Origin of the sequence: Buchnera aphidicola str. Bp (Baizongia pistaciae), from assembly GCF_000007725.1 — a bacterium.
GTDB classification, from domain to species: Bacteria; Pseudomonadota; Gammaproteobacteria; order Enterobacterales; family Enterobacteriaceae; genus Buchnera_B; species Buchnera_B aphidicola_H.
Map to the genome: position 1 here is coordinate 230,686 of NC_004545.1, position 230,686 is coordinate 461,371.

Here is a 230,686-nt window from a genome sequence, read left to right on the forward strand (position 1 = left end):
GGATGCATCACTTTCATCAGCTTCGACTATGCAATAAAAAGGGTTTTTTCCTATTTTTATATTACTATTGATTGATTTTAAGTATCCTCCGTTAATAAGAGTCGGACTTAAATTACTATCTTCGAATATGCTAAATATTATTGCAGTTGTAGAAGTTTTTCCATGTGTTCCAGAAATTGCTATATTATATTTGTAGCGAATGATTTCAGCAATCATTTCTGCGCGTGAAATTACAGGAATATTTAGTTTTTTAGCTTTAATTATTTCTGGATTATTACATGAAATAGCACTAGAAATAACTATTACATCAGAACGGTTAATATTTTTTTCGGTGTGTTTAAAAAATATTTTTGCGCCTAATTTAGATAATTGTTGTGTGATATTATTGGAAACTATGTCTGAACCACTAATGTTGTATCCTGATTTTAATAGTATTTCAGCAATACCACCCATACTACATCCTCCAATACCAATAAAATGAATATTTTTAATATCGTTCATTTTAATAATAGATATTGTATTTATATTTTTTTTTTTGTTATTCATCTTAAAATAGTATTTTATTCATTGGTTTAGACAAAAATTAATGAGTTATATTTTCGATTATTTTAGTGATAGTTTTTATAGAATTTAGTTTATAACTAGAACGTAATTTTTTAGCCATAACAATTAATTTTTGTCTGTTTAAATTTTTTAAAAGAGTGATTATAACATTAACATTAAATCTTTCTTGCATAATTATTTTAGCACCTCCAATCATTTTTAATGGGTATGCATTCCAGTATTGGTGTTGATCTTTATGTGGAAAGGGTACGAATATAGCAGGTAATCCAATGTATTGTATTTCACTGACTGTTAATGCTCCTGCGCGGCATATTATTAAATCAGCCCAAAAATATGCTTTAGATATATTTTTAATAAAGGGAGTAATTTTGTATATAGCTAAATTATTGTGTATGTCATATAGTTTATGTATTATATTAATGTTTTTTTTTCCGATTTGATGCCATAGCTTTATTTTATTTTTTAGTACCAAGGCTACTTTAGGAAAACAAAAATTAAATATTTGTGTTCCCTGGCTACCTCCTACAACTAGTATTCTTAGTGGTCCTGATCTATTTTCAAAACGATCCCAAGATTTTTTTAGATTAGTAATAGAAGTTCGAAGTGGATTTCCAACTGTAATTGATTTAGAAGTTAATATGGTATTAGCAAATGCTTGCATATTAATAGTTGTGAATTTAGATAACAATTTATTAGCTAATCCTGCAATTTTATTTTGTTCATGTATAATTAGTGGTTTTTTGTATAGGTAAGAAATTATACCTCCTGGAACGGAAACATATCCTCCCATTCCTAGAATAATATCTGGATTAATATTTTCTATAATTTTTTTTGCTTGGTAACAAGCTATTATTAGTTTGAATGGTATAGCCATTAGTTCAAATAGGTTTTTTCCTCTTACCCCGCTAATATTAATATATTTTATAGTAATACCATATTTTGGAACTATTTTACTTTCTATATTTTTGGAAGTTCCTAACCAAAAAACTTTCCATCCTTTATTTATTAGAGATTTTGCAATTTCTAATCCAGGGAATATATGTCCACATGTACCCCCTGCCATGATAATTATTTTTTTCATATATCTGTCTTATAAAAAGCCTGTATGTTTTTCATGCGTAGTTCGAAATCTATACGTATAAGTATGATAATAGCAATAGAAACAATTATTAAACTTGATCCTCCATAACTAATTAGTGGTAGTGTTAAGCCTTTTGTAGGTAACAACCCAATAGTTGTTCCAACATTAATTAGAGTTTGAAAAATTAGCCATAAACCAATTGAGAAAGCAAAATATCCAGAAAAAAAAATTTTATTTTTTAGTGCAATTTTACCAATTTTAAAAGCTCTAAAAGAAATGAAAAATATCATAAATAATATAGTGCAGGCTCCAATATATCCTAACTCTTCTCCTATTATGGCAAATATAAAATCTGTATGTGCTTCAGGCAAATATTCTAATTTTTGTATTGAATGTCCTAGTCCCATTCCAAATATATTTCCTCGCCCTAATGCCATTAATGATTGAGTAAGTTGATAACCTTTTCCAAAGGGATCATTCCACGGATTCCAAAACGACATAATGCGTTCAAAACGATAAGGTGATTTTATTATTAAAACTGTAGTTGTTACTACAATAATCAGTATTGTTGGAATAAATTTTTGAATTTTAGTACCAGAAATAAACAATAATGATAGAGTTGTTAATAAGATTACTATTGTAGTTCCTAAATCGGGCTCTACTAATAGTAATATCAATGGAAAAGATATTATTATTATAGGTTTTAAAAATCCCCCAAAATTGTTTACTATTTCAGAATTTTTTTGAGATAGATAATTTGATAAGTAGCAGAACATTGCTAATTTGGATAATTCAGATGGTTGCATACTTACATAACTTATTGTTATCCATCTTAAAGAGCCGTGAATTGAGTTTCCGATTATCAAAACTAGTAATAATGTACTTATAGAAATTAATAATATTATTTTGTTATTTTTTTGCCAAAAAGAAATGGGCACATCTAAGAATATTTTAAATATAAAAAATAATATTACTAAATATAAAATTTGTTTTTTAGTAAAAAATAGCATGTCATGATAAATACGGTAAGCAATAGGTATAGATGAAGAAGTAACCATAGTTACACCTATTAGCAATAGGCATAGTGTACACCATAAAAGTTTTTCATCATATAGCTTAATATTAAGTTTAGTTTTCATACTTAAAAGTTAACTCAAATATTTTTAATATTTATGTATAAAATTGTACTGATTTTAGTGTATTAGTTCTTGGATTAATTTTACAAAAGTATTACCTCTTTCTTCAAATCCAGAAAATTGATCTAAGCTACTACAAGCAGGAGATAATAATACTACGTCGCCTGGTTGTACTTGTACTGAGATATGTTGCATAACTTCTTGCAATGTTTCGAAAATTTTAGATTTATGGGGATATAGATTAAATAATTCTTTTTTGTCTTTTCCATAACAATAGATAACTATTGCATTGTTTTTTAATATAGGTTTTAGTAAATTTAAATTTGATGACTTTTTATCTCCTCCCAATATTAGTCTAATTTTTCCTTTGGTATTTATACTTTGTATTGCAGACTTTGTACTTGCGATATTAGTAGATTTAGAATCGTTAATCCACGTAATATTATTGTTTTTATATACTTTTTGACATCGGTGTGGTAACCCTAAAAAATTTTTTAATATACGGACACTTATTTTAAAACTTATTTTTAGTTCATGTACTATAGCTAATGCAGATAGCATATTTATGTAATTATGTCTTCCTGATAGTTTTAATTTTTTAGTATTTATTAGTTTTAGTGATTTATAACACAACCACGTATTAGTATAAGTATGACTAAGATGATAATCACCTGAATGAACACCAAATGAAATGCATTTCGTGAGTTGAGCTTGTCTATTAATTGTAACAGGGTTATCCACGTTAATTATACATATCTTAGAATTTTTGTAAATTTTTTGTTTAGCTTTTTCATATTCTTTTATATCTGAAGAATATCTATTAAGATGATCTGGAGTTATATTTAATATAGTTGCAATGTATGCTTTTAAACTAAATGTTCTTTCTAATTGAAAACTAGATAATTCTAGTATGAAAAAGTGAGCGAATTTGTTAACAATGTTTAATGCTGGTATTCCTATATTTCCTCCTATATAGGTTGTAAACCCTGCTTTTTGTATTATTTCCTTTACTATTTTAGTAACTGAGCTTTTTCCATTTGATCCAGTAATAGCAATTATTGGAACTTTAGTTTCTTGCACAAATAGTTCGATATCTCCAATTATTTCAATATTTTTTTTGGTAGCGAATTTTAAAGCTGGATGTGAAGGTGTTATTCCTGGACTAACAATAATAAGATTTGATTGGAGTATCCATGAGTAATTTACAGATCCAGTATGATAACATATATTTTTAAATTTTATGATTTTTTCTATATGTTTAGGACGTTTATCAGTGTCCATAATTTTAGGGTAAATTCCTTTAGATAAAAAAAAATTTAAACAAGAAATTCCTGTTAATCCCATTCCGAATATAAGAATTTTTTTATGCAAATAATTACGAGTCATTGATGAACCTTTAACATTAGTAGTCCTAGTAACATTAATATAAATGAAATAATCCAAAATCTAATAATTAATCGTGTTTCGGGACAACCATTTAATTCATAATGATGATGAATAGGTGTCATTTTAAAAAGTTTTTTTTTAGTTATTTTATAATATAGTACTTGGATAATTACTGATAAAGTTTCAATTACAAATAACCCGCCTACAATTATTAGTAATATTTCTTGTCTTAAGAGTACTGAAATAATACCGATAGTTCCACCTAAAGATAGAGAACCTACGTCACCCATGAATATTTGTGCTGGGTAAGTATTGAACCATAAAAATCCTAATGAAGATCCTATAATAGCAGCACAAATAATTGTTAGTTCGTTAGAATAAGGTATGTAAATAGTATTAAAATAGTAAGATAAATTTACATTTCCGCTAATAAAAGATATGATTGATAAGTTAGTTGTAACGAAAATAATGGGAACAATAGCTAATCCGTCTAAACCATCTGTTAGATTAACAGCATTGCTTGTACCAATTATTGCAAAGTATGATATTAATATGCATATCATTTTAGTATTAAAAATAATATTTTTTGAAAAAGGAACAATTAGTTTTATTGTAGAGTGATCGTTAATTATGTAATATATTAAAAAAATTATAATACAAGCTAAAATAGATAGAAGGGAAAATTTATGCAAGGACGACAAACCTTTAGAATTTTTATAATATATTTTCATATTGTCATCTATAAATCCTATTATTCCATAACCTATTAATATTGTTAGAGTTAACCAAACATAAGGATTAGATAATTTAGTCCAAATAATAGTTGATATGATAATTGAAAATATTATTAATATACCTCCCATAGTTGGTGTATTTTTTTTATTAAAATGAGATTTGGGTCCGAAATTCCGAATTATTTGTTGTATTTTGTATTTATTTAGCCAATTTATTAAATGTGGCCCGAATATTAACATTAATAACAATGATGTAAAAAAACTAAGTATAAAACGAATAATCATATGTATTACTAATTTTATTTAGAGAGTGATGTTAAATTTCATAAATGTTGATCAATATTATTAAGATCAAGCTTTATGATATTCTTTTATTAATTGTTCTACTATTACGTCTAATTTTTCGCTTCTTGATGCTTTTACTAAAATGGTTATAATCTTTTTATTTAGTAATTTATTTTTTAGATTTTTTAATAATTCGTCTGAATTGTAGAAATGATGTCCTTTTTTGCTGGCGATACTAATTTCTTTACTCAATTTACCAATACTAAAAACTTCATTAATATTAGAGTTATAGATAGTATTTCCTATGATTTTATGATATAAAACATCATTTTTTCCAAGTTCTAACATATCTCCTGCAACAAATAACTTATAACCTGATATGTTTTCTAAAATTTTTATAGCTACTATCATAGATGCGGTGTTTGCATTATACGTATCGTTAATAATAGTTTTATATTTATTTAATCGTATGATTTGTAGTCTGTTTTTAAGTATAGGTAAGCTTGATAAACCAATTTTAATAATTTCTAATGGTATGTTAATAGATATTGCGATAGTTGCTGCAGCTAAAGCATTAGAAATATTGTGATATCCTAAGAGTGGTAGGGTAACATATATTTCTCCATTGGGGGAATGTATTTTAAATTTCGACCCTTGATTACTAGTTGTTATATTGCTAGCAAAAATAGTACTATTTTTTTTTATTGAAAAATTAATAATTTTTTGTGTTAATAAGTTTTTTTTCCATTTAGACCAATAATTACTGTCTTTATTATAAATAGCTATGCCATTTTTTCTTAATCCTAAAAAAATTTCTTGTTTCGCTTGGGCAACCCCGAATAAAGACTTAAATCCTGCTAAGTGTGAATGATATATGTTGTTTATTAACGCAATATTGGGTTTGGTTATTTTAGTTGTATATTCTATGTCTTTTGGATAATTAGCACCTAATTCCAGGATTGCATATTTATGAGACTTATTTAAATTTAATAATGTTAATGGGACTCCAATATTATTATTAAGATTTTGAAATGTAGATATTGTATTTCCACAGTTTTTTAAAATAGATGATGTCATTTCTTTAACAGAAGTTTTTCCTGAAGATCCAGTAATTGCAATTACAGTAGCATTAGTTTGATCTCGTATCCAGGATGCAATTTTTCCTAAAGCTATAGTTGTATTCTGAACTATTATTTGAGGTATTACATTTTTTGGATAACATTGTTTTTCTAGTAATAATGCAGCAGCTCCCTTAGAAATAGCTTCATTAACGAACATATGAGCATCAAAGTTTTTTCCAATTAATGCGATAAATAAGCATTTTGGAGTAATTTTTCGCGTGTCAGTAGTTATCGAGTGTATACTAATAGAGTGTAATGTTGCATAATTAGAGCAATATAAAATTCCGTTGGTAATTGATGTTAATTTTATTAAGTTAATTGAAATCATAGTTTTTTTTATTTAATAATTTTTTTATTATTTTGTGATCAGAAAAATGATAATATTTATTATTTATAATTTGATATTTTTCGTGACCCTTTCCTGCAACTACTATTATATCTTCTTTATCTGCATTATTGACAGCAAATTTTATTGCATGTTCTCTATTTGGAATAATGCGTATTTTATTTTTAAATTTACATCCTGAAAGTATGTTTTTAATAATTTTTAGAGGATGTTCGTTTCTAGGATTGTCATTTGTTAGTATAACTTGATCAGACATTTTTTCAGCAATTGAACCCATATATGGTCGCTTTGTTTTATCTCTATCTCCCCCGCATCCAAAAATGCACCATATTTTTTTTTTATTAAATATTTCTTTTAATGTGCTTAACAAGTTTTTTAATCCATTTGTATTATGTGCATAATCTATAATAACTTTTGGTTTGTTAACAATATGGATATGTTCCATTCTTCCAGATATTGTTTTTATGTATTTGCAAACTTTAACCAAATCGGTTATAGGATAGTTCAATTCTAACAAGGTTGCTAGAGCTAATAAAATATTAATAACGTTAAAATGTCCTATTAACGTGCTATTTAATATTCCATGACCCCAACTAGAATTAAAATGAATATTAGTACAATTTTGTTTTTGTATAATTTTATTTGCATGTATCCATTTTTTTGGCGATATAGAATTAAAGTTTTGGTCTTTGGTGGTAATGGTGATTACATTTTTGTGATTTAGTTTTTTGATCCAAGTTTTTGCTATTAAATCATCTGCATTAATAATTAATGTATTAATGTTATATTTAAAGAAAAATGCTTTTTTTGCATTTATGTAGTTATCCATAGTACGATGATAGTCGAGATGTTCTGGTGTAATATTTGTTAATATTGCTATTTTAAACGGAAGTTGTTCAATTCTGTGTTGGACTATTCCATGAGAAGATATTTCTATAGCGAATGTTTTAATATTTTGTTTTAGCATATGATATAGAAATTGATGTATATTTGCTGATGATTCTGTGGTATTGTCAGTTTTCTTTAAATTGTTATTTATGCCATGTCCTAAAGTTCCCATAATTCCTATTTTAACATTTAATAAATTAGCCCATTGAGACACGATGTGCGTGGTAGTACTTTTTCCATTCGTTCCAGTAATTCCTATCAGTGTAAAATTATTTTCAAAATGGTAATACTTTTTTAATATTTGAGGTAAATTTTTAGATAATTTAAAAAAATAAATTATTGGGACATGGTTTATAATTTTCTTTAATGTTCCGTTTTTAAATTTTTGTTTTGTATCGTAAAGTATTATTTTTGCACCATTTTTTATTGCATGAATCATGTGTTTATTTGTTTCATTAATATTTTTTTTTTTTAATACGCAAAATAAGTACCCAGGTTTAACTAAACGACTGTCTGATTGAATTCCTGAAATTGTATACGAATATGATAATTTTATCCAAGATGATAATAATTGTTGTAAATTATTGTTTTTTATAAGTATTGTCATAAGATTAAATAACTAGTTATAATGTGTTTTTAATGTATTATTATAGATAAGCATCAGGTTTTATGTTTTTTATTTTTAATATTTTTTGCATAATTGTTTTAAATATTGGAGCTGCAATTTCACCTCCATAATATTTGTTCGATTTTGGTTCGTTTATCATTATCATAAGACAGAATGTAGGATTGCTAACAGGTGCAAATCCGACAATGTAGGAAACGTATTTATTATCATATTTCCCTTTTGAATTTATTTTTTTAGCAGTCCCAGTTTTAACTGCTATTCGATATCCCTTTATAGCTGCTTTAAATCCAGCTCCACCAGGTTTAGCGACTTCTTCTAACATATTTATAACAGTTTTAATGATTTTTTTAGAAAAAACTTGTTTGCTAAAAATATCATTTTTTAAATTAGTGTCATTTTTAACTATTATAGATAATGGTTTAGATAGTCCATATCTTCCAATAGTTGTATATATTCTTGCTAATTGTAGCGGGGTTGCCATTAATCCATATCCAAAAGATAACGTAACTTTGTCTAGATCAGACCAATGTTTTTTATTAGTATTTAAAACTCCATTGCGTTCACCAATTAGTCCTAAATTAGTGGATTTCCCAAGTTCAAATTTAGAATAAATATCAATTAATTCAGATATTGGAATAGATAATGCTAATCGTGATACACCTGTATTACTTGATTTCTTTAGAATATCGGAAGCTGTTAATGCGTGATGATATGATACATCATGTATTATGTGTTTGTTTACTACTAATGAAGATGTATTAATTACAGTTTCAGGAGTAATTATCTTTTTTTCAAGTGCTTTCATAATGATCATAGGTTTAACAGTAGATCCTAATTCAAAAATATCAGTAATTGCCTTATTTCTAATTAGCGGATTATTTTTAAATAATTCGCTAGAGTTGTTTGGATCATATGAAGGTGTATTTACCATAGACAAAATTTCTCCTGTTGGGATATTTACTAAGATAGCTACCCCGAATTTTGCTTTATTTGACATGACAGCTTGATTTAGTATATGGTATATAAACTTTTGAAAGCTGCAGTCTATACTTAATATTATGTCGTGTGATTGAATTTTATTCACTAAATTGTGTTGTTCTATAATTCTTCCGTATCTGTCTGTTATAATTTGTTTTTTTCCTGGTTTTCCCATTAACAGTTTATTAAAACTTTTTTCTACTCCTTCAATACCTTCATTATCGATGTTAGTAAATCCGATAAGTTGTGATGTTAGTTTTCCAAATGGATAAAATCGTTTGAAATCATCTAGTATATATATTCCTGGGATATGAAGTTGACTGATGTATTCAGAAATTTCTGGGTTAACCTTGTGAGCTAGATATATAAAATGATTGTTTTTAGAATATTTAATTCGATAAAATATTTCGCTTAGAGGGATAGACAAAACTGTTGATAACATTTTCCATTTTAAATTAGGATATATATGTGTTTGTTTAGAAAATAGTAGTTTTGGATCTATACAAATATTTTTTACGGGTATGTTAATTGCTAATGGATATCCCAATCTATCTGTAATATTTCCACGTTGATTAAATTCAATTTGCGTTCTTAAAGAACGTAAATTGCTTTTATATATTAATTTTTTCGAAACAATAATTTGTAAAAAAGTTATTCGTGATAATACTAGAATAATAGTTATAATAATTAAACTCAGCAATATAGTAATTCTGTTATTAAAAGTTTCATTTTTGATATGAATATTTTTTTTGTTTTGAAAAAAGTATTTCATTTATATAAGACATTCCTTATAAGTTTTGTTTATGATTATTTTAAAATAAGTATTTTATAGGGAATGAAGATCATATTTATATTTAAGTATCTATTTTTTCATGTTTAAACTTCAAACGCGATGTTGATATATATTTTTCTAGATTTAATGGCATCTGTTTTTTTTTAATAATATCTAGTTCTTCTTGTTGGGAAGTTAATAGACGAGTTTTATGTATTATTGTGATTATTAGCAGTGCTGATATAAATATCATAAAAATAAGTATCAGTTGTGTTTTGTAAAATGATATTAAATCGTTAAAAATTATTTTTGATAAATTGTAGTTTTTATTCATTATTATTTTTTTGAGCTACTCTTAGTATAGCGCTATGTGCTCGAGGATTTTTGCGAATTTCTATGGTACTAGGAAAAATTTTAGTTATAATCTTTAACTGCTTATTAGCTAAAGATTTTAACTGTGTTTCTGTTATTGCTAGTCCTGGAGGAACAAAGGGTGGTTTGCTATATTTTATCATAAATTTTTTAACAGTTCGGTCTTCTAGTGAATGAAAACTTAAAATTAATAGTTTTCCACCAGGAATTAATATGTTTAAAACATGTTCTAATGCTTGTTGTAATTCATATATTTCATGGTTGATATATATTCTAATAGCTTGAAACACTCTTCGAGCAGGGTGTTTTCTATATTTTTTAATGGGTATGCTATTGGTAATTATTTTAGACAGTTCTAAAGTCCTGGTAATAGTTTTTTTTTTGTTATAAGCAATAATGTTATACGCAATTTTTTTTGAAAAAGGTTCTTCTCCGTATTTTTTTAATACGTGATATAATGTTGTTAAATTAGTTTTTTTTAACCACATATATGCTGGAATACCTGTATTTGGATTCATTCTCATATCTAAAGGTCCATCTGAAATGAATGAAAATCCCCTATTAGGATTATTGATTTGCATAGATGACATTCCTAAATCTAACAATATTCCATTGACTTTACCTCGTATTTTATTTTTATTAGAATATTTTAATATATTAGAAAATTTTCCATGAATTATATTAAATCGAGTATCGTTCTTTAATTTATTAGCTATTTTTATGGCGTATGGATCTTGATCAATGCTATATAATTTTCCATTTTTTCCTAAATGTTTTAAAATTTCTTTGGAATGACCGCCATATCCGAATGTAGCATCAATATATATTCCATCATTTTTTATATCTAAATTTTGAATTGTTTCGTTTAGTAGTACAGGAGTATGTGAAAAGTTGTTTTTCATGATTAACTTTTGTGTGCTTAATTTGTTATTTTTTATTTTGATTGAATCTATAATCATTAGTTTGATTATTATTAAATAAGATATTAAAATATTCTAATTTTTATAAATGCTTATTATTCCAGAACGAGAAATTTCAATTATATTTGTTAGTTTTTTCATAATTTCTATGTATGTATCTAGATTTTTGTTAGTACCTGACAGTTGTATAATCGAAATATTAGACGTAGCGCTAATAATATATCCTCGAAATGCGTTTGTAATATCTTGTACTTTTCGATATTGATCATATGTATTGTTTATTTTTATCAACATAATTTCTCTTTTAAAATGTTCTTCGTCTTCTATTTCCGTTACCTTTAATACATCAATCAATTTGTGCAGCTGTTTTCCAATTTGTTCGATAACCTTTTTATCTCCAAAAGTTTGTATTGTAATTTTAGAAATTGATAAATCTTCTGTAGGTGCGACTGTTATGCTTTCTATGTTATATCCTCTTTGTGAAAATAGACCTACAACTCGTGATAAAGCTCCAGATTCATTTTCTAATAGAATAGATAAAATACGATGTTTCATAAAGACGTATGCTCCGTTGTTCGTAATATCATTTCATTCATGCCGCCACTTCGAATTTGCATAGGGTAAACATGCTCTTCAGGATCTATAGTAATGTCTACAAAAACTAAATTTCCTTGGTCTAATTTTAATAATGCTAACTTTAGTTTTTTTTCTAAGTCTTCAGGATTATGAATAGAAATCCCTATGTGACCATAAGATTCAGCTAATTTTATAAAATTAGGTAATGATTTCATATATGAATGAGAATGTCTACCCGAATATATAATATCTTGCCATTGTTTAACCATTCCTAGAGAGCGATTGTTTAAGTTAAGTATTAATATTGAAAGTTTATACTGCATTGCTGTAGATAATTCTTGAATATTCATTTGAATGCTTCCGTCACCTGTGATGCAAAGCACAGTTTCTTTTGGTAATGCTAATTTTACTCCTAGAGCTGCTGGTAAGCCATATCCCATAGTCCCTAGTCCTCCTGAATTCACCCATCTCCTTGGCTTATTAAATGAATAGTATAGTGCTGTAAACATTTGATGTTGGCCTACGTCTGATGTTACGAATGCGTTCCCGTTGGTTAATGCGGATATTATTTCAATAACATTTTGAGGTTTTATTTTTTTGCTTTTTCGATCGTATTCTAGGCTATTTTTAGATTTCCAACAATTTATTTGTTTCCACCAATGTTCTAAGTTATAAATATTTTTTTTAGAAAATTGATTTTTTAATAAATTTAATATTTGTTTTAAAACGTTACGAGCGTGTCCTACTATGGGAATATGTGCAGAAATAGTTTTAGATATTGATGTTGGATCAATGTCAATGTGTATGATTGTAGCGTTTGGACAATATTTATCTACATTATTAGTTGTTCTATCATCAAATCTTACTCCGATAGCTAATATTACATCTGCGTTGTGTATAGCCATATTAGCTTCGTAAGTACCATGCATTCCTAACATTTTAAGATTTTGGGGATGGTTCTGAGGTAAAGCTCCTAATGCCATTAGAGAAGTAGTTACTGGAATATTTAGTGTTTCAGCTAAAAGTTTTAGTTCCTTATGACTATTGGAAGTTATTATCCCGCCTCCAATGTAAATTATTGGTTGTTTTGCTTTTATTAAAATATGTAAAGCTTTTTTAATTTGGCCTTGATGACCTTGTAAAACTGGACTATATGATCTAATACTGATTAGTTTTGGCCAAATGTATGGTTTTTTTATTAGTGGGTTAAGAATATCTTTAGGAAGATCAATGACAATAGGGCCAGGGCGTCCACTAGATGCTAACCAGAATGCTTTTTTGAAAATTTTAGGAATATCTTCAGTATTTTTTACTAAAAAACTGTGCTTTACTATTGGTCTAGATATACCGATCATGTCACATTCTTGAAAAGCATCATATCCGATTAGTGATGAGGCTACTTGTCCAGATATTACAACTAGTGGTATAGAATCCATATACGCAGTGGCAATTCCTGTAATAGAATTAGTTGCACCAGGTCCAGAAGTTACTAATACTACTCCTATTTTTCCAGTAGCACGCGCATATCCATCTGCCATATGAGTAGCGCTCTGTTCGTGTCTGACTAAAATATGTTTAATTCCATGCATTTGTTTTAAAGAATCATATATGTCTAAAACTGCTCCTCCTGGATATCCGAATATATATTTAATACCTTGATCAATAAGTGATCTGATTACCATATCAGATCCTGATAACATTTTCATTTTTTCCCCGGGTTAATGATTAAATTTGAAATTTTATTTCATATTTTTGATTAAAAGTTTAAAAAAGAATTTAAAGTTATAACGTATGTAGAAGTTTATATTAATTTTACATTTTTTAAAATATTTCTTACTTAATAAATTATTAAATAATAAAATATTTATATTTAAATATAAATTTGTATATGTATTCTCATTTTTAAATACATTTAAAATGTATGTATAACAATTATTATTTTTTGAACTATATGTAATTTTTAATATTAAAATTATATTAAACGTGATTATGTATTTTATTTAATTAAAAATTTTTTAAATTGTGGAGAAGTCCATGTAAATAGAGTGGATTTATTTTTTTTAATCAAACATACTGCTAATTTCTCTTGAATAGATATTTTTTTTGCTTGGCGAAATCCTAATAGAATTAATCCTGTATCCCATGCGTCTGATTTTAATGCTGATTTTGAAATTACAGTTACTGAAACTAGATCAGTGTTGGCAGGGTTACCTGTGATAGGATTAATTATATGAATAATTTTTTTATGTAGCGTATAATAATTTCTATATGTTCCCGAAGTACTTACAGCATTATTTTTTAAAGATATTAGACAATGGATTTCATTATCTGTTTCTGTTGGTTTTTGAATGGCAATAATTTTATTTTGTGAATTTTTAGGTGATGTATGAGTGACTACTGTACCTCCTATAGAAATATAGTAATCATTTATTCCTTCATCATCAAGTATCCTTTTTAAATTGTCTGCAGCAAATCCTTCTCCTAAAGTTGATAAATTAATTTGTAACTTCGGTATATCTTTTTGTAAATAATATTGCTGTTTATTTATAAGAAGTTTTATGTGATTTAGTCCTGTTAACATTTGAGCTAATTTTATTGTTTTTTTAGAAGGAATACTATGTTTTCGAGATGTAGGTCCAAAACCCCAGATATTTATTAGTGTTCCTGAAGTAATATCTAATAAATTATTTGTTTTCTTTCCAACTAATAAACCTATTGAAATAAGTTTAGCTAAATTTTTATTTATTTTTTGAGGTTTAGTGGTAAAATTTTTATTAAAATTTGAAATATCAGAGTTTTTATTCCATGAAGAGATTTGATTATTGTCATAACATAATTGTTTTTCTATTTTTTTTTTTAAATTATAATATGTTAAATGACGATTATTTATGATTTTAACTTTCCACGTTGTTCCCATTGTATACCCGCATAAAAATACAGTTTCATATTTTTTTTGTACTTTATTAATTTGTATAGATATTATTAAAAAGTATAAAATACATATATTTATTACATATGCCATTAGAGTTGTCCTTTAATGTAGACAAAGATCTTTCGCTATTTTATGCTTCAATTATTTTAATAAATTAAGTTGTATTAAATAAAAAGTACATCTACTTATATAAAAAATAAGGATAAGTAGTTTATTTAATTTTTAAACGTATTTTTTAATGTTATATAAAATTTTTAAAAGAATTAAATTTTTAAAATATTTGTTTTAGATGATTAAATGTACAAATTTTAGTAAAATATTTATTTTAAGACGTTTTTATATTACTTAATTTATGTATTTTTTAAAATATTTAGTTTAATTTAATTAATTAAAATGAATTGTTGGAAATATATTTAATACGTTAAAAAATTAATTTAATTTCTTATTTGAATAGATTGTAGTATTTAAAGTATTTAGTGTTATAAATTAATATAGATGAAGTTTTTATTTTTAGTAAGTATTATGTATTTAGTAATAATTTTGTTGATCATAATTCTTGTTAATATTAATTTCATTTATGAGAACAATACATGAAAAAAATAACCATGATCTTCAATACAGTATTAATATTTCTAGTTTTTTTATTAATTTCTGGTTTTTCTTGGCATAAGTCAGAAATTCCTACTCAAGAAAAGTTTTTTGAATCAAAATCTTTTAGTTTGTCTACAGTTTTGGAAAAAGTAATACCGTCAGTAGTGAGTATTACTGTTGAAGGTAATGTAACACAATCTACTAGAATTCCTCGTCAATTCCAGTCGTCTTTTAATAAAAAAGTTTTAGATTGTTTCGGGATTTCACGATGTATGACTCGTCAGGGAAAATTTCATGCGTTAGGATCAGGAGTGATTTTAGATTCTAAAAATGGATATATAGTAACTAATAGTCATGTTGTAGATCGTGCAAACAAAATTCAAGTTCAGTTAAGTAATGGTTGTAAGCACGAAGCAGTAGTAATTGGAAAAGATGCACGTTTTGACATTGCTATAATTAAATTAAAAAAAGTAAAAAATCTTCATGAAATTAAAATGTCTAATTCAGATATATTAAAAGTGGGTGACTATGTTATTGCTATTGGAAATCCTTATGGTTTAGGAGAAACAGTTACATCAGGCATAATTTCTGCTTTACATCGCAGCGGATTAAATATTGAAAATTATGAAAATTTTATTCAAACTGATGCTGCAATCAATCGAGGAAATTCTGGTGGTGCTTTAGTTAATTTAAAAGGTGAATTAATTGGAATTAATACTGCTATTTTGACTCCTGACGGTGGAAATATTGGCATTGGTTTTGCAATTCCTATCAATATGGTAAATAATTTGACTACGCAAATTCTTGAATATGGACAAGTCAAACAAAATGAACTAGGTATTGTAGGTATGGAATTAAATTCTGATTTAGCTAAAGTATTGAAAATTAATGTTCACAGAGGTGCGTTTATTAGTCAAGTGTTATCCAAGTCTCCTGCTGATGTGTCTGGAATTAAACCTGGTGATGTTATAATATTATTGAATAGAAAACCAATTGCTAGTTTTGCTACTTTACGTGCTGAAATAGCATCATTTCCGATAAAGACAAAAATAGAGTTAGGAATACTAAGAAATAAAAAAGTTAAATTTATTATTGTAGAACTTAAGCAAAAAATTCAAAGCAAAATTGATTCTTCTGTTTTATGTAAATTAATTTCGGGTGCTAGTTTAAGTAATTTTCGTATTCATGGACAGAATAAAGGTATTTGCGTTAATTACGTAAATAATGGAACGCCAGCTTATCGAACAGGACTAAGAAAAAATGATATTATTTTTGAAGTCAATAAATATCAAGTGTCGTCTTTAAGTAATTTTCAAAAAGTGCTTAAAACTAAACCTTTAATATTAGTTTTGCATGTTAAACGTGGGAATGATGTTTTATATCTTGTCACGCATTAAAAATAATAATTTAACTGGTTATATTTTTAACCTACCTAGATAAATGATAAAATATTTTTTTAGGTAGGAATTAATACTAGAAATATATTTTTTATAATATAATCGCATTAAGGTTTAGCTTAAGAGTGTGCTACTCAGTTATTTCTCTTAATAATTTGTTAATACCAGTTTTACTTAGAGTTTGTGCGTTAACTTGTTTAACAATGACAACGCAATAGAGATTGCAGTTATTTTTGCTAGGTAAACTACCTGGTACTACCACTGATCCAGAAGGAACTTTTCCATAAAGTATTTTTTTATTATTTCTATCATATATTTTTGTACTTTGCCCAATAAATACTCCCATAGAAATAACGGAATTAGATTCAATAATAACACCTTCTACGATTTCGGATCTAGCACCGATAAAACAATTATCTTCTATAATTGTAGGATTATTTTGTAATGGTTCTAAAACTCCTCCAATACCTACTCCTCCAGATAAGTGGACGTTTTTTCCTATTTGTGCGCAGGAACCTACTGTTGCCCATGTATCTATCATTGTTCCTTCATCTATATACGCTCCTGTGTTTACATAACATGGCATCAAAATTGTATTTTTTCCAATAAAAGCACCATGTCGAACAGTAGCTGGAGGAACTATTCTTATTTTTTCATTTTTGAATTTTTCTTCAGTGTAATTACAATACTTCAACTTTATTTTATCATAAAAACATGTTTGTTTATTTGAAAACAAAACGTTTTTATTAACTAAAAATGACAATAAAATTGCTTTTTTGAGCCATTGATGCGTAATCCAAAATCCATTTATTTTTTCTGAAACTCTGAGTTTTCCTATGTTTAACATGTGTAAAACTTGATTTATAGCATCTGTAGTTTTTTGATCAACATTGTGTTGATGGATGTTTAGCTTATTATCAAATGTTTTATTAATTATATTTTTTAAAGTATGCATATGTTGATTTAAGTTCCATTTACATTAATTGTAACAAAAATTTTTATTAGTTGGAGTGTTAAACATATTAATTTTGATTAAGTAAGATTTTTTAATATTCGTGAAATTTGTTCTCCTTTTTGTAACGTTAATATTTCGCATCCCTCTTCATTTACTAAAATGGTATGCTCATATTGAGCGGATAAACTTTTATCTTTAGTTTTTACTGTCCATCCGTCGTTTGTACATTGTACTTCGCAGCTTCCAGAATTAATCATAGGTTCTACGGTAAATGTCATACCTGATTGCAATATCGTAGTGTTACTTTTATAGTAGTTGTGATGTAAAATTTGAGGAGGTTCATGAAAACTTCTACCAATCCCATGTCCGCAATATTCTTTTACTATAGAAAAATTTTGTTTTTTTACATAATTTTGTATAACTTTTCCTAATTTTTGCAAATTTATTCCTGGTCTTATTGTATATAATGCTAAATATAAGCTTTTTTTAGCGACATAGCATAATTTTTTTCCTAATTCGGTAGGTTTTCCTACAAAAAACATTTTTGATGCGTCACTATAGTATTTATCCTTTAAAATTGCAACATCAATATTGATGATATCGCCGTTCTTTAATATACTATTTTTATTAGGAATTCCATGGCATACAATATCATTGATAGAAGTACATATAGATTTTGGAAATCCTTGATATCCTAAACATGCAGGTTTTGCATGTTGTTTATATGTTATGTAATTATGACAAATGTTGTTTAATTCTTCTGTTGTAATTCCAGGTACAATATATTCTTTAATCATATCTAAAACGTCAGCAACTAATTTTCCTACTAATCGCATTTTATTAATTTCATTAATGTTTTTTATAAAAATACAAGTCATAATTTTCTCAGATAATGTGTATTAAACACTTTTTTGAATACTAATTTAAAAACAATTTTTCATAAATAATTTAACATAATATATTACTATAATGAATAATTTTTTATATTAGCAAACAGTGTGTAAATAACAATAATCATTTGTTTAATTATTAAATTTATAGTGTTTTTCTTTATTAATTTAAAAATGTTTGGTTTTATAGCATATAAAATGTATGTTAGTATGATTTTATAATTTAATAAATTAAAATATTATTGCTAATACAAAAGTTTTACGTAACAAATGTTTGAATAAATTGTTTAAAAATATTAGCTCGAATTTTTCATTATTTATATTTTGAGGTATTTATATTTATGATGGTATCAATGAGAGATATGTTAAATGCAGGTGTTCATTTTGGTCATCAAACTCGTTATTGGAATCCTAAAATGAAGCCGTTTATTTTTGGATCAAAAAATAAAGTACATATTATTAATTTAGAAAAGACAATGACGATGTTTAATTTTGCGTTGTTCGAATTAAAAAAAATTTCATTGCGAAAAGGTAAGATTTTATTTGTAGGAACTAAACAATCGGCTAGTAAAATAATAAAAGAATCAGCTATTTTATGTAAACAGTTTTATGTTAATCATCGTTGGTTAGGTGGTATGTTAACTAATTGGAAAACTGTTCGTCAATCTATAAAACGTTTAAAGGATTTAGAATCACAATCACAAGATGGAACTTTTAATAAATTAACAAAGAAAGAAGTGTTATTGCGTATGCGCGAATTGTCAAAATTAGAAAATAGTTTAGGTGGAATTAAGGAAATGGGTAGTTTGCCAGATGCATTATTTGTAGTTGATGCTGATCATGAACATATAGCTATTCGTGAAGCTAATAATTTAGGTATTTCTGTATTTTCAATAGTTGATACTAATTCTGATCCTGATGGAGTTGACTTTATTATTCCTGGTAATGATGATGCAATTCGAGCAGTTAATTTATATTTAAATGCTGTTTCTAAAGTTATTAAAAAAAATGTTAAAAATGAAAAATAAAAAATTAATAATTTTTAAAATTCTTTAATTCAAGTATAAAAATTAAAGTATTTAGATATTTAAATAAAAGTATTTTGAGGATAGTGATGACAAATATATCAGCGTTTCTTGTTAAAAAATTAAGAGCTCGAACTGGGGTAGGAATAATGGATTGTAAGCGAGCATTAATGTGTATGAAAGGAGATATAGATAAATCAGTTGATTTTTTGAGAAAAATGGGTCAGATAAAAGCAGAAAAAAAACAATTTTTATTAACGCAAAATGGGTCAATTTTTATTAGTTTTGATCATAATCTCGGTGTAATGTTAGAATTAAGTAGTGAAACTGATTTCGTTTCGAAACATAAAGATTTTTTGTGTTTAGGTGAAAAAATTTTAGATTATGTTTTAACGCATCCGATGGAAAGTATAGAATTTATTAGGAAACATTTCGAAGATTTGAGAACTAGTTTAGTAATGCAGGTCAATGAAAATATTGTGATTCGAAGAATACAAACTTTAAATAAAAAATATATTACAGGTTACTTACATGGGCGACGTATTGGAGTATTAGTACAAACTAGTTCTATTAATAATCATTTAGCGAAAGAAATAGCGATGCATATTGCTGCTAGTAATCCTAAATATTTGCGGTCAGATCTTGTTCCTAAGTCTATTATGGAACGTGAATATGAAATTCAGTTAGAACTAGCAATGCAATCTAAAAAATCTAAACCTATTTTAGAAAAAATAATTAAAGGCAGAATGATAAAATTTGCTAACGAAATTTCTTTATTGGGACAAAATTTTATTTTTGATCCGCATAGAAAAGTTTCTGAAGTTATTTTAAAAAATAATATTGACGTTATTTCGTTTGTTAGATATGAAGTTGGAGAAAAATATATATAAAATTTTTATTGATTTGAGAACCGCCATAAGGGCGGTTGTATTAAATATTTAGTTTTAAATAATTCAATATTCTTGGTTAGATTAGTGTACGTAAATACTTTACATCTAAAATTTTAAAGTTATTCATAAATAATGAGTTATTAAAAATGATATTTTCTAATAATAAAAAATTGAAATTTAAACGTGTTATAATAAAATTAAGTGGTGAAGCATTACAAGGTGTTCATAAATTTGGTATAGACATTATAGAATTAAATCGTATAGCGAAAGAGATAAAAGCAATTTTTGATTTAGGTGTTCAAATAGGAATTGTAATTGGTGGAGGTAATATATTTAGAGGTAAAAAATTAGCAAAATTTGGTATTAATAAAGTAATTTCAGATTATGTTGGTATGTTGTCTACCATTATGAATGGATTATTACTTTGTGATAGTATGGATTTAGTTCATCTTAGTTCATGTTTAATGTCTTCGATTTGTATTGATAAAATCTGTGAACAATATAGTTTTAAAAAAGCTTTATCTTTATTGCGAAGAAATAAAGTTGTAGTTTTTTCTGGAGGACTAGGGAATCCATTTTTCACGACAGATTCGGCAGCATGTTTGCGCGCAATTGAAATGAGAGCTGATATTGTTTTAAAAGGAACTAAAGTAAATGGAGTTTATTCTAGTGATCCAAAAAAATCTTCGAACTCTATATTATATAAAAACATTTCGTATAATGAAGTATTACAAAAAGAACTTAAAGTAATGGATTTAGCTGCATTCGCGTTAGCACGAGATCATAAATTACCTATTTGTATTTTTAATATCAACAAACCTAATGCGTTGTATTATATAGTTACAGGTCAGAAGGAAGGTACTTTAATAAGGTAATAAAATAAAGCACTAACTTTTATTTATGTAAATATGCATTAATAAAATATAATTTTTATAGACGATTTAGTTTTTTAAAGAAATAATTAAAATTTATGTTTACATTTTATGTAAATTTTTAGAAGGTTATATATTTATGGAGCGTATAAAAAATTTTACTAGTTCAAAGATGGATCATTGTGTTCATATGTTTGTAAATCAACTTAATACATTGAGAAGTTCAAGAGCTTCTCCATCTATTTTGGATACAATACTTATTGATTACCTTGGCCAGAAGATTCAATTAAAAAAATTATCAAATATTATTGTAGAAAATGTTAATACATTAAGAATTACTTTGTTTGACCCTAAAATTAAAAATAACGTAGAAAAAGCAATTATAAGTTCTAAATTAGATTTAATACCTATTTTTATTAATAATTATTTTCAAATAAAAATTCCAGTACTGACTGAAGAACGTCGATTACAGTTAATAAAGTTAGCTAAAAAAATGGCAGAAAATAGTCGAATTTGCATTCGAAATATTAGAAGACTTTCTAATGAAAAAATTAAATTATTTTTAAAGGATAAGATTATTAGTAGTGATAAGGAACGTAGATTACAACATGAAGTTCAGGATATTACAAATAGTTATATGGAAAAAATTAATGTAATATTAAGTAAAAAAGAAAAAGATTTGTTAAAATAATTAATTTTATGAAAAAGGTAATTGTGTAAAGAAATTAGCTATTTTAGGTTCTACTGGTTTAATTGGAGTTAGCACTTTATCTATAGTTAGACGTTTTCTAAAATTATTTAAAGTTATTGTATTATCAGCTAAAAAAAATGTTATAAAAATAGTGCAGTAATGTTTTATTTTTAGACCATTATGGGTATCTTTAGAAGGTCAAGATGCAGTTCGGAAATTAAAATTTAAATTAAAAATAAGAAATGTATTAGCTATAAAGTGTTATTTAGTTCCGAAGCTTTTTGTTAGTTGGTTAATTTAGAGAATCAGTAGATTATATTGTATCTGAAATGACAGGTATTCCAAACTTAAATTACAATTTTATCAGTTACTAAATTAGGTAAAATAGCATTATTAGTTAGTAAAGAATCATTGGCGATAGGAGAAAACTCATTGATAAAATCTGTTTATGAAAATAATGCGAAATTATCACCTATAGATAGTGAGTACAATTCCATTTTTAAGAGTTTACTAACAAATCTTTAAAAAAAAAAGTAATTTTATAAAATTGTTGTAAAATGACTAAAAATTAAATCTTTGTTTTAACTGGGTCAGGTGATCTACTTTTAAATTCGTTATTATCTGAATTAAAATATTCCAGTCCTGAGGTAGTTTGTAAACATCCTAATTGAGTTGTGGGTAAAAGATATCTGTAGACTCTTTTACTATTTTGATAAATAAAGGATTTGAATGTATTAAAAAGCTAAGTTATTTTTTAGAAGTATAAGTTTTGAAATTGAAATAGTAATTTATTTTCAATCTATCGTTTATTTTATGATTCGATATTTTGATTCAAGTATTATTGTTAATATATTGTATAGCGATAATGTTAAAATTTCTATTATTTATGCATTAAATTGGCCTAATATAATTACTTCTGATGTTCCTTAATTTAGATCTTTTAGAGATAAAAAATTTGTTTTTTTTTGAATTAGATTTTACAAGATATTCATGTTTAAAATTAGCGATAACTGCATATAATGATGGTTATTCTGCTACAATTATATTAAATGTAGTTAATGATATTTCTGTATCTTATTTTTTAAAATTTAAAATTCAATTTACTGATATTTTTATAATAAATTCTATTTTTTTATCTAATTTGCTCTCATATTTAGAGCTGAAAAGTTTTGAAGATATATTAAAATTAGATAAAATTTAAAGATTAACAACTAAAAAAAATAAATTTTAAATTATATTAAATAGATAATATAGGTTTACATACAATACATGAGTTATTCCAAAAATAATATGTTATTTAAAAATGTATTAAATTTCAAAAAAAATATACCTTCGCATGTAGCTATTATAATGGACGGAAATGGGAAATGGGCACGAAAAAGAGGAAAATCTCGATTTTTTGGACATTTTTCAGGATTTTATGCTGCACGAAGAGCAATATCTTTTGCATTATTTCATAAATTAAAAATTCTTACTCTATACGCTTTTAGTAGTGACAATTGGAATCGTTCTCCACGGGAAATAAAAGTATTAATGGAATTATTTTTTTATGCTTTATCTAATGAAACTAACAATTTAAATAAATATAATATTCGTTTAAAAGTTATTGGAAATAAAGAAAAGTTTAATACCGTATTAAAAAACAAAATTCGTGTTGTAGAAAAAGAAACTTTAAAGAATACCGGTTTATTACTAAACATTGCAGCGAATTATAGCGGTCGTTGGGAAATTCTTGAAGCGATAAAAAAAATTGTTGTAGCTATTAAATGTAAAAATTTATCTTTAAATGCAATTACTGAATCTACGGTTTCTGATTTTCTTTTAATTAATGAAAAGATTCCTGTAGATTTGGTTATTAGAACAGGAGGAGAGTGTCGCTTAAGTAATTTTTTAGTTTGGCAGATATCATATTCAGAATTATATTTTACTAATACACTTTGGCCTGATTTTGATAGAAAAGAGTTTAAAAAAGCTATTGATGAATTTTCTAACAGAGAACGTAGATTTGGTCGTGTATCACATTAAAATGTATTGTATTAAAGTTTTTGTAACATATTTGTTTCTAACAGTTAAATAATTTAACCATGTTATTTTAAAATTTTTTAAATACATAATTTGATTGTAATAAATATTTTTAATTAGGACGTATTTTAAGTGTAATAAGATTACTGAACTGAATATTTTAATTTTAAAAAAAGATGCATGTTTTACAACATTTTAATTTTAAAAATAAAACATTTAAATTATATTTAAGACAATTTTGAATTTTAGAAAATTTTTATATAAAATTTGTATTAAATTAATGTATTTACAATTGTCAGGTAAATAAAAAATTTATAAGTTATATTAAATTAAATATTTATTCGCATGATTTAATTGTTTTAAATATGTTAAAATAATTAATATTATTTTTCATGTTTGAAAAAAAAAATGTATAATTCAAATATTACAGATATTACGACATTATTACCTCATCGATATCCTTTTTTATTAATTGATCGAATTATAGCCTATCAAAAAAATTTTAATATTTTAACAATAAAAAATATTTCTTATAGTGAATTTTGTTTTACTGGACATTTTTATAAAAATCCAGTATTTCCTGGAGTTTTAATTTTAGAAGCAATAGCACAATCAGCTTGTCTATTGGTGTATAAAAGTTTTGGAATGTCATACAAAAATAATTTGTTTTATCTGACTAATATTATTGATGTCAAATTTAAAAAAAAAGTGATTCCGGGTGATCAAATGCTAATTAATGTTTTTGTTGATAAACATCACCATAGATTAATTCGTTTTGTGGGACATGTTTCAGTTAGTAAATATATTGTATGTAAAGCTACAATTTCATGCTTATTAACAAATGACGTAGTTTCACGATAGATGTATTTCGTTAAAAACATGTTTATTAAAGTTTTTAAAATTATAAAAATATGTAAGATAAAGTTTTAAAATTTGCTAAAATATATATTTTGAATTGAAATAGTTTTATATTTATAGATTTTTTTAGGGGTAAATAGCATGATTGTGTCATTTTAATTTAAGGTATAGATAGTTATTCTATTTATAAAACGAAAAGTTTTTAAAAAAATATATTAATTTTTAGTTAGTTAGATGCGTTATATAGGTTTTAAAGATTTATTATATAATTGATTTGATTGGAAAAGTTAAATGTTTAATTTTAAATTTGTTCATTTGAGAGTACATAGTGATTTTTCCATGATAGATGGATTAGTTAAACCCAACATTTTAGCTCAACATGCAAAAAAGTTAAATATGCCTGCAATAGCTATAACTGATAGTAGTAATTTGCATGGAATGATCAAATTTTATCGAGCGACATTCTCTCAGGGTATTAAACCAATTATAGGTGTGGATTTTAAAGTTTTTCCTGACGATAAGTATGTATCTTCCAATATGTTTACAAAAATTACCTTATTAGCTGTTAATAATTCAGGATATCGCAATCTTCTTTTATTATTATCACGTGCATATAAAATTGGATATAATAATAAGGTAGGTGTTTTCATAACAAAAGAATGGTTAGTTGAACACAGAAAGGGAATAATTTTATTATCAGGAGGATGTTACGGAGATATTGGCGTTAATTTATTAAATAATAATAAAAGTTTAGTATTAAATTGCTTATCTTTTTATAATCGATTTTTTGAAAATTTTTATTATTTAGAAATTATGAGGATTGGAAGAAGTAATGAAGAACAATATATTTCTAGAATTAAAGATATTTCTGCTAGAGAAGGTATTCCTGTAGTAGCTACTAATGAAGTATGTTTTTTAAATAAACAAGATTTTGAGGTACATAAAATTCGTGTATTTATTAATTTAGGTTGTACTATAAAAAGTAATTCAGCACATTATAATTATACACCTCAGCAGTTTATGCGTACTAGTAATGAAATGGAAGAATTGTTTTTAGATTTTCCTGATGCAATTTCAAATACTATAGAAATTTCTAAACGTTGCAATGTTATTCTTAAATTTAATAAATATTTTTTACCTAAATTCCAAACAGGTAATATGAATACTACTGATTTTTTAGTTATGAAAGCAAAGAAGGGAATGCAAAAGCGTTTAATACAATTATTTCCTAATAAGCAAGACAGAATTAATAATGTTAATAGGTATTATACTCGTTTATTATCTGAATTGAACGTTATTAATAAAATGGGTTTTCCTGGATATTTTTTAATTGTTATGGAATTTATAAATTGGGCTAAGAAAAATGATATTCCTGTAGGTCCTGGGAGAGGATCTGGTGCAGGTTCATTAGTATCATATGTTTTAAATATTACTGAGTTAGATCCTTTATCTTTTGATCTTTTATTTGAAAGATTTTTAAATCCAGAACGAGTTTTTATGCCAGATTTAGATGTTGATTTTTGTATGGACAAACGAGATAAAGTTATTGAACATGTTTCAAAAATTTATGGAGAAGAGTCAGTATCTCAAATTATTTCTTTTGGAACATTAACAGCAAAATCTGTTATTAGAGATGTTGGGCGTGTTTTTGGTTTTCCGTATGGATTTTTAAATAGATTATCTAAATTAATACCTCTAGATTTAGGTATGACGTTAGAAAAAGCAATTTCTCAAAAAGTAGAATTATTAGAATTATACAAGTTTGACAAAGATGTAAGAGAGTTAATAAATATAGCTAAAAGATTAGAAGGTATAACTCGGAATGTTAGTAAGCACGCTGGGGGGGTAGTTATTTCTCCAAAAAAGATAACTGATTTTGTTCCATTATATTATGATGAAAACGGTAATAATCCAGTTACTCAATTTGATAAGAATGACATTGGATATACAGGATTAGTTAAATTTGATTTTTTAGGTTTAAAAACATTAACTGTTATTCATGGAACGGTAAAGATGATTAATACTAAATTTTCAAACAATCAAAAAAAACTAATTAACATAAATACTATTTCTTTAAAAGATAAAAATTGTTTTAAGTTTTTGCAAACTGCGCAAACTATTGCAGTATTTCAATTAGAATCTAACGGTATGAAAGATTTAATTAGACGATTAAAACCTGATTCATTTGAAGATTTAGTTGCTTTAGTAGCTTTGTTTCGCCCTGGTCCATTGCAATCAGGTATGGTAGATAATTTTATAAATAGAAAACATGGTAAAGAAAAAATTTTGTATCCTAATAAGGAGTGTCAGCATGCTTTGTTAAAGCCTATTTTAAAATCAACGTATGGGATTATTTTATATCAAGAACAAGTTATGAAAATAGTTCAAGTTTTTGCAAATTATACTTTAGGACACGCAGATCTGTTACGTCGAACTATGGAAAAGAAAGATCAAGTAGAAATGAATAAACATAGAGAAATGTTTAAAAATGGAGCTAAAGAGAATAATATTAATACTAAACTGTCAACAAAAATTTTTAATTTATTAGAACAATTTGCTGGATATGCTTTTAATAAATCTCATTCTGTATCTTATGCTTTGGTTTCGTATCAAACTTTATGGTTGAAATTATATTACCCTGAAGAATTTATGGCTTCTGCTATGAATGCAGACATAGATAATATTAAGAAAATTGTTGTTTTAATTAATGAATGCAAAGTAATGAAATTAAAGATTATTCCCCCAAATGTTAATCAAAGTGATTATTATTTTAAAGTAGATGATGATAAAAATATTATTTATGGGTTAGGAGCTATTAAAGGAATTGGGAAAAGTGTAATATTAGATATTGTTAACGCAAGAAAAAATAGAAAACGATTTTCTGAATTGTTTGATTTATGTGTATCTGTTAATTCTAAAAGAATAACTCACAAAGTAATTGAAAAATTAATTATGTCTGGAGGATGTGATTGTTTCGGTTTAAATCGTTCTATTTTAATGCATTCATGCGAGTATATAATAAAGTCAGCTAATCAATATTTAAAATCTATTATTTTAAAAAAAAGAGATTTATTTGGATTATTGTTAGACGATTTTAATGTAATTAAAAAAAAATATTATTCAATTAAAAAATTATATTCTATGAAACAAATATTAGATTGGGAAAAAGATAGTTTAGGTTTATATTTGACAGGTCATCCTGTAGATGAACATGTACATCTTCAGATGAGATATAATAACGTTATTCGTTTAAAAGATTTATTTAATAATAAAATTACAACAGAACAAATTTCTATTTTAGGAATGATTTCATTTTTAAAATTTAAAGTAACAAAAACTAAAAAAAATATGGTGTTTATGATATTAGAAGATAGTTTTGTTCAAATAGAAGTAATAATATTTGACAATATATTAAGAAGATATAGACATCTTTTAGAGAAAGAAGTAATAATTATTGTAACAGGTCGTATTCAAAAATCGATGTTTAGTAAAAAATATATTGTTTTAGCAGAAAAATTAATATAAACAAAATGAATGTTTTTAATTATAATGTTGTACTAAAATGTAGTATATTGAAATTAAATATTCAATTTTAAAAAGATATTTTTAATTTTTTTAAAATATATTTAAAATAATTTTATTTAATTTTAAACAGCATAAAAAATACATTTATTTTAAAGAATTATTCAGAATAATTTTAAAAACATGATTTTTATTAATAATTTTTTTGACATTTTTGTGTCTTTCTCGATATTCAACCATATCATTTTTTAGTAATTTTTCGCTAATAATAATACTATATGGAATTCCTATTAATTCTATTTCTGATAGAGTTATACTTAAATTCTGTTTTCTGTCATCTAGGAGTGCATCAATGTTATTTTTCTTGCAAAAGTTATATATTTTTTCTGATTGTTGTTTGACTAATGTTGATTTGTGAAAGCATACTGGTATAATTGCTATAGTAAATGGTGCAATAGAATCAGGCCAAATTATCCCATTTTTATCATTATTTTGTTCAATAATAGCTGCAATTATTCGTGTAATTCCAATTCCATAACAACCCATAATTAAAGTATCTTTTTTTCCAATTTTATTTTGAATTTTTACGTTCATGATTTTAGAATATTTTTTACCTAATTGGAATATATGGGCTATTTCAATGCTTTTTTGCATTTTTAGTTCTCCTGCTCCATCAGGACTTGGATCACCTTCTAAAACATATCTAATATCATAAGTTTGTGGTATTGATATATCTTTATTCCAATTCATATTGTTAAAATATTTATTTGTAATATTAGATCCAATAGTAAAGTTTTCTAAATTAATTACAGAAAAATCAGCTATTACAGGAAAATCTAGATTAATAGGTCCAATAAAATCTTTAGTTGTTCCTGTTACGTTTAATATTTCTTGTTTAGATGCAAATATTAGTGGATATTCGATTTCGTTTATTTTTGAAAGTTTGTATTCATTAATTGTATGATCTTCTCGAATTAATATGGCTACAAATAAGTGTTTACTAAAGTTTTTTGTTTTAACTAATATCGTTTTTATGGTGTTTGACTTTTTGAAGTTAGGTGTATTTGACAGTTTTTTATATATATCGTTATTATTTCTTAATATTTTAATTTTTTTAAAGTAGTTATTTGTACTATATTTAATATGGTTATTTTGAATAGAAGTAGCTACTTGAATATTAGCTAAATAATTAGATTGTGTGGATAATACAATAACATCTTCTCCAGTATTACTTGGTGCTTGAAATTCATGTGATTTTAGGCCTCCCATAAGTCCGGAATCTGCTTCTACAGCATAAAATTTTAGTTTCATTTTTTTGAATATTTTTATATATGTTTGGTACATCAAATTATAAGTTTTTTCTAGTGATAACATATTTATATGAAATGAATATGCATCTTTCATCATAAATTCTTTTGTTCGTATTATTCCGAATCTTGGTCGAATTTCGTCTCTAAATTTAGTTTGAATTTGGTATAATATTAATGGAAGTTGTTTGTAGGATTGAAGTTCATTTTTAATAAAATATGTAATCATTTCTTCATGTGTAGGCCCTAAAATAAATTTTTTATTTGTTCGATCAGTTACTTGAAATAATTCTTGTCCATACGTTATTACACGTTTACTTAAATCCCATAAATTTTTTTTTTGTAAAAATGGCATAGCTATTTCCATAGCTCCGCATTGTTTCATTTCATTCTTTATAATTCTAATAACTTTTTTTAATATTCTTAAACCTGTAGGTAGCCAAATATATGTTCCTGAGGTATTTTGACGAATAATTCCTGCTCGTAACATTAGAGCATGACTAATACAATCGGAATTATGAGGTGTTTCTTTTAATGTCGAAAATAAATATTTTCTTGCTTGCATTGTTTTTAAAACCTTAATTAAATTATTTTGAAATAAATTCTACGTATAAATTTAATTTTCAATGTTTTATAAAAGTTGAATAAACGTAATATTTATAATATTTTAGTAATTTAAATTATTACGTAGTAATATTTTATTGTGACATTTATATTTACAATGTTATAAATAATATTTTTTTAAATAATATTATTTAATTTATGTATTAATTAATAATATCATAGAATCTATTGGTAATAATAAAATTACCAGATAATAATTATTTAAACAATTTTAATAAAATAATAAATAATGCGTTAGTTTTATTTTTTATTAATAATTTAATTAATAAAATAAGTATATCAGCAACAATATAATTGTGTTTTTGTTAAAATTATATTTTAATTTAAAATTTAAGGCATATTTTTATGAATCATGATGAATCTGAAGAAAAGACTGAAAGTCCGACTAGTTATCGATTAAAAATTTCCAAAGAAACAGGACATAATAGATATTATCGTGAATTGTATTCATTACTTATTTTAACTATTACGTTAATTAACTTTTGGTATAATCAGCGGTTAATTTTGACTTTATTAAAAAGAATTTTTTATTTAAGTTTTACTTTTAATAATTCTATTTTTCAAAATGATTTATTTTTAGATCACAATTTCTTAATGATTTTTCAAGATAATCTTATTTCATTATTAGGAATAATTTTTTTTCCTATGTTAATTTTTATGTTTCCTGCAATGATATTATGTTGTTCTAATTTTAATTTTAAATTTATAAAATTTGATATTAATAAATTAAATCCAATATTAGGATTTAAGAATGTGTTTTCTATTAAGAGTATTGTTGATTTATTTAAAACAGTCTTAAAAATAGTTTTTGTGAGTATTGTAGTATATTTATTTATATCTAAATATTTTTTAAAAGTATGCTTTTCCTCAAATTTTACATTTGATTATATATTAAATTATAGTGTACGCACTATTTTTTTGTGTTTTTTGACTATTTTAATATTTTTTATTCCAATTATTATCATTGATTTATTTTGGGAAAAATATAATTTCTATAGAAGTTTACGTATGACGCGAAAGGAAGTTAGTGATGAATTGAAAAATATGGAAGGAAACCCTCGTATAAAATCTCGTATCCGTCAAATAATGTTTTCAATTTCAAATCGTCGTATGTTATCAAATGTATCAAAATCTGACGTTATCGTTGTAAATCCAATGCATTATGCTATTGCTATTAAATATAATGAAACTAACATGTATGCTCCAAAAATATTAGCAAAGGGCATCGATGAATTAGCGATAAAAATTAAAAAGATAGGTAATAATCATTCTATTCCAACTCTTGTTTCGCATTCCTTAGCTCATGTTTTATATTATCGAACTGAAGTTGGAGAATATATACCAAGTGTATTATATGAAGCTGTTGCTGAAGTATTAGCTTGGGTTTGGAAAATTCGGCATTGGAAAATAAAAGGTGGAGTATTTCCGCGTACTCCTGAAAAATTTTTTATTCCTTCGGAATTGTATGAAAAGAGGATAAAAAAACGTGGCTAACATCTTGTCTATATTTAAAACGTTCGAAATAAAAAGATTAGTTAAATTTCAGACGTTATCAGGTCCGGTATTGATTTTAATAATTTTATCTATGATGGTTTTGCCGCTGGCGCCGTTTATTTTAGATTTGTTTTTTACATTCAATATAGCATTGTCAATAGTAGTATTATTAATGTCTATGTTCACTACTAAAACATTAGAGTTTACTTCTTTTCCTACAATTTTATTGTTTTCTACATTATTAAGGTTGGCATTAAATATTGCATCAACGAGAATAATTCTTCTAAATGGTCATATTGGATCATGTTCAGCTGGAAACGTTATACAGGCGTTTGGTCATTTTTTAGTAGGCGGTAATTTTACTATTGGAATTATAGTGTTTATTATTTTAATAATTATTAATTTTATGGTTATTACTAAGGGAGCAAGTAGAATTGCAGAGGTTGGAGCTAGATTCACGTTAGACGGTATGCCGGGAAAGCAAATGGCTATTGACGCAGATTTAAATGCTGGTTTAATTGGAGAAAAACAAGCTAAAAAGAGACGTATAGAAATTAATCAAGAAGCAGATTTTTATGGTTCTATGGATGGAGCTAGTAAATTTGTTAGAGGAGATGCTATAGCTGGAATTTTAATTATGATTGTTAATATTATTGGAGGTTTAGTTATTGGTATATTGCAACATAATATGACATTTTCACAAGCAGCACAAGTATATACAATTTTAACTATTGGAGATGGATTAGTAGCACAGATTCCAGCTTTAGTAGTTTCAACTGCGTCAGGAGTGATCGTTACTCGAGTGAGTACAGATCAGAATGTTAGTGAACAAATTGTAAGTCAACTTTTTTGTAATCCTCAGGTAATTCTCTTAAGTGGAATAGTTTTAGGAGTTTTAGGATTAGTTCCTGGTATGCCTAACATTATTTTTTTAATATTTACAACATTATTATTTTTTATATCTTGGTTAATATATCGTAATCCTGTAATATTTACGAATTTTGAATCAACTATGAAAAAAATTGATAATACTAATTTTTGTAATATATCTGATGCATCATGGAATGACGTTCAATTAGAAGGTTCTATTAGTATTGAATTGGGTAATTTATTAATTCCAATGATTAAAGTTAATTCCAAAAAAAGTAATTTATTAGATAAAATTCGTAACGTTAGAAAAAAATGTGCTAAAAATATTGGGTTTTTACCACCGTTAGTTCATATTAGGGATAATAATAATTTACCTGGTAACTGTTATTGTATTTTAATCAAAGGAATTGAAATAAGTAAAGGGACGGTGCAATGTGGTAAGTTTTTGGCAATTAATTCAGGTAATGCATCTGGACCATTACCATTACCAGCTGAAGAAACAAGTGATCCGATTTTTAAGTTTAAATCGTTTTGGATTACGAGTGAGCTTATAAATCAAGCTAAACAGAAGGGTTATAATATTGCTGAAGATAGTACTGTTATTTCAACGCATTTAAATCATATTATTTTAACTCATATAAGTTTATTGTTCGGACGTCAAGAAGCTCAACAATTATTAGACTATGTAAGTAAATTTTGTCCGAAATTAATTGAAGATTTGATTCCAAATTCTATTAATTTAACTATTTTTCATCAGGTATTGCAAAATTTATTAATTGAAAATGTTCCGATTCGTGACATGCAAACTATTTTAGAAACCTTAATTACGCATGCACCGAATTATCAAAATGACTCGCAAATTTTAACTAGTTTAGTTCGCATTTCTTTGGGAAAATTAATTATTCAAAATATTTTTCAAAATAATAAAATAGAAGTTATTAAATTTGACTCTAAATTAGAACAGATTTTACTTAAAACTATTGCAAACAAAGATAGTGTTCTTGAACCCGGGTTGTATAACTATATTGTAGTTAAATTACAGCAAGAATATAATAATTGTAAATTAAAAAATATACCATGTGTATTATTAGTACATCATAATTTACGTGTTTTTATAGCAAAAATGTTGTTAAAAAATATCCCGAAAATTTTTGTTTTATCAAATTTAGAATTAGAGGATGTTACAAAAATATATACAACTAATATTATTGGAGATCAAACAAAAACATAAGAAAAAATGTAATTATATATCTAAAAAAGTGTGGTACATATTTATTTTTATGTATCACTCTATAAAAATTAATTTTGTATGTAAAATGCAATAAAATATATTTAGCATGAAATAAAATTTAGGTAAAGTATAATTTTTAATAAATACAAATAAATATTAGTCGTTTAAGATTACATATATTTTATTGTAGAAATTCCAATTATAAATAAACCTTTTTTTAAAGTTCTAGCTGTTAACAGGGACAATAATAGTCGATTTTTACGAATTTTAGTGTTTTTAGATTTATATATGGAACATTTTTCGTAAAATTTCGAAAAAATTTTTGATAGTTCATATAGATATTTGCATATAATATGTGGAGCACTATGTTGCAACGATTCTAATATTATTTCTTCAAATTGAAATAATTTAATAGCTAATTTATTTTCAAGTAATTCTGTCAGTATGATATTTCCGGAAAGTTTTAACATTGATATATTCAATTTTTTAAATATAGATAGTATTCTTATATATGCATATTGCATGTATGGTGCAGTGTTTCCATCAAATGTCAATATTTCGTCCCATTTAAAAATATAGTCTGTTAATCTATTTTTAGATAAGTCAAAATATTTTATTGCACCTATTCCTATTTTTTCAGATAAATATTCTAACTCTTTGTTGGATAAGTTTTTATTTTTATTTTTTGCAATCTTTTTCGCGCGCTTTATTGCTTCATTTATTAGATCAGATAATATTATGTTGTTTCCAGAACGGGTGCTGAATGGACGTTTATTTTTTGAACAAATCATTCCAAATTCATTATGTCTAATAATAATGTTATTAGATATGTATCCAGCTTTTTTAGCTATTTCTAAGATTTGTTTTAAATATTCTTTTTGACGAGAATCAATAAAATATAAAATTTGGTCAGCACGAAGAACTTCGCAACGGTATTTTAAACACGCGAGATCAATAGTAGAATATAAAAATGCACCATCCTGTTTTTGAATTATCACGCCCATTGGTGCCCCGTCTCTATTTTTGAATTTATTTAAAAATACGATGTAAGCACCATTACATTGTTTTGCAATTTTTTTTGTTTTTAAGTCCTGTATAATGTCAGGTAGCATATCATTATAAAAACTTTCTCCGACAATATGTTTATTTGTTAAAGTAACATTTAATTTTTTATAAATTTTTTGATTTTCTGTTATAGTTTTTTTAACAATTTTTTTCCAAATTCTTATGCATTCTTTATCTTTTTTTTGTAATTTTACAACATAATTTCGTGTTTTTTTAGAAAATTCTGAATCTAAATCAAAATTCACTTTTGCTTTTTGGTATAATTCATTTAAATCAAGTTGATTGATTTCATTATAAGATATAAAGTTTTGTTTTAAATAAGCGATAATCATTCCGAAATGTGTACCCCAATCTCCAATGTGGTTAATTCGCATAACGTTATGTCCTAGAAATTCTAATATGCGAGCTGTAGCATCACCTAGAATGGTTGAACGAAGGTGTCCTACATGCATTTTTTTTGCAACATTTGGTGATGAATAATCTATAATAATATTTTTTGGTGTGACTTTTTTTATTCCTAATCTAAATGATTTTATTTTTTTTGTTAATTCTTTTTCTAACCATGTTTTATTAATAAAAATATTTATAAAACCTAATTTTGAAGCTGTAATTTTCTTATACATTTTATATTCATAATAACGCATGTTAGAAATAATATATTTTGAAAGAACATATGGATTTTTATTTAAATTATTAGCTAATTTTATAATTCCATTTACTTGGTAATCCCAAACTTTTTTGTCGGAAGTTCTGACAATTGCAAGGTCTTCATGTGTTATAAAAATTTTTATAATATTTAATACTTTTTTAATGTGTTTTGATATTATAGATTTAATAGTCATGTGATCCTATATAGAAATTTTTATTAACATTATTTATTAATATTTATTGTATATTAAATAATACAAAATATAAATTATTTCAGAAATTTTAAATATTTGTATAAGTAATATTTTTGTAATTAAAATAGCTATTTGTATTTTTCTATTAAAAGATTATTTAAATAAACTAAATTACAAATTTATTAGTTAATTTAATAAATAAATATTTAAAATTGTTGACAAATGTATAAAAAGATGTAAGTATGTAAAGGTATTAAAAACAACGCTCTTTAAAAAAATATCAGAAAATTCATGTGGGCACGCCAAATTAAAGATGAATTAAGTAGCATTTAGCTTTTATTAAAGTATTGTTCTTGTTTTTTTTTGAGAACTTAAAATTGAAGAGTTTGATCATGGCTCAGATTGAACGCTGGCGGCAAGCTTAACACATGCAAGTCGAGCGGCATCGAAGAAAAGTTTACTTTTCTGGCGGCGAGCGGCAAACGGGTGAGTAACATCTGGGGATCTACCTAAAAGAGGGGGACAACCATTGGAAACGATGGCTAATACCGCATAATGTTTTTAAATAAACCAAAGTAGGGGACTAAAATTTTTAGCCTTATGCTTTTAGATGAACCCAGACGAGATTAGCTTGATGGTAAGGTAATGGCTTACCAAGGCGACGATCTCTAGCTGGTCTGAGAGGATAACCAGCCACACTGGAACTGAGATACGGTCCAGACTCCTACGGGAGGCAGCAGTGGGGAATATTGCACAATGGGCTAAAGCCTGATGCAGCTATGCCGCGTGTATGAAGAAGGCCTTAGGGTTGTAAAGTACTTTCAGCGGGGAGGAAAGAATTATGTCTAATATACATATTTTGTGACGTTACCCGAAGAAGAAGCACCGGCTAACTCCGTGCCAGCAGCCGCGGTAATACGGAGGGTGCGAGCGTTAATCAGAATTACTGGGCGTAAAGAGCACGTAGGCGGTTTATTAAGTCAGATGTGAAATCCCTAGGCTTAACTTAGGAACTGCATTTGAAACTAATAGACTAGAGTCTCATAGAGGGAGGTAGAATTCTAGGTGTAGCGGTGAAATGCGTAGATATCTAGAGGAATACCCGTGGCGAAAGCGACCTCCTAAATGAAAACTGACGCTGAGGTGCGAAAGCGTGGGGAGCAAACAGGATTAGATACCCTGGTAGTCCATGCTGTAAACGATGTCGACTTGGAGGTTGTTTCCTAGAGAAGTGGCTTCCGAAGCTAACGCATTAAGTCGACCGCCTGGGGAGTACGGTCGCAAGGCTAAAACTCAAATGAATTGACGGGGGCCCGCACAAGCGGTGGAGCATGTGGTTTAATTCGATGCAACGCGAAGAACCTTACCTGGTCTTGACATCCATAGAATTTTTTAGAGATAAAAGAGTGCCTTAGGGAACTATGAGACAGGTGCTGCATGGCTGTCGTCAGCTCGTGTTGTGAAATGTTGGGTTAAGTCCCGCAACGAGCGCAACCCCTATCCTTTGTTGCCATCAGGTTATGCTGGGAACTCAGAGGAGACTGCCGGTTATAAACCGGAGGAAGGTGGGGATGACGTCAAGTCATCATGGCCCTTACGACCAGGGCTACACACGTGCTACAATGGCATATACAAAGAGATGCAACTCTGCGAAGATAAGCAAACCTCATAAAGTATGTCGTAGTCCGGACTGGAGTCTGCAACTCGACTCCACGAAGTAGGAATCGCTAGTAATCGTGGATCAGAATGCCACGGTGAATACGTTCCCGGGCCTTGTACACACCGCCCGTCACACCATGGGAGTGGGTTGCAAAAGAAGCAGGTAGCTTAACCAGATTATTTTATTGGAGGGCGCTTACCACTTTGTGATTCATGACTGGGGTGAAGTCGTAACAAGGTAACCGTAGGGGAACCTGCGGTTGGATCACCTCCTTAAAAATAAAATAGTAATCTTTGATTTTTAGGTTGTGCCCACATGAATTTTCTGATAAAAGGCTTGTAGCTCAGCTTGGTCAGAGCGCACCCCTGATAAGGGTGAGGTCGGTGGTTCAATTCCACTCAGGCCTATTACAAGTTTCTTCTAAATAAATGATTAACTTTATTAGAAACAATAAGGGGTTATAGCTCAGCTGGGAGAGCGCTTGCTTTGCACGCAAGAGGTCAGCGGTTCGATCCCGCTTAACTCCAAATGTATTATATTTAACTTTTATCTTTTATTTTTCTTAAGTAAATAAAAAAATTTAATGAAAAACTTAAATCATTATGTATTTTAACTTGATGTCTTAAGTTCGTATTATTTAGTTGAAGAAAGGGATTTATTTTTTTTTCAATTTTTAAAGTACTTGGTAGTGTACATTGTGTTTTTGATTTTTTGATGTTATTGTAGTAATTTAGTATGTTTAAGTTTTTTGGAAATATTTTTTTAAAAAATTCTAAATTAGATCTAGTATATTCATGGGAGCAATATATCAATGTATCATTAGGTAATTTAGATATTGTTCTTAAGGAATTATACATTTTTATCATCATTCCATTTTTAACCCTCCCGCACCCCCCTGAAAATATGCTATCGCCACAAAATAAAAATGGAGGACAATAGTATGCAGTATGTCCATTAGTATGTCCTGGAGTAGGTATAATATAAAATTTTGTATTTAATATTTCAATAGTATTTCGATTATCTATTAGGTTTTTCGTTCCGCAAAATTGTGTTTCTAATGGTCCATAAATAGATATTTCTGGATATTTATATAATAAATTTTTAACACCTTGTATATGATCAAGGTGATTGTGTGTTAGCAAAATAATTTTAGGATTCAAATTTAATTTTTTTATCTTTTTAATTACAGAATTAGATTCACCTGGATCAATGATAATACAATCTTTACTTGAATTAAACATTATCCATACATAATTATCAAATAATACCTTAGTAAAAATTATTTTCATATTAATTCATTTATTTCCTCAATATTTTTAAAGTGATATGTAGGTATACAATATTATAAAATGTACCCGAAATCTTTTAAAGTAGGAAATTTTGCTGATTCGCGAGCTAAGTGATCACATTGTTCGTTTTTTTTATTTCCAGAATGACTTTTAATCCATTTCCAAGTCACTTGATGTAAGTTTAAAGATTTTTCTAAGCGTAACCACAAATCAACATTTTTAACATAAGTTTTTCTCGAAGTTTTCCATCCTTTTGTTTTCCAATTCTTAATCCAATATAAAATACCTTTTTGAACATATTGACTATCTGTTGATATTGTAATACAACATGGTTGTTTAAGTGATTCGGTAGCTACAATGATTCCCATTAATTCCATTCGATTATTAGTTGTTAAGTAAAATCCAGAACTAGATATATTTTCATATTCTAAATGTTGTATAATAAAACTATATCCTCCTGGTCCTGGATTTCCTAAACACGATCCATCAGAAAATATTTTAATAGTTTTTAACATAATGTGTTTTCTCTATTTAACTTATATAATTAACTATTTATACAAAAATATGAAAAAATATGATAGAAAAATTGTTTTAGACATTGAAACTACTGGTATGAATCCTGCTGGGTGTTTTTATAAAAATCACAAAATTATTGAAATTGGAGCTGTGGAAATGATAAATAACGTTTTTACTGGTAATAATTTTCACAGTTATATTCAACCCAATAGATTAATTGATAAACAATCTTTTAAAATTCATGGAATAACAGATAACTTTTTATTAGATAAACCAAAATTTCATGAAATTTCAGTAAAGTTTTTAGAATATATTACAAATTCTGATTTAATTATTCATAATGCAAAATTTGACGTAGGTTTTATAAATTATGAGTTAAATATGATCAATAGTGACAAACGAAAAATATCTGATTATTGTAATGTTGTTGATACTTTGCCATTAGCTAGACAATTATTTCCAGGAAAAAAAAATAGCTTAGATGCTTTATGTAATCGATATAAAATAAATGTTAGTCATCGAGATTTCCATAGTGCGTTAATTGATGCAAAATTATTAGCTAAAGTATATACATTTATGACTAGTTTTCAACAGTCAATTTCAATTTTTGATAAAAATAGTAATTTGAATTCTATTCAAAAAAATGCAAAACTAGATTCTAGAGTTCCTTTTCGATCAACATTATTACTAGCAACTAAAGATGAACTTCAACAGCACATGAAATATTTAAAATATGTAAAACAAGAAACAGGAAATTGTGTTTGGCTTGAAGATAAATATAATTAAACTATATTGACACTTCTCACATTAAATTATACAATGAATAAAATCAAATAGATAGTTTAGATTATCTACAGTAGTATATTTTAAAAGGTGCGGTAGTTCAGATGGTTAGAATACTGGCCTGTCACGCCGGGGGTCGCGGGTTCAAGTCCCGTCCGCACCGTATTACGTAGCACATTATATTTAGATTTTAAAACGTTTAACAAAAATTTTAAAACAAAAGTCTTAGTTTTTTGTTTTAAAATTTTAGTTTTTAAAATTGAGTAGTAGATAATAATTAAATGTTCATGAATATTTATTCTTTTTGTGATATAAATTATTTATTTTTAAATGATTTTGAAACGTAGTAACGTGATCATAATAGCATAAATTTTATAGATATTATCTGTTTTTATAAATAGGTATACCATTTTGTAGTTGCAGGACTATTATGAGTAAGAAATATATCGTTACTTGGGATATGCTACAAATTTATGCTAGAGAATTAGCCCAAAAGCTATTACCTGTTAATCAATGGAAAGGAATTATTGCAGTTAGTCGTGGTGGTTTAATTCCGTCTGCGTTGTTAGCAAGAGAATTAAATATTCGATTTGTAGATACTATTTGCGTGTCCAGTTACGATCATAATCGTTTACGTGACTTAAAAATATTAAAGTATGCAGCTGGAAACAGTTCTCAAATTATTATTGTAGATGATTTAGTAGATACAGGTGGAACTGGAAAAATAATTCGAAATTTGTATCCTAAAGCAAAGTTTGTAACTATCTTTGCCAAACCCATGGGTAAATTATTAGTAGACGAATATATTATAGATATACCACAAAAAGTGTGGATTGAGCAACCTTGGGATATGGGAGTTACTTATCAATCTCCTTTGGTAAGAGATTTGTGATTGATCTTTAATTATTAAATCTATTTTAGAGATATTTCAGCTAATAAATTAATAAGTAAATTTTGTAACAATAATTATGATTATGTTAATGTAAAATGAATTATACGGATGGAAATTTTAAATTATGAATATAGATAATGATTTATTAAGTAAAAATAAAGAAGCAAAAGTCGTATCTGAAAATTCTACCGTCGAAATAAATGATGTTACTAATAGTGATAGTAAAAATACTGATAACGATTTTCAAACAGAAGAATTAAATAATTTCGAGAAAATTTTTTTAAATTTAAATTCTGATTTGTTAAATCAACAATTGTTAGTTAAAAATAATCTTAAACTGTACAAAATAAGAGCGGAAAAAGAAATTAATCGTGCTTATAAATTTTCTTTAAAAAGTTTTATTTCTTCGTTGTTTCCTGTTATTGATAGTATGGAATACGCCTTAAATTTATTCAAAAAAGATGATAAAATATTATGTTTAATTTTTAATGAATTAGATAATGTTTCTCAATCTTTAATGAATTTGTTAGTTAAATTCGGAGTTACGTCCATAAAAGATATTAATATTGCTTTTAATCCTGATATACATCAAGCTATAACTACACAAGTATCTAAAGATATTAAAAATAATTATGTTATTTCAATTATGCAAAAAGGTTATCTATTATACGATAGATTATTACGTCCTGCGATGGTTATTGTTTCTAAAAATGATATTTAATTATATACTTTTGTTATTTAAGTTTACGATTTATTTTTTGTTTTCTCAGTTCTCTTGGATTTATTTTTAACGGTCTATAAATTTCAAGTCTATCTTTGTTATTTAAAATATGATTAAGTGATACTAATTCACCATAAATTCCAATTTTATTATTTTTTTTTATATTAATTTGTAATATTTTTAGAGCTTCATGAACTGGAGTGCCTATGTTTAGTTTAATTTTTTTAACATGCTGAATTTTATTTGTAAAATATACAATTGTAATTGTGATCATTAAGTTTAAAGAAATAAAAATTTAAGTTTAACTAAAATTTTCTCATACTACAGAAAATATTCAATTTTGTAAATAAAAATTTTTTAACTTTAAGTAATAAATAATAAAGTGTGATACTAAAATAAGTGTTAATAAAATTGATAATATACTATGAAAAGAAATAGTAATAGAAAACCTAATGAAATTTGTATTAATCGAAAAGCTAAGTACAGTTTTTCTATAAAAGAAACATTTGAAGCTGGAATAGTATTGTTAGGTTGGGAGGTAAAATCAGTACGATGTGGAAAGATTAATATTTCAAATAGTTACATTTCTTTAAAAAATGGTGAAATGTATCTAGTTAATTCTCAATTTGATCCAATTTCTAAATCAAACTTATATATAACGTATGAATGTAATAGAATAAAAAAAATATTGTTACGCAAACGTGAAATTACATATTTATATAGTAAATTATATAAAAGTCACTTAACTATTATTGTGTTGTCTATTTTTTTTAAAAAACAATGGTGTAAAGTTAAGATTGGTATAGCAAAAGGTAAAACAATAAAAGATAAACGTGAACATAAGAAATTAAGTGAGTGGAAAAAAACACAAAATAGATTTGTAAAACGAATTCGTCATTAGGACAATTTATTATTAAGAAGTATTCGTTTAGTATAAGGATTATATATTAATATGAAGTACGTTTTTTATGCATGATAGTGACAAATATTTTATGAAATGCGCTATATTTTTAGCTAAGATTTCTGAAATGATAGGAGAAGTTCCTGTTGGTGCAGTATTAGTTTTTAATAATACTATTATTGGAAAGGGGTTAAATAGTTCTATTTTAAATCATGATCCTACTGCTCATGCTGAAATAAAAGCATTACGTAATGGAGCAAAATTTTTAAAAAATTATCGTTTATTGCATACAACTTTATATGTAACGTTAGAACCATGTATTATGTGTTATGGTGCCATTATTCATAGCAGAATTTCTCGTTTAGTGTTTGGTGCTAAATATAAAAATTTACAAAAATATATTTGTTGCAAAAATCATTTTTTTATAAATAAGAATTTTCGAAAAATATCAATTACACAAGAAGTACTTGAATCTGAATGTTCAAATTTATTAAGTTCTTTTTTTAAACGTAAAAGAAAGATAGCAACGAAATATTTTAATAACAATATTATTTAATCTAATTCATTACAAATATTTATTTAAGATAGATAGTTACGTAAAGAAATATATCTAACTGTTTTTAATCTTCGAATATTACTATTGCACATACATATAATTTTTCGTCGCTTAAACTGACATGTGTGCTTTTTGTGTTCATAGCTTGAAGCATTTTTTTTGCTTGTTTTAAAAATTTTAAATAAGGTTTTCCATTTTTATCATGATGTAATTCAAGATCACTAAATTTTAGTCCATTTCTAATTCCTGTTCCTAATGCTTTTGATGCAGCTTCTTTAACAGAAAATCTATTTGCTAAAAATTTTGTGTAGTTTTGCTTACAATTAGGCAAAATGTTTAATTCATAATTTGATAGTATTTTTTGAGAAAATTTTGTTCCTAATTTGTTTTTTATAATGCGTTTAATTCTTAAAATTGACAATATATCAATTCCTACACCAAGAATACTCATAATGTTTTATTTTTTTTAATAACCTTTAATGATAAGTAAATTGATTTGTTAAAAAATTTTTCTAAAGCTTTTCGTGCTAATGAACCACATAATTTTATTTTTTTTCCTTTACATCCAATAATTATTTTTTTATGTTGGGTGTTGTTTACTGAGATTACAGCTTCTATATAAGACGTTTTTATATTTCTATCAATAATATTTTTGGTAGAAACTTGTATAGAATAGGGTAATTCATCACCTAAATATAATATTAGTTTTTCTCTAATAATTTCTGAAACAATACTTTTAATATCTAAATTAGTTTTTAAATCAAAAGGAAAAGTTGGCTTAGGTACAATTTTCAATTTGTTTTGAATTACTTTTGATAAAATATGAATATTTTCTCCTGTTTTTCCAGATATTGGGATTATTTCTTGAAACATATGTTTTTTGCTTAAAGTTAATATATGTGGTAGTAAATGTTCTTTTGATTTTATTTTATCAATTTTGTTAATAATAGCAAATATTGGTTTTAAATATTTTTTAACTATATTTAGAATATATTCATCTTCATTAGTCCAACTAGTTTTTTCTAATATCAAAAATATAAACTGAATACTATGCATTAATGCCATTGTATTTCTGAAAGTTTTATTTTGATTTTTATAAACGTATTTTTTAGATATTCCAGGTGTATCAATATAAATCAATTGATGTTGTAAACCTATATTCATAATACCAGTAATATTGCTTTGTGTAGTATGTTTCTTTTTAGAGACAATTGATATTTTGCTATTTATTAATTTATTAATAATAGTAGATTTCCCGACATTTGGTTTTCCAATAATAACACTTGTTCCAGAAAAATATTTTTGTTTCACTCTATCCCCAATTTTATTAGTGCATTTTGTGCAGCTTCTTGTTCTGCTTTTCTTCGACTAGAACCAATACCTATTGTTTTTTCATTAATTCCGCTAATTTCGCAATAAATAGTAAACAATTGATTATGTGCTTCTCCATATACTTGTTCTACTAAATATGAAGGCAATGGTAAATGTTTAGACTGCAAATATTCTTGTAATCTCGTTTTTGGGTCTTTTTGGGTATCGCTAGGATTAATTGCTTTCAATCGGTTTTTATACCATTTTAAGATTAATTTTTCTATGGTTTTTAAGTTGCTATCTAAAAAAATACTACCAATAAGTGCTTCTACAGTGTTAGCAAGAATTGATTCTCTTCTAAAACCTCCACTTTTTAACTCTCCTTGTCCTAACTGAAGGTAATCTCCTAAATCAAATTCGTATGCTATTTTAGCTAATGTATGACCTCTAACTAAAGTAGCTCTCATTCTACTCATATCTCCCTCGTTTACATGCGGAAAACAATGGTATAATGCATTAGCAATAACAAAACTTAAAATAGAATCACCTAAAAATTCCAATCTCTCATTATGCTTACTGTTTGCACTTCTATGAGTTAACGCTTGGATCAATAAATCTTTTTTAATAAATGTATATCCTAAAATTTTTTGTAATTTTTGTATTACAGTATGATTCATGTTATTGCCAATTATACTGATATAGTGATTAGTAAATAGTAATTAATTATAATAACGTTATTGTAAGAAATACTTATTTTATAAATTTTATTATTAAAATTTAATAAATATTTCCAATTCTATCAAATTGAATACCTGTAGGCCACTGCCCTTCTTTTTTTATTAAATGCATCCATATAAAAACTACTTTTCCTATTAAGTTTTTTTCTGGTACAAAACCCCAATATCGACTGTCCAAACTGTTGTCTCGATTATCACCTAAAACAAAATATTTATGTTTAGGTACTATCCAAGTTCCCTGTTTTTGACTAAATTGTTTAAAATATAGATCTTTTTGATCAATTAATTTTTTCTTAAAAAATATATTATACGCTATTTTTTCTATTTTTTCTTGGTACATTTCTAATTGTAATAAGTTGTTGTTTGAAGATTCTAACGAATGAACATTGTTTAAAATTATATTATTTAACTTAAAATGTTTAGTAAAATCATTTGGTTTGATATATTTATAGTTTATAGAAATATTTTTTGTATGTTGTTCGTTGATATTATTGGGAGTAATTGTTAAACGTTTAGTTAATATATTGTAATTGATTTTATCTCCAGGTAAACCAACAATTCTTTTAACATAATTGATAGCATTATTATTAGGATGTTTAAAAACAACTATATCACCTCGTTTTGGAGTATTTATGAAAACAATAACATTATTTGAAAATGGGTTTTTAATTCCATAAGAAAATTTTTTTACTAATATAAAATCTCCTGGTAATAATGTAGGCATCATAGATTCAGATGGAATTTGAAAGGGTTCGCAAATAAATGTACGTATTATAAATACTATTATTAAAATGGGAAAAAAAGATGCAAAAGTTTGAACAACTTGTTTACTTTTATAATAAATTTTTGACTTCTTTATATTAAATGGAATTTTAGAATCTAGTAAGTTATGGGATAAAATTTTATTGATAATCCATAAAGTTCCAGTAATTAATGAAGATGCTAGTAAAAAACTTGACAGATAATTAGACATGATGTTCCGTTCTTATTAAGAGTATATCTTTCGTATTAATTGTTATTTAAAATTTTTAAAAATACTTCTTGAGGTATTGTTATATTTCCAATTTGTTTCATCCTTTTTTTTCCTATTTTTTGTTTTTTTAATAATTTTTTTTTGCGAGTAACATCACCTCCATAACATTTAGCTAATACATTTTTTCTTAATTGTTTAATGGTAGTACGAACAATTACTTTGGTACCTATAACAGCTTGTATAATGATATCAAATTGATGTCTTGGAATTAAATTTTTCATTTTTTCAACTACATTTTTAGCTTGATTTAATATCTTTGTTTTATGAACTATTGTAGATAAAGAATCTATTTTTTTATAATTTACTAAAATATCTAAACATTTTACATGAGCAACTTTATACAACTCAAAATTATATTCTAATGAAGCGTATCCGCTAGATACAGATTTTAATTGATCAAAAAAGTTTAATACTACTTCTGACATAGGTATACTATAATCTAACAAAATTTGATTATTGTAATATGATATATCATTTTGTACACCTCGTCTTTGAGAACATAATAACAATGTGTTACCTAAATATTTTATAGGTAATAAAATTAAACATTTTGCAATTGGTTCTCTAATTTCTTTAATTTTTTGTAGTGTTGACAACTTATGTGGAGTATCTAGGTAATAATTAGTATTATCTATCATTATTATTTTATAAATTACTGTAGGTGATGTAGCAATAATTTGAAGATTATATTCTCTTTCTAATCTAGCTTGAACAATTTCCATATGTAAAATTCCTAAAAAACCACATCGAAATCCATGTCCTAGTGCTAGGGAATGTTCAGGTTCATAAAATAAGGAAGCATCATTTAAACTTAATTTTCCTAAAGCATCTCGAAAGAGAGAGAATTGGTTAGATTGAATAGTAAATAAACCTGCATAAATTTTAGGTTTAATTTTTTTAAAACCAGATAGTACTTTTTTTGCGCTGTTAGGATGTTGAGTAATAGTATCTCCAACAGGAGCACCAGTAATATTTCGTATACCGCATATAATCCAACCTACTTCCCCACATTTTAGGATATCTTTAAATATTGGCTTTGGAGTAAAAATTCCTATTTTTTCAATATTGTAAATTTTTTTAGTACTCATAATTTGAATTTTAGTTTTTTTTGTAAGATATCCATTTTTTACTCGTACTAAGGAAACTACTCCTAAATAACAATCGAACCAAGAATCTATAATTAGTGCTTGTAGTGGGTCATTTGGATTTCCTTTTGGGTATGGAATATTATGTGTAATTGTTTCTAGTAAATTAGTAATACCTGTTCCAGTTTTTGCTGAACATAAGATAATATTATTAGTTGACAAACCTATAATATCTTCGATTTCTTTTTTAACACGTTGAGGATCAGCAGTAGGTAAATCGATTTTATTTAAAATAGGTATTACTTTTAAATTCATATCTAATGCGGTATGACAATTAGCTATAGTTTGTGCCTCTACTCCCTGTGTTGCGTCAATTATTAATAATGCTCCTTCACAAGCAGATAAAGATCGAGATACTTCATAAGAAAAATCTACATGTCCTGGTGTATCAATAAAGTTCATTTGAATTATTTTATTACATTTAGATTTATATTCAATGGTAACACTTTGAGATTTAATAGTAATTCCTCTTTCTTTTTCTAAATCCATAGAATCTAATACTTGAGAATGCATTTCTCTTTTTGATAATCCTCCACATATTTGAATTAATCTATCAGAAATAGTAGACTTTCCATGATCAACATGTGCAATAATTGAAAAATTTCTAATTGTTTCCATATATAAACAAGTGACCTCATATAAAAATAAGAAACTGTGTACATTATTTAACACATATATAGAAGCAGTGTTAATAGCAATTTTGTTAGAATAATTTAAAAAAATGTAGAAAAATTTTTTTTAATAAATGTTTTAAACATTGTTATTAATTTTAAACTTTATAATTGAAATTTCAAATGCTATATGTTGTATCGATTTTTAAAATTTTGTTTTAAAAATATTAGATGTTGAAAATAATGTTTTTTAATAATTATTTTATTTTTTATTTAATTAATATTATAATTATGTATAAGCAAGTTAATAATTAAAATGAAATTAAATATAATTATATAGTATAATTATATGTATCAACACATATTCTAATTTTAGAACGTATATTATAATTTTGATTTATATTATTAGTAATAGTTAAAATATGATTTATTTTTATTTAAAGGTTAATATAAATGATATTTAAAACATAATTAATGTAATATTGTTAAATATTAGCTAGTGTAACGAATATATGTACAAATTAAACAAAAAAGTAATTGTAGCTATGTCTGGTGGCGTTGATTCATCAGTAACTGCGTGGATTTTAAAAAAAAAAGGGTATCATGTTGAAGGATTATTCATGAAAAATTGGGAAGAACATAATAGCGATAGTGATATGCATTGTTCTTCTAAAAAAGATTTAAGTGATGCACAGGGTGTATGTAATCAATTAAATATTTTTTTACATAAAGTAAATTTTTCTTTTGAATACTGGGAAAATGTATTTCAAAAATTTTTATTCGAATATAAAATGGGCAGAACACCAAATCCAGATGTATTATGCAATAAAGAAATAAAGTTTAAAATTTTTTTTGAATATTCAATACAAGATTTACAAGCTCATTATATTGCTACTGGACACTATGTACAAAAACGTATATTTAAAAATAAATATTTTTTGTTAAGAGGATTAGATGCTACTAAAGATCAAAGTTATTTTTTGTACACTATAAACCAAAAAGTTTTAAAACAATGTTTATTCCCAATTGGGCATTTAACTAAATGTGAAGTTAGAAAAATTGCTAGAAGAATAAATTTAATTGTTGCTAAAAAAAAAGATTCGACAGGTATTTGTTTTATTAGTCCACAAAATATTAAAAAATTTTTAAATCATTATTTACCTCATAAATCTGGAAATATTATAACTACTTTAGGTCAAAAAATAGGACAACATTATGGGTTGATACATTATACTATAGGTCAACGAAGGGGATTAGGTATTGGGGGTATAAAAGGATTTAATAATATACCGTGGTATGTAGTTAGTAAAGATATTACCAATAATTCTTTAATAGTTTCTCAAGGAATGAATAATTTTTATCTAATGTCTATAGGATTAATAGCTAATGAGTTACATTGGATTAATGATATAAATATCCAAAATTCATTTTTTTGTACAGCAAAAATAAGATATCGTCACATAGACATTCCCTGTAAGATAGTCATGCATAAAAAAAAACAGATTAAAGTACTATTTGAACGCCCAGAATCTTCGGTTGCTCCTGGACAATCTGTTGTATTTTATTTGTCAGATTTATGTCTTGGAGGTGGAATTATAAAAAAAAGATTACCTGTTTTAAAATAATAATTTTACGTTTATCACAATTTTATATTTTTGGAGTACAAAATAGTTGTGGGTAAAAACTTTTATTCAATTATGTTGTCTCTAGCTGGAATATGTCAATCTATTGTTTTAGTAAATCAATTGTCTGAAACAGGAGAATGTCATTCTAAATCATTTGAAATTTGTATTGACAGTATGCTAAATCTTTATCCTACTACTGTATTATCAATATATGGAAATAAAGAGAAAAATTTAAAGTTAGGAATAACAACATTAATGTCTTTACTAAATGTTAATGCTATTTTAAAATGTAAAAATTCTATAAAAATGATACGTTATATTTTTAATTTAATAACTTTAGAAAACAGATTAGAAAATAACATAAAGTATAAAAACATTTTATTTAAGGAATTGTCTATATTAATTCAACAGCATAAAAATAGAGTATATACATATGATTTGTTAGCTGATAGATTAGCACAAATATATTTAGATACAGTGAGCAAATTAGGCTTTCGTATTCAAGTTTCTGGGTCAAAAAAAGTATTACATAATATAGTTATTCAAAATAAAATTAGGTGTATTTTGTTATCTGGAATTCGAGCAACAATGTTATGGAAACAAATTGGAGGACGTCGTTATCAATTTGTTTTTTATAGAAACAGCATTTTTCACTACGCTGATATGATATTAAAAAAAATAAATGATACGAAATATTCGTAAACATATGTTTGGTAATATATTATTATATTTAGAGGTTTTTGATGATTGCATCTCCATTATTTGCCATTTCTCCAATAGATGGGCGCTATAGTAGTAAAGTAATTAAATTGCGTAATATTTTTAGCGAATATGCTTTTTTAAAGTTTAGAGTAACAATTGAATTACTTTGGTTAAAAAAAATATCTTTATTACAGGAATTTAAAATAGTTTATAATAAAGATGTTTTAAATTGTTTAGATAGAATTATTGATAATTTTAGTAAAAAAGATGCGTTAGAAATAAAAATTTTAGAAAAAAAAACTAATCATGACGTTAAATCAATAGAATATTTTTTGCAAAAAAAAATTTTTAAATGTTTAGGCAATCATGATATTTTAGGACTAGTACATTTTGGTTGTACTTCAGAAGATATTAACAATTTGGCTTATGCTCTAATGCTAAAAGTGTCTCGACGAGATATAATTCTACCTTTATGGAATAAAATTATATTTGAAATAAAAAAAATAGCATTATTACATCATAATGTACCTATGTTATCTCGGACTCATGGTCAACCGGCCACTCCTTCAACTATTGGAAAAGAATTAATTAATTTTGCCTATAGATTAGAACGTCAGTTAAAGCAGTTTAAGAATATAGAAATTTTAGGAAAAATAAATGGTTCAACTGGAAATTACAATGCACTTCATTTTTCTCATTCTAGTGTGGATTGGCATAAAATTAGTCAAGAATTTGTGACTTCACTTGGATTGTTTTGGAACCCATATACTACTCAAATAGAACCTCATGATTTTATTTCAGAATTTTTTAGTTGTTTAGCACGAGTTAATACTATTTTAATTAATTTCAATAGAGATATTTGGGGATATATTTCATTACAATATTTTAATCAAACACCCAAATTAGACGAGATTGGATCTTCTGTCATGCCACATAAAATTAATCCAATTGATTTTGAAAACTCTGAAGGTAATTTAGGGTTGTCAAATGCGATAATTAGTCATTTAATAGAAAAATTGCCAATTTCTCGTTGGCAAAGAGACTTAAGTGATTCTACAGTTCTTAGGAATGTTGGTACGGTAATAGCTTACTCTATAATTGCTTATGATTCAATTATTTTAGGATTAAAAAAATTAAAAGTAAACACTTCTAGATTGTTGCAAGACTTAAATCATCATTGGGAAATACTAGCAGAACCTATTCAAACCGTAATGAGAAAATATGGAATTAATGATACTTATAATGAATTAAAAAACATAACTAGAGGAAAACGAGTAACTTCTGATATTATTTTAAAATATGTCAATAGTTTGAAAATTCCTAGGAATGAAAAGGAAAAATTACTTCAATTAACTCCAGAAAACTATTTAGGTTTATCCTCTAAATTAGTTAAAATTTTTAATAATTCTTCAGAACTTAAATAATTATTACAAAGTTTCTAAAAATGACCTTAAACATTATAATTATATTTAAAATATATTTTTAAATAATAATTTAATTAAATCAGTTCTTTATTTATAAAATATATTTAAAATATGAAAAAAGTAATATTATTCACATATGTAATTATTTTTTTAGTATTCCTGTCTGGATATAGTGTTGTAACTAAAAATATAGTCCATAATATTAAAAATAATTACAAAAATAATGTTTGTTCAATGAAAGTTATGCATTTATGGTTTAAAATTATAAATTTATTTTCGAAAAAGTATAATGTTGATAAGAAATTGATTACAGCTATTATTTGCGTAGAGTCTTCTGGAAATACGCATGCAGTTAGTATTTCTAAAGCTATTGGATTAATGCAAATTAAACCTTTTAGTGCAGGCCGTGAAGTATATCGTTTTAGAGGTTTATTAAATCAACCATCTGATGTTGATTTATATGATCCAAAAATTAATATTGATATAGGAACTTCATATATAAATATTTTGCGAAATAAAATTTTATCAGGTATTAAAAACTCAGAAATACTACTTTATGCAACAATTATATCTTATGCTCATGGTGCTAGTAAATTATTAAAGAGTTTTTCTTATAATAAGACATTAGCAATAAAAAAAATTAATAAAATGAAAATAAAGGAATTTTTAGATTATATTCATAATAAATATTCTGAAAAAAAAGCTTGGGATTATCTTAGTAAAGTAATGTACGTATATCATCTGGTATAACTTCTTTCAAAGAATATATTTTGCTACTTATAATACGACAATTTTATTAAGTATGTTTACGTATTTATATATGAATTATTTCATAGGATCTTTTATGGGCTTTTTAGAAGAAAAAAAAATTTTAGTAACAGGGATATCAAACAAATATTCAATTGCTTTTGGAATTGCTAAAGCATTGCATAAACAAAATGCTACGTTAGCATTTTCTTATCATACTGATAGATTAAAGAATAAAGTGTATGAATTAGCTAAAGAGTTAGGAGTTAAAATTGTTATTCCATGTGATGTATCAGATGATAATAGTATTAAAAGATTATTTTTTAATATATCAAAGAAATGGATAACTTTTGATGGATTTATTCATTCAATAGCGTTTGCTCCAAAAAATCAGCTTTCTGGAGATTATGTAAGTAGTATTACTAGGTTAGATTTTTCTAATGTTTTAGATGTTAGTTCCTATAGTTTTGTTGGAATGGCTAAAGCATGTCGATCAATATTAAAAAAAGGATCATCATTATTAACATTGAGTTACATAGGTTCTAAAAAAGTGGTACCAAATTATAATGTCATGGGAATTGCTAAAGCATCATTAGAATCTAATGTGAGATATATGGCTAGTTGCATGGGGTTAAATGGTATTCGTGTAAACGCTATATCTTCTTCACCTATTAAGACATTGTCATCATATCATATTAAAAATTTTAAGAAAATTTTAAATCATACTACTTCTCGTTCGCTAAATAATAATTTAACTACTGTTGAAGATGTAGGAAATACAGCTGCGTTTTTATGTTCTGATTTATCTAAGGGTATTACTGGACAAATAATTTATGTAGATGGGGGTTTTAACATTACTGCTATGAGTAATTCAGAATAATGTTATAGTTAGTAATATTCATTTTTGGTAACGTAAAAAATATTTATCTAGTTTTACAGAATGATTTATATTTTTCGTGTGTTTATTTTAAAATAGGTTTTATAATTATGTTACGGAATCATCCATTGTTATCGAAATTAAAAAGAAAATTAAATTCTAATATACCAAGAGTTGAAGGAATAGTAAAAAGTACAGAGAAAGGATTTGGATTTTTGGAAATAGATTCAAAAACTAGTTATTTTATCCCATTTAAAAATATGAAAAAAGTAATGCATGGTGATAGAATTACTGCATTATTAAAGATAGATAATTCTCGAGAAATAGCAGAACCTGAAAAGTTAATTGAACCATTTTTAACCAGGTTTATTGGAACAATTCAAGTAAACAAATCTATAATATCGATTATACCTGATCATCCATTTTTTAAAGAAAAAATTGTTTGTTCTGTTTCTTGCATATTACCGAAATGTGTAAAAACGGGGGATTGGGCAGTAGCTGTATTAATGCAACATAAATTAATTCAAGGTCATTATAAATTTTTGGCTAAATTAGTAAAATATATTATAAAAAAAGATGATGTTTTAGTTCCTTGGTTAGTAACTTTATCACGTTATCAATTAGAATCTGATTGTTTTAAATTAAATTCTAGTTCAATAATTTTTGATAATTCTTTGAAAAGAGAAGATCTTACACATTTAGATTTTATTACAATAGATAATTCTTCTACTAAGGACATTGATGACGCATTATATGTTGAAAAACAATCTTTAGGAGCTTTTAATTTAATAGTTGCTATTTCTGATCCTACTTCATACATCCCTTTTGGAAGTTCGTTAGATAATTTTGCATTAAAAAGAAGTTTTACTAATTATTTACCCGGATTTACTATTCCTATGTTACCTTCAGAGTTGTCTGAAAATAAATGTTCATTAAAAGTAAATAAATCTCGCCCAGTGATTGCATGTAAAATTAGGATAGATAGCGATGGTTGTATATTACACAATTATAGTTATTTTTTTTTAGCATGGATTAAATCTAAAGCGACATTAGTGTATGAGTGTGTGTCAGATTGGTTAGAACATAAAGGAAAATGGGTTCCAGAATGTAGTAATATTGCAAATCAGTTATTTATGTTAAATAGTATATATAATATAAGACGTAATTGGAGAAAAAATTATGCTGTATTATTTAAAGAACACCCAGAATATAATTTTAAATTATCTAGTAATTTTCAAGTTTTAAATGTTTTTATGGAAATGAGACGAACAGCGCATAAAATTGTGGAAGAAGCTATGATTGCAGCTAATATATGTGCAGCAAAAGTTTTATCAGAAAAGTTAGGATTTGGAATATATAATGTGCATATTGGTTTTGATGCTTCTAATTCTGAAAATGTAGTTAGATTGTTATCTAAATATGGTTTTAATTTTTGTAAAGATGAAATACGAACATTAAAAGGGTTTTGTAAGCTTAGACGTATTTTAAATAAGCATTCGTATAAATATTTAGATAATAGAATTAAAAAATATCAATCGTTTGGAGAACTTCAATTTTTTCCTGGTCCACATTTTGCATTAGGTTTGGATGCTTATGCTACATGGACTTCACCTATTAGAAAATATAGTGATATGGTTAATCATAGACTATTAAAATCTATTATTACACATACTCATGTAATTAAACCAAGTTGTGATATTTTGTTAAAAATAAACGATCGCAGAAAACGCTTAAAAATGGCAGAACGAGATTTAGAAGATTGGTTATATTCAAAATTTTTTTCTTCGATAGAATATACTAAAAATAGTTTTAACGCAGAAATAATTGATGTATTTCGTTCTGGAATCAGAGTGCGATCATTAAAAAACGGTGCAAACATTTTTATTCCATCGTCATTTTTGCATAATATTCGAAATGAATTGTTATGTCATCAAGATCAAGGGATAGTCTATATTAATGATAAAAAAATGTATAGTGTGTCTGATATAATACAAGTAAAATTAATAAATATACGTACACAAACTAGAAACTTGATAGGAAAACCTGTTTAAAAACTATTTAGATTGTATGAACTTGTATTTTTAGAAATTTTTATATTTATAAAACATCAAAATTATGTATTCCTATATAAATTAGAGCATAAAAATTTTTAAAGTATAAACTTCTAATTAATTCCATTACATGTAGTAACTTTTATATGAAAATTTAGTATATATTTTTATACTATATCGTATATATTTATAAGTTAGATTCTAATATTTATGTTATTCTTCTCGTTTTCGTTTTATGTTATTTTTAATCATAATTTTGGAGCGAAATATATATGAATGTTGAAATGTTTGATTTTTCAATTTACATTAGTTTCTTTTTCAGTTTGTTTGCTTTGGTAAATCCCATTGGTATGATTCCTATTTTCACTAGTATGACGAATCATCAATCTATAGTAGAAAGAAATAAAACTAATTTAATAGCTAATTTTTCAGTAGCTATTATTTTATCTATATCATTAATATTTGGTAGTTTTATTTTAAATTTATTCGGAATTTCAATAAATTCTTTTAGAATTTCTGGTGGGATATTAGTAATGATAATTGCAATATCTATGATTAACGGAAATTTTATTAATAATATAAATAATCAAAAAAATGGAAAGTTAGATAAAGATATTGCTAGAAACATTTCTATTGTTCCTTTGGCTATGCCTCTAATAGCAGGTCCGGGAGCTATTAGTTCTACAATCGTATGGAGTACGCACTATTCAAGTGTAGAAAATATTTTTGGATGTATGGTAACTATCATGTTATTTTCATGTTTTTGTTGGACATTATTTAAAGTGTCTCCGATTATAGTTGATATTTTAGGTCGCACTGGAATTAATATTATGACACGAATTATGGGTTTATTATTGATGTCTTTAGGTATAGAATTTATTTTAGCTGGTTTAAAAGCTTCATGTTCTAATTATTTTTAAATATCTTTAATTTAATAATTAGCTATATTATGTGGTTTTTTAATTATACCTTATCAAAAGTAATTTTGTTTGAAATTAAAATATTTATTATTTCGTATTTTTATATTTTCAATTAAATTTACAAATATTAATGAGATAATATTATGTACAAAAAAAATATAAAAATACGTAACTTAGGTTTGCGAAGAATTCAAGATGTATGTTCTTCTATGAACGATTTTACTATAACAAGAAAAATTTCGACACCTGATGAAATATGGTTGGTACAACATTATCCTGTGTTTACTATAGGAGTCAGTGGAACAAAACATGATGTATTAGTCTCTAATAATATACCAATTATATTTAGCAATAGAGGCGGAAAAATAACATATCATGCTCCAGGACAGCTAATTATATATGTACTTATTAATTTATTTCGCAGAAAATTGACAGTTAGAAGATTAATTTTATTAATGCAAAATATTATAATTTCTACTTTAAAATCTTTCTCTATTGATTCATATATATTAAATAATTTTCCTGGCGTTTACGTTAATAATAAAAAAATATGTTCTTTAGGTCTTCGTATACGAAATGGTTGTTCTTTTCATGGTATGGCATTAAATATAAATATGGATTTATTACCCTTTGAATATATTAATCCTTGCGGTAATAGTTTTAAAATGACACAAGTGATTGATATTAAACCAAATTTATGTTTTAAGATAATTAAATTAATGTTAATGCATAAGATTCGAGAAATATTTTCATGAATTTATCTTTAATAAAAAATACTTCATTTAAATTATTAATTTTTAAAACATATGGATCTATAATATATTCTATATATTATAGACTTACAAAAGTATATTTATAATATAACACTCTAGGCGTCTTATAAATTATGCGTACTAAAAATTCAAAAATTATTAATTCTGAACAAGATATATTTCGCAACAAAGTTATTCCAATAAAATTTTTATCTAATTATAATAATGAAATACTAAAAAAACCTCAGTGGATGAAAATTAAATTTCCTGTTAGCACCAATAAAATAAAAAATTTAACTCTAATATTAAGACAGCATAATTTAAATACTGTTTGCGAACAGGCATTATGTCCTAATTTAGCCGAATGTTTTAATCGAGGAACAGCTACATTTATGATTTTAGGTTCTATTTGTACGAGACGTTGTCCATTTTGCGCTGTAAGTCATGGAAAACCATCGTTAGTTAATAAAAACGAACCACAGCAATTAGCACGGGTAATATTTGATATGAAAATTAATTATGTAGTTATTACTTCTGTGGTAAGAGACGATTTGAAAGATCGAGGAGCACAACATTTTTCTAATTGTATACAGGAAATTAGAAATAAAAATAATGTTAAAATTGAAATATTAGTACCAGATTTTAGAGGAATGATGCGTGAATCATGCAAAATTATTAGTATGAATCCACCTAATGTGTTTAATCATAATTTGGAAAATGTCCCAAGGTTATATAAATTAATAAGACCAGGGGCTAGCTATATAAGATCCTTGAAATTATTAGAGTTTTTTAAAAAATTGAATCCAAATGTTCCAACTAAATCTGGTTTAATCTTAGGTTTAGGGGAAACATATAAAGAAATAGTTCATGTTATAAATGATTTATTAGATCATGGTGTAACCATTTTAACCATAGGACAATATCTTCAACCTAGCTCTAAACATTTTCCCGTACAAAAATATATTACTCCTGATGAATTTAAAAAAATTAAAAATTATGCGTTATCCATTGGTTTTAAAAAAGTTTTTTGTGGGCCACTAATACGATCTTCTTATCATGCTGAGAAATATTTTGAATAATTATAATTAAATGTTTTGTGTTTAAAAATATGTAATATTTACTATATTGTAAATATGTATTTTTTTATATGTTATATTTGTGATCTGATTAATTCTAGTGTTTTTAAAGGATTTTGAGAAGATGTGACAATTCTTCCAATTATAATATAGTCGACATTATATTGTTTTGCTAACATTGGAGTTGTAACATTTTTTTGGTCATTAGAAGAACATCCATTTAATCTAATTCCTGGAGTTAATATTTTAAAGTTTTTGACATTAATATGTTTTTTTATATTCGATATTTCTGTTCCAGAGCAAATAATTCCATCTAAATTACATTTATGTGCTATTTTTGCTAAAGACAATATGTATTTTGATAATGATATCTGAATTCCTAACTTAGACATATCAGTTTTATCTAAACTAGTCAAAATAGTTACTCCCATCAGCAACGGTTTATTTTTAAACGGTTTTAGTGCTAATCTAGCTGATTTTAACATTTGTATTCCTCCAGAAATATGAATACTAACCATCCATATATTTAAATTAGCAACTGCTTGTATAGCCCCAAATATTGTATTTGGGATGTCATAAAATTTTAAATCAAGAAATATTTTAAATCCCAATTTTTGTAATATTTTTATAAAACGAACTCCAAATAAAGTAAACATTATATTACCTATTTTTAATGCATAAATAGTAGGATTTAAATTATAAATAAATTTCATAGCTTTATTTTCATCAAAAAAATCTAACGCAATAATGATATTAATATTTTTAAAATTAGATTTTAAGTGCATTTAGAACCTCTAAAAGTGATTTTTTGTCAGTATATTAAAATTGTTTATATAAGAATTTTAAAAATTTTATAAATATCACATATTATATATTAGTATATAATAAACATTAGAAGTAATAAAATTATTTTAATATGTTAAAACTACGCACGTAAAATAATTACATTAATTTTATAAAAATATAAAATTTTTTTTAAATAAAATAATTGTAATATAAACGTTAAAGGTAAAATAATGTTTATGGAGAAAATATGAAACTGACAAAAATTTCTGAAGCGAAATTACCTACTTCTTTTGGTGAATTTTTAATGATTGTTTTTGAAGAAAGTAAAACAGATAAAAATCATATTGCATTGGTATATGGAGATATAAAAGACACAAATAATTCAGTGTTGTCTAGGATTCATTCTGAATGTTTAACAGGTGATGCATTATTTAGTATACGCTGTGATTGTGGTTTTCAATTAAAATCTGCGTTGATGGAAATTGTTAAAGAAGGTAGTGGAATTCTTATATATCATCGCCAAGAAGGACGTAACATTGGTTTATCTAATAAAATACGTGCATACGCATTGCAAGATATCGGATTAGATACTGTTGAAGCGAATCATCATTTAGGTTTTTCTGCTGACGAAAGGGATTTTTCCGTTTGCATAGATATATTTAATACATTGAATATTAAAAAAATAAAATTATTAACTAATAACCCTTCAAAAGTAACAGTTTTAAATAATGCAGGAATTCAAATTACTGAAAGAATATCATTAATTGTAGGTAGAAATGCTAAAAATTCTAAATATTTGAATACAAAAGCTCATAAAATGGGACATTTTTTACCAATTGAATATTAAAAAAATATTGTTTTTTTAAATATTTAGTATATTGTAATAAAGTGATAAAGATATATTCCTAATTTAATGTTTGGTTCTGTACAGCCTCATGTTATTTATTAATTTTATAATAATATGAAAAACGATTTAATGTGTCATTGTTTAGTTGATAACAGTGATTTTTAAGATAGATATGATGCAAAAATATTTAGTAAAACAGAAATAAAAATGTGTATTTAAATTTTATTGTTAACTGTTTTACTAAATAATATATGTAAATTTTTGTTAATTTTTATGTTTTTTAAGTTGTTAAGTGTAATTTATTTAAATATTCTATAAAAACTTAAGAATTTAGTGTAAATAAAAAATTAAAAAAGTTAAAAAATTATTAATTTACATGTATTATAAACTTTTAAATAAAACTCTCATATCCTAATAATTTTAATATATGGGTATTTACAAAGAATGTTATATATTTTGGTAGTAAATGTGTAGTATTCTAAAATTTTTAAAATATCTAAGTAACGAAAGTATTAATAACATTGTTTTGTTAGAATTTTAACATCATTATTATTATTTGTACAATTTACTTAAATTAAAAATATTTTTTGTGATTTCAATTATAATAATGGACTTAAAAAATAAAAAAGTTTTTCTATAATTTTTTTCCAATAAGAACGTATTTTCCATAACTTAGGGTCAAGTAAACTTGAATGAGATATATATTCATTATGTATTATTGCGAGTGATTTCCCAAAATTTTTGTCGTCTATAACTAATGTAATTTCAAAATTTAACCATAAACTTCTCATATCTAAATTTACGGTTCCGATTAAACTAAGTTGTTTATCTACTAAAACACTTTTACTATGCAATAATCCTTTTTTAAATTGGTAAATTTTCACGCCAGATTCTAATAATTCGCTAAAAAAAACTCTACTAGCCCATTTTACTAATAATGAATCATGACTTTTAGGTATGATTAAAATAACTTCTACTCCCCGTTGTGCTGCTGTACATATTGCGCGTAATAGATCATCGCTAGGAACCAGATAAGGTGTAGTCATAGTTAATTTTTGTTGTGCTGAATAAATTGCTGTAAGTAGTGCTTGATGGATCATATCTTCAGTAAATCCAGGTCCTGAAGCAATAACTTGTACTATAGAAGTACATTCTTTAATTGGATACGTAGGAATAATAAGATTATTTTTAACTCTTTTGGGTGAAATTTGTTGTCCAGTTTCTACTTCCCAATCACAAGAATATATTGCTCCCATAGTGGTAGATATGGGCCCTTCTATTCGAGTCATTAAGTCTATCCATTGCCCGATTCCTAAAGATTTTTTAAATAAATATGGATCTACTAAATTCATACTTCCAATATATGTTATATAATTGTCAATAAGTATAAATTTTCTATGTTGTCTAAGATCCATTCTCCTAAAAAAAAAATGCAATAAATTGATCTTGAGTGCTTCCACTATTTGAATACCAGATTGTTGCATCATATCAACCCATTTGCTTCTAAAAAATTCTAAACTTCCTGCAGAATCTAACATAAGTCTACATTTTATTCCTCGTTTTGCTGATTGTATTAAAGCAATAGCTACATTGTCTGCTAATCCTCCAGGTTTCCAAATATAAAAAACTATTTCAATAGTGTTTTTGGCTAAATAGATATCTCGTACCAAATTTTTTATTACATCTTTAGTATTTTTTAATAGTTTTAATTTATTAAACTTTATTCCCGATATGCCTTGTCGATACTTACATAACTTAAATAATGATCTCGCCACTTCACTATTATTGTTTTCAAAAATATAGTTATGTGATTTTAAATTATTAAAATGTTTATTTTTTTTAGACCATACGGATTTTATTAATTTTAGTTTTCGAGTACCTAAATAAGGTTCTTCAAGTAAGAACCAAGTACATATACCAATAAATGGAATAATATAAATTACTAATAACCATGCTGCAGAAGATGAAATTGCTCGACGCTTAGAAAGTATTCGACAAGTAACAATAATAATTATAAACCAATAACTAATAATAATTAACCAAGTTGTTATAGTAAATAGATAATTTATCATTTAATGAAATTCCCATTAATATTGCAAAATTTTTAAACAAAAAATAAGTTTTTCACAATGATATATATTTTAATAAGTATACGTTATGAAAATATATTTTATCTTTGGTATTTTAAAATATATTTTAAAATTATAAAACTTTAACAATTTTTTTATAAATATTATATTTATACAATATTTTATTAATTATTAAAAAAATTCGATATATTTTTTTAAATAATACTGAATGGTAGCAATGTTTTGGGTTGTCCAAATTCATCTACGGCTACATAAACAAATATTGCTTCTGTAGTACAATAAAATTTTCCTAACGGTTCTGATGATACTTTTTTAATCCATACTTCTATTTTTATAGTAATAGATGTGTTTCCTGTTCGAATGCAGTGCGCATAACAGCTAACTACATCACCTACTGATACTGACTTTAAAAATGTCATACCATTCACACTCACTGTCACTACTCGCCCCCTGGCTATTTCTTTAGCTAATATAGCTCCTCCAATATCCATTTGAGACATTATCCAACCCCCGAATATATCTCCGTTTGCGTTTGTATCTGCTGGCATTGCTAAAGTTCTTAATACCATTTTACCCTTTGGTTTTTGATTTTTTATGTTCATAAGATAGTTTTTGCTCTATTTAAAAGATAATATAATTTATAATCACATTATGATTTTATTGTATTATTTTTGATTTTAAAAAATATATATAAAATCCATTAATTATTACAGCTATTAATGTTAAAATAGTTAGCCCAAATATTTTAAATGTAACCCACGTTTGTTCTGAAAAATATAAAATAATATATGTGTTAGAAACAGCACAAATTAAAAAAAATATAGACCAAAACAAACTTAATTTCCGCCAAACGTTTTTAGATAATTGAATTGTATTTTTAAAAATTATATTTAATAAATTATTTTTTATAAATAAATAATTTATTAAAAAAACGATAGAAATTAGAAAATATATTATGGTAACTTTCCATTTTATATAACTGCTATTATGATAAAATAAGGTTAAAAATCCAAATACTATAACAAAAATTAAATTAATTAAATCGTGTTTATTGATTGAATTAAAAAGAATGCTTGTAATTATAAATGTAAATAATGATGCTATCATTAAAGAGAAAGATGCAATAAAAATGTCATAAAATTTATAAAAAATAAAAAATGAAATTGTAGGAATTGAATTTAATAGGAATTTCATAAAATTATATCCATAAAATATATCTAATTTTTTAAAAATTTAGGTAAAATCATATAACAACGAAATAAATAAATTATTAAAATAGATGATATGAAATTAATACATAAGTTTAATATAAAGTATGCTAGAAAGTCAGAAAAAAATTTAAAGTATGAAATTATTAATATTATAAAAATTTTAAAACATAACCAAAAAATTATGGCAGGAACTATTATTTTAAAATTTGATAATGTGATATTTATGCTAGCATAAATAGAATTTAAAATTGTTTTTTCTTCAATAAGAAGTATAATTGGTGATAAAGAAAATAATATTATAGTGGTAAATCCAGGAATAAAATACAATAAAAATCCTAATTGAGTAATTATAGTAGTAGTAAAGATTAATTGTAGTAACTTAAAAAAAGTTTTATAAGGAATGTTGTTAAAAATGGATAAAGTAATATTTTTTTTGTAAGACGTCATTTGAATAAATGTTATTAAATTTCCTAAAAGAAACGTACTTCCTATTAATAGTGAAAATGATTTTGCAATTGACGCATATAATAATAGTTTTTGTTGATCTATAGTTAACGTCCTAACAAAATCTAGTAAAGAATGATACTTTTTTATATCTAATTGATAAAATGCTAGTAAAGATCTTGCGTTAGGAGTAATAATACTATCTATAACTACAGTTATAGTAGAAGATAATAATACAAAAGTAACTATTATAGGCCACTTTGATCTTAAGAAATGAATAGTATCACGGAATAGTGAATTAGCCGTAATATGCATTTTTTCTCCTAGATAAATATAGTAGAAATTAATTTGTTAGTCATATGATTGTGATATCATTTATGTCTTGTAAATGATGTTATTTAATTTTTTTTAATATAGTTAAAATATATTCGAAAAAATATAACATTTATATTTAAATTATTGTTGCTTTCTTAAAACGGTTAGATAATTTTTTTATTTTTTTTAACATGATTTTTTTATTATTTAAATTATTAGCTATTATTTGTATGATAACAGATCCACATATTACACCAGATACACCAGATAGAATAATGTTTTTAATTTGATTTTCATTAGAAATTCCAAAACCTTGTATAATTGGAATCGACGTTAACTTTTTTAATTCTTTTACAAAGTTTTTCAATGGTGGGGTAATCTTCATATCAATTCCAGTAACACCAGAACGTGATAGTAAATAAATATATCCAGTGCTATGTTTGGATAATTTTTTTAAAAAATTTTTGCTAGCATCAGGAGGACAAACAAATATAGAATCTATATTATTTTTAATAGAATGTTGTTCAAATTCGAACGATTCTTCTATGGGTACATCTGCTATTAAAACTGAATCAATATCTATTTTTGAACATATTGAATAAAATTTTTGAATACCTAATTTAAAAATTAAATTAGCATAAATTAAGATTCCTATTGGAATTTTAGGGTTATGTGTACGTATTTTGAATAACATTTCAAAACATTTCGTTAGCGTTATATTAGCACTAAAAGCTCTTAAATTAGCTTGTTGTATTATTGGTCCGTCTGCCAATGGATCAGAAAATGGAATGCCTAATTCTAACCCATCTGCTCCATTTTTAATTAGTGAATATATTATTTCTAGTGAAATTTCTATAGAAGGGTCACCAAGTACAACAAATGGAATGTAACATCCTAATTTATATGGTATAAGGTTTTTATTTAGTTGATAATAACGATTATTCATTGTTTTATTCCTTGTATACATCAATTTTTCGAATAGTATCAATATCTTTATCACCTCGTCCTGAAATATTAACTATGATTATTTGTTTTTTGTTTGTATCTTTAGAAATCAATTTTAATGCATAAGCTAATGCGTGTGAAGATTCTAAAGCTGGAATAATTCCTTCCAATTTACATAAAATTTTAAAAGCATTAATAGCCTCGCAATCAGTGATAGAGACATATGTAGCTCTTCCAATATGTTTTAGCCATGCATGTTCTGGACCCACAGCAGGAAAATCTAAACCTGCTGAAATGGACCAAGATTCTTTTATTTGCCCCTCACTTGTTTGCATAACTGGAGCTTTCATTCCAAAATAAATTCCTGTACTACCATGTTGCATGGGTGCTCCATGTTTCCCTGTTTTAATACCTTTTCCTGCAGGTTCTACACCAATTAAACATACGGATTTATCTTTAATAAATTCAGAAAATATTCCAATAGCATTGGATCCTCCTCCAATGCATGCAATAATAATATTTGGCAAACAAGATTCTTGTTTTAAGATCTGACATCTAGTTTCTATTCCAATAATACTTTGAAACTTTTTGACCATAGTGGGGTAAGGGTGTGGCCCGGCTGCTGTTCCTATCATATAGTGAGATGTACAATAGTTTTCAGACCAGTCACGCAACGCTTCGTTACATGCATCTTTTAAAGTACCCGATCCATTTTTTACAGATATAACTTTTGCTCCCATAAGTTGCATTCGAAAAACATTTTGTTGTTGTCTAATGACGTCTTTAAAACCCATATATATTCTGCATTTCAAACCAAGTAATGCACAAGACAATGCAGTAGCAACTCCATGTTGTCCAGCTCCAGTTTCAGCGATAATTTCTTTTTTACTCATTTTTTTAGCTAATAATGCTTGTCCTAAAACTTGATTAGTTTTATGCGCACCTCCGTGCAATAGATCTTCACGTTTAAGATATAATTTTGTATTCGTATTTTTAGTTATATTTTTACACAATGTTAAAGGAGTAGGTCTTCCTGCATAATTTTTTAATAAATTGGATAATTCGTTAGTAAATTGTAAATCATTAAGTGCTTTTAGAAATTCTATTTCTAATTTATATAATGCTGGCATTAAAATTTGTGGAACATACATACCACCAAATTCTCCAAAATATGATTTTAATAAAGTCATTATTTTTTTCCTAAACAAATTAAATTGCGATAATTAAAGACTGTATGTCTTCTTAATGAATATGTAAGAGCAACTATTTTTTTAAGATCTTTAATACCAGGCGAACTTTCTAATTTAGAATTAAAATCATAACCGTAACAACCTAAATCAGTAGCTAATATGCAATTATTAATGTCAAGACCCCCCGCTAGTATAACATTATCTAATTTGCAATTTTTTAAATACTTCCAATTAAAAGTTTTTCCACTACCACCATCTTTATTGTCAATAATATATTTGTTAACGTTATAAAATAAATGTTTTTGGTTTTTTAAAAAATCTAAGTAGATAATAGACTTCCATATCTTTATATGTTTCGGAAGTATTAGTTTTAAATTATTGATGTAAATTTGATCTTCGTTACCGTGCAATTGAACGGCATGCAAAGATAGCTTTGTTCCTATATAAGCTACTCTTTTCAAATTTTCATTACAAAATACGCCAATATATTTTAAAGAAACGTTATTAATAATAGAATAAGCATTGTTACAATTAATATACCGAGGTGAAAATTTGCAAAAAATTAAACCTCCATAAACAATACCATATTCTTTTATTATTTTTACATCAGAAGATTGAGTCAACCCACATATTTTATTATTCCCTAAAATCATTTTACAGACAGCTTCTTCTAAATTTTTTTTTCGCATTAAATTGGATCCTATTAAAAATCCTTGTACAAATGGTTTTAGCTGTCGAATTTGATTGTAATTTTGAATTCCAGATTCACTAATGATAATTATTTTTTTTGGTATAAGAGGCGCTAGAACTTTAGTTTTTTGTATATCGATTGAGAGATTATTTAAATTTCTATTATTAATCCCAATAATTTTAGATTTTAAATTTATTGCTCGAGTTAACTCTTTTTTATTCTCAATTTCCGTTAATACGTCCATGTTTAGCATTTCGGCTATATTTCTTAGAAATACATATTGATTATCATTTAATATTGATAACATTAGCAAAATAGCATCAGCTTGATAATATCGTGCTAAATATATTTGATAAGGATCAATAAAAAAATCTTTACATAATATTGGTTGGCGATGTGCTATTTTTCTAACTATAGGAATAAATTCAAAATTTCCATGAAAATATTTTTCATCAGTTAATATTGATATTGATGATGCGTATTTTTTATAAATTAATGATATTTTTTTTAAATCTAATTTATTATTTATTATTCCTAATGAAGGAGAAGCTTTTTTAATCTCTAATATATAGGAAGGGTGAATTGATTTTAATGAATTTTTAAAATTATAGTTCGATCGTACTATTTTATTTTGAAAAGTAAACAATGGTTGTTTTTTTTTATGATATTTGACCCACATTAATTTATCATTTATTATTTCTTTTAAAATACTGTTCAAAATATAAAACCTTATTAAAATTTAGAAAGTTGAATTATTTTTTCATAAACTTTACCACTTCGAATGACTTTTAGGGCATATTCTGTATTTTTTTTTAAATTTGAATATCCAAAAATTTTAAATAAAATAGCTACATTAACGGCTATCGTTTCTGTAACAGCACTCGGTCCTTTTCCTTGAAGTATTTTTTTTATAATATTGTAATTTTCTTCAGTATTACCGCCTAAAATATCGTTTTTATGACAATATTTTACTCCAAAATCATCTGGATGTAATATATAGGAAGTAATATTATTATTTTTTAGTTCAATTATTTTAGTAAAACTATGTAATGTTACTTCATCTATATTATCACTACACACTATTATTGCATGATGATAATTTAATGTCTTTAATACTTGTGCTATAGGTAACATGAGCTTAAAATTACATACTCCCATAACAGTTAACTTAGGCATAGCAGGATTAAGTAAAGGTGCAATTATATTAAAAATTGTTTTTATACGTAAAATTTTTCGCACTTGTGTAACGACTTTAAAGTTAATATGGTATTGAGGTGCGAATAAAAAACAAATATTTAATTCATCAAGCATTTTTTTAGATTTTTCAGGAGAAATTTGAATGTTAATTCCAAATTTTTTTAAAATGTCAGCAGATCCAGTTTTACTAGATATATTACCATTACAATGTTTAGCAATTTTAAAACCGCATGCAGAACCAACTAAAGCGCTAGTTGTGGAAATGTTTATACTATTGCTATTATCTCCTCCTGTGCCAACGATATCAGAAAACATATACGTTGGTTTAGGGAAAGTTATCATATGTTCTAAACATGCTTTCACTGCACCTAAAATTTCGTTTTGAGATTCCCCTCTAATTTTTAAGGCAATTAATATAGCTGACAATTCAATATTATTAATTTTTTTTAACATAATTGATTTAAATAATGTATAAGTTTCCGATATGTTTAACGTATCACCTTGATAAATTTTATTTAAAATTATTTTCATTAGATTTCTCAAAAAATAAATGCATGATTTTATAGTTATATTTAAATTTTAAATAATAAAATGCTTTTATTTATTAAAGATAAATTTAAATATAAACTTTTCAAAAATCTTATTTTAAATTACAAGTAATGTTCTTGTAGACAGCTAAGTAAGTGTTTTTAAATGTATTTATGACTTAAATAAAATTAATATATTATCATATTTCAATATTAATGAGTTAAACTTCCATTTATAAGCAGTAATATATCTTGTAAATAACATCGAAAATTTAAAAAATGTATATAAATAATTTTATAATGAAATATTTATTGAACAAACTAATTGTGGATTATTATTTTTAACGTCTGAACGTATTATTATATTTTAAAATAATTTTAATAATGTAATATTTTTATGCTAAAAATATAAATTAAAATTTTTAAAAAACGGTTTTTGATTTTTTTATAAAAGTTATATATTACATGAGGAGTAATTATATATCATGGAAAACAAGTTAGTTATAATGATACTATTTATAATAGTATCTATTACTTGGGGGACAACCTTTATAGCCATAAAAATTGCTATTAATACTATTCCTCCTATTTTTGCTACTAGTATGAGATTTCTATTAATGTCACCCATATTAATAGGCATGTCTTACTACACTAACACGCCTTTGTTGTTTCCTGATAAAAAAAAGATATTCCAACTATTTATATGTATATTTTATTTTACTATACCATTTTCATTAATGTTATATGGTGGAACATATGTTAATTCTGAAATTTCATCGATTATTTTTGCTACTATGCCTAACATAGTCATGTTGTTATCTGTTTTTTTTTTAAAAAAAAAATATATTTTTTACAAAATCTTGGATTAACATTAGCAATGTTAATATTGTTGACAATTTTGTATCAAGAAATAAAATTAGGAAACTTATATTCGATTCGTGGCATCTTTGCTTTAATGTTAGCAATGTTTTGTCATTCTGGAATATATTTATATTCTACAAAATATTGTAAAAATATATCTATTCTTACATTTAATGCATTACCTTCTTTTTGTTCAGGATTATTCCTATTATGCATTTCTATTCTAATTGAACATCCTATTTTTCAAAATTTTTCTAAAATTTCGATATTAGCTCTTATTTATCTTAGCTATTTTTCGGGAATATTTGGTATACTAGCTTATTTTTATTTACAAAGCAAAGTAAGTGCCATACATGCATCAATAGTTTTTTTTATTTTTCCTCTAGTTACTTTGTTTTTAAATTATTATATATATGGCCATACTGTAACAAATTTTCAATTTCATCTTATTATTTATTTTTTGTGTAGTATTTTATTAGCACTAACTCCTATACGTTATATACAGATAAAAAATATTATTGCATATATATGTAAAGATTTTTACTATTAATGAGTTCACTGAAATACTTTATTTTAAAAATATATCACTTTTAAATTTTTCTTAACGAATTGATAAATAAACATATGTGCGAAAAAATACAAAAAATTTTAGCTAGACATGGATATGGATCTCGTCGTTATATTGAATCATTGATTAAATCGCATTCAGTAAAAATTAATGATGAAGTAGTAAAAGTTGGACAACGTATTTCTATAAATGTCATACAAAAAGTTATAATCAATAACAATAATTATAAACCTAAACTAAACATTAATAAAAGTTTAAAAGTGTTGTTATATAATAAACCGGAAGGTGAAATATGTACTAGAAAAGATCAACGAAATCGTCGAACTATATTTGAAAAGTTACCAAAACTATCTAATGCAAGATGGATTAATATTGGTCGATTAGATTTAAATTCTAGTGGTTTATTATTATTTACTACTGATGGAGAATTAGCATATCGCTTAACGCATCCTAGTTTTAATATAGAAAGAATATATAAAGTACGAGTTTTTGGGCAGTTTACTGAAAATATATTAAAACAATTAAATGTTCGAGTAAAACTTTTAGATGGATATGCAAACTTTAAGTCCATTCAATTTAAATATGGAGAAGGAAAAAATAAATGGTTTAATGTATCTTTGTGTGAAGGGAGACATCGCATTGTTAGACGTATTTGGGAAAAATTAGGATTTCAAGTAAATAAATTAGTTCGAATAAGTTATGCTCATTTAACTCTACCTAAAACATTGTTTCCAGGAACTTGGATAACATTAAATAAACATGATATTGATGTTTTATGTAAAAAAGTTAATTTAAGATAATTAATATATTTTATATATATATTTAAAATTATCTCTTAAACTATTAGGACTTAACGTAATATTTAAGTAATTACATAATTTCTTTAATAAATGATATTCCGTTATTTAAATTTAATTTAAAATAAATTATTTAATACACAAAATTTTAAATTAATTATGTTTAAAATTAATTATAAGGAAGTATATGTATGCATTTTATTTATGACTGTAGTTTATTTTTATTTAAAATAGTTATTGTAATTTTTTTTATAATTTTTGTTAGCAGTATTATTTTAAAAATATCAAGAAAAAAAAATAAAAATTTTGGTATTTTGAGTGTTTCGTCATTAAATGATCATTATGAGTTAGTTAAAAATAGTATTATTGTTCAATTAATGGATAAAAAGACAAAAAAATTATGGAATAAAAAAAACAAAATGTTAAAACGTAGCACATTGCTAACTAATAATAACAAGTTGATAGATAAAGATCACAATATTATTGTAGTTAGAGCTCAACCAACTTTATATGTTATTGATTTTAAGGGTGGTATAGCTGCGCATGAAGTAAAATCTTTAAGAGAAGAAATATCATCGATTATTTCTGTTGCTCAAAAGCATGATGAAGTATTATTGCGATTAGAAAGTTCAGGTGGAACGATTCATGGATATGGTTTAGCAGCAGTACAATTACAAAGATTACGATCTAGGAAAATTTTTTTAACAATATCAATCGATAAAATAGCTACTAGTGGTGGATATATGATGGCTTGTGTAGCAAATTATATTATAGCGACACCATTTTCAATTATCGGATCTATTGGTGTAGTAGCACAATTTCCAAATATTCATAAATTTCTTAAAAAAAATAATATTGATGTAGAATTACATACGGCTGGAGTACATAAAAGAACCCTAACTATATTTGGAGAAAATACACCTGAAGATAGAAAAAAATTTGTTGAAGAACTAAATGTTGCTCATGATTTATTTAAAAAATTTGTTAAAACTATGAGGCCTTCATTAAATATTGAAAAGTTGTCTAATGGTGAATGTTGGTTTGGATCTATAGCTTTAAAAAAAAAATTAGTTGATGATATCAATACTAGCGACGATTTTATTATATCTCGAATACGAAAATTTAATATATTGCATGTTAAATTTAAATACAATGAAAGTATTATAAAAGCACTTTTTTATAAAAAATTAAAAACAATTAACAACTTAATATATAAATATCTAAATAATAAATTATTTTAATATTTCAATAATTGTATAATAACAAATAACATTAATTAAATTTTTAATAAATATTTTAAAGTTTTTAGCTGATTTTTTATAAAATTATAAATGAATGTTTCTTGAAATAATTTTTATTACGATGCATCTATTATTAGATGCTAATTTTAAAATTTTACATGTAACACTAAGATTGCGTTATTGTAATTAAAAAAATATATAATGAATATATAATTAGATATTAAATATAGAACGTAATATTCAAACGCTTAGAACATTAAAAAGTATTTATATAATTTAAATTTATTATTTATATATGAACATTTTTAATAAATTATGATTTTTCTAAAATAAAATAATTTTTTTTAAATTAAATACGTTGTACAATATAATTGTATTGAAATTTATATGCATAAATTTATGATCTAAAATACAAATTTTAAAATAAATGTTATATATGAATTATAAAAAAAATTAATTTAGTTTTAAATTAACAAAAATAATAGTTTTACAAGTCAATTTGTTGAAAGTAAAATTTGTGATATATAGCATTTCATGAATATAAATTTAATATATTTTTTTATTTTAAAATCATTTACATTTTTATATTGATCTTTTTTTATGTTATAACTATCTTAAAGTTATATTTGTTACTAAAAATTTAATATTTAAAAAAACCATTTTTTTAAATATAAATGAAATTTATAATAGTGTTATGGTAACTGCTTTTAACATAAATATTAATTTATAAAATACTAGTAAATAAATGTCAGCTTTATTATAGATTTTACTAACTTTTTTATGTTATTAACAAAATATACTTAAAGGAATAAGTATATTATTTTATTGATTTTTTAATTAAAATAACAAAACTGTACTAATAAATATTAATTATTAAATAATATTATTAAATATGTTTTATTAATTATAAAACTTTGTTTTAAAAGACTAGTATAACTTAATTATATTACGTTTATTTATTATAAAATTTTAGCATTATTTTAAATTATTTTGAAACAATTCTCGAATTTTTACGAGGATCACCCTCATAAGTTTAGGATTTCCGATTAGTATAATTCCTGAAGAAACGTAATCATGACCTCCATTGAGATCACTAATTAACCCCCCTGATTCTTTTATTTGCAATGATCCAGAAGAAAATAATAACGGTATTAAATTTCCATTAAACAAATAATCTAATCTTCCCATAGCAACATACGCACAATCTAAACTAATGCAACCAGTACATCTTAATTTTACTTCATGTGAAAATAATAAATTAATTATTGTAAAAAAATAATTTTGAAATTTACTATTATTACATGGATATACTAATCCTACTAAACTACGTTTAAGTGTATTAGTACTTTTACATCGCATTCTATAGCCATTCAGTTGAGAACCTTGTCCTTTTACAGAAGTAAACAGTTCATTTCTAATAGGATCATATATAACTGATATTTGAGTAGTTTTACGTACAATAATTGCAATAGAGATACAAAAATGTGGTAAATTATTTTCAAAATTTTTAATTCCATCTAACGCATTAATTAGCCATATTATCTCTGTATTTTTAAAAATTTTATTATTTTTATGATATGTAATAATTGAATGTTCAGGATATGATTTGTGAATCATATCAATCATAGTTTTTTCTAACACAAAAATTATTTTAGTAATGAAATCTTTTTTTAATATTTGTTTTTCATTGTTCGTTTTATTTCGATCATAATATTGAATGAGGATATTTCCACATTTTCGAGCTACACGAATAGCAATGTTAAGTATTGGATGCATGTTATTCCTAATTTTTTTAGTATACTAAGATACATTTATATATTTATATTTCAAAATTATTTTTAAGTTGTATGTTCTAAATAATGAGTTATTCTTTCAGATAAGCTAAATAAAAAATTGTAATTCTATGCATCTAAACACGTATATTTACATGTAAATATGTCTATAATATCTTATTTAAAAATTTAAGAAACAAAATATTTCGAACAATATTTATATAAGAAACATATTAATCATATGTAACAAAAAATGAAATATTATTAATGTTTTAATTTATTTTTTATTAATATTATGCATTAATTAAAATATTTTATAATTAGTTTTAATAATAAAATATATATATATTATATCAACAAATATTTTTTAAATAAAAATAATATTAAGGATGAACATGATAAATTATGAATGTAAAATGCAGAAAATAAAGTTAAAAACAAATTTATTAAATTTTGATTTGCAATCTATGAAAAAATTTTTTTGTTCAATAGGAGAACTAGAATTTCGTGCACAACAAGTAATGAAATGGATATATCAACATTATTGCGATGATTTTAATAAAATGACAAATATTAGCTTACAACTTAGAAAAAAATTATCAACATTGTGTTGTATCACTCCTCCAAAATTTTTAAATCACAAAGTTTCCGTAGATGGAACCATGAAATGGAGTGTTGTTATTGGAAATCAATGTATAGAAACAGTGTGTATTCCTAAAAATCAACGAACAACGCTGTGTATTTCATCTCAGTTAGGTTGTTCGCTTGCTTGCAGTTTTTGTTTAACTGGGCAGCAAGGATTTAACAAAAATTTGAATGTTTCAGAAATAATAGGTCAAGTTTGGTATATTCAAAAGTTAATTTACTTTTCAAAAATAAATATTACTAATAAAATTACTAATGTAGTTTTGATGGGCATGGGAGAACCTCTATTAAATTTATCTAATGTTGTTCATGCATTAAGAATAATGTTAGATGAATTTGGTTTAAATATGTCTAAAAATCATATTACTTTATCTACTGCAGGTATCGTTCCTGCATTAAAAAAACTACATACCATGATTGATGTTTCGTTAGCTGTATCATTGCACGCTTCAAATAATACTATTAGAAATCAATTAATGCCAATTAATAAAAAGTATAATATTGAATCTGTACTTTGTGCAATTAAAAAGTATTTATATTATTCAAATGCGAACAAAAAACGTGTCACTATAGAATATGTAATGTTAAGCGGAATTAATGATGCAGCATATCATGCTGAAGAACTTTTTAACCTTTTAAAATCTATACCTCATAAAATTAATCTTATTCCATGGAATCATTTTTCCGGAAGTAATTATATTTGCAGTAATGATATAACTATTAACAACTTTGCTAATATTTTAATTAAAAAAGGTTGCATTGTTACTATTCGAAAAATAAGAGGTTATGATATTAATGCAGCTTGTGGACAACTTTCTGGGATAGTTTTTGATCGAAAATTTAATAAAATTAATTGTATTAGTTAATGTTAATAAAGCAAAAATGTTATATTTAAAATTAATTTCATAAATTAACTAAAAGAGTTTAATTACATTTTTTTCGATTTATATATTTTTATAAAAATATTATTGCATACAATAAGGAACAATATGAATAAAAAAAAGAATTTATTATTTTGAGACAAAAATCTAATTATATTTATGTTAATAAAATTCTAATCGGAAATTTTTATTCTATTTTTCACAAAGCATGACTAATACTAAAATTCTAGATGTTCAAAGTTACCGTTAAACAAATATTAAAATTATCAGATATTGGAGTAGACATAATACGTATATCTGTTTCTATTTTAGATATGGTAGAACCTTTTTAAATTATAAAAAAAAGAGTAGTAGTACCATTTGGTTGAAGAATATACATTTTGACTACAGAATTTCTTTGAAAACAATAGAATATGAAGTAAATTGTTTACATATTCATTCTGGAGATATAGGTAATAAAAAAAATACAAGAAGTGGTAAATTACGCTAAATTTCATAATATACCAATTTGAGTTTGGGCTAATTTCGGATCATTAGAAAAAGATATATTGACAAAATATAAGTTTCCTTCTGAACTGGGACTATTAGAATCAACTCTGCGATATATTAATTATTTAGATAAATTTAATTATGATTAATTTAAAGTAAATATAAAACCTTCAAATACGTATATAGCTCCTCAAGCATATAAAGCATTAGCAAAAAAAAATTGATCAACCTTTACATGTTAGGAACAACTGAATCTGAAGGATTTAGAAATGGTACAGTAAAATCTTCTATTGGTATAGGATTAATATTATTAGAAGGTGTCGGAGATACAATTAGAGTGTTGTTGGCTTTTGATCCAGTTAAAGAAGTAAAAATAGGATTTGATATTCTTTATACATTGAATATGAAATCTCGAGGAGTTAATTTTATAGCATATCCACTTGTTCTCGCTAAGAATTTAATGCAATAAATATGCTTGAAATACTGGAAAACAATTGGAAAACGTAGACGTTCCTATGGGTGTTTTCAGTAATTGGATGTTGTAGTAAATAGATTAAGTGAAGTGTTAAATTCACAAATAGAAGTAACAGGACTAAGAAATAAAAGTAATATATATAGATAGAATTCGTAAATCTAAAAAAATTAATAGTAAAAACGTTATTCAAAAACTGAAAATGAATATTAAAACAAAGTATAAGAATTATCGCAATAAAACGTATTTTAAAATAAGTTAAATTAGTTAACATATTATAAATTAATATTAATAAAAATACTTGTTAATATTTTTATCTATAAAAAATTATTATCAACTAATTAATAATAAAATTGAATTTAATAATTCAAAATTAATAATTATAATTATTAACTATAGGATAAGTGCATTGAAAGAAATTATTAGATCTATTAAAGGAATGCATGATTATATTCCTGATGATGTTATCACATGGCAATATATAGAATATATTGTAAAAAGAATATTAAAAAATTATTGTTATAACGAAATTCGTTTTCCTCTTATAGAGAAAACATCATTGTTCGCTCATAGCATCGGTAATATTACAGATATTATTGAAAAAGAAATGTATTCTTTTAAAGATAAAAAAAATAAAAAAATAACATTACGTCCAGAAGGAACAATTGGATGCATGCGTGCTTGTATAAATAAAGGGTTGTTACGAACTTCAAAACAAAAATTATGGTATTTAGGGCCTATGTTTCGTTATGAACGCCCTCAACATGGGAGATATCGACAATTTCATCAATTTGGAATAGAAGTATTAGGTATGTCAGGGCCAGATATCGATTTAGAAATAATTTTACTTGTAGAACGTATCTTACGAACATTGAATATTTCTAATTATGTCCAACTAGAATTAAATTCTATAGGATCATATGAATCTCGATTACATTATAAAAAAATTTTATTTTCGTATTTCAAACAATACGAAGCATGTTTAGATGAAGATTGTAAACGACGCTTATATGTTAACCCGCTAAGAATTTTAGATAGCAAAGATAAGAATATAAAAGCTATAATAAATAATGCACCAATTTTAATGGATTTTATTGATGATAATTCATTAATTCATTTTGAGAATTTGTGTAAATTAATGAAGAATATTGGAATTTCTTATGTAGTGAATTATAAATTAGTACGAGGGTTAGACTATTATAACAAAACTGTATTTGAATGGAAAACTAATCTATTAGGTGCAAAAGATGCCATTTGTGCAGGAGGTAGATATGATAATTTGTCAAAATCTTTAGGAGTAACATTTATCCCGGCAATTGGTTGTGCTATTGGAATGGAACGGTTAGTTTTGTTAATAAAATCATTGAAATTAAAACCTAAAACAAACAATGCCATTGACGTTTTTATAATTTTTTTAAAAGATAATATACAAATAGAAGCAATTAAATTGTCTGAGCTCGTTCGAACACAATTTCCTAAAAAAAAAATAATGCTCAGCATTTTATCAAGCAATCTTAGAAAGCAATTTAGTACAGCGAATAAAATAAAAGCACGCATAGTATTATTATTAGGCCCTAATGAAGTAAAAAACAATTTAATATTATTAAAAGATTTAACAAGTGGTTATCAAAAATCATTTTTAAAAAATAAGATAATAGAAGAATTAGAATTAGCTTTTAAAAATTAAAAGGTATTTTTTTTGTTAACAATAATAATTTTAATATATAATTTTTATTATTTGATGCTTTATATCTAAATTAATAGAATATTTTAAACATATAATTTCAGCAAGAACTTTCATTTGGAACAAAAATGTTTATAAAAAATAAAACAATTTCTAATTATGATGCTGATGTATATCGGATGATGAAACAAGAATATCAACGTCAAGAAAATCATATTGAATTAATAGCATCAGAAAATTATGTTAGCTCATGTGTTATGGAAGCACAAGGTTCTCAATTAACTAATAAATATGCAGAAGGATATCCAGGAAAAAGATATTATGGTGGATGTGACTATGTAGACGCAATCGAAAAAATAGCTATTAAGCGTGCAAAAAAATTATTTAACGCTAACTATGCTAACGTTCAACCTCATTCTGGATCTCAAGCTAATTATGCTGTGTACAGCGCATTATTAAAACCAAATGATATAGTGTTAGGAATGAGTTTATCACATGGCGGACATTTAACACATGGCTCGTCAGTTAATTTTTCAGGAAAGTTATATAAATTTATTTCTTATGGACTAGACATTAGTGGAGATATTGATTATCCTCAAATAAGAAAATTAGCACATCGTTACAAACCTAAAATGATCGTAGGAGGTTTTTCTGCATACTCTGGAATATGTAATTGGAAGTTATTAAGAGAAATTGCTGATGAAATTAATTCATATTTGTTCGTAGATATGGCTCATATTTCTGGTTTAGTAGCAGCGGGATTATATCCTAATCCATTGAAATATGCCCACGTAGTAACTTCTACTACACATAAAACCCTATCTGGGCCTCGAGGGGGATTAATCTTAGCAAAAGGAGATAATGTATCCTTGTTTAAAAAATTAAATTCTTCTGTATTTCCTGGTTGTCAAGGAGGACCTTTAATGCATGTTATTGCAGCTAAGGCTATAGCATTCAAAGAAGCTATGGAACCTGAATTTAAAGATTATCAATATCAAGTAATTAAAAATGCGCAAGAAATGGCTAAAACGTTTATATCGCGTGGATACAAAGTTGTTTCAGGAAAAACGTTTAATCATTTATTATTGTTGGATTTATCAAATAAAAATATAACTGGGAAACGTGCTGATATTTTATTACACTCTGCAAATATTATTGTTAATAAAAATAGTATACCTAACGACTTATTAAGTCCTTTTATTACATCAGGAATTCGTATAGGCACTCCAGCAATTACTCGACGAGGTTTTACAGAATTAGAATCAAGACAAGTTTCTAATTGGATATGTGATATCTTAGATAATTTTAATAATATTGAAATATCTGCTAAGGTTAAACAAAAAGTTTTGAATTTGTGTTCATTATTTCCTGTATATAAATAATATTAATATGATTTTATTAAACTTTTATATTATACCATCTAAATTAGATGGTGTAATATTTGAATATTTTTTAAAAAATATAGATATTTTTTAAATACTGTTTTTTAAAATTTGTATTACTAATTTTGAAGCGGTAATTTAATGGTAATTGGAATATGATGTATTTGATTATATATGTTAGGTGTGTATGCAATACACCCTAAATATGGTGATTTCATATTTTTTTTAAGAATATCAATATGTGTTAAATTATATGTATCAGTAGGAAGTAAATAATTAGCAATCCATCCAAAAAATTCCAAACCTGAAGATAATATAGCTTTTTGTGTCAATATAGCATGATTTATGCAACCTAATTTAATTCCTATAACCAAGATAGTTTTTAAATTTTCTTTTTTAATCCAATCTGACATTACGAATTCATTAGAAAAGGGTGTATGCAAACCACCAATACCTTCAATTAAAATCCAATTAGATTTTTTTTTTAAACGCTGTAATCCTGATGATAATTTATTCATACAAACGTTCATATGATTTTTTTCATTTGTAAAAAAAGGACATACTGGATCTATAAACAGATATGGATTAACCTCCTGGTAAGATAGTTTAACAGTACTAAATTTTCGTAACAGAACAGCATCGCTATTATACTGTTTGAAATCGTTAGTCCTGCACCCAGCAGCAATAGGTTTATATCCGGATGTATTATATCCATATCTTCTCGCTAATTCTAATAGTATAATGCTGCTAACTGTTTTACCAATGTTTGTATCAGTTCCAGTGATAAACCAACAATTTTTCATAAATATATAACTCCAAAAACAAATCTATAACTAAGCAAATATCCATTTGGATTGTATGGCCAATTTTCTTGTAATTGTCTTATTTTTTTTTTAGTTAAAATTTTTGAATGATTGCTACTAATATAATTTGCGCCTATTTTTTTAAAAGAATACATTGCTTCTAATATTTTTGAAAAACTAAATGTAATTAAAATGTTGTCTATCAATGTTTTTTTATTACAACATGATAATTTAATGTCATTTATTGATAAAAACTTATTTTCTTGGTAACTTGAATTAATAGTGCGATAAGCTTTATTGAATTCATATAATGAACCATGAGCTATAGTAGAAAAAACAACCATTCCTCCTGGTTTAGTTACCCTACATAATTCTGAAATAGCCTTATTAAATTTATTGCACCATTGTAATGATAGATTACTCCACGATAAATCAAAAATATTGTCGCAAATAGGTAGTTGTTCCATGTCTGCATGTAAATAATAATCAGCAGAATTCGTATTTTTAGCAGTTAGTAACATATTTTTAGAAAAATCTAATGCAGTTACTGTATTTCCTAATTGACGCCACTTTTTACTAAACCATCCAGTACCGCAACCGGCATCGAGAATAGAAATATTAAAAAAAGTTTCTATTTTAGATAATAAAATGTTACCAGCTATTCTTTGTATTACTGAAAAATTGTCATAGTTTGCTGCTGCTTTTCCAAATGCTTCTGCAATTTTTTTTTTATCTATCATATAATTTATATATACTTTCAATCAATTGTTCGATATCTTCCTTTGTATGTAATGCATTAAGTGTGATTCTCAATCTCGAACTTTTATTTGGAACAGTAGGAGGACGTATAGCATTTACCCAAATGCCTTTAGATTTTAATTGATCAGATAATATCATGGTTTCTTCGTTATCTCCTATTATAATTGGTTGAATAGCAGTATGTGAGCATTTTAATAGATGTGATAAGCATTGAGAATTTTTTAAAAAAAAATTAATGTTTTCTTGTAATTTTCTTCGTAACTTGTCAGCATGTTGAATACAATAAAGTGCTTGTCGTATAGCATAAGCTTGCGCTATTGGCATAGCGGTACTAAACATTAAATGTTTAGAAAATTGCCATAAATATTCAGCAATATTATTACTGCATAATACAGCAGCTCCACTAATACCAAAGGCTTTTCCAAAAGTAATAGTCAGAATGTCTGGTTTAACACGATGTTGTTCGCAACTACCCTTACCATTATATCCACTAACTCCGATGCCATGAGCATCATCTACCATTAACAATCCTTTTATTTTTTTTGAAAATGATGAAATTATAGATAATGGTGCAATATCTCCATCCATACTAAAAATTCCTTCTGTAATTATTAAAGGATTTTTTCCCGAAGAAGAATAGAATTTGTTCATCAAACTAGATGGATTATTATGTATAAATCGATAACATTTACCGGAACTATTATATGAAGGTTCTAGTATTGAAGAATGTGACAATTTATCCATAAAAATACGATCGTTTTTTTGTATTAATGTAGAGATTATTGCAGTGTTAGCAGTATATCCAGAAATAAATAATATAGCTTTAGGATAATCTAACCACTTTGCTAATTTCTCTTCCAAAGATTGATGAATTGTACTATATCCAGTAATTAAACTCGACCCAGTAGATCCAATTCCATAACGTGTAGCAGCTGTTTTCCAAGCTTGGACGATACGTGCATTGTTTCGTAATCCTAAATAATCATTGCTAGAAAAATTTATATATTGCATACCATTAACATTAATAATTCTATTGTTATTTTTTTGAACTGCTACTTTTACTCTAAATTTCTTATTAAAAATATGCATATTTAATTTATGATTTATGCGTTTATTCCAGTTCATGCAGTTTCTGCGTTATAAAATTGCTGGCTATGTATTTTTGAAGTGTAATTTAAAGAATTGTCGCTTAATATAGAATAATTTAAATTAGTATTTTTGTGTTTAATATTTAATCCAAGTTTAGAAAATAATTGTTTATCGCGTTCTTTCTTGGGATTAGGTGTCGTTAATAATTTACATCCATAAAAGATAGAATTAGCACCAGATAAAAAACACATAGCTTGAGTTTGTTCATTCATATTTTCTCTACCAGCTGATAAACGTATATAGGAAGTAGGCATCATTATACGTGTTATTGCAATAGTTTTAATAAAATCAAATGTATCAATACTTGTTTGATTTTCCAACGGCGTACCCTTAACTTTTACTAACATATTTATTGGAATACTTTCAGGTGCTATTTCTAAATTAGATAGCTCGATTAATAACTCAATTCGATCTTTTAATTTTTCTCCCAAACCTAAAATTCCTCCAGAACAAATCTTCATACCAGACTTTCTAACTTTTTTTAGAGTATTTAATCTATCTTGATAAGTTCGAGTAGTAACGATTTTTTGGTAATAACTTTTTGAAGTATCTAAGTTATGATTATAAAAATCTAAACCTGCTTTTGCAAGTCTATCAGCTTGATCGTTATGTAGAGTTCCTAACGTCATACAAGTCTCTAATCCTAATTTTTTTACTTCTTGAATAACAGTTTTTAAAAAATGCATATCTCTTTCCTTAGGATTTTTCCAAGCTGCTCCCATACAAAAACGAGTAGATCCTAGTTTTTTTGCTTGTTGCGCTGATTTTAATATTTGCTTTAGCGTTAATAATTTTTCTATTTTTATGTTTGTTTTATATCGAGCGCTTTGAGGACAATATTTACAATCTTCAGGGCATGCCCCTGTTTTAATTGACAAAAGCGTACTTATTTGTATTTGATTAGCATTAAAATTTTTTCTATGGATATTTTGTGCTAAAAATAATATGTCAAAGAATGGTTGATCAAAGAGCTCTTTTACTTTTTCAAAATTCCATTGTGTTTTCATATTTTTTCCAAAAATTAATAGCTTTGAATAAATAACAGTTTATAATTGTAATTTATAATCTAATTAAATAGATAATGAATCATGCAAAAAAATAATTTAAATTTTGACAAACAACATATTTGGCATCCATATGCATCAATGATTCAACCTACCCCATGTATTTTAGTAAAATCTGCAAAAGGAATTATTTTAAAATTACATAATGGTAAAAAATTAATTGACGGTATGTCTTCATGGTGGTCTACCATACATGGTTATAATCATCCTAGACTAAACAATGCGCTGAAAAATCAAATCAATAAAATGTCACATGTTATGTTTGGTGGAATTACTCATTATCCTGCAATTTCATTATGTAAAAAACTAATAGAAATTACACCAAATTCATTAACTCGAATTTTTTTGTCAGATTCAGGATCTGTTTCTATTGAAATAGCAATAAAAATGATTTTACAATATTGGCAATCATTAGGTAAAAATAAAGTAATATTTTTAACTATAAAAAAAAGTTATCATGGAGATACATTCGCAGCTATGTCAGTATGTGATCCTAAAAATTCATTTCATCAATTTTATCACAACTTTTTACCGATTAATATTTTTGCTGATAACCCAAAATGTTCTTTTGACGGATTATGGAATAAAAAAGATATTATTTCATTTAAAAAATTAATTCAAAAACATAAAGATGTTGTTGCAGCTGTCATTTTAGAACCTATTGTACAAAGTGTGGGAGGAATGAAATTTTATCATCCTAATTATTTAAAACAAGTTCGTTTTTTATGCGACTTATATAAAATTCCATTAATATTAGATGAAATTGCGACAGGATTTGGGCGAACAGGTAAATTTTTTGCTTTTGAACATTCTAATATAGTTCCTGATGTTCTTTGCATAGGAAAAGCTATTACAGGTGGAACTATTACTTTATCTGCCACACTTACTACTGATAAAATCGCAAATGTAATTAGTAATAGTGCATCCGGGTGTCTCATGCATGGCCCTACTTTTATGGGAAATCCATTAGCTTGTGCAGCAGCTTATGAAAATATATTAATTCTTCAAGAAAACAAGTGGAAAATACAAGTTAAAAACATTGAAACATGTTTGCGTACTTATTTATTTCCGCTAAAAACACATTATGAAGTTTATGATGTACGTGTATTAGGCGCAATTGGTGTAGTAGAATGTTATCATTATATTAATATTAGTATGATGCAAAATTATTTTGTAAAAAATAACGTATGGATTAGACCATTTAGAAAATTGATATATCTTGTTCCAGCTTATATAATTGATAATGCGTCTTTAAAAAAATTAATCAATGTTATTTCTAATGCATTAAATTATGAAAATTTTTTTATGAAATAATTTTTTTTTATAACATAAGGCTAGATATCCAGACTGGTCTGTTTCCAGTAGAATATGTATTTTTTAGTTCTAATAATCCTGTTATTTTCGAAATTTTATATACGCTAAAGCTATTAGATTTTTCTCCAACAACTATTAAATTTTCTCCGGTACTGTTAATAGAAAATGTTCTAGGTTGTAATTCTGTTTTAATATGTCCTATTTTTTCTATATTTTGAACATCTTTTTCAAGTTTTATAATTGAAATTGTATTTTCTATTCTATCAGAAACATATAAAAATTTTTCGCATGGAGAAATATGCAAATCAGATGACCAAGCTGCATTACAATAATTTTTAGACATAATGTTGATATTTTTTAATAGTATCAATTCATTTGAAAATGAATTAATAGACCATATGTCTACTGATCCGTTTAACTCATTAACACTATATAAGCGATTATTACATTTTTGAAGATCTAAGTGTCTGGGGCCAAAATTTACATTAGTCATAAAATTTTTACGTGTATTTTTTAATAATTTGCCGTTTTTTTTAAAATTATATGCATAAATACAATCTTTTTTTAGTGCTGATATAAATAAGCAAGTATTGTAACAATTCATTTTGGATGCATGACATCCAAATATGTTCTTAATAGTTTGTGTAACTGGTCGAGGAATTCCTAATGTATCAAGGGGAGTAATACTTAGACAATTAAAATGATATGAACTAGAAAATAGATATTTTCCTGTATGATCAATTTCAAAATGATTAGGACTACCTGGAAGAGTTGAACATGCATGTTTTGTTAAAGTTCCATCAGCTTTAATTTTATAAGAATAAACTTTAAATTTAGGTCGTACGCCTATATATAAATATTTCTTATCTTTGGAAATAATTATTGGTTGAGGTTCTCCTTGTGTTGATATTCTTTGTAATAAATTTAAAGAAAAATCGTCATGTAATTTCCATACTTCAATTTCTTGATTTTTTGCTAATGTAATATAAATTATTTGTTTCATAATTTTATCTAAAGGATTTACCTAATATATAAATATTTTATTTATAATATATTATCAGTTTTAATATAAATTAAAATTGTTTTAATTAATATATTAATAAAAAGTTTCGATACATTAATTTATGTGAAAACACTTTTATATAGAAATGAATTATTTTAAAAATATTATTTTTTAAAAAAGTTAATTTTATATTTAACATTAAAAATAAAATAATATAGTTTTTTTGAATTAATCACAAAATTTAATAAAAGCTTTAAAATTTAGCTAATAACGTGATTCAAAAATAAATTTGAAATTAATAATTTAAATAAAACTATTAAAGTTTATATTTTACTTTAGAATGTTAATAATGGTTTTATTTACTATAAAATATATAATTTTAAGCAATAATCAGTATTAAAAATATAATGTCTATTTGTTAAATGTTTTAATTATTTATATTTATTAACATATTTAAAATCCAATCAATTCTTTCGCTGTTATTTTTAAAATTTTTAGAAAATCTTAAACGATTAGAAGTGTCAAATTTCCAACAGTTTTTTTCTTTTTTGAATTCTTTTAGTAAATTTTGTATGTTAATTTTACTATCTTCAAAAAATTCTATATATCCCCCTTTGACATCAGATTTTATTTTTTTTACTCCTATTTTTTTAGAAATTAAACGTATCTTAGCAATTTTTATTAAATAGTCTCCTGAATTAGGTAAATTACCAAAATTTTTACACAATGTTAGTCTGATTTTTTCTAAATCTAAAAAGTTATTAGACGTTGCTATTTTATTATAAAAAAACAATCTATGATTTACTTTTTTTATATAACTATCAGGTAATAAATTTGATACATTTAATTCAATTTTAGGATAAGTATTTATGATGTCATTTAATGGTTTGTAGTAACCATTTTTTATATTTCTTACAGCATTCATTAATAATTTCATGTATAAAGAAAAACCTATTTTTGTTATATGCCCACTTTGGTTATTTCCTAATATTTCTCCAATTCCTCTAATCTCTAAATCACGATTAGCTAATTCAAAACATGAACCAAAACTTTCTATAGAAGTAATAGCATCAATTCTTTTTTTTGCATCTGATTTTATATCCTTTAACGAAGGTACTAACAACCAAGCATACGCTTGGTGTTGAGAACGACCTACTCTGCCTCGTAATTGGTGTAATTGTGCTAATCCAAAGTTATTAGCATTTTCAATAATAATTGTATTGACGTTAGGAATATCTATACCTGTTTCTATAATAGTAGAACAAACTAATACATTAAATCGTTTATGATAAAAATCATTCATTATTGATTCTAAATCTGTACTACGTAGTTGTCCATGTCCTATTCTAATGTTAGCTTCAGGAACAAGTTTTTTTAATTCTATTTTTTTTCTTTCAATTTTATTTACATTGTTATAAATATAATATACTTGCCCGCCTCGTAATATTTCTCTAAGAATAGCTTTACGAATTACCGTATAACTAAATTCTCGAACAAACGTTTTGACAATTAATCTTTGTTTTGGAGGAGTAGCAATAATCGATAAGTCTCGAATTCCAACGAATGCCATATTTAAAGTTCTAGGAATAGGAGTAGCAGTTAACGTTAAAACGTCAATATTATTAGATATTAATTTTATTTGTTCTTTGTGATGCACTCCAAATCTGTGTTCTTCGTCAACAATTAATAATCCTAAATTTTTCCATTTTAAATTTTTGAGTAAAATTTTATGAGTTCCGATGAGTACATGAACATTTCCTATATTTACATTATTTATTATCTCATTACATTTTGTTTCGGATTGAAAGCGAGACAAAATTTCTATTTTTGTAGACCAATATTTAAAACGTAAAGTAAAATTGTTAAAATGTTGTTGGGCTAACAGGGTTGTTGGAACTAAAATTGCTACTTGTTTTTGGTTACAAACAGCTAAAAAAGTAGCTCGCATTGCAACTTCAGTTTTTCCAAAACCAACATCACCACAAACTAATCGATCCATAGGAGTTGATTTATACATATCACTTAGTACAGAATTAATAGCACTATCTTGATCAGGTGTTAACGTAAATGGAAAACGTTCGCAAAATATTTTGTATTTTGTATGATGTTTTTTAAATGAAAATCCTTTTTGAGAAATTCTATGTGAATAAATATTTAGAAGTATAGCAGCAGAATCATATGCTTTTTCGTTAGCTTTTTTTTTCTCTTTATTCCATAAATCATTTCCAAGTCTATGTAGCGGAATATCCTTTTTTGAAGTTCCTATATATCGACTAATTAAATATAAATATGTAATAGGAACATACAATTTAGAATTTTGTGCATAATTTATAACTACGCATTCAGTTTTTATATTTCTAGTCGTAACAGTAGTTAAACCTTGATATCTTCCTACACCATGTTCAAAATGAACAATAGGTTGATTTATTTTGAGTTTAGATAAATCACATATATTTTTTTCATCAAGACTATTATTAGTAAAATAAACTTGATTCTTTTGTACTAAGCTTTTTATTAACATAATCAGTTATTTTAAATTAATACATTATATACATTTTTTTAAATAGAAGTAGTAAATTTTTTTAGATTAAATATTATATTATGAAATATAATATTTAATCTAAAATTTTATTATCTTTATTTTATAAATGTTAGTATTGAATTCTATTAAGATTATTATTTCAGAAAATTCTTTGTCCTAAATATTATTAGAGTAAAATGTTTTAATATCAATTTAATGTAATATGCGTGTAAAATTTACAATAAAGAATATCTGTTTTGTAACGTAAAATTTTTAGTTTTATATTAAAATATATAAATAACAATATTTTTTTTAAAATATTTTATATTTTTAAAAAAAAAATTAACGAAATTCTTATAGAATATAAAACACAAATGTTGATAAAATTTTAAAGTAATTTAAAATAATACACTATAAATTAATTTCACAAAAGTTACTAAATATTGCAAATATCTTAAAACTTTTCATATATATAATACATATATAATGTAATTATTGTATTAAACTTAATATATATATGAGATAAAAATTTTTAAGATATACAGTTAGTTATTTTGTTTATTATTATAAAAAAAACTATTATACTATGTTTTTATGATTAATAGGTACTATATAGATACAAGTAAGCATATGAACAAAAATATTAAATTCATGTAAACTTCAATTGTAGATTGCTTTTCTGTACTAATTAATTAAAAAAATTATATTTTTGTACAATTTATACAAATGCATATTATTTTTTTTGTGTATTTATACACAATAATATCTAATAATAAAAATTCAAATAGTTTTAAATAAATTCATAAAAATATGTAATAAATTTTTTTGTTAAATGTATAAATAAATTGTATAAACGTAATTTTAGCATGAATTAGACAAGTACTAATAATCTAACTAAGTATTCTTTATTAAAAACATTTTTTAATTTTATATATTGAGACAATAATTTGTAAAAATTTAAATATAACTAACTATATATTTTAGATATTTTGTAATACAAATTAAAAACAATGTTACTAAAATTTATTTTATTTATCATGTGAATAATATTATTTGAAATATTTAAAATTCGTAATTTAAGAAACTAGTTTTAATACATTATATTTATGCGTTTTCTGTTAATTAAGATTTTTAAAATAGACATAAATATGAAAATAATAAATAAGCGATTAAAAAGTATTCGTTATAAAAGAAATAAAAAGAAGATGCGACAACGTTTACGAAAAAATATTTTTAAACAAAAAACACTCAAATTATGTTTAAAAATCCAATTTTAGTCAAATTAAATATAATAATAAGTAGGGTAATAAATACTATTTTATAATTAATTTATATACGCATCTTAGGATGTATATAACGATTGTGGTATGGTAGAGCAGTGTTAGTATATTAACGATTTAAAACTAAATTTTTAAAATAAAAATTTGTTATTTCAAAAATTTTTGTAATTATATAAAATGGTGTATTTAAAAAAATATTTTTTATATTATATAAAAAAATATAATAAAAATGTTGAATTTTATAGAATTTTTATATATAAAATAATTAAATGTTATTAATTTTTATAATTACTGTGGTAAAAATGACTATTAAAATAGGTATTAATGGGTTTGGACGTATCGGAAGAGTATTGTTTAGATTAGCTCAATTACGATCTAACATTGAAATACTAGCAATTAATGATCTTATTAACGTTCAATATATAGCATATATGTTGAAATATGATTCAATACATGGAAATTTTAATGGAAAAATTGTTATTAAAAATGAAACATTATTTGTAAATGGAAAAAAAATTAGAATTACAAACGAAAAAGATCCAAAAAATTTAATGTGGGGAGATTTAAATATTGATGTTGTAATAGAATCAACAGGTATTTTTTTAACTACAGAAGATTCTTATAAACATATACAAGCTGGAGCTAAAAAAGTAATTATTACTAGCCCACCAAAAGATAATACTCCAATGTTTGTTCGAGGTGTTAATTTTAATGAATATGTAGGACAAAAAATTGTTTCAAATGCTTCTTGTACTACTAATTGTTTAGCACCCTTAGCTAAAGTAATTAATGATGAATTTGAAATTGTAGAAGGCTTAATGACCACTGTACATGCTACTACAGCTACTCAAAAAACTGTAGACGGAGTATCCTATAAAGATTGGAGAGGTGGGAGAAGTGCGTTACAAAACATTATTCCTTCTACCACTGGTGCAGCTCGAGCAGTAGGTAAGGTACTTCCTGAATTAAATGGAAAATTAACAGGAATAGCTTTTCGTATACCCACAGCAAACGTTTCTGTAGTAGATCTTACAGTAAGAAACAAAAAGATTGCTACTTACGAAGATATTTGTCAAATAATTAAGTATGCATCAAATCATGACATGAAAGAAGTAATAGGATACACTGAAGATCATGTGGTATCTTCAGACTTTAATGGAAATACGTTAACATCAATTTTTGATGCTAAAGCTGGATTATCATTAAATAACAATTTTATAAAATTGGTGTCATGGTATGACAATGAATGTGGGTATTCTAGTAAAGTATTAGATTTATCTGAATTTATTAGTACTTTTTCATAACTGATTTTATTTACATATTTATAAAACAATTTATTATAAATTTCATATTGACATTAAATGATTTAACGTCATATGAAATTTATTACGCAAAATTAAATCATGCTATAACTAACTAATTGTTATAACTTATTAACTAACATGCAATTTAATTAAGTAAAGAGTTTAGTTCTGTTTTAATTTTTTTAGTCCATTGTATTATTCTCTGGTTACTTTGTTCTGGTTGTCGATCTTCATCTATTACTAATCCCAAAAAATTTTTGTTCTTATCTAATGCTTTAGAACATTCAAAAGAATATCCTTTCGAAGTCCATGATCCAATAAATCTTACATTTTTTGAAAGTCTAATAACATTATACAAAATTCCAATTCCATCACAAAAGTATTCTGAGTAATCTTCTTGATCTCCACATCCAAATAAAGCTATAATTTTATTATTAAAGTTAATTTTTTTTAGAGTTGGTAAAAAATCATCCCAATCACACTGAAGTTCTCCGTAGTACCATGTAGAAACACCAAATATTAGAATATTAAACAACTCAATATCTTTTTTATTCGTATTAGCAATATCGTGAATAGAAGAAATATTCGTTCCTATATATTTGTGAATTAATTTAGCTACATTTTCTGTATTTCCAGTATCACTACCAAAAAAAATACCAATACTTTCCATAAATAATCCTAATTTTAAATTTTTGCATTATATAAATAAATGGGATAACACTGTATGTATTTTAGATTTGTATTATTTTATTTTTATAAAAGAGTATTAATAATATCAATAAGTATTAAAAAATTCTATTATATGAAAATGTATTAAAAACATTATAAATATTTAACTAATAACTATTATCATTAATCTTTAAACAACGCATATGCGTGCGTTTGTTATAGATATATCTCAATATTTGAATTAAATAACAATATTTGATTATTACATTGTATATGTATAATATAAATAGTTAAAATGTTGTTTTTTTGTGAAGAAATATATTTTGTGTAAATATTTATTTAATAAAAATAATTTAAAACATAATATTTTAATTTAAAATTTATAATTTTATTATTAAAATTTGATTTTGCGTAATTTATTTCTATATATCTTAATAATAAAATAATTTAATTTAGATTAATATTAATATTAAAATACAAATATTCATTTTAATTTTCATAATATATCAAAATATGAATGTCAATCTTATGTGGTTTCGAAACGATTTGCGCCTCAGTGATAATTCAGCATTACATTTTTCATGTCGAAATAATGCGTCTACAGTATTAGCATTATTCATTGCAACACCAAAACAATGGGAACGTCATTGTCTAGCACCAAAAAAAAAAATGTTAATATATAAAAATATTGTTGCACTAAAAAAAAAAATAACAGAATTAGGAATTATTTTTTATTATTATGAATCTACAGATTATTTAGAATCAACTAATTATATAATTGAGTTTTGTAAAATTCATAAAGTTACTTCTATATTTTTTAATCTCGAATATGAATTCTATGAACGTCAAAGAGATAAAATAATAAAAAAAAAATTAAAGAAAAATAATATTATTATAAATTGTTTTCATGATTCCGTATTAATTACTCCTGGTTCTATAAAAAATAGTTATGGAAAAATGTATAAGAAGTTTAGTTATTTTAAATATAAATGCATCAAACAATTACAACTAAATATTCCAAGTTGTTTTCCTAAACCTCAAAACAAAAATTTACATGATCATTATTCTTTAGATTTTACTATCCCAATATTTCATACTTATTTAGAAAAATTTGATGCTAATATCTTTCCTATTGGAGAAGACATAGTTTATGAAAAACTTAAATTTTTTATAAAATATGCATTTAACAAATATAATTTTGATCAAGAAATTTTTGAATTAAATAGTACTAGCATGTTATCCGCACATTTGTCAATCGGGGTTATATCACCCCGACAATGCGTAACTTTGTTATTTAAAGAATATCCGGATATTATTCATAAACTAGAAGAGTGTAAATGGATAAATGAACTATTATGGCGTGAATTTTACCAACATTTGTTATATTTTTATCCAAATATAGGTCAAAACCAATCTTTATATCATTGGGAAAATCGCATAAAATGGGATAATAATTTGTATTATCTAAATTTATGGAAACAAGGGAATACTGGGTACCCCATAATAGATGCTGGAATGAGACAGTTAAAGCAACTAGGATGGATAAGTAATCGATTACGAATGATTACGGCTAGTTTTTTGGTAAAAAATTTATTAATTGATTGGAGAAAAGGAGAAGAATATTTTATGTCACAATTAATAGATGGAGACTTTGCATCAAATAACGGAAATTGGCAATGGATTGCATCGGTAGGAACTGATAGCATGCCATATTTTCGTATTTTTAATCCTATGTTGCAATCTAAAAAATTTGATATAAACGCGAAGTTTATACGAAAATATATTCCAGAACTAAGTAATGTTTCTACGTATAACATTCATAATCCTTGTGATAACAACAAAACAAACAAAATACATTCTAAATATCCACAACCTATAATAAATTATTATCATTCTAAGAAAAAAACATTGTTAGTATTTAAACATGCTAAATGTAGTAATAAATTATAAAAAATAAAATCAATCAAATTTATTAGAGATGATTCATGAATAATTTTGAACTAGAAAAAATTGTTAATAAAAAATTAAATTCAAATCAATACAACGACGTTATTCCTAACGGGTTACAAATAGAAGGACGTCCTAAAATAAAAAAAATTGTTACTGGCGTTACTGCATGTCAACTTTTAATTGATTTAGCTATTTCAAACAACGCTCATGGAATTATAGTACATCATGGATTATTTTGGGATAATCATCCTAAAATAATAAAGGGTATATATCGTCATAGAATTAAATCTATACTTGCTAACAATATCAATTTATACAGTTGGCATTTTCCCTTAGATGTACATCCTATATTAGGAAATAATGCACAAATTGGGCATATTTTAAATATTAATGTTCGAGGTTATATAAAGTCTTGCGTACCATGGGGGATGTTAAAAGAACCTATAAAATCAAAAGATATGAGTCAATTAATTACACAAAAGTTTCACAGAGTTCCATTCTATTATGGTAATAATATAACACAAAACATTCATAAAATCGCTTGGTGTAGTGGAAAAGGACAAAAATTTATTAATTTCATTCCCGAATATGGAGTTGATACATTTTTAACAGGAGAAGTGTCTGAAGAAACTATTCATTTTGCTCACGAAAATAAATTGCATTTTTTTTCAATTGGGCATCATGCTAGCGAAATTAATGGCATAAAAGCATTAACTAACTGGTTAAAAATTAAATTCTCCTTGGATATAAATTTTATTAACATTGATAATCCTATTTGATGATTCAAATGATCGTTTCAAGTAATTTTTCGGTGTTATTTTTGTATTATAAAGCTTCATAAAATTATTTTTAAAACTATGTATTAATATAAAAGTGTTCTATATCTTTATTATAAAATTATTAGTAATTGTTATTTTAATAAGTAATTTTTCAAAATATTTATTTGTATTTGTTTAGTAAAAAGTAATTTTATACGTATTTACTTCATATAAAAACTTTAAATAATTAAACATAATTACCAAAAATATATTATTTATTTGTTGATATAACCATATAATAAATATTATTTGTTTAAAAAAAAATATAATTTTTAAATTTAATAATATATTCAAGGAAAGTTTATGTATAAAAATGAATTCAATTCTTCGTGGATGTCTAGTTTTAACAGTTCATATATAGATAATTTATATAACAAATTTTTATTGGATCCAACTTCTATAGATAATTCTTGGTACATTGTTTTTACCGAATTATCTAAAGAAAATTATATTAACTCAACAAATAAGTATCTAAATAATAAATTTCAAGATAGTAAAGATACAATAAAATTAACTATAGAATTATTAATTAACATATTTAGAACTCTAGGATACAAATTTGCACATTTAAATCCTTTAGATACATTTAAAAATGATAATAGCTTATCCTTAAAAAAATTTTTAAAAAGTTCTGAAGCATTTCGCATTCAAGATTCATATTTAGTAAAGTTATCTCAATATGTTCTTGACGATATTACTACAAAAAATGTTTATGATGATTATAAGAATATTTATTGCAAAAGAATTGGATATCAGTTTATGCATATTCATAACTCAAATGAAATGAATTGGATTAAAAATTATATTGAAACTAAACATAGTAATATTTTAAAAAAGAAGAAAAAAATTCAAATATTAAAACATTTAATTATTTCTGAAATGTTAGAAAAGTATTTTTCTTCTAAGTTTCCTAGTATCAAACGTTTTTCTATAGAAGGTGCTGAATCTTTAATACCTATGTTAAAGGAAGTAATAAAATATACAAAAAAATTCAATTTACATAAAATAATATTTGGTATGTCGCATCGCGGGCGTTTAAATGTACTTGCAAATATTTTAGATAAACCAATTAAAACTATTTTTAACGAATTTTGTGAAAATAATTCAAATAATTTCAACAGTGGTGATGTTAAATACCATATGGGTTTTTGTTGCACTAAAACAATAGGATTAAGAAAAATTATTCTAGATTTAAAATCTAATCCTTCTCATTTAGAAGTGATTAATCCTGTTGTTGTTGGATCATCGCGTGCATATATTGATTCAAATGATAATTTAAATGATGAAAATATCTTACCTATAATAATTCATGGTGATGCAGCAATTTCAGGACAAGGGGTGGTACAAGAGTTATTAAATATGTCTCAAGCAAGAGGATATAAGGTTGGCGGGACCATTCATATAGTTGTTAATAATCAAATAGGATTTACGACATCAAAAGTTAAAGATTTGAGAACTAGCCAATATTGTACAGATATTGCTAAAATGATAGATTCACCTATTTTTCATGTTAATGCAGATGATCCAGAATCTGTAATATTTGTAACGCATTTAGCATTAAATTACAGATTTTGCTTTAAAAAAGATGTTTTTATAAATTTAGTTTGTTACAGACGACATGGACATAATGAAATTGACGATCCGTCAATAACACAGCCGGTTTTATATTCTAAAATTAAAAATCATCCTACTACTGCTACAAGTTATTATAATAAATTATTATTAAAAAATATAATTAATAAAAGCTTTTTAATTACTTACCAAAAAAAAATAAAAAAAAAATTAGATGTAGAATATAACTTACATAATAAAAAAATGTCAGAAAAACGTCTAAAATGTTGTTCGATAGTTAAAGCTGATTATATAAATGTTTCCAATACACCTATTAATAATATATCTCAGTCTGACTTAACTATTTTAGCCAAAAAAATTTTTTCTATTCCTAACAATATAGAAGTACATAATCGCGTTTTTAAAATATATAAAGATAGATTAAAAATGGCTAACAATGAAAAATTATTTGATTGGGGTGCATCAGAATTATTAGCATATGCATCGTTATTAAACGAGGGTATATCCTGTAGGCTTTCAGGTGAAGATGTTTGTAGAGGAACTTTTTTTCATAGACATGCTGTTATACATGATCAAAAAAATGATTCAAAATACATTCCATTAAAAAATATTAAATTAAAACAAGGAAACTTTTATATTTGGGATTCTGTATTATCAGAAGAAGCAACATTAGCGTTTGAATATGGATATTCCATAGATCAAAAAAACACATTAAATGTATGGGAAGCACAATTTGGAGATTTTGCTAATGGAGCTCAAATCATTATTGATCAATTTATTTGTTCTGGCGAACAAAAGTGGAATGTAACATGTAATCTAGTAATGTTATTACCTCATGGCTATGAAGGACAAGGTCCTGAGCATTCTTCAGCTCGAATTGAGAGATACCTTCAATTGTCTGCAAATAATAATATAAAAATCATTATACCTACTATATCATCACAAATATACCATATTATACGTAAACAAGCTTTTTCTTTAATTAAAAAACCACTAATTATTATGTCTCCAAAATCTCTATTACGTTTTCCTTTAGCTGCATCATCGTTATCAGAATTGTCTAATGGAAAATTTAGAACAGTTATTGATGAAATTGATAATTTAGATACTAAAAAAGTACAACGAATAATTTTATGTTCCGGGAAAATATATTATGATTTATTAACTCAACGTCGTATTAATCAGCAAAAAAACATAGTGATTCTCAGAATAGAGCAAATATATCCCCGTCCTACTAAAAAATTATCAGCAATATTATATAATTACAAAGATGTACATGATTATATATGGTGTCAAGAAGAACCTTGTAATCAAGGCGCGTGGTTATATCATAAATCTTATTTAAAAAAACTATTACCTAAACATTCTAAACTAAATTATGTAGGACGTTCATCATCAGCGTCACCAGCTACTGGATATATGAAAATTCATAAAGAACAACAAAAAAAAATAATTTATGATGCACTAAATATATCAGACTAAGAGAACCATAATGAATATAATTAACATTTTTATTCCCGATCTTCCTGAATCAGTTACTGATGCTACAATCATCAAATGGCATAAAAAAAAAGGAGATAAAGTTCAGGAAGATACTATTTTAGTAGATATTGAAACTGACAAAGTAATACTAGAAATACCATCACCTTCCGATGGAATATTAAATTCAATTATTGCAGATAAAGGTAAAATAGTTTTACCAGGACAAGTTATAGGGACATTGCTAAAAATAGGTATTAAAAATGAAGAAAAAATAATAAAAACAACTAATAATGTTGTAAATACGGATAACAACCAAAATATTAATTTAAAATTATTAGAAAAAACATATAGTCCTACTGTGAGACGTCTAATTTCCATGCATGATTTACGCGATGTTGATATTATACAAGGCACGGGGACAAAAAATAGGTTAACACGTAAAGATATTCTTAATTACTTAAAAAATATTCGTTCTAATACTAATAAAAAAATAAATAATTATGATTTAAATGCATATAATTTTAATACGACACATAAAAACCATAGAAGTATTAAACGTGTTAAAATGACACGTTTACGAAAAAAAATTTCAGAAAGATTATTATCAACAAAAAACAATACAGCTTCACTAACAACGTTCAATGAAGTTAATATGCAATCGATACTTAATTTAAGACGCAAATACGGAGAATTATTTAAACAAAAACATGGAATAAAATTAGGATTAATGTCATTTTATGTTAAAGCAGTTATCGAAGCGTTAAAAATTTTTCCAGAAATCAATGCTTCTATTGATAATGATGAAATCATCTACTATAACTATTTTGATATTAGCATTGCTATTTCTACACCTAGAGGATTAGTTACTCCTGTATTAAAAAATGCTGATTTAATGAGCATGGCAGAAATAGAGATAAAAATAAAAGATTTTTCTGAGAAAGGAAAAAATTCAAAATTAACTATAGATGATTTAATAGGAGGAAATTTTACCATCACTAATGGAGGAGTTTTTGGATCTTTATTTTCTACACCATTAATTAATCCCCCTCAATCAGCAATTTTAGGTATGCATGCTATTCATAAAAGACCTGTAATTGTAGATGAAAATATAGAAGTGCATCCTATGATGTATTTAGCATTATCATACGACCATAGGTTAATTGATGGAAAAGAATCTGTAGGATTTTTATTAAAAATAAAAGAATTCTTAGAAGATTTTAGTCGTATTGTGCTAAATATTTAAATACACAAAAAAACTAGATATAAAAATAGCTAAAATTTATTATGTTAAAATTTGGTGCTATGATGAATCTTAGCACCAATATGTTTTTAGAAATTAAAATCTTTATTGATATATAATCACCGAACGTCTATTTTTTGAATATGAATTCTCTTTATTTCCATGTGCTACTGGTTTACTAGAACCATAAGAAACAGTAGTTATTTGTTGATTTGAAACTCCTTTGCTTTCTAAATACAATTTGACTGAATCTGCTCGTTTTTGTCCTAAATACATGTTATATTTGTTTGTACCACGACTATCGGTATGTCCTTCAATCATGATTTTTTGATTAGAGTGATGACATAAAAATTGTGCTAAATCATTTAAGTTTTTAGCATATTTTGAATTTACTTGGTGATTGTTAAAGGGAAAGTAAATTGTATTTCCTTTTTTTAATTTTTCTAACGTTTCATCAAAATTATCTTCAGAAAAATTGGTTAATTGTTGTTTACTTTTATTTGTTTCTTGTTCGTAAAAAGTGTCAACATTATTACTATTTAATTTATTTTTTGGAAAACTACACGAAAATGTTGTTATCATAGGTAGTAAAAGGGTTAAAATTTTAAATATTTTTTTCGATTTCATCGATAATTCCTAAAATTAATGTAATTAAACTCTCTATCTATAAACATCATAAGCAATAAATGTATATAAATTAATTAATAATTAGTATAATAAACAGATTAACTGTTTAACTTAAAATTAATTATATAATAAATAATATTTTTAGTGTGAATTAAAAATATTTTATTAAATATAACGTAATTTATATTTATACATTTTTTATTTTTTAAATAGTATTTTAAAATAAATATTTTTATGAAGAACATTTAAATAATTACACTAACATGTTCGTCGTTATTTAGTATAAATTATTCAGAATCTAAACGTATACTGCTTATATTTAGAATAATTTTATTATAAAACTATTATTATAATAACATTAAATCTTAATTTTAAAGTCTAATTATTAATTTAAAACTTATAAAAATTTACGTTCTTAAAGTTAATAATAAAGCAAAAAAATATTTTGAACAATAATTATATGGAGATTTTTAAATGTTATACAAAACTGTTATTTATTCTAAAAATATAAAATATATTAACAAATAATATACGTTATTTATTATTTGAAAAAAATAATCTTATATGCAATACAATAAATATTGTTTACGCATGTTTTAAACATGATTAACTTTTATTTTATTACACGGAAGTTATGTTTAAATGTAAAACTATTAAATGTATATTAATACTATTAAATAAACTTAGCTTAAAATATAATAAACGTATGTTTAAAAAGAGGAAAAATTTTGAAAGTATATAAACTAGTTTTAATGCGACATGGTGAAAGTATATGGAACGAATTAAATAAATTTACTGGTTGGCATGACGTAGATTTATCAAACCGCGGCGTTCAAGAATCGTTGAAAGCAGCAAAATTGTTAAAAAAACACGGTTTTTATTTCGATTACGCATATTCATCGGTGCTTAAACGTTCAATTCATACGTTATGGAATATTATTAAATTTCTTGATCAATCATGGATTCCAGTTAAAAAGTCTTGGAGATTAAATGAACGTCATTATGGAGCTTTAGAAGGACTAAATAAAGATGATGTCATTCAAAAATATGGTAATGATAAAGTACAGCAATGGAGAAGAAGTTTTAATATCGCTCCTCCTAAAATATCATATTTAGAAAAAAAAAAGTTAGCTCATGATTCTAGATATAATAATATAAATTTTGATATACTACCTTATTGCGAAAGTTTAAAATTAACTACGCAAAGAGTATTACCATACTGGCTTAACGAAATTTTCCCGCGTTTTCAAAAAAACACAAAGATTATTATAGTTGCGCATGGAAATTCCTTGAGAGCCTTGATTAAATATTTGAATAACATTAATGATATAGATATTTTAAATTTAAATATTGCTACTGGTTTTCCTATAATATATGAATTTAACTCTGAATTTAAACCCATTCAATATTATTATTTAAAACAATAGCTTTATGACACTAAAAATTTGTATTATCAAATAAAATATAATGCTTTTAAAGTAGTATGATTATAATAATAAAAATCACATATTTATGTTTGAAATACAAGATTTAATATTATTTAACATCAACGATAATAATATTTATTAGATCTTAATAAGATCTATCACTTTAAGAGATTATTATGATCAAAAGAATTGGTGTATTAACAAGTGGGGGAGATGCTCCAGGGATGAATGCAGCAATTAGAGGAGTCGTAAGAACTGCCCTAAGTAGAAATTTAGAAGTTTTTGGAATATACGACGGCTATCTTGGATTATATGAAAATAGAATGATTCTGTTAGATAGATATAGCGTTTCTGATATAATTAACAAAGGTGGTACATTTTTAGGTTCAGCTCGGTTTTCTAATTTTTTTAAAAAAGATATACGATCGATAGCAATTAAAAATATGCAACAAAGAAACATTGACTTCTTAGTAGTTATTGGAGGTGATGGTTCATATGTAGGTGCACAAAAATTAACAGAAATGGGTTTCCCATGTATTAGCATACCAGGAACCATTGACAATGATGTAGCTGGTACAGATTATACTATAGGATATTTTACAGCATTAGAAACAGTTGTAGAAGCAATTGATAGATTACGAGATACTTCTTCTTCTCATCAAAGAATTTCTATAGTAGAAGTTATGGGGCGTAATTGCGGTGATTTAACTTTATCAGCAGCTATAGCTGGAGGATGTGAATTTATAGTGTTACCAGAAATTGAATTCACTAAAGAAGAATTAGTAAAGGAAATAAAAAATGGTATAAAAAAAGGAAAAAAACATGCTATTGTGGCTATTACAGAATACATTTGTAACGTTGAAAAATTAGCCAAATATATTCAACGAGAAACATGTCGTGAAACTAGAGCAACAATTTTAGGACATATACAAAGAGGTGGGGCTCCAGTAGTTTATGATCGTATTTTGGCATCCAGAATGGGAGAGTACTCTGTAGATATATTATTACAGGGATTTCAGGGCCGATGCATAGGTACGATTAATGAAAAAATGGTACACCATGATATTTCAGATGCACTCAAAAATATGAAAAGACCATTTAAATTTGATTGGTTAAAGACTGCTAAACAGTTATACTAAATATATATAAACGTTTAAAATATATATATTATTTACTAAGAAAATAAATCCTATTATTTAACTTATAGAAAAAATTATATAAAAAATTTATTTAGAATTTATTATATTAATAATATTTTATGTTTTATAAAAAATTTCAGTTCAAATATAAATATTTTATTAATTTAAAAATTATATATTGTTTTATGACGTTAGAATTGACTAATATTCATAGATTAAGATGGAAATAAGTGTAATTATTGAATTCAAAAAAATATTATCTACCTTGTGTTAGCATATTATACTCATAAATAAAATATATTTTATTAAGTAAAATATTATTATACATTTATTTATAAGTAAATATCAACTTTTAACAAAAAAATTAAATTTATATATTATTTCTTAAATATTAAAATTACTTATTTTTTGAGTCTTATCTATTGAATATATACTAAGTTTAATATAAGAATTTAAAAAAATAAAATATTAAAAATATTAATAATTTAATCTACAGATCAAATGACAATTTTAATTCATGTTTTATTTTATACCAGAAATATAGTGTATAATGTGATAAGTACATTTTATATTCAAATTCATTTTTCTAAAACTATATTTTAGATAAAAATAATATTATAAATGCTAAAAAATAAATTTGTTTTTAATTTTTAATATAATCACTATTTTTTTTTAATTCATATTATATGTTTTTTTTACAATTGTTATCATAAAATTTGACATACAATATAAGAATTTAAAACGCATTAATATACTGATGTTTAATAAAAAATAAAAAACAGAATTAACTGATTAAAAAAATTAATTCTATCTATTTTTTATACATATTTTGTTTAAGATATGTTTAAAAAATAATATACATACATTGTAATATTCTTTTTATTACAAGAAAAAATTTAATATTTTAATTATTATTAAATATATTAACAATTATTAAGTAACTTTTTAAAAAAATCTAAAGATAATGATGCAGATCCTACTAGAAATCCATCTATATTTTTTACATCATATAATTCTATGATATTATGTTCGTTAACAGATCCTCCATATTGTAGAGAAAATAATTTTATCGTTGAATTCTGTTTATTAAAAATATAATTTTGAATAAACATTAAAATTTTTTGTATAAAATTGATAGATGGAATAGTATTTGTACCTATAGCCCATTTAGGTTCATATGCTATTACAGAGTTATTAAATCCACTTGGTCCTAATAGATCAAAAATAGCATCAATTTGAAATTTACAAATTTTTTCAGTTTTACATGACAAATATTCATGCTCTGTTTCTCCAATACATAATACTGGAATCAAATGTGAATCTTTAACAATTTTAAATTTTTTAGCAATAATTACATCATTTTCTCGATGATATTGCCGCCTTTCAGAATGACCTACTAAAACATAACTCACTCCCACATCTTTTAACATATTAATAGAAACTTCCCCAGTAAATGCGCCAATTAAGTTAATATCTACATTTTGAGAACCTAATAAAATACTTGAATGAGAAATAATTGATTTCATTGGATACAAGTACACATATGGAGGCATAATAACTAATTTTATTGATGATTTATTTTTATGACGAATATAAAAATTTACTAAAGGTTTTAATAACGTTTGAAGTAATTGAATATTTCCATTTAATTTCCAATTTGCTATAATTATTTTTTTTTTCATTATTTGATTCTCATAATCTTTATATTTAATTTTATAATTTTAACTAAGTTACTTCAACATAATCTATATCCAGTAACTTAGTTTTTGTAAACATTTTTCCATTACATTATTGAATATTAATATTAAAAATTTTTAAATTAATACTTGCATATAATCTTTAAAAATTATTGAACAACAACAAATATAATTACTAACACAACCTTTAGTATTTAAATTATTAACATTACTTACTGAACAGATAGTTTTTGAAAAAATTAGTTATAAATATTACACAAAATAATAATTTTTTAATCAACATTTTTAGCTGCTTTAAACGCTTCAGTCATAGCATTGGAAAAATTTTTATCTTTATCTATTTCTTGTTTATGACTATTATTTTTTTTTATGTCATTACTTATTTTAAGTTCTTGTTTTTCAAGTATAGATAAATATATGATTCTTTCTTTTTTGTCTATACTATTTAATTTTACTTCAACTATTTCACCAATTTTTGCTTTATTCCAAGGTTTGTTGTCATGTACATTCATAATTTCATCAGAAATATTTAAAAATTTTATCAATCCGTCGATATGTTCTGATAACGAAACAACAATAACATTATTATCAATTTTTTTAATAGTTCCAGATACTAAACTACCTTTTTTATGACTAGAAACATATTTTGCAAATGGGTCTTCTTGTAATTGTTTAATTCCAAGAGAAATTCGTTCTCTATCTGGATCAACTTGTAACACCACTGCTAAAACCTCTTCTCCTTTTTTATATTTTTTTACGGATTCTTCACCAGATATATTCCAAGATATATCAGATAAATGAACTAAACCGTCAATACTACCTTCTAAGCCAATAAATATTCCAAAATCTGTAATAGATTTAATTTTTCCTACTACATGACTTCCCTTGTTGTATTTCTTAGAAAACTCCATCCAAGGATTGTTTTTACATTGTTTTAATCCTAAAGAAATACGTCTTCGTTCTTCATCTATATCTAAAATCATTACTTTAACAACGGAATTCACTTGTACCATCTTTGATGGATGAATGTTTTTATTTGTCCAATCCATTTCCGAAACATGTACTAACCCTTCTACTCCTTCTTCAATTTCTACAAAACATCCATAATCTGTTAAATTTGTGACTCTTCCTGTTATTTTAGTTTTTTCGGGATAACGTTCAGAAATTTTTGTCCAAGGATCATCGCTTAACTGTTTTAAACCTAAAGAAACTCTAATCTTTTCTCGATCAAATTTTAATATTTTAATTTTAACTTCATCACCTATATTTACAATTTCACTAGGGTGTTTTACTCGTTTCCAAGCCATGTCAGTAATATGTAACAATCCGTCTACGCCTCCTAGATCTACAAATGCTCCATAATCAGTTAGATTTTTTACAATACCTGATACTATCAGACCTTCTTGTAAAGTTTCCAACAATAAGTTTCGTTCAGCATTATATTCGGATTCAATTACAGCACGTCGTGATACAACTACATTATTTCGTTTTTGGTCTAATTTAATAACTTTAAATTCTAATTCTTTACCCTCTAAATGCATGGTTTCTCGAACAGGTCGTATATCTACCAATGATCCAGGTAAAAACGCACGAATATCTTCTAATTCAACAGTAAAACCACCTTTAACTTTTCCATTTATTAATCCAACAACAGTTTTAGAATCTTTATATGCTTGTTCCAAAGTTAACCAAGCTTCATGTCTTTTAGCTTTTTCGCGTGATAATAATGTTTCTCCAAATCCATCTTCAATAGCATCTAATGCAACATCTATTTGATCACCTACTTTAACCTCAAGTTCTCCTTGAGAATTTTTAAATTGATCTATAGGAATTTTAGATTCAGATTTTAGCTTCGCATCTACTAATATTGTATCTTTGGTAATAGCAACAACAGTACCTTGAATAATTGAACCTGGTCGAGTCTTAATGTTTTTAAGGGATTCTTCAAATAATTGTGCGAAAGATTCAGTCATATTAATAATCGTAAAGTATAATTTTAACATCTATTTAGTGTCATTACTTAAATAGAGTTACGTATAAGATCTATAATTTTCCTTATTATAGGCTAAAATAAAAATAATAATTATAATTTAAACTTTTGCATTTTTAGTATGTAACTCAGTAATACATTACTTACTTGTTTTAAACTCATATAGGTAGAATCTATTAAGATAGCATTTTTTGCAGGAATTAATGGAGATATTTTTCGATTATGATCGCGTTGATCACGTGTTTTCATGTCATAAAATATTTTTTTATAATTACAACTATTAATACCTTTTTTTTCATATTCTAAACAACGTCGTGCTACTCTTGTTTTAAAATCTGATATTAAAAAAAATTTTATTATTGCATCTGGAAAAACTACTGTTCCCATATCACGCCCATTAGCTATTAATCCAGGAAATTTTCTAAATGATCGTTGTTGAAATAAAAGAAAATGTCTAATATAAGGAATACAAGCTAATCTTGATGCTAAGTTTCCAATGTATTCTTGACTAATATTAGTAAATAGGGATTGTGATATTACATAGTTTTTAAAATTAATACGTTGAATAAAATCATGTAAATTTATATTTTTAAATAAAATGTTTAAATTTCTTGATGAAAAACAAACATTATTTTTAAAAATTATAAATGCTAAAACTCTATATATCCAACCTGATTCTAATACGTTCCATTGAAGTTTTTTAGAAATTACTTTACATACTGAACTTTTTCCTACTCCGCTTGGGCCATCAATTGTAATAACAGGTACTAAGTTTTTAAAAGACATATTTTATATAATGTTTTTAAAATAAAATAATTTGTGAAAGAAATGGTTTTTAAAAATCTAAACTAAAAAAATAATATTATTTCCTAAATCTTTATTTAAAAACTTAAAAATAACATAGTTTGTGTATAAAATATATATGTAACTGCATATAAAATTTTAATATGAACAAATAGATTTTAACTTTTGAAAATAATCTGGGAACGTTTTGTTTACGCACTTGTAGTTGAGTAATGTAACTTTTATACCAGATAATGCTATCAGCGCAAAACACATAGCTATACGATGATCATCATATGTATTTATTTTTGCGTAAACAAAATTAATTGGCGGTAAGATTTCAATATAATCGTTACCTTCTATCACCTGTGCTCCTATTTTTTTTAGTTCATTAGTCATAGCAGACAATCGATCTGTCTCTTTAACCCTCCAATTATATATATTTCTAATTACAGTTTTTCCTTTAGAAAAAAGTGCTACAATAGCGATAGTCATAGCAGCATCAGGAATATCATTCATATCTAGATCAATTCCTATTAAGTCTTTTTTTTTGCAAACAATAAAATCTTTTCCAAAAGTAATATAAGCACCCATTTTTTTTAGTACATTTGCAAATTTTACATCACCTTGAATACTATTTAAACCTATTCCAGTGACTTTAACTGACCCACCCTTGATTGCCGCAGCTGCTAAAAAATATGAGGCAGAAGAAGCATCTCCTTCTATACTATATTCTTTTGGAGATATATATTTTTGCCTTCCTTGGACATTAAATTTGGTATAGTCTTTGTGTATTATCTTTATACCAAACTTAGAAATTAAATTTAATGTGATATCTATGTATGGTTTGGATACTAATTTTTCAGTTACAGTAATTGTAGAATCAAGTTGTGCTAATGGAGTTGCAATAAGCAATGCGCTCAAAAATTGGCTAGAAATTTTTCCACTTACAAAAATATTACCTCCAATAAAACCACCTTTTATTTTTATAGGTGGATATTGATCTTGTTCAGAGTATGTTATTTGTGCACCTCCTTGTTGTAACGCTTGAACTAAATGTTTTATAGGTCGTTGTTTCATTCGTTTATTTCCAGTTAATAATATATTATTATTATTTAAAGAAAATATAGCAGCTAACGAACGAAATGCTGTTCCAGCATTTCCTAAAAATAGTGATGTTTTATGACTAATATTTAACGGTTTATTACAACCTTCAATTGTACAACTTAAATTTGTATAAGAACAATTAAATTTTATCCCACATATTTTTAGTGTATTTAGCATATATTGTGTATCTTGACTATATAAAATGTTTTTTAAATGCGTAGTACTATTAGACATTGCTGACAATAATAAAGCTCTATTCGTAATACTTTTAGATCCAGGTAAATTAATTGTTCCATTGACTAAAGAAATAGGGTTTAATGTTAAACATTCATGCATATGTATTTATTTCCTTCTCATAAAGTTGTTATTTTTAATAAATAATTATTAATTTTTTTATTGATAAATATTATTATCCATACTTTTTTTCAAATATTTTCATAAAATTAATTAATTTCAGTACACCTTTTATCGGCATAGCATTATAAATAGAAGCTCTAATACCTCCTTTAAGATTATGTCCTTTCAAAGCATGTAATCCATATTTATATGCTTCTTTTACAAAAATTTCATGTAATTTAGTATTAATAATTGTAAAAGGTACATTCATGCGAGAACGATTGTTACTAACTACATCATTAATATAAAAATCTGTACTATCTATCATATTATAGAGCATATTTGATTTTATTATATTTCTTTTTTCAATTTCTTTTATACCACCTATTTTTTTGATCCATTTTAAAATTAGTCCAGATAAATATAAAGAAAATGTATTTGGAGTGTTAAACATTGAATTACTATTAACAAGTATTTTATAATTTAGAATAGATGGTACATATGAATTAATATTTTGTAATAAACTTTCATGCATAATAATTAGCGTAATTCCAGAAGGGCCAATATTTTTTTGCGAACTAGCATAGATAAAACTATATCGTTCTAAATTAATTCTTTTCGACAAAATTGTAGAAGAAAAATCACCTATAACTATTTTTTTATCATTAAATTTTGGCTCTTCATGAATTGCTATACCATCAATCGTTTCATTAGGACAATAATGCAAATATAGACTATTATCATTAATTTCCCAAGTATTCATAGGAAGTATATATTGTTTTTTATTATTTGTTTTACATACATTTAAAATGTTTGTATAACAATATTTTTTCGCTTCTAATGCTGCACTATAAGACCAATACCCACTATTTATATAATCTACAACATTATTATGAGAAGAATGATTAGCATTTTTTGAAAAATTCATAGGGATAGCTGAAAATTGCCCTCTTGCACCTCCATGGCAAAATACTATCTTATAACTGTTAGGAATATGTAATAATTTTCGTAAATTATGCTTTATTTCTTGAACAACAGATATAAATTCTTGGCTACGATGACTTATTTCCATGATAGATTTTTTAAGATTTTTCCAATTGTATAATTCTCTTTTAACTTGACATAATACTTCTCTTGGAATCATAGCTGGGCCAGCACTAAAATTGTAAACTTTAGTTGTGTCATTCATAATCATTTACTCAGATAAAATATCTTATATTCTATTGTTATGTTTTTATAAAAAAAACATAAATAAATTAATAATTTATAGCTAATAAAAATTTTAAACATATATATATTTTTCTTATCTATTCTAAAAATTCTAATCCATTCATGTAGTTATTTCTTAATATTTTAGGTATTTTAATTCTCCCGTCTTTTTGCTGATAATTTTCTAAAATTGCTGCTAAAGTTCTTCCAACAGCTAATCCAGATCCATTAATAGTATGTATAAAAATTTTTTTATTTTGTGCGTTACAATGAAATCTTGCTTTTATTCTTCGAGCTTGAAAATCTAACATGTTGGAACAAGAAGATACTTCTCGATAAACATTTTGAGAAGGAAACCACACTTCTAAATCATAGGTTTTAGAAGACGAAAATCCTATATCTCGTGTACATAATAACGTTTTTCGATATGGTAATTTTAATAATTTCAAAACTCTTTCAGCATGTATTGTTAATTCTTCCAATTTCTGCATAGAATCACTTGGATGTACAATCTGAACAATCTCTACTTTATCAAATTGATGCGTACGAATTAAACCTTGTGTATCTCGTCCGTAAGACAGAGCTTCTGAACGAAAGCAAGGTGTTTTAGCAACTAACATAATTGGTAATTGTTGTTCATCTAATATACAATCACGAAACAAATTAGTTAACGGAACTTCAGCAGTCGGTATTAATGCAAAATTATTATTATTTTGTGATTCATCTAAAAGTGATTTAGCGTAAAATAAATCCGTTTTAAATCTAGGTAATTGACCTGTACCATATAAATTATTTGTTTTAACTAAACATGGAACATATGTTTCTAGATATCCATGTTCATTAGTATGCAAATCTAACATAAATTGTCCTAAAACTCGATATAAAAGAGCTATTTTTCCTTTCATAATGAAAAATCTAGATCCAGAAATATTAGCTGCAGATTTCCAATCAAAACCATTGAGATGATTTCCTAATTCAACATGGTTTTTAATTTTAAAATTATAATTTTTTATAATTCCCCAACGACTAACTTCTTGATTATCATCTGAACCCATTCCATCAGGAATGTTAATATCTGGAAGATTAGGAATATTCATTAAAAAAATATGAATTTGTTCTAATAAAATTTTGAGTTCTTTTTTCATAACGTCTATTTTTTTTTTTAATGTTATTATTCTTTCTTTCATACATTGAATATTTGGATGTATAAGTTTTATTCTTCCAATATGTTTAGATAAAGTGTTATGTCTTGATTGAAGCTCTTCTACTTTAGTTTGTAAAATTTTTCGTTTTTTTTCCATTTCAGTAAATTGTTTTACATCTAACGAAAACCCGCGTCTAGCTAAGTTTTTAAAAACAAACTCTATATGGTTGCGTAACAAATTAGGATTTAGCATAATTATATTATTTTATTTTATCTGAATTTTAACATGAAATTGTGTAATATCTATTAAATTAGATAGTAAGTTTATTGATTTTTAAAACATTTATTTAGTTTCATAATCTATATTACCTTTAAATTCATAGTTATTAATAGACATTTTTTAATATCTTTTTAAGGAAGCTATGTTGTTTCTACAAGATAATTTATTTATGATTAAATATAAAAATTACATTTTTTATACATTCTTCTTGATTATTTTAAGTGAAGGTTGTATTGTCACGCTATTTTAAATGAAATTAGTTCTTTATTTAAAAAACATATTTAGCAAATATTAATTATTTTATATCCATGTTATTTTTAATAAAATTAAAATTTATTTATTTCTTCTCTAAAATGTATTCTTTATTAAAAATTATTATTTTTAAATATTAAAATGAAATGTTTAAATTATATAGGATTAAATTTTTAATTTTTTCTTATTTTAAATTAAATTTTTTATCAAGTTTAAAATTGAAATAAAAATTATGTTATAATAATTTTTATTTCAAAAACAATTAATATGCAATAGATAACATTTAAAAAAACAAAATATATAAATTTTATGTTTTTTACAAAACTAATTTAAATAACTTTATGTCTATCTTATAAATGATATATATCATTCATGATTGAAAATACATTGAAAATTGAACATCATAAATTAATTATTTTGGGATCTGGACCAGCAGGATATACTGCAGCTATTTATTCCGCTAGAGCAAATCTAGAACCCTTGTTGTTCACTGGAAACAACAAAGGAGGACAACTTATAAATACTAACGAAATAGAAAATTGGCCTGGAGATTCAAAATCACTTACAGGTTTAGAATTAATGGAAAGAATGCATAACCATGCAAAATCATTAAATACTAAAATTATTCCTAACGAAATTATTCGTGTAAACTTTTTTAAAATACCATTTTTATTGGTAAGCGATACTAATCAATATTACACTTCTGATTCAGTAATTATTGCTACAGGTGCATCTCCAAAATATTTAGGTCTAACTTCAGAATCTAAATTTATAGGAAAAGGGGTATCAGTATGCGCTGTTTGTGATGGCTTTTTTTATAAAAACGAAGACGTTGCTGTAGTAGGCGGAGGAAACACTGCTTTAGAAGAAGCATTATATTTATCTAATATAGCAAGAAAAGTATATTTAATACATCGACGCAAAACATTTAGCGCTGAAAAAATATTAATTTCTCGTATGTTAAACAAAACAAAAAAAAATATAATTTTGCGTACAGGATGCATCGTGAACAAAATTATTGGAGGAGTAAACGGTGTACGTGGAGTACAAATTACATGCAATGATTCTAAAGAAAATAAATGTTTAATAAATTTATCCGGGGTTTTTATAGCTATTGGACATGCTCCCAATACCAAACTTTTTAAAAATCAATTATTCATGAAAAATGATTATATCCTAGTAAAATCAGGAATTCATGGAAATGTTACTCAAACCAACATTCCAGGAATTTTTGCAGCAGGTGATGTAATTGATCATGTTTATAAACAAGCGATCACATCTTCAGCAAGCGGGTGTATGGCTGCTCTAGATGCAGAAAAGTATATTGATCAAAAATATGGTTTTAAAATATAAATATGTTAATATTTAGCGATTATTGACATAAAAATACATAATAATGAGAATAACATGACAAAAGAAGATTGCATAGAAATGCAGGGGGTGGTAATAGACACTCTTCCTAATACTATGTTTCGTGTACAATTAGATAACAAACATATTGTAACAGCACATATTTCAGGAAAAATGAGAAAAAATTATATACGCATCCTAACTGGAGATAAAGTAACCTTAGAATTAACTCCATATGATTTGAGTAAAGGTAGAATTATATTTCGTAGCCGATAAAATATTATAGTAAAAATTATACCTATAAGAAGTATATTTTGCTTTTAATAAAATCACTGTTGGTAGGGCCTATTTATGAGAACCAATTTCTGTGGAACATTAAATGTATCACATGTAGGAAAGACGATAAAATTATGTGGTTGGGTTAATAAATTTAGAAACTTAAAAGAAATATTATTTATCGATATACGTGATCAAACGGGGATTATACAAGTATTATTTAGTAAAAAATCAGAATTATTGTTCAAAAAAGCTGCTGATCTTCGTAATGAGTTTTGTATACAAGTGTTAGGAATTGTTCAAGAACGAATCACAAAAAATAAAAATTATACAATGTCTACAGGAGAAATAGAAATTTTCGCATTAGAATTAAAAATTTTTAATAAATCTCAACCATTACCTATAGATTTAAAATCCTGCAATATAGAGGAAACTCGTTTAAAATTTCGTTACTTAGATCTTAGACATCCTAATATGATTCGTAATATTATTATTAGGAACGATATTACTATTATTATTAGAAACTTTATGAAAAAAAATAAATTTTTAGATATTGAAACACCTATATTAACTAAGTCTACACCAGAAGGCGCACGAGATTATATAGTACCAAGTAGAATTCACAAAAATAAGTATTATGCATTACCCCAATCCCCCCAATTATTTAAACAATTACTTATGATATCTGGAATTGACAGGTACTATCAAATTGCAAAATGTTTTCGAGATGAAGATTTACGTTCAGATCGGCAACCTGAATTTACACAAATTGACATTGAAGTATCATTTTTAAATGCAAAAAAAGTACGAAAAATTATCGAACGTATGATTACAAGCGTATGGAATAAAATTATCAACGTTCATTTAAAAAAATTTCAAAAATTAAGTTTTTATGATGCAATAAAAATGTATGGTACAGACAAACCTGATTTAAGAAATCCTATACAATTGATAGATGTAACAAATATCATTCATGTAAAAAATAACATTAATGCTATAACTTTACCTAATAAAAAAACTCAACAAAATATAGTGATTGCAATGTGTATACCAAGGGGTATGTCCTTAAATATTAATTACATTAATTCATATCATCATTTAGTACAAAAATACACCAAAAATAAGTTATTTAACGTTGAAGTGTTAAATCATTGTCCGATTAAAGAACAAAAAAAAACATCTTTTCATAAAAAACCTTCTAGTGATTTAACATTTCAATTAATTTCTAAAACTTCTGCAAAACATGGAGATATGATATTCTATCTATCTGAAAAATCCCCTTTAGTATATGAAATTATGGGAAAACTAAGAATAGAATTAGGAAAAGATCTTAACTTAATTGATTATAATTCTTGGAAACCATTATGGATAACTAACTTTCCATTATTTAAAAAAAATGAGTTAAATCAGTACATTTCAACTCATCACCCTTTTACAGCTCCAAAATATATGAAAATTGACACCTCTATAACAAATTATGAAGAGATTGTTGCTGATTCTTATGATTTAGTAATTAATGGTTATGAAATAGGTAGTGGATCAGTTAGAATTCATGATTTAGAATTACAAAAAACTGTTTTTAATATTTTAGGTATAAATACAGTATTGCAAAAGAATAATTTTAATTTTTTTTTAAACGCTCTTAAGTATGGTACACCACCTCATGCTGGTATTGCGCTTGGGTTAGATAGAATTACAATGTTATTAACAAATAGTCACAACCTTAGAGATGTAATAGCCTTTCCAAAAACTACTACAGGATCTTGTTTAACTACTGGAGCACCAAGTAAAATTATACATTTTTAAATTCTATGATAATAATATAAAATAATATATGTAATTAATTATGTACATAAAATTTTAAACATAATTTATTTTTAAAATTTAGATAAAATCACTATAATATTTTTTTTAAATTACTTATCACAAAAACAATTGAAGAACAAAATACTATTGTTGGACTAATTGCAAGATTATAATAAACAGACATTAATATTCCCCAAGTTATTGATATAATTCCAATTATAACGGAAAAAAATGCCATTTTTTCTGGTGAGGTAGAAAAGCGTTGCGCTGTTGCTGCTGGAATAATTAATAATGATATAGCTATCAGTGATCCGATAAATTTTATAGCTATTCCTATGGTTAATGTAATTAAGAATATTAATATACTATTAATTTTAAGAACGTTTACACCATCTATTTTAGCTAAATCAGAGTTTATAGTAGTTAATAACATTAAATCCCAATACCATACTAGAACAAAAAGTATGCTAACACAACTAATTATTAAAATTACTATATCAATATAAGTAACTTCTAATAAATTTCCAAATAAATAATTAGTTAACTTATTTTTTTGAAAATTAGAAATTGAATTTATTATTATCATACCTAACGACAAAAAACTATAACCAATAATTCCAAGAATTGTATCTAATGACAAAACTGTAGTATAATTCAACCAGATAATTAACATTCCAAATAATAAAATTGTAATAATTACCATAAAAAAAGGATGTATATTTAACAAAACAGCGAAAGATATACCTAACAATGATGAATGTGACAATGTATCACCAAATGAAGACATACGTCGCCATATTATAAATAAACCTAATGGTCCAGTAATAGTAGTTAATAAAACTCCAGCTAACCATCCAAAAAAAAATGTTTTATACATGTTTAATATCTCTTAAAACATAATTATAAATATATTTAAAAATCATGATGATGATTATGCCTATGACGATATAATGCTAAATAGTTTTTTCCTATATTACCAAAAATAGCGATAAACTCTGAATTTTTAGAGATAGTTTCTGGAGGTCCAGAACAACATATGTGATTATTTAAACAAATAACTTTATCTGTATTTGCCATAACTATACTTAAATCATGAGATACCATTAAAATAGAACACTTTAATTCATTTTTTATTTGATTAACTAACTTATAAAATGCTATTTTCCCAATAATATCTATGCCTTGAGTGGGTTCATCTAAAACTAACAATTCAGGTTTTTTTAATAAAGCTCGCGCTAATAATACTTTTTGCATTTCACCACCAGATAACTTTTGCAGTGGATGATGCTTTAAATGAATAATATTAATACGAGATAGCATACCTTGAATATAATTTTTATCGTTAAAATAAGATAAGTTCATGAATCGATTAACTGTTATAGGTAACGTAGAATGCAAGTTTAATTTTTGAGGTATATAACCGATGCGCAAATTGTTTTTAAAGAATATTTTTCCTTGATTAGGCTTTAACAAACCAAGAATAACTCGAACTAATGTAGATTTACCAGCACCGTTTGGCCCGATTAAAGTTAAAATACAATTTGGAGTTAAAGCTAATGAAATATTTGATAAAATTGAACGATTATTAAAATTAACAGATATATTGTTTAATTGAATAAATATAGACATATATTCATGCGCGATATACAAATTATTAATTCTATATGATATCATACTGACATGTATTTATATATTAAAAGTACAATGTTATTATTTTTTTAACACAGTTTGACTAAATAATATTTTATATATTGTTGATTTCTTAAAAAATAGACATTAAAATCATTAATTTATTAATCATGAGAATTTATAGGATGACAAAGTGTAATATATTTAACATGATATTTTTAAAATTTTCAAATGCATTTATTAAAAAGATAAAGTATTTGTCAATTATTTCTATTATTAGTGTCTTTTTACTTAATTCAAGTATCGTATACAGTTGTAGTAAAATTATTTTAATATTTGATAATAACTTTAAAGAAAATAATAAAAACATATTAAATAAATTAGTTCTTCCAATTAAAAATATTATCTTGAAAGGTACTTCTAATTTAGAATTCAACGATTATTTACTAAAACTTTCGAATTTTTATGGTTCACCTATACATAAATGTATTTATAATTTTCCATACAAAAAATTACAAAATAATAATTTAAATAATTTAAAATATATTATTTTTAAAAGTAAAATAGATAATAATTTTATTAAAAACATGCAATATCTTAATGTTTCAAATGATAATATAGATAATGTAGTACGTTGTATAAAACTAGAACTTAAAATTCACCAATTAAAACAAGATCACAAATGCAATATTTTAATTCAAAATAATAGTTTTTTAAAACATAACATTGTACAAAAAAATATAATTTTAAGTTTTGAAATTCCTTATAATACCAAAAATATTTACGGATTTTTTACAAAAAAAAATAAATTTTTTGATGTACATGGAATTAGTTCCGCTCCTATTTTTTTAAAATTTCCGTTTCTAAAAAAATATCGTATTTCTTCCAAATTTAATCCCAATAGATTTAATCCAATTACGAAAAAAAATTCACCACATCAAGGTATAGACTTTGCTATGCCAATAGGAACTCCTATTTTATCTATAGGCGACGGAGTAATATTGAATGCCAAATTTAGCATTCAAGCAGGTAATTATATTACAATACAACATAATTGTTCTTATATTACTAAATATATGCATTTAAAAAAGATCCTAGTGAAAATAGGCGATAAGGTAAAAATGCGTGATAAAATAGGATTGTCTGGAAACACTGGTTATTCTACTGGCCCTCATTTGCACTATGAAGTATGGTTACACAAGAAGGTAATAAATCCAAAAAATTTAAAAACAAGAGAATGCTTGATAAAAAAAAATTTGAAAGAACATATAAATTTTTCTAACATAATCATTACTCAATTTGAAATATTTAAATGAACTTATATTCTGGAAACATGTTATTTATCTTATAAATAAACTATTCAATAAACACAATATTAACACAATCACACTTTTAAAATTCTACTTGTATTAGTTTTTCCTACTTTTCCCATAATATCTCCTTGAGTAATAATAACTAAATTTCCAGGTTCTAAAAAACCCCTTTTTACTAATAAGTTAATAACTTCATTAGCAGCAGAAACACCTTCTTTGCTACTATTAAAAAAAATTGGCGTAACTCCTCGATATAACGCAGTTAATTTCAGCGTTTGTATATGTGAAGATAACGCGAAAATTGGTAAACCAGAAGTAATTCTAGAAGTCATTAAAGATGTTTTGCCAGATTCAGTCATAGTAATAATAGCAGTAATACCACTTAAATGATTTGCAGCATACATTGCAGACATAGCAATAGCTTCTTCAATATCATGAAATTTGTCATGAATCCTATGCTGAGAAACATTGATGCTAGGCATTTTTTCTGCCCCCATACAAACTTTAGACATAACTTTAATAGTCTCAATAGGATATTTTCCTGACGCAGTTTCCGCTGATAACATAACAGCATCACTACCATCTAATACAGCATTAGCAACATCCATGACTTCAGCACGAGTTGGCATAGGATTATTGATCATAGATTCCATCATTTGTGTAGCAGTTATAACTACTCGATTTAATTGGCGTGCTCGCCTTATCAATGTTTTTTGTATTCCAGCTAATTCAGATTCTCCTATTTCTACACCTAAATCTCCTCGTGCTACCATTATTGCATCAGATGCTAATATTATTTCATCAATTATTTTTAAATCTTTGACTGCTTCAGCTCTTTCTATTTTAGCAATTATTTTTGCTTTACTACCAAATTTTACTGCACACTTACGTGCATGATCTAAATCACTTCCATATCTCGGAAATGAAACAGCTAAATAATCTACCCCAATATCAATCGAAGTGATAATATCTCTTTTATCTTTTTTAGTTAAAATCCTTGCTGATAAACCTCCTCCTAATTTGTTAATTCCCTTATTATTAGATAACACACCACCTATAATTATTTTAGTAAATATTTCTTGATCTACTATATTAATAACCTTTAATTGTATTTTTCCATCATCTAATAAGAGAATATCACATTTTTTTACGTCTTTAGGTAAATTCTTATAATCTATTCCAACTCTTTCCGATGTCCCTAAATTTTCATTTAAATTAGCGTCTAATATGAAATAATTATTTACTTTTAAAAAAACTTTTTTATCTTGAAATTTACAAATTCGAATTTTAGGACCTTGTAAATCACCTAAAAGAGCAATGTGACAATTTAATCTTTTTGCAATACTTGTTACGAGTTTTGCTCTATAAATATGTTCTTCTCGTGTTCCATGTGAAAAGTTTAAACGAAAAACATTAACACCAGATTTAATCATATTCTCTAAAATAATATGATTATCAGTTGACGGACCTAATGTAGCAACAATTTTTGTTCGTCTAAAACGACGTATCATCTATATACTTCCTCTTTATGTTTCAAATAAATGTTTTTATTACGAAGCTTGGAAAACGTTCATACACTATTTTTATATAATATATAATTTTAATATTTTTTTATAAAAATTTCTAAATACAAACTGTCTCATATAATCTATTTTAAAATTTTTAACTATAATTACGTATATTACGAGTATATGACAAAAAGATTTTTTAGAAAATAATTATTTATAATTTTATTAGTATTATGATGCTATACTGAACATGTTATTTACTTATAAAGTTTAGATACAATAGTTGAATATATTTAATAAATAAATATTAAAAAATTAAGTAAAGAGGTTATATTATACATATTTTAAAATTTTATATTTATAAATAACAAAGTTTATCAAAAAAATGCATTACAAAATTATTACTAATTTATTTAACATTTTATTGCAAATAGAATAGTGCGAGATTATTATGAAAAATAAAAATTCAGGATATGATTTAGTTATTTTTGGAGCAAAAGGAGATCTATCTTGTAGAAAACTACTACCTTCATTATATCAATTAGAAAAAAAAAATAAATTATGTACTCACACTAGAATAATAGGCGTAGGTCGCGCTAATTGGGATAAAATTATTTATACTAATGTAGTATATAAATCATTAATTAAATTTTTAAATGAAACAATAATCGAATCTATTTGGAAAAAATTTTCGTCTCGGTTAGAATTTTGTAATTTAGATATTAATTGCTTGCACAATTTTAAAAAATTAAAACAAATAATTCAACAAAATAATAACATTATAATTAATTATCTAGCTATGCCACCTCACACATTTGGAAATATTTGTTTAGGATTAGAATCAATAAATTTAAATTTAGAACCTACGCGTATTATAATTGAAAAACCATTAGGTTCTTCTTTAAAAACATCTATAAATATTAATAACAAAATTGGAAAATTTTTTAAAGAAAAACAAATTTTTCGAATAGATCATTATCTTGGAAAAGAAACTATACAAAATTTGTTAGCATTCAGATTTTCAAATTCACTTTTTTACTATAATTGGAATAATAAATTTATTGATCATGTTCAAATTACTGTATCAGAAACAATTGGAGTTGAAGGAAGATTTAATTATTTCGATACAGTTGGACAAATTAAAGATATGGTTCAAAACCATTTATTACAAATATTGACGATTACTACTATGTCGACACCAATTGATTGCCATGAAAATAGCATAAGGGATGAAAAAGTAAAAATTTTAAAATCATTACGACCATTTAACATTAATAATATTCATAAAAATGTAATATTAGGTCAATATACTTCAGGAATAATAAATCAAAAAAAAGTTAAATCTTATTTAGATGAAACTAATAATCAAGAATATCAAATGAATAAATATACCGAAACATTTGTATCTATGAAAATATATATCGATAATGATCAATGGTCTGGAGTCCCATTTTATTTGCGTACTGGAAAACGACTTCCAAAAAAATGTTCAGAAATCGTTATTTTTTTTAAAACACCTCCTTTAAATATTTTTAGTAAAAATTACAATACGTTATCTAAAAATAAGTTAATATTATCGTTACAGCCTAACGAAGCGATTAAGATATATATTTTAAATAAAAAACCAAAACTAACTTCTCAATACAAATTAGATTTAATTACTTTAGATTTTAATTATTCAAAATTTTATAAAAAAATACAGTTATCTGATGCATATGAAAAATTGTTATTAGAAAGCATGAAAGGAATTCAGTCTCTATTTGTTAGACGAGATGAAGTTGAATTAGCATGGAAATGGATTGACTCTACTTTGCAATGTTTACATCTAAAACCTAGATTACCAGATCTATATCCAGCTGGAACTTGGGGACCTGCACGTTCGAAAACTATGATAAATAATGATGGTTACGAATGGAATGAATAAAAAAATAATTTTTCATATAAATATATTAGGTACTTGATATATAAGAATTAGTAACTATCATAGTTGATATAATTAAATTTAAGAATAAACGTATAGTGTTTAAAGTAATTATTTTAAACAAATGTATTGACTACATACATTTTCTTGTTTGTAATGAAAAATAAAAATTAATCATTAAAAAAAAATTATAAAAATTTTATTAAACATATTTATTTAAAAAACATTATTTCAATAAAAAAGTTTTTTATACTAAATTAAATGTAAAAATTTTATTTTTTTAAAATATTTTAACCAGTTGTGTTTTTATTTTATACTTAGGAAAATAATATTATATGATGCGTATAATTCTTTTTTTATTAACTAATTTGGCCGTTGTATGCGTTTTTGGATTTATTTTAAGTTTTACAAAAATACCACCTGAAAGTATTAGTGGATTACTCATTTTCTCTAGCATATTCGGATTTAGTGGGTCAATAATATCATTATTAATGTCAAAATGGATTGCTTTAAAGTCTGTTAATGGACAAGTTATTTATCAACCATCAAATAATACCGAACAATGGTTAATAGATACTATTAATTCTCAATCTAAAAAAATGGGCATAAAAACTCCAACTATAGCAATATATCATGCATTTGACATGAATGCTTTTGCAACAGGTGCATATAAAAATTCAGCATTAATTGCTGTTTCTACTGGATTACTGGAAAACATGAGTTATGATGAAGCAGAAGCAGTTTTAGCCCATGAAATAAATCATATTTCAAACGGTGACATGGTAACTATGACGTTAGTTCAAGGTATAGTTAATACTTTCGTTATATTTATCTCTCGAATTATTGCTCAATTTGCATCGTCTATTTTATCTGAAAATAGAGAAGATAATAATTCTAACAGGAATACATGGGTTTATATAATTTGTTCAACAATTTTAGAGCTCATTTTTGGAATTTTTGCTAGCATAATTACAATGTGGTTCTCACGGCATCGTGAATTTTATGCTGATGCAGGATCGGCAAAATTAGTAGGTCGCAAAAAAATGATTTCTGCATTACAAAAATTAAAATTAAGTTATGAACCTCAAGAAAAAAGCAACATAATTGCATTTTGTATAAATGGAAAACACAGTTCTTTTTTAAATTTATTTATGTCACATCCATCACTAGACAAAAGAATTCAAGCTTTATACAATAGAGACTACATGTAAAAATAACATAGATAGAAAACTTTTGATATATATCATTAAATATAATAACATTAATCAGATTTTCAACAACATTATTACCAAAAAGATGTTATTAAAAATGTTTATAATATTATTTATATGAACTATAAATTAATAAATGTTAATAAAAATATTAAATAAACGTTTTTAAAAAAACGAGTGAAATTAAATTTTGTGTGTTTAAAAATATTCAATTTTTATACCAATGTCTTATTTTAGGATCACTTAAACAAAAACATTAATTTCAAAACTAAAAAAATTTAGTTTAAAACTACCTTATTTTTTTAATATACAAATAATATTTTAATTAAAAGTTTTTAAATTTACATTTAATTAAACAATTTTACTATACTTTAAATTTAAATATTTAATTTAAAGAAAATTTTATTTAGACAATTAATATTTGTACATGTTTTAAAAACATAACGTTTTTAAAAAAGGCCTTTGTATGTTTTTACAAAAGGCCTTTATTATTAAAAAATCAATAATTTTGTTATCAAAGTATGATACTTAAGATATTAGATATTAAAATTTATCTTTAGAAAAAATTATTTATCATAACTATATTATCAATAACGTTATTACAATTCATTCTGTCCTTTTACTTTTTCGGAGTTTTTTAATGGAACTGTTTTTAGATCCATCGACTTGGGCAGGCCTGTTAACACTTATTATACTAGAAATAGTTTTAGGTATTGACAATTTAGTTTTTGTAGCAATATTGTCAGAAAAGTTGCCTCCATGTAAGCAAGATAAAGCACGCTTAATTGGTTTAAGTTTTGCATTATTCATGCGATTAGGATTACTTGCATTAATGTCTTGGATGGTCACTTTAACATCAGAAATAATTAGCAATAAATATTTTTCTTTTTCAGGACGGGATTTAATACTATTATTTGGAGGTTTATTTTTATTATTTAAAGCAACAATTGAACTACATGAAAGATTAGATAACGATATTCAGAAAAATGAAAATAATAAACATTATGCAGGATTTTGGACAATAGTAATTCAAATTGTGATTTTAGATTCTATTTTTTCATTAGACGCTATTATTACTGCTGTAGGCACAATTAATAATTTACCTATTATGATGATTGCAGTAGTCATAGCTATGGTATTAATGTTAATTGCTTCTAAACCATTAACAAAATTTATTAATCTTCATCAAACAGTTGTAGTACTATGTTTAAGTTTCTTATTAATGATTGGATGTAATTTAGTTTCAGAAGCATTAGGATTTTATGTACCAAAAGGTTATTTATATGCCGCTATAGGATTTTCTATAATTATAGAAATTTTCAATCAAATAGCTCGTAGGAATTTTATGTTACATCAATCTCGTAGACCTATGAGACAACGTGCTGCAGAAGCAATATTAAGATTAATGATTGGAGATCAATTTAGAAATACAACAACGAATATCTCAACAAAAAATAAAGATAAAGAAAAAATACGAAATCGTACTACAGACACAGAATCATTTAAAGAAGAAGAACGATATATGATAAACGGTGTTTTAACATTAGCTGCTAGATCTATTCGTAGTATTATGACACCTAGAAATGAAATTTCTTGGGTAAATATCTATCAACCAAAAAATAAAATCAGGTCTCAACTTTTAGATACACCTCACAGCTTATTTCCAGTGTGTAAGGGGCAATTAGATGAAGTTATAGGAATTGTTCGCGCTAAAGAATTATTAGTAGCTTTAGAACGTACAATTAATATAATTGATTTTTCATCTACAACACTACCAATTATCATACCGGATACACTTGATCCTATAAATTTATTAGGAGTTTTAAGACGAGCTAAAGGGAGTTTAGTGATTGTAACCAATGAGTTTGGCGCAGTTCAAGGTCTCATTACTCCATTGGATGTTTTAGAAGCTATTGCTGGAGAGTTTCCTGACGCAGATGAAACACCAGACATTATTTTTGAAAAAGATAGTTGGTTGGTAAAGGGAGGTACAGATTTGCACTCTTTACAACAATGTCTTAATATAACTAACTTAATAAAACAAGAAAATAGTTATGCTTCGTTGGCTGGATTATTAATTGCTCAAAAAGGTCAATTACCTCTTCCAGGAGAAACAATTGTAATTCCTCCCTTACGCTTTTATATTTTAGAAGCTACACAATATCGTATTAATTTAGTGCGTATTACTAAACAACATTAACTATATAACTAAACACAATTGATAACAGTTTATATTTTTTTTGACTGTTTTAAAAACTTGAATTATTATTTAATAAATATTCAATTATAATGAAATCTAACAATGATACTAAAGTTAGTGTAAATAATATTTAATTAAAAAAGGTTTAATATGTTAAAAACAATATTAGCATTTGACACTTCCATGTCAGTATGTTCAATTTCACTACTTCATAAGAACCGAAAATATAATATTCAAAAAGAATGCCGTAACAACCATACCTTATATCTTTTACCAATGATACACGAGATATTAAAAAAAAATCATGTCTCTTTAAACGAAATAAATATTATTGCTACTTCAAAGGGCCCAGGAAGTTTTTCAGGTGTAAGAATAGCTCTTGCTGTTGCTCAAGGTATATCCCTTGGTTTAAATTTACCACATGTAATTTCATTATCTACTATATTAATTATGGCTGAACAAGTTTGGAACAATCATAAAATTTCGAAAGTTTTAGCAATAATCACTGTTAATAAAACAAGTGTATATTGGATTCAATATTCTAGAAATTTTCATGGTTTATGGATAAAAAAATCAAAAGCAATAATATTGAATCTTTCTAAAGCTTTAGAAAAAATATTATCTTTAAAAAAACAATGGGCATTAGTAGGAAATGGATGGGATAAATTTCCAAAGAATATTTTAAAAAAAATTTTTATTACAAATATCACATTTCCAAATTCTAAATATATTATTTCTTTAATATCAGCCAACTCAATATATCAAAAAAAAGAAGTATTACATAAAATTATTCCAATATATTTAAATGAACGTTAATAAATGTAAACATATCGCTGTTATTCTGAAAGAGTCACATTCAATTCTAATATAGAAATGTTTTTATTTGTTTGATCTAATTGAATTTTAATTTTTTCAGGATTAATTTTAATATATTTACAAATAACTTGAAAAATTTCTTTTTTAAGTTTTGGTAAATACTGTGGTTCAGTATCCATTCTTCTACGCTCAGCTACAATAATTTGAAGCCGTTCTTTTGCTATATTAGCAGTATTTTTTTTACGGGACAAAAAAAAATCTAATAAAGCCATATTTTATCTCCTAAATAGTCGTCTTAAAAAACTTTTTTTTTCATCCTTAACAAAACGAAATGGACAGTTTATACCTAATAAACGATTAACAGTGTCATAATAGGCTTGCCCAGCGTTAGAATTATAATTTAAAATCACAGGTGTTCCCTGATTAGAAGCTTTTAATACTGAAGTATCTTCTGGAATAACACCAATTAATGGAATTCTAAGAATATCTAACACATCTTCCGTACTAAGCATATCGCCGTTTGAAACCCTCTTTGGATTATAACGCGTTAATAATAAATGTTCTTTGATAGGTTTGAAATTTTGAGACGAACGTTGAGAAGTAGATGCAATAATACCTAAAATTCTATCTGAGTCTCGTACAGAAGAAACTTCAGGATTAGTAATAACAATTGCTTCATCTGAAAAGTATATTGCTAAAACAGCCCCAGATTCTATTCCTGCAGGAGAATCACAAATAATTATGTCAAAGTTCATATTTACAAGCTGAGTAAATACTCTATCAATTCCAGATTTAGTTAATGCATTTTTATTTCTTGTTTGAGAAGCTGGAAGAATAAACAAACCTTCAGTTCGTTTGTCTTTAATTAGTGCTTGATTAAGTATAGCTTCACCATTGATAACATTAATAAAATCATAAACAACTCGACGTTCACAACCCATAATTAAATCTAAATTACGCAAACCTATATCAAAATCAATCACTACTGTTTTTTTTCCTTTTTTTGCAAAACCTGTTGCAAGTGCTGCACTAGAAGTAGTTTTACCTACACCTCCTTTACCTGACGTAACTACAATAATGCGCGTCATATATTTTTCCTTAATAAAATACTATTAATTCAATTTTACAATATGCAATTTTTTGTTTTTCATATATATTTTTACACTATTTCCTATAGTATCTTCAGAAAAGTCTCCACTTAACAAATATTCTCCTGAAATTGCTACTAGTTCAGAAAAGAGTTTTGTACAAAATATTTGACATGTGTTATCTCCTTTAGCACCAGCTAAAACACGACCTCTAACTTCACCATATATATGAATATTTCCATCTGCAATAACCTCTGCACCAGAATTTACATTATTTGTAATAATTAAATCAGAGTTATTAGCATAAATTTTTTGTCCAGAACGAATAGGAGAATTAAAAATTGGCGTTTTATTGTAATTTTTCTTTTCAAAAGATAAAATCTTATCATCAAGATTAATATTATTGAAAAAATTAAACACTTCTTTACCTTCTGATAAAATTGGCAGTCCTGATTTTATAATATTATTTTTCAATTTACCATTTTTACAACCACTCACACCTATAATATTGAAGCCACATGAAATAATTGCATTTTTTATGTTATTCCAATTTATTTCATTGGAACATTTTTCCACATTAATTGCTATTGGAGCATTTTTAAACAATGTTGGAAAATTCTTAATTTTATCACGTAAATTATTTTTAAATAATTCTACTGGATGATTTTGTAAATACAAAACTAATAGTGTAAAAATACTTCCTTTTATTTTAATTGGTAATATTTTCATATTTTGTTTAATACATATAAATATATGAATAATGTCACACTGTTATAACATTTGGAATAAACAAATTAAAAATAATTATATGTGTGATTTGTTTATTATAAAAAATAATAATAATACTAAAAAAATTATAAAACGTTAACGTTATATATAGTCTAAATTTATTAATCTAACATAAACATTATCTATAAATTTTTTACAAAATTTTATGTTTTGTTATTTTAAATATATAATTATGAAAAAAATTATTTATATAAATAAATTATAATTTATTTGTATTTTTAATTTATAATAGATATAAGTGTAAATATTTTTAAAACTAATATCTTGAAAATAAATAGAATAAATAAAATTTTTTTAAAAAACATTGATAACGTAATCATGTCATCTACTAAAAATGTTCTTATAACAGGTAATACAATTAATTTTTATATGCCGAACAGACCTAAATTAAAAGTAAAAATGCATACTCAATGTTTTAATAATTTCAAAAACAACCAAAAAAATAGTATGTTTGCAATAATATTTGATGTATTAGTAAATAAAAAAATAATACAAAATTCTGATGTAATAATATATATCTGGCCAAATAGTAAACTAGAAGCATTATTCCAAATTAATTATATCATATCATTATTAAGTAAAACTCAAAAAATATTTTTTTTAGGGAGTAACCGCAGTGGTATAAAATGCATACAAAATTTATTAAAAAAATGGATCATTATTACTAAAATCGATTCATCTAACCATTGCATATTATATTCTGGAATTATTGTTTTAAAACCTATATTCTTATACGAAAATTTTATAAAATTTAACAAATGGAATAATATTGTTGTAAAAACTATTCCTGGAGTTTTTAGCTATAATAATATTGACCATGGAACAAAATTGTTGATGTCTACATGCACTAAAAATTTGAGATGGAAAACAGTATTAGATATAGGATGTGGTTCAGGAGTACTATCTACATACTTAGCAACAATATTTCCTGAAATAAAACTGACATTAATTGATTCTAATATAGCTGCCTTAGAATCAAGTAAATTAACATTAACATCAAATAATGTTTGTGGGGAAATATTTCCCAGTAACATTTATTCAAATGTACATTATCAAAATTTTGATCTAATTATATCTAATCCTCCTCTACATGTAGAAAATAAATTAAATTTTAGTATCATAGACAACATAATAAAAAATTCAGTTAAATATTTATCAAATAAGGGAGAAATTAGAATTGTTACTTTGAAAAATGTTCCTTGCCATAAAAGTTTTACATTATATTTTAAAAAATACACTATTCTAAAAACCAGTTCTCATTATAAGGTTTATCAAGCTAATTATAAAGATCGAGTTTAAAGAAATTGACAAATAATTTAAAAATATCATGACATAACTACACAAGTCGTGTTGTTGTATAAAAATATAGAAAACTAAATAAAAATTTAAATATATTTTTTCTGATTTTTTTTAGAAACATATTTACCCGGAGCGGGACTTGAACCCGCAAAGCCATAAGGCCGAGGGATTTTAAATCCCTTGTGTTTACCGATTTCACCATCCGGGCATATTAATTTTAATAGTTTATATTTTTAAAAAGGCGCATCCCGGAATTGAACCGGGCTAGGCGGATTTGCAATCCGCTACATAACCAATCTGTCAACGCGCCATAAAAACTAAATGATATCAATGTTAGTACATAATTACAAGTATTAAAATTTAATTGTAATAAATTATTTTTAATGAAAAATTTTATTATAATAAATAAAAATTTAAAATAAAAAAAAAATAATTTCTTTTAAATTTTTTGAGATAGTTATATAATAATATTTTTCATGCTTCTATTTTTATAAAATTAAAATATATAGAAATACATTCGGAGGAATGGCTGAGTGGTTTAAAGCAGCGGTCTTGAAAACCGCCGATGAGAAATCATCCGAGAGTTCGAATCCCTCTTCCTCCAAAAATATTACTTGAAATAATAATTACATTATAAAAACAAATATTTTTGTAATACTTTGTTAATATTTATAAGATTTTAAATAAAAATGATTAAAACGCAGTCCTAAACAAAACAAAGTAAATAAATATCCACCTCCAGAACTTGCGCAAATATAAAATAGACGCAAAATTTTAAAAAAAATGGAATGTGTATTAGCACTAAGTATTAAGTTTTTGTTTATAAATAATAGAATTAACATAACCATTGCTGCAGCAAAAATCTTTAATAAAAATCTTAACCAATTTGTAGAGGGAATAAAAAACTCGCTTTGACATAATTTTCGATAAAGCAAAAAAAAATTTATCCAAGATGCTAAACTAATAGCTAAAGCAAAACTAGTATATTGAAAATATTTTATAAAAAATATATTCATCAGCTGTGTTAAAACTAAAATAAAAATAGAAATCTTCATTGGAGTCTTAACATTTCTAATTGAATAAAATCCAGCTAGTAAAATTTTTATTAAAACAAACGGGAGTAAACCAATTGAATAAAATTCAATAACATTTTTAGTCATGATTACATCATTGTAAGTAAACGCTCCATATTTAAACAATAAAGTAATTAGAGATTCAGATAATGTAAACAAAATTATAATACTAGGAATAACTAATATACATACTAATCTAAGTGCCCAATTTAACAATCTAGAATATTCTTTAATATTAATATTGTTTACACTTTTAGATAATAGAGGTAAAAGAATTGTACTCAATGATACACCAAAAATTCCAGAAATAAATTCTACTAATCTATCTGAATAATAAATCCAAGATATAGATCCAGATATCAAAAAAGATGAACTAATTGTTGCAATTATTATTGAAACTTGGTTTACAGACATTCCTAATGCTACTATTCCTATTTGTTTTAAAAATTTCAATACACCTAAATTTAAAATATTAAATTTAGGAAATATTAACATGTTAATGTTCTTGAGATAAGGAAATTGATACAATATTTGAAAAACACCACCTACAATGACAGCCCAAGCTAGAGATAAAATTTTAGGATTGAAGTATGCAGTTACAAATGATATAAACATAATCATACTTAAATTTAAAAAAATAGAAGAATATGCTGGCACAGAAAAATAATTCCAAGCATTTAAAATAGATCCAGTCAATGAACCTAAAGATACAAAAAAAATATATGGAAACATAATTTTTAACATTTTTGTAGCTAAATACAATTTTTCATGAGAATTTATAAATCCTGGAGCACATATTTTTACTATATCATTTGCAAAATATATTCCAAACGCTGTAAACAAACTGAGAATTATTATCATCAAACCTAAAATATTTGATATAAAATTTCTTGTAAGTTCAATGTTTTTATTATTTTTGTATTCTGATAAAATTGGAATAAAAACCTGGGAAAATGCGCCTTCGGCGAAAATACGACGAAATAAATTAGGTATTTTAAATGCTAAAAAAAAAGCATCTGTAATACCTGACGCTCCAAAACTGTAAGCAATCAATAAATCACGCATAAAACCTAATATTCTAGATATAAAAGTTATTAAACTTAAAGATATTAAAGATTTTAAAATATTCACAAAAACTACCTTTTTCATAATTTTTAAACTATATATTAAAAACTAATTTATTTAGCGACTTATTCAATACTACCTTATAATAAATTATGTTTGTTTTAAAACATTTAGATCATGTATATCCATACAATAAATAATCTGCAAAATTATTGTTTTAATATTTAAAATTAGTTAATTAAAATTTACAAAAAAGAGTATTGATTGTTAAGTTTAAAAAAATACTTTTTAAAAATGTTATGAAAAATATCTAATTATTAATACTCCTTCATTAATAAATATATAAACTAAAATGTCTTTTCAAATATTGTCGCTTTATTTAACCCAATTATAAATTATATCAAATGTTTTTAAATCTAAAATATGATTTATATTAGATTAGATTGTACAAGTTAAATTAACTAAAATACAATATTTCCAATATCACTTTTCTAAAAAACACAAAATTAATTTAATAATAGTTTAAGAACAATTTTTACTAAAAATTTTTGTTTGAAAACATAAATTTATCAGTAATATTCTAATTAACTCGCTATTTTAAAACAAAACAAAATTTTTAATAACAATTTTTAAGGTTATAATATTTAAAATAATGAAATCTTTAAACTTTAATATATAATTTCGTATTTTTTTATAAAAATTAATTAAATTCAATTTTATGAAATTGTTGTTAATTATTAAATAATAATTTTTAAAAAACAAATTCATAAATATTTTATCATAAAATAATTTAGTTAACTTTTAAAAACCATCTTTTTTATATTTCTATTATGGAGCTAAAATTTATTAACATCAAATACCTAATAATTAATCAAAAATAATAATAGTTTAAAATTTGATCTTTAAAAAATGAAAAACCTAATTTTATATTATTAAATATTTTAACGTTATTTTTAATATCTAATTCAATATTAATTTTTGAAATTTAAAAATAATACCGCTGTAAACATTTTTTATTCTTACTATTTAAAATTAATATTACTATCAAATGTTTTTATTAACAAAGTTAATAAATCAAAAATGATAATATATATTTATTATATAGTATAAACTTCATAAAAAGTATCTGAAAACTTATTCTTAAATATTTAATTTAAAAAGTTATTAGAATTTTTAGATATACTTAAAAATACAATCTATTCCTTAAAATTTATGTTATAAATTATAAACGTTAAAATTTATAAAAATTTCTTAAATTTTTGTTAATTAGTAATATTTAAATAAAATAACAAATATGCATAATTCAATAAACGAATTTTATATTATATAAACAAATATGACTATAGACCAATGTTTAAATGAACTTTAAACATTACATGTTATTTTCAAAAAAAAAAAAAAAAAAACAAATTTATTAATCTATAAACTTATTAATATTAATATTATTAATACAATTAAAATTAATACAGTAAAAATTTCAAAAAATTTATATATACATTGTTTGTACAATTAATTTTTACTGCTATAATAACTTGTTTTCGGAAATACTATCTTTAATAATACGGACTATAAAAATTTAAATAAACAAATCAAATAAAAATATATATCTTTTAAAATATGTTAAAAACGTTTTTTTATTTGATATTTAAATAGATTATTATATAATTAATGTACATGTATTATTAAAATTAATTTCCATTTAAAATTAAAATTTTAAAATATAAAAATTTGGAGTCAAAATATGTTAGATAAAATTAATAATGATTTTAATATCAATAAAATATTGTTAAATTTACATGCATATCGGCAAGAAATATTAGCATCTAATATTGCTAATGCAAACACCCCAGGACACAAATCATCTGATATAAATTTTTCAAAAACATTTGGTAAATTATTCAGTAATGCGCTTCAGGGAAAAAAGAACAATTTAACTACTACGTCTAACAAACATATATCTAATAATGATAATGTAGAATTATCTAATTATGATGAACAAACAGTTAAAAATAATAGCTATGTATCTAAAAACAATGCAATAAATATTGATGTTGACAGAATAAATTTTGTTCATAATGGGTTAAAATATAACGCTGACGTTGTATTTATTAATAATAAATTCAAAAATATTATGAATGTATTAAAAGGATAAAATATGTCTTTATTTAATATTTTTAACATTTCAGGATCAGCTTTAGAAACTCAATCTAAAAAAATGGATGTGCATGCAAAAAATTTAGCTAATTCAGATAGCTACATTTATAAAAATGGAACCCTTTATCCATATGTTGCAAGAATACCCATGTTACAATTTGATCCTATATCAGAAAATAATGTTGGAGGAGTAAAAATGCATACAGTTGCTGGTGATACTTCTTCATTAAAATCAATATATAATCCTAATAGTCCTATTGCGGATTCAAATGGATATTCAAAAGTATCAAACGTAGATATTATGTCTGAAACGATTAATGCTATTACAGCATCAAAAAATTATCAAACAAATTTGGAGATTTTAAATACAACTAAGAATATGATTATGAAAACACTAACCATAGGACAATAAAATAAAAGTTTTTTATAATTACAATTATTACTATTTTTAAAATAATGATCTATTTTTAAAATAATTAGATCACAACAATAAATATAGAATAATATATACATTAATTATACAAAACATTAAATAATAACAAATTATCATCAAAACATTAACTACACGTTGTTATTGATGATAATCAAATAATTTATAAAAACCTCACCATATAATAGATGTGATAATAACTTTAATGTATTAACTACAACACAAAAATGTTACAATATGCATTAATAATTAAAATCAAGCATATTTTTAAAATTACTAAAATAATTTATATAAAATAGAATATATCGTTTTATTTACATATTATTAAACATTTAATAATTAAATATTTTATCGTTAAATATTTAATTATTAAATTTAACTTATGGAATTAATTCTAATATGCTTACAAAAATAAAATCAACACAAAAAACTAGAATTGTATTCTAAATTTTAAGTATGCATTAAATTATATGTTTTTAAATGAAATTCTAAATATAGAGAAACATGTCAAAATTATTAGCAAGTAAAGTGTAATTTTAGAATTTTTATAACATAAACGTTATTAATCAAAACAATAGCTGTTTAAATATAAAAATTTTTAATATTGATTAATTATACATGTTTTGAAGTACAAATTAATCATATAATTTTGACACTAATAAATTAAAAATTTTTATGTTATTAAAAACTCAAAATAGTAGGAATAATATAATATTTATGGAATCAATAGTTAACGCAATTATAACATCAACTAATAAAATATTCGAAAATCAAGCAAGAATAGCAAACAATATAACTAATATTTCAACACCAGGTTTTAAATCAGAATTAGAATTAAAAATTTTACTACCTTCACAAAAAGACCAAAATTCTCAAGAAGATAATTTTTTATATAAACAGTACAAAAACAAAAATCAAGGTACATTAAGACGTACTAATCAACCCTTAGATTGTGCTATTATAGATAAAAATGATTGGTTTGTAATCAAGATAGATCCTAAAACAATTGCATACACTAAAAATGGCCATTTTAAAATTAATTCTAATAGACAACTAACTGTCCAAAATCATCCAGTTTTAGGAGAAGATGGAGAGATTTTCATACCAAAAAATGAAAATATTGTTATCTCTTCTGATGGATACATAAATATTATAAAAAATAATGTTCTACAACATAAAGTTGCACAATTTAAGTTAAAAAATTTTGATATTAATGACTTAACGTACAAAACGAACGGGTTATATTTATTAAACAAAAACAATAAACTCAACCATACTAATCATAAAAACGTTTCTAATATAAAATTAGTATCCGGAATACTAGAAGATAGCAATGTAAATTTAGAAGAAAATATGGTTGAAATGATTTCTAATGCAAGAAAATTCGATATGCAAATAAAAATTTTATCTATGTATAACGAAAACACACAAGCAGCAAGTAGATTTTTAAATCTAAACTATTAACTGCTATCTCTAAATACTAAGGAGAAAATATGATTCCTGCATTATGGATTGCAAAAACAGGATTAGACGCCCAACAAATAAATATGAACGTAATTGCTAATAATTTAGCTAATGTTAATACAAATGGATTTAAACGTTCCAAAGCAATATTTGAGGATTTAATTTATCACACTGTACAACAACCTGGTTCAAAATCTTCTGAAGAAACTATATCACCTTCAGGATTTCAATTAGGAACTGGAGTTAGACCAATAACTACAGAGAGAGAACATAGTCAAGGAAATTTATCAAAAACAAATTCATTAAAAGATGTAGCAATAAACGGAAATGGTTTTTTTCAAGTACAATTACCTGATGGTAATGCTGCATATACAAGAGATGGATCATTTCAAATTAATCCAAATGGGCAACTAGTAACTAATAATGGATTTCTTATTCAACCAGTTATTAATTTTCCTGCAAACGGAAATAATATGAGCGTAAGTCGAGATGGAATAATTACTGTTCGAATTCCAGAACAAACTCAACCTATTCGAGTCGGAAAATTATATTTAGCTAATTTTGTTAATGACTCAGGATTATCTAACATAGGAGAAAATTTATACCAAGAAACTGAAGCATCAGGAAATCCTTCTATTTCTTCGCCTGGTTCTCATGGTACAGGATTGTTATATCAAAGTTACGTAGAAACTTCTAATGTTAATATTGCTGAAGAATTAGTTAATATGATACAAGCACAACGTGCCTACGAAATAAATAGTAAAGTAATTACTACTGCAGATCAAATGCTTCAAAAATTATCATTGTTATAACTACCAATAAAAACATTGTATTCAAAAAAGTTATTAACATATAATTTTAATTACTTAAGTTTTCATTTTATGGTGATTACGTTGCTTAATTTAAATAAAAAACATTACTTATTAATTTTATTTTTTATATTATTAAATGGTTGCTCAATTGATAAGAATATCATTCTAAATAAAAAACAGAAACAACACAAAATTTTTAATTTACCTATAACACATACTTCTAAAGAAACTCATAATTTTAATTATCAAGATAACAAACAGTCCAATAATAATTACCTTGAACCATTATTTGAAGATTACAAACCAAGAAATGTTGGAGATATACTTACCATTATACTACAAGAAAATACAAGCGCTAGCAACAGTGTCTCTAATAATTCTATACATAATGGAAATTCAAATTTTGATATAGATATAGGTAATGCAAGAGCATTTGATGACCCAAATGGTATTCTCAATAAAATAGAACTAAACTCGTCTATTAAAAATAATTTCTTAGGTAAAGGTAGTTCTTCTGCAAACAACACATTTGTTGGATTAATTACAGTTATAGTAGATAGAATATTACCTAATGGAAATTTAGAAGTATCAGGAAGTAAAAATATTACAATTAATGATGGTATAGAAAAAATTTGTTTTTATGGTATAGTAAATCCTCATACTATTTCTAAAAATAATTCTGTATTATCAACAAAAGTTGCTAACACAAATATTACATATATTAGTAGTGGGCCTATTAATATTGGTAGTAAAATAAATTGGTTACAGCGTTTATTTGTAAGTTTATTTACTTTATCTAAATAATTCAAAAAAAGAACAATATAAATATATTAATCAAGTTTTTATAAAACAGTTTATACAATTTCATTAAAAACTTAGTCATAAAAATTCAATTAATAGGAAATTTTATGTTTAATCAGTCATTCTTAAAGTATATGCTGTTTGGTTTTTTTTTATTTAGTTTTCATGCACATGCTGATAGAATTCGAGATTTAATAACTATCCAAGGTATTCGATATAATCAACTAATAGGGTATGGATTAGTTGTTGGACTTGATGGAACAGGAGATCGTACAAATCAAATATCTTACACAACTCACGCATTAAAAAATATGCTATTTCAGTTAGGGATTACATTTCCTAACGAGCAAAACGCAAAATTTAAAAATATTGCTGCTGTTATGGTAACTACGAAATTCCCAAATTTTACTCATATTGGACAACAAGTAGATGTTATAGTGTCTTCTGTAGGTGATGCCACAAGTTTACAGGGAGGGACCTTACTTATGACTCCACTCAGGGGAACTGATAATAAAATATATGCTGTAGCACAAGGTAATATCATAATTAATGACAAAAACTCTGTTGAACGATTCAAAAATATTTTAGTTAATAATCATTTAAACAATGGAATGATTATCAACGGAGCAACAATAGAAAGAGAAATGCATACTGATTTTGGAAAAAATGAAACTTTAAATTTACAATTAAACAATGAAGATTTTACTGTAGCACAGGAAATTAGTAAAAAAATTAATATGCAGTATCCTAAATCAGCTGTTGCTTTAAATTCTAAAATAATTCAAGTTTGCATACCTAACAATAATATTGAACAAGTAGAAATGTTAGCAACTATTCAAAATATAAACATACCAATTCCTATTCAAGATGCAAAAATATTAATTAATGCTAAAACAGGAAATATTATTACCAATCAAACAATAAATATTAACACATGTGCTATTACTCATAAAAATATTTCAATGACTATTGCGTTTAATAAACTAAAAATAAATCGACTTGTACCAAATCCTATAATAAAAAGCGATAAAAATAATAATAAAACTCTAAATGACGAACAAATCTATAAAAATAATTATAATACAAATAACTTTCAATATTTAGAAAAAACTTCTAATCTTAACACTATTATTTGTGCATTAAATCTTTTTGATATTACAACAACAGAATTAATATCAATATTGCAATCTATGCATGATGCTGGTTGTTTTCATGCTAAATTAGAGATTACATAAATCATGAGCACTAACTTTTTTACATATCTCCTTAATAATACAAAAATAAACAGTGAAAAAAAATATAATCGGTTAATTCAAAACAAGAATAACCAAAAACATAGCATACATAAAAGCTCGAATATTTCACAACAAGTAGAAAGTTTATTTCTTTACATCATGTTTACAAACATGAAAAAAAGTAGTTATAAAAATGAATTTTGGACAACTAGCAATTCAGAATCTATATATCAAAATATGTATGATCAATTTATCACTCAGACATACGATAAAAAGGGTATAGGACTAGCTAAAATTATTGATAATCAAATACAGAAATATAAGAATCAAAAACATTTAACAAACTTAGAAATATTTGATAAATTTTCAAATAAATTAATCTCTTTTAAAACAAATAATACTACTGATGATATTGATACTATTATCAAAACATCAAAACTATTTCGCTATCTGTGATAAATGTTAACAAAAAATATTCTATTACCAATGTATACAATTTTAAACTATTATTTTATAAATATTTAATAATCTTATAAATTATAATATTAATTAACTTATAATTATTTATAAAAATATTAATCATTATATTGTTAATTTTCAAAAAGGTGAACGTTATTTTTAAAAAAGCCAACACATAATTTCCCATAGCTAAATAAAAATTTCGTTATGGGAAATTTAGTTTAATATTAATTAAATAATTATATATATTAATAACATATAAAAATTTAACTTATAACAACAAGTGTAACTTTAAAAAATACTAACAGACATTAATAATAAGTTTTTAACTAAAACAGCTTAAATTATTAATTGTTCATATTACTTACTAAAGAATTAATGGTTTTCGTTTACAACAATAAATTAATATTTTTAAAAATTAGTTATGAATACAAATTATTAATTTTTTTTAACTTAAATTTTAAAAATATAAAATCACTTCTTAAATATCAAAAAATTATAAAAATATAATTATTTTTTATAATTTGTAAATTTTAATATAAAAATTCTTATAAATAAATGATCTAAATTAAAATATTATTATATATATAAATATTTAATCTATGCATTAAAGTATAATATAAAAAACAAATAATTTTAACATTAAATATAAATTATATATCTAAAATATATTTACTTTTAACAACATATAATAAAATTTGTTTAAATTATTACCAAAATATAACATTTACACACATAATTATTTTGTTTTTTTTTTAAATATCACTTTTGCATATATTCAAAAATAATATAACTAGAAATTTTTATAATGTTATTTTAATGATATTAATAGTTTTTAAAACATTTTGGAATTTATTAATAAAACTCTCATATTTGCTATTTATTTATATATTAAACACCAAATAATTTCTAAAAATTTAATATTATAAAATTACGTGTAATACCGCATGTTTTATATGTAGTGAATTTTAAGATAGATAAAATAATGCATTTTTTCTAGTAGTTCTAACACTTTTGCATTTCAAATAAATAATTATGATTTATTTTTTTTAGCGGCGAACCTAAACATTGTCTAGACATTTCTAATAAACCAAATTGTGATATAGATCCTACTTGAACTCGTGCACGATCTTTTTGGAGAACTTGATGCAAATGTAATTCAATCATCTTCTGATGTTTTAATACACTCATATCTATAAAATCTATAACAATTAAACCTCCTAAGTCACGTAATCTAAGTTGACGAGCAATTTCTCTAACAGCTTCATAATTAGTATTAAAAGCTGTTTCTTCTATATTTACACCTTTAGTCGATTGAGAAGAGTTAATATCAATAGCTGTTAATGCCTCTGTGTAATCAATTATAATAGAACCTCCGGATGGTAATTTTACAATCCTACGTAACAAAGCATTAATTTGAGATTCTATTTTGTAATAACTAAACAAAGGATCACTACCAGTATACAATTTTATTTTTTTTTCAAAATACGAGCAATTCATATTAAACATATAGTCTCGTGCTAGTTCTAATATTTCAGGATTATCAACAATAATTTCTTGAATATCTTTTTTTAAATAATCCCTTAATGTACGAATAACAATGTTACTTTCTTTATGAATTAAACAAGGAGCTGTATTAATTTCAGCAGATTTTTTAATTGTGTACCAATTTTTCACGCGAAAATTTAAATCTAATTGTAAAGTTTCAATTGATCTTCCCACACCAGAAGTACGAATAATTATTCCCATGTTTTCAGGGACCATTAACATAGATATTATTTTTTTTAAATGAAATCTATCGATACCTTCTATTTTTCTTGAAATTCCTTCAAGATGGGGACAATTAGGCATCAAAACTAAATAGTTACCAGCCAAACTAATGAATGTTGTTAATAAAGCACCTTTTGTACCCCGTTCCTCTTTGTCTATCTGAACAATACATTCTTGACCTTCTTTTAAAATATTTTTAATATGAAGATGTCTATAATTTGAACAATTATTTGGAAAATAATTTCTAGAAATTTCTTTTAATGGCAAGAATCCATTCTTTTTTTCACCGTAATCAACAAACGCAGCTTCTAAACTTGGTTCTATCCTTACAATTTTTCCTTTGTAAATGTTTGATTTCCTTTGTTTTTTATCTATATTTTCTACGTTTAAATCATATAGTTGCTGCCCATCAATAAGAGCAATGCGGAGTTTTTTTATTTCTATTGCATTAATTAACATTCTTCTCATTATAAAATTTTCTCGCTAAAAATAATATTTCTAAATTGTTATCAATAAAAAATACATACTTATAATATTTTATAAATTAAAATTATTACTTTTATAATAAACTTGACAGAATAATATAAATATTATTTTTATTTAACGAAAATATGAAATAATTATTTCAAAAATGTACACAAATTTTTCAAAAATAAGAACAAAATATATTTAAAAACTAATATTTAAATAATATTTTATAAATTTGTGATAATTGTTTATATTAATCAATATATACACTAATTATAATATATTTACATAACAACATTAAATAATAATATTGTTAAATGCTATTCACAGTCTAAAATTACATATAAATTAAAAATATTTCTTAAAAAATTTTTAAAGGTGTTACAGGATTTCTAAATGACAAATCAATTCTCGTCTACACATTTTTTAAACATTACTGAAAATTCTGAAAAACAAAGGATAGATAACTTTTTACGAAAAACCTTTAAAAGGTTACCATTCAATTTAATTTGCAAAATTATACGAACAGGGCAAATTAGAATAAATAAAAAAAGAATAAACCAAAATTACAAATTAAAATTAGGTGATTCTGTTAGAATTCCACCTATTACAATACAATCAGACAGTAATAAAAAAATTAAACTTAATACAAGATTGTCTATTATATTCAATAATATGATTTTATATGAAGATAATTATTTTTTAATACTAAATAAACCTTCAGGTATGTCTGTTCACAGCGGTAGTGGTATTAATTACGGAATGATAGAAAATCTTAGAATATTACGTCCATATAACCGTTACCTTGATTTAGTTCATCGTTTAGATCGTGATACTTCAGGCGTATTAATAATAGCCAAAAAACGTTCAATTTTAAGAAATTTACATGAACAATTAAGAGAAAAAAAAATTAAAAAGAAGTACGTTGCATTAGTACATGGTGTATGGCCAGATATATTGAAATCAATTTCAAAACCATTACTTAAAACTTCTTCAAGAAAAAATAAAAATATAGTAAAAATTGATCCAAAAGGCAAAGAATCTATCACGCATTTTAATATCAAAAAAAAATATACTAAAAATACTTTAATATCTATTACTCCAATTACTGGCCGTACTCATCAAATTAGAGTCCATTTGTTACATTTAAATTATCCAATTGTTCTAGATGCTAAATATGGAATAAAAAAATTAGATTATTTTATTAAAAATAAGTTTAATATTAACCGATTACTTTTGCACGCTGAAAGTATTAATTTTTTCCATCCAAAACGTAAAAAAAATATATTAATAACAGCTCCTTTAGATTACGTATTTAAAACAGTATTAAAAAATCTTATATAAGTAATATACTAAATTTAATTTGAACATTATTACATAAATAATACGACTTAAAAAAAAATAGAAATTGCTTTTATAATATTTTGCGATTATTATCATTTTAAATTGCTCCTTAAAATAACTAGTTAGTTAAACATTGTTAACTAACATTAATAAATCATATTATCCATAATAATTTTTAATTAATATCTATTCATAATAATGCAACAAACATTTTAAATAAGGATTACATAACTAATGGCAGTACAAAAAAATAAACCAACTCGCTCCAAAAGAGGAATGAGACGTTCACACGATTATTTAAAAATCCCTCTACTTTCCAAAGATAAGTTATCAGGAGAAATTCATATTCGTCATCATATTACCAAAAACGGATATTACAAGGGTAAAAAAGTAATTTAAATAAAAAATTATATTTGAAAACATAAATTGCACTTAATAAACAGCGTGTTAATTATTAATACTCTGTTTATGCATGCAAATAAAATACTAAAAATTTTTATATACTTTTGTTAAATACTTTTAGAATACCTGTTATTTAAAAATAATATATTAAATATCATTCTAAACTTTAAAACATAAATATCATGGCAAAACATATAAAAAAATCATTTTAAAAACTTTTATTTAAAAGTAAACAACAATAATTGAAACAATTCTAATAATTTGGAACCTTGAATTATAATGTTTAAATATACGTTATTATTTCCTGGACAAAATGATATCAACAGGAAAAAAATTCTTTCTCCTTTTTTTTCAAAAAATAAAATAGTTCAAAGCATATTTAGAGAATCTTCTGAATATATTGGATATGATATTTGGAAATTAATTCAAGATGATCCAAAAAAAAAATTAAAAAACAACAAGTATTCACAACTTGTTACTCTTGTATCATCTATTGCTATATATGAACTATGGAAAAATAAACAATGTACACATCCAAATTTAGTCATAGGACATAGTCTTGGAGAATATACTGCACTAGTATGCTCACAATCTCTAAAATTATCTGATGCAATACAATTGATTATTACACGTTATAAATTTATGATGGAAGCAATGTCTAAAAAAATAGGATTAATGACAGCTATTATAGGATTAAACGAGCGCACTATACGAAAATTGCTAAAAAAATATGATTATTCCCACGAAGTTTCAATTGCTTGTATTAATACTGATAACCAAATAGTTTTGTCAGGAGAACGAAATTCTGTTAAACATATTAACTTGCATTGCAAAAAGGCAGGGGCTAAAAACATTATTAATCTTTATATACATCCTCCTTCGCATTGTACACTTATGAAAAAAGCTTCAAAAAAACTATTGTATGTACTAAAACACACAACATTTAAAATTCCAATATATCCAGTAATTAGTAGCACGAGTTTAAAATTTCAAAATTCTGAACAAGCTATTCGAATATCACTAGCCAAACAAATATATAGTACTGTAAGATGGAATTCAATAATTAAATATATAAAAAAAGACATTTTTATTTTTTTAGAAGTTAGTACCAAAAGCATATTAACTAATTTAAACAAAAATATTATCAAAAAATCATTATCAATATCATTAAATTGTCAAGCTAACTTTCTAAAAGCATTAAAAATTATCTTATAAAAACTTATTATGAAAACAACCAAAAAAATAGCTGTAATAACAGGAGCTAATCGTGGGTTAGGAAAAGGTATTGCAGAAGAACTTTCAAACACAAATAATATAACAGTAATTGGAACATCTACCTCTCAAAAAGGTTGCAAAATTATTAATAAGTATTTAAAAAATAATGGAATCGGCATAAAGTTAGATATCACTAATCCTAATGAAATTACTAAAACGATGGATTTTGTTTACAAAAATTTCGGACGCGTTGATATTTTAATCAATAATGCAGGTATTATACGAGATAAATTATTAATAAATATGAAAACACAAGATTGGAATTCTGTATTAAATGTTAATTTAAATTCTATATTCTATATGTCTAAATCTGTTATAAGAAATATGATTAAAAACAAACAAGGAAAAATTATAACAATAGGATCTGTAATCGCGCATATTGGAAATTGTGGACAAACTAATTATTCCGCAGCAAAATTAGGATTAGTAGGATTCCACAAATCATTAGCATTAGAATTAGCACCTAAAGGAATCACTGTAAATATGATTGCACCAGGGTTAATAAAAACCGGTATGACCAACAATCTTAGCCAAAAACAATTAAGTAAATATCTTTCAAAAATACCGATGAAAAGATTGGGAACAATTAAAGAAATTTCTAAAATAACGTTATTTTTAATTTCTAATGATGCTAATTATATTACAGGACAAGTGATTCATGTTAATGGCGGGATGTACATGCCATGATATAACAACAATATTTATTATTCAAATTATAATTTATTTATAAACCATAATCATAATACTTTTAAAATGCTAAAAAATAAAAATTATACAGGTAATACAAGTACATGCAAAACATAGAAAAAAAAATAAAAAAAATTATCGCACAACAATTGGGTTTAATAGAGCAAAAAATTACTAATGAATCATTGTTAGTTGAAGATCTTAATGCAGATTCATTAGACATCGTAGAATTAATTATGGCTTTTGAAGAAGAATTTAATATAGAAATTACAGACGAAGAAGCTGAAAATTTAACTTCAGTGCAATCTATATTTGATATAATAAAAAAATACGTTTTTTAATAAAAACTAAAAAAATAAAAATCTCTATATATATTTATTATATTATAATAACATAACATTGAATATCTAAAATAGATAAACAATGTTATAAAAATTCTAGTACACTAAAAAAATAAAATAAATACGATTCTAATCACTGTAGAAAACTTATTAAACTAATATACAAATAATGTTAAAACTATGGATATAAATAATATGTTAAAAGGTAAATTTATAGTTATTGAAGGAATAGAAGGATCTGGAAAAACTACTATATGTAAAACCCTAAAAAACATATTATATGAACATGGTATTAAAAATGTTATTTGCGTACGTGACCCTGGAAGTACTCCACTAGCTGAAAAAATTCGCTCATTATTAATAACTAAAGACAAAAATGAATACATGGTCAATGAAACAGAATTACTATTGTTTTATGCAGCTCGAATTCAATTAATAAAAAATATTATTCAGCCTGCCTTAAACAAGGGCGTATGGGTAATTAGCGATCGTTATTTCTTATCTTCACTAGCATATCAATGTGCAGGACGAAAAATTAAAGAAGAAATCGTTTTATTATTACAGTCTCTTTTTTTAAAAAATTTTAATCCAAACATAACTTTTTATTTAGATGTCACACCTGAAATTGGACTAAATAGAATTAAAAATAGAAATGAAATAGATAGAATAGAACAAAATACTAAATTTTTTTTTAACAATGTTCGAAATAAATATTTAAATTTAATTAAAACAAAACCTGGTATTATTAAAATAAATGCTAATCGTAAGATAGATAAAGTTAAACATTCTTGTAAACAACAAATGCTGTCTTGGTTAAATACAGAAAATTTATGAATTTATATCCTTGGTTACAACATAGTTACAAACAAATAATTTATCCTCATTATATAAATAAAGGACATCATTCTATAATTTTAGAGTCACATAAAAATATTGGAATTACTTGTTTAGCAAAACATATTAGCTTATGGCTATTATGCCAAAAAAAAAATAAAAGTATATATCATTGTAAAACATGTCATAGTTGTCAACTTATGAACAGTAAAAACCATCCTGATTGGCACTATTTTGGATCAAATACATGTCTTTCTAAAAATTCTTCTAAAACAATTGGAGTAAATGAAGTTCGAAACTTTACTAATACTATTTTTAATAGCGCACAACAAGGACAAAATAAAATCGTATATATTCCAAATATTAAAAAATTAACAGAATTTGCTATTAATTCATTATTAAAAATAATTGAAGAACCACCCCAAAACACATATTTTTTGTTAATAAATTATCTTCCTCACAAAATTATTACTACGTTACGCAGTCGATGCATAATCCATAATTTATATGGACCTACCAAAGAAAATAGAATTGAATGGCTAAAAGAACAAAATATTAATACTAATCAAAAAATACACATGTCCATGCTTTACTCAAATGAAATATCATTCATTTCTAAATGTAAACATTCTTTGTTTTTCTTGTACCAAGAGAGATTAAATTTTTTTGAAACTTTATTAACTTCATTTCAAGAAAAAAATTTTTTAAAAATGCTAAACGTGTTAAACAACAAAAAATGCTTAGATCAAATTTTTATTTGGATATGCGGTATTATTTTAGATTCAATAAAATGGAAACATGACATAAATACAATTATTATAAATACTGATCAAACAAAAATTATTCAAATTTTAGCATCAAATTTTTCAATATTATCGTTAGATAATAGTTATAAATCATGGATTTATTGTTATAATAATATTAAAAATATCCCAGGTATAAATATAGAATTATTATTTGTTAAACAATTACTATATTGGGAAGAAATTTTAAACATTTTTAATTAATTTAACATCCATAAAAATGTAGAGAAAATATTATGTTTCTTATAGATTCACATTGTCATCTAGATCTATTAAATTACAACAAAATACATACAGGAATTCAAGATGTATTAAATAAATCTAAAAAAAAACATGTTAACGTGATATTGACAGTATCAACATCTATAGAAAATTTTTGCTATCTTTTAAAGTTTATCAAAGGTAATCGCAATGTATTATTGTCCTGCGGAATACACCCGCATTATATACCCGAAAATAAAAATGAAATATTAAAACTAAAGAAATACTCTAACAATGAAAAAGTAGTTGCTATAGGAGAAACAGGATTAGATTACTATCGAAATAACGATAATAAAAAATTACAACAAATATTATTTCGAGAGCATATTAAAACATCCATAACATTAAAAAAACCATTATTAATTCATACTAGAAATTCAATAAATGATACAATAAATATCTTAAAAGAAGAAAATTCTAAACAGTGCATAGGAGTATTACATTCATTTACTGAAGACATGCATTCAGCAAGAATTTTACTAAATATGGGGTTTTATATTTCTTTTTCTGGTATTGTAACTTTTAAAAATTCTAAAATCGTGCACGAAACGGCTAAATTTGTTCCAATAGATAGAATTTTAATTGAAACAGATTCGCCTTATTTATCTCCTGTTCCATATAGAGGAATAGAAAACCAACCAGCATATCTCTATGATACTATGTTATACATTGCACAATTAAAAAACATGAGTCCTGAATGTTTTGCTATTCAAACAACAAAAAATTTTTTAAAATTATTTAATTTACCATCCTATTTTACTAATATGTCTTAATTTTATTATATAAATGCTTTGTTTAATAATTTAATATTATTCTTATATTATATTTTAAAAAACATTAAAAATTAAAAAATAAATTCAACAGAACTTGGTACATAAAAAAAAATTGATTTAACAATATAAATTTAGGAATATTAATGTATGTTTAAAAATGCGTTTTCAAATTTACAAAAAATAGGTAGATCACTTATGTTACCAGTTTCTGTACTTCCCATTGCTGGTATTTTACTTGGTATAGGTTCTGCAAATTTTAAAATAATTCCTCATACTATTTCCAACATCATGACAGAAGCTGGTTCATCAGTATTTTCTAACATGCCTTTAATTTTTGCAATTGGAATCGCACTAGGATTTACTAAAAATGATGGAGTTTCAGCTTTAGCAGCAGTAGTATCGTATGGAATTATGACGAAAACATTGTCTATAACTATACCTATTTTTTCAAATCTTTCGGATATCAATGTCAATCAAAAATATTTGCTAGATACAGGAATATTAGGAGGAATTATAGCTGGTTCTATTTCTGCATATATATTTAATACGTTTTATCGCATTCAACTTCCAGAATATCTAGGATTTTTTGCAGGACGAAGATTCGTTCCAATTGCTTCTGGATTGATTTCAATAATTTTCGGTTGTATATTATCCATTATATGGCCACCAATTGGAAATGTTATTAAAACGTTTTCTGAATGGGCTGCATATCAAAATCCTACTCTAGCATTTGGAATATATGGAACAGTTGAACGTGCACTAGTACCGTTCGGGTTACACCATATATGGAATGTACCATTTCAAATGCAAATCGGAGAATACAATAATTCTATAGGACAAATTTTTCATGGAGATATTGCAAGATATATGGCTGGTGATTCCACTGCGGGAAAACTATCAGGTGGTTTTATATTTAAAATGTATGGACTTCCTTTCGCAGCACTAGCTATGTGGCATTGTGCCAATAAAAAAAATAAAGCAAAAATTGGTGGTATTATGATGTCTGGAGCTTTAACAGCTATTTTAACTGGTATCACAGAACCAATTGAGTTTTCATTTATATTAGTTGCTCCAATATTATACGTAATTCATGCTATTTTAGCAGGTTTAGCATTTCCTATTTGTATTCTTTTAAATATGCGATCTGGAACTAGTTTTTCGCATGGATTAATAGATTTTATAGTTTTAAGTGGAAATAGTAATAATTTTTGGTTGTTTCCAATAGTTGGATTATTTTACGGAATACTCTATTATGGTATCTTTTATTTTATGATAAAAAAATTTAATTTAAAAACACCTGGAAGAGAAAAAAGCATAACATATATTAATCAGAAAACTATAAAAGAAACAGCATTATTAGTGATATCAATTTTAGGCGGGAAAACTAATATTATTAATTTAGATGCTTGTATTACACGCTTGCGTATTACTGTACTAGATATCTCAAAGGTCAATCAAAAAAAATTAAAAAATCTTGGTGCTTCTGGCGTAATAGTTTCTGGATCAGGAATTCAAATAGTATTTGGTACTCAATCTGACCACATTAAAACCGAAATAGATAATTATATGTCAAATACGAATCAATAATAACAACGATATTATCTTTAACAACGAAAACTAAAAAAATTTTGCTTTATTTCCAATTTACATTATAATTTGTATATTATATATATATTTACATATTAAATTAAAAAAAATATCACTATGTGCCAAAATATTTTCCAAAAAATAATTAAGGGTATAATACCGTCTAAAATAATTTATCAAGACAAAGAAATTACAGCTTTCCATGATATTAATCCGATAGCTCCAATACATATATTAGTTGTCCCAAATTTATTAATAAAATCTTTAAATGAAATTAATGAAAATAATAAACATATCTTAGGAAATATGTTATATATTTCTATAAAAATTGCTAAAAAATTTAAAATTGATAAAAATGGTTATCGTTTAATTATAAATTGTAATCAACATGGAAGACAAGAAATACAACATTTACATTTACACTTATTAGGAGGAAAAAAATTGAATAAAATTTAATCATAATAAATCTTAAACATCGCTTCTAAAATTATAACAAGGTATATAAATAAAAAAAATTGTACATATTATTTATATTTTTAATAACATTTATACTAAAAAACAATTACAATACATTTTTAATAAAACCGCAAAAAAAATTAAATATATCTCAAAAAAAATCTATTCTTGTACTAAAAAAATACATAGAATTCTCTATTTTAGAACATACCCTAAAATATCAAGTAAATAATATGATAAAAAACGTTGCATTTCCGTTATTAAAAAATAAAACTCTATATATATGTGACATACAAAATAACACAAATAATAATCTAAATGTTATAAAAACAAAAAATATACTTATTAAAATATTTAACCAAAAACATGGAATGTTTTCTATAATACAAAACAAAAATATACAAAAAATAAAAAAAAAATTAAATATATCACCAAAAGATACACTCGTTAACTGTAATAAAGCACTATTAATATCTAAAAAAGCTCATGCTAATTATTTATTGTTTAGTTCGACTAAATATCAACCTAGTAATAAAAAGTTATTTTTAGAAATACAATTAATCGATGTTACAACAGGGGAAATTATTTGGACATTTAACACATTAATTAAAACTATACTACGTTATGTTACACACAAAAGTATATTAAAATAAATTTTTTACATAGTTCATAAATAAAAACATAAAATATTTATGACATTAAATCATATCTCTATATTTTTCTGCATATAAATCTAAATAATGTAAAAATATAGTAAACGTAAAATCATATAATTTTAAAACTATAAAATAAAAATATTAACATAAACTATGTAATCTAACTTTAATAAAATATTATCTATTAAAATCTTCTATACATTTAAATACCAATACAACCCTTATAAATAGAAATCCTAAGCAGATAAATTTTTCTAAAAATCAGCTTTATAAGCTGTTCTAGGAAACGGGCATACATCTCGTATATTCTTTATTCCTAATATATATGATAATAAACGCTCAAATCCTAATCCAAAGCCAGAATGAGGTATTGTTCCATATTTACGCAAATCTCTATACCACCAATAATCTTCTTTATTCAAATTTAATTCAAAAAACCTTCGATCCAATACATTTAAACGTTCTTCTCGCTCTGAACCTCCTATTATTTCTCCTACACCAGGTACTAATACATCCATAGCTGATACTGTTTTGTTATCGTCATTCACTCTCATGTAAAAAGCTTTTAGCGATTTTGGATAATTAGTAATCACTAATGGAAATTTAAAATATTCTTCAACTAAAAAACGCTCATGATCAGATGACAATTCCATACCAATAAACATAACTTTATGATCAAAACGATTAGATTTAATTAAAATGTTTATTGCTTCTTTATATTCTATTTGAAAAAATTGTTTCGAAGAAAAATCTTTCAAACGACAAAAAATTTTTTCATCTACATTTTCTCTAAAAAAGTTAATATCAATTACGCATTTATCCAATATGATGCCAATTGCATACTTCAACATATTCTCGGAAAATTTTATGATATCGCATAAATTTGAAAACGCAGTTTCTACTTCCAACATCCAAAATTCAGACAAATGTCTTCTAGTATTCGAATTTTCAGCTCTAAATATAGGACCAAAAGAGTAAACTTTTGATAAAGAACAAGCATATGTTTCCAGAGTTAATTGTCCTGATACAGTTAAAAAAGCTTCCTTTCCAAAAAAATCTTTTTTAAAATTAATCTTTCCATTTTTATTTTTAGGTATATTGTTAAGGTCTAATATAGAAACTTTAAACATATCTCCTGCACCTTCAGAATTTAATCCAGTGATAATAGGAGATGGAATCCAATAATAACCATTTTTAAAAAGAAATTCATGTAATGCATTAAATAAATAATTTCTTACTCTCGAAACAGCACCAAAAAAATTTGTTCTAGATCTTAAATGAGGAACATTCCTTAAATGTTTCATTGTATGATATTTAGATGAAATAGGATAACTACCAGGATTATTAATTATACCAATAACTTTAACTACTTTTGCTTGAATTTCATATTTTTGTTTTGTTCCAATAGATGATATTAACACTCCAAAAACATTTATCGAACACCCGACAGATAACTTTGAAATTTCACTATCATAATTTGACAAAATATCTTTTACTACTACTTGCATAGTATATAAACACGACCCATCATAAAGATCAATAAATAATAAACCTAACTTTGACCTTCTTCTGTTTCTAACCCAGCCCTGAATATTAATTTTACTATTTAATTTGATCTTATTTAAGTATATATCAAATATAGAAACCGTTTTCATAGTATTACCTTAAGTTATTTTAACTATTATCAAAATAACTATATAAAAATGTATAATATTTATTATAAATAAAACAATACTTGGAATATTATTGCACTATTTCCGTTGTTACTATTACTATTACTATGGTAAATTCTATTATTTTTATTTAACTAATTAATTTAAATAAGTTAAATAATCTTATAAAATACAAATCAACAATATTCTTTTGAATCTAATATTAATACTATTGATTCTGATATTTTTTAAAATGTTTAAAAATTAATAATAAATTAACTGTTATATGCTATCAATAAAAATACTATACTCCCTAAACAACCGAAAAAATAAAATAAAAAAAATTATATTGTTTTACTTTACTAAAATAAATTTATTTTCAAAAATAAAAAATATATAAAAATTATTTAAAAAAACAAAATTTTTTAATAAAAAAGATTTTTTAAAAAATAAATCATTAATCATCTAGAATAATTAAAAACATTATCATTGCGCATATAAACTATAAAAGTTATATATTTTTAATTTTAATTATTCTTAGTTAATTTTAATATCTAAATTTTTATTAAATAATATATAACATGTTTATAATAAAATAATGATATTAAAAACTATAAATTACATAACGTTTCATGAATTAATTAAAACTAAGGAGATAACAAATATTAATTTTAATAATAACTAAATTAATAAAAACATGAGTGTATAGATACAGTTTAATCTTTCGATAGATCTTTAAATAAATTTAATGTTGTACAATTAAAATTTTTAAAAAATAAAAACTTTCTATTTTCAGCTAATTTATTTAATGGTAACTTGAACACCATTTTATAAATAAAAATTAAAATTTTTACGAATACTACTATTCAAAAAATCAATATATTTGAAATATTTAATAAACTATTAAAGAGTTAAATTTTTATTAAAAAACGTAAAATATATTTTACATTTCTACAGTTTAATCATGTATTTCTGTAATTATTGATAACTAAAATTAATATTAATTTATGTTAACTGTGTATCTTTTGTACTAAATAATTTTTATATTATTACGAAAACATGATAGCATATATCCGCCCTTCGAATAAAAACGTTTTGAAACAAAACTATTTTAATAAAGTCTTAAAGCAATGTTCAGAACAACAATTATGAAACTTTTTACGACAAAAATTACATTGAATAAATAAATTGTGACAACGACTATTAAAACAATTTACATATGTATCACACAAATTCTCGCATTGATCACACTTACTTAGAACATCTTTCGATACAACTTCGCTCATTCTTTCATCAAATACAAAATTTTTGCCTCTAAATTTAACCAATAAGTTTTCTATTCTAGCATCACGAACATATTTAATAATACCTCCTTTAATTTGATAAACATTTTTAAACCCATTATATTTTATCCAAGCTGTTGCTTTTTCGCAACGAATTCCACCTGTACAATACATTATAATATCCCTATTTTTATAATGTTTTAAAAAATCAACAATATGAAACAGTTGTTCTCTAAAAGTATTTACTGGAACATTTATAGCACTATCAAAATGACCAATTTTATATTCATAATGATTACGCATGTCTACTAATACAGAATTTTTATTTTCTAACATGTTATTTACGTCTTTAGCTGATAAATATGTTCCAACATTATTGGGATCGAAAAAATCAATAGGCAAATTATCAAATAGAATTTTTTTTCTGACTTTCATACGCAAAACCCAAAAAGACTCTCTATTATCTAATGCTAAATTAACATTTATATCTTTTAATACGGCGAAAGACGTTGTAATAATATTAATTGCTTTATGATATATCTTTTTTGGAATGCTAATTTGAGCATTAATACCTTCATTAGCAATATATACTCTTCCAAAAATATTAAATTTGAAAAACATCCTATACAATGAGTTTCGAAATTTGATAGGTTCATGAATGAATATATATTTATAAAAAGAAACTGTAACTCGATTAATATTATCAAAAATTGCAGCGTTTCTTAATTTAATTCTAGGATGTTTGTTATATAAATAGAGCATAAAATTTACCTGAAAACATAACGATTGTTTAATAAATAATTAAAATGTAAAATAAACGATATTTATTTAAATTTATTATTTTAGTCTCTTAACATTGTAAGTTTTTTATGACATAATTGAGTTTTATGTTCTATATAAATTTGTAATTGATTTTTATATTTTTTCACAACATGTATAGGAGCTTTACCAATAAATTCTTCATTGCTAAGTCTTTGTTGCAATTTATTAATAGCTAACTGAATTTTAGATATTTCTTTATTTAAGTTTTTTAATTCCTTTTCTTTAGGAAAAATCTTTGAATAAGGGATTAATAGCTCAGCACCAAGAACAATATAAGATTTAAAAAACAACATTGAATCTACATTAGATAAAATAATACTTACGTTGTCTAAATAAGCTATTTTTTTGATGTAATCTTTATGTTCTTCTATTAATTTATGTATTTTAGAACTAACATTTTTAAAAGATATAGAAATTAATGTTGTATGAGAAATTTTTAAATCCATCCGAAAACTTCTTATTATTATAAATATATTTTTAATCCAATCCATATCTTCCAAAATAGTTTTATTAACCAACTTTACATCATACTTTGGAAATGATTGTAACATAATAGTATTTTTATCATTTTTCTTAACAAAAACTTGTAATTTTTGCCAAATTTCTTCGGTAATAAACGGAATGATTGGATGTGCTAAACGTAAGACAGAATCTAAAATATAAACTAAAGTACACCTAGTACTCTTTAATTCTAACATAGAACATGAGTTAATAAACGATTTTACTAATTCTATATAAAAATCGCAAAATTTATTCCAAACAAACTCGTATAATACGTTAGCCGCAATATCGAACCTATAATTATCTAGTGCAGTTCTATAACGTTTTACTAAATTATGAAATTCTGCTACAATCCACCGATCAGATAACGACATTGGTTTTATCAAAATTAATTTTACAGGTTCTACTTCATGAGTTAAATTCATTAATATAAATCGACTAGCATTCCACAACTTATTACAAAAATTTCGATATCCATATAGACGATTTATATTCCATTTTATATATCTCGTAGGAGTTGACAAAGCTGCGCAAGTAAATCTTAAAGCATCTACCCCAGAAGAATTAATACCATTAGGATACAAACTTTGAATTTGTGTTATTATTTTTTTGGAGTGTGTTGAAAAAACTGTACTTTTTATTCTTTTTTGAATTAATGCATCTAAAGAAATACCATCAATCATATCTAATGGATCTACTACATTTCCTTTAGATTTTGACATTTTTTTACCATGTTCATCACAAATTAAACCAGTAATATATACTTTTTTAAATGGAACTCTCCCATTACCATTATGATCTTTAATAAGATGCATACTTAACATGATCATTCGGGCTATCCAAAAAAAAATAATATCAAAACCACTTACAACTACATCAGTAGAATAAAAATTTTTAAATAAATCTTTATTATTAGGCCAACCTAATGAGGAAAACATCCACAAACTAGAAGAAAACCATGTATCTAAAACATCAGTTTCTTGAATTAAAAATATATCATCAGAAATGTGATATTTTTCTCTAATGTGCTTTTCGTCTAATCCAACATAAATATTATTTTTTTTATCATACCAAATAGGCATACGATGACCCCATAATAACTGCCGAGAAATACACCAATCTTTAATATTATTCATCCAAGAATAATAAATTTTTTCATATTTTTTAGGTATAAAAATAATTTTTCCACTTTTTACAGCTTCAACTGCTATTTTTGCTAATGGCTCAACACGTAAATACCATTGATCGGTTAATAATGGTTCAATAACAGATCCACTACGCTCTCCATATGGTATGGCTAAATTATGTTTTTGAATTTTTATGAGTAATTTTAGAGCAATTAATTCCTTAACAATTATTTTTCTCGCTATAAAACGATCTAAATGATGAAATCTAAGCGGTACATTTTGTTTGTAAATGCAAGATTTTTCCCCAGAAATATCATATTCTTCAATTACATCAGTAATTTTTCCATTTCGAGTAAAAACGTTGATTATAGATAAATTATGTCGCATAGCTATTTCATAATCGTTAAAATCATGAGCAGGAGTAATTTTAACACATCCCGTTCCCTTATTTACATCTACAAACTCATCACTTATTATTGGAATAATTCTATTGATAATAGGTACTAACGCATAACAACCTATATATTTTTTATAGCGAGAATCATTTGGGTGTACAGCTATAGCTGTATCACCAAATAACGTTTCAGGACGAGTAGTAGCTATGACTAGATAGTATTCTTGACTAATTTTAATTGAATGATTTTTTACTAAATAATATTTTATATACCACATATTTCCAATTACATTTCTATTTTTTACTTCTAAATCAGAAATTACAGTCTTTAAAACAGGATCCCAATTTACTAATTTTTTTCGCTTATATATTAAACATTCATCGTATAATGTCATAAATACTTTTCTAACAGCAAACGATATTTGAGGATCTAACGTAAATTTTTCATGTGTCCAATCTACAGAAATACCTAATCTTCGCATTTGACTAGTAATAACATTTTTAGATGTATTCTTCCATTTCCAGATTCTTTCTAGAAATTCTTTTTTTCCCAACTGTTGAACAGTTTTATTTTCTTCCTTTAAAATTTTCTTTTCAACTACTATTTGAGTTGCAATACCTGCATGATCAGTCCCTACTTGCCAAAAAGTATTTTTTCCTATCATACGATTATATCGTATTAAAATATCCATAATAGTTTGTTGAAACGCATGCCCTATATGTAAATTTCCAGTAATATTAGGTGGAGGCATCACTATACAAAAATTAGGTTTACCTTTGTTGTTTTGAGGCTTAAAGTAACCGTTTTTTTCCCAAAATTCATATAAACTTTTTTCCATTCTTAATGGATCAAAATATTTTTTTATCATGAGATGTACACATTACATATAATAATCTTTATCTAAAATAAAATTATTGAATATTAATATTTTTATCATATTAATTATTTATATAATTTATTTAGCAAAAATTGAGTTAATAAATTAATTGGACGACCTGTAGAACCCTTATTTTTTCCTGATATCCATGCAGTACCAGCAACATCTAGGTGAGCCCATGCATATTTTTGAGAAAATTTGGATAAAAAACATGCTGCAGTGATCATTCCTGCTGAATTTGTTCCAACATTAGCCATATCAGCAACATTAGAATCTAAATCTTTATAGTACTCTTCAAATAAAGGCATTCTCCATATTAAATCTCTTGTTTGCTTACTAGCTTTTTGTAAATCTTTTGCTAAAATATCATTATTAGACAACAAACCAGTAGTATGATGTCCTAACGCAACAACACAAGCACCTGTTAATGTAGCAATATCAATAACTACTTCAGGACTAAAACGTTCTACATAAGTTAATACATCACATAATATTAATCTTCCTTCAGCATCAGTATTTAATATCTCTACCGTTTTTCCAGACATTGTAGTTAATATATCACCGGGACGAAATGACATACTACTTACCATATTTTCAGAACCAGCTAAAATTCCTATAATGTTTAACGGTAATTTTAAGTCAGAAATAATAGACATTAAACCAAATACTATTGCTGCTCCTGACATATCAAATTTCATTTCATCTAAATCACGAGAAGTCTTTATAGAAATACCTCCAGAATCAAAAGTTACTCCTTTTCCTATAAGTATAATGTTTTTACATTGACTAAACGAAATTCCATGATACTTTATAATAGACATTAACGATTTGTTTTTAGAACCTTTTCCAACAGACAAATAAGCATTCATGCCTAATTTGTTCATATCTATATCATTTATAATTTCAACATCAATAAGGTCAGGATAATATTGCGACAATTTCATAGCTTGATCAGCTAAATACGATGAATTACAAATATTAGGTGGCATATTAGAAAGATCTCTAGCAATTTTTTTTCCTTTTGAAATAGCATATCCATGTTGTATAGCATTATTTCCACTATTGATCTCATCATGATCAGATAAATAAAAGTAAATATCTTCTAATGAAATTTTAAATTTATTTTTATTATTAGATGTTTTAAAATTCTTAAAGGAATATAAATTGTCTTGAATTTCGGATACAGCATGTCTAATTTTCCAATAAGTATTAATATTCTTAATATGAAAATCAGTAACAAAATATATTAAAGCCTTAACAGATAATTTTTTAATTATATTTATACTAGTTTTAAATAATTTTTGATATAAATTAATATTAAAACGTTCTTTTTTTCCACATCCCAAAAATAAAATTTTTAACTTTTGAAAGTTAGGAATTGAATGCAATAATAAAGATTCGTTAATTTGTCCACTAATTTCATTATCTTTAATTAATCGACTAACATAACCATCAGAACCCGAATCAATTACTTTTACTGATTCACATAGCTGAAGATCATCAAAAATTCCAAAAACTAAACAGTCGCTATATTTTTTTTTAAAAAAATTTGTACTAATATGATATCGCATATTATCCTCATACTTTTATACTTGTAAAAATCACTTAGCAATATTAAGAAATAAATTTTAAAAAATATTTTATAATTCTACGAAAAATATAAACACACTATATTTAATAATATTATTTTAAAAAATTTATAACACACAATATATTTATGTGTACAAACGTTTAATTTATCATTTTTTAATGTTTTAAAATACTATAATTTATTTATTATACAAAAGTCCATATACAAAATTTAAATTTGCTAATTTGTTCATAAATGATAGTATATTAATATTACTAATATTAAGTCTATTTAAAATAAATAAACTATTTTATATTAATTAATATTAATCGGTGTTTCTGAACATGATACAAAAAATTTTGTTTTCATTGTATAATACCAAAATTAGTACTATAAAAATATTTAAAATTTGTTCAATAAAATTACTAAAAAAGTTGTACATATTAAAAATGTCAAAATTTTATTCTGGTATAAAACATGAATGCATTATATAAAAAAAATTTTTTAAAACTGTCAGATTTTACTAGTTTAGATATTAGAAATATTATAAATATTGCTTGTATTCTAAAATACCAAAAAAAAAATAAAAATGAATTTCCTTATTTAAAAAATAAAAATATTGTATTAATTTTTGAAAAACAATCAACTAGAACAAGATGTGCATTTGAAATTGCTTCATTTGACCAAGGAGCACAAGTAACATATTTAGGGCCAGGTAGCACTCATTTAGGATATAAAGAATCAATACAAGACACTGCTAGAGTATTAAGTAGTATATACGATGGAATACAATATCGTGGACACAACCATGAAACCATAAAAAACTTAGCAAAATATTCTAATGTTCCAGTTTGGAACGGATTAACAGAAAAATTTCATCCAACACAAATACTAGCAGACTTATTAACTATTTATGAAACATTACCAGAAAAATCATTTTGCAACATTAAATGCGCTTATGTTGGAGATGCTAGAAATAATATAAGTAATACTTTACTAGAAGCTTCCTCTTTATTAGGTTTAAATCTTTGTTTAGTCGCACCTAAATGTTTTTGGCCAAACTATGATTTCTTCTTAAAATGTCAATTAAAAGCAAAAAAAAATCATGGAAATATTATCTGTACCGAAGATATTCAGAAAGGTGTTCGAGGTGCTGATTTTATTTACACCGATGTTTGGGTGTCTATGGGAGAACCCAAAAAAACATGGCATAATCGCATAAAACTACTAAAAAAATATCAAGTAAATTTAAAAATGCTGTTATTAACTCAAAATAAAAAAATAAAAGTATTACATTGTTTACCATCCTTTCATGACAAAAATACAATTGTAGGTGAAGAAATAATTAATAAACATAATTTAGATAATGGAATTGAAATAACAAACCAAGTATTTAACTCGCAATCTGATGTAATTTTTAGACAATCCGAAAATAGATTACACACAATTAAAGCACTACTATTATCAACTCTTTTAAAAGAATTTCCTTATATCTAAAATAAATTATCAAAATAATATTAATGTAATCTATTTTAAAAAACTATTTATATGTATAAAATTTTAGAATAATAAGAATAAATTATATTCTATTAATTTAAAAAACAGAAAAATTAAGTTAATGAAAATTACTGAATTATATTTTAAAATATACTCTAACCTCATTATATTTAAAATGATTTTACATTAAAGTTAAATACTACCAATAACCTACACAACTTAAAGTTATAAAAAAATAAAATAATTTTAATTTTTTGTAACTTTAAAAAAAATTGATTTTTAAAATTTAAATGTACCATAATTAAAAAATACAAAAACGTTAAATAATTTATATTCTAAAAAAAAATAATCCTGAATACTCAAAACCTACTAATTATTCTATACGATCTCATTTAAATTACTGAATATTAATGTAATATTACTTTTAATTTTCGTTTACTACACGCACAAAATATATCCAAACTTAATTAATACATACTTACCTCACTAAACACGAAAATTATTTTAAATCCTTATAAATAATAATAATGTTAAACATAAATAATATCTAACTAAGACAAATTACTTATATCATTACAATATGACATATATTATATATAGCGTACTATATTTATTGACTATTAAACTTATTACATCTTTGTGCTATTTACTTCAAATTATTTAATGTACTAATATATAAATATTTTAAACAAAATTTATATTAATAATAAATATAAAAATATCTTTTAATTTTTAATCTCATATAATTATAATACTATATATTCATCATGTATAATAAAGTAAAATTAAAATTAATATATAACTTATTTTATAACGTTTCTTTAAATTTAAATATAATAACATCTATTGCTTATACTGTTATTATATGTTATTCAAATAACATATTTTAGGAAATTATCGTGATTAAAGAAATACATACACATAAATCTCCAAAACCTATTGGCCCCTATTCACAAGCAATACAAATAAAAAATTTTACTTTTTTATCAGGGCAAATCTCTCAGACAGATAATATTAATACAAATATTTCTTTCCAAACACAATCAATACTTCAAAATATTAATTATATTTTAGAATCAAAAGAAATGAATGTTGGTAATATTGTAAAAACGACTATATTTATTACCAATTTAAATGACCTCACTATCGTTAATGATGTATACCAAAAATTTTTTCTTAAGTATACTAAAACATTTCCAGCACGATCATGTGTTGAAGTATCTAAATTACCTAAAAATGCAAAAATTGAAATTGACGCAATTGCCTACAAAAATAAATAAAAATTTACTGTTTAGAAAAAAACAAAGGCAAAGAAAGAGTTCTTTGCCTTACCCTTTAATTGCTTTAATAATATTCATGCAATAAAAGTCTTCTTTATAAAAGAGACATTTGAAATGTTACAATTATTAAATAATGAACTTATTATAAGTTTTTATACACTTCTACGACGATTACAAGAAATATTAGTCTTAATTTTTTTTCGTACCCCACTAGAAACAAATTTTTTATTATTCATTTTTTTAGAACGTAATTTATTACTATTATATACCTTTACATCTTTAATATCATTATAATTACCTTTAAAATTTGAATTATACAACAATTTTATATTAATAAATTTATTAAGAATTTTAGTACGAATAAATGTCTTAGGCAAAGTATTAGATAAACCTTTTGGTAATTCAATTGTTGAATAATTAGAAAATAACCGAACGTTTCCAATCTTTCGACTACTTATATCACCTTCATTAGCAATTGCACCCACAATATGACGAACTTCTACTCCATCATTTCGTCCTACATCAATACGATATAAATCTACATTTTTATCTCTATTATAGCGCGATACATAATTTAAACTTTTATAATTATTATTTCGATAAGTATCCTTAATTTTTAAATGTCTAGCTCTAACTATAGACTCTGGTTTTACGATAAGAGATCTTTCACCTTGCGCCATCTTTAATAATGCAGCTGCCAATGATTCAATATCTAAAGAATTATTATTAGGTTGTAATTTTGGCAATAAACCGCGATATTCATGTAAATCTTTACTATCTAATTGTATCTGAACTTTTTGAGCAAATTTTTCGAGCCGTCGTTTACTTAAAAAATCTGATTTCGGCAAATTCACTTCTGAAATAGAAATATTCATAGCCCGTTCAATATTACGCAATAAACGTCGTTCTCTGTTTTCAACAAATAACAGCGCTTTTCCTTTTCTCCCAGCTCTGCCTGTTCTCCCAATCCTATGCACATACGATTCAGAATCCATAGGAATATCATAATTAATAACAAAACTAATTCGATCGACATCCAATCCTCGTGCAGCAACATCCGTAGCAATTAAAATATCTAATCTACCATCTTTTAATTTTTCTAATGTTTGTTCCCTAAGAGATTGATTCATATCTCCATTAAGTGCAGCACTGTTATAACCATAACGTTCTAAAACTTCAGATACTTCCAATGTAGCATTTTTAGTACGAACAAATATTATTGTAGCAGAAAAATCTTCAGCTTCTAAAAAACGAATTAATGCATCAGTTTTTTTGCCATACACCATCCAATAACTTTGTTGAATATCTGGTCTTGTAGTAATGTTTGATTGGATTCGAATTTCTTTCGGATTTTTCATAAATCTTCTAGAAATTCTCCGTATTGCTTCCGGCATAGTAGCAGAAAATAAAGCCGTTTGATGCCTATCAGGAATTTCTGTCATAATAGTTTCTACATCTTCAATAAATCCCATTCTTAACATTTCATCAGCTTCATCTAACACTAAACTATGAAGATTAGATAAACTTAATGTTCTACGTTTTAAATGATCTAATAAACGTCCTGGAGTACCAACAATAATTTGTGGACCCTTACGTAAAGATTTTAGTTGTAAATCATATCTTTGCCCTCCATATAATGCTAATACATGAACTCCTATTAACTTTTTAGAAAAATTAGAAAAAGCTTCAGCTACCTGAACAGCTAGTTCCCTAGTTGGGGTTAATACTAAAATCTGAGGAACTCTTACATCTAATTTTATGTTATGTAATAACGGCAACGCAAAAGCAGCAGTTTTTCCACTTCCTGTTTGTGCCATTCCTAATACATCCTTTCCTTTTATAAGGTAAGGAATGCAAGCAGCCTGAATAGGTGATGGTTGAACATAACCTATATCATTTAATGCAGTAATAATACACGAATTTAAACCAAAACTAGAAAATGTCATATTAGTGTGAGTCATCTAATGCGTATTACCTCTTGAGTTACACCAACCAGTGTACATTAGTTCATAATAATAATATTATTATTTTTTATTAAAAAATATAACTGATTAAAAATTAAATAATTTATTAAATAAAATGTTTAAACTGTATATCAGTTTAATTTCGAAATTTTTTTGATATTATAAGAATAATTCTAATGACAATTTTATGCAAAGACATATTTTCATAAAGTGAATTAAATTTTCAATAAATACAATAATATATATTTATTAAGTGCCATTCACGTAAAATATTTATATACAAAATTACATAGTAGATATTATATAGGATTTTACTATAACAAGATAGCTATCAATAATTTCTATCATAAAATAACTCTATAAAAAACTAATAATTAATATGATTCTTTTAAAATTTACTATTAAAAATATATCTTGTTATAATTTCATTATTAATTAGACAAATGATATATTTATGTCATATTTACATTATATAAATATACTAGCTTACATAAAAAAATATGAATTAGTATTCATAACATAAATATTTATTTCGCTCCCTTAATACTGAGTCGCAAACGACCTTGTCGGTCTACTTCTAATACTTTTACAAAAATTTCCTGATGTAAACGAAGATGATCTGAAACCTTATCTACACGTTTGTGAGCAATTTGTGAAATATGGACTAATCCTTCTTTTCCTATCCCAATAGATACAAACGCACCAAAATCTACTATTCGAGTAACCTTTCCAGTATAAACAGATCCTACTTCAACCTCTGCAGTTATTTCTTTAATTCTTTGAATAGCACATTTTGCTTTTTCTTGCATAACAGCTGAAATTTTTACTGTTCCATCATCTTCAATTTCAATTGTTGTACCAGTTTCTTCAGTTAACATTCTTATTACGGAACCGCCTTTTCCAATAACATCTTTTATTTTTTCCGGATTGATTTTAATAGTATGAATTCTAGGCGCGAAAATAGAAATATCTTTTCTAGGAACATTTAATGATTTTTTCATAATATTAAGAATATGTATTCTAGCGTTTTTTGCTTGATATAAAGCTAATTTCATAATTTCATTAGTAATACCTTTTACTTTTATGTCCATTTGCAATGCTGTAATTCCCTTTTTACTACCAGAAATTTTAAAATCCATATCACCTAAATGATCTTCATCACCTAAAATATCGGTTAAAACTACAAAATCATCTCCTTCCTTAATTAACCCCATAGCTATCCCAGCTATAGCGTTTGATATAGGAACTCCTGCATCCATGAGTGCTAATGAAGCTCCACAAACCGAAGCCATAGATGAAGAACCATTAGATTCAGTAATTTCTGATACAATCCGTATTGTATACGGAAATAAATCTAATTTAGGCATGACAGCTAATATACTTCTTTTAGCTAATTTTCCATGACCAATTTCACGACGTTTAGGTGATCCTACCATTCCAATTTCACCTACAGCATACGGAGGAAAATTATAATGAAATAAAAAATTATCAGTTTTATCACCTAACAATTCATCTAAATTCTGTGCATCTCGTGACGTTCCTAAAGTCACTGAAACTAAAGATTGCGTTTCTCCACGAGTAAATAATGCTGATCCATGCACTCTAGGAAGAACTCCTGTGCGAACATCTAAAGTTCTAATTTCATCTTTATTTCGACCGTCAATACGAATTCTATTTTTCAAAACTCTATTTCTAACTATTTTTCTTTCAATATTGCTGATAATTGACGTAATTTCAAATTCATCTATTCCAGAATATTCACTAATTATAATTTCTATTGCTTTAGATTTTATTTTATCTAATACATCTAATCTTATCACCTTGTCAAAAATATTATATGCTTTTACTATTTCTTGTTCAGAAATTTCAATAATTCTTTTTTCTAAGTCGTCATTAACAGGATATAAACACTGTTCCCATACAGGAATTTTAACTTTTTTTGCAAAATGTTCAATATTTTTAATTACTATTTTTTGTTGTTCATGTCCATAATTAATAGCATTAATAATTTGTTCTTCGGTTAACATATTTGCTTCTGCTTCAACCATTAATACAGATTCTTCTGTTCCTGATATAATTAAATCTAAAGAACTAGATTTTATTTCATTCACATTAGGATTTAATATATATTGATTGTTAATATACCCTATTCTAGCTGCACCAATAGGACCTAAAAAAGGCATACCAGATATGCTTAACGCTGCAGACGCTCCAATAATTGCTACTATATCCGGGTTTACTTGAGGATTTAAAGATACTACAGTTGCAATAATTTGAACTTCATTAAAAAACCTTTTAGGAAATAACGGACGAATAGGACGATCTATTAAGCGGGCAATTAATATTTCGTTTTCGCTGGGCCTACCCTCACGTCGAAAAAATCCTCCAGGTATACGACCTGCTGCATATGTTCTTTCTTGATAATTTACAGTCATTGGGAAAAATTTTTGTTCTGTTTGTAGTTTTTTTTGACCAACGACAGTTACAAATACTGTAGTATCGTCCATACTAGTTAATACAGCAGCAGTTGCCTGCCTTGCCATTATACCAGTTTCTAATGTAACAATATGTTGACCATATTGAAATTTACGTACAATAGGGTTTAGCAAAATAATATCCTTAATATATAAGGTTAACTTTGTTTATAAAAAAACAAAAATTAATATGTAAAATTTGTTTAAAATATGATGGATGAACAAAAAAATTTTAAAAAAAAATGAAAATAGGTATTTAAAATTGCGTTATATTTTAGCAATTAGTTATTCAAATAATTTTTTAAAAAGGGCATTTGCCCCTTTTAAAAAATTATACTTTTAACACTCTGAACTTATATAATTATATTATATACATTATCGACGCAATTTTAATTGATTAATAATATTAATATAACGAGATATATTTTCATCTTTTAAATAATTTAATAATTTTCTACGTTTCGAAACCATATTTAAAAGACCCCGACGACTGCAATGATCTTTTTTATGAAGAGAAAAATGATTTTGTAAATAATTAATTCTATTTGTTAACAAAGCTATTTGAACTTCGGATTTACCACTATCTTTACTATTAACCCCAAATTGTGTTATTATTTTGCTTTTTATATTCATATTTTCAGACATATTACACCTCACTATTTTAAAATATTCTTAGTAACACAAACTAACTGTATATTATATTTTTAATCTAATTACTATTAGTTCATAGTACTATGATATAGATATAATAGTAAATAATTTAATTTTTTAACCTATCATATGATTAAACGATAAGAATATAATTCATTAATATTATTAATTTTTCCAATTCCAATAAATCTTCTATTTATACCTTCAGTTATACGAACAAATTGATTAATAAAACCAGAATGAGTTTTTACTTTTTGTCCATTTTGAAGATTTTTAATAACATTTGGAACAATATTTACTTCTGGAAAACAAGAAATAGCATTATCTACAGATAACAAAATATGCTCAAGTACATTAATATTATATTTTACTAATTTATTTAATGTCTTTATGTCTATCATCTGGAAACTAGTATAATTACCTACTTGCAAACGACGCAAAGAAATAACGTGTGCTCCACAATTTAATTTTTCACCTACATCTTCTATTAATGTTCGAATATATGTGCCTTTAGAACAAATTATATCTAATTCTAAATACTTATGTTTATAACTATAGCCAAGAACTTTTAATTCGTAAATTATTGCGTCTCTAACCTTTCTCGATATCACAATTCCTTGTCTTGCATATTTGTACAATGCATGCCCGTGATATTTAATTGCTGAATACATTGAAGGTATTTGTTTTATCTTTCCATGAAAACTTTTTAAAACTTTCTGTAATTGTAAGTTAGTAAACGTAATTGGTCTAACATGAATTATTTGACCTTCAGAATCAGAAGTAGATGTTTTTTGCCCTAATTTTGCAATAACACGGTATCGCTTTTTGAAATTCATTAAAAATTGAGAAAATTTGGTGGCACGTCCACAACACATTGGCAACATACCAGTTGCTAATGGATCTAAAGTTCCAGTATGTCCCATCTTCTTGATTTTTAAAATTCCTTTTACTTTTTGAAGAGTTTCATGAGAAGATAAACCATATGGTTTATCTATTAAAATTATTCCATCTATACTTCTAAATTCAGAATACAATACTAACTTTCCTTCTCATATTAATTTCTAAATCATTTATTATATAATACATTGTTAATTAAATTCGTTATTTTTGTACCATTTACATATGAACTATCATGACAAAAATGTAAAGTTGGAATAATTCGTAAAAAAATACCCTTTGCTAACAAATATCTTATATGTTTAGAAGAGTTTTGTAATATTGTTAATATTTCTTTAAACGATATATTCTTATTATTTAAAATACTAACATATATTTTAGCATAACTAAAATCACGAGAAAGATTAACACTTGATACAGAAATTAAAATGTTAAACAAACGAGGATCACATAACTGATAACAGATAATCCATGAAATCTTTTTCTTTATTTCGTTCGATATTTTAAAAGAACGATTAAGTTTTTGCATATCTATAAACCTCATAAATTATACAAATAACATTATATTATGTTTAATTTTTTATTGTTTAATTTCTATTGTTTCAAATACTTCTATTATATCTTCAATACAAATATCATTAAAATTTTTCATTCCAATTCCGCATTCTACTCCGCATCGAACTTCTGAAACATCCTCCTTAAAACGGCGTAATGATATTAATTCTCCTTTATGTATAACTACATTATTTCTTAATATTTGAATAATGCTATTACGTTTAATTATACCCTCCATTACTATACATCCAGCAATAACGCCAATTTTTGGAGACTTAAATATACTTCGAACGTTAGCTAAACCAATAATTTTTTGTTGATATTTTGGAGATAACATACCACATATACAATTTTTTATTTCATCAATAATTTGATATATTACTGAATAATAACGAAAATCTACATTTTCAAACTCAATAATACGTTTTGCAGAAGAATCAGCACGCACATTAAAACCTATAATTATTGCATTCGATGCTGCTGCTAATAAAACATCAGTTTCTGTAATTCCTCCAACACCTTTTCCTATAATGTTAATCTTAATTTCATCGTTAGACAACTTTAACAAAGAATATGAAATTGCCTCTAAAGACCCTTGAACATCAGATTTTATAACGATATTCAAACTTGGATTACTACTACGTTTAACATCTTCAAAAATATCTAATGATTTTAACTGTCGTTGCTTAGACATTTTTTGTTCTTTAAACTTTTTTTGACGATATGTAGCTACTTCACGTGCTTGTTTTTCATCACGAACAACAACAATTTTATCACCAGCTAAAGGTATTCCAGATAGTCCAAGTATTTTAACTGGTATAGATGGGCCAATCGAATTAACTTCATTTTCTAAATCATCTCTAATAGAACGTACTTTTCCATATTCAAATCCACACAATACTATATCACCTTTATTTAACTTCCCTTCTTTAATTAAAATAATTGCTGTTGGACCTCTACCTTTATCAAGATACGATTCAATGACTAATCCTGAAGCCATTCCATTAGATATAGATTTCAATTCCAACATTTCTGATTGCGTCAAAATTGCGTTCAATAAACTTTCAATTCCTTCACCTGATTTAGCTGAAATGTTTACAAAAATGTTATCTCCTCCCCATTCTTCTGGAAGAATATTATATTTTGTTAATTCATTTTTAATTTTTTCTATATTTGTAATTAATTTATCTATTTTATTTATAGCAATTATTATTGGAACAGAAGCTGCCTGAGCATGTTGTATAGCTTCTATCGTTTGAGGTTTTATTCCATCATCAATTGCAATTACTAAAATAACAATGTCTGTTACTTGTGCGCCACGAGCTCGCATAGCAGTAAATGCTGAATGACCCGGGGTATCCAAAAAAGTAATGATTTTATTATTTATTTTAATATGATAAGCACCAATGTGCTGAGTAATTCTTCCTGGTTCGCTGTCAGCTACCCTCGTTAATCTAATTTTGTCTAATAATGATGTTTTTCCATGATCCACATGCCCCATTATAGTAATAATTGGAGGTCGAGTTTTTTTAATTCCATCGCCAAAATCACGATCTCTCATAATTTTATCTTCTAACTTGTTTTCATAACAAATTGTAACTTTATGACCCATTTCTTCAGCAACTAATTGTGCTATATCTTGATCAATAATTTGATTAATAGTCACTGTATAACCCAACCGTGCCATCATTTTAATTATTTCAGAGCTTTTTACCGCCATTTTATTTGCTAAATTAAATATAGAAATAGCACTACTAAGAATAATATTTCTATTAATAGCACGTAATGGCTTTTTAAATACTTGCTTTAATAAACTTTCCTTTTTGTTTTTTATACTTTTTTTATGAATGCAATTATCTAGTTTAATGTTTTTATCACTTAAGTTTTTTTCAAAAGAAAAATTATCTTTTTGATGTTTATTTCTTAATATTTTATTTCGATTACGACGATGTTTTTCTACGTTGTTATGATCACGAATGTTTTTTGAAGTTAAAAAATTAGATACTTTACGAGTATTATATTTTTCTGATAGTTTTATATAATTACTAAATTTAACTTTATTTTCTTTTTTTTCTTCTAGCACAACATTTTTAAAATTTATTTTTTTTTTAGATCCTTGTTCAACATTAAGAACGTTATCTAAATTATTTTTGTCTTCTTTTTCACTCAAAATATTTATTTTTTGTTGTTTTTTAAAATTTTTATTGAACTTTTTCCTTATTGTACAAGTGTCATTAATATTTGAGTTAATATTATCCTTAGAATGACTAACAAAAATTTTTGAATCTTCTTTTGCAGATAAAACAATTTCAGATTTATTTAAATTTATATCTTTATTTTTTTCTAAAAATGTTTTTATATCATCGTTACTTTTTGAATATCGTTTATTTTTTCTAATTTCAATAGATATACACTTATTTTTCCCTCCTGAACTAAAAATTTTTACGGTGCTACGAATTTTTCTTTTTAACATTAAAACATTTTTGTTTGAATTTTTTAGGTTTTCATTTAAATAATTCAATATAGTTAATTTTTCTAATTGAGTAATAGTGTCATATTTTGTTTTTAAAATACCAATTTTTATGCACACCTGTACTAACCTATCTACTGACATATCTACTTCATTAGCTAAGTCTTGTATATTTATCATTTCCATAACTTAATTTATTCCTATGCACTAGTTTTATTACCAAACCAACATATATTTCTAGCAGCCATAATTAACATTCCAGCAGTATTAGAATTTAAATTTTCAATATCTATCAAATCATCAATCCCCTGTTCGGCCAAATCTTCTAAACTAAAAATATTTTTTTTTGCTAATTTAAAAGCAAGTTTTTGGTTCATACCTTTTAAATTTAACAAATCTTTATGCAATTTACGTTCATTAATTACTTTTTTATTTTCTAACTCTATAGCACATAAAGCCTTTTTTGCACTTTCTCGTATAGAATATGCTAATTCTTGTGTTATAGAATTAATATTTAGTAATTCATTAAATGGAATGTAAACTAATTCTTCTATAGAAGAAAACCCTTCGTCAATTAAAATATTAGAAATTTTCTGATCAATTTTTAAATATTTTGTAAAAATATTTAAAATTTTATCTTTCTCTTCCTGATGTTTTAATTTTAAATCATCTACTGTCATTACATTTATTTCCCATCCACTTAATTGAGACGCTAAACGTACATTTTGCCCATTTCTTCCAATTGCTTGAGCTAAATTGTTAGAATCTACAGCTATATCAATAGTATGACGATCTTCATCTAATACAATAGATGAAACTTCAGCTGGAGCCATTGAATTAATAATGAATTGTGCTGAATTTTTATCCCATAATACAATGTCTATTCTCTCACCACACAATTCACTAGAAACTGCTTGAACGCGTGCACCACGCATACCTACACATGCTCCAACTGCATCAACTCTTTTATCATTACTTTTTACAGCTATTTTAGCACGTGATCCTGGATCGCGTGCTGCTGATTTTATTTCAATAATTTCTTCTCCTATTTCTGGAACTTCAATTTTAAATAATTCAATTAACATTTCTGGTTTAGATCGAGTTACAAATAATTGAGCTCCGCGAGATTCGGGGTAAATAGCATATAACACACCTCGAACACGATCACCTAATCTAAAGTTTTCTCTAGGAAGCATATCTTCTTTCAAAATCAAAGCTTCAGCATTATTACCTAAATCTAAAGTAATACTTTCTCTATTTATTTTTTTTACTATTCCTGTTAGAATCTTTCCAAAATATTTCCTAAATTGTTCTACAATCATTGCTCTTTCTGCTTCACGAACTTTTTGAACAATAACTTGTTTAGCAGTTTGTGTTGTTATTCTATCAAATGTTACAGAAATCATCTTATCTTCTATATAATCATTAACTTTTACTGTCACGTCTTCAAATTTAGCAGCTTCTAAAGTAATTTCTTTAGTTGGTTGTAATACTTGATTAACCACTAACCATCGACGAAACGTTTCAAAATTTCCATTTTTTCTATTTATTTTAACTCGTACATCAATTTCTTGATCGTATTTTTTCTTAGTAGCAATAGCTAATGCGCATTCTAATGCTTCAAAAATTTTTTCACGAGGTAACGATTTTTCATTAGAAACCGCTTCTACAACTGCTAGAATTTCTTTATTCATCTGAATTCATATCTCTTACTAGTTTCTATTAAAACTATATACTTTCGTAGGTGTTATAATTAAACTTCTTACTATTATTCAAAAATATTAAACTACAAAACTAAGCTTATTATATACACTTTCTTAAGATTATTTATAACAATAAAAATCCCCACATCTTTGGGGATTTTTATTGTTATAAATAATCTTAAGAAAGTGTATCAATACACATAATTAAAATTTTAATACAACAAAAACGTATATACCGAGGACGGGATTTGAACCCGCATACCTAAAAATAGGAACTACCCCCTCAAGATAGCGTGTTTACCAGTTTCACCACCTCGGCAATATTTGAAATAAATTTGTACTAACTTAATTAGTAGAAGAAAATATTTTTTGATCGTACGTAACAATTCTATTATTATAACTTTTATGATAATTAATATTTGATATTATTAAACTCATTAAAAAAAACAAACCAGACAGTATAGCAATAATATAAATTAGCGTATTTTGACTACTAAAAGATATAGATATTTGTTTATTACCAATAGTACTAAATGAAGAACTAGAATAACCATATATTCTGCTTTGTATCATAATTAACAAGATTAATAATATATCTATCACAACACACATTACTAAGAAAAAATTATACATGTAATTAGTCCAAATATTCTAATTATTTTATTAATCATAAAAAATTAAAATGACTATACTATTTTAAAATTAATTTTTATCTAAAAACACACTTTTTATCTATAAAAATTTAATAAAACTCAATTAGACAGACTTATGGTATAATTATTTATATTTATCAACTATAAATATCTTTAAAAAATTACTAAATACATTGCACATCTTATACAAAATAAAATTTTAATTAAAACATCGTTATTATAGAAAATCTAGATTTCTTAACCGAATTTATGACATTAATTAACATTTTCGAAAAAATATTAATCTTTTTAGAACAACATCCCTCAATCATTATTCGTATACATTTTTCTGTTCCTGATAATCTTAACATTATACGACTATATTTTCCTAAAAAATCCTTATATTTAGACAACACTGACTGAATTTTAAAATTTTTTAAAAAACTAATATCGATATTGTTTTTTATATTTATAATTATCTGAGGTAACATGTGTATATCACTACATAAAGATTTTAAAGTAGAATTCTCGTCAAAAATAATTTTTAAAATCTGTAAACTAGTAATAATACCATCACCTACTGGTGCATAGTCTAACAAAATAACATGCCCCGAACTTTCTGCACCTAATCTCCATTGCTTTTCTTTCAATTTTTTAAATATATACCTATCTCCTATATTAACAGTAATAAAGGGAATACCAATTTTTGACAATGCCAGCGATAAACCGCCATTACTCATTTTAGTTCCAACTACTCCTCCCCTTAATTTTTTATTTTTTTTGTAATTTTTTGCCAAAATATATAAAATTTGATCTCCATTAACTGAATTTCCAAAATGGTCTATCATTATCACACGATCACCATCACCATCAAAAGATATACCTAAATCAGCTTTTTCCGATAAAACTAATCTTTGTATTTCTTGTAAATCGGTAGTTCCGCATTTATCATTTATATTCAATCCATTAGGAGCAGCAGACATCAAAACAACATTTGCTCCTAACTCTCTAAAAATAATTGGAGCTAATTCATATGTTGATCCATTAGCACAATCTAACACAATCTTAAAATTGTTTAAACGAAAATTATTCGGTAACGTAGAAATACAAAAATTTATATATTTTTGCTGTAATGCTCGTTTATAACTAATATGACCTAAATCTACAAACTGTTTTAATATTATAGTCTTATTTAATTGTTTTTCTATTCGTCTTTCAAATTTAGCGGATAATTTTACACCATTTTTTACAAAAAATTTAATACCATTATCTCTAAACTGATTATGAGATGCTGATATAACTACGCCAACTTCTAAATTAAATAATTTCGTAAAATACGAAATTGCTGGAGTAGGAAGAACACCTACAGAAATAACTGAAACACCAACTAAAGATAAACCAAATTGTAATGCTTCTTCCAACATATAACTAGAAAGACGAGTATCTCTACCTATAATTATTTTTTTTACATCGTAAAAATATAAGATCTTTCCAATAACCGCACCTAATTTAAAAAAAAAATCAGCAGTAATAGGAGTTTTACCTACTACTCCTCGGATACCATCTGTGCCAAAATATTTTATCACTCTAAAACTTTTCCTTAATTTTATTTTAATGAAATCAAATCATGTTAAATAATATATAATAAATACTATTCATATATTTTTTATATGAATGCTTTAAAAATTTTTTAAAACGTTCATATGTTAAAACCTAAACTAATTATTATTTAGGCTATCCCCCATTTAAAAATTCAAGAGATAGCATAATATAACAAAACTTTATACAAAAAATTTTTATATAAAAACCAACAATACTTAAAAAAAAATAAAATAATAAATTAATGTCCAAATTAAAGTTTAATTAAATCTAGATTAAATCACTAAAATCACTTGTTCATTATTTAACACATTTAAATTTGCAACTAACCTAAAATCTTATTAATTCTAAAAGCATATTGTTAAAAATAAATTATTAATTTTAATTATTGTCATCATCTGTACAAATATTAGAACTTTGTATAGATTTTCTTTTCATTAAATCATCAATTTGACGAGAATTAATTGTTTCATATTTTATTAACGCATCTTTCATAGCATGCAAAATATCTAAATTTTCTTCTAAAATTTTTTTAGCTCTATTATAATTTTTTTCTACTAATAACTTCACTTCTTCATCTATTATTCTAGCAGTTTCATCAGACATATGCTTAGATTTCGTAACAGTTCTTCCTAAAAATATTTCTCCTTCTTCTTCCGAATATAATAACGGTCCCAATTTTTTTGAAAAACCCCATTGCGTTACCATATTCCTAGCCAAATTTGTAGCTACCTTAATGTCATTGTGAGCACCAGTAGAAACGTTATTTACACCATAAATTATTTCTTCTGCTAAACGACCACCATATAATGTTGATATCTGGCTTTCCAACTTATTTTTATTGATACTTAAAACATCATCTTTTGGTAAAAAAAATGTAACTCCTAGCGCTCTACCCCGAGGAATAATTGTTACTTTATGCGCTGGATCATGTTCTGGAACTAATCTTCCAACAATGACATGCCCTGCTTCATGATAAGCTGTAGATTCTTTCTGCTTCTCCGTCATTACCATAGATCTTCGTTCTGAACCCATAGTAATTTTATCTTTCGCACTCTCAAAATCAGACATCATAACAACATCCCTATTATTTCTAGCAGCAAATAATGCAGCTTCATTAACTAAATTAGCTAAATCAGCTCCAGAAAATCCAGGCGTTCCTCGAGCTATAATCATAGGATCAACATTATTTCCTAAAGGCACTTTCTTCATATGTACTTGAATAATTTTTTCTCTTCCTCTAATATCAGGCAACGCTACAAAAATTTGACGATCAAAACGCCCTGGCCTTAATAATGCTGGATCAAGTACATCTGGACGATTAGTTGCTGCAATCAATATAATTCCTTCATTACCATCGAATCCATCCATTTCTACTAACATTTGATTTAATGTTTGTTCTCGCTCATCATGCCCTCCTCCTAGCCCAGCACCTCTTTGACGACCTACGGCATCTATTTCATCAATAAAAATAATACAAGGTGCTACTTTACGCGAATGTTCAAACATATCGCGAACTCTAGAAGCGCCGACACCTACAAACATTTCAACAAAATCAGATCCTGAAATAGTAAAAAATGGAACTTTTGCCTCTCCAGCAATAGCTTTAGCTAATAACGTTTTTCCTGTTCCAGGAGGACCTACCATTAAAATACCCTTAGGTATTTTACCACCTAGTTTTTGAAATCTACTAGGTTCTTTAAGATATTCAACTAACTCTTGAACTTCTTCTTTAGCTTCATCACATCCTGCAACATCAGAAAAAGTAATTTTAACTTGATCTTCAGGTAACATTCTAGCTTTACTCTTCCCAAAAGACATAGCTCCTTTTCCACCACCAACTTGCATTTGTCGCATAAAAAAGACCCATACTCCAATTAATAATAGCATAGGAAACCATGAAATAAAAATAGCAGTAAAAAAACTTTGTTCTTCTGGTGCAGCACCAATAATTTTTACGTTTTTTACTAATAAATTATCTAATAGTTTCGGATCACTGATTGGAATATAAGTTATATATCTTCCATTATCTTTTCTAATAATATTCATTTCACGTCCGCTAATATGAACTTCGCGAACCTGATCCTGATTCACATCTGATAAAAAAGTTGAATAATCAATTTTACGATTATTAATATTATTAGCACTAAAATTTTGAAAAATGGACATTAATACCACTGCGATTACTAACCAAAGCATCAGGTTTTTAGCCATGTCACTCAAGAGACTAACCTCACATTTACAACTTATTTAAAAAATAGCATTTTGGTTACTACATTTTTCGACCAGATGCTAGAATATAAACTTCTCTTGAACGTGCCCGAGAAGAATTTGGTTTACATATTTTAACTTTTGAAAATGTCACATGAACATCTTGAATAAACGAATTAAACTCTTGTCCATAAAACGATTTTACTAATAAACTACCACCTTTTGATAATACTTTTATAGACATTTTTAATGCTAATTTACTAAGCAAAATAGCTTGAATATGATCAATAAAATAATGTCCTGTCATATTTGGAGCCATATCAGATATAATTACATGAACTTTTTTATGACATAAATAGGTTTCTATAAAGTTAAAAAAACATTTGTTTTTAATATTTCCTTGAAAAAATACAACATCCTTAATAGGTAGCATAGGACGCATGTCACATGCTATTACACGTCCCTTCTTCCCTACTCTTTTGACAGCGTACCCCGACCAACTTCCTGGAGAAGAACCCAAATCTACTACTGTCATTCCAACTTTTAAAAAATTATTTGAAGACTGTATATCATCCAATTTAAACCAAGCTCTTGACCGAATATCACTTTTATTTTTGTGAACTTGTTTCACATATTTATCTTTGAAATGTTCGTTTAACCAACGATTTGAACTAGAAGAACGTTTTTTAGACATAATATACAAATAATAAATATTATTTTTTCAAATAAATTAATCATAAATAGTATAACTCAATCTTTATCAAAAAATAATTTCTCTACTTCTAAAAAACTATAACACTCATACGCATTTACATCTAAAATAATATTTTAGTTATATTCAATTTTTAATATTTTATATTTTACATCACCTACAGGTGTTTTTATCGTAGCTACATCAGAAACTTTTTTACCTACCAATCCTCTAGACATAGGTGAATTAATAGAAATTAACTTTCGTTTAAAATTAGACTCATCATCTCCTACAATACGATATGTAAATTCCTGATTACTAGTTAAATTTAATATAGTAACTGTAGAACCGAAAATAATTACTCCATTATTTTTTACTTTAGTTATATCTATAATTCGAGCTTTAGACAATTTTAATTCAATTTCTTTAATTCTTCCTTCGCAAAAACCCTGCTCTTCTCTTGCAGCATGATATTCAGAATTTTCTTTTAAATCACCATGTTGCCTAGCTTCTATTATTGACTTTATAATCTTAGGTCTCTTTATTGTTTTCAACATTTCAAGTTCTTTACGGAGTTTTTCAACACCCAATATAGTCATTGGAATTTGATCATTCATATAAAATGCCTCATGAAGTATTTAATGTTGTCTCAAATTTCTAATGTTAGTTTAGTATTGGTTTAGAATTGACACTCTGTAAACAATAATACTATATTAATGATTAAACTTGAAATTCAAAATTATTTAATACTACAACAATATAAACTATACTTAATATTATAATATTTAATACTGTCTTTAAATTTACTTTATAATTCTTATAAAATAAATTTTTAGAGTAAAACATTAATTATTTAATAATAATTTCAATTTAAAATATTTATCAACATTTCAAAAATATAACATTTCCTAAAAAAATCTAAAAAAAGAAAAAACTTTACATACAAATTTTTTTATTTAAATTGCTTAAAGTTTTACAAAATATTCACAATCTTATCTAAAATATTACGCTAAAATTATATTAAATTTACAATTTTAGTATATATTCACACTACATCTTCTGATATTATATATCATATTTATTACATAACAAAACAAATTATGACTATTACTAACACAATTAAATCTCTATTAAAAAAAAAAATACCATTAACCGTGATACATGTAACTGGCGATAATAAACATATAAATATCACAGCTGTTAGCGATATCTTTAATAATATAAATACGCTGCGACGACAACAAATAATTTATAAACCTTTAATGCCCTATATTATAAATAAAACTCTTCACGCTATTTCAATCAAAACATATTCTTTACAAGAATGGAAAAATAAATAAACATTTTAATAAATAAGCTAATGAATAGATTTCATATATCTGGACCGAAAAACTTATCTGGTGAAATTAAAATATCTGGCTCAAAAAATGCAGCCTTACCTATACTATTAACGTCACTATTGATATCTGAACCTATAAAACTAAAAAACGTTCCTAAATTAACAGATATCATGTATGCAATAAAAATATTAACTAAATTAGGTGTAAAAATAAAAGTTGAAAAAAAGGTATTATATATTGATGCAAAAACAATAGCAATATGTACAATACCTGATTATTTAACCAAGAAAACACGAGCTTCTATTTGGATATTAGGGCCACTATTAGCTAGATTTGGACAAGCTAAAATATCTCTTCCAGGGGGATGTAAAATAGGAAAAAGAAAAATTGATTTACATTTATCAGGATTAAAAAAACTAGGTGCTAATATCGCTATAAAAAATAATTATATCATTGGTTCAGTAATAACAAAACTCATAGGAAACACTATAGTATTACCTATTGCAAGTGTAGGAGCTACAATTACTATTATGAGTGCAGCAACCATAGCTACTGGAATAACTATTATTAATAATGCAGCACGCGAACCAGAAATAATTGATGTAGCCAATTTTCTCAATAAATTAGGAGCTAAAATTATTGGTGCAGGCAGTAAAAACATTTTTATTACAGGAGTATTAAAATTACACGGTGGTTCATATACAATTATGCCAGATAGAATTGAAACAGGTACTTTTTTAGTAGCTGCTGCTATTTCTAATGGTTCCATTATCTGCCATAATACTAAACCTAATGTACTTATCAATTTAACTAAAAAATTATGTGAAACAGGAGCACAAATAAAAACTGGAACTAATTGGATTAGTTTAAATATGAAAGGGATTTATTCTAAAGCTATTAATATTAAAACAGCACCATACCCAGGGTTTCCAACAGATATGCAAGCTATATTTAGCTTATTAAATTTAGTATCACATGGAAATAGCATAGTTACTGAAACAATATTTGAAAACCGATTTTCATATGTTTCTGAACTAAAAAAAATGGGTGCAAAAGCTCAAATAAAAAATAATTCACTTTTTTGTTATGGAGTAAAAAAATTATATTCTGCTACAGTATTTGCATCTGACTTACGTTCTTGTGCTAGTTTAATTTTAGCAGGTTGTATTGCAGATGGAACTACTATCGTAAAAAATATACATTACATTAAACGAGGATATGAACGATTTCAAGAAAAATTACAATCTATTGGAGCAAAAATATGCAACTAAATTATAAAATTCTTTATAATTTAAGCAATCAATTCATATTTTGGAACTATTTAAAGTTCTAAATTTTTTAAAATATTAAAAAGTTATATTCTACTTTTAACGATTTTTTAAGATGTATAATAATTACATACACAAATTTATCTTTAACAACAATTAAACTTATTTTTTTAACTAAATTTAATTAAACTACTATTTCAATCTTGTTGTTTTAAATACTTATATTTATAAGGAATCCTATGTACGCAATTTTTAAAAGTGGTGGAAAACAACACAAAGTTATAAAAGGACAAACTATTAGATTAGAAAAAATAAATCAATCTATAGGAACACAAATAAAGTTTAAAAAAATATTAATGTGTTGCAATGGTACACATATTACAATAGGAAAACCACATATACATAATAATTTTATATTAGCAAATATAATTAATCATGGACGACATAAAAAAATTAAAATTATCAAATTTAATCGTCGAAAACATTATAAAAAACAACAAGGACATCGTCAAAATTTTACTGATGTATTAATTACAAACATACATAATAATTATAGAGAACAAAACAATGGCTCATAAAAAAGCAGGTGGGTCAAGTAGAAACGGAAGAGACTCACATTCAAAAAGATTAGGAGTAAAACATTTCGGAGGAGAAACAATACGTTCGGGTAGTATTATTGTTCGTCAAAGAGGTACAAAATTTCATGCAGGAAATAATGTTGATTGCGCTAAAGATCATACTTTGTTTGCAACATCTCAAGGCAAAGTAAAATTTGAAAAAAAAGGAAAATGCAATAGAACATACGTTAGCATAATACCTGAATAATAATATTTTAATATTATAAATGATGTTAGTAAAAAGAAATTAACACAAAACACAAATATCATAAATATTTAGTTACATCAATTAATTAGAACGAATTTTATATTTTATTAGAAATAATACATCTCCATATGTATTATTTCGAAAACAATTCTATTAATTACTAATTAATATTATTTGTTATTAAAATATAACAAACTTTATATATTATTTTCTAATTTCTTAATTTTAAGAGATAAAAATGAAATTCCTTGATAAAGCTATAATTCATGTAATCGCAGGAAACGGAGGACATGGGCGAACTAGTTTCAGAAGAGAAAAATACATTCCTAAAGGCGGGCCAGATGGCGGAGATGGTGGTAATGGGGGTAATGTATGGTTACAAACGGTAACAAATTTAAATACTTTAATTGACTTTAAATTTACCAAAATATTTAAAGCACAAGATGGACAACAGGGATTCAATAAGAAAAAAACAGGAAAAAAGGGTTCAGACATTGTCATTCAAATTCCTATAGGTACTAAAATTATTGATCATAACACAAATGAAATAATAGAAGATATGATTCAAGATAAACAACTAGTCTTAGTAGCTAAAGGTGGATGGCATGGACTAGGAAATACAAGATTTAAGTCATCTACCAATAGAATTCCAATAAAACATACTAAAGGGACACAAGGAGAATTTAGAATACTAAGATTAGAACTAATATTAATAGCTCACGTAGGTACGTTAGGATTACCAAACTCCGGAAAATCTACATTAGTAAGAAATATTTCCAATGCCAAAACTAAAATAGCTAATTACCCTTTTACAACATTAAAACCTGTTTTAGGAACAGTAAAAATTAATCATAAAGAATTCTTTGTAATTGCTGACATACCTGGGCTAATTCAGGGTGCATCTCACGGGATTGGATTAGGTTATCAATTTTTAAAACATTTAGAGCGTTGTCATTTGTTATTACATATTATTGATATATCTCAAATAAATTTTAAAAATACTATTACTAATATACATGTTATATTAGATGAATTAAAAACATATAACAAAATCTTACATAATAAACCTATATGGTTTGTATTCAATAAAATTGACTTAATTGATGATATTGATATAAACACCAAACTAAAATCGATTTTAGAAAAATTAGGAAGTATACAACAATATTTTTTAATATCAGCTATTAAAAAAACTGGGTTAAAAAAAATAGTAAAAAAAATCTACGATTTCTTAAAAAACAAAAACTTATTGTAAAAATAATATATAATACCACCGACATAATATTTTAAAATCAATACATACACTTTTTACTATGCAATATTTAAAACAATTCATATAACTTAATGTAACTTTTAAAACTATATTCAGACTCGTTAAAGTTTTTTAAAACTAAATTAAAAAAACAACATAAAATCAAACCCGGGGTTGTACCGGGTCTTTATAAATATTTGTTAATTATAAATTAAAAATATTAACGTTTTGAAAACTGCGGTCGTTTTCTTGCCTTACGAAATCCTACTTTTTTGCGCTCTACTTGTCTAGAATCCCGAGTAATAAAACCAAGTTTTCGTAATTCATTGCGAAAAGATGAATCATATTTTATTAATGCACGAGAAATTCCGTGACGAATAGCACCTACTTGTCCTGAAATACCACCACCTTTTACTGTAATATATAAATCACATTTCTTGGACATATTCACAAATTCTATCGGTTGCAAAATTATCAAACGCGCAGTTCTTCTACTAAAATAATTATTTAATTTACGATTATTAATCGTAATATTTCCAGTTCCAGTTTTTAAAAATACACGAGCAGAAGAACTCTTTCTTCTGCCAGTACCATATTGATACATATTTTCCATATTTATTCCTAATTAAATATTCAAAATCTTTGGATTTTGCGCTGAATGATTATGGTTGTCGTTAGCGTATACTTTCAATTTTTTAAACATAGAACGACCTAACGGTCCTTTTGGAAGCATCCCTCTAACTGCAATTTCAATTATTCTCTCAGGATAACGATGTAACATATCCTTAAATGCTATTTTTTTTAATCCTCCAACATATCCTGTATGATGATAATAAAATTTATCAGTACATTTTTTTCCCGTAACCTTAATGTTTTTAGCGTTAATCACTATTAAATAATCACCAATATCAACATGCGGGGTATATTCAACTTTATGTTTACCACGTAATCTAGATGCAATATTTGTTGCTAATCGACCTAATATTTTCCCTGTAGCATCAATGCAATACCACATTTTTTTGAAATCATTAGATTTAGCAGAAAAACTTTTTATATACATTTTTATTCCTATGGATTTTAATTACAAATTAAATTTATTTTTTTGAAATATTATAAGTTGTAATTTAATAATGTTATTATGTTATATCATTTCATTGTAGACAATTAAAATTCTTAATTTTAATTAGAAATGTTTTAAAATACTTAAGATGTAAAAATAATACAAAAATGTATATAAATTTATATTATTTAACATATTATATTTATTTACTCGTAACTTAATATATTTACAAAATTCTATACTTTTTATCATTAAATGTTTATTTAAATTATATTAAATTTAATATATACATAAAAAAAAATAAAATATTTATAATAAACATATTAAAATATTTAAAAGGCAGTAAAACATGACATTAAAAAATGCTTTACTAGCATTCAGAAACGCCATTAATATTTTAGATAAAAATTTAATTAATCTTTTGGCAAAACGTAAACAACTATCCTTAAATATAGCCCATACCAAAGTCAAAAATAACTATCCAGTGAGAGATATTGAACGAGAACAAATGTTATTGAAAAATCTTACAATATTAGGAGAAAAACATTTTCTTAATAAAAAATATATTGAAAGTTTATTTTCAATTATTCTTGAAGATTCAGTATTGACTCAAAAAAAATGGATAAAAAAATATAACCTAAACAAGTATAAATTGGAAAAAATCTCATTTTTAGGTTCTTTTGGATCTTATTCGCACCTAGCAGCACAAAAATATGCTAAAAAACATTCAAAAATATTAACTGACAAGATCTATAAAAATTTTTCTGATGTAATTACTTCAGTCGAACAGCAGCAATCAACTTATGCTATTTTACCAATTGAAAATCAATCTTCTGGATTAATTATAGAAGTATATAAGTTGTTACAAAAAACCCCTTTGTTCATAATTGGAAATATTTACATTCATGCAAACCATTGTTTATTAGCAAAAAAATATACTCCAATACTTAAAATACAAAAAATTTACAGTCATATACAACCATTTAAACAATGTAGCAAATTTATCAGCCTTTTTCCCAACTGGAAATTAAGCAATACTACTAGTACATCAGAAGCTATACAACATGTTGCAAAAGAAAATGATAACACTATAGCCGCATTAGGAAATGAATCTTATGGTGAATTAAATAAATTAGAAGTTATAGCAAAAAACATTTCAAATAAACGTAATAACATTACTCAATTTATTATACTAGCACAAAAAAAAACATATATAACAAACAAAAAAACTCATTTAAAAACAATAATACTGATTTCAAAAAAAAATGAAAATTGCGAAAAAATAATACGAAATATACTTCATAAAAATAAAATTACTTTATTAAAATTAAAATATTATGTCACATCTAAAGTTCTTCTAGAAAAAATATTTTTTATTGAAATAGAAAATATCTATTGTATAAAACATATTCTAAAACAATTTACTATAGAAATTAAATGTATAAAAATATTAGGGTGTTTTTAAAAAAAAAGTTAGTGTCTGCGATACTAAAAATTAAAATATAATCAAAATGCTCTATTTTCTCCATTTTTATGAGAAATAGAGCAAAAAAATTTATTTTTGTATCAAAATAATATTTGATAAAAATTTTAAAATTTATATAATAACCAATTTATTTAATACCTTATAATTTTTTTATGTGATCGAAAACATAATTACGAATAACAATTTTAATATAAAGTCTATCTAATACCGGAGCGAACATTATGTTTAATAATCTAACACAACGTTTTTTAAAAATTATTAAAAAAATATCTAATAAAGGAAGATTAACCGAAAAAAATATTAAAGAAACATTACGCGAAATAAGAATAGCTCTATTAGAAGCTGATGTAGCATTACCTGTCGTAAAAAACTTTATACCATCAATACAAAAAAGCGTAATCGGAAATCAAGTAAACAAAAGTCTTACTCCTGGACAAGAATTAATTAAAATAGTTAAAAAAGAATTAACTTTAATATTAGGAAAAGAAAATCATTCTTTAAACTTATCTGTTACTCCTCCAGCAATAATATTAATGATTGGTTTGCAAGGATCTGGGAAAACTACTACAACAGCTAAATTAGGACAATTAATCAGAACAAAATATAAAAAAAAGGTAATAGTCACTTCGATTGATATATATAGATTAGCCGCAATAAAACAATTAAAAATGCTATCAAAACAAGCAAAAATAAGCTTTTTTCCATCTAATAATACACAAAGTCCAAAAGATATTGTTCAACATGCTATACAACATGCAAAATTAAAATTTTATGATGTCCTATTAATAGACACAGCAGGAAGATTACAAATTGACAAAAAAATGATGAACGAATTACTAGATGTTTATAACATTAGTCATCCAATTGAAACATTTTTTGTAGCCGATGCAATGTTTGGTCAAGATTCAATAAACGTAATTAATGAATTTAATAAATACTTGCCTGTTTCCAGTTTCATCATAACTAAAACAGATAGCGATACTAGAGCTGGAATAATTTTATCCATAAAATATTTAACTAAAAAACCAATTAAATTTATAGGAACAGGAGAAAAACTAGAAGAATTAGAACTATTTTATCCTGATAGAATTGCATCACGAATTTTAGGCATGGGAGATATGCTATCTTTAATAGAAAACATAGAAAATAAAATTGATAAAAAACATATTAAAAAATTTTCAAATACAATCAAAAAATATAACACATTTAATTTTAATGACATGTTATTGCATATCAATCAAATAAAAAAAATTGGAGGAGTTAACTCAATACTCGGAAAATTACCTAAAACACAAACAATATTTAATTCTTTCCAAAATAACATAGATGAAAACATATTATTAAAAATGAAAACCATCATTAATTCTATGACAATTTCTGAAAGACATCAACCTGAACTAATTAAAGGATCACGAAAACGACGCATCTCTCTTGGATCCGGGATACCAATACCAGAAATTAACCAATTATTAAAACAATTTAACAACATAAAAAAAATTATGAAAACTATTAAAAAAGGCGGGGTAACTAAAATAATGCAAGGAATAAACAATATTATTAAAAACAAATTTTAAAAAAAAACATTATATCACGTTAGAAAATATTATTATTTTAATATATAATACCTTCAAGACAATCAAAAAGTGTATTATTTTCGAGGAAAATATGGTAAAAATTCGTTTAGTAAGATTAGGAGCAAAAAAACGTCCATTTTATAAAATAGTAATAGCTGACAGTAGATATCCTAGAAATGGAAAATTCATTGAAAAAATAGGTTTTTTTAAGCCGTTATTGAGCATAAAACATCCGCCACAAATATGCATAAATACTCTTAGAATAACACATTGGATAAAAAATGGTGCGATTATGTCCAAACGAGTTAAAAAATTAGTAAAAATACATTCTTATATTAATAAAAAAATAAAATAACAATTTTAATTATTAAAACAATGACAAAAAAATTCCTAAATATACATTTAACAATTGCTAAATTTGGAGCAGCTCACGGAATATTAGGATGGATACGAGTTTTTTCTTATACAGAAAAAAAAGAAAACATATTTGATTATGTGCCTTGGTTTATTAAGAAAGAACAAAAAATAATCAAAATTCTTCCAAAATACTGGAAAATTTTAAAGAAAACATTTTTAGTAAAAATTAACGACGTCAATAATCGATCTATGGCTCAGAAACTGACCAATTATGATATACTAATTAATCAAAAAACGTTACCTAAACTAAATAATAATGAATATTACTGGAAAGATATTGTTGATTGTACAGTATTTGACACTAATTTTATAAAATTAGGAAGGGTATCTGAACTAATTCGAACACCATCAAATGACATTTTAGTTGTAAAAGCATCAAACATAAAAAATATATCCCAAAATGACATGTTAATACCGTTTCTGCATCCACAAATCATCTCAGAAGTTAACATCAATAACAAAAAAATCGTAATAAAAAATTGGAAACAAACTTTTGAATAATACTTCCCTTCTAAATAAAAAACTATTGCTAATAAATGTAATCAGTATTTTTCCAAAAATGTTTGATATAATAAAAGATTACGGAATTACTAAAAGAGCAATACAAAAACATTTAGTTAAAATAAATGTTTTAAATCCTAGAAAATTTACTAAAAATAAATATAAAAATATTGATGATCGCCCATATGGTGGTGGTCCAGGAATGATAATGACCGCTGAACCACTATTTTTAGCTATAAATCAAGCTAAATCATTATCAAGCAACCCAGTCAAAGTTTTTTATTTATCACCTCAAGGAAAAAAATTAGATCAAAGTAAAATTATGGAATTATCTCATCAAAAACACATAATTTTATTGTGTGGGAGATATGAAGGCATAGATGAAAGATTGCTAATTAGTAAAATAATTGATGAAGAAATATCTATTGGAGATTATGTTTTAAGCGGAGGAGAATTACCAGCCATGGTCTTAATTGACTCAATATGTCGTGTAACTCCTGGAGTACTAAAAAATTCTAAAGCTATTCAAGAAGATTCATTTTATAATGGATTATTAGACTATCCTCATTATACTAGACCAAAATGTTTCAATTGTATAAAAATCCCTAATATCTTATTATCTGGAAATCATAGTGAAATTAAACGTTGGAGGTTAAAACAATCGTTAACAAAAACATGGCTAAAAAGACCAGATTTATTAAACAAATTAATTCTTACAAAAGAACAAGAATCAATATTACATGAATGTCAATCCAAAATGGATAAACCAAAAATTTAAAATTAAAAATTAAAAATTTAGAGCCAAATCTATGAATTATATTCAAAAATACGAAAAAAAACAAATTAAAAAAACGATTCCAATCTTTAAATCTGGAGATACAATTATAATCAAAGTATGGATAGTAGAAGGTACAAAAAAAAGAATCCAATTATTCGAAGGTATTGTAATAGCTATTAGAAACAGAGGTTTTAATTCATCTTTTTGTGTAAGAAAAGTTTCTAATGGCGAAGGTATTGAACGCGTTTTTCCAAAATATTCTCCAATAATTGAAGAAATAATTGTAAAGCGACATGGTGATGTTAAAAAATCAAAATTGTATTATTTACGTAATAGAATTGGAAAGTCAGCTAAAATTAGAGAACTAATAAGTAAAAAAACATCATAAAAAATAAAATACTATATGTTATTCTTAGATTTTAAAAACTATTCATGCAGTCTAATATTTAAATTATAGCTGCATGAAATATGAAATACGCTTTTTAATTAATATTAACATACACATCGCTCTTAATAAAAAGATACTAACCTTTAAATCGTACCTCCAACTGTAAGATTATTTAATTTTATAGTAGGTTGTCCAACACCAACTGGTATACTTTGTCCATTTTTTACGCAAATACCAACACCCTCATCAATTTTAAGATCATTTCCTACCATAGAAATTTCCTTCATAACATCAATTCCTGAACCAATTAACGTAACATTTTTGATCGATTTACCTATCTTTCCTTGTTTTATTAAATACGCTTCTGATGTAGAAAACACAAATTTTCCAGAAGTAATATCTACTTGACCGCCACTAAAATTTAATGCATAAATTCCATAATCAATACTACAAATAATTTCTTTGGGGTTAAATGGACCAGATAGCATATATGTATTCGTCATACGAGGTAAAGGTAAATGAGCATATGATTCTCTTCTACCATTTCCAGTAAGATCCATTTCCATCAAACGAGCATTTGTTTTATCTTGAAGATATTTTTTCAAAATACCGTTTTTTATTAATATATTATATTGTCCAGGTGTTCCTTCATCATCAATAGTTAACGATCCTCTTCTATCTTTTAGAGTTCCATCATCAACTATAGTACACAATTCTGATGCTACTTGACGTCCAATTTTATTAGCAAAAACCGATGTACCTTGACGATTAAAATCCCCTTCTAAACCATGCCCAACCGCTTCATGCAATAAAACTCCTGGCCATCCTGAGCCTAATACTACAGGAAAAGTACCTGAAGGCGCTTCTTGCGCTGATAAATTAATTAATGCAATTCTTGCTGCTTCACATGCATAATATTCTGCTAAAATTTTTCCTGATTTATGCTTATTTAAAAAAAAGGAATAACCAGAACGACTTCCACCCCCACTAACACCACGCTCAAATTTTCCCTTATCATTAACTAAAACATTAATAGACAAACGTATTAAAGGACGAATATCAGCTGCTAAATTACCATCAGAAGTGGCTATTAACACTTCATCATAACTACTACTTAATTCAGCATTAACACTAACTACTCTATGATCATAATTTTTTGCAACACAATTTATGCGATTCAATATCTCAAGCTTTTTTTGTGTATCAATACTTGTTAATGGATTACAAGACGTATATATAGGTTTTGTTCTTGTTGTTGTCAATGGACAAACATTTTTTGTAATAGCTTTTACATCTAAGATACTCATTGCCAATTTAGAACTCGAAATCAACGAATTAAAGGTAATATCATTAGAATACGAAAAACTAGTTTTATCTCCTAATACAATTCTAACGCCTACGCCTTGATTAATATTATAAGTACCTTCTTTAATAATGCTATTTTCCAAAATCCACGATTCATGAATAATTGACTGAAAATATATATCAGAATAATCTATTTTTTTCTCTAAAATATCACTCAAAATTGAAAAAACATTTTGATAATTAATATCATTTTTAAATAACAAATGTTCAGCTACTGATTCAAGAATCATTTTTGCTCACTTTTTAAAATAAATCAAAAAATATTTAAAATAAAATAATTTTTATTGAGTTTTAATATAAAAAAAACAGTATATATATATGTACTTTATCATATATAAATTTAATAAAATAAACGTTATTAGATCAACTATTATTTAACAAAAATATTCTAAATATGTTTGAAGAATAAAATTAAAACTAAATTAAAAATAAATTAATAATTATTATATATATGTTTTGATAATTACGCTACAATAAATACTATATAGAATAATTTTTATAAAAATAATTTATAACATCTTTAAATAAAAAAAATAATATAAATTATTATTAATAAAAGTAACAAGAGAACATATATGAAAGAACTATTTAACATCTTATTAATAAACGGTCCTAATCTTAATTTATTAGGACATAGAGAACCAAAAATTTACGGAAATACTACATTATCACAATTAACACACGCATTAACAAAAGAAGCAACTACCTTTAACATACATTTGCATCATATTCAATCTAATTCAGAAAGTACGTTAATTAATAAAATACACAACTCAAAAAATAATATTAATTATATCATAATAAATGCAGGAGCATTTTCGCATACTAGTATTGCACTTAGGGACGCGCTAATAGGAATTAATATACCCTTTATTGAAGTTCATATTTCTAATATTTATACTCGAGAAAATTTCAGATCACATTCTTGGTTATCTGATATTTCATCTGGAGTTATTTGTGGGTTAGGATTAGATGGTTATTTTTGGGCTTTAAGAACAGCAATAAAAAGAATAAAAAAAATTAGTACTTTACAAGTATAAATTTAAATATATATATTTTTTAAATAAATAAAAATTATAAAAAACTCAATAATTTTACTGTTGATTATTTTAAATCAAAAAATTTTATTTTATACAAAATTCTTATAACGTCATGTAAAAACACACGTATTTATTATTAAATATTTTTGTTTAATAATGCAATTAAATTCAACATATCTCTCGGTAAAGTGCTATTCCATTCCATCAAATGTTTAGTTACAGGATGATACAAACACAATCTACTAGCATGTAAAGCTTGACGAGGAAATTTCTTAACTTGTTCTAATAAAGTTAACGAAATGTTTTTATAAAATTTAAATTTATTCCCATATGTTTTATCCCCTACTAACGGAAAATTAATATATAACATATGTGTTCGAATCTGATGTGTACGCCCAGTTTCTAATATTATTTTTAAATGTGTATGGTGCGTAAAACGTTTTAAAATTCTATAATGCGTTATTGCTCTTTTGCCACATTTATTTACTATCATAGTAGTCCTTTTAATAGGATTCCTAATAATAGATTTAACTATAGTTCCTCCAGAAATTACTTTTCCGTACACTATTGCTTGATATTCTCTAATAACTTTTTTACATTTTATTTGATCAATTAAAGCCATATAAGACAAATTATTTTTAGCAATCACCATTAATCCGGTGGTATCTTTGTCTAATCTATGCACAATACCTGCTCGGGGAATATTAAAAAACGTACTATCTCTATGTAACAAAGCATTCAATAATGTTCCACTTGTATTTCCTGCTCCTGGATGAACAACAAAATTGTCTTGCTTATTTATAACTAAAATATCATCATCTTCATAAATAACATTTAAAAAAATATTTTCAGCTTGATAATCATTTTTCGCTTTAAATTTTAAATTGATCGATATAATATCTTTATATAAAACTTTTGCGTCCGGTTGATCAAGTATACGTCCATTAACACACACATCTTTGCTTAAAATATGTCTTTTTAAGATAGTTCTAGAATGCTTTTTAAATAAACTTGCTAATACTTGATCTAAACGATTTTTGAGCAAAGATATTTTAGGTACTATTGCAATTAATTTAAGTTTATTTTGCATAAAATTATTTCCAATAATAAATATACTTCTAAAACTAAGAATTTAAAAACTAAAAAATATAAATACTAAAGCTTATACTGTGCTTTAAACATTCCATTACTTTTAAAATATAATTAATTATATTTTCAATTTAAAAATATGAGAACTATCAAAAATAAAACAGTTCTTAATATAAATTAATTACAAACTATTAATTTTGAATACAAAATATAACTATTTACAACTTAAATATTAAATCACTCAATATTTATATTACACTAAAATGTTAAAAAACATCAAAAACTTGAAAATAATTTAGTAAAATATTCCATGTATATTATTATTATCTAGGAAATAATATGATTTACACTTCTAATGAAATATGTCAAATGTTTTTAAATTTTTTTTACAAAAAAGGTCATACCATTTTGCCTGGAAGTACATTAATCCCTAATAATGATCCGTCATTGTTATTCACAAATTCTGGAATGAATCAATTTAAAGATATTTTTATACAAAAAAATTATAATTTTAAATATAATCGAGTGACTACCTTACAAAATTGTTTGCGGACTGGTGGTAAACATAATGATTTTGAAAACGTTGGTTATACTCCACAACATCATACATTTTTTCAAATGTTGGGAAATTTTAGTTTTCGAGATTATTTTAAATTAGACGCTATATTATATGCTTGGAAATTTCTTACATCTAAAGAACAACTAAACTTATCTAAAGAAAAATTATGGATTACAGTATACCAAGATGACTTAGAATCTTATAATATTTGGAAAAACATAATTAAAATTGATAAACATAAAATTATAAAAATAGGTAATAAATACAATAGCTCTGATTCAGATAATTTTTGGCAAATGGGAGAAATTGGGCCGTGCGGGCCTTGTACAGAAATTTTTTATGATTATGGTAATACTTTACCAGGAACAATACCTGGAAACAACGGATGCAATGTACCAAGATTCGTAGAAATATGGAACATTGTATTTATTCAATTCAATAAACTTAGCAATGGAAAACTCATAAAATTAACTGAATCTTATGTAGATACAGGAATGGGTTTAGAACGCATATCAGCAGTTATAAATAATGTAACATCAAACTACGAAATTGACTTATTTAAACCATTAATTAAACATATTCTAGAACTTAGCACCGTTAATACACCTAAGAATAAATCTATATATGTAATTGCAGATCATATTAGAGCTTGTTCTTTTATTATATCAGAAAATATTATTCCATCAAATGAAAAACATGGATATGTTTTAAGAAGAATTATTCGAAGAGCTATCAGACATGGACACAATTTAGGTATAAAAAGTTTATTTTTACATAAATTAATACCTACGCTAATAAATACTATGGGGAAATTTAATCCAGTTTTAAAAAAACAACAAAATAAAATTGAAAATGTACTAAAATTAGAAGAACAAAAATTTATTGAAACATTAGAAAAAGGTTTAAAATTATTACATAAAGAACTAAAACAAATTCAACCAAAACATGTTTTAAGCGGTAAACTAGCATTCAATTTGTATGATACATTTGGGTTTCCTATAGACTTAACGATAGATATTTGCAAAGAACATAATATTTCTATTAATATTATGGAATTCAAAAGATATTTAAATCAACACAAACAAAATAGCATAAATAAAAATTTCTTAAATACAAGAAATGCCTACTATATTGAAGATAATAATATAAACATAAAAACACACTTTGTAGGATACCAGTTTAATAAAACACAATCTATCATAAATAACATTATTATTAAAAATAATAAAAAAACTTTACAAATTAATGATTATCAAAACAGCATATTATTTTTAAATGAAACTCCATTTTATGGAGAATCAGGTGGACAAATTGGAGATTCAGGTATAATTCATAATAAAACTGGAAAATTTATAGTAAATTGTACAAAAATGTTCGGGAATATTATTGGACATGTTGGTACTTTAGCATCAGGATACTTGAATATACATGATACTGTATGTGCTGAAATAAATCTCCCAAAAAGAAAATCTATCCAAATAAACCATACAGCTACTCATTTGTTGCACGCATCACTTCGAAAAATATTAGGAAAACACGTATTTCAAAAAGGATCTTTCATTTCCGATCAAAGTTTAAAATTTGATTTTTCTCACAACGCTCCTATGAATTTACGTGAAATTCAAGAAGTAGAAAATATAATCAATAAAAAAATACAAAAAAATATTTCCGTTAGCACAACATTAACTACTTTACAAGAAATACAAAATAAAAAGGTCATGGCATTATTTCAAGACAAATATAAAGATAAAGTACGCATGATTTCTATTAACGATTTTTCAGTAGAATTATGCGGAGGTACACACACAAAATATACAGGTGACATTGGTTTATTCAAAATTACTTCTGAAATTAGTATATCATCAGGAATTAGAAGAATCGAAGCAGTTACAGGTAAACATGCAATATCTATTATACATCATCAAGAAAAAACCATTAACAACATTGCTAATATGTTAAATTCTAAAACAAATAATATTGAACAAACAATTACAAAACTATTAAATAACAATATTCACTTAAAAAAACAGATATATACTTTATATAATCAAAATATTTATAATATAGTTAATTCATTAAGCAAACATAATATCTTAATAAAAGACGTCAACATAATTATAAAAAATTTAAAAAATGAAAACCTACTATCATTAAGAAATATAGTCGATAAATTAAAAAACAGGTTTAAATGTAGTGTTATAATTATTTCTAGCATAATTAATAATAAATCTATCATTATTGTTGGAGTAACACGCAACGTTACTGATAGAATTTCAGCATTGGATATACTAAATAAACTGACAAAAAAATTAGGAGGCCGGGGAGGCGGAAAAAATAATATAGCAGAAGGAGGAATAAAAAATTTAATATCACTTCCAATAGAACTCAAAAAAATAAAAACGTGGATTAGTTCTAGATTATAAATTATATCATGTAATTACTAAAATTTTTAAAATACATTAAAACTAATATTAAATAAATATAATATCAATGTTTTCTAATTAATAATATTTTATCTATAGTTTGTGTTTAGCCTTGTATTTATGCATAAAGCCAAAAAATGGATAGGCACAATCTCTGTTATATTTTTAAGGAAAAAAAATGCTTATTTTAACTCGTCGAGTTGGCGAAACACTTATAATCGGTGACAATATATCTATAACTGTATTAGGAGTAAAAGGGAATCAAGTGCGAATTGGAGTTAACGCTCCAAAAGAAATATCAGTACATAGAGAAGAAATTTACCAAAGAATTCAAACTGAAAAAAAAACACAAACTCAATAACTATTAATAAATTCAGCGTCTTGCTTAATAAAAAAGCAAGATGCTGTTACTATGAATTCGTGAACATTATAAACTAACACTATTTAAAACAATAGGTATTTATTTATTATAAATATATGATATAATTATACTTTAGATACGAAAATATACTTTTTTACACTTCTAAATCCTACAAAGGTGAGATGGCCGAGAGGCTGAAGGCACTCCCCTGCTAAGGGAGTATGTAAAATAAATTGCATCGAGGGTTCGAATCCCTCTCTCACCAAAAATAAAATAATTATTAAAATTAGCATCCGTAGTTCAGTTGGATAGAGCACTCGGCTACGAACCGAGAGGTCGGAGGTTCAAATCCTTCCGGATGCATAAGAAAAATAATTCAATTCTAAACTCTATTTAAGTTTATTTTTAAAGTATACTTTTATACAAAAATTATATAAAATTTTATGTATTACACATATTTTTTAACATATTATTTTTATAATAATTTATTGAGAGGTAAATTTGATTCCAAAAATCTACAAAAAAATTAAATGGCTGCAATCTAATCCATTAATATTAAAAAAAATATTAAGAGGTATTGAACGTGAAGCATTAAGAACTGATATACATGGAACAATAATTAATACAGCTTATCCTCAAGACAAAATAGGATCAGCACTTACACATAAATGGATAACAACTGATTTTTCTGAATCATTATTAGAATTTATTACTCCAACTAACGCAAGTACTAACTATATATTAAAATTTTTAAACGATACTCATAAATTTGTAAATGATAATCTTATTCAAGAATATTTTTGGCCATTCAGCATTCCTCCTTGTAAAAAATACATGCATTCTATAAAATTGTCTAAATATGGAACATCTAATCTAGGACAAGTTAAAACTTTATATAGAAAAGGATTAAAACATCGTTATGGAATATTAATGAATATTATCTCAGGAGTACACTATAACTTTTCATTACCAAGAATATTTTGGAATCATTGGAAAAAAATACATCATAAAAATACTCAATATAACACTACTTCAGAAGGATATTTATGCTTAATTCGTAACTATTATAAATTTGGATGGATCATACCTTATTTGTTTGGAGCCTCTCCAGCTGTAGAACCACTATTCATTAAAAATAAAAAACATAATTATAAATTTAAAAAACACCATGGCATGCTATATTTACCATGGTCTACTTCTTTAAGATTAAGTGATTTAGGGCATACGAATCAATCCATAAAAAAACTAAAACTAACTTTTAACTCTTTATCTGAATATGTTTTAGCATTAGAACACGGCATAAAAACACCATCAAAACAATTTAAAAATTTAGGTTTATACGATCAATTTGGAAATTTTAAACAAATCAATACTAATTTATTACAAACAGAAAACGAACTATATACTTACATTCGTCCAAAACAAAAATTAAAAAATTGTGAAAGTTTATCTGCTGCATTGAGAAATAGAGGTATCGAATATGTTGAAATACGAGCATTAGACATTAATCCTTTTACTTCTACAGGCGTTGATAAAAATCAAATATTACTATTAGATTTATTTTTAATTTGGTGTGTTTTAGCAGATTCTCCAAAAATAAGTAGTCAAGAATTTCATTTTTTTTTGAAAAATTGGCATACAATAATTACTAAAGGTAGAAAACCGAAACAAAAAATTAATATTAACATTTATAATACAAAAAATACCATTCAAACTATTGGAAAAACTATATTATATGATCTATTTTATATAGCTGAAATTTTAGATTCATTATCAAATAATAATAACTATCAAGAAACATGCAAAAACTTAATATTATATTTTGACTATCCTGAATTGACTTATTCAGAAAAACTTTTAAACAAATTCATGTGTTATGGAATATATGAAACAGGCGCAAATCTTTTTGTAAAATATAAACAAAAACTTCATAACGACTCATTTAAAATATTATCAAAAAAAGACTTAAATAACGAAATGATGAAATCTAACAATAGTCAAAAATTAATTGAAAAACAAGACACACTAAATTTTAAAGAATACTTAAACTTATATTACACAAAATAAATTTATTCACAAATGTAAAAAAAATCAAATAAACTAGTCTTTTAATCAATAATCGTATAAAACTTCAATATTATTAAATGTCATAAATAAAATTTGTTAAACATGTTTTTTAAAATATACTTAAAATTTAAAATTTAACAAAAATGAAAAACACAAAAAAATTTCGAATAAAATATAATTTAATATTACCTTTAATTTTTAATAAATTAGAACAACCAAAACGTTAGGCAAAATCTAAATATTATGCTTATTCAAACAACGTAAAAATAAAAATTTTACATAAAAAAAAATTAAAAATTTAATGAAACAAAATTTAACTTCTAAACAATCAAAAACAACTACTCTTCTATGTTAATACGATCAATATTTTTTTTTACAATATTAATATTTAGTACATGTTTATCATCCAATGAAAACATTAAACATCATTATCATAAGAATTTTAATCAAATTAAAAAATTAGCACAAAAAATAAATATTGATGCACCTGGAACTTTTTATTGCGGTTGCAAAATATTTTGGAAAGAAAAAAAAGGTATCCCTGAATTAAATAGTTGTGGATATCATATTAGAAAAAATGCTAATAGAGCTAATAGAATTGAATGGGAACATGTTATGCCAGCTTGGCAATTTGGACATTCAAAATCTTGCTGGAAAAAAGGAGGACGAAAGAACTGTATTCATGATTATAACTATCAAAAAATAGAGACTGATCTACACAATTTACAACCAGTTATTGGAGAAATAAATGGTGATCGAAGTAATTTTATGTATAATCAATTTCCAAAATCTACTTTAAATGGACAATATGGACAATGCTCAATGAAAATAGATTTCAAAAACAAATTAGTTGAACCACCTGATATTTCTAAAGGAGCAATTTCTCGAATCTATTTTTATATGAGTGACTTTTACCATTTTAAATTATCTAAAAAACAAAAAAAATTATTTTTAATGTGGAATAAAAAATATAACGTAACTAATTGGGAATGCATGCGAGATAATTTAATTTTTAAAATACAAGGAAATCATAATCCATATGTATATTCTAAATGCCAAAAAAATAATACAAATAAAAATATCTAAATGTTTAATTTCTAAAAATGAGCATATATATTTAAAAAAATTAAATAAAAAATTAATTTTAATTTTATGAAAATCAATTATAAACTATACCACATTAAAATTTTTAACACACGCTTTTTAAAAATTATAAAAATATACAAACAATTATCTTATAATATTAAAATAGAAATATTAAACTAAGCTTTCACGTTAATTATAAAAATTAAATCTTAGACATCTAATATTATAAAAATTTACTTTTAAATTTTTTTAAAAACCTAAACTAAAACATCAAAAACTTGAACTATATTTTATATCCATATCCAAAACTTTTTAGGTGTTATAATCACTGGTAAGGCAACATCCCAATATTTAATATTTATATTTTTTGAAAATTGACAATCAAATGCTAGACCTATAGGAAAAAAACTTTTTTTAATATCGTAATTAATCAAAATTCGATCGTAAAACCCTCCACCCATACCTAAACGATATCCAAATTCATCAAAAGCTACTAATGGTACAAACATTATATCTAAATCATCAGATTGTATAAAATTCTTTCTATCAAAGACAGGTTCTAATATATTAAATCTATTTTTTATTAAACTAGTATTAGGTAAATACTTCATGAATCCTAATATTTTTTTGTAATTATAATTAATAATTGGAAGATATACATTATAATTTTGTCTCCATAATTTTAAAATTAATGGATAAGTATCAATTTCTCCGTCAAATGAACAAAATATTGCTATGTTTTTAACCGAATCCAAAATATTACAATAAAATATTTTTTTTGAAATAGAAATAGCTAATTGCTCTCGAATCTTATTATTTATTTTTTTTCTTAATTTTCGAAAATATTTTCTTTGAAAATCACGACATTTTAATAACATAATATTAAATTTAACTAAAAATGTTTTAAAACATTTATTATTCCACAAACAAAATAAACTATTTTATAACATATTTACTGTATGCACTCATACTGTTTTATAAAACATACTTTAAGTATATTTTATAATATTATTTTAGATATATATTATTTTTATAATATAAAATTCTACTTAAGTATTTACATACATAAATAAACTAAACATTTATTTAATTTTAAAATACAATATATAAAATAAAATTATCAATAATAAATATTTTAATCAATACAAACATTAAAAACATAATTTTTAATAATAAAAAAATATTTTTGAAACATTTTAAAATTAATATACTTAATTTAAAAATATATTTCTTGATTTAACTAATTAATTTTTTTAATAAATTACTTGTACACCAGATGACGTTCCAATTAACGCAATATCAGCTTTCCTAGTAGCGAATAATCCTACACTTACTACTCCAGGAAAAGAATTAATTTTGTTTTCAAGACATACAGGATCTGTTATAACTAAATTAAAAACGTCAATAATAACATTTCCATTGTCTGTAATTACATTTTTTCGATATTTTGGCATACCACCTATCTTAATTATTTCGTTTGAAATATAAGAACGTGCCATAGGAATAATTTCTATAGGTAATGGAACTTTTCCTAATATTTCTACTTGTTTAGACTCATCCGCAATACAAATAAATTTTTCAGCAGTTGCAGCAATAATCTTTTCTCTAGTTAGTGCTGCTCCTCCTCCTTTAATCATTTGTAATTGAGGATTAATTTCATCTGCACTATCAATATATAATACCAAAGAATTAATTTTACTTAAATCATAAATAGGAATACCTATTCTCTTCAAACATGCAGTAGAAAAGTTCGAACTAGAAACTGCTCCAGAAATTAAATTTTTTATAGTACTTAATACTTCTATAAAATATGAAACGGTAGAACCAGTTCCAATTCCGATAACTGAACCAGGATTAATGTAATCTACCACTTTTCGTGCTACTAATCTTTTTAATTCATTTGTCTTCATATAATAAAAAACCTATATCAAACTTAATTAAAAAAAACTTTTATGATAAAACTTAAAATAATTTTCATAAAACAACAAAATATTATTGATGATTAATAATAATTTGAACTATTAAAATATAATACAAATTCAAATTTTTTTAATAACAAAGCGTTATTATTGAATGTTTTATTTGAAAATAAAGTTTGAAAGGCAGTTTTTTACATTTTTAAATAAATTAATATTAATTTTTACAACAAAAATATTGCTCTCTGGGATACCTGGATTCGAACCAGGGATGCCGGTATCAAAAACCGGTGCCTTACCACTTGGCTATATCCCAATATTTATAACCCATGAGACAATCTTAATCTAATATGATCATGTTACATGGTACGGAAGGCGAGATTCGAACTCGCAAAGCCAATAATGACGCCAGAACCTAAATCTGGTGCGTTTACCAATTTCGCCACTTCCGCATTTGAATTTACGAACAAATTTTATAACTACTCCAAATAGCTACGACAGGAATTGAACCTGTGACCTCAGCGTTATGAGTGCTGTGCTCTAACCAACTGAGCTACGTAGCCCAGAAATAAATATTCAAATTCAAATTTAATATGTTATATTAATTATTTATTATATATTATACTTTTTATGAATTTTATTAAATTACCTAATAATTTTAAAATAATATTTACAAAAAATAAGAGTACAAAAATAATTGTATCATATTTAATTAATATTAACATAATATTATTTATATAATATAACTTTTTTTAAATGTTAATACTTGTTAGGTAAAAATATGAAAAAACAACATTCAAAAATTAGTAATTTTATCCAAAAAATTATTTCTGAAGATATACAAAATAAAAAAATTACCCATGTTAAAACACGATTCCCTCCTGAACCTAATGGTTATTTACACTTAGGACACGCGAAATCAATATGTTTAAATTTTGATTTAGCACAAGAGTTTAAAGGTACTTGCAATTTAAGATTTGATGATACAAATCCAAAAAACGAAGACACTTGTTATATAAATAGTATTATACAAGATATAAAATGGTTAGAATACAAATGGCATAACAAAATTCGCTACGCTTCATTATATTTCAACAAAATATATCAATATGCTATAAAATTAATAAAAAAAGGACTAGCTTACGTTGATCAATTAAGTCCAGAAGAAATTCGTACATTTCGTGGAACACTAACTACTTCAGGTATCGATAGTCCTTACCGTACCCAAAGCATTGAAAAAAATTTGAATTTATTTAAAAAAATGAAACAAGGTAAAATGTTAGAAGGAACTGCATGCTTAAGAGCTAAAATTGACATGGCATCAAATTGTATAACAATGAGAGATCCTGTTCTATATCGAATAATATTTTCTAAACATCACCAAACAAATAAAAAATGGTGCATATATCCTACTTATGATTTTACACATTGTATTTCAGACGCATTAGAAAAAATAACACATTCATTATGCACATTAGAATTTCAAGACCATAGAAAACTTTATGAATGGATTTTAAAAAAAATTGATATTTCTTGTAACACTCATCAATATGAATTTTCAAGATTGAAATTAGAATATTCTGTATTATCTAAACGTAAACTAAATTTACTAGTGAACAATAAAGTTGTAAATGGATGGGATGATCCAAGAATGCCAACATTATCAGGATTAAGAAACCGAGGGTACACACCTTCATCCATAAAATTGTTTTGCAAAAAAATTGGGATTACCAAGCAAGAAAATACAATTCAATTATCATTTTTAGAATCTTGCATAAGATCTGATTTAAATCCTATAGCACCACGTTATATGGCTGTAATTCATCCTATTAAAATACAAATTTGTAACTTATCTGATAATTATGAAGAAATATTAAATATTCCTAACCACCCCACTAAACCTAACATGGGATGCCATAAATCAATTTTTAGCAATACATTATATATTGATCAAAATGATTTCTACGAAAATAAATCAGAACTGCTAAAAAAATTAGCAATAGGAAAAGAAATACGTTTACGTTACTCTTATGTTATTAAGGCACATAAAATAAAAAAAGACCAAAATAATAATATTAAAACTATATTCTGCACTTATGATAAAAATACGCTAGGAAAAAACCCTAAGAATAGAAAAATATTAGGAGTTATTCATTGGATTTCTGAAAAAAACGTATTACCAGCACGATTTTTTTTATATGATAAATTATTCACTATACAATCTCCTGAAACTGTAAAAAATTTTTTACAATATATTAATACCAATTCACTTGTTATTAAATATGGTTTCGTAGAAAAAGATATATTAACAAACATATCTACAACTGCATATCAATTTGAACGAGAAGGATATTTTTGTATTAACAAAAATTTTAGTATAACAAAAAATTTAACATTTAATAGAATTGTTACTTTAAAAGATAAAATAAAATAAATCATTCTAAATTAATAATATCAGTTATACTTGTTAATTAAAAACTAATCAGTTATTAATTTAATCTTTTAAAAAAAAATATCTTTATAATATTAAACATTAAACTTCATAAAAAAATTATGAACAACTTATCAAAAATATTTAACTTTTAATTTTAAATATATTTATCCTCTTTCATATAATTAAAATTACTTTAAAAAAAATTATATCTATATAAAATTATGCAAATCCATACTCTAAAAAAAAAATATTTTAAAAAAACTGCTATATTAAAATTACGTTTTACATTTTACTAAAAATTTTTGGTTTAACATGAAAAAACGCTTTATTTTTATAACAGGGGGAGTAGTTTCATCTCTCGGAAAGGGTATTACTACAGCTGCTCTAGCCGCTGTACTCGAAGCACGAAATTTAAATGTAACTATTATAAAATTAGATCCCTATATTAATATAGATCCAGGGACTATTAGCCCAGAACAACACGGAGAAGTATTTGTTACAGAAGACGGTGCAGAAACAGATCTTGATTTAGGTCATTATGAAAGATTCATTAGAACCAAAATGACGCGAAAAAACAACTTTACAACTGGAAGTATTTATTCAGAAGTCTTAAACAAAGAAAGAAAAGGTGAATATCTAGGTGCCACAATTCAAATTATTCCGCATATAACCAACACTATTAAAAAAAGAATTATTTCTTGTGCTCATAACGTAGACATCGTGTTTGTAGAAGTTGGAGGTACGGTTGGAGATATAGAATCTCTTCCTTTTTTAGAAGCTATTCGTCAAATAGCTATAGATATTGGACGCGAAAATACGATATATATACATTTAACTTTAGTACCTTATATATCTATTACTAAAGAAATAAAAACAAAACCTACTCAACATTCAGTAAAAGAATTATTATCTATAGGTATACAACCAGATATATTAATTTGTCGATCACAATACACTATTCCAATACAAGCACGTTCTAAAATAGCTTTGTTTTGTAATGTTTTAAAAGAATCTGTTATTTCATTAATAAACGTAGATTCTATCTATAAAATTCCAAAATTATTAAATCTTCAAAAAGTTGATCAAATTATATGTCATCACTTTAAACTTAAAGTTCCACCTGCTGATTTGTCCGAATGGGATGAAGTAATATATAACGAATTAAACACAAATAATGTAGTAACAATCGGTATCATAGGAAAATATATAAAATCACCAGACGCATACAAATCTGTAATTGAAGCACTAAAACACGGAGGAATTAAAAATAAAACTGTTGTAAAAATAAAATTAATAAATTCAGAAAAAATAGAAAAAAATGGAACAAATAGATTAAATTGTCTACATGGAATTTTAATTCCTGGTGGTTTTGGACATCGTGGCATAACAGGAAAATTAATAACTGTCGAATATGCTAGAATAAACAACGTTCCCTTTTTTGGAATATGCCTAGGCATGCAAATTGCACTAATAGAATTCTTTAGAAATGTAATCGGTTTAAAAGATGCCAATTCTACAGAATTCTCTCAAAATTGCCAACACCCAATAATTTCATTAATTCCAAAAGGAAATAGAAATTTACCAAACATTAATAATAACGTCAAAAAAAAATTAGGTGGGACAATGCGGTTAGGTAATCAAACATGCTACCTAAAACAAGACAGCATCTCCCATAAACTATATGGAAAAAATATAATCTCTGAACGACATAGACATCGATATGAAGTAAATAATAAATTCATTAATAAAATAGAAAAATATGGATTAAAAATTACTGGGAAGTCTAAAAAAAATAAGTTAGTGGAAATTATCGAACTATCAAATCATTTATGGTTTATTGCTTGTCAATTCCATCCTGAATTCACTTCTACACCTAGAGATGGGCACCCATTATTTATAGATTTTATTAAAGCAGCAATTCAATATAAAAAAATTAAGCAAAAATAAGTTAATATTAAATTCTTATAAAACATAAAAAAAATTAGATAAATCACCACTACACAAAGAGTATTTATGTCAAAAATTAAAAAAATAATTTCTCGAGAAATAATTGATTCCCGAGGATATCCAACGATCGAATCTGAAGTACACTTACAAAACGGATCTATTGGACTTGCTTCAATTCCTTCAGGAGCTTCTACAGGTTCGAGAGAAGCACTAGAATTACGAGATAACGATCCATTACGATATTTTGGGAAAGGCGTAAAAACAGCTGTATCTATAGTTAATACTTCTATATCCAGTGCTATATATAACCAAGATGCATATGATCAAGAAAACATTGATAAAATTATGATTAATTTAGATGGAACTAAAAATAAATCTAAAATCGGTGCTAATTCTATTTTATCTGTATCAATAGCAACGGCAAAAGCTGCTGCACAATCTAAAAAAATACCTTTATATCAATACATTTCTGAATTGCACGGAATCAAAGAAGAATTACTGATGCCATTACCAATGATGAATATTATTAATGGAGGAAAACATGCAGACAATAACATTGACATACAAGAGTTTATGATACAACCCATTAAAGCAAATACGATTAAAGAAGCTATTCAAATAGGAGCTGAAGTTTTTTATACGTTAGGATTGATTCTAAAAAGAAGAGGTTTTAATACTACTGTAGGAGATGAAGGAGGATATGCTCCAAATTTAAAATCTAATGAATCAGCATTTTTAATATTATCAGAAGCAGTTTCACAATCTGGATACATGTTAGGCAAAGACATTACTTTTTGTATAGACTGTGCAGCTTCTGAGCTATACAATAGCAAAACTAAAACATATAAACTAACAAGCGAACAAAAAAAATTTACTTCATATGAATTTACAAATTATTTAAGTGCTTTAGTTGATAAATATCCCATTACATCTATCGAAGATGGGCTAGATGAATCAGATTGGAATGGATTTAAATATCAAACAAAAAAATTAGGAAAAAAAATACAATTAGTGGGTGATGATTTATTCGTAACTAATACTAATATACTTAAAAAGGGAATACAAAACAACATTGCTAATACTATTTTAATCAAATTAAATCAGATAGGAACATTAACTGAAACTTTAAATGCTATAAAATTAGCACAAAATTCAAATTATAATACTGTTATTTCGCATAGATCCGGAGAAACTGAAGATACGACAATATCTGATTTAGCTGTAGGAACAAACTCTGGACAAATAAAAACTGGTTCTGTCTGTCGATCAGAACGTACAGCTAAATATAATCAACTAATACGCATAGAAGAAAAATTGGGAGCAAAAACTAAAATATTTAAAAATTTTTATTTTAATATTTAAATCATAATGCAATTATAATTTTCATTTAAAAACACAATAGATTTTAATAGCCATATCTATTGTGTTTAATACAAAAGAAAATAGAAAATAAATGCTACCAACGATCGATCAAACAACATCTATAATCTTAAAAATGTATATATTATTATATACTTTGTATAAAGATGTTTTTAAGTAATCTTATAAATTAAAATTAATTTAAAAATTTTTTAATAAAAATATCTACCAATATACTTTGAAATATACTTTATTTATAAAATCATAAAAGTTAATTCTAAAATTTATATATATTATTTGTCAAATAATTAAAAAATACTACACTAAAATATTATTCAAAATAGTTTTTAAGATGTTAACAATTTTTGTTAAATAATATTTATACGAAAATTTTACATCATAAACACTTATTAGTCATTAACTCAATAATACTATACTTTTTCACATGCAATACCTTCTCTACAACCAAAAAATCCTAATTTTTAGATAACAGTACATTTGATATTAATATCATTAATAGAAAACATAATAAATTTTTAGAAATATTCCATATCATACGATATTTATAATAAACAAGTGTTGGAAATTCAGAAACAAACTGTAACGTCAACATTGGATATCATGCATCCTTTTTTCTAAATTATCTTTTGAACCTCTTTTAATAATATTTTACTGCTAATATTTTTATATTTTTTGTTAGTATTATAAAAAATCAAACCAATGTCTCCTAACAAAAAAACTCCTAATAACGAATCCATAATAGCATGTAACACTACATCACACCATCAGAATAAACAATTAAACCACTGAAATTAGGAATGATTACTCCACCAATAATTAAAATTTGATTGAGTACTTCTAAAAGTGTTTACGTAAAAACTATATCCAATTCTCATTTATCATTTCTCTTAATATCATTAACATAATTTATGAAAAACGTGACTATTATAACATCTTCTAAAACAGTTGTTTTAATATTATTACTGTTACCCCTCAACTAATTCTGGAAAACATCCGAAATATTCCATTGAAGAAAATTCATCTATCATACAAAACCTATCAAAATCGCCTTTTTTAAACAACATTTTAACAATTTTAGTAGAAAAAGTTGAATCAACAAACGCAGTAATCGATTACAATTAATAGTATGAAATACATTAGAATAACTCATATCACTATATTTAATGGTATCATATATAGATGCTGCTAAAACGTCCCTATATTACTGATATTAACTATATTTATAATTTTTTCTAAATCTTTATATACTAAACATGGCTAAACCAAATCACGAATAATTACCCAATTAACATTTTTAATTGACAAGTAACTCAGATAATACAGAACCAGCTCTAAAATTTCCGCCAATCACAGAGCAAACACAAAGATTGGATAATTATTAGAAATCAATGAAATATATTATCCGATTTACTGACTACAACTATTACCTATTTTAGAATGAACTAATAAAAGCTTAATACTATTTGCTTAAGAATAGTATAATTGTTAATTTCTATGTATGGTTTTAGAAAATTTAACAACATTCTTTTACCACATCCAGTAACGGGAACTACTTTAGAAATCTTAGAAAATGAAAAGTTATAAGTAATACTCATAAAATTTTAGTTAACTGAAAAATTTTAATTATTACCATTATATTTATAATCTCGAAAATTGCTATACAACTACATCTAAAACACTAAGTACATAAAAACATATCTTAAACATTATTCAAAAAATTAAATTAATACCATAACTATAATAATCTACAAAAAAAATTAATATTTTTAAATTTAGAATAAAAAACGTACGAAATATTCTTTAAACTTTTTCTATCTAATATTAGATATTCATATAAACCATATTGTCCAAATATAAATTTTATCTGTAACAAAAAAAATAATACCAATAATCCAATCGTAGACATTTTCATATTTTTCTCTATAAAAATAAATATTTATATTTCTAAATGTTTAACATCTTAAATCAGAATATTAAAAATAAATCTTAATTAAAAAAATCTTTTGAAATTATATTCATAATAAAAATTATGTTCTTTATTTTATATTGAGAGTAAAATAAAATTTTATAACGAAATGCTTTTATAAAAACATTTAATAATATAATATAAGTTATTAACTACTAAGAATAATAATAAATTCGAATTTCTTAACTTTAAAACAAAAAAACAAACCAATATTTTAAAATTATTAATTAATTGCTTATATATAATTTAATGCAGTTTAATATTTTTAATAATAATAAATTTCCATGTTAACCAAAATTTATAGCTGAAATTTTAATCAATAATTTTTAATTTTATTCCAACAAAGTAATCTATATAATAACGTTAAAAACATGTTTATTATTTTACTTTATCCACATCTATTTATATAATATCATTATTGAATATATTCACAACGTTAGACATATAATAAAATATATTATTCCAAAATAAATATTTAGAATATTAATACTAAATAAATTATTAATGTTAAAAATTTAAAATATATTAGTGATTACTTATTATTTTTAAACTTATTTTTTGAATTAATTTAATGTTTAAAAATACTAAATAATATAAATGTTTACAAAATTTTAAAACACTTATTAATATATTAATATATTAAAAATTTTTAAAGCTTAAAAAATGAAAAATGTTAAATCTAGCATTAAATTTTTAATACAAAACAATAAAATACATTCTAAATATTTAAAATTTTATTAAATTATCTAATTGCAATAAATAATTTTCAATACTAATCATTGAAACTACTTTGTTTTGTATAAAAATGTTAAATTCCATATTTACAAAAATACAAAATTCTAAATCTAAATCACTTTTTATGATAATAAATAATTATTTAAAAAAATATGTGACATATTTCGTATAAATATTATAACACCTATTAGGGATAGAATTCTTTTAATTTTTTTTTAGCAGATAATAATATACACTTAGGTAACTTAGCTAATGCAGCAACAACTAATCCGTAACTTTTATTAATAAAACCATTTTTTATAACATAAGTAAAAACAATTTCGTTATTGTGTTCTAAAACATCAAAATACATATTCCTAATATTAGAATAATAATTTTTTAATTTAGTTAATTCAAAATAATGCGTAGAAAACAAAGTCATAGCATTTATCTTTCCTGCTAAGTATTCTATACATGCCCAAGCTAATGATAAACCGTCATGCATCGATGTACCTCTTCCTAACTCATCTATTAACACTAAACTATTTGATGTTGAATTACGCAAGATACTTGACATTTCTATCATCTCCATCATAAAGGTTGATTCTCCATAAGCTAAATTATCTGCAGAACCAATCCTAGTAAAAATTTTGTCACATAATCCAATACGTGCATACTTAGCAGGAACAAAACTTCCTATATAAGCCATAATAACAATTAATGCTATTTGACGCATATAGGTACTTTTACCACCCATGTTAGGACCTGTAATAATTAACATATTAGAACTTTTAGATAAATTAATCGAATTTTTAACAAATGGAGTTTTTAATAGATTTTCTACAACTGGATGACGACTATCAGTTAACAATATACCATATTCATCAGAAATTACCGGGCAAACATAATTCAATACGCAAGCTCTTTCGGTTAAATTGTTTAAAACATCTAATTCAGATATAGTATTTACACTTATTTTTAATGAATCTATATATGGAATAATAAAATCAAATAATTCATTATACAAATAATTTTCTATTTCTAATACTTTATCTTTAGCATTATTCACGTTGTTTTCATAATCTAATAATTCTAACGTAGAATATCTAACACAATGCTTCAAAGTTTGAATTTTTTTATAATTATTAGGTGCTAACTTAATATCTTTTTTACTAATTTGAACATAATAACCCAATACTCTATTATTGTTAACTTTTAATGACGTTATATGCAACCGTTTTCTCTCACTAACTTCAAAATACTGTAAATACTCCGAAGCATTATTAGCTATTTTTCTCCATTTATCTAAATCTTTATTATAGTTTTCAGAAATAACATTACCTTCTTTAATTGTTTTAGAAGGACAAACTTTTAAAGAACGTCGTAATAAAATTAATATTGAATTATATTCTTTTATCTTACAACTTATTAGCTCTAATGTTTTACTCTTAGTACTGTTTAATACAAAAATAATCTTAGAAAATTGAAGTAAAGCTGATCTCATAGAAACAAAATCTTTAGGTGAAGCAGACCTGCATGCTATTCTAGATATAATTCTTTCTAAATCTCCTATTCCTTTTAGTAGAAGTGATAAAGACATATAAACAGTTTTTAAAGATTTAATTATATTATGCCGCTTATTAATAATTTTAATATCTTTTATAGGAGCACTTAACCATTTTCGTAATAATCTACCACCCATTGGTGTAGCCGTATTATCAAGAATAGACAACAATGTATGTTCTTTTTTTCCAGAAATATTATTAATAATTTCTAAATTTTTGCGAGTAGCTGAATTCATAAAAATATGATTACAATCATACCTTACTTTTATTGATTTTACGTGAGGTAATAACGAATATTGAATAAATTTTAAATATTTTAATAGACAACCCGCTGCAGATATAGCTAAATTATTCTGATATACTCCAAAACTTTTTAAATTTTTAGTCTTAAAATGACATTTTAATTGCTGATATGCACTATCAATGTTAAAATCATTTAACTTGCATAGTCGAATACCTTTTCTTTTTTCAAAAAAATTCATATAAAGAAAATCTTCTTGTATTAATAACTCTTCTGGATCTGTACGTTGCAACTCTGATATAAAACTTTCAAACGTATCATATTCAGAAATATAAAAATTCCCAGAACATAAATCTAATGTAGCATATCCAAATCTTTTTTTAGAATAATATACAGATCCTAATAAATTATTTTTAGTTTCACTTAAAAATTCTTCATCAATTACTGTTCCAGGGGTCACTACCCTCGAAATTTTTCGTTCAATTAAACCAGTACGTTTATCGATTATATGAGTTTGTTCACATATTACAGCTGATTCACCTATTTTTAATAATTTAGACAAATAACGATTTAATGAAGTATATGGAATACCAGCCATCGGAATCTCTTTTTGTGAAGAATAGCCCCGTTTAGTCAACGTAATATCTAACATTAAAGAAATTCGTTTAGCATCATCAAAAAATAATTCATAAAAATCACCTAATCTATAAAATAAAAACATATTAGGATAATGCAATTTTAATGATAAATACTGTTTTATCATCGGAGTATCATTGTTTTTTTTATTCATTATTATTTTACTCATACAAAAATTTGAATTTTTAAATAATATTTAATAAAACTTCATAATAATTTTAAAGATTTTAGATATATTTTGCTTTATACTTAAACATAATAATACAACAATATTTAAATTATACTTATTAATCAAATTTCGAAAAAATTAGCATATATAGTTAATCAAGACATTTAAACCAAAAAAAATATACTATTTCATTGAGAAATAAAAATATTTATCGGCTATTATACTAAAATTATTTATAAGAAAATTATATATGATATGAAAAATTTTTGGATGTTGTTTTTAATAATATTATTAGGTTTTGATAGTTCGAATAAATCCTTTATCGAGGGAAAAGAATATAGTAAAGTTTATAATAAAATGTCTGATAGACCACCACCCATTATAGAATTTTTTTCATTTTTGTGCCCTTATTGTTACGACCTAGAAAAAAAATATAACATTAACCATTACATACATAAAAAAATTTCAAAAAACTTAATAATAACAAAATATTGCGTAAACTTATCCAATGGAGAATTTGAAAAACAACTACAGAAAATTTGGGCAGTATCTGTTATTAAAAAATTAGAAAAAAAAATTTTAATCCCTATTTTTGAAGGAATACAAAAAAAACATACAATCACTACTATACCAAATTTAATAAATACATTTTTAAAACTAACAAAAATGAATAAACATGACTATGACTTTATTTCAAATAGCTTTGTTGTTAAATCATTTATTTATAAACAAGAACGTATAGAAAAATTTATAAAACTAGATCGTGTACCTGCTACCATTATCAAAGGAAAATATATAATTAACGATATGATCATTCAAAAAAAATCTATAACTAATTTTATTAATAAATATATCGAAATTATTCAATTCTTATTAAATAAAAAATTATAATTTTAAACACTAAAAACTTTATATATTTTTTTAAAAAACATTAATAATAAAATAGTATTTATATACTTAATCATATAAAATCGTATTTAATCACTATATTAATCGTTAAAAAATAATTTTTATGATCATTTATAAAAAAAACGTTAACTATTTATTAATAGATGGAACATCATATTTATATCGTGCTTATTATGCATTTTTAAAATTTAAAAATAATTTTAACAAACCATGTGGGGCAATATATGGAATGCTTAACATGCTAAGAAGTATGCTACTAAAATATCCTTATTCTAACATTGTTGTAATATTTGATTCTCCTCAAAAAACATTTAGAAATGAATTATTTATTCCATATAAAAAAAATAGACCTAAAATGCCAAACGATCTAAAAGAGCAAATCTTACCAATACATCATATTATTAAACACATTGGAATTCCTATTATCTCTATACCTCATGTTGAAGCCGATGATATAATAGGAACATTAGCAACAAAATTGTATAAAAAAAAATATTTCATCTTAATTAGCACTAACGATAAAGATTTAGCACAATTAGTAAATATTCACATACACGTTTTAATTGGAACATCTAACATTGTTTTAGATGAAAGTAAAGTAAAAAAAAAATACGGAATTATCCCAAAATTAATTCCAGATTTATTAGGCTTAATGGGAGATAATTCAGACAATATTCCTGGAGTTCCAACAGTAGGAAAAAAAACAGCACTAATACTACTAAAAACTTTTGGATCACTAGAAAATATTTATAACAATATTGAAAAGATACCAAAATGCTTAATAAAAAAAGCTAAAACTATATATAATAACTTACATACTTATAAAAAGTTAGCTTTCCTTTCACAAAAATTAGCTACTATTAAAACTGACATAAATGTAAATATTACTACCAAAAAAATAAAAATGTTACCTCCATGTACTACAGAAATATCAAACTTTTTTTTACATTACAAATTTTATAACTGGAATAAATTATTAAAACAGGGGTTGTGGTTAAAAAATTGTAAATAAAAAAATATTTTTTTAACGATATTTTATTCAAACATTAAATATAAATGTTAATTTACCTATATGCTAAACTAAATAAATCAATTATTTACAAACATACATACATAAATTATTTCATAACACATTAAAATATGCTATCTCATTATATACCAAAAAAATATATTTTTGCTCCTAAAAACACAACAATATTTTTAAAATATTGTAACATAAATCAAATAATTACTAAAAAACATTAAAATCTTCATTAATTTAATTAACATTAAAAAATTTATATATTAAATTGTTTTATTTTATTAAAAAAATATAAATCAAAGCGATTTATTGACATAATTTTTTATCTGAACTAAACCAATTGTTTAACACAAATTGCAATTTATGTATTCCAATTTTTTTAAATGAAGAAAATAATTCAACATTAATATTATTTGAAAAATTTAACATTTTTTCACGAGTTGAAAATAATTTTGATTTTTGAATTGAACGCGTCACCTTATCCATCTTATTGAGCAATAATAATATTGGAATATTTAAAGAGACAGCTAAATTTATTACCAATTCGTCTATCTCCTTAATAGGACATCGAATGTCAGTAATTATTACTAAACCCTGTAGACATTTTTGGATATTTAAATATTGAAAAATCATTTCTTTCCATTTTTTCGATATAGATCTAGACACTTGAGCATAACCATAACCAGGGAAATCAACTAAACGAATCTCAGACGTAACCGAGAATATATTAATCAATCGCGTTCTTCCAGGAGTTCTACTAATTTTTGCTAACTTTTTTTGATTAGTTAAAGCGTTAATTATTGAAGATTTTCCTGAATTTGAATAACCAACAAACGCAACTTCTAAACCATAATTATATTTTTCTTTTTGAATATTAGCAATACTTTTCAAAAACCATGTCGAATGATAATTTTTCTGAAACAAAATATTGTCCTCAAAAGTCTTTATAATACAACAAATTTTCTGATAATCTATTGTATCAACTAAATACATTATAAATATATAACTTAATATCATACATATACTAACAATTACACTATAAAATAAATATTATTTTAAAATACCTATTTATCAATCATAAAATTAATACAAATATTTTTAATAAAACAAATATTTCGTTACAAAAAATGTTAATATTGCTTCATAATAATAATTATATTTTATATTACATACTATGTCTCTAAATATTATGCAAAAAAAAACAAACAAAAACCTCAGAAATATAGCAATTATTGCGCATGTAGATCACGGAAAAACTACCTTAGTTGATAAATTACTACAACAGTCAGGAACTTTTAAAAAACATGAAGAATTTTCCGAACGAATTATGGATTCAAATGATCTAGAAAAAGAAAGAGGAATTACTATTTTAGCAAAAAACACTGCCATTCAATGGAAAAAATACCGAATAAATATCATTGATACTCCAGGACATGCTGATTTTGGTGGAGAAGTAGAGAGAATTTTATCTATGGTAGATTCTGTATTATTAGTAGTTGATGCTCTTGAAGGACCCATGCCGCAAACTAGATTTGTCACTCAAAAAGCATTCAGTTATGGTATTAAACCAATTGTAGTCATAAATAAAATAGACAGAAAACATGCTCGACCAAACTGGGTTATAGATCAAATATTTGATTTATTTGTTAATCTTAATGCTACAGATGAACAACTAGATTTTCCTACTATATATACTTCAGCATTACTAGGAACATCAGGAGTATCATATAATCATATGAATCCCGATATGATTCCACTATATAATGCTATTGTAAAATATACTCCACCACCAACTGTTTATCCAAATTGTCCATTTCAAATGCAAATTTCACAATTAGATTATGACAACTACTTGGGAATTATTGGTATCGGGCGTATCAACAAGGGATCAGTTACATCAAATCAATCTATATCTATAATTAATAATACTGAAGTTAAAAGAACCGGGAAAATTGGGAAAATATTACAATATTTAGGTCTTAATAAAATTGAAATCAATGAAGCACAATCAGGAGACATAATAGCAATTACCGGAATTGACAAATTAAACATTTCAGATACTATTTGTGATCCTCAATATATTAGTGCTTTACCAATGCTTAAAATAGATGAACCAACAGTAGAAATGCTATTTTCTGTAAATAAATCACCATTTTCAGGAACAGAAGGAAAATATATAACGTCTAGACAAATATTTAATCGTTTAAAAAAAGAAGAAAATTACAACGTAGCTTTAAAAATTAAAGAAACTAACGATACTAACACATTTTCCGTTTCTGGACGAGGAGAATTACACTTATCTATTTTAATTGAAAATATGAGACGAGAGGGGTTTGAACTAGAAGTATCACGTCCTCAAGTAATTTTAAAAACGATTAATGAATTAATACAAGAACCTATGGAAACAGTAGTATTAGACATTGAAAATAAATATCAAGGAACGATCATGAAAACTATAGGACAAAGAAAAGGTACGATATCAAATATTACTCCTGATCAAAACAATGAGCGTACTAGACTAGACTGTATAATAAGTAGTCGTTCTTTAATTGGATTTAGAACAGAATTTTCAACTTTAACATCTGGATCTGGATTATTTTATTCTACTTTTAGCCACTATCAAAAAATAGAATCTAACAAAATTAAAAGACATAGAAATGGTGTATTAATCGCAAACAAAACAGGACAAGCTATTGGATTTTCTTTATTTAATTTACAAAACCGTGGTAAATTATTTATAACACACGGAACAAAAGTCTATGAAGGTCAGATTGTCGGAATTCATAATCGGGTCAACGATTTAACAGTAAATTGTTTATCAGGAAAAAAATTGACCAATATGAGAGCATCAGGTTCTGACGAAGCTATAACGTTAACGACACCAATTAAAATGACCTTAGAATACGCAATTAGTTTTATTAATGATGACGAATTAGTAGAAATTACACCAAAATCTATAAGATTAAGAAAACGTTACTTAAAAGAAAACGAACGAAAAATTTTACTTCGAAATATTAAAGAATAAACAAAAATCTTTATTGTAATAATAAAATACAAAACTAAAAATTTTTATTCATTCAACAAATTACGAATTAATAAATTATTCCTTTGTATTTGATGTTTAATAGATAAATGTGCTACTCTAATAATTTTATACAAATCTGAAACAGCCAAATTAAAGTTATCATTAATAATTAAATAATCATAATCAATATAATGCTTCATTTCAGAAACTGCTTGATTCATTCTCTTTTTTATGATTATATCACTGTCTTGTCCTCGTTTACATAATCTTCTATACAACTCTTCTTTAGACGGAGGTAATATAAATATGCTCTTAGATTCTGGTAGCTTATTCCGAATTTGCCTAGCACCTTGCCAATCTATATCTAAAAAAACATCTGTACCAGTCGACAATCCATAATTAATTTGTTTCTTTGAAGTTCCATAATAATTATTAAATACTTTAGCGTATTCTAAAAATTCTTCTTTATCAATCATGTTTTGAAACTCAGTATTTGATATGAAGTAATAATGTTTTCCATGACATTCCCCTGGTCGTATAATACGAGTTGTATGAGATACTGAAACTTTAATCGAATATAACGGATGAGTATTTACTAATGCTTGAATTAAACTAGATTTTCCAGTTCCACTTGGCGCTGAAACAATAAACAACAAACCTTTAGCCATAATATTCTTAATTATACAAATAGATATTTATCTACACATTTTTAAAATTAAATTCAAAAATAAATCTTAAAACATTCGTTCACGATATATATACGATTTTACATCTTAATTAAACTAAAACAAAACTTTATATTGCTATTTTAGCATGAATAGAAGGATGATATTTATAATTCAATAAATTAAAATCTTGTAAAAGATAATTAAATATTTGAGTAGGTTTTCTGTTAATAACTAATTTTGGAAGTAAATAAGGACGTCTTAAAATTTGTTTTTTAGCTTGTTTGATATGATTTTTATATAAATGCACATCACCGCCAGTCCATATAAAATTACCTACTTTTAGATTACACTGTTGTGCTATCATATGTGTTAATAAAGAATAACTAGCTATATTAAAAGGCAAACCAAGAAAAACATCACAAGATCGCTGATATAATTGACAATGCAAAACGTGATCAACAACGTGAAACTGAAATAATACATGACATGGTAATAATGCCATTTTATGTAAATCACCAACATTCCAACTAGATACAACTATTCTTCGAGAATTTGGATTGTTTTTTATTAAATGTATTACATTATCTATTTGATCAATTACACGTCCATCTTTTGTTTTCCATGATCTCCATTGTTCTCCATAAATTGGACCTAAATATCCACGTTCATCAGCCCATGGATTCCAAATAGATATATTATGATCATTTAAATACTTTATATTTGTATCTCCCTTTAAAAACCACAAAAGTTCATGAACTATAGCAGGAAAATGACATTTTTTAGTCGTAATTAACGGAAATCCCAATTTCAAATTAAATTCCATATGATATCCAAAAACTGATAATGTTCCTATTCCTGTTCGATCTTTCCTATTACTTCCTTCTTTTAATATTTTTTTTAACAAAACCAAATAACTCTTCATATATATATCCAAAACTTATATTATAAAACCTTAACATAAATATTAATTGCAATTAATATACCTAATACAATCATAGGCATTGAAAGTAATTGCCCCATACTAAATGTATTTAAAAACAAACCTATTTGTCTGTCTGGTTGACGAAAAATTTCTAAAAATATGCGAAAACACCCATATAAAATCAAAAATATACTAGAAACGAAACCGAATGGCATAGATTTTTTTGAAAAATAATTTAATACAAAAAACAATACTAAACCTTCTAAAACAAATTCATATATTTGAGATGGATGTCTGGGTAAAACTCCAAATTTTTCTATTAATGATTTTAATTCTAAATTATTCGCTGCTACATTCAGATCTATCTCTCTTGAATTTGGAAATAAAACAGAAAACTTAAAGTCAGGTGCTATTCGCCCCCAAAGCTCTCCATTTATAAAGTTTCCAAGTCTTCCTGCACCTAATCCAAATGGAACTAATGGAACAATAAAATCAGATATTTCTAAAATATGTTTATTTAATTTTTTTGAAAAGAATAATAAAACTATTATAACTCCTAATAATCCTCCATGAAATGACATCCCTCCTTCCCATATTTTTAATATATGGGACATATTTTCAAAAAAAAATACAGGATTATAAAATATAATATATCCAATTCTTCCACCTATAAATAAACCTATAAAACAAGAATATAATAAGTTTTCTACTTCTATTTGTGTTAAATTATAATACTCTGCTCGCGTTTTTCCTCTCCATAATGCAAAAATAAAAGCTAAAAAATACATCAAGCCATACCAACGTATAGGAATGGAAAAAATAGAAAAAATAATAGGACTAAATTGCGGAAAATGAATGTACATATTTCTCATATGCTATATTAAATGCAATTATATTATAAAAAAATTTATTGTATAAAACTGTTTAACTAAAAATAATATTCAATTAAACACAAAGTGGTCAATATTTATTTTGACGTTTTAATTTAAACATCTAGCACAAATAAAAATATAATTTGATTGACAAGGTTTATATGCAATTTATCTCTAATTCTAATAATTCCTTCATAGTTTGGCGACGCCTAATAATATGAAATTCGTTATCTTTAAATAATATTTCAGGGATTAATGGACGACTATTATAATTAGATGACATAGATGCTCCATATGCACCAGTATCATGAAAAACTAAAAAATCTCCTATTTGAACATTAGGTAATATTCTAGTCTTTATATCACCATATTCGTTTTGGGTAAAAACATCTCCTGATTCACATAATGGACCACAAACTACAGCTTCTATTGTATCATCATAGTTAACACAACGCCCATCTCTTGGAATCACAGATATATGATGATAACTACCATACATTGCAGGCCTTATTAAATCATTAAAACCTGAATCAACAAGAATAAAAGTTCTATTATTTGTTTTTTTTATTACTCTAATTTCAGATACTAAGATTCCTGATTCTGCTACTAAAAAACGCCCAGGTTCTATTTCTAATCTTATTGGTCTATTTAAATAATTAGAAATTATCTTTCTTGCTTTGTTCCACAAAAAAAAGTAATTTTTAACATTTACTGGTTCATCGTTACAATGATAGGGAACAGTTAATCCTCCACCTGCAGAAATAACATGTATCTTAAATTTACATTGTAATACTTGATCTATCATCGCTTTACAAACACGTTTTAAATGACAATAATCCACACCAGATCCAATGTGCATATGCAAACCAATTAGTTTAAAATTATATTTTGTAATATACGGAAAAGCTAAATTAATATCCCAAATTCCATGTTTACTATTTTCGCCACCAGTATTCGTTTTTTTACTATGTCCATGACCAAATTTAGGATTTATTCTTAACCAAATATTATGTCCAGGAGATATTTTTCCAACTTGTTCTAACATATCGATTGATCCGATGTTTATTGGAATCTTGTACTGAACTACTTTATTTAACGTTTCCCGCTCAATTATATCAGATGTAAATACTACATCCTGATCCATTGTAAATCTATACTTTGATATTAAAGCTCGTTCAATTTCTCCTAATGAAACTGCATCTATTTTGACATTATATTTATAAAACAAATTTAAAATATGAATGTTAGAACATGACTTTTGTGCAAAACGAATTACATCAAATTGACTCAATTCTTTTATTTTTTTTACTATAATATTAGAATCATATACCCATAAAGGTGTCCCATATTTAGAAACTATCTTTAAAATATCATTACAACTAAAACGTTGTTTTTTTTTTAACAAACCAGACACACTTATTCCCTTTTAAAATTTATTATTTTAATTATTCTTAAAATAATTAAAAAATTAATATTAATATATTCTTAAATTATAAATAAAAGTTTCATGTCAACATACATTATGTACATTTTAAAAAATCAGACTGAAGGCTTTAATATCGGAAAAAAAATTACATCACGAATACTTTTTTGATTAGTTAATAACATTGTTAGTCGATCTATTCCTATTCCTAAACCTGACGTTGGTGGTAATCCATATTCTAAAGCAGTTATATAATCACTATCATATAAAATGTGTTTATCAAAAGAACTAATTTTATTTAAATTATTAATATTATGAGATAGTTTACATTGCATTAAAAACCGTTTTTTTTGATCATCTGCATCATTTAACTCTGAAAATCCATTACCAATTTCATAACCAGAAATAAATAATTCAAAACGATCCACAACATTTTTATTAACATCACTTCTTCTAGACAATGGAGAAACTTCTACTGGATAATCCAAAATAAAGGTAGGTTGAATTAATTTTTTTTCAACTGTTTTATTAAATATTTCAAGAATCAACTGACCTGCGTTTAATTTTTTTTTGACATTAATTCCTAATTTCTTTACAATTTTATTCATTTTTACTTCATCATTTAAATCTGATAATCTAATACTAGGATTATATTTTAATATTGCCTCTTTAAGAGTACACCTAAAAAATTTTTTTTTAAAATCAATAATATTAGTACCATGTTTAACCTGACTATTACCCACAATTTCCTTTACTAAAAACATCAATAACTTTTCAGTAAAATTCATCATGTCATGGTAATTAGAATAAGCCATATACACTTCCATCATTGTAAACTCTGGATTATGACGTGTCGATATACCTTCGTTTCGAAAACTTTTATTAATTTCAAAAATTTTATTAAAACCTCCAACAATTAATCTTTTTAAATACAATTCAGGTGAAATTCTTAAATATAAATCTATCTCTAAAGTATTATGATGAGTAATAAACGGGCGTGCAGAAGCCCCCCCAGGAATATTTTGCATCATAGGTGTTTCTACTTCCAAAAATTTTTTTTTCAACATATACTTTCTAATATTAATAAAAATTAAAGACCTAATTTTAAAAATAGAACATAATGTCCTATTACTAATAAGATCTAAATACCTCTGTCGATATCTAGTTTCTTGATCAGACAATCCATGAAATTTACTTGGCAAAGGTTTTAATGCTTTAGTTAATAATTTTATTTCTGTGCAATGAATAGACAACTCTCCAGTTCTTGTTTTAAACAATTTTCCTTTTGCTCCCAAAATATCACCTAAATCCCATTTTTTAACAAACTGTTTATAAAAATTCAAAGCAAATAAATTCTCTTGAATATATAATTGAATTTCTCCTTCAAAATCTTTTAATATAAAAAAAGAACTTTTACCCATAATACGCTTATTTGTCATCCGTCCAGCTACGCTAACACAAATTTTTAATGAAAACAGTTGATCTCTCGTATAATCTTTATATCTTTGTGTCAAATCTGAAAAATTATTTTTTGGCTTAAAATCATTTGGAAAATTATATCCATGTTTTTTTATATAATTTAATTTTTCCCTACGCTCTTTTTCTTCATTTATCAACATGTCTATATATTTCCTATGATTATAAAGTGTACACTTTAAATATATATTGTAGAAAAATTATTATAATCCATTTCTTAAACTACATTCAACAAATAGATCTAATCCTCCATCTAAAACAGACTGAATATTTTTACTTTCTACACCTGTCCTTAAATCTTTAATACGAGAGTTATCTAACGTATATGAACGTATTTGATGTCCCCATCCTATATTCAATTTATTATTCTCTAATATCTTTTGTTGACATTTTTTTTCATTTATTAGTTGTTCATAAAGCTTTGCTTTTAATTGTTTCATAGCTTGATCTTTATTTTTATGTTGAGATCTATCATTTTGACATTGCACAACTATACCTGTAGGTAAATGTCTAATTCTAACTGCAGATTCAGTTTTATTAACATGTTGCCCTCCTGCACCTGAAGCGCGATATACATCAATTTTTAAATCACGAGTGTTAATATCAACATTAATAGCATCGTCTAAAATAGGATACACATATACAGAAGAAAAAGATGTATGTCTTCTATGGTGCGCATTAAATGGACTTTTTCGAACTAAACGATGTATACCAGTTTCAGTACGAAACCAACCGAATGCATACTTCCCTAATACCTCAATAGTAGCAGACTTTATACCTACTACTTCACCATATGTTTGTTCAATAATATCTATTTTAAATTTTTTTGATTCTGCCCATCTTACATACATGCGCAATAACATGCTTGCCCAATCTTGAGCCTCCACCCCGCCTGATCCAGATTGTATATCTACATAACAACTCAAATAGTCATATTTACCTAAAAACATACTACATTTTTCTAGTTCATGAATAGATTTTTCAATGTTTTTAAATTCATATAAAACATTATCTAATATACTATTTATATTATTTGAATTTTCTAAATTTAAAATGTCAATTAATTCTTGAACATCATTATCTATTTTTGTTATTTGAGTTACTACAGATATTAATTGATTTTTTTCTTTGTTTATTTTTTTTATTAAACTTGGATGTTTCCAAGTTTCAGGAAGTTTTAATTCCATATTTATTTCTAGCAATCTATTTTTTTTTATATCGTAATCAAAGACGCCTCTTAAGTTTGTTTATTTGAGAAACTAAATTTGTTATACGATCATTAATTATATTATTATTTTTAAACATACTTCTTTCACACATCTTATGCACCAACATATAATCGTTTTAGGTAAAATAAACAATAGTAATATACTAATTATAATATAATTTTTATACTACAAGTTTTAAATAAAGTATTATATCTAATATATAAAAATATATTTTACCAAAACAACATAATATTAACACAAAAATTTTATAACAATGTTTAACACATTTTAAATACAATTCATCAATCAAACATAAACGTAATTAATAAAAATATGAACAATGAACTTATAGAATATAACTTACATTTTTCTAAAACGATTAAACTAACATTTTTAAAAGATTGGTCATTTATAACAGTAACAGGAAAAGATTGTTTTAATTATCTACAAGGCCAAATAACATATAATCTAAAATTATTAAAATCAAATAAACATATAATATGTTCACATTGCACAATTGATGGTAAAGTACTGAGTATTTTACGCCTATTTATGCATAACGACGGATATGCGTATATTCTAAGAAAAAGCACATCTAAATTTCAAATTAATGAACTTAAAAAATATTCGATCTTTTCTCATGTGAACATATGTCAAAAAAAAGACATTATACTACTCGGAATAATGGGACGAGAAGCTAGAACAAAGTTACTCCAAATTTTTAAGAATATCCCACATGAACGCGATTCCGTATACCAAGAAAATGATGTTATCATCCTTAAATATGATCAACCACACGAAAGATACTTAATAATTATTAAAAAGCATAATTTAATTCTTAATAAAATATTATCATTAGTAGACAAAATATATCACCATAAAATATGGTTAGCTCTAGAAATAGCCTCGAACTTTCCTATTATCGATTACAATATAAATAAAAAATTTTTTCCTCAATCACTTAATTTAGAAAAATTAAACGGACTGGATTTAAAAAAAGGATGCTATTATGGACAAGAAATGATCGCTAAAATACACTTTAAAAAACTCAATAAACATTATTTACATTGGTTATCCGGTTATTCCTATCCTATCCCCAAAATTGGAGATAATATCGAGCAAAAAAAAAATAAAAACTTTAGTTCATGCGGATGGATATTATCTGTAGTTAAATTGTCTACGACAAAAATATGGATACAAGCAGTATTAAAACATTATAATCACTATAAAACCAATGTTTTTAGAATTAAAAATAAAATTAATAGTTTTTTTTACATAACTGACGAATAAAAAACAAAATTTTAATATTTATGTAATACTACTAACAAATCTCAATATAAAAATATTGAAATATAATTTAAGTGCTAAAACTAATTGAAATACAAATAACTATATATATGGTTTTAAAAAAAAAATATGAAAAACAATAAAATATATATAAAAACATGGGGCTGTCAAATGAATGAATATGATTCAGCCTTGATTACTCAAATCTTAAAGCAAAAACATGGATACGAAAATACAAAAGATCCAAAATTAGCTAATGTTTTAATATTAAATACATGTTCAATACGAGAAAAAGCACAAGAAAAAGTTTTTCATCAATTAGGAAGATGGAAAAAATTAAAACAAAAAAATCCAAATTTAATTATCGCAGTTGGAGGATGCGTAGCAACACAAGAAGGAAAAAATATCTATAAACGTGCTAACTATGTTGATATTATTTTTGGAACACAAACTTTACATTATTTACCAAACATGATACAAGAGGTAAAAAAAAATAAAAAAAGCGTTACTAATATCGACTTTCCCTTAACCGAAAAATTTAATTTCATAGAATACCCTCGTAAACCTAAAGTCACAGCTTTTGTATCTATTATGGAAGGATGCAACAAATTTTGTTCATTTTGTATCGTACCATATACAAGAGGACACGAAATTAGTCGCCCAGTAGATGATATTTTGTTAGAAATATCTACTTTATCTAGTAGAGGAGTAAAAGAAATACATTTACTTGGGCAAAATGTAAACTCATATAAAGGGAAAACTTTTAATGGAGATATTTGCAAATTTTCTAATCTATTAAGACTAGTTGCATCTATTGATGGAATTGATAGAATACGATTTACTACTAGTAATCCATTTGAATTTACTGATGATATCATTGAAATCTACGCTGAAATTCCAAAAATAGTTAGCTTTCTCCATTTACCTGTGCAAAGTGGTTCTAATCGAATATTACAATTAATGAAAAGAATGCACACCATTGATGAATATAAAACTATTATTAATAAAATACTTAAATTACGTCCTAATATTCAAATTAGTTCAGATTTTATCATCGGATTTCCAGGAGAAACATTAATAGATTTTGAACAAACATTACAATTAATTAAAGATTTAAACATTGATATGAGTTATAGCTTTATCTATTCACCAAGACCTGGAACACCTGCTTCAGAATTACAAGACAATGTTACATTATGCGAAAAACAGAAGCGACTACATATATTACAAACTTTAATACGTAATAACACTACAATGTGGAACCAAAAAATGCTTGGTAGTATACAATCGGTTTTAGTTGAAGGTAGATCTCAAAAAAATCCTAAGGAATTATTTGGACGAACTGAAAATAATAGAATAGTTAATTTTAAAGGTAATCAAAATATGATTGGAGAATTTATAAATTTAAAAATAACTAAAATAAATCCAAATTCTTTACGTGGTTCTTACGAAAAAAGAAATAACTAAAAATAGAATTGTCAATAAAATATTATTAATTAATAATTCGATGTTACAAACTGATGACAATGTCTCAAAAAAAAACTATAAAATAAAATAATCTATATGTTATCAACATTTGATATAAACCTATTATATAAACATTTTATTTAAATAATTCATATCTATTATTTATAAACCAATCATACTTATGTGTACTATTATTACATGAATAAAAAAATTACTTTAAACATACAAATAGCTAGCAAAAAAATAATATTCTTACCTAAAAAATGTCAATATCTAATATGGATTAGATCGAGTTTAATGCATGTTTATCAATCAAATATTAAAGTTTTAATCCGTATAGTAGAAAAATCAGAAATTAAATCGCTAAACTATAAATTTAGACAAAAAAATAAAGCTACTAACATATTATCATTTTCATATATTAATGATAAAATGATAGACAAAAATTATATAGGAGATTTAATAATTTGTTCAGAAATTGTAACCGAAGAAGCAAAAAAAAAAAATGTGACATTAGAATCACACTGGGCACATATAACTATACATGGAATATTACATCTACTAGGTTACAATCATGACAATTTAAACAATAGAATTAAAATGGAATATTTAGAAACCAAAATAATGGCATCATTAAATTACAAAAATCCTTATATTTATTAAAAATCTAATTATATACTCAAAAATGATATTTTTTAACGAACTTTTAAAAATTAATTTAAATTGTAAAATTAATACTATAACACCATGAGTGACGATAATGCACAACATAGCGACAAAGAGAACAAAAAGGGTTTTTTTTCTATTTTATTAAGTCAAATTTTTCATGATGAACCAAAAAATAAAGAAGAATTATTAACATTAATAAAATATTCCGAAGAAAACGAGCTAATAGATCGAGAAACTGGCCACATGCTTGAAGGAGTAATACATATTACTAAACAAAAAATACGAGACATTATGATTCCGAGACCACAAATGATTACTTTAAAATTAACATATTCTTTAGAACAATGTTTAGATGTAATTACAAAATCTCTACATTCAAGATTTCCAGTTATGAGTGAAAACGAAAATTACGTAGAAGGATTCTTAATAACTAAAGATTTACTACCTTTTATAAAAAATAATACCGAAATGTTTTGCATAAAAAAAATATTACGTCCTGCTATAGTTGTTCCAGAAAGCAAACATGTTAATCATATGCTAAAAGAATTTAGATTAACCAAAAATCATATGGCAATTGTTATTGATGAATTCGGGGTAGTATCTGGATTAGTAACTATTGAAGATATACTTGAATTAATAGTAGGTAATATTGAAGATGAATATGATGAAACTAAAAAAAATATTTGTCAATTAAATCAATCTACTTTTATAATAAAATCATTAACTTCTATTAAAGAATTTAATGAAACTTTTAATACCAATTTCAATGATGAAGAAGTTGATACTATTGGCGGTTTAGTAATGAAAAAAATAGGACATCTACCAATAAGAGGCGAATATATAAATATTAATCAATATAAATTTAAAATTCATATTGCAAATAATAGAAGAATTATACTATTACAAGTTACCATTCCAAAAAAATAAAACACAAATATTTAAACATATCATATCCTCTATAAGAATTTCATCTAATTTACATGTAACTTACATTAAATATTTAAAATAAAACTTAATAAAATTAGCATTAATTTTTTATTTTTATAAATTTCTTTTAAAATGTTCTAGAAATATTATATATATGCAAACAAAATAATAGATTTTTTGAAAATACTAAATTTTCTAAAAGCTTTTATTTTTAAAATTTTAATTTATTAAAACTTCAAAAAAAAATAAATAATTTTTAAATAAATTAAAAAAACTAAATGATATCATAGCTATACAACAATAATTTTATATTCAATATTTAATTTATTTATTCACCATCATCTTAAAAATCATAGATGTTTTAATTAGTTCTAAAAAATATTTACATTCTATTAAAATCAAACTACATATAAATAAAATTACTCATAATAATATTACATATTATATAAAAAAGATTAATATTTAAACTTAACATTAAAAACAACATTTTTTTAAAACTATTAAAATACAAATAATATATTAATATTATAAATATATAAATTAAAATAATAATTAAATTAATCTTATTAAGATTATTATTAATGAAATAATTATTTAATATTAAAGTATTTAATATAAAAACATGCATAACCCAAATGAAACTTTAATATACAAAATAATAACTTTAAAATTTATAAAACTATTATAAAAATTAGAATTAAAAACACAACTATTCCATAAATATAGATACAATAACATTTATATTTAAAACATTTATATTAGTAACAACGTGATTTCTAAAAAAAATAAATTTTTTTTATTTTGATACTAAACATTGAGTTTAAATTCTAATAAAAAACTTAAAAACATTACACTCTAGATACACAAATCAACATCTTCTATAAAGAGTATAAAAAATTATCAAATTTATGCTATTAATTTAATTTATACATAATAAGGTTTATAAAAAATATGAAACAAAACTATTGTCCAAAAACAATCGAACCATATGTCCAAAGTATTTGGAAAAAAAAAAATACATTTAAAGTTACTGAAAATTCTAATAAAGAAAAATTTTATTGTCTTGCTATGATCCCTTATCCCTCTGGAAAACTACACATGGGACATGTTAGAAATTATACTATTAGCGATGTCATTGCGAGATACCAACGTATGTTGGGAAAAAACGTATTACATCCTATGGGATGGGATGCTTTTGGATTACCAGCAGAAAATGCAGCAATAAAAAACAATACTCATCCAGCACAATGGACTTATGAAAACATAAAATATATGAAGCAACAATTAATATCATTAGGTCTAAGTTATGATTGGGACAGAGAAATAACTACTTGTAAACCTGAATACTATCAATGGGAACAATGGTTTTTTATAGAATTATATAAAAAAAATCTCGTATACAAAAAAAAATCTTGGGTTAATTGGTGTGAATATGATAAAACTGTACTAGCCAACGAACAAGTAATTAATGAATTATGTTGGCGTTGTAATAATAAAGTAATCAAAAAAAAAATTTTTCAATGGTTTATAAAAATTACAAAATATGCTGAGGAATTACTAAATGATTTAGATAATTTGCCAGAGTGGCCCGAAAAAGTTAAAACTATGCAACATAATTGGATTGGACGAAATCATGGTATAAAAATTAAATTAAAACTCGCTAATCAACATACAATATTAAATGATGTATTTATATCTAAACCAAGTACTTTAATGGGTGCTACTTTTATAACTCTTTCTCCATCTCACGAATTATCTTTTAAAATTGCTCGCAAAAAGCATAAAATTCAAGAATTTATTGAAAATTGTTCTTCTAATACAAATACATATAATGATATCAATAACACAAACATAGGCATCAATACAAACGAATTTGCTTTGCATCCAATCACAAAAAAAAAATTACCAATATGGATTACCAATTATGTTTTATCAGATTATGATACCAATTCCATATTATGCGTACCAGCACACAATCAACACGACTTAAACTTTGCTATAAAATACAACTTAAAAATTAAAGCCGTAATTTTAAATTTAGATGGAACAGAACCTAAAATAAAAAATACTGCAATGACTAGTATGGGAAAATTATTTAATTCTAATCAATATAACAACTTAAACTATCAAGAAGGAAGTTATAGAATTATTCAAGATTTAGAAAATAATCATATAGGAAAAAAAATTACCTACTATCGTTTAAGAGATTGGAGTATATCCCGGCAGCGCTACTGGGGAGCTCCTATTCCTATGGCAGTTCTTGAAAACAAAAAAAACGTCCCTATACCAAAACAATATTTACCAATAATATTACCTGAAACAATACCATTCAAGAACATTAAACCTTTATCAAATAATATTTTATTAAAAAAGATATATATTGATGAAAAAATTGCTATTTGTGAATCAGATACCTTTGATACATTCCTAGAATCATCTTGGTATTACGCTAGATTTACATGTAATAATTTTCATAAGGGAATGATTAGTCAAAAACTTGCTAATTATTGGTTACCGGTAGATCAATATATTGGAGGTATTGAGCATGCAGTTATGCATTTAATATATTTCCGTTTTGTACACAAATTATTACGTGATCTAGGATTAGTTTATTCTAATGAACCAGTTAAAAAACTATTATGTCAAGGAATGGTATTATCAGACGCATTCTATTACTTTGATCACAACAAACAAAAACAATGGATTTCAGCTAAATCCATAACAATAAAATATGATTCTAATCATAAAATTCAATCACATTTTTATTCTAATAACAAAAAAATATTTCACGCAGGAATGATTAAAATGTCTAAATCTAAGTTTAATGGAATTGAACCAGAAGATATAATTAAGAAATATGGAACAGATACGATAAGACTATTTATTATGTTTGCTGCACCTGTAGAATCAGCGTTAGAATGGAAAGAATCTGGAGTAAAAGGTATACATAAATTTTTAAAAAAATTGTGGGTATTATCTTATAATCATATCAAACTTTACAACCATAAAATTAAGTTACGTATTAATTTATTCACTGAACAACAACAACACATCTACTCTGAATTACATAAAACAATTAAAATCGTATCACAATATATCACTGATACGCAATCTTTTAATGTAGCAATTTCTAAAATAATGAAGTTTTCTAATACATTAATGTCAATTTCTTTAAAAAATGAACAAAACCAAGCATTAATGCAAGAATCATTGTTAGCTGTTATACAAATGCTTTATCCATTCATACCACATTTTAGTTTTGCAATATGGGAATTTTTATCACCAAAAAAAGAAAACATCGATTTTATCTCCTGGCCAAAATATAATTTTAAAGCAATTTTATCGAAACTAAAATACACCATAATAATACAAATTAATGGAAAAAAACGACACAAAATCCTTGCATTAAAAAATTCTTCTCAAGAAAAAATATTAGAAATAATTTTGAATGAAAACAAAATAAAAAAATATTTAAATAATAAACCTATACAAAAAATTATTTACATTCCTAATAAAATATTAAATTTGGTAATCTAAAAACATACATATTTTATATCTCTAAAAACATTAAACAAAGCAAACCTTTATGAAAATAATACATTCTGAAAATTTATTTTCTTACTCTTTTAAAACCTTAAGTTCTTATTATGTTATTGTCGGAAACGTCAAACATCTAATTCAACAAAGTACAAATATTATTCTAAATCTAGCAAAAAAAAATGGATTTTCTAAAATGTCGAAAATAATATTTTGCGATCCTATTTATATAAACAATATAATACTATCTGCTAAATCACAAAATTTATTTTTTAAAAAAAAAATTATATCAATATCTTTCAAAAAATATATCTCAATAAAAGAAGTACAAAACTACATACTTAAATTAAAAAAATATTTACACACTAATTTGTTATTAATAATTTACATATATTCAACAAATACCAATATATTAAATAAAATCAACACAAAAATTTTTCCACCTAACGGAACTATGATAACTTGTACGTTTTTTAATCAAAATAATATATCCATTTGGACTAAATATAAAATAAAAAATATAAAAATGAACATAACTAAAAATGCTGAAAATTTATTAATTCAATATCATCAAGGAAACGTTTTACACTTAAACAACACATTAAACATTTTATCACTAGTATGGAAAAACAAATTAATTAATACCTTATCAATCACTAATTTTATTGAAGACTGTTCTATTTTCAAACCACTTCAATGGATTAATGCACTATTAAACAACAACTTACAGTTCTCTATTAAAATATTAAACCAGTTTGAAAATCAAAATTTTAATCCAATTATTTTAATACGTTATTTACAACATGACTTATTAACAATATTATTAATAAAACGAGATGATGTAAAAAACTATTACAACATTCTAAAAAATAGAAATACTAATAAAAATAGACATTCATTAATAATTAATTATGCTAGACGCAAACATTATAAAACTATTTATAAATCTATTAAATTACTAACATTAATAGAGTTACAAATAAAAAAAAATAATACAAAATTAATATGGCTTCCTTTTTATACTTTATCTATAATAATTTGCTTATAAAAAATATAATACTGTCTACTCAATAGATAATTTATTTCAATTTCAAAACAAAATAGTAAAATTCGATACAAAATAAAAAATTACAATGTTTTTTTAGTTTAATTTACTACAGATAATATATAATATGCTGTTAATTTTAATTTTAACAAACAAAATTCATATTTACATAGCTATAATATATAGTTTATATGTAAGTATATAATATCCACAATACTTATTTAAAAACCATTTATGAATAAATGATCTATCTATATAGCTACACAAAAATATGCAAAAAAATATAAAAAATACAATAAATTCACTATTATTATGTCTTTCATAAAATTAAAGCTTTAAACATTTTAACGTCACACTTATGATTATTTTTTTAAAAATTATTTACAAAAATAAAATATAAAAAATATAAATTTTTCTAAAACCTAAATTACTATTCTCTATATCTATTATCACATACAACGCAAAAACTAATAATAATTTACTATATAAAAACAGAGTATTCAAAATAAAAAAATATATTTTTTATAAATCATCAAACACAATAGATATAGTTACAATGTAAATTACTTTAATAATTTTAAACAAAAATATGACTGTTGACAACAATGTCTTAGACTTAAGAAAATTACGATGTCCTGAACCAATTATGTTATTAAGAAAAAAAATACGAGAAATTAAAAATGGAACCACATTATTAATACTCTCAGATGATCCGTCGACTATAAGAGAAATTCCTCAATATTGTAAGTTTATGCACCATAAGTTATTAAAAATAAACACAAAAGATACAATTTACAAATTTTGGATACAAAAAACTCATAAAATGTAAACTTATTTTATAATTTGTATTCATGCACGTACTTGATTAAACGTTAATATTAAAAAAACATATATTTAATTAAACATTACATTTTACATACATACTTTTTCAAAAATAAAATTATCACTAACAATTATTAACGTCACAAATAATTGTTAGTGATATATAAATTTAAAATCTTGAATAATTTTTTGTAAATAAGATCCAT

At 24.8% G+C, this 230,686-nt stretch carries 186 protein-coding genes, 12 tRNA genes, 1 rRNA gene and 3 pseudogenes (1 of these 202 cut by a window edge); 107 read left to right on the plus strand and 95 right to left on the minus strand.

Annotated features, from left to right (window positions below):
- From murC to BBP_RS01050, 13 genes are all read right to left on the minus strand, one after another.
- Positions 1-546, minus strand: the start of a protein-coding gene (gene murC / locus BBP_RS00990; RefSeq protein ID WP_011091330.1) for a UDP-N-acetylmuramate--L-alanine ligase. The gene continues 915 nt to the left of window position 1, outside the view; the window shows 546 of its 1,461 coding nt (coding positions 1-546); its start codon is at positions 544-546; the stop codon falls past the left edge of the window.
- Positions 547-583: 37 nt separating this feature from the next.
- Positions 584-1,645, minus strand: coding sequence for an undecaprenyldiphospho-muramoylpentapeptide beta-N-acetylglucosaminyltransferase (gene murG / locus BBP_RS00995; RefSeq protein ID WP_011091331.1), 1,062 nt, complete (start codon positions 1,643-1,645; stop codon positions 584-586).
- The gene (gene ftsW / locus BBP_RS01000) at positions 1,642-2,784 is read right to left on the minus strand and encodes a cell division protein FtsW (protein WP_011091332.1); all 1,143 of its coding nucleotides are present in this window, start codon (positions 2,782-2,784) and stop codon (positions 1,642-1,644) included. Before ftsW ends, murG begins: the two co-directional genes overlap by 4 nt.
- Positions 2,785-2,838: 54 nt before the next feature.
- Entirely contained in the window at positions 2,839-4,167 is a 1,329-nt protein-coding gene (gene murD / locus BBP_RS01005) for a UDP-N-acetylmuramoyl-L-alanine--D-glutamate ligase (protein WP_011091333.1), read from the minus strand.
- Positions 4,164-5,186, minus strand: a complete 1,023-nt coding sequence (gene mraY / locus BBP_RS01010) for a phospho-N-acetylmuramoyl-pentapeptide-transferase (protein ID WP_011091334.1) — start codon at positions 5,184-5,186, stop codon at positions 4,164-4,166. The genes murD and mraY overlap by 4 nt, the downstream gene beginning before the upstream one ends.
- A 66-nt stretch (positions 5,187-5,252) precedes the next feature.
- Positions 5,253-6,635, minus strand: a complete 1,383-nt coding sequence (murF, locus tag BBP_RS01015; RefSeq protein WP_011091335.1) for a UDP-N-acetylmuramoyl-tripeptide--D-alanyl-D-alanine ligase — start codon at positions 6,633-6,635, stop codon at positions 5,253-5,255.
- Positions 6,622-8,148, minus strand: coding sequence for a UDP-N-acetylmuramoyl-L-alanyl-D-glutamate--2,6-diaminopimelate ligase (locus tag BBP_RS01020; protein WP_011091336.1), 1,527 nt, complete (start codon positions 8,146-8,148; stop codon positions 6,622-6,624). The genes murF and BBP_RS01020 overlap by 14 nt, the downstream gene beginning before the upstream one ends.
- Positions 8,149-8,188: 40 nt before the next feature.
- Positions 8,189-9,919, minus strand: a complete 1,731-nt coding sequence (locus tag BBP_RS01025) for a peptidoglycan synthase FtsI (RefSeq protein WP_011091337.1) — start codon at positions 9,917-9,919, stop codon at positions 8,189-8,191.
- A gap of 82 nt (positions 9,920-10,001) precedes the next feature.
- Positions 10,002-10,253 (minus strand): cell division protein FtsL, encoded by a 252-nt coding sequence (locus tag BBP_RS01030; RefSeq protein ID WP_011091338.1) that lies wholly within the window; start codon positions 10,251-10,253, stop codon positions 10,002-10,004.
- A complete protein-coding gene (rsmH, locus tag BBP_RS01035) occupies positions 10,246-11,193 on the minus strand; it encodes a 16S rRNA (cytosine(1402)-N(4))-methyltransferase RsmH (RefSeq protein WP_011091339.1) in 948 nt (315 codons plus the stop codon). The genes BBP_RS01030 and rsmH overlap by 8 nt, the downstream gene beginning before the upstream one ends.
- A 93-nt stretch (positions 11,194-11,286) precedes the next feature.
- Positions 11,287-11,766, minus strand: coding sequence for an acetolactate synthase small subunit (gene ilvN / locus BBP_RS01040; RefSeq protein WP_011091340.1), 480 nt, complete (start codon positions 11,764-11,766; stop codon positions 11,287-11,289).
- A complete protein-coding gene (gene ilvB / locus BBP_RS01045; protein ID WP_011091341.1) occupies positions 11,763-13,493 on the minus strand; it encodes a biosynthetic-type acetolactate synthase large subunit in 1,731 nt (576 codons plus the stop codon). Before ilvB ends, ilvN begins: the two co-directional genes overlap by 4 nt.
- 290 nt (positions 13,494-13,783) lie before the next feature.
- Positions 13,784-14,809 (minus strand): FAD:protein FMN transferase, encoded by a 1,026-nt coding sequence (locus BBP_RS01050; protein WP_011091342.1) that lies wholly within the window; start codon positions 14,807-14,809, stop codon positions 13,784-13,786.
- A gap of 500 nt (positions 14,810-15,309) precedes the next feature.
- Between BBP_RS01050 and BBP_RS01055 the strand changes: the two genes are divergently transcribed.
- Positions 15,310-16,707: a Do family serine endopeptidase gene (locus tag BBP_RS01055; protein ID WP_011091343.1), complete on the plus strand. Its 1,398-nt coding sequence runs from the start codon at positions 15,310-15,312 to the stop codon at positions 16,705-16,707.
- A 130-nt stretch (positions 16,708-16,837) separates the two neighbouring features.
- Here BBP_RS01055 and dapD read toward each other — a convergent pair whose 3' ends face one another.
- Both dapD and map read right to left on the minus strand, forming a co-directional pair.
- Positions 16,838-17,662, minus strand: coding sequence for a 2,3,4,5-tetrahydropyridine-2,6-dicarboxylate N-succinyltransferase (gene dapD / locus BBP_RS01060; RefSeq protein WP_011091344.1), 825 nt, complete (start codon positions 17,660-17,662; stop codon positions 16,838-16,840).
- 77 nt (positions 17,663-17,739) lie between these two features.
- The gene (gene map / locus BBP_RS01065) at positions 17,740-18,540 is read right to left on the minus strand and encodes a type I methionyl aminopeptidase (protein WP_011091345.1); all 801 of its coding nucleotides are present in this window, start codon (positions 18,538-18,540) and stop codon (positions 17,740-17,742) included.
- Positions 18,541-18,893: 353 nt separating this feature from the next.
- Here map and rpsB point away from each other — a divergent pair, with 353 nt between their 5' ends.
- The 9 genes from rpsB (at position 18,894) to dnaE (ending at position 28,435) form a co-directional block, all read left to right on the plus strand.
- Positions 18,894-19,580, plus strand: coding sequence for a 30S ribosomal protein S2 (gene rpsB, locus BBP_RS01070; protein ID WP_011091346.1), 687 nt, complete (start codon positions 18,894-18,896; stop codon positions 19,578-19,580).
- Positions 19,581-19,666: 86 nt separating this feature from the next.
- Complete coding sequence (gene tsf, locus BBP_RS01075; protein WP_011091347.1) at positions 19,667-20,467, plus strand: translation elongation factor Ts; 801 nt, start codon at positions 19,667-19,669, stop codon at positions 20,465-20,467.
- Between the two features lie 146 nt (positions 20,468-20,613).
- On the plus strand, positions 20,614-21,342 hold the full coding sequence (pyrH, locus tag BBP_RS01080) for a UMP kinase (protein WP_011091348.1): 729 nt from the start codon (positions 20,614-20,616) through the stop codon (positions 21,340-21,342).
- 136 nt (positions 21,343-21,478) lie between these two features.
- Positions 21,479-22,030: a ribosome recycling factor gene (frr, locus tag BBP_RS01085; RefSeq protein WP_011091349.1), complete on the plus strand. Its 552-nt coding sequence runs from the start codon at positions 21,479-21,481 to the stop codon at positions 22,028-22,030.
- Positions 22,031-22,070: 40 nt separating this feature from the next.
- On the plus strand, positions 22,071-22,190 hold the full coding sequence (locus BBP_RS02975) for a hypothetical protein (RefSeq protein WP_079172731.1): 120 nt from the start codon (positions 22,071-22,073) through the stop codon (positions 22,188-22,190).
- Positions 22,191-22,949: 759 nt separating this feature from the next.
- On the plus strand, positions 22,950-23,231 hold the full coding sequence (locus tag BBP_RS01090; RefSeq protein ID WP_044010512.1) for a hypothetical protein: 282 nt from the start codon (positions 22,950-22,952) through the stop codon (positions 23,229-23,231).
- 68 nt (positions 23,232-23,299) lie between these two features.
- The gene (gene uppS, locus BBP_RS01095) at positions 23,300-24,055 is read left to right on the plus strand and encodes a polyprenyl diphosphate synthase (protein WP_011091350.1); all 756 of its coding nucleotides are present in this window, start codon (positions 23,300-23,302) and stop codon (positions 24,053-24,055) included.
- Positions 24,056-24,460: 405 nt separating this feature from the next.
- On the plus strand, positions 24,461-24,913 hold the full coding sequence (gene fabZ, locus BBP_RS01100; RefSeq protein ID WP_011091351.1) for a 3-hydroxyacyl-ACP dehydratase FabZ: 453 nt from the start codon (positions 24,461-24,463) through the stop codon (positions 24,911-24,913).
- A 288-nt stretch (positions 24,914-25,201) separates the two neighbouring features.
- Positions 25,202-28,435, plus strand: a complete 3,234-nt coding sequence (gene dnaE / locus BBP_RS01105; RefSeq protein WP_011091352.1) for a DNA polymerase III subunit alpha — start codon at positions 25,202-25,204, stop codon at positions 28,433-28,435.
- Positions 28,436-28,579: 144 nt separating this feature from the next.
- Here dnaE and BBP_RS01110 read toward each other — a convergent pair whose 3' ends face one another.
- Positions 28,580-30,304: a proline--tRNA ligase gene (locus BBP_RS01110; protein ID WP_011091353.1), complete on the minus strand. Its 1,725-nt coding sequence runs from the start codon at positions 30,302-30,304 to the stop codon at positions 28,580-28,582.
- Positions 30,305-30,708: 404 nt separating this feature from the next.
- On the opposite strand from BBP_RS01110, the gene BBP_RS01115 reads away from it, so the two are divergent.
- Positions 30,709-31,857 (plus strand): EscU/YscU/HrcU family type III secretion system export apparatus switch protein, encoded by a 1,149-nt coding sequence (locus BBP_RS01115; RefSeq protein WP_011091354.1) that lies wholly within the window; start codon positions 30,709-30,711, stop codon positions 31,855-31,857.
- Positions 31,850-33,958: a flagellar biosynthesis protein FlhA gene (gene flhA, locus BBP_RS01120; RefSeq protein ID WP_011091355.1), complete on the plus strand. Its 2,109-nt coding sequence runs from the start codon at positions 31,850-31,852 to the stop codon at positions 33,956-33,958. The genes BBP_RS01115 and flhA overlap by 8 nt, the downstream gene beginning before the upstream one ends.
- Positions 33,959-34,128: 170 nt before the next feature.
- Here flhA and argS read toward each other — a convergent pair whose 3' ends face one another.
- Complete coding sequence (gene argS / locus BBP_RS01125) at positions 34,129-35,865, minus strand: arginine--tRNA ligase (protein WP_011091356.1); 1,737 nt, start codon at positions 35,863-35,865, stop codon at positions 34,129-34,131.
- A gap of 374 nt (positions 35,866-36,239) precedes the next feature.
- Between argS and BBP_RS01130 the strand changes: the two genes are divergently transcribed.
- From BBP_RS01130 to BBP_RS01140, 3 genes are all read left to right on the plus strand, one after another.
- Positions 36,240-37,800 (plus strand): 16S ribosomal RNA (locus BBP_RS01130).
- 57 nt (positions 37,801-37,857) lie between these two features.
- Positions 37,858-37,932, plus strand: a tRNA-Ile gene (locus BBP_RS01135).
- A gap of 47 nt (positions 37,933-37,979) precedes the next feature.
- Positions 37,980-38,052: transfer RNA gene (locus BBP_RS01140), tRNA-Ala, on the plus strand.
- 12 nt (positions 38,053-38,064) lie between these two features.
- On the opposite strand, the gene gloB is transcribed toward BBP_RS01140, so the two are convergent.
- Positions 38,065-38,814: a hydroxyacylglutathione hydrolase gene (gloB, locus tag BBP_RS01145; RefSeq protein WP_011091357.1), complete on the minus strand. Its 750-nt coding sequence runs from the start codon at positions 38,812-38,814 to the stop codon at positions 38,065-38,067.
- Between the two features lie 53 nt (positions 38,815-38,867).
- Positions 38,868-39,329, minus strand: coding sequence for a ribonuclease HI (rnhA, locus tag BBP_RS01150; RefSeq protein ID WP_011091358.1), 462 nt, complete (start codon positions 39,327-39,329; stop codon positions 38,868-38,870).
- 49 nt (positions 39,330-39,378) lie between these two features.
- On the opposite strand from rnhA, the gene dnaQ reads away from it, so the two are divergent.
- The 4 genes from dnaQ to BBP_RS01170 all read left to right on the plus strand — a co-directional run bounded on the left by dnaQ (position 39,379) and on the right by BBP_RS01170 (position 41,726).
- A complete protein-coding gene (gene dnaQ, locus BBP_RS01155) occupies positions 39,379-40,116 on the plus strand; it encodes a DNA polymerase III subunit epsilon (RefSeq protein ID WP_011091359.1) in 738 nt (245 codons plus the stop codon).
- 86 nt (positions 40,117-40,202) lie between these two features.
- Positions 40,203-40,276, plus strand: a tRNA-Asp gene (locus BBP_RS01160).
- A gap of 267 nt (positions 40,277-40,543) precedes the next feature.
- The gene (gpt, locus tag BBP_RS01165) at positions 40,544-41,005 is read left to right on the plus strand and encodes a xanthine phosphoribosyltransferase (protein WP_011091360.1); all 462 of its coding nucleotides are present in this window, start codon (positions 40,544-40,546) and stop codon (positions 41,003-41,005) included.
- A gap of 124 nt (positions 41,006-41,129) precedes the next feature.
- Positions 41,130-41,726 carry a nucleotide exchange factor GrpE gene (locus BBP_RS01170; protein WP_011091361.1) on the plus strand — a complete coding sequence of 199 codons (597 nt, stop codon included), beginning with the start codon at positions 41,130-41,132 and terminating at the stop codon, positions 41,724-41,726.
- Positions 41,727-41,739: 13 nt separating this feature from the next.
- On the opposite strand, the gene BBP_RS01175 is transcribed toward BBP_RS01170, so the two are convergent.
- Positions 41,740-42,000 (minus strand): RnfH family protein, encoded by a 261-nt coding sequence (locus tag BBP_RS01175; RefSeq protein ID WP_011091362.1) that lies wholly within the window; start codon positions 41,998-42,000, stop codon positions 41,740-41,742.
- 150 nt (positions 42,001-42,150) lie between these two features.
- Between BBP_RS01175 and smpB the strand changes: the two genes are divergently transcribed.
- Positions 42,151-42,627: an SsrA-binding protein SmpB gene (gene smpB, locus BBP_RS01180; protein WP_011091363.1), complete on the plus strand. Its 477-nt coding sequence runs from the start codon at positions 42,151-42,153 to the stop codon at positions 42,625-42,627.
- A gap of 67 nt (positions 42,628-42,694) precedes the next feature.
- Positions 42,695-43,183 carry a tRNA adenosine(34) deaminase TadA gene (gene tadA, locus BBP_RS01185; RefSeq protein ID WP_011091364.1) on the plus strand — a complete coding sequence of 163 codons (489 nt, stop codon included), beginning with the start codon at positions 42,695-42,697 and terminating at the stop codon, positions 43,181-43,183.
- A gap of 64 nt (positions 43,184-43,247) precedes the next feature.
- Here tadA and acpS read toward each other — a convergent pair whose 3' ends face one another.
- The 5 genes from acpS to lepA form a co-directional block, all read right to left on the minus strand.
- The gene (gene acpS, locus BBP_RS01190; RefSeq protein WP_011091365.1) at positions 43,248-43,634 is read right to left on the minus strand and encodes a holo-ACP synthase; all 387 of its coding nucleotides are present in this window, start codon (positions 43,632-43,634) and stop codon (positions 43,248-43,250) included.
- Complete coding sequence (gene era / locus BBP_RS01195) at positions 43,631-44,494, minus strand: GTPase Era (protein WP_011091366.1); 864 nt, start codon at positions 44,492-44,494, stop codon at positions 43,631-43,633. Before era ends, acpS begins: the two co-directional genes overlap by 4 nt.
- Positions 44,491-45,171 (minus strand): ribonuclease III, encoded by a 681-nt coding sequence (rnc, locus tag BBP_RS01200; RefSeq protein ID WP_011091367.1) that lies wholly within the window; start codon positions 45,169-45,171, stop codon positions 44,491-44,493. The genes era and rnc overlap by 4 nt, the downstream gene beginning before the upstream one ends.
- A gap of 100 nt (positions 45,172-45,271) precedes the next feature.
- Complete coding sequence (lepB, locus tag BBP_RS01205) at positions 45,272-46,204, minus strand: signal peptidase I (protein ID WP_011091368.1); 933 nt, start codon at positions 46,202-46,204, stop codon at positions 45,272-45,274.
- 35 nt (positions 46,205-46,239) lie between these two features.
- Positions 46,240-48,027, minus strand: coding sequence for a translation elongation factor 4 (gene lepA, locus BBP_RS01210; protein ID WP_011091369.1), 1,788 nt, complete (start codon positions 48,025-48,027; stop codon positions 46,240-46,242).
- Positions 48,028-48,532: 505 nt separating this feature from the next.
- Here lepA and mnmA point away from each other — a divergent pair.
- The 9 genes from mnmA to lipA all read left to right on the plus strand — a co-directional run bounded on the left by mnmA (position 48,533) and on the right by lipA (position 58,197).
- A complete protein-coding gene (gene mnmA, locus BBP_RS01215; RefSeq protein ID WP_011091370.1) occupies positions 48,533-49,645 on the plus strand; it encodes a tRNA 2-thiouridine(34) synthase MnmA in 1,113 nt (370 codons plus the stop codon).
- 48 nt (positions 49,646-49,693) lie between these two features.
- Positions 49,694-50,347: a high frequency lysogenization protein HflD gene (gene hflD, locus BBP_RS01220; protein ID WP_044010521.1), complete on the plus strand. Its 654-nt coding sequence runs from the start codon at positions 49,694-49,696 to the stop codon at positions 50,345-50,347.
- Between the two features lie 41 nt (positions 50,348-50,388).
- Positions 50,389-51,771, plus strand: a complete 1,383-nt coding sequence (gene purB / locus BBP_RS01225) for an adenylosuccinate lyase (protein ID WP_011091372.1) — start codon at positions 50,389-50,391, stop codon at positions 51,769-51,771.
- Between the two features lie 111 nt (positions 51,772-51,882).
- On the plus strand, positions 51,883-52,521 hold the full coding sequence (locus BBP_RS01230) for a transglycosylase SLT domain-containing protein (protein WP_011091373.1): 639 nt from the start codon (positions 51,883-51,885) through the stop codon (positions 52,519-52,521).
- Between the two features lie 94 nt (positions 52,522-52,615).
- Positions 52,616-53,398: an enoyl-ACP reductase FabI gene (locus BBP_RS01235; protein ID WP_044010523.1), complete on the plus strand. Its 783-nt coding sequence runs from the start codon at positions 52,616-52,618 to the stop codon at positions 53,396-53,398.
- Between the two features lie 107 nt (positions 53,399-53,505).
- Positions 53,506-55,446, plus strand: a complete 1,941-nt coding sequence (locus tag BBP_RS01240) for an exoribonuclease II (RefSeq protein WP_011091375.1) — start codon at positions 53,506-53,508, stop codon at positions 55,444-55,446.
- A gap of 272 nt (positions 55,447-55,718) precedes the next feature.
- Positions 55,719-56,366: a YchE family NAAT transporter gene (locus BBP_RS01245; protein ID WP_011091376.1), complete on the plus strand. Its 648-nt coding sequence runs from the start codon at positions 55,719-55,721 to the stop codon at positions 56,364-56,366.
- A gap of 143 nt (positions 56,367-56,509) precedes the next feature.
- Positions 56,510-57,121 (plus strand): lipoyl(octanoyl) transferase LipB, encoded by a 612-nt coding sequence (gene lipB / locus BBP_RS01250; protein WP_011091377.1) that lies wholly within the window; start codon positions 56,510-56,512, stop codon positions 57,119-57,121.
- 131 nt (positions 57,122-57,252) lie between these two features.
- Complete coding sequence (gene lipA / locus BBP_RS01255) at positions 57,253-58,197, plus strand: lipoyl synthase (RefSeq protein ID WP_011091378.1); 945 nt, start codon at positions 57,253-57,255, stop codon at positions 58,195-58,197.
- 71 nt (positions 58,198-58,268) lie between these two features.
- On the opposite strand, the gene pyrF is transcribed toward lipA, so the two are convergent.
- A complete protein-coding gene (pyrF, locus tag BBP_RS01260) occupies positions 58,269-58,979 on the minus strand; it encodes an orotidine-5'-phosphate decarboxylase (RefSeq protein ID WP_011091379.1) in 711 nt (236 codons plus the stop codon).
- Positions 58,980-59,227: 248 nt separating this feature from the next.
- Between pyrF and ribA the strand changes: the two genes are divergently transcribed.
- Positions 59,228-59,827 (plus strand): GTP cyclohydrolase II, encoded by a 600-nt coding sequence (gene ribA / locus BBP_RS01265; protein ID WP_011091380.1) that lies wholly within the window; start codon positions 59,228-59,230, stop codon positions 59,825-59,827.
- A 599-nt stretch (positions 59,828-60,426) separates the two neighbouring features.
- Here ribA and cls read toward each other — a convergent pair.
- From cls to trpD, 8 genes are all read right to left on the minus strand, one after another.
- A complete protein-coding gene (gene cls / locus BBP_RS01270) occupies positions 60,427-61,896 on the minus strand; it encodes a cardiolipin synthase (protein WP_187145696.1) in 1,470 nt (489 codons plus the stop codon).
- Between the two features lie 215 nt (positions 61,897-62,111).
- Positions 62,112-62,519, minus strand: coding sequence for an acyl-CoA thioester hydrolase YciA (yciA, locus tag BBP_RS01275; RefSeq protein WP_011091382.1), 408 nt, complete (start codon positions 62,517-62,519; stop codon positions 62,112-62,114).
- A gap of 55 nt (positions 62,520-62,574) precedes the next feature.
- A complete protein-coding gene (locus tag BBP_RS01280) occupies positions 62,575-63,111 on the minus strand; it encodes an inner membrane-spanning protein YciB (RefSeq protein WP_011091383.1) in 537 nt (178 codons plus the stop codon).
- A 23-nt stretch (positions 63,112-63,134) separates the two neighbouring features.
- Positions 63,135-63,887 carry a YciC family protein gene (locus BBP_RS01285; protein ID WP_011091384.1) on the minus strand — a complete coding sequence of 251 codons (753 nt, stop codon included), beginning with the start codon at positions 63,885-63,887 and terminating at the stop codon, positions 63,135-63,137.
- A gap of 136 nt (positions 63,888-64,023) precedes the next feature.
- The gene (trpA, locus tag BBP_RS01290; protein ID WP_011091385.1) at positions 64,024-64,833 is read right to left on the minus strand and encodes a tryptophan synthase subunit alpha; all 810 of its coding nucleotides are present in this window, start codon (positions 64,831-64,833) and stop codon (positions 64,024-64,026) included.
- A gap of 4 nt (positions 64,834-64,837) precedes the next feature.
- On the minus strand, positions 64,838-66,022 hold the full coding sequence (trpB, locus tag BBP_RS01295) for a tryptophan synthase subunit beta (protein WP_011091386.1): 1,185 nt from the start codon (positions 66,020-66,022) through the stop codon (positions 64,838-64,840).
- Positions 66,022-67,434, minus strand: coding sequence for a bifunctional indole-3-glycerol-phosphate synthase TrpC/phosphoribosylanthranilate isomerase TrpF (trpCF, locus tag BBP_RS01300; protein WP_071812933.1), 1,413 nt, complete (start codon positions 67,432-67,434; stop codon positions 66,022-66,024). The genes trpB and trpCF overlap by 1 nt, the downstream gene beginning before the upstream one ends.
- 11 nt (positions 67,435-67,445) lie before the next feature.
- Positions 67,446-68,441, minus strand: coding sequence for an anthranilate phosphoribosyltransferase (gene trpD / locus BBP_RS01305; protein WP_011091388.1), 996 nt, complete (start codon positions 68,439-68,441; stop codon positions 67,446-67,448).
- A 481-nt stretch (positions 68,442-68,922) separates the two neighbouring features.
- Between trpD and BBP_RS02980 the strand changes: the two are divergent.
- The 3 genes and pseudogenes from BBP_RS02980 to sohB all read left to right on the plus strand — a co-directional run bounded on the left by BBP_RS02980 (position 68,923) and on the right by sohB (position 71,904).
- Positions 68,923-69,848 (plus strand): annotated as a pseudogene (locus BBP_RS02980) (DMT family transporter).
- 74 nt (positions 69,849-69,922) lie between these two features.
- A complete protein-coding gene (locus tag BBP_RS01315) occupies positions 69,923-70,666 on the plus strand; it encodes a pseudouridine synthase (protein ID WP_011091389.1) in 744 nt (247 codons plus the stop codon).
- 188 nt (positions 70,667-70,854) lie between these two features.
- Positions 70,855-71,904: a protease SohB gene (gene sohB, locus BBP_RS01320; RefSeq protein WP_011091390.1), complete on the plus strand. Its 1,050-nt coding sequence runs from the start codon at positions 70,855-70,857 to the stop codon at positions 71,902-71,904.
- A gap of 975 nt (positions 71,905-72,879) precedes the next feature.
- Here the strand turns inward: sohB and BBP_RS01325 are convergent.
- A complete protein-coding gene (locus BBP_RS01325) occupies positions 72,880-73,680 on the minus strand; it encodes an inositol monophosphatase family protein (RefSeq protein ID WP_011091391.1) in 801 nt (266 codons plus the stop codon).
- Positions 73,681-74,065: 385 nt separating this feature from the next.
- Between BBP_RS01325 and BBP_RS01330 the strand changes: the two genes are divergently transcribed.
- The 4 genes and pseudogenes from BBP_RS01330 to glyA all read left to right on the plus strand — a co-directional run bounded on the left by BBP_RS01330 (position 74,066) and on the right by glyA (position 79,229).
- Positions 74,066-75,187, plus strand: a complete 1,122-nt coding sequence (locus BBP_RS01330; RefSeq protein ID WP_011091392.1) for a bifunctional tRNA (adenosine(37)-C2)-methyltransferase TrmG/ribosomal RNA large subunit methyltransferase RlmN — start codon at positions 74,066-74,068, stop codon at positions 75,185-75,187.
- A gap of 143 nt (positions 75,188-75,330) precedes the next feature.
- A pseudogene (locus tag BBP_RS02985) lies at positions 75,331-76,425 on the plus strand (flavodoxin-dependent (E)-4-hydroxy-3-methylbut-2-enyl-diphosphate synthase).
- A 177-nt stretch (positions 76,426-76,602) separates the two neighbouring features.
- Complete coding sequence (hisS, locus tag BBP_RS01340; protein ID WP_416224304.1) at positions 76,603-77,850, plus strand: histidine--tRNA ligase; 1,248 nt, start codon at positions 76,603-76,605, stop codon at positions 77,848-77,850.
- Positions 77,851-77,975: 125 nt separating this feature from the next.
- The gene (gene glyA / locus BBP_RS01345; protein WP_011091394.1) at positions 77,976-79,229 is read left to right on the plus strand and encodes a serine hydroxymethyltransferase; all 1,254 of its coding nucleotides are present in this window, start codon (positions 77,976-77,978) and stop codon (positions 79,227-79,229) included.
- Between the two features lie 119 nt (positions 79,230-79,348).
- Here glyA and bioD read toward each other — a convergent pair whose 3' ends face one another.
- Genes bioD through bioB form a run of 4 tightly spaced genes read right to left on the minus strand, consistent with a single transcriptional unit; the run spans position 79,349 to position 82,947 of the window.
- Entirely contained in the window at positions 79,349-80,032 is a 684-nt protein-coding gene (gene bioD / locus BBP_RS01350) for a dethiobiotin synthase (protein ID WP_011091395.1), read from the minus strand.
- Positions 80,029-80,772, minus strand: a complete 744-nt coding sequence (gene bioC, locus BBP_RS01355) for a malonyl-ACP O-methyltransferase BioC (protein ID WP_011091396.1) — start codon at positions 80,770-80,772, stop codon at positions 80,029-80,031. Before bioC ends, bioD begins: the two co-directional genes overlap by 4 nt.
- The gene (locus tag BBP_RS01360; protein ID WP_011091397.1) at positions 80,762-81,916 is read right to left on the minus strand and encodes an aminotransferase class I/II-fold pyridoxal phosphate-dependent enzyme; all 1,155 of its coding nucleotides are present in this window, start codon (positions 81,914-81,916) and stop codon (positions 80,762-80,764) included. The genes bioC and BBP_RS01360 overlap by 11 nt, the downstream gene beginning before the upstream one ends.
- The gene (gene bioB / locus BBP_RS01365; protein WP_011091398.1) at positions 81,913-82,947 is read right to left on the minus strand and encodes a biotin synthase BioB; all 1,035 of its coding nucleotides are present in this window, start codon (positions 82,945-82,947) and stop codon (positions 81,913-81,915) included. The genes BBP_RS01360 and bioB overlap by 4 nt, the downstream gene beginning before the upstream one ends.
- Positions 82,948-83,028: 81 nt before the next feature.
- Between bioB and bioA the strand changes: the two genes are divergently transcribed.
- Entirely contained in the window at positions 83,029-84,318 is a 1,290-nt protein-coding gene (bioA, locus tag BBP_RS01370; protein ID WP_011091399.1) for an adenosylmethionine--8-amino-7-oxononanoate transaminase, read from the plus strand.
- 7 nt (positions 84,319-84,325) lie between these two features.
- Here the strand turns inward: bioA and pgl are convergent, their stop codons facing one another.
- Positions 84,326-85,321 carry a beta-propeller fold lactonase family protein gene (pgl, locus tag BBP_RS01375; RefSeq protein WP_011091400.1) on the minus strand — a complete coding sequence of 332 codons (996 nt, stop codon included), beginning with the start codon at positions 85,319-85,321 and terminating at the stop codon, positions 84,326-84,328.
- Between the two features lie 427 nt (positions 85,322-85,748).
- Entirely contained in the window at positions 85,749-87,842 is a 2,094-nt protein-coding gene (gene mfd / locus BBP_RS01380) for a transcription-repair coupling factor (RefSeq protein ID WP_011091401.1), read from the minus strand.
- A gap of 1,582 nt (positions 87,843-89,424) precedes the next feature.
- Between mfd and gap the strand changes: the two genes are divergently transcribed.
- Positions 89,425-90,426 (plus strand): type I glyceraldehyde-3-phosphate dehydrogenase, encoded by a 1,002-nt coding sequence (gene gap, locus BBP_RS01385; protein ID WP_011091402.1) that lies wholly within the window; start codon positions 89,425-89,427, stop codon positions 90,424-90,426.
- A 145-nt stretch (positions 90,427-90,571) separates the two neighbouring features.
- Here gap and fldA read toward each other — a convergent pair whose 3' ends face one another.
- Positions 90,572-91,096, minus strand: a complete 525-nt coding sequence (fldA, locus tag BBP_RS01390; protein WP_011091403.1) for a flavodoxin FldA — start codon at positions 91,094-91,096, stop codon at positions 90,572-90,574.
- 512 nt (positions 91,097-91,608) lie between these two features.
- Between fldA and phrB the strand changes: the two genes are divergently transcribed.
- The 4 genes from phrB to sucB all read left to right on the plus strand — a co-directional run bounded on the left by phrB (position 91,609) and on the right by sucB (position 98,160).
- Positions 91,609-93,045 carry a deoxyribodipyrimidine photo-lyase gene (gene phrB / locus BBP_RS01395; RefSeq protein WP_011091404.1) on the plus strand — a complete coding sequence of 479 codons (1,437 nt, stop codon included), beginning with the start codon at positions 91,609-91,611 and terminating at the stop codon, positions 93,043-93,045.
- A gap of 35 nt (positions 93,046-93,080) precedes the next feature.
- Positions 93,081-93,824, plus strand: coding sequence for a Nif3-like dinuclear metal center hexameric protein (locus BBP_RS01400; protein ID WP_011091405.1), 744 nt, complete (start codon positions 93,081-93,083; stop codon positions 93,822-93,824).
- A gap of 342 nt (positions 93,825-94,166) precedes the next feature.
- Positions 94,167-96,917 (plus strand): 2-oxoglutarate dehydrogenase E1 component, encoded by a 2,751-nt coding sequence (locus BBP_RS01405; protein ID WP_011091406.1) that lies wholly within the window; start codon positions 94,167-94,169, stop codon positions 96,915-96,917.
- Positions 96,918-96,927: 10 nt separating this feature from the next.
- Positions 96,928-98,160, plus strand: a complete 1,233-nt coding sequence (sucB, locus tag BBP_RS01410) for a dihydrolipoyllysine-residue succinyltransferase (protein ID WP_011091407.1) — start codon at positions 96,928-96,930, stop codon at positions 98,158-98,160.
- Between the two features lie 102 nt (positions 98,161-98,262).
- Here sucB and BBP_RS01415 read toward each other — a convergent pair whose 3' ends face one another.
- Positions 98,263-98,784 (minus strand): OmpA family protein, encoded by a 522-nt coding sequence (locus BBP_RS01415; protein WP_011091408.1) that lies wholly within the window; start codon positions 98,782-98,784, stop codon positions 98,263-98,265.
- A 728-nt stretch (positions 98,785-99,512) separates the two neighbouring features.
- On the opposite strand from BBP_RS01415, the gene gpmA reads away from it, so the two are divergent.
- Both gpmA and pfkA read left to right on the plus strand, forming a co-directional pair.
- Entirely contained in the window at positions 99,513-100,211 is a 699-nt protein-coding gene (gene gpmA / locus BBP_RS01420) for a 2,3-diphosphoglycerate-dependent phosphoglycerate mutase (RefSeq protein WP_011091409.1), read from the plus strand.
- A gap of 176 nt (positions 100,212-100,387) precedes the next feature.
- Positions 100,388-101,350, plus strand: a complete 963-nt coding sequence (pfkA, locus tag BBP_RS01425) for a 6-phosphofructokinase (RefSeq protein WP_011091410.1) — start codon at positions 100,388-100,390, stop codon at positions 101,348-101,350.
- A 923-nt stretch (positions 101,351-102,273) separates the two neighbouring features.
- On the opposite strand, the gene tpiA is transcribed toward pfkA, so the two are convergent.
- The 6 genes from tpiA to serS all read right to left on the minus strand — a co-directional run bounded on the left by tpiA (position 102,274) and on the right by serS (position 109,869).
- Entirely contained in the window at positions 102,274-103,032 is a 759-nt protein-coding gene (gene tpiA / locus BBP_RS01430) for a triose-phosphate isomerase (protein WP_011091411.1), read from the minus strand.
- Positions 103,033-103,319: 287 nt separating this feature from the next.
- Complete coding sequence (rpsA, locus tag BBP_RS01435; RefSeq protein WP_011091412.1) at positions 103,320-105,020, minus strand: 30S ribosomal protein S1; 1,701 nt, start codon at positions 105,018-105,020, stop codon at positions 103,320-103,322.
- Positions 105,021-105,130: 110 nt separating this feature from the next.
- Positions 105,131-105,823, minus strand: coding sequence for a (d)CMP kinase (gene cmk / locus BBP_RS01440; protein ID WP_011091413.1), 693 nt, complete (start codon positions 105,821-105,823; stop codon positions 105,131-105,133).
- Between the two features lie 156 nt (positions 105,824-105,979).
- Positions 105,980-107,263, minus strand: coding sequence for a 3-phosphoshikimate 1-carboxyvinyltransferase (gene aroA / locus BBP_RS01445; RefSeq protein ID WP_011091414.1), 1,284 nt, complete (start codon positions 107,261-107,263; stop codon positions 105,980-105,982).
- Between the two features lie 73 nt (positions 107,264-107,336).
- Positions 107,337-108,458, minus strand: a complete 1,122-nt coding sequence (gene serC / locus BBP_RS01450; RefSeq protein ID WP_011091415.1) for a 3-phosphoserine/phosphohydroxythreonine transaminase — start codon at positions 108,456-108,458, stop codon at positions 107,337-107,339.
- Between the two features lie 112 nt (positions 108,459-108,570).
- Positions 108,571-109,869: a serine--tRNA ligase gene (gene serS / locus BBP_RS01455; RefSeq protein WP_011091416.1), complete on the minus strand. Its 1,299-nt coding sequence runs from the start codon at positions 109,867-109,869 to the stop codon at positions 108,571-108,573.
- Positions 109,870-110,520: 651 nt separating this feature from the next.
- On the opposite strand from serS, the gene trxB reads away from it, so the two are divergent.
- The 3 genes from trxB (at position 110,521) to aspS (ending at position 113,580) form a co-directional block, all read left to right on the plus strand.
- A complete protein-coding gene (trxB, locus tag BBP_RS01460) occupies positions 110,521-111,501 on the plus strand; it encodes a thioredoxin-disulfide reductase (protein ID WP_011091417.1) in 981 nt (326 codons plus the stop codon).
- Positions 111,502-111,555: 54 nt separating this feature from the next.
- On the plus strand, positions 111,556-111,774 hold the full coding sequence (gene infA / locus BBP_RS01465) for a translation initiation factor IF-1 (RefSeq protein WP_011091418.1): 219 nt from the start codon (positions 111,556-111,558) through the stop codon (positions 111,772-111,774).
- A 75-nt stretch (positions 111,775-111,849) separates the two neighbouring features.
- Positions 111,850-113,580, plus strand: coding sequence for an aspartate--tRNA ligase (gene aspS, locus BBP_RS01470; RefSeq protein WP_011091419.1), 1,731 nt, complete (start codon positions 111,850-111,852; stop codon positions 113,578-113,580).
- A gap of 91 nt (positions 113,581-113,671) precedes the next feature.
- Here the strand turns inward: aspS and BBP_RS01475 are convergent, their stop codons facing one another.
- Positions 113,672-114,457 (minus strand): iron chelate uptake ABC transporter family permease subunit, encoded by a 786-nt coding sequence (locus BBP_RS01475; RefSeq protein ID WP_011091420.1) that lies wholly within the window; start codon positions 114,455-114,457, stop codon positions 113,672-113,674.
- 35 nt (positions 114,458-114,492) lie between these two features.
- Positions 114,493-115,209 carry a zinc ABC transporter ATP-binding protein ZnuC gene (gene znuC, locus BBP_RS01480; protein WP_011091421.1) on the minus strand — a complete coding sequence of 239 codons (717 nt, stop codon included), beginning with the start codon at positions 115,207-115,209 and terminating at the stop codon, positions 114,493-114,495.
- A gap of 209 nt (positions 115,210-115,418) precedes the next feature.
- Between znuC and BBP_RS02950 the strand changes: the two genes are divergently transcribed.
- The gene (locus BBP_RS02950) at positions 115,419-116,525 is read left to right on the plus strand and encodes a peptidoglycan DD-metalloendopeptidase family protein (protein WP_050703096.1); all 1,107 of its coding nucleotides are present in this window, start codon (positions 115,419-115,421) and stop codon (positions 116,523-116,525) included.
- A gap of 68 nt (positions 116,526-116,593) precedes the next feature.
- Here the strand turns inward: BBP_RS02950 and pyk are convergent, their stop codons facing one another.
- The gene (pyk, locus tag BBP_RS01490; RefSeq protein WP_011091423.1) at positions 116,594-118,033 is read right to left on the minus strand and encodes a pyruvate kinase; all 1,440 of its coding nucleotides are present in this window, start codon (positions 118,031-118,033) and stop codon (positions 116,594-116,596) included.
- A 448-nt stretch (positions 118,034-118,481) separates the two neighbouring features.
- Between pyk and zwf the strand changes: the two genes are divergently transcribed.
- The 4 genes from zwf to tsaB all read left to right on the plus strand — a co-directional run bounded on the left by zwf (position 118,482) and on the right by tsaB (position 124,178).
- Positions 118,482-119,954: a glucose-6-phosphate dehydrogenase gene (gene zwf, locus BBP_RS01495; protein WP_011091424.1), complete on the plus strand. Its 1,473-nt coding sequence runs from the start codon at positions 118,482-118,484 to the stop codon at positions 119,952-119,954.
- Between the two features lie 332 nt (positions 119,955-120,286).
- Positions 120,287-121,162 carry a protease HtpX gene (gene htpX, locus BBP_RS01500; protein WP_011091425.1) on the plus strand — a complete coding sequence of 292 codons (876 nt, stop codon included), beginning with the start codon at positions 120,287-120,289 and terminating at the stop codon, positions 121,160-121,162.
- A 640-nt stretch (positions 121,163-121,802) separates the two neighbouring features.
- On the plus strand, positions 121,803-123,362 hold the full coding sequence (locus tag BBP_RS01505; RefSeq protein ID WP_011091426.1) for a TerC family protein: 1,560 nt from the start codon (positions 121,803-121,805) through the stop codon (positions 123,360-123,362).
- 150 nt (positions 123,363-123,512) lie between these two features.
- Positions 123,513-124,178, plus strand: coding sequence for a tRNA (adenosine(37)-N6)-threonylcarbamoyltransferase complex dimerization subunit type 1 TsaB (tsaB, locus tag BBP_RS01510; RefSeq protein ID WP_011091427.1), 666 nt, complete (start codon positions 123,513-123,515; stop codon positions 124,176-124,178).
- 20 nt (positions 124,179-124,198) lie between these two features.
- Here the strand turns inward: tsaB and minE are convergent, their stop codons facing one another.
- From minE to minC, 3 genes are read right to left on the minus strand one after another with little or no spacing between them, the layout of a single operon-like run.
- Positions 124,199-124,450, minus strand: a complete 252-nt coding sequence (minE, locus tag BBP_RS01515; protein ID WP_011091428.1) for a cell division topological specificity factor MinE — start codon at positions 124,448-124,450, stop codon at positions 124,199-124,201.
- A gap of 3 nt (positions 124,451-124,453) precedes the next feature.
- A complete protein-coding gene (minD, locus tag BBP_RS01520; protein WP_011091429.1) occupies positions 124,454-125,266 on the minus strand; it encodes a septum site-determining protein MinD in 813 nt (270 codons plus the stop codon).
- Between the two features lie 24 nt (positions 125,267-125,290).
- Complete coding sequence (minC, locus tag BBP_RS01525; protein WP_011091430.1) at positions 125,291-125,995, minus strand: septum site-determining protein MinC; 705 nt, start codon at positions 125,993-125,995, stop codon at positions 125,291-125,293.
- A gap of 378 nt (positions 125,996-126,373) precedes the next feature.
- On the opposite strand from minC, the gene BBP_RS01530 reads away from it, so the two are divergent.
- Positions 126,374-127,354, plus strand: a complete 981-nt coding sequence (locus BBP_RS01530; protein ID WP_011091431.1) for a methyltransferase — start codon at positions 126,374-126,376, stop codon at positions 127,352-127,354.
- A gap of 124 nt (positions 127,355-127,478) precedes the next feature.
- Here BBP_RS01530 and BBP_RS01535 read toward each other — a convergent pair.
- A tRNA-Leu gene (locus BBP_RS01535) sits at positions 127,479-127,562 on the minus strand.
- A gap of 31 nt (positions 127,563-127,593) precedes the next feature.
- A tRNA-Cys gene (locus tag BBP_RS02885) sits at positions 127,594-127,664 on the minus strand.
- Positions 127,665-127,873: 209 nt separating this feature from the next.
- Here BBP_RS02885 and BBP_RS01540 point away from each other — a divergent pair.
- Positions 127,874-127,958, plus strand: a tRNA-Ser gene (locus tag BBP_RS01540).
- 58 nt (positions 127,959-128,016) lie between these two features.
- On the opposite strand, the gene murJ is transcribed toward BBP_RS01540, so the two are convergent.
- Positions 128,017-129,558 (minus strand): murein biosynthesis integral membrane protein MurJ, encoded by a 1,542-nt coding sequence (gene murJ / locus BBP_RS01545; protein WP_011091432.1) that lies wholly within the window; start codon positions 129,556-129,558, stop codon positions 128,017-128,019.
- A gap of 1,675 nt (positions 129,559-131,233) precedes the next feature.
- Here murJ and flgB point away from each other — a divergent pair.
- From flgB to BBP_RS01580, 7 genes are all read left to right on the plus strand, one after another.
- The gene (flgB, locus tag BBP_RS01550) at positions 131,234-131,644 is read left to right on the plus strand and encodes a flagellar basal body rod protein FlgB (RefSeq protein WP_011091433.1); all 411 of its coding nucleotides are present in this window, start codon (positions 131,234-131,236) and stop codon (positions 131,642-131,644) included.
- Positions 131,645-131,647: 3 nt separating this feature from the next.
- On the plus strand, positions 131,648-132,058 hold the full coding sequence (gene flgC / locus BBP_RS01555) for a flagellar basal body rod protein FlgC (RefSeq protein ID WP_011091434.1): 411 nt from the start codon (positions 131,648-131,650) through the stop codon (positions 132,056-132,058).
- 735 nt (positions 132,059-132,793) lie between these two features.
- Positions 132,794-133,540, plus strand: coding sequence for a flagellar basal-body rod protein FlgF (gene flgF / locus BBP_RS01560; RefSeq protein WP_011091435.1), 747 nt, complete (start codon positions 132,794-132,796; stop codon positions 133,538-133,540).
- A gap of 29 nt (positions 133,541-133,569) precedes the next feature.
- Positions 133,570-134,352 carry a flagellar basal-body rod protein FlgG gene (flgG, locus tag BBP_RS01565; RefSeq protein ID WP_011091436.1) on the plus strand — a complete coding sequence of 261 codons (783 nt, stop codon included), beginning with the start codon at positions 133,570-133,572 and terminating at the stop codon, positions 134,350-134,352.
- 69 nt (positions 134,353-134,421) lie between these two features.
- Positions 134,422-135,156 (plus strand): flagellar basal body L-ring protein FlgH, encoded by a 735-nt coding sequence (locus BBP_RS01570; RefSeq protein ID WP_011091437.1) that lies wholly within the window; start codon positions 134,422-134,424, stop codon positions 135,154-135,156.
- Positions 135,157-135,260: 104 nt separating this feature from the next.
- Complete coding sequence (locus BBP_RS01575; RefSeq protein ID WP_011091438.1) at positions 135,261-136,388, plus strand: flagellar basal body P-ring protein FlgI; 1,128 nt, start codon at positions 135,261-135,263, stop codon at positions 136,386-136,388.
- Positions 136,389-136,391: 3 nt separating this feature from the next.
- Entirely contained in the window at positions 136,392-136,844 is a 453-nt protein-coding gene (locus BBP_RS01580; RefSeq protein WP_011091439.1) for a rod-binding protein, read from the plus strand.
- A gap of 974 nt (positions 136,845-137,818) precedes the next feature.
- Here BBP_RS01580 and BBP_RS01585 read toward each other — a convergent pair.
- Positions 137,819-139,085: pseudogene (locus BBP_RS01585) on the minus strand (Rne/Rng family ribonuclease); the annotation flags it as partial.
- Between the two features lie 396 nt (positions 139,086-139,481).
- Between BBP_RS01585 and BBP_RS01590 the strand changes: the two are divergent.
- The 11 genes from BBP_RS01590 to BBP_RS01640 all read left to right on the plus strand — a co-directional run bounded on the left by BBP_RS01590 (position 139,482) and on the right by BBP_RS01640 (position 148,501).
- A complete protein-coding gene (locus tag BBP_RS01590) occupies positions 139,482-140,429 on the plus strand; it encodes an RluA family pseudouridine synthase (RefSeq protein ID WP_011091441.1) in 948 nt (315 codons plus the stop codon).
- A gap of 234 nt (positions 140,430-140,663) precedes the next feature.
- Positions 140,664-140,828, plus strand: coding sequence for a 50S ribosomal protein L32 (rpmF, locus tag BBP_RS01595; RefSeq protein WP_011091442.1), 165 nt, complete (start codon positions 140,664-140,666; stop codon positions 140,826-140,828).
- 282 nt (positions 140,829-141,110) lie between these two features.
- Entirely contained in the window at positions 141,111-142,046 is a 936-nt protein-coding gene (locus BBP_RS01600) for an ACP S-malonyltransferase (RefSeq protein ID WP_011091443.1), read from the plus strand.
- Between the two features lie 9 nt (positions 142,047-142,055).
- On the plus strand, positions 142,056-142,793 hold the full coding sequence (locus BBP_RS01605) for a beta-ketoacyl-ACP reductase (protein WP_011091444.1): 738 nt from the start codon (positions 142,056-142,058) through the stop codon (positions 142,791-142,793).
- Between the two features lie 104 nt (positions 142,794-142,897).
- The gene (acpP, locus tag BBP_RS01610; protein ID WP_011091445.1) at positions 142,898-143,134 is read left to right on the plus strand and encodes an acyl carrier protein; all 237 of its coding nucleotides are present in this window, start codon (positions 142,898-142,900) and stop codon (positions 143,132-143,134) included.
- Between the two features lie 195 nt (positions 143,135-143,329).
- Positions 143,330-143,968: a dTMP kinase gene (gene tmk / locus BBP_RS01615; protein WP_148140860.1), complete on the plus strand. Its 639-nt coding sequence runs from the start codon at positions 143,330-143,332 to the stop codon at positions 143,966-143,968.
- Positions 143,965-144,975 (plus strand): DNA polymerase III subunit delta' C-terminal domain-containing protein, encoded by a 1,011-nt coding sequence (locus tag BBP_RS01620; RefSeq protein WP_011091447.1) that lies wholly within the window; start codon positions 143,965-143,967, stop codon positions 144,973-144,975. The genes tmk and BBP_RS01620 overlap by 4 nt, the downstream gene beginning before the upstream one ends.
- A gap of 32 nt (positions 144,976-145,007) precedes the next feature.
- On the plus strand, positions 145,008-145,805 hold the full coding sequence (locus BBP_RS01625) for a TatD family hydrolase (protein ID WP_011091448.1): 798 nt from the start codon (positions 145,008-145,010) through the stop codon (positions 145,803-145,805).
- A gap of 147 nt (positions 145,806-145,952) precedes the next feature.
- Positions 145,953-147,392 (plus strand): PTS glucose transporter subunit IIBC, encoded by a 1,440-nt coding sequence (gene ptsG, locus BBP_RS01630; protein ID WP_011091449.1) that lies wholly within the window; start codon positions 145,953-145,955, stop codon positions 147,390-147,392.
- 117 nt (positions 147,393-147,509) lie between these two features.
- Complete coding sequence (locus BBP_RS01635) at positions 147,510-147,848, plus strand: histidine triad nucleotide-binding protein (RefSeq protein WP_011091450.1); 339 nt, start codon at positions 147,510-147,512, stop codon at positions 147,846-147,848.
- Positions 147,849-148,081: 233 nt separating this feature from the next.
- Positions 148,082-148,501, plus strand: a complete 420-nt coding sequence (locus tag BBP_RS01640) for a hypothetical protein (RefSeq protein ID WP_148140861.1) — start codon at positions 148,082-148,084, stop codon at positions 148,499-148,501.
- 257 nt (positions 148,502-148,758) lie between these two features.
- Here the strand turns inward: BBP_RS01640 and asnS are convergent, their stop codons facing one another.
- From asnS to BBP_RS01660, 4 genes are all read right to left on the minus strand, one after another.
- Positions 148,759-150,159: an asparagine--tRNA ligase gene (gene asnS / locus BBP_RS01645; protein ID WP_011091451.1), complete on the minus strand. Its 1,401-nt coding sequence runs from the start codon at positions 150,157-150,159 to the stop codon at positions 148,759-148,761.
- 1,103 nt (positions 150,160-151,262) lie between these two features.
- Complete coding sequence (locus BBP_RS01650; RefSeq protein ID WP_011091452.1) at positions 151,263-152,201, minus strand: rhodanese-related sulfurtransferase; 939 nt, start codon at positions 152,199-152,201, stop codon at positions 151,263-151,265.
- Positions 152,202-152,281: 80 nt separating this feature from the next.
- Positions 152,282-155,149 carry a valine--tRNA ligase gene (locus BBP_RS01655; RefSeq protein ID WP_044010633.1) on the minus strand — a complete coding sequence of 956 codons (2,868 nt, stop codon included), beginning with the start codon at positions 155,147-155,149 and terminating at the stop codon, positions 152,282-152,284.
- 77 nt (positions 155,150-155,226) lie between these two features.
- Complete coding sequence (locus BBP_RS01660) at positions 155,227-156,732, minus strand: leucyl aminopeptidase (RefSeq protein WP_011091454.1); 1,506 nt, start codon at positions 156,730-156,732, stop codon at positions 155,227-155,229.
- A 476-nt stretch (positions 156,733-157,208) separates the two neighbouring features.
- Here BBP_RS01660 and argF point away from each other — a divergent pair, with 476 nt between their 5' ends.
- Together argF and BBP_RS01670 are read left to right on the plus strand one after the other, a co-directional pair.
- A complete protein-coding gene (argF, locus tag BBP_RS01665) occupies positions 157,209-158,228 on the plus strand; it encodes an ornithine carbamoyltransferase (protein ID WP_011091455.1) in 1,020 nt (339 codons plus the stop codon).
- A gap of 899 nt (positions 158,229-159,127) precedes the next feature.
- Positions 159,128-159,508 carry a Rid family detoxifying hydrolase gene (locus BBP_RS01670; protein WP_011091456.1) on the plus strand — a complete coding sequence of 127 codons (381 nt, stop codon included), beginning with the start codon at positions 159,128-159,130 and terminating at the stop codon, positions 159,506-159,508.
- Positions 159,509-159,660: 152 nt separating this feature from the next.
- Here BBP_RS01670 and BBP_RS01675 read toward each other — a convergent pair whose 3' ends face one another.
- The 13 genes from BBP_RS01675 to greA form a co-directional block, all read right to left on the minus strand.
- The gene (locus BBP_RS01675) at positions 159,661-161,469 is read right to left on the minus strand and encodes a DEAD/DEAH box helicase (RefSeq protein ID WP_011091457.1); all 1,809 of its coding nucleotides are present in this window, start codon (positions 161,467-161,469) and stop codon (positions 159,661-159,663) included.
- Between the two features lie 530 nt (positions 161,470-161,999).
- Entirely contained in the window at positions 162,000-164,081 is a 2,082-nt protein-coding gene (pnp, locus tag BBP_RS01680; protein ID WP_011091458.1) for a polyribonucleotide nucleotidyltransferase, read from the minus strand.
- A 240-nt stretch (positions 164,082-164,321) separates the two neighbouring features.
- A complete protein-coding gene (gene rpsO / locus BBP_RS01685) occupies positions 164,322-164,591 on the minus strand; it encodes a 30S ribosomal protein S15 (protein WP_011091459.1) in 270 nt (89 codons plus the stop codon).
- Between the two features lie 131 nt (positions 164,592-164,722).
- Positions 164,723-165,631, minus strand: a complete 909-nt coding sequence (truB, locus tag BBP_RS01690) for a tRNA pseudouridine(55) synthase TruB (protein ID WP_011091460.1) — start codon at positions 165,629-165,631, stop codon at positions 164,723-164,725.
- 32 nt (positions 165,632-165,663) lie between these two features.
- Positions 165,664-166,023 carry a 30S ribosome-binding factor RbfA gene (gene rbfA / locus BBP_RS01695; RefSeq protein ID WP_044010545.1) on the minus strand — a complete coding sequence of 120 codons (360 nt, stop codon included), beginning with the start codon at positions 166,021-166,023 and terminating at the stop codon, positions 165,664-165,666.
- Between the two features lie 51 nt (positions 166,024-166,074).
- On the minus strand, positions 166,075-168,705 hold the full coding sequence (gene infB, locus BBP_RS01700) for a translation initiation factor IF-2 (protein WP_011091462.1): 2,631 nt from the start codon (positions 168,703-168,705) through the stop codon (positions 166,075-166,077).
- A gap of 14 nt (positions 168,706-168,719) precedes the next feature.
- A complete protein-coding gene (gene nusA / locus BBP_RS01705; RefSeq protein WP_011091463.1) occupies positions 168,720-170,213 on the minus strand; it encodes a transcription termination factor NusA in 1,494 nt (497 codons plus the stop codon).
- Between the two features lie 242 nt (positions 170,214-170,455).
- Positions 170,456-170,541 (minus strand) — tRNA-Leu (locus BBP_RS01710).
- Positions 170,542-170,567: 26 nt separating this feature from the next.
- Positions 170,568-170,855 carry a hypothetical protein gene (locus tag BBP_RS01715; protein ID WP_044010547.1) on the minus strand — a complete coding sequence of 96 codons (288 nt, stop codon included), beginning with the start codon at positions 170,853-170,855 and terminating at the stop codon, positions 170,568-170,570.
- 223 nt (positions 170,856-171,078) lie between these two features.
- Positions 171,079-172,440 (minus strand): phosphoglucosamine mutase, encoded by a 1,362-nt coding sequence (gene glmM / locus BBP_RS01720; protein ID WP_011091464.1) that lies wholly within the window; start codon positions 172,438-172,440, stop codon positions 171,079-171,081.
- Between the two features lie 394 nt (positions 172,441-172,834).
- Entirely contained in the window at positions 172,835-174,667 is a 1,833-nt protein-coding gene (gene ftsH / locus BBP_RS01725) for an ATP-dependent zinc metalloprotease FtsH (protein ID WP_011091465.1), read from the minus strand.
- 58 nt (positions 174,668-174,725) lie between these two features.
- Entirely contained in the window at positions 174,726-175,361 is a 636-nt protein-coding gene (locus BBP_RS01730; protein ID WP_187145697.1) for an RlmE family RNA methyltransferase, read from the minus strand.
- A gap of 131 nt (positions 175,362-175,492) precedes the next feature.
- Positions 175,493-175,972: a transcription elongation factor GreA gene (gene greA, locus BBP_RS01735; RefSeq protein WP_011091467.1), complete on the minus strand. Its 480-nt coding sequence runs from the start codon at positions 175,970-175,972 to the stop codon at positions 175,493-175,495.
- Positions 175,973-176,455: 483 nt separating this feature from the next.
- Here greA and BBP_RS01740 point away from each other — a divergent pair, with 483 nt between their 5' ends.
- The 5 genes from BBP_RS01740 (at position 176,456) to cgtA (ending at position 180,043) form a co-directional block, all read left to right on the plus strand.
- Complete coding sequence (locus tag BBP_RS01740; RefSeq protein ID WP_011091468.1) at positions 176,456-176,695, plus strand: BolA family protein; 240 nt, start codon at positions 176,456-176,458, stop codon at positions 176,693-176,695.
- Between the two features lie 20 nt (positions 176,696-176,715).
- On the plus strand, positions 176,716-177,966 hold the full coding sequence (murA, locus tag BBP_RS01745; protein WP_011091469.1) for a UDP-N-acetylglucosamine 1-carboxyvinyltransferase: 1,251 nt from the start codon (positions 176,716-176,718) through the stop codon (positions 177,964-177,966).
- Between the two features lie 236 nt (positions 177,967-178,202).
- Positions 178,203-178,541, plus strand: coding sequence for a 50S ribosomal protein L21 (gene rplU / locus BBP_RS01750; protein WP_011091470.1), 339 nt, complete (start codon positions 178,203-178,205; stop codon positions 178,539-178,541).
- Complete coding sequence (gene rpmA, locus BBP_RS01755; protein ID WP_011091471.1) at positions 178,531-178,788, plus strand: 50S ribosomal protein L27; 258 nt, start codon at positions 178,531-178,533, stop codon at positions 178,786-178,788. Before rplU ends, rpmA begins: the two co-directional genes overlap by 11 nt.
- 238 nt (positions 178,789-179,026) lie before the next feature.
- A complete protein-coding gene (cgtA, locus tag BBP_RS01760; protein WP_011091472.1) occupies positions 179,027-180,043 on the plus strand; it encodes an Obg family GTPase CgtA in 1,017 nt (338 codons plus the stop codon).
- Positions 180,044-180,260: 217 nt separating this feature from the next.
- On the opposite strand, the gene rpsI is transcribed toward cgtA, so the two are convergent.
- Complete coding sequence (gene rpsI / locus BBP_RS01765) at positions 180,261-180,653, minus strand: 30S ribosomal protein S9 (RefSeq protein ID WP_011091473.1); 393 nt, start codon at positions 180,651-180,653, stop codon at positions 180,261-180,263.
- A 12-nt stretch (positions 180,654-180,665) separates the two neighbouring features.
- Positions 180,666-181,094 carry a 50S ribosomal protein L13 gene (gene rplM, locus BBP_RS01770; protein ID WP_044010635.1) on the minus strand — a complete coding sequence of 143 codons (429 nt, stop codon included), beginning with the start codon at positions 181,092-181,094 and terminating at the stop codon, positions 180,666-180,668.
- 355 nt (positions 181,095-181,449) lie between these two features.
- On the opposite strand from rplM, the gene BBP_RS01775 reads away from it, so the two are divergent.
- The 6 genes from BBP_RS01775 (at position 181,450) to rplS (ending at position 186,244) form a co-directional block, all read left to right on the plus strand.
- On the plus strand, positions 181,450-182,565 hold the full coding sequence (locus BBP_RS01775) for a chorismate mutase (RefSeq protein WP_011091475.1): 1,116 nt from the start codon (positions 181,450-181,452) through the stop codon (positions 182,563-182,565).
- Positions 182,566-182,807: 242 nt separating this feature from the next.
- On the plus strand, positions 182,808-184,160 hold the full coding sequence (gene ffh, locus BBP_RS01780; RefSeq protein ID WP_011091476.1) for a signal recognition particle protein: 1,353 nt from the start codon (positions 182,808-182,810) through the stop codon (positions 184,158-184,160).
- Positions 184,161-184,251: 91 nt separating this feature from the next.
- Positions 184,252-184,515, plus strand: a complete 264-nt coding sequence (gene rpsP, locus BBP_RS01785; RefSeq protein ID WP_011091477.1) for a 30S ribosomal protein S16 — start codon at positions 184,252-184,254, stop codon at positions 184,513-184,515.
- A 20-nt stretch (positions 184,516-184,535) separates the two neighbouring features.
- The gene (gene rimM, locus BBP_RS01790; protein WP_011091478.1) at positions 184,536-185,078 is read left to right on the plus strand and encodes a ribosome maturation factor RimM; all 543 of its coding nucleotides are present in this window, start codon (positions 184,536-184,538) and stop codon (positions 185,076-185,078) included.
- Between the two features lie 25 nt (positions 185,079-185,103).
- On the plus strand, positions 185,104-185,856 hold the full coding sequence (trmD, locus tag BBP_RS01795) for a tRNA (guanosine(37)-N1)-methyltransferase TrmD (protein ID WP_011091479.1): 753 nt from the start codon (positions 185,104-185,106) through the stop codon (positions 185,854-185,856).
- Positions 185,857-185,887: 31 nt separating this feature from the next.
- Positions 185,888-186,244 carry a 50S ribosomal protein L19 gene (gene rplS, locus BBP_RS01800; RefSeq protein ID WP_011091480.1) on the plus strand — a complete coding sequence of 119 codons (357 nt, stop codon included), beginning with the start codon at positions 185,888-185,890 and terminating at the stop codon, positions 186,242-186,244.
- A gap of 143 nt (positions 186,245-186,387) precedes the next feature.
- Here rplS and tldD read toward each other — a convergent pair whose 3' ends face one another.
- Positions 186,388-187,839, minus strand: a complete 1,452-nt coding sequence (gene tldD / locus BBP_RS01805) for a metalloprotease TldD (RefSeq protein ID WP_011091481.1) — start codon at positions 187,837-187,839, stop codon at positions 186,388-186,390.
- Between the two features lie 345 nt (positions 187,840-188,184).
- Here tldD and aroQ point away from each other — a divergent pair, with 345 nt between their 5' ends.
- Positions 188,185-188,649, plus strand: a complete 465-nt coding sequence (gene aroQ / locus BBP_RS01810) for a type II 3-dehydroquinate dehydratase (RefSeq protein WP_011091482.1) — start codon at positions 188,185-188,187, stop codon at positions 188,647-188,649.
- Between the two features lie 136 nt (positions 188,650-188,785).
- Here aroQ and rluD read toward each other — a convergent pair whose 3' ends face one another.
- A complete protein-coding gene (gene rluD, locus BBP_RS01815) occupies positions 188,786-189,739 on the minus strand; it encodes a 23S rRNA pseudouridine(1911/1915/1917) synthase RluD (protein WP_011091483.1) in 954 nt (317 codons plus the stop codon).
- A gap of 338 nt (positions 189,740-190,077) precedes the next feature.
- Between rluD and alaS the strand changes: the two genes are divergently transcribed.
- The 6 genes from alaS to BBP_RS01845 all read left to right on the plus strand — a co-directional run bounded on the left by alaS (position 190,078) and on the right by BBP_RS01845 (position 196,234).
- Complete coding sequence (gene alaS / locus BBP_RS01820) at positions 190,078-192,720, plus strand: alanine--tRNA ligase (protein WP_011091484.1); 2,643 nt, start codon at positions 190,078-190,080, stop codon at positions 192,718-192,720.
- 178 nt (positions 192,721-192,898) lie between these two features.
- The gene (gene csrA, locus BBP_RS01825) at positions 192,899-193,081 is read left to right on the plus strand and encodes a carbon storage regulator CsrA (RefSeq protein ID WP_011091485.1); all 183 of its coding nucleotides are present in this window, start codon (positions 192,899-192,901) and stop codon (positions 193,079-193,081) included.
- A 176-nt stretch (positions 193,082-193,257) separates the two neighbouring features.
- Positions 193,258-193,346: transfer RNA gene (locus tag BBP_RS01830), tRNA-Ser, on the plus strand.
- A gap of 24 nt (positions 193,347-193,370) precedes the next feature.
- Positions 193,371-193,444: transfer RNA gene (locus BBP_RS01835), tRNA-Arg, on the plus strand.
- Positions 193,445-193,582: 138 nt separating this feature from the next.
- Entirely contained in the window at positions 193,583-195,148 is a 1,566-nt protein-coding gene (gene gshA / locus BBP_RS01840) for a glutamate--cysteine ligase (protein ID WP_011091486.1), read from the plus strand.
- A gap of 348 nt (positions 195,149-195,496) precedes the next feature.
- Positions 195,497-196,234, plus strand: a complete 738-nt coding sequence (locus BBP_RS01845; RefSeq protein WP_011091487.1) for an endonuclease — start codon at positions 195,497-195,499, stop codon at positions 196,232-196,234.
- A 290-nt stretch (positions 196,235-196,524) separates the two neighbouring features.
- Here BBP_RS01845 and BBP_RS01850 read toward each other — a convergent pair whose 3' ends face one another.
- The 5 genes from BBP_RS01850 to BBP_RS01870 all read right to left on the minus strand — a co-directional run bounded on the left by BBP_RS01850 (position 196,525) and on the right by BBP_RS01870 (position 198,713).
- Positions 196,525-197,112: a 5-formyltetrahydrofolate cyclo-ligase gene (locus BBP_RS01850; protein WP_011091488.1), complete on the minus strand. Its 588-nt coding sequence runs from the start codon at positions 197,110-197,112 to the stop codon at positions 196,525-196,527.
- 375 nt (positions 197,113-197,487) lie between these two features.
- Positions 197,488-198,144: a ribose-5-phosphate isomerase RpiA gene (gene rpiA, locus BBP_RS01855; RefSeq protein WP_011091489.1), complete on the minus strand. Its 657-nt coding sequence runs from the start codon at positions 198,142-198,144 to the stop codon at positions 197,488-197,490.
- Positions 198,145-198,395: 251 nt separating this feature from the next.
- Positions 198,396-198,466 (minus strand) — tRNA-Gln (locus tag BBP_RS01860).
- Between the two features lie 48 nt (positions 198,467-198,514).
- A tRNA-Leu gene (locus BBP_RS01865) sits at positions 198,515-198,602 on the minus strand.
- Between the two features lie 37 nt (positions 198,603-198,639).
- Positions 198,640-198,713, minus strand: a tRNA-Met gene (locus tag BBP_RS01870).
- A gap of 218 nt (positions 198,714-198,931) precedes the next feature.
- Here BBP_RS01870 and glnS point away from each other — a divergent pair.
- From glnS to eno, 3 genes are all read left to right on the plus strand, one after another.
- Positions 198,932-200,584 carry a glutamine--tRNA ligase gene (gene glnS / locus BBP_RS01875; protein WP_011091490.1) on the plus strand — a complete coding sequence of 551 codons (1,653 nt, stop codon included), beginning with the start codon at positions 198,932-198,934 and terminating at the stop codon, positions 200,582-200,584.
- Between the two features lie 312 nt (positions 200,585-200,896).
- On the plus strand, positions 200,897-202,531 hold the full coding sequence (locus BBP_RS01880) for a CTP synthase (protein ID WP_011091491.1): 1,635 nt from the start codon (positions 200,897-200,899) through the stop codon (positions 202,529-202,531).
- Between the two features lie 66 nt (positions 202,532-202,597).
- Complete coding sequence (gene eno, locus BBP_RS01885) at positions 202,598-203,893, plus strand: phosphopyruvate hydratase (protein ID WP_011091492.1); 1,296 nt, start codon at positions 202,598-202,600, stop codon at positions 203,891-203,893.
- A gap of 632 nt (positions 203,894-204,525) precedes the next feature.
- Here the strand turns inward: eno and BBP_RS02845 are convergent.
- From BBP_RS02845 to mutS, 3 genes are all read right to left on the minus strand, one after another.
- Positions 204,526-204,663, minus strand: a complete 138-nt coding sequence (locus BBP_RS02845; protein ID WP_079172727.1) for a 2-C-methyl-D-erythritol 2,4-cyclodiphosphate synthase — start codon at positions 204,661-204,663, stop codon at positions 204,526-204,528.
- A gap of 690 nt (positions 204,664-205,353) precedes the next feature.
- Positions 205,354-205,506, minus strand: coding sequence for a hypothetical protein (locus BBP_RS02895; RefSeq protein WP_187145689.1), 153 nt, complete (start codon positions 205,504-205,506; stop codon positions 205,354-205,356).
- 1,293 nt (positions 205,507-206,799) lie between these two features.
- Positions 206,800-209,202: a DNA mismatch repair protein MutS gene (gene mutS, locus BBP_RS01895; RefSeq protein WP_011091493.1), complete on the minus strand. Its 2,403-nt coding sequence runs from the start codon at positions 209,200-209,202 to the stop codon at positions 206,800-206,802.
- A 255-nt stretch (positions 209,203-209,457) separates the two neighbouring features.
- On the opposite strand from mutS, the gene BBP_RS01900 reads away from it, so the two are divergent.
- Positions 209,458-210,093 (plus strand): thiol:disulfide interchange protein DsbA, encoded by a 636-nt coding sequence (locus BBP_RS01900; RefSeq protein WP_011091494.1) that lies wholly within the window; start codon positions 209,458-209,460, stop codon positions 210,091-210,093.
- A gap of 121 nt (positions 210,094-210,214) precedes the next feature.
- Positions 210,215-211,123, plus strand: a complete 909-nt coding sequence (locus BBP_RS01905) for a 5'-3' exonuclease (RefSeq protein WP_011091495.1) — start codon at positions 210,215-210,217, stop codon at positions 211,121-211,123.
- Between the two features lie 315 nt (positions 211,124-211,438).
- Here the strand turns inward: BBP_RS01905 and yihA are convergent, their stop codons facing one another.
- Positions 211,439-212,056 carry a ribosome biogenesis GTP-binding protein YihA/YsxC gene (gene yihA / locus BBP_RS01910; protein ID WP_044010638.1) on the minus strand — a complete coding sequence of 206 codons (618 nt, stop codon included), beginning with the start codon at positions 212,054-212,056 and terminating at the stop codon, positions 211,439-211,441.
- A gap of 265 nt (positions 212,057-212,321) precedes the next feature.
- On the opposite strand from yihA, the gene typA reads away from it, so the two are divergent.
- Positions 212,322-214,157: a translational GTPase TypA gene (gene typA / locus BBP_RS01915; RefSeq protein WP_044010641.1), complete on the plus strand. Its 1,836-nt coding sequence runs from the start codon at positions 212,322-212,324 to the stop codon at positions 214,155-214,157.
- Between the two features lie 44 nt (positions 214,158-214,201).
- On the opposite strand, the gene gmk is transcribed toward typA, so the two are convergent.
- The 6 genes from gmk to prfB form a co-directional block, all read right to left on the minus strand.
- On the minus strand, positions 214,202-214,825 hold the full coding sequence (gene gmk, locus BBP_RS01920) for a guanylate kinase (RefSeq protein WP_011091498.1): 624 nt from the start codon (positions 214,823-214,825) through the stop codon (positions 214,202-214,204).
- Between the two features lie 127 nt (positions 214,826-214,952).
- Positions 214,953-215,747 (minus strand): thymidylate synthase, encoded by a 795-nt coding sequence (thyA, locus tag BBP_RS01925; RefSeq protein WP_011091499.1) that lies wholly within the window; start codon positions 215,745-215,747, stop codon positions 214,953-214,955.
- A gap of 20 nt (positions 215,748-215,767) precedes the next feature.
- Positions 215,768-216,619: a prolipoprotein diacylglyceryl transferase gene (lgt, locus tag BBP_RS01930; RefSeq protein WP_011091500.1), complete on the minus strand. Its 852-nt coding sequence runs from the start codon at positions 216,617-216,619 to the stop codon at positions 215,768-215,770.
- Between the two features lie 157 nt (positions 216,620-216,776).
- Positions 216,777-218,033 (minus strand): diaminopimelate decarboxylase, encoded by a 1,257-nt coding sequence (gene lysA, locus BBP_RS01935; RefSeq protein ID WP_011091501.1) that lies wholly within the window; start codon positions 218,031-218,033, stop codon positions 216,777-216,779.
- 125 nt (positions 218,034-218,158) lie between these two features.
- The gene (lysS, locus tag BBP_RS01940; RefSeq protein ID WP_011091502.1) at positions 218,159-219,661 is read right to left on the minus strand and encodes a lysine--tRNA ligase; all 1,503 of its coding nucleotides are present in this window, start codon (positions 219,659-219,661) and stop codon (positions 218,159-218,161) included.
- A 60-nt stretch (positions 219,662-219,721) separates the two neighbouring features.
- A protein-coding gene (prfB, locus tag BBP_RS01945; protein WP_148140866.1) for a peptide chain release factor 2 occupies positions 219,722-220,823 on the minus strand; the annotation gives its coding sequence in 2 pieces (ribosomal slippage) (positions 219,722-220,765 and positions 220,767-220,823; 1,101 coding nt in all).
- A 236-nt stretch (positions 220,824-221,059) separates the two neighbouring features.
- On the opposite strand from prfB, the gene ygfZ reads away from it, so the two are divergent.
- The 7 genes from ygfZ (at position 221,060) to tusA (ending at position 230,487) form a co-directional block, all read left to right on the plus strand.
- Positions 221,060-222,016 (plus strand): tRNA-modifying protein YgfZ, encoded by a 957-nt coding sequence (ygfZ, locus tag BBP_RS01950; RefSeq protein ID WP_011091504.1) that lies wholly within the window; start codon positions 221,060-221,062, stop codon positions 222,014-222,016.
- A 126-nt stretch (positions 222,017-222,142) separates the two neighbouring features.
- The gene (gene miaB, locus BBP_RS01955; protein ID WP_011091505.1) at positions 222,143-223,480 is read left to right on the plus strand and encodes a tRNA (N6-isopentenyl adenosine(37)-C2)-methylthiotransferase MiaB; all 1,338 of its coding nucleotides are present in this window, start codon (positions 222,143-222,145) and stop codon (positions 223,478-223,480) included.
- 198 nt (positions 223,481-223,678) lie between these two features.
- Positions 223,679-224,143, plus strand: coding sequence for an rRNA maturation RNase YbeY (gene ybeY / locus BBP_RS01960; RefSeq protein WP_011091506.1), 465 nt, complete (start codon positions 223,679-223,681; stop codon positions 224,141-224,143).
- 84 nt (positions 224,144-224,227) lie between these two features.
- Entirely contained in the window at positions 224,228-225,076 is an 849-nt protein-coding gene (gene corC, locus BBP_RS01965; protein WP_011091507.1) for a CNNM family magnesium/cobalt transport protein CorC, read from the plus strand.
- A gap of 951 nt (positions 225,077-226,027) precedes the next feature.
- Positions 226,028-228,613: a leucine--tRNA ligase gene (gene leuS / locus BBP_RS01975; protein ID WP_011091508.1), complete on the plus strand. Its 2,586-nt coding sequence runs from the start codon at positions 226,028-226,030 to the stop codon at positions 228,611-228,613.
- A 49-nt stretch (positions 228,614-228,662) separates the two neighbouring features.
- Positions 228,663-229,661, plus strand: a complete 999-nt coding sequence (gene holA, locus BBP_RS01980; RefSeq protein WP_011091509.1) for a DNA polymerase III subunit delta — start codon at positions 228,663-228,665, stop codon at positions 229,659-229,661.
- Between the two features lie 586 nt (positions 229,662-230,247).
- Positions 230,248-230,487, plus strand: coding sequence for a sulfurtransferase TusA (tusA, locus tag BBP_RS01985; protein WP_011091510.1), 240 nt, complete (start codon positions 230,248-230,250; stop codon positions 230,485-230,487).
- Positions 230,488-230,686: the final 199 nt, after the last annotated feature.

Excerpts from the sequence above, each read along its gene's own strand:
- minE (WP_011091428.1), bottom strand. The coding sequence starts at position 124,450 with ATGGCTTTATTAGATTTTTTTTTGTCCCGTAAAAAAAATACTGCTAAT.
- flgF (WP_011091435.1), top strand. The coding sequence starts at position 132,794 with ATGGAATCAATAGTTAACGCAATTATAACATCAACTAATAAAATATTC.
- pyrF (WP_011091379.1), bottom strand. The coding sequence starts at position 58,979 with ATGCACTTAAAATCTAATTTTAAAAATATTAATATCATTATTGCGTTA.
- rpmA (WP_011091471.1), top strand. The coding sequence starts at position 178,531 with ATGGCTCATAAAAAAGCAGGTGGGTCAAGTAGAAACGGAAGAGACTCA.
- tpiA (WP_011091411.1), bottom strand. The coding sequence starts at position 103,032 with ATGAAAAAAAAAATAATTATAGCAAATTGGAAATTAAATGGAAATATT.
- BBP_RS02895 (WP_187145689.1), bottom strand. The coding sequence starts at position 205,506 with ATGAGTATTACTTATAACTTTTCATTTTCTAAGATTTCTAAAGTAGTT.
- murF (WP_011091335.1), bottom strand. The coding sequence starts at position 6,635 with ATGATTTCAATTAACTTAATAAAATTAACATCAATTACCAACGGAATT.
- mutS (WP_011091493.1), bottom strand. The coding sequence starts at position 209,202 with ATGAGTAAAATAATAATGAATAAAAAAAACAATGATACTCCGATGATA.
- dnaE (WP_011091352.1), top strand. The coding sequence starts at position 25,202 with ATGTTTAATTTTAAATTTGTTCATTTGAGAGTACATAGTGATTTTTCC.
- BBP_RS01625 (WP_011091448.1), top strand. The coding sequence starts at position 145,008 with ATGTTTCTTATAGATTCACATTGTCATCTAGATCTATTAAATTACAAC.
- murG (WP_011091331.1), bottom strand. The coding sequence starts at position 1,645 with ATGAAAAAAATAATTATCATGGCAGGGGGTACATGTGGACATATATTC.
- asnS (WP_011091451.1), bottom strand. The coding sequence starts at position 150,159 with ATGAAAACGGTTTCTATATTTGATATATACTTAAATAAGATCAAATTA.
- map (WP_011091345.1), bottom strand. The coding sequence starts at position 18,540 with ATGACTTGTATTTTTATAAAAAACATTAATGAAATTAATAAAATGCGA.
- BBP_RS01400 (WP_011091405.1), top strand. The coding sequence starts at position 93,081 with ATGAATAATTTTGAACTAGAAAAAATTGTTAATAAAAAATTAAATTCA.
- BBP_RS01580 (WP_011091439.1), top strand. The coding sequence starts at position 136,392 with ATGAGCACTAACTTTTTTACATATCTCCTTAATAATACAAAAATAAAC.
- BBP_RS01030 (WP_011091338.1), bottom strand. The coding sequence starts at position 10,253 with ATGAATAAAAACTACAATTTATCAAAAATAATTTTTAACGATTTAATA.
- flgB (WP_011091433.1), top strand. The coding sequence starts at position 131,234 with ATGTTAGATAAAATTAATAATGATTTTAATATCAATAAAATATTGTTA.
- BBP_RS01330 (WP_011091392.1), top strand. The coding sequence starts at position 74,066 with ATGAACATGATAAATTATGAATGTAAAATGCAGAAAATAAAGTTAAAA.
- htpX (WP_011091425.1), top strand. The coding sequence starts at position 120,287 with ATGATGCGTATAATTCTTTTTTTATTAACTAATTTGGCCGTTGTATGC.
- BBP_RS01055 (WP_011091343.1), top strand. The coding sequence starts at position 15,310 with ATGAAAAAAATAACCATGATCTTCAATACAGTATTAATATTTCTAGTT.
- BBP_RS01025 (WP_011091337.1), bottom strand. The coding sequence starts at position 9,919 with ATGAAATACTTTTTTCAAAACAAAAAAAATATTCATATCAAAAATGAA.
- trpD (WP_011091388.1), bottom strand. The coding sequence starts at position 68,441 with ATGAAAATAATTTTAAATAAAATTTATCAAGGTGATACGTTAAACATA.
- BBP_RS01110 (WP_011091353.1), bottom strand. The coding sequence starts at position 30,304 with ATGCAAGCAAGAAAATATTTATTTTCGACATTAAAAGAAACACCTCAT.
- BBP_RS01715 (WP_044010547.1), bottom strand. The coding sequence starts at position 170,855 with ATGTATAATTTTTTCTTAGTAATGTGTGTTGTGATAGATATATTATTA.
- pyrH (WP_011091348.1), top strand. The coding sequence starts at position 20,614 with ATGATATTTTCTAATAATAAAAAATTGAAATTTAAACGTGTTATAATA.
- ybeY (WP_011091506.1), top strand. The coding sequence starts at position 223,679 with ATGAATAAAAAAATTACTTTAAACATACAAATAGCTAGCAAAAAAATA.
- glyA (WP_011091394.1), top strand. The coding sequence starts at position 77,976 with ATGTTTATAAAAAATAAAACAATTTCTAATTATGATGCTGATGTATAT.
- BBP_RS01570 (WP_011091437.1), top strand. The coding sequence starts at position 134,422 with ATGGTGATTACGTTGCTTAATTTAAATAAAAAACATTACTTATTAATT.
- rpsP (WP_011091477.1), top strand. The coding sequence starts at position 184,252 with ATGGTAAAAATTCGTTTAGTAAGATTAGGAGCAAAAAAACGTCCATTT.
- BBP_RS01315 (WP_011091389.1), top strand. The coding sequence starts at position 69,923 with ATGTGCGAAAAAATACAAAAAATTTTAGCTAGACATGGATATGGATCT.
- ribA (WP_011091380.1), top strand. The coding sequence starts at position 59,228 with ATGAAACTGACAAAAATTTCTGAAGCGAAATTACCTACTTCTTTTGGT.
- bioB (WP_011091398.1), bottom strand. The coding sequence starts at position 82,947 with ATGAAAACACAATGGAATTTTGAAAAAGTAAAAGAGCTCTTTGATCAA.
- rimM (WP_011091478.1), top strand. The coding sequence starts at position 184,536 with ATGACAAAAAAATTCCTAAATATACATTTAACAATTGCTAAATTTGGA.
- lgt (WP_011091500.1), bottom strand. The coding sequence starts at position 216,619 with ATGAGAAATATGTACATTCATTTTCCGCAATTTAGTCCTATTATTTTT.
- aroA (WP_011091414.1), bottom strand. The coding sequence starts at position 107,263 with ATGCATGAATGTTTAACATTAAACCCTATTTCTTTAGTCAATGGAACA.
- greA (WP_011091467.1), bottom strand. The coding sequence starts at position 175,972 with ATGAATGATCAAATTCCAATGACTATATTGGGTGTTGAAAAACTCCGT.
- serC (WP_011091415.1), bottom strand. The coding sequence starts at position 108,458 with ATGATTATGAATGACACAACTAAAGTTTACAATTTTAGTGCTGGCCCA.
- BBP_RS02950 (WP_050703096.1), top strand. The coding sequence starts at position 115,419 with ATGATATTTTTAAAATTTTCAAATGCATTTATTAAAAAGATAAAGTAT.
- nusA (WP_011091463.1), bottom strand. The coding sequence starts at position 170,213 with ATGAATAAAGAAATTCTAGCAGTTGTAGAAGCGGTTTCTAATGAAAAA.
- BBP_RS01050 (WP_011091342.1), bottom strand. The coding sequence starts at position 14,809 with ATGGCATATGTAATAAATATATGTATTTTATACTTTTTAATAATATCT.
- sucB (WP_011091407.1), top strand. The coding sequence starts at position 96,928 with ATGAATATAATTAACATTTTTATTCCCGATCTTCCTGAATCAGTTACT.
- znuC (WP_011091421.1), bottom strand. The coding sequence starts at position 115,209 with ATGTCTATATTTATTCAATTAAACAATATATCTGTTAATTTTAATAAT.
- BBP_RS01845 (WP_011091487.1), top strand. The coding sequence starts at position 195,497 with ATGTTAATACGATCAATATTTTTTTTTACAATATTAATATTTAGTACA.
- gpt (WP_011091360.1), top strand. The coding sequence starts at position 40,544 with ATGAGTAAGAAATATATCGTTACTTGGGATATGCTACAAATTTATGCT.
- BBP_RS01170 (WP_011091361.1), top strand. The coding sequence starts at position 41,130 with ATGAATATAGATAATGATTTATTAAGTAAAAATAAAGAAGCAAAAGTC.
- holA (WP_011091509.1), top strand. The coding sequence starts at position 228,663 with ATGAAAATAATACATTCTGAAAATTTATTTTCTTACTCTTTTAAAACC.
- typA (WP_044010641.1), top strand. The coding sequence starts at position 212,322 with ATGCAAAAAAAAACAAACAAAAACCTCAGAAATATAGCAATTATTGCG.
- tldD (WP_011091481.1), bottom strand. The coding sequence starts at position 187,839 with ATGATTCTTGAATCAGTAGCTGAACATTTGTTATTTAAAAATGATATT.
- dapD (WP_011091344.1), bottom strand. The coding sequence starts at position 17,662 with ATGCATACTTTAAAAAATATAATTAATAAAACATTTGATAATAAGCTA.
- BBP_RS01020 (WP_011091336.1), bottom strand. The coding sequence starts at position 8,148 with ATGACAATACTTATAAAAAACAATAATTTACAACAATTATTATCATCT.
- lepA (WP_011091369.1), bottom strand. The coding sequence starts at position 48,027 with ATGGAAACAATTAGAAATTTTTCAATTATTGCACATGTTGATCATGGA.
- murA (WP_011091469.1), top strand. The coding sequence starts at position 176,716 with ATGAATAGATTTCATATATCTGGACCGAAAAACTTATCTGGTGAAATT.
- rsmH (WP_011091339.1), bottom strand. The coding sequence starts at position 11,193 with ATGAAAAACAACTTTTCACATACTCCTGTACTACTAAACGAAACAATT.
- rpsO (WP_011091459.1), bottom strand. The coding sequence starts at position 164,591 with ATGTCTGAAAATATGAATATAAAAAGCAAAATAATAACACAATTTGGG.
- hisS (WP_416224304.1), top strand. The coding sequence starts at position 76,603 with ATGCATGATTATATTCCTGATGATGTTATCACATGGCAATATATAGAA.
- ilvB (WP_011091341.1), bottom strand. The coding sequence starts at position 13,493 with ATGAAAATGTTATCAGGATCTGATATGGTAATCAGATCACTTATTGAT.
- argS (WP_011091356.1), bottom strand. The coding sequence starts at position 35,865 with ATGACTATTAAATCTATAATATCAAAACACATTAAAAAAGTATTAAAT.
- bioD (WP_011091395.1), bottom strand. The coding sequence starts at position 80,032 with ATGAAAAATTGTTGGTTTATCACTGGAACTGATACAAACATTGGTAAA.
- BBP_RS01360 (WP_011091397.1), bottom strand. The coding sequence starts at position 81,916 with ATGAACTGGAATAAACGCATAAATCATAAATTAAATATGCATATTTTT.
- BBP_RS01245 (WP_011091376.1), top strand. The coding sequence starts at position 55,719 with ATGAATGTTGAAATGTTTGATTTTTCAATTTACATTAGTTTCTTTTTC.
- BBP_RS01590 (WP_011091441.1), top strand. The coding sequence starts at position 139,482 with ATGACAAATCAATTCTCGTCTACACATTTTTTAAACATTACTGAAAAT.
- glnS (WP_011091490.1), top strand. The coding sequence starts at position 198,932 with ATGAAAAAACAACATTCAAAAATTAGTAATTTTATCCAAAAAATTATT.
- ilvN (WP_011091340.1), bottom strand. The coding sequence starts at position 11,766 with ATGAAACATCGTATTTTATCTATTCTATTAGAAAATGAATCTGGAGCT.
- tusA (WP_011091510.1), top strand. The coding sequence starts at position 230,248 with ATGACTGTTGACAACAATGTCTTAGACTTAAGAAAATTACGATGTCCT.
- gmk (WP_011091498.1), bottom strand. The coding sequence starts at position 214,825 with ATGGCTAAAGGTTTGTTGTTTATTGTTTCAGCGCCAAGTGGAACTGGA.
- cgtA (WP_011091472.1), top strand. The coding sequence starts at position 179,027 with ATGAAATTCCTTGATAAAGCTATAATTCATGTAATCGCAGGAAACGGA.
- pgl (WP_011091400.1), bottom strand. The coding sequence starts at position 85,321 with ATGAAACAAATAATTTATATTACATTAGCAAAAAATCAAGAAATTGAA.
- pfkA (WP_011091410.1), top strand. The coding sequence starts at position 100,388 with ATGATCAAAAGAATTGGTGTATTAACAAGTGGGGGAGATGCTCCAGGG.
- BBP_RS01850 (WP_011091488.1), bottom strand. The coding sequence starts at position 197,112 with ATGTTATTAAAATGTCGTGATTTTCAAAGAAAATATTTTCGAAAATTA.
- infA (WP_011091418.1), top strand. The coding sequence starts at position 111,556 with ATGACAAAAGAAGATTGCATAGAAATGCAGGGGGTGGTAATAGACACT.
- BBP_RS01115 (WP_011091354.1), top strand. The coding sequence starts at position 30,709 with ATGAATCATGATGAATCTGAAGAAAAGACTGAAAGTCCGACTAGTTAT.
- rpmF (WP_011091442.1), top strand. The coding sequence starts at position 140,664 with ATGGCAGTACAAAAAAATAAACCAACTCGCTCCAAAAGAGGAATGAGA.
- minC (WP_011091430.1), bottom strand. The coding sequence starts at position 125,995 with ATGAAAATATTACCAATTAAAATAAAAGGAAGTATTTTTACACTATTA.
- miaB (WP_011091505.1), top strand. The coding sequence starts at position 222,143 with ATGAAAAACAATAAAATATATATAAAAACATGGGGCTGTCAAATGAAT.
- rbfA (WP_044010545.1), bottom strand. The coding sequence starts at position 166,023 with ATGCAAAAACTTAATCGTTCTTTTAAAATATCGAACGAAATAAAGAAA.
- BBP_RS01640 (WP_148140861.1), top strand. The coding sequence starts at position 148,082 with ATGATAAAAAACGTTGCATTTCCGTTATTAAAAAATAAAACTCTATAT.
- BBP_RS01235 (WP_044010523.1), top strand. The coding sequence starts at position 52,616 with ATGGGCTTTTTAGAAGAAAAAAAAATTTTAGTAACAGGGATATCAAAC.
- BBP_RS01900 (WP_011091494.1), top strand. The coding sequence starts at position 209,458 with ATGAAAAATTTTTGGATGTTGTTTTTAATAATATTATTAGGTTTTGAT.
- tmk (WP_148140860.1), top strand. The coding sequence starts at position 143,330 with ATGTTAAAAGGTAAATTTATAGTTATTGAAGGAATAGAAGGATCTGGA.
- gloB (WP_011091357.1), bottom strand. The coding sequence starts at position 38,814 with ATGAAAATAATTTTTACTAAGGTATTATTTGATAATTATGTATGGATA.
- ftsW (WP_011091332.1), bottom strand. The coding sequence starts at position 2,784 with ATGAAAACTAAACTTAATATTAAGCTATATGATGAAAAACTTTTATGG.
- cmk (WP_011091413.1), bottom strand. The coding sequence starts at position 105,823 with ATGTCTTTTAAAAACTTAGTACCTGTTATTACAATTGATGGCCCAAGC.
- tadA (WP_011091364.1), top strand. The coding sequence starts at position 42,695 with ATGCATGATAGTGACAAATATTTTATGAAATGCGCTATATTTTTAGCT.
- trpA (WP_011091385.1), bottom strand. The coding sequence starts at position 64,833 with ATGAATAATCGTTATTATCAACTAAATAAAAACCTTATACCATATAAA.
- pyk (WP_011091423.1), bottom strand. The coding sequence starts at position 118,033 with ATGATACGTCGTTTTAGACGAACAAAAATTGTTGCTACATTAGGTCCG.
- ygfZ (WP_011091504.1), top strand. The coding sequence starts at position 221,060 with ATGAACAATGAACTTATAGAATATAACTTACATTTTTCTAAAACGATT.
- acpP (WP_011091445.1), top strand. The coding sequence starts at position 142,898 with ATGCAAAACATAGAAAAAAAAATAAAAAAAATTATCGCACAACAATTG.
- fabZ (WP_011091351.1), top strand. The coding sequence starts at position 24,461 with ATGTATAATTCAAATATTACAGATATTACGACATTATTACCTCATCGA.
- lepB (WP_011091368.1), bottom strand. The coding sequence starts at position 46,204 with ATGTCTAATTATCTGTCAAGTTTTTTACTAGCATCTTCATTAATTACT.
- trxB (WP_011091417.1), top strand. The coding sequence starts at position 110,521 with ATGATTGAAAATACATTGAAAATTGAACATCATAAATTAATTATTTTG.
- argF (WP_011091455.1), top strand. The coding sequence starts at position 157,209 with ATGAATGCATTATATAAAAAAAATTTTTTAAAACTGTCAGATTTTACT.
- mnmA (WP_011091370.1), top strand. The coding sequence starts at position 48,533 with ATGTACAAATTAAACAAAAAAGTAATTGTAGCTATGTCTGGTGGCGTT.
- BBP_RS01600 (WP_011091443.1), top strand. The coding sequence starts at position 141,111 with ATGTTTAAATATACGTTATTATTTCCTGGACAAAATGATATCAACAGG.
- BBP_RS01405 (WP_011091406.1), top strand. The coding sequence starts at position 94,167 with ATGTATAAAAATGAATTCAATTCTTCGTGGATGTCTAGTTTTAACAGT.
- BBP_RS01740 (WP_011091468.1), top strand. The coding sequence starts at position 176,456 with ATGACTATTACTAACACAATTAAATCTCTATTAAAAAAAAAAATACCA.
- BBP_RS01280 (WP_011091383.1), bottom strand. The coding sequence starts at position 63,111 with ATGAAATTCCTATTAAATTCAATTCCTACAATTTCATTTTTTATTTTT.
- serS (WP_011091416.1), bottom strand. The coding sequence starts at position 109,869 with ATGCTAAATCCTAATTTGTTACGCAACCATATAGAGTTTGTTTTTAAA.
- sohB (WP_011091390.1), top strand. The coding sequence starts at position 70,855 with ATGCATTTTATTTATGACTGTAGTTTATTTTTATTTAAAATAGTTATT.
- BBP_RS01675 (WP_011091457.1), bottom strand. The coding sequence starts at position 161,469 with ATGACTCACACTAATATGACATTTTCTAGTTTTGGTTTAAATTCGTGT.
- ftsH (WP_011091465.1), bottom strand. The coding sequence starts at position 174,667 with ATGGCTAAAAACCTGATGCTTTGGTTAGTAATCGCAGTGGTATTAATG.
- lysS (WP_011091502.1), bottom strand. The coding sequence starts at position 219,661 with ATGTTGATAAATGAAGAAAAAGAGCGTAGGGAAAAATTAAATTATATA.
- aroQ (WP_011091482.1), top strand. The coding sequence starts at position 188,185 with ATGAAAGAACTATTTAACATCTTATTAATAAACGGTCCTAATCTTAAT.
- corC (WP_011091507.1), top strand. The coding sequence starts at position 224,228 with ATGAGTGACGATAATGCACAACATAGCGACAAAGAGAACAAAAAGGGT.
- mraY (WP_011091334.1), bottom strand. The coding sequence starts at position 5,186 with ATGATTATTCGTTTTATACTTAGTTTTTTTACATCATTGTTATTAATG.
- gap (WP_011091402.1), top strand. The coding sequence starts at position 89,425 with ATGACTATTAAAATAGGTATTAATGGGTTTGGACGTATCGGAAGAGTA.
- smpB (WP_011091363.1), top strand. The coding sequence starts at position 42,151 with ATGAAAAGAAATAGTAATAGAAAACCTAATGAAATTTGTATTAATCGA.
- purB (WP_011091372.1), top strand. The coding sequence starts at position 50,389 with ATGATTGCATCTCCATTATTTGCCATTTCTCCAATAGATGGGCGCTAT.
- csrA (WP_011091485.1), top strand. The coding sequence starts at position 192,899 with ATGCTTATTTTAACTCGTCGAGTTGGCGAAACACTTATAATCGGTGAC.
- uppS (WP_011091350.1), top strand. The coding sequence starts at position 23,300 with ATGAGTTATTCCAAAAATAATATGTTATTTAAAAATGTATTAAATTTC.
- murD (WP_011091333.1), bottom strand. The coding sequence starts at position 4,167 with ATGACTCGTAATTATTTGCATAAAAAAATTCTTATATTCGGAATGGGA.
- rpsB (WP_011091346.1), top strand. The coding sequence starts at position 18,894 with ATGATGGTATCAATGAGAGATATGTTAAATGCAGGTGTTCATTTTGGT.
- BBP_RS01240 (WP_011091375.1), top strand. The coding sequence starts at position 53,506 with ATGTTACGGAATCATCCATTGTTATCGAAATTAAAAAGAAAATTAAAT.
- rplU (WP_011091470.1), top strand. The coding sequence starts at position 178,203 with ATGTACGCAATTTTTAAAAGTGGTGGAAAACAACACAAAGTTATAAAA.
- BBP_RS01285 (WP_011091384.1), bottom strand. The coding sequence starts at position 63,887 with ATGCATATTACGGCTAATTCACTATTCCGTGATACTATTCATTTCTTA.
- BBP_RS01605 (WP_011091444.1), top strand. The coding sequence starts at position 142,056 with ATGAAAACAACCAAAAAAATAGCTGTAATAACAGGAGCTAATCGTGGG.
- BBP_RS01650 (WP_011091452.1), bottom strand. The coding sequence starts at position 152,201 with ATGCTCTATTTATATAACAAACATCCTAGAATTAAATTAAGAAACGCT.
- rnc (WP_011091367.1), bottom strand. The coding sequence starts at position 45,171 with ATGAATCATACTGTAATACAAAAATTACAAAAAATTTTAGGATATACA.
- tsaB (WP_011091427.1), top strand. The coding sequence starts at position 123,513 with ATGTTAAAAACAATATTAGCATTTGACACTTCCATGTCAGTATGTTCA.
- BBP_RS01325 (WP_011091391.1), bottom strand. The coding sequence starts at position 73,680 with ATGCATCCAATACTTAACATTGCTATTCGTGTAGCTCGAAAATGTGGA.
- flgC (WP_011091434.1), top strand. The coding sequence starts at position 131,648 with ATGTCTTTATTTAATATTTTTAACATTTCAGGATCAGCTTTAGAAACT.
- bioC (WP_011091396.1), bottom strand. The coding sequence starts at position 80,772 with ATGATAGATAAAAAAAAAATTGCAGAAGCATTTGGAAAAGCAGCAGCA.
- trpB (WP_011091386.1), bottom strand. The coding sequence starts at position 66,022 with ATGACTTTATTAAAATCATATTTTGGAGAATTTGGTGGTATGTATGTT.
- rpiA (WP_011091489.1), bottom strand. The coding sequence starts at position 198,144 with ATGAAGACAAATGAATTAAAAAGATTAGTAGCACGAAAAGTGGTAGAT.
- BBP_RS01530 (WP_011091431.1), top strand. The coding sequence starts at position 126,374 with ATGTCATCTACTAAAAATGTTCTTATAACAGGTAATACAATTAATTTT.
- BBP_RS01660 (WP_011091454.1), bottom strand. The coding sequence starts at position 156,732 with ATGCGATATCATATTAGTACAAATTTTTTTAAAAAAAAATATAGCGAC.
- BBP_RS01175 (WP_011091362.1), bottom strand. The coding sequence starts at position 42,000 with ATGATCACAATTACAATTGTATATTTTACAAATAAAATTCAGCATGTT.
- rpsA (WP_011091412.1), bottom strand. The coding sequence starts at position 105,020 with ATGACTGAATCTTTCGCACAATTATTTGAAGAATCCCTTAAAAACATT.
- leuS (WP_011091508.1), top strand. The coding sequence starts at position 226,028 with ATGAAACAAAACTATTGTCCAAAAACAATCGAACCATATGTCCAAAGT.
- rpsI (WP_011091473.1), bottom strand. The coding sequence starts at position 180,653 with ATGGAAAATATGTATCAATATGGTACTGGCAGAAGAAAGAGTTCTTCT.
- BBP_RS01905 (WP_011091495.1), top strand. The coding sequence starts at position 210,215 with ATGATCATTTATAAAAAAAACGTTAACTATTTATTAATAGATGGAACA.
- fldA (WP_011091403.1), bottom strand. The coding sequence starts at position 91,096 with ATGGAAAGTATTGGTATTTTTTTTGGTAGTGATACTGGAAATACAGAA.
- lipA (WP_011091378.1), top strand. The coding sequence starts at position 57,253 with ATGCGTACTAAAAATTCAAAAATTATTAATTCTGAACAAGATATATTT.
- ffh (WP_011091476.1), top strand. The coding sequence starts at position 182,808 with ATGTTTAATAATCTAACACAACGTTTTTTAAAAATTATTAAAAAAATA.
- yciA (WP_011091382.1), bottom strand. The coding sequence starts at position 62,519 with ATGAACATAAAAAATCAAAAACCAAAGGGTAAAATGGTATTAAGAACT.
- flgG (WP_011091436.1), top strand. The coding sequence starts at position 133,570 with ATGATTCCTGCATTATGGATTGCAAAAACAGGATTAGACGCCCAACAA.
- BBP_RS01880 (WP_011091491.1), top strand. The coding sequence starts at position 200,897 with ATGAAAAAACGCTTTATTTTTATAACAGGGGGAGTAGTTTCATCTCTC.
- lipB (WP_011091377.1), top strand. The coding sequence starts at position 56,510 with ATGTACAAAAAAAATATAAAAATACGTAACTTAGGTTTGCGAAGAATT.
- alaS (WP_011091484.1), top strand. The coding sequence starts at position 190,078 with ATGATTTACACTTCTAATGAAATATGTCAAATGTTTTTAAATTTTTTT.
- rluD (WP_011091483.1), bottom strand. The coding sequence starts at position 189,739 with ATGCAAAATAAACTTAAATTAATTGCAATAGTACCTAAAATATCTTTG.
- rnhA (WP_011091358.1), bottom strand. The coding sequence starts at position 39,329 with ATGTTAAAAACTATTAAAATATTTTCTGATGGATCGTGTTTAGGAAAT.
- BBP_RS01635 (WP_011091450.1), top strand. The coding sequence starts at position 147,510 with ATGTGCCAAAATATTTTCCAAAAAATAATTAAGGGTATAATACCGTCT.
- rplS (WP_011091480.1), top strand. The coding sequence starts at position 185,888 with ATGAATTATATTCAAAAATACGAAAAAAAACAAATTAAAAAAACGATT.
- BBP_RS01505 (WP_011091426.1), top strand. The coding sequence starts at position 121,803 with ATGGAACTGTTTTTAGATCCATCGACTTGGGCAGGCCTGTTAACACTT.
- BBP_RS01475 (WP_011091420.1), bottom strand. The coding sequence starts at position 114,457 with ATGTATAAAACATTTTTTTTTGGATGGTTAGCTGGAGTTTTATTAACT.
- ptsG (WP_011091449.1), top strand. The coding sequence starts at position 145,953 with ATGTTTAAAAATGCGTTTTCAAATTTACAAAAAATAGGTAGATCACTT.
- BBP_RS01620 (WP_011091447.1), top strand. The coding sequence starts at position 143,965 with ATGAATTTATATCCTTGGTTACAACATAGTTACAAACAAATAATTTAT.
- BBP_RS01775 (WP_011091475.1), top strand. The coding sequence starts at position 181,450 with ATGACATTAAAAAATGCTTTACTAGCATTCAGAAACGCCATTAATATT.
- mfd (WP_011091401.1), bottom strand. The coding sequence starts at position 87,842 with ATGTTAATAAAAAGCTTAGTACAAAAGAATCAAGTTTATTTTACTAAT.
- eno (WP_011091492.1), top strand. The coding sequence starts at position 202,598 with ATGTCAAAAATTAAAAAAATAATTTCTCGAGAAATAATTGATTCCCGA.
- BBP_RS01575 (WP_011091438.1), top strand. The coding sequence starts at position 135,261 with ATGTTTAATCAGTCATTCTTAAAGTATATGCTGTTTGGTTTTTTTTTA.
- BBP_RS01090 (WP_044010512.1), top strand. The coding sequence starts at position 22,950 with ATGTTCCTTAATTTAGATCTTTTAGAGATAAAAAATTTGTTTTTTTTT.
- dnaQ (WP_011091359.1), top strand. The coding sequence starts at position 39,379 with ATGAAAAAATATGATAGAAAAATTGTTTTAGACATTGAAACTACTGGT.
- tsf (WP_011091347.1), top strand. The coding sequence starts at position 19,667 with ATGACAAATATATCAGCGTTTCTTGTTAAAAAATTAAGAGCTCGAACT.
- phrB (WP_011091404.1), top strand. The coding sequence starts at position 91,609 with ATGAATGTCAATCTTATGTGGTTTCGAAACGATTTGCGCCTCAGTGAT.
- aspS (WP_011091419.1), top strand. The coding sequence starts at position 111,850 with ATGAGAACCAATTTCTGTGGAACATTAAATGTATCACATGTAGGAAAG.
- BBP_RS01230 (WP_011091373.1), top strand. The coding sequence starts at position 51,883 with ATGAAAAAAGTAATATTATTCACATATGTAATTATTTTTTTAGTATTC.
- frr (WP_011091349.1), top strand. The coding sequence starts at position 21,479 with ATGGAGCGTATAAAAAATTTTACTAGTTCAAAGATGGATCATTGTGTT.
- minD (WP_011091429.1), bottom strand. The coding sequence starts at position 125,266 with ATGACGCGCATTATTGTAGTTACGTCAGGTAAAGGAGGTGTAGGTAAA.
- zwf (WP_011091424.1), top strand. The coding sequence starts at position 118,482 with ATGAAAAATAAAAATTCAGGATATGATTTAGTTATTTTTGGAGCAAAA.
- infB (WP_011091462.1), bottom strand. The coding sequence starts at position 168,705 with ATGGAAATGATAAATATACAAGACTTAGCTAATGAAGTAGATATGTCA.
- thyA (WP_011091499.1), bottom strand. The coding sequence starts at position 215,747 with ATGAAGAGTTATTTGGTTTTGTTAAAAAAAATATTAAAAGAAGGAAGT.
- bioA (WP_011091399.1), top strand. The coding sequence starts at position 83,029 with ATGCAAAAAAATAATTTAAATTTTGACAAACAACATATTTGGCATCCA.
- BBP_RS01415 (WP_011091408.1), bottom strand. The coding sequence starts at position 98,784 with ATGAAATCGAAAAAAATATTTAAAATTTTAACCCTTTTACTACCTATG.
- acpS (WP_011091365.1), bottom strand. The coding sequence starts at position 43,634 with ATGAGTATTCTTGGTGTAGGAATTGATATATTGTCAATTTTAAGAATT.